The organism is Vibrio sp. A1-b2 (assembly GCF_021726015.1).
In the GTDB taxonomy this organism is placed as follows: Bacteria; Pseudomonadota; Gammaproteobacteria; order Enterobacterales; family Vibrionaceae; genus Vibrio; species Vibrio diazotrophicus.
On record NZ_JAKKCI010000001.1, the window covers coordinates 576712 to 807397 of the forward strand.

The following is a 230686-nucleotide window of genomic DNA, read 5'->3' on the forward strand; positions in this document are numbered from 1 at the left end:
GAGCACTAACTTCAGAAATACGCCCCGCACCTTTGGTGACAACCATAAAGTTGATGATCATCAGGATAAGGAACACCACCAGACCAACGGCGTAGTTGCCACCAATTACCACACTACCAAACGCCTCGATAACGTTACCTGCGGCGTTGCCTCCTTCATGACCTTTCAGCAAAACCACACGTGTTGAAGCTACGTTCAAGGCTAAGCGAAGCAAAGTTGCAATAAGCAGTACTGTCGGGAATGCGGCGAAATCCAGAGGTCTACGGGTATAAACCGTCACTAACAACACTACCATCGACAACGCGATATTGAAGGTAAAAAATAAGTCCAACAAAAAGGCAGGAATCGGTAAAACGACCATGCCAAGAGTCGCAAGCACCATAATAGGAGCGCCAATCGCTGGCATGCTGCGCTGTGGAATGGAAGGTAACTTATCCGCAAATGGCAGAGTAAACTTCATAGGCCTATAAACTATTCGTTAATACTAAAATTGAAGAATTCGGTTTGAAGTATTTAGTTTGCTGATTTCACAAAGCAAAGCTCGCAAAAAGCCTCTAAATGACAACACCTTAGCCAGAGGATGCAATATTCAGTCCATGCTAATGCGCCAAATTAATGGCTGCTTATTAGAAGACAGCGAATATCAATGCCCCAAATTTCTAGAGACAAAAAAGGCCACCTTGCGGCAGCCTCAGCATGTTTTGTTCGATTAGGGATGGATATTCCACACCAGCTCACCTTTGCGAGCGGCGACATCATAATCAATACAGACTAATCCGGAAGTCGGAAACATAGGTGCAACCATTCCCGGTACAAACTCAGAAACCAAATACCCAACTAAAGGTAAATGCGACACCAACAGTACAGATGTCAGGTTTTCAGCTTCAATACAAGCGGCTACGAACTCGAAAACATCTTCTGACTGGCCATATGGCGTGATCTCGTCACACACTTCAACCATGTCTGCCGAAAAGTGTTGCGATATCTCTTGCCAAGTTTGTTGAGCGCGCAAGTAAGGGCTCACAAAGACTTTGTCTATATGTGTAATGTTCTTCTGAATCACGCCGGCCCTGGCTACAGCGACAGACTCATTCCGACCTCTATCCGTCAAGGCTCGCTCTGCATCACTGGCAGCATAATGCTGGGCTTCTCCGTGACGCATAATAAAAATTTTCATCTTTTTTACCTTAGGTTTAATGCAGTCTGTTGCTGCTTGGCGGCGATTATAATCACCTTTTACCCTACTTCGCGACCACTTTTGCCGCAATTTGTGAGTCCTTTATATTACGCAACTCTCATGCCATCTATCTCCGTTGAGTCTAGGCTTACTCATCGCATTTATCTCTTAACGAACTCAAATTAGGGTTAATTTCAAAACTATCAGTCTGTTAAAAACCCAGTGAAAAGACTAAAATGACAATGTGTTATTAAAAGTTCCAAGTTTATAAGCGCTCTCGTTTATAAATATCCAGCTCATAAAAACCCGATCTCGTATTTGCGGTAAGTAGTATCAGCGCCATACTTAAGATCTCGTGCTACTCCGGAGATTCTCTGTGCACATAAGTCCTAATGATTCAAACCGCTATCGACACTTCACTCTGCCAAATGCGCTGAGGGTGCTGTTGATCCAAGATGAAAGTGCGCAAAAATCTGCTGCTGCACTCGCGGTCAACGTAGGACATTTTGATGACCCTGTTGATCGCCAAGGTATGGCTCACTATCTTGAGCACATGTTGTTTTTGGGAACAAAGGCGTACCCGAAAGTTGGCGATTTTCAAAGTTTTATCAGCCAGCACGGTGGCAGTAATAACGCTTGGACAGGAACAGAGCACACCTGTTATTTCTTCGACGTAACAACCAGCGCATTCGAAAAAGCGCTTGACCGATTTAGTCAATTTTTTGCCGCGCCTCTATTCAATGAAGAAGCATTAGACAAAGAGCGCCACGCTGTCGATTCAGAGTACAAATTAAAGCTCAATGACGACTCTCGCCGCTTATATCAGGTACAAAAAGAGACGGTTAACCCACGCCATCCGTTTGCAAAATTCTCCGTCGGCAATATCGAGACATTAGGTGACAGAGAAGGAAAATCGATCCGCGAAGAAATTATTGCGTTTCATGCCGAGCAGTATTCGTCGGACATCATGACGCTGGCGCTTATGGGTCCACAAACTCTCGATGAGATGGAACAATGGGTCAAAGAGAAATTTTCAACCATTGAAAACAAACACCGACGCGGAAAATCAATCCGCGAACCGTTTGTCACACCTGAACAAACGGGCATTACTATTCGCGTTGAGCCGTTAAAAGAAATTCGTAAGTTGGTAATGAACTTCCCCATGCCTAACGTGGATGCTCATTATCCTTACAAGCCCTTGTCTTACTTTGCGCATTTAATCGGTTATGAAGGTGAAGGCAGCTTACTGTTAGCATTGAAAGACAAAGGCTGGATTACGTCACTCTCAGCCGGCGGTGGCGCTAGTGGTAGCAATTATCGCGAATTCTCTATCAGTTGTACTCTGACGGCAAAAGGCTTGAAAAAGACAGACGAAATCATTCAGGCACTGTTTCAATATATCCGGATGATTGAAGAGCAAGGCTTGGAGGAGTGGCGTTACCTTGAGAAACGTGCGGTATTGGAATCGGCGTTCCGCTTCCAAGAAACAAATCGTCCTATGGATATTGTCAGCCATTTAGTCGTCAATATGCAGCATTACGCCGCTGAAGATACCATTTATGGCGACTACCTGATGAGAGGTTACGATGAGGCGTTGCTAAGAAGTTTTCTGCCTTATTTGTCGCCAGAAAACCTTCGGGTAACTGTCATTGCCCAAGGACAGCATTACGATAAAGAAGCCAACTGGTACTTTACGCCCTATTCTGTCGAGCCTTTTAGCGAGGAACAACAGAACATCTACCGTACGAATGACAAGACGTGGCCGTTGATTCTGCCGCCTCAAAACCCGTTTATCTGTTACGATCTTGATCCTAAACCGGTTGTCGATGCGCAGCCACAACCACAGATATTGCAAGACTTACCTGGCTTCCGTTTATGGCACATGCAGGATGCGGAATTTCGTGTACCAAAAGGCGTGATTTACATCGCCATTGATAGCCCGCACTCCGTCGCGAATGTGCAAAACATAGTGAAAACACGTCTTTGTGTTGAAATGTTTTTAGATTCTTTGGCGAAAGAGACCTACCAAGCAGAAATTGCCGGTATGGGTTACAACATGTATGCCCATCAAGGTGGTGTAACGCTATCCATCTCTGGTTTCAGTCAGAAGCAACCTCAGTTGATGGAAATGATCTTGTCTAAATTCGCCGAGCGTAGTTTCAGCCCTAAACGCTTCGACACCATCAAGCAACAAATGCTACGCAACTGGCGTAATGCGGCTCACGACAAACCCATTTCTCAGTTGTTTAGTAATATGACGGGGCTATTGCAGCCTAATAATCCGCCGTATCCAGCTTTGCTTGAAGCGCTAGAAACAATAGAGGTTGACGACTTGGCTGAGTTCGTCGATTTGATTCTTGCCAACTTGCATGTCGAGATGTTTGTTTATGGTGACTGGCAAACACAAGACGCACACGATATGGCAGAAGTGCTCAAAGATGCATTAAGAGTACAAAACCAAACTTACGAAGAGTCTCTCCGCCCTCTTGTTATGTTGGGTAACAGCGGAACTTTCCAGCGTGAACTGAACTGTAACCAAGATGATTCAGCGGTTGTGGTTTACTATCAGTGTGAAGATACAGAACCACGCAGCATCGCGCTCTATTCGCTGGCGAATCACTTGATGTCAGCCACCTTCTTTCATGAAATTCGTACCAAACAGCAGTTGGGATACATGGTTGGGACGGGCAACATGCCAATGAACCGTCATCCGGGTTTGGTACTTTACGTGCAATCACCAAATGCGGCGCCGAGCGATCTCATTTTTTCAATTGATGAGTTTCTGAATGCTTTTTATCTAGTTCTGCTTGAACTGAATGATTACGAATGGCATAGCAGTAAACGCGGCTTGTGGAATCAAATTGCTACGCCAGATCCAACACTCAGAACACGCGCACAACGCTTATGGGTTGCGATCGGCAATAAAGATTGGGACTTCAAACAACGGGATATCGTACTTGAAGAGCTCAAACACCTGAGCAAATCCGATATGATTCGTTTCGTGGTTAATACACTTAAACCAAGAACGGCCAACCGACTCATTATGCATACGCTTGGCAATGCTCATCAGGACTGTGAACCGCTTCATTTAGGACTGGAAATTGGATCAACAGAAGAATTCCAGCTCAGACCAAAAGCGTACGATATCGGCTAGATTCCAATGAAATAAGGAGTTGTGTAATACAACTCCTAACTTTGACTTAGTGTGATTTAGGGCAGTTACTGTTCCGATTCAACAATATTTTTTAGCGAATGAGGGTGTAACTTAATACACACGCCTTGCCACTTGAACGCCACAGTCGGATTATTCAATCGCTCACCTTCACCCTTGGGACTGGATAGCTTCACTTTGACACCTTTGTCTGCAAGTTTGCCCCAGTTCAAAGCAAGATCAGGGAACACCTGTTTCAAATACTCCAGATAGTCATCGGCAGTTTGCGCGTCTGATGGCACGACAAATTCTACATGCTCCCAACTTTGCTCAGGGTAAATCTTACCTTCTGCGGGATAAGGCAGCTCTAAACACTCAATATGCCAACTTTTAATCACCAAAGGTTGGTTAAATGCGATAACAATAATTGGACGACCATTGATTTGGGTTTGAGAAATCACTTCCCCTTCTTGAGTCCAAGCTTGGTGCGCCAATTTTGCCAATTCCAACTCATTGATCCGCATGGCAATATGATCAAGTTGATAGGCTGATAAATCTATCTGCAATACAGTCGTTAGTTGCTGAATTTTTTCGATAAAATTTTCCAAGTTTTGTTTCATCTGATTAGGATGAAGACCTGCATCTAGCAATGGCTGAAGCATTTTGCGCGTCCAAAATAATGATTTTTCACCGATACTATCAAAAGCACGCGGAAAAGTAGTAAATTTCGCAGTTTCTTCCCTATAAGCGCGCCAATAAAATTGTTATTATGTGCGCCAATTTATGAACTAGATCAAGATATGCATTCACTATTGTCTGGTGATTTACAACCGTGTAGTGATTTTTATGCATACGCAACCAATTCCCAGAATTGAAGGACACCCAAGTGAATATTCAAGCACTGATTAATGACAAAGTATCTCAGGCTCTTGAAGCCGCTGGCGCACCAGCAGGAAGCCCTGCTGCTGTTCGCCAATCTGCAAAAGCACAGTTTGGCGATTACCAAGCCAACGGCGTGATGGGCGTTGCTAAACAGTTAGGTACAAATCCGCGAGAATTCGCACAAAAAGTCTTGGATGTTCTCGATCTCGACGGTATCGCAAGCAAAACTGAAATTGCTGGACCGGGCTTTATCAATATCTTCCTAAGCGAAGAGTTCCTTGCTGCTCAAGCTGAAGCTTCGCTGGCTGACGAACGTCTAGGTGTGGCAGTTGAAGCACAGCAAACTATCGTTGCTGACTACTCAGCACCTAACGTTGCAAAAGAGATGCACGTAGGTCACCTACGTTCTACCATCATCGGCGATGCGGTTGTTCGTACACTTGAATTCTTGGGTCACAAAGTCATTCGCGCTAACCACATTGGTGACTGGGGTACTCAGTTCGGTATGCTAATCGCAAACCTTGAGCGTATCCAACAAGAGTCTGGTGAAGTATCTATGGAGCTTTCTGACCTAGAAGGTTTCTACCGTGAATCGAAAAAGCTATACGATGAAGATGAAGAGTTCGCAGCAAAAGCACGTGGCTACGTTGTAAAACTTCAAGGTGGCGACCAGTTCTGTCTAGACATGTGGAAGAAACTGGTTGATGTGACTATGGTTCAAAACCAGCGTAACTACGACCGCCTAAACGTATCACTTACTCGTGACGATGTGATGGGTGAAAGCATGTACAACGACATGCTTCCAGCTATCGTTGCAGATCTTAAAGAAAAAGGCTTGGCACAAGAAGATGACGGCGCACAAGTTGTATTCCTAGACGAATACAAAAACAAAGATGGTGAGCCAATGGGCGTTATCATCCAAAAACGCGACGGTGGTTTCCTTTACACCACGACCGATATCGCGTGTGCGAAATACCGCTACGAAACACTAGGTGCTGACCGTGTGTTGTACTTCATCGACTCGCGTCAACATCAACATCTGATGCAAGCTTGGACTATTGTTCGCAAAGCAGGTTACATCCCTGAAGAAGTGTCTTTAGAACACCACGCTTTCGGCATGATGCTGGGTAAAGATGGTCGCCCATTCAAGACTCGCGCAGGCGGTACTGTTCGTCTTGCTGATCTTCTAGATGAAGCAGAAGAGCGTGCAGCGGCTCTAATCGAATCTAAGAACCCTGAGCTATCAAGCGAAGAGAAAGCTGACATTGCAACGACAGTAGCTATGGCGGCAGTGAAGTATGCTGACCTGTCTAAACACCGTACAACTGACTATGTGTTTGACTGGGACAACATGCTAGCGTTTGAAGGCAATACTGCACCGTACATGCAATATGCTTACACTCGCGTTGCTTCTATCTTTGCTAAAGCCGGTTTGTCGATGGATGAACTGAGCGGTGACATCAAAGTTACTGAAGAGAAAGAAAAAGCATTGATTGCGAAACTGCTTCAATTTGAAGAAGCAGTACAAGCAGTCGCTCGTGAAGGTCAACCACACATCATGTGTAGCTACCTGTTCGAACTTGCTGGTCAATTTTCTAGCTTCTACGAGGCATGCCCAATCCTAGTTGCTGAAGATGAGCAAGTAAAACAAAGCCGCTTGAAACTGGCTGCGTTAACTGCGAAGACCATCAAACAAGGTTTGTCATTGCTTGGTATTAATACGCTAGAACGCATGTAATACCACAGATAAATACAAGTAAACTGGAAAAAGGTTGGCAACATGCCAACCTTTTTTGCTTTGCTTTGCTTTGCTTTGCTCTGATAGCGTAGGCTACTCAACTTACCAAAGCCGTCAAAATCTATTTTGTTGTTGCTGATTCTCTGCGCAATCTTCTGTTCTTCTCATTGCTGGCATTGGTATAATCGAGGCAGTTTTTATCATGGATGTCCTATATGAGTTTTCACCTTCACCCACAACTTGCTAAAGATACCGATGTGATTGGCCATTTCCCGCTCTGTGTTGCTCTACTCCATAAGGACGACGCTGTGCCATGGGTTATCTTGGTACCGAAGAAAGCGAATTTAAAAGAGCTGCACCATTTACCAATGAACGAGCAGCAACAATTTCTCGTCGAATCTCAAGCGGTAAACCAAGCTTTGGAAGCGTTATTCCAACCAGCAAAGCTTAACCTTGGCGCTTTAGGTAACATGGTTCCTCAACTGCATATCCACCATATTGCGCGCTTCGAAGATGATATCGCTTGGCCTGGGCCAATCTGGGGAAATACCAAGGGTACGGTTCGTAGTGAGGAACTGCAGGAAGAAATGTTGGTGAAGCTACGCAGCTTGCTGTCGATGAGCAAAATTTTTGTCACTGCTTAAGATCGCTTTTGCCGACTAATTTGGATACTCAAAAAGAAAGCCGCTTAATGCGGCTTTTTCTTTATTTCAATGACATCATTTTCACTACATAGTGACCGTGACTGACAGGCTATCTTGCTTGTTGATGATATAACGTACTCGCGTTACATACTGAGCGGCGTTGGTATCAATCAGGCGAGAAATAACACCTTTCTTAATCCAAATAGCGAGCATGGCATCAACACCGTCTTCACTGACTGAAAATCGTTTCGCCAGTTCTTTACGTGTGATACTTCCCTGCTCTTCAATAGCTTGTTTCAGTTCGGTCAGAATCATGCTACTTGAACCTCAAGAACATGCTGTTTGCGCCCTGCTTTTTTAAGCATTTGGAACACGGTGTAGTAGACAGCCACAATAGCCACTATCCAACTGGTACTTGAGAACGGATGATTCGTGAAGTTTACCGCTTGATAGAATATCGCCGAACAACCATACGCTAACCCCATTGTCCATGCGGCAATAAAGTAAGAATACTTTTTGCCAAATTCACGAACGTATGCGCCCATAGCGGCAACACAAGGTGTGTAGAGCAAAATCATGATCAGGTAAGCAAATGCTGCACTGCCACTTTCGAAATGTGAGTTTAAGTTACCGAAAATTGAAGAATCCACTTCTTGCTCTTGTGCAACGGCTTCGTTATCAGAAAGGTCACCGATCTCAATACCCAGTGGGTCAGAGAAACTCAATCCCATTAAGTTTTCAGGAATAGACATCACCGCTTCTTCTAAACTCGCCAATAAATCGAATTCGGCACCTTCTTCATCACTAACGGTGGTGTAAAGGTTATTCAGCGTACCAACAACCGCTTCTTTGGCGAATATACCCGTAATGATACCAACAGTTGCTGGCCAGTTATCTTTGTTCACACCAATCGGTGCGAAAACCGGAGTCACAACCTGTGCAGCTTTCGATAACACTGAGGCTTCGCTGTCTTGGTTACCGAAAGAACCATCGGTACCTACAGAGTTCAAAAAGCTTAAAATCGCCACCACTAGAACAATGGTCTTACCCGCACCCAGTACAAAACGGTTTAGTTTTTGCCACGTTTTAATCAATACATTTTGCAGTGTTGGAAGCTCATAATCTGGCATTTCCATCAATAAGCTATCACTTGAACCTGGATACAATGTTTTCTTGAGTACCCATCCAGTAAACACAGCTGCAACTATACCGAGTAGATAAAGCGCAAATACAATGTTTTGACCACTTTGAGGGAAGAATGCTGCAGCAAACAAAGCATATACAGGTAAGCGTGCCCCACATGACATAAAGGGAGCCATAGAAGCCGCTAACTTACGTTCACGTTCTTGGTCTAAAGTACGGGTTGCCATGATAGAAGGCACGTTACAACCGAAACCAAGCACCAAAGGAACGAATGCTTTGCCCGGAAGACCGATTTTTTGCATCACTTTATCAAGAACAAATGCTGCTCGTGACATATAGCCTGAGCTTTCCAGCACAGCTAAGAACAGATACAAACAGGCGATAACTGGAATAAAGGTCGCTACAGTTTGGATACCGCCTCCAATACCATCCACCAGCACCGTAACCAACCAAACAGGCAGATGATCATCAAGCAAATAGTGGCCGCCATCAACCAGTAATGCGCCAACACCAATATCAAAGAAGTCGATAAACGCACTACCAATGTTGATGGAGAACATAAACATCAGATACATCACGACGAAGAAGAAAGGTACACCAACCCATTTGTTTAAAATGATCTTATCGGCTTTCTCAGTAAAACTGTGGCTCAGCTTACCTTCGCTACAACGAATTTTTTTACACTGTTCATGAAGGAAAGTGTATTTGGTATCTGCCACATGTAAGTCGATATCTAGTCTGCATTCTTGCTGTTGTTTATAGACTTCTGCGCGGTCAGCTTCAGGCAAGGCATTAATGACCATTAAATCATTCTCAAGAGCGCGAATGGCAAGAGCACGAGCAGACACATCTTGTTCTTTAAACAATGGTATTAAGTGCTGAATTGACGCTTCAAAGTTTTCTCCATAGTTCAGTTCAATATCTTTAAGAGCGATACCTTGGATAAGCTGCTTATGGAGTTTCTCTTTGAAACGACGAACTTGATCTCTGTTGTTGGCTGAAAGGGTAAAGACAGGGCAACCCAACATTTGGGCAAGCAATTTGGTATCAATGCGTTGACGCTCACGCTTGAGTACATCCATCTTATTGAGGACAACAACCATTGGCCTGCCGAGTTCACGCAACTGCAATGTCATATATAGACTGCGTTCTAAGCTCGTTACATCCACAACGTTAATAATAAGATCCGCCGGATGAGTTAATACCGCTCTTGAAGCAATCGATTCGTCAATACTGTTGCTATCGTTACCACTGTCTAAAGCATAGATTCCCGGTAAGTCCGTCAGTCTGAACTCATCACTGGAATGGGAGTAACGACCCGTTTTTTTCTCAACAGTAACACCAGCCCAGTTCCCCACTTGCTGTTTTGCACCGGTCAGGCCGTTAAACAATGTTGTTTTGCCGCTGTTCGGGTTACCAACTGTAAGCACTTGATATTGCATTATGCTTTCTCCACTTCAATAGACGACGCAATACTCTCTCGCATTGCCAACGATATGCCTCTTACTTCAACCTGTAGCGGATCACCCATAGGTGCTCTACGAATTAGCGTTACTTCAGTGTTTGGTAATAACCCCATCACCATAAGCTTTTTCCTAACCTCATTAGACAAACCGTTCATTGCTAGAACAGTGCCTCGGTCGCCATCATTTAAGTCAGATAGTTTCATAATGCATTTCGCCAATCGTAGTGTTAATGAGAAACATTTTTATTTGATATGTGGATAATACGCCCCTATAACCCAACAAATATTGCGTGAAATCAAACATTGCTAAAATGGCAACTCATGCTTAATGACTTCTTCATCTCGTCAAAAACGTTAATTTCAAAAGCTACTTTTAAATATTAAAACGTGCTGATTTTTCTTACCCCTCAATGAGAAACAAAATAAAATCATTAATAACAACAACTTAAAATCAATAAATTTTGTTGTCGTTTTTCTTATAGAAAATTGTCGTTAATTTTATAAGGGTATAAGTACGGTTTGATTATAGTCACTCCCGTCTTCACACATTCTCGAAGACATTTATTCCAGAAGTGATGCTATGTCACTCCGGCAGCAAGCGAAGGTGTCTTTGGCACCCGTGGTATAGTCCCCCGGCTATACCACGGTTTTTTTTATCTGCAGATACCCAATCCAGTCCCAGCACGTCTTACTGCCCAAAACCACTGATAAGCAAAACAAATAAATAGCCTTCTCCAACCTACTTCGACTAGATATAGCTTCGATTACAGATAATGACTCGCAGCTTTGTTGCTTTAACTTCTGTTAATTTCTCTTGGGATCTCTATTGAAGAGCTTTTAATGGACTCAAAAAGTCATGTCCAAGGTAAGCTGTAGTCATAGGTCGAAAAAAGAAGGTACTAATAAGGAATAAGGAAGATGAACACCTTTAATCTTGGTGTTCATCGATAAACTGAGTTGGAGACAAACCGAAATGATGTTTAAAACGCTGACTGAAATAAGAGGGGTCATTGAAGCCACACTCATACGCTGCCTGAGATACCTTCTCTCCACTTAGCAAGCGTTGACAAGCTTTCTCCAATCGTACTTCGTTCAGATATTCTTTAAATGTTTTACCCGTAGCTGTTTTAAATCGTCTTTGGAAACTTCGTTCAGACATAAATAATACTTTCACTACATTAGCAGTGCTAAATTCCGCATCAGAAAAATTATCGACAACAAGCTGTTCAACCTTACTGAGCCATAAACACTCAGTATCATCTAGGATATTGTCACCTGAACACTTTGAGTATGAATCCAAGTCTGTTTCCAGTTTTTCAATATCTGCCGCTGGCCAAGATAGCTGCACAACATTCTGTTCCTTAGACACATAGACATTCATTTCACCGCCCGATTGCTCAGCAAGATCGCTTAGCTGATTGAGAGCAAAACCCGACGTGGTTGTCATGGTCTGTTCGACATTTTTAGCGCTTCCTCCTTGGTCACTCAAGGTTACCAAAACACGCCCATTCACTTCATAGCAACGAACAACGAGCGATTGATTCTTGAATAAACGTTTCATTGCCTCTGCAAATAAAGCATTAAAAATCACATCCAGATTGAACTGCTGTAATTTTACGTAACTTCTTCTACTTTGAATTTCCGTGTCCAGAATCATTCCAGCAATAGAAAATTCATCACTCCAGCTGCTCACTACCGATTCCAGAACCAGAGATAGGTTATGCGTTAAAGTCGTCGACTCATTATCGGAACGCACGTTTTTAACCTGTTCCAACTCGATTCTGGCTTCTTCCACCAGAGTTTCTAGTTCTTCTTGATTCGCTTCACGAGCTCCGAGTTTTAGCTTTTCTAATCTTGGCTCTATAGCCAATAAAATGTTTTCCAACAGTGCGTGGCGAACCTGAATCTGCTTGCGAAGTTGCAAGTTATTGCTGAGTACGATTTTACTTTGGTGCCTAAGCTGACTGGTTTTCAAATCCACTTGCTCTTTGAGCAATCGGTTTGCTTTCATCATCATGCGTGAGCGCCACCAAACAACGAATATCAACAAAGAAATGAGGCTCAGTACATAAACGATGAAAGCCGTCATAGAGAGATACCATGGCTCTATAACGTGAAACGATAAATAGCTTTCTAATTTGTTACGTTGCTCTGTTGTAGAGCTTCGTAAATGGAGTTGATAATGGCCCGGCCGTAAATAATCAAGCGTGAGTTGGGACCCATCAATAGGTAACCACGGACTGCTTTCCGTTAACTTATACTCAAGACTCAAGTTCACTGTTTGGGGTAAAGCGCCAAAAGTGAGGCTTAATGATCGGCCATAATCCACACTAATCTCCGAGGGACTTCCTACCGACAACAGCTTATCGTCAACCTTGATTTGACTAATAATGACCGGAGAATGAGGCAGACTTGAGACGGACAATTCTTCAGCCGAAACTTTCACCATACCTAGTGCAGACCCAATAACTAACTGTGGGTAAACCGAACTATTGCTCGAAGTACAAACACTAGGAAGAAACTCATTGTTGATTAACCCGTAAGGTTCACCAAAATGTTTTTTTACTGCGCCTTGATGGCTATAAAGGGTTAACCCTCTAGAAGAGGATAGCCATATTCCTTGGGACGTTTCCATCAAACATTTAGGGCTAATGCTGTCTTCAGCCAAAATAATAGAGAACAATTTACCATTATCACTTTGCTGTTTGTACACGCCATAATCACTCGCATACCAGACATTTCCGTCTCGATCTTCAATCACTGAATGGTTTTGACCATACTCGCTGCTCGCACTATCGAAAGTGATTCTCTGATCTCTGATGGAATAAGTGCCGTGCTCAGTACCAATAAGGATGCCATTGTGCCGTGTCGCTTTTAACTGCGTGATAGTGGCAGGAAGATAAGCATCCACTAACCAATCGTCGCCATATTCCACGAACACTTTGGTGACTGTGTTGTAAGACCACAGTTTATTACCAGACACACCCCATAATTCTTCATGGCTATCCACTTCAATTCGATCCACTTTGGAATGGGTTAGCAAAAGTGGAAGCGAGGTTTTCACTACTTTTGAATGCACGACATCGAATTTGACTAAACCGTCATCGGTGGCTAGCCATAGAACGTTCCCCATTAAGACTGAATCATTGACTTGCCCTTCATAAAGCAGCTCTCGTCGTGGTGATTGATTAAAATTAATGCGAGCTACACCCGTTGACGTCGAGAGCAAAAACTCGTCGCTGCCTTGCAGATAAGCGATGTTTTTAATATCGGCGTTCAAGCCGCTATTCGTCAGTTTCTTGGACAAAACACGATTAAATTTCTGACCAAACATTGAGTAGTAAAACACACCTTTCTCAGAGGCAATCCATATCCCCCCTTGTGCGTCGTTCACTAGAGAAAAAATCTTATGACCTTTAAGCGAGTAAGCACTGTGTACGTTACTCTTTAGCTTTGTCGTACTCTGATTCAACAATGAGTGGACGAACAAACCGTTCTCTGTGCCTATCCAATATTCATTTTCTGTTTCAGCAATAGAGAGTACGTGCGATTTAGCTATTTTTTGAGGATCTTTAGATTTGTTTTTCAAATCAACCAGCAGTACACCATCTAATGTTCCAACAAGCATCTCTCTACGCTTTTCGGAGAAGAATAAAGTTTCAACGTAGTCATCGCCCGAACGAGGTACATGAATAAAACTGTGATTTTCTGATAGGAAAACACCGGAGTTTGTTGCTAGCACCCACTTTGAAATGCCGAATGTCGCATCATTAACCACAACCCTTTTTGACTTATCAAAGTGAGTCAGTGTTTTTAGAGTGTAAGACTCGAGTAAAAGCGATTGCGTATTGTAAGTGTAGAAATAGTCTTTGCTTACCATCCAAATAGACTTTCCAGAGACGCCTATCTTATCAATGACCGTTCCTGCAGGAAGGTCAACGACACGGGTTCGTACATCATTGGTCGATATTTTGTTCAGACTGCCATCTATCACAGTCCAGAAAGCATTGTTCAAGTAAACAAGTTGCTGGTAATCATTGGACAGAATGGAACCTTGCCTCGGCAAAATGGCTTGCCCGTCAAAAAAACGTATTTTGCCATGGACATCGTGCAGCCAAATACCCCCCGCATCACCAACGAATAAGCTTTTGGCCGCGTAGACTTTGCCCTGTGTTTGAGTTGGTAGAGGATAAAACACAGAAGGAGACTTTTCGATGGCGTTTGCTGAAAACACGCCAAAGTAAAAGACAGCAAAGACAAGACACAGGATGCGATACAAAATAAGCCCTTTCTACGACCAAAGAGGTTTGCGAATGTTAATTCGCGACAAAAAATAACTCGCATTGTATAGAAAAACAGCGATAGTTGAAGGGGGAAATGAGATAAAATTTGCTTTCTCAGCGTGTATCACAAATGAAAGACGATAAAAAATCGCCTTTCATAGTGTGAATATCTGTAAATGTCACTAAGTAATAAATGAATTACCCAAAGTTATTTCGCGAGACAGTCGTAATAACTGTCGCTCATAGAATGGAGAAACTCGAAGTAACTACCTTTAGCTACAGGGATATCGACACCTAAAGGATCGAGAACTCCCGTTTGAGCATCACTGCCTCTCACCACACTTTCAATTACTGCAGGTTGAAACTGAGGCTCAGAGAAAACACATTTAGCTTCATTAGCAGCCAGTGCTTTACGTATGTTAATCAGAGTTTTAGCACCCGGCTTTCTGTCTGGGCTGACGGTAAAATGGCCAATATTGTTCAAACCATAATGCTGCTCAAAGTAATCATAAGCATCGTGGAAAACGTAATACGGCTTATGCTTTACTTGGTCTAGCTTGGCGGCAATTTCTTTATCTGTTTGATGTAACGAGTTAATAAAGTCGCTCAAATTTTTGTTGTATATGTCTTTATGCGCTACATCTGAAGCAACAAGAGCTTGTGTAATCGCCTTTGCCACCTGTTCTACCTGTTCTACGCCCAACCAAAAGTGCGGGTCATGAGTTCCATGGTTATGACCATCATGTTCATGATCATGCCCCACTTCACCATAAGAACGTAGCTTCAAATCAGGTATTTCACTTAGCGTTAAGACGTTGTCTTGCTGACTGAGAACTTTCTCCAAAAAAGGTTCCAGATCTTTACCGAACCAAATAACCAAAGAACTGTGGCGAATGGTTTTGACATCCGAAGGGCGAAGGGCGTAATCGTGTGGTGACGCATTGGCTGAGAGCAAAACTTCTGGCTCGGTCACTCCTAGTGTCAACTCATGCGTAATCATCTGAATAGGTTTAATACTTGTCAGAATGGTATTTGCCCAACTAGAAAAGGGTAAGACAATAAGACTCAATAAAAGAGTGATTCTAGAAAACATGGATGTCGTATATCCTGTGGCGTTAATATTGGATAAATGTTACATTATAACATCAGTCAATTGCAAATGAGTTCCATTAATGTCAGCGCTTATTGAGTTGCAAGATATCTGCGTAGATTTCAACCAACTCCGAGTATTAGATCGCGTCAACCTTGCTCTTTCAAAAGGAAAGATAACAACCCTTATCGGACCAAATGGAGCAGGAAAATCGACTTTAGTTAGAGTACTGCTCGGTCTTCACACACCGACTTCAGGTAATGTCGTCAAAGCTAAAAATGTAAAGATTGGCTACGTTCCTCAGAAGCTAAAGCTTAACGATACGTTACCACTCACCGTAGAGCGTTTTCTTAAACTCGCTGGTAAGTATAGTCGTCAGGAACTCACCGAAGCGATGCGATTGGTTGGTGCTGAACATTTGGCAAAAAATGACATGCACAAGTTGTCTGGTGGCGAAAACCAACGAGTACTGCTTGCACGTGCTTTGCTACAAAGACCTGACATCCTTGTATTGGATGAGCCTGCTCAAGGTGTGGATGTGCAAGGCCAAATTGACTTATACGATTTAATCAATACCATTCGTCAGCGTTTCGGCTGTGGTGTATTTATGGTTTCCCATGATCTTCATCTGGTAATGGCAAAAACCGATGAGGTGATTTGTTTGCATCACCATGTGTGTTGTTCCGGTACACCGGAGCACATCACCAAACACCCAAGTTATATTGCTTTATTCGGTGACCGTAGCCGAGAAACATTGGCGTTTTATCATCATAACCATGAGCACCATCATCATGATCTTTCTGGTCAGCCAGTAAAAGGCGATGCTGGTACATGTTCTCACCACTCCCATGGTCATCATCAACATGATTGAATTTCTACTTCCATCGATTCTTGCTGGTATTGGCATTGCGATTATTGCAGGACCATTAGGCTCATTTGTCGTTTGGCGCAAAATGGCCTACTTTGGCGACACGTTAGCTCACGCCTCTCTTATGGGGCTTGCGTTGGGCTTTCTTTTGGACATCAATCTTTATTTTGCGCTGCTTATTTGTTGTTTAGGATTGGCCTTCATTTTAGTAACGCTGCAAAAGCAGCAATTGGTTGCTACCGATACATTGCTCGGCATCCTGGCTCACAGCTCTCTATCGCTCGGTTTGATTGCTGTTAGTTTTCTGGACAATGTTCGTATTGATTTGATGAGTTATCTGTTCGGCGATCTGCTTGCAGTAAACCCTTCTGACCTAATCTTTATCTGGAGCGGTGTGATCATTGTAGGCGCGATTCTTTATCTGTTTTGGCGTCCATTGCTTTCAAGCAGTGTGAATGAAGAACTTGCTTCGGTAGAAGGCATCAACATTGACCTGATGCGTTTGGTACTCATGCTATTAGTAGGTTTAGTTATCGCTGTGGGCATGAAGTTTGTGGGTGCCCTGATCATGACCTCACTACTTATTATTCCGGCAGCGACCGCAAGACGACTGGCTCAAACACCAGAGCAGATGGCACTGTTTGCCTCTCTAATCGGCATCATCAGCGTTCTGTGCGGACTAACTTTATCTTGGCACTTTGACACACCAGCGGGTCCATCTGTCGTTATCAGCGCAAGCACATTGTTTATGCTTAGCCATATCGTTAAAAGAAGTTAATGGTTTCTTTAATACCTTAGCGCTTCCAATAAAAAACCCAAGCCTGAGCTTGGGTTTTCTTTATCTTGAATGAGATTACCAACCGGTAACTTCACGCAGAGCTTTACCGATGTCCGCTAGGCTCTTAACCGTTTTCACGCCAGCAGATTCAAGTGCAGCAAATTTCTCTTCCGCTGTACCTTTACCACCAGAAATGATTGCGCCCGCGTGGCCCATACGTTTACCCGGAGGAGCAGTTACACCTGCAATGTAAGAAACAACAGGCTTAGTCACGTTTTCTTTGATGAACGCTGCTGCGTCTTCTTCCGCTGTACCACCGATTTCACCAATCATTACGATTGCTTCAGTCTCTGGGTCTTCTTGGAACAGTTTTAGAATATCGATAAAGTTTGAACCCGGAATTGGATCACCACCGATACCGACACACGTTGACTGGCCAAAACCTTCGTCAGTAGTCTGTTTAACCGCTTCATAAGTCAGAGTACCTGAACGAGATACGATACCTACTTTACCTTTCTTATGAATGTGACCAGGCATGATACCGATCTTACATTCGTCCGGCGTAATAACACCCGGACAGTTTGGACCGATCATACGTACGCCAGTTTCTTCCAGCTTCACTTTCACATCGATCATATCGATAGTTGGGATGCCTTCAGTGATCGTTACGATTAGCTGAATACCTGCATCAATAGCTTCTAGAATTGCATCTTTACAGAATGCTGCTGGTACGTAGATAACCGTCGCTGTAGCGCCTGTTGCTTCTACTGCTTCACGTACAGTGTTGAACACAGGTAGACCTAGGTGAGTTTGACCACCTTTACCTGGAGAAACACCACCAACCATTTGCGTTCCGTAAGCGATCGCTTGCTCAGAGTGGAAAGTACCTTGGCCGCCAGTAAAACCTTGGCAGATCACTTTAGTATCTTTGTTAATAAGTACAGACATTATTTGCCCTCCGCAGCAGCAACAACTTTTTGAGCTGCGTCAGTTAGAGACTCAGCTGCAATGATATCAAGACCAGAACTTGCAAGAACTTCACGACCAAGCTCCGCGTTCGTACCTTCTAGACGAACAACAACTGGAACGCTTACGCCAACTTCTTTCACTGCTCCGATAATACCTTCTGCGATCATGTCACAGCGTACGATACCACCAAAGATGTTTACTAGAACGGCTTTCACATTGTCATCAGATAGGATGATCTTGAATGCTTCAGCTACACGCTCTTTCGTTGCACCACCACCTACATCTAGGAAGTTTGCAGGTTTGCCACCGTGTAGGTTAACAATGTCCATTGTACCCATTGCTAGACCAGCACCGTTAACCATACAGCCAACGTTACCGTCTAGAGCTACGTAGTTCAGTTCCCACTGAGCTGCGTGTGCTTCACGCTCGTCTTCCTGTGAAGGATCGTGCATTTCACGCAGTTTAGGTTGACGGTACATAGCGTTTGAGTCGATATTGATTTTACCGTCGAGGCACAATAGGTTGCCTTCGCCAGTAATCACAAGAGGGTTGATCTCTAGTAGAGCTAGATCGTACTGAGAGAACATTTGGCCAAGACCCATAAAGATCTTAACGAATTGTTTAATTTGGTCACCAGCAAGGCCTAGTTTGAACGCAAGTTCACGACCTTGGTAAGCTTGTGGGCCTACGAGTGGATCAATCGCTGCTTTGTGAATTAACTCTGGAGTCTCTTCAGCAACTTTTTCAATTTCTACACCACCTTCTGTTGACGCCATGAACACAATTTTACGTGTAGCACGGTCAACAACTGCACCTAGGTACAATTCATTTGCGATGTTTGACGCTTCTTCAACCAGAATCTTAGCAACAGGCTGACCGTTTGCATCTGTTTGATAAGTTACTAGGTTTTTACCTAGCCACTTTTGAGCGAACTCTTTAACGCCTTCTTTAGTGTCGTGAAGTTCTACACCACCCGCTTTACCGCGGCCACCTGCGTGAACCTGACACTTAACGACTTTTTTCGCTGTACTGATACGGCCAGCAGCTTCGAAAGCTTCTTGTGGCGTATCACATGCATAACCTTCGGGTACAGGCAATCCAAATTCTGCAAACAGCTGTTTGGCTTGGTATTCATGCAAATTCATTTTGATATTCCGTTTGTTCTTCCTTTGAAGGAATTATTATTTCCATAACGCTACAGTCTTGGCTGCGTTTGCGTTCGTAGGGCTTTACAAATAAGTCGTTGAAACTTAGATGAAGGCCAGATGTTGGGCAGTCTAGCCTTGGGCGCTATGGGCGTCTAGTCACCCTAGGGTAACTAGACGTTTTAGCGATATTAAATGTCTAATAGCAGACGTGCAGGGTCTTCTAGTAGTTCCTTAACGGTTACTAGGAAGCCTACTGACTCACGGCCATCGATTAAACGGTGGTCGTAAGATAGAGCTAGGTACATCATAGGTAAGATTTCAATCTTACCGTCCACTACCATTGCGCGATCTTGAATCTTATGCATACCCAAGATTGCCGCTTGTGGTGGGTTGATGATTGGCGTAGACATTAGCGAGCCAAATACACCACCGTTAGTGATAGTGAAGTTACCACCCACTAATTCATCTACCGTCAACTTACCGTCACGACCTTTAAGTGCGAGTTCTTTGATGCCTTTTTCCACTTGAGCAAAACCAAGGGTATCCGCATCTTTAAGCACTGGCGTCACCAAACCACGAGGTGTTGATACCGCAATGCTGATATCAAAGAAGTTGTGGTAAACGACATCGTCGCCATCCAATGAAGCATTCACTTCTGGGTAACGTTTTAGAGCTTCTGTTACGGCTTTCACGTAGAAAGACATAAAACCAAGACGAATACCGTGGCGCTTCTCAAACTGGTCTTGATACTGCGCACGAAGATCCATAATAGGCTTCATGTTCACTTCGTTGAACGTCGTCAACATTGCAGTGCTGTTCTTCGCTTCAAGCAGACGCTCTGCAATACGCTTACGAAGGCGAGTCATCGGCACGCGTTTTTCACTACGAGCTGCAACAGGTGCTGGCGCTGCTGCTTCAGCAACAGGAGCTGGTGCTGCTTTGTTCGATGCTAGGTGTGCTTCGATGTCTTCACGAGTAATGCGACCGCCTACACCAGAACCTTTCACGTCACTCGCTTCTAGGTTGTGTTCTGCAAGCAGACGACGAACTGCTGGGCTTAGCGCATCGTTCGTTTCTTCAGTCAACGTCGCTTTGTGACGTTTATCTGGAGAAGCTTCGCTTGAATCCGCAGAGTCTTTAGTTGGCTCGCCTGCAACAACTCCAGGAGTTAGGCGTGCAAGTAGTTGTTTAGAAAGAACGGTTGCACCTTCTTCTTCAAGAATCGCTTCTAGTACACCTTCTTCCGGAGCTGGTACTTCTAAAACAACTTTATCAGTTTCGATTTCAACAATGACTTCGTCACGAGCAACCATGTCGCCCGGTTTCTTGTGCCAAGTCGCGACAGTTGCGTCCGCTACTGATTCAGGTAAGTCTGGAACCAGAATTTCAATTGTCATATCTGTGTCTTCCTTTTACTTCTAGTTCTTAAGCTATGTTCAGAGCGTCATCAACTAACGCTTTCTGCTGCTTCAAGTGTACCGACATATAGCCTACTGCTGGTGATGCAGAAGCAGGACGGCCTGCATATTTCAAATCGGCGCCTGCTGGGATCGCCGCACGGAAATTGTGTTGACTACAGTACCAAGCGCCTTGGTTTTGAGGCTCTTCCTGACACCATACATAATCAACAGCGTTAGTGTATTGTTCGATAGCCGCTTGTACTTCTTCCATCGGGAATGGGTAAAGCTGTTCAATACGAACGATAGCAACATCATCTTGTTCATTGCTACGACGTTGCTCTAACAAGTCGTAGTAAACTTTACCTGAACAGAATACAACGCGTTTAACGTTAGCAGGGTTCAAATCGTCAATTTCACCGATAGCTGGCAAGAATGTACCTTGCGCTAGCTCTTCCATGCTTGACACACATAGAGGATGACGAAGCAGAGATTTTGGTGACATAACAATGAGCGGACGACGCATCTTACGTACAACCTGACGACGCAGCATGTGATAAACCTGTGCTGGTGTAGAAGGTACGATAACTTGCATGTTTTGCTCTGCACATAGCTGCAGGTAACGTTCTAGACGTGCAGACGAGTGCTCTGGGCCTTGACCTTCGTAGCCGTGAGGCAGCAGCATAGTCAAACCACATAGACGAGCCCACTTCTGTTCGCCAGAAGAGATGAATTGGTCGATAACAACCTGCGCACCGTTGGCAAAGTCACCAAACTGAGCTTCCCAAATGGTTAAACCACTAGGTTCAGCTGTCGCATAACCATATTCAAATGCCAATACTGCTTCTTCAGATAACACCGAGTCCAAAACTTCAAATGGACCTTGGTTGTCATGAATATTCGCTAAAGGAATGTACGTGCTCGCGTCTGTTTGGTTGTGTAGAACCGAATGACGGTGGAAGAACGTGCCACGTCCAGAGTCCTGACCAGAGATACGAATTCGCTTACCATTATCAACCAAAGTTGCGTAAGCCAAAGTTTCCGCCATACCCCAATCAAGTTTTTTCTCACCAGTAATCATAGCCTTACGGTCGTTGTAGATTTTTTCTACACGACTTTGAAGCTTATGACTCTCTGGATGCGAACAAGTGCGTGTTGCAAGCTCTTTCAGGCGATCAAGATCAATTTGGCTATCCCAATCAATATTCCAATCGTGACCTAAGTACGGAGACCAGTCTACAGAGTGCATTGCCATTGGGCGCCATTCTTTAACGACGACTTCACCACGATCCAATGCATCACGATATTCATTCACCAATTGAGTGGCTGTCTCAATATCGCATTCTTTACGATCGATCAGCACATCAGCGTATAGCTTACGTGGTGTTGGGTGTTTTTTGATTTTCTGGTACATCAGAGGCTGAGTTGCATTTGGCTCATCAGCTTCGTTGTGTCCATGACGACGATAACAAACAAGGTCAATCACGACGTCACGTTTGAACTCATTACGGTAATCCAGTGCAATGCGTGTTACGAACGCAACCGCTTCTGGATCGTCTGAGTTAACGTGGAAGATTGGCGCCTGAACCATTTTCGCGATGTCAGTACAGTACATGGTTGAACGAGTGTCGCGAGGGTTTGAAGTCGTGAAACCAACTTGGTTGTTAACCACGATACGAACCGTACCACCAACACAGTAACCGCGAGCCAATGACATGTTAAATGTTTCAGCTACAACACCTTGCCCCGCAACAGCAGAGTCACCGTGAATAGTAATAGGAAGTACTTTGCTACCATCTTCATCGCCTAGACGATCTTGACGTGCGCGCACAGAGCCCATAACTACTGGGTTTACAATCTCAAGGTGAGAAGGGTTAAACGCCAGTGCTAAGTGAACATCGCCACCTGGAGTTGCGAAATCCGCTGAGAAACCTTGGTGGTATTTAACGTCACCTGTACCCCATGTTTCGTCGTGCTTGCCAGCAAACTCATCAAACAAATCTTGAGGTTTTTTACCCAAAACGTTAACAAGCATATTCAAGCGACCACGGTGCGCCATACCAACAACAACTTCACGCATACCGTTTTTACCGGCATGACGGATCAGCTCTTTAGTCATTGGGATTAATGCATCACCACCTTCCAGTGAGAATCGTTTCGCGCCTGGGAATTTTGCGCCTAAATAGCGCTCAAGGCCTTCCGCTGCAGTTAATTCATCAAGGAAAGTGTTTTTCTCTTCGAGAGTGAAAGATGGCTGACCTACTACTGATTCTAAACGTTGTTGGATCCAACGCTTTTGCTCAGTGTCTGTCATGTGCATGTATTCAGCACCGATAGAACCACAATAAGTCTGTTCTAGAGATTTGTAGATGTCCTTTAACTTCATGGTTTCTGTGCCAACGGCAAAAGAACCAACGTTAAAAGTTTCTTCCATATCATCTTCGGTAAGATTGTGGAAAGCAGGATCCAATTCCGCCACTGGTGGGCGTTTCCACAAATTTAGGGGGTCAAGTTTAGCAGCTTCATGTCCGCGGAAGCGGTAAGCATTGATAAGCTGTAATACTTTTACTTGTTTTGCATCGACTTCGGGGTCACTAACTTGGACATTGTAATGCTTTGTCTCTTGAGCGAGTCGTCGGAAGTAATCACGGACACGTGAATGCGGCTGTTCAACCACATTTTCAGGCTGCGTAGGCAAACCATCAAAAACACGTTTCCACTCCTCACTTACCAGATCGGGATCACTTAGATACAGTTCGTAGATATCTTCTACATAAGTTGCATTGGCGCCAGCCAAGTGTGAAGACTCGAGCCATGCCTTCATCACGCCGTTGTGCATTATTTTCCCTTAACTAGTAGGTTTCACGTTTGCTTCGGTCTATGCCGAGCTACAAAGGCAGGCCCTAGAGCCTGCAATCTTGTGACTATTTAAACAGAACGATTAATCAGCATTGATTTAATATGACCGATTGCTTTCGTCGGATTTAACCCTTTAGGACAGACACTTACACAATTCATGATGCCATGGCAACGAAAAACGCTAAATGCATCATCAAGATTAGATAAGCGTTCATCTGTCGCAGTGTCACGACTATCAATTAACCATCGATAAGCAGCTAAAAGACCTGCAGGACCAATAAACTTATCAGGATTCCACCAGAACGAAGGACATGAAGTTGTACAACATGCACACATGATACATTCGTACAGACCATCTAAATGCGCGCGCTCTTCAGGAGACTGTAAGTTTTCACGTGAAGGAGGTAAATCACCTTCAGAGATCAGGAACGGTTTCACTTTTGCGTAGTTGTCATAGAACTGGGTCATATCAACGATCAAGTCACGAACAACTGGCAAACCAGGTAGTGGACGAATCACAATTTTACTGCCTTTAAGTGCAGATAAAGGCGTGATACATGCCAGACCGTTTTTACCATTCATGTTTAAACCATCGGAACCACAAACACCTTCACGACATGAACGACGGAATGCGATTGTAGGATCTTGTTCTTTCAGCAAAATCAGTGCATCAAGAACCATCATATCCGAGCCTTCTTCAACCTCAAGCACATACTCTTTCATATACGGCTTGTTGTCTACATCCGGGTTGTAACGATACAAAGAGAAGTTCAATTTCATTGGTTAATCCTCCCTTAGTATGTACGGATTTTTGGAGGGAACGCTTCACGATGTACAGGCGTCATGTTTACATCACGCTTGCTCATCTGTTCCGTCTCAGGGTTGTAGATAGAGTGACATAGCCAGTTAGCATCATCACGGTCTGGGAAATCGAAGCGAGCATGTGCGCCACGGCTTTCTGTACGGTAGTTCGCCGCAACAGCCGTTGAGAATGCTGTTTCCATCAAGTTATCCAGCTCTAGACACTCAATACGCTGAGTGTTGAACTCAGAAGACTTATCTGAAAGATGAGCTTCTTGCAGACGCTCACGAATCACTTTCAGCTCTTCTAAACCTTGTGCCATTGCATCACCTTCACGGAATACCGAGAAACTGTTTTGCATACAACGTTGTAGGTCTTTACGGATTTGGAATGGGTCTTCGCCGCCTTTGCTGTTTTCCCAACGCATGGTACGCGCTAGAGAGGCTTCGATATCCGATTCAGTTGCTGGACGAGCTTCTGCTTGCGCAGCAAGAGTTTCACCTAGGTGAAGACCGGTTGCACGACCGAATACCACTAGGTCAAGCAGTGAGTTACCACCTAGACGGTTTGCACCGTGAACAGATACAGATGCAATCTCACCACAAGCAAACAAGCCTTGAACTTCCATATCTTTACCAGAAGCATCTTGCTTAATCGCTTGACCAGAAACTTGAGTTGGTACACCACCCATCATGTAGTGACAGGTTGGAATAACTGGAATTGGTTCTTTTACTGGGTCAACGTGAGCAAAGGTACGAGAAAGCTCACAGATACCAGGTAGACGAGACTCAAGAACGTCTCTACCTAAGTGATCCAGTTTCAGCTTGATGTGTGGACCCCAAGGACCATCACAACCACGACCTTCACGAATTTCAATCATCATTGAACGAGCAACAACGTCACGACCAGCAAGGTCTTTTGCGTTTGGAGCATAACGTTCCATGAAACGTTCGCCGTCTTTATTTAGAAGGTAACCACCTTCACCACGACAACCTTCAGTTACCAATACACCCGCACCCGCAATACCTGTTGGGTGGAATTGCCACATTTCCATGTCTTGCATTGGTACACCAGCACGCAGTGCCATACCGACACCGTCACCTGTGTTGATATGAGCATTAGTCGTAGAAGCGTAGATACGACCCGCACCACCTGTTGCCAGAATCGTTGCTTTAGATTTGAAGTAACAAATCTCACCAGTTTCCATACATAGAGCAGTACAACCTAAGATGGCACCATCTTGGTTCTTCACTAAATCCAGTGCGTACCACTCAGAGAAAATGGTTGTCTTATGTTTGATGTTTTGTTGGTAAAGAGTGTGCAGTAGCGCGTGACCAGTACGGTCAGCCGCAGCCGCCGTACGAGCAGCCTGCTCGCCACCAAACTCTTTAGATTGACCACCAAACGGACGTTGATAGATTGAACCATCTTCAAAACGAGAGAATGGAAGACCCATGCGCTCAAGTTCGATAACAGATTCAGGACCGTTCTTACACATATATTCGATAGCATTTTGGTCACCGATGTAATCAGAACCTTTTACCGTATCGTACATGTGCCACTGCCAGTTATCTTTGTGAGAGTTACCAAGAGCAACGGTAATACCACCTTGAGCAGATACTGTGTGTGAACGAGTTGGGAATACTTTAGATAGCAAAGCACAAGATAAGCCTTGCTCAGAAATTTGCAGCGCAGCACGCATGCCAGCACCACCAGCGCCGATTACTACGGCATCAAACTCACGAACAGGAATAGTCACTTACGCACCCCACAAAACAAACAGGCCAGAGAAGAAGTACCCAAACAGAATTGCAATGACGACTAATTGAAGACCGCCACGAAGTTTAGAACACTTTACGTAGTCAGTTAGTACTTGCCATAAGCCAATCCAGCCGTGGATAAGTACTGAAACTAACGCCAACATTGTGAAGACTTTAGTAAACGTTCCTCCGAAGAAGGACGTCCATGAGGCATATGAGATATCTGTGAAAGCGCAGAAACTCACGAGATAGATCGTATAAAGAGTCATGATGATCGCGGTAGAGCGAATTAGTAAGAAATCATGAACTCCATTGCGACCGAATGAAGAAACGTTTTTTACCATACCAAGATCCCCGCCAATACAGATAGAACGGCTGTTGCACCGAAAGCAACTTTCGCACTCATTGCTCCAGATTCAAGCTCCTCGAAATGACCAAGATCCATCAATAAATGACGAATACCACCAGCAATGTGGTAGGCCAAAGCGGTTAAAATTCCCCAAAGAATAAACTTGGCGAAAAAACCACCTACAAGATAACTCGCGTCCATGAAGCCTTGTGGCGAAGATAATGATAAGGATAGTAACCAAAGTAGTATGCCGACTGCGACAAACGTAATAACCCCTGACACACGGTGAAGGATTGATGCGATTGCGCTAATCGGAAAGCTAATGGTCTGTAAATCTAAATTAACAGGTCTTGACTTTCTTTCTTTCACGGGCTTGCTCACTCAGCTCCATTGAGCATTTATAGTTATGAATGTTTTTTGGTGGCAAAGCCATAAAACTTAACATTTACTTAACAAATAATCGCTATATCTAGCACTTAAATTGTAAATAAATTGTTAACAATCAGAATAAAAACCTCTCATTCTAATTGTTTCTAGCCTTGAATTTATAAGGTTTCCACCAAAATTAACTGCGCCAATATACGGCTGGCAACATTCTAATACAATTGATGTAACAATTTTTGCTACATAGAACAGATTTTTAACTTTATATGTATAAAAAATCAAAGAAAGTGCACACATCAGATGAAGAAAATTGACTTTGATGTGGATCAGACGTAAAAAAAGGCACACAAAACATCCTGGACGGATTAAATAATAAACAAAGGAGATTGTTATGGCAGATAAGAAAGCGACCCTTCATATTGAAGGTAAAGCGCCAATTGAACTGCCGATTATGGACGGGAGTATCGGCCCACAAGTAATCGATGTTCGCAAACTTGGAGCGAATGGCTACTTCACATTTGACCCGGGTTTTCTTGCCACTGCATCCTGTGAATCTCAAATCACTTACATCGACGGCGACAAAGGTGTTCTGCTACACCGCGGTTACCCTATCGATCAGTTAGCCAATAATGCCGACTATTTAGAAGTGTGTTACATCCTTCTTTACGGTGAAGCCCCTACTCGTGAAAAATACGAAGAGTTCAAGAAAATTGTAACTCGCCACACTATGGTGCATGAGCAAATCGCAAGCTTCTTCCACGGCTTCCGTCGTGATGCTCACCCAATGGCCGTTATGTGTGGTGTAGTTGGTGCACTTGCAGCCTTCTACCATGACTCTTTAGACATCAATAATGACCAACACCGCGAAATCGCGGCGTACCGTCTATTGTCTAAAATGCCAACGTTGGCAGCGATGTGTTACAAGTACTCTGTAGGTCAACCATTTATTTACCCACGTAATGATCTTGGCTATGCAGAAAACTTCCTACACATGATGTTCGCAACACCATGTGAAGAGTATGACGTTAACCCAGTGGTTGCTCGCGCGATGGATAAAATCTTTACCCTTCACGCAGACCATGAGCAAAACGCATCAACTTCAACAGTGCGTCTAGCTGGTTCTTCTGGTGCTAACCCGTTTGCATGTATTGCAGCAGGTATCGCATCTCTTTGGGGTCCTGCTCACGGTGGTGCTAACGAAGCATGTCTACGTATGCTTGAAGAGATCGGTTCTGTAGACAAGATTCCTGAATACGTTGAGCGTGCTAAGGATAAAGATGACCCGTTCCGCCTAATGGGCTTCGGTCACCGTGTTTACAAAAACTATGACCCTCGCGCTACGGTTATGCGTGAAGCATGTCACGACGTGCTTAAAGAGCTTAACATCAAGGATCCTCTATTGGATGTGGCGATGGAGCTTGAGCGTATTGCCCTATCAGATGAATACTTCATCGAGAAGAAACTTTACCCGAACGTAGATTTCTACTCAGGTATCATTTTGAAAGCGATTGGTATTCCAGTATCAATGTTCACAGTAATCTTTGCGATGTCTCGTACTATCGGTTGGATTGCACACTGGAACGAAATGCACAGCGACCCTCAAAATCGTATCGGTCGTCCGCGTCAGCTTTATACTGGTCTTACAATGCGTGACTTCGAGCCTCTACACGAGCGCGAATAACTCCGTATTAATACGTACTAATAAAAAGAGCGAGATAATATCTCGCTCTTTTTATTTCTGTTATCAACTAAACTGGATTATCAATATCAATAAAAGTCACATCAAATCCATGTTGTTCAGCTAACCATTCACCTAACGCTTTGATGCCGTATCGCTCAGTTGCATGATGACCTGCGGCAAAGTAGTGAATGTTGAGTTCTCTCGCCGAATAAGTGGTACGTTCTGAAATCTCGCCAGATATGAAAGCATCCATACCTTGTGAAGCCGCTAACTCAATAAAATCCTGACCACCACCAGTACACCAACCCACTTGCAGTATTTTCTTATCTGCCAATTCAGGTTCGATATGTAATGGCTCGCGATTTAACACAGTAGCTATACGTTGCGCTAATTCTGCTCCCGTCATTTCTTTCTCAAGCCGACCAAACATCGCCACAGATTGTGGATGGCCTTCCAGTCCACCTTCAACTTCAATCTCTAATAGCTGAGCAAGCTGAGCGTTGTTGCCCAGTTCAGGGTGAATATCTAAGGGTAAATGATAAGCGAATAAGTTGATGTCGTTCTTTATCAATTGGCGTATGCGTTCGCCTTTCATACCACGAATCGCCTCGTTTTCACCTTTCCAAAAATATCCATGGTGAACCAAAATCGCATCCGCATTCATCTTTATTGCCTCTTCAATGAGAGCTTTGGATGCCGTCACACCTGTGACAATTTTTTTGATTTCTTTTCGACCTTCAACTTGAAGACCATTGGGGCAATAATCTTTAATTAGTTGCGGAGAGAGAGTCGCGTTCAATAACGCTTCAAACTGTAAATTATTCATCTCAAATTCCATTGCTTAATGGGTATGACGAGGTTATAACAATTTCAGAATAAATTGTCGAAATATGCTCGGGTAACTATATGGACTTAAAACCGTTAATTGATTGGGTAACAACCACCCCGTCAATATTTAAAGCATCACCACCTATTGCAAGCAGGGCACCGTTTTCCAAGCCTGTACAAAGAAAATGGACAGCATATCAAGGCAACCAGCGACTTGGATTTTTATATCAACACCTGTGCTCTGAGCTTTTCAAATCCACCCCTACTTACAGCGCTATTGCGGAAGAAATTCAGCTTGTTCATGAAGGTAAAACATTAGGTTCTGTTGATTTCATTCTAAAAAACCGCAAAACCGAACAATTTGAGCACTGGGAAGTCGCAGTAAAATTCTATTTGCTTCATCAAGGTCTTTGGTATGGCCCGAATGCCGAAGACAGACTCGACCTTAAACTATCTCATATGCTCAACCATCAGTTACCCCTTTCCAGCAGCGAACAGTTTTCGTTGAAACATCCTTTATGGTCGAACGCTTCACAGCACCTTCTTATGCAAGGCAGATTGTACATCAACCCATTTACCCCTGAACCAGTACCCAATGAATGCTTAGGCTTCTCTATCAACGTCGATCAAATACAAGGCCGTTGGTGTTATCAATCACAAGCTCATTTAATTAAAGAATCACTCTATCTGTTGGATAAAGCTCAGTGGCTAACAGGAAGAAACGAAGCCTCTCAACGCTACTCAGATCCACAGGAAGGATTTGTTCACTGCCAATCTGAATCGGGCGTATTCTGGTTTATATTGCCAGAAACGTGGCCAGCGCAAGACCAAACCATATAGTTATCACTATCTCAAATGTAAAAAGAGAGGCGACCTAGTCGCCCCTCTTCATTTAAAATTCACGTAACAAACAAAAACTATAAACCAGCGGCTTTAAACACCTGATTTACGATTTCTTGCGCTTCTTTCTCGATCTGAGCTAAATGTTCAGCGCCTTTGAAGCTTTCGCAGTAAATTTTATAGATATCTTCAGTACCTGACGGACGAGCGGCGAACCAACCGAAGTCAGTTGTCACTTTCAAACCACCTATCGCAGCACCATTACCCGGCGCATGTGTAAGACGAGCCGTAATTGGGTCACCAGCCAATGTTTGAGCAGCAACCATTTCAGCTGAAAGTTTACTTAACACGTCTTTCTGTGGACCATTAGCTACCGCTTGAATACGGTTGTAGCGAGATTCACCGTGCTTAGCTGCTAATTCATCATAATATTGCTGAGGATTTTTACCCGTCACGGCGGTAATTTCAGCCGCTAATAAGCATAAGATGATGCCGTCTTTATCCGTTGACCAAGGCGTGCCATCTTTACGTAAGAAAGAAGCACCTGCACTTTCTTCTCCACCAAAGCCAAATTTACCGCTGTATAAGCCATCAACAAACCATTTGAAGCCAACTGGCACTTCGCACAGTTCACGACCAAGATCCGCAACAACCTTATCGATAATCGCGCTGGATACCAGTGTTTTACCTACAGCAACCTCTTTGCCCCAACCGTCACGATGGCGGTATAGGTAATCGATACATACTGCTAAGAAATGGTTTGGATTCATTAAACCTTTTGGTGTAACGATACCGTGGCGGTCGTAATCTGGGTCATTACCAAATGCCAGATCATACTCATCTTTAAGCGCAAGCAGACCTGCCATTGCATAAGGTGATGAACAGTCCATACGAACCACACCGTCTTTATCTAAAGACATAAACTGGAACGTTGGGTCAATTGCTTCGCTCACCAGCGTTAAATCTAGGTTGTATGCTTTACCAATTTGACGCCAGTAATCGATACCGCTTCCGCCTAATGGATCAACACCAATTTTCAGGTTCGCTTTTTGAATCGCTTCCATATCGATAACGTTAACCAAGTCATCAATATAAGGCTTCACCAAATCCACTTGTTTGAACAGCGGAGATTGTTTTGCTTCGCTAATCGCAACACGTTTTACGTCTTGCATATTGTTAGCAATGATCTCGTTAGCACGATCTTCAATAGCTTTGGTTAACTGACCTTCCGCAGGACCACCGTGAGTTGGGTTATATTTGATACCGCCATCCTGAGGTGGGTTGTGAGACGGTGTGATCACAATACCGTCTGCTTTCGCGTCATGCTTTAAGTTGTAAGTCAGGATCGCATGAGAAATACCCGGTGTTGGTGTGTAGCCGTTGTTCTCTTGCACAATCACTTCGACACCATTTGCAATCAGCACTTCAACCACAGAGCTGAATGCAGGTTCAGAAAGAGCATGAGTATCTTTACCAACAAATAGAGGGCCTTTTGTACCTTGTGCTGCACGCACTTCAACCACAGCCTGAGCAATCGCCAAAATATGATTTTCGTTGAAGGTAGATTTATCCGCTGTGCCGCGGTGACCTGAAGTACCGAATTCTACTTTATGTGCAGAGTTACTTGGATCAGGTTGGAGTAGGAAGTAGTTTGCGACTAACGCAGGAATGTTATGTAAATCTTCTTGTTGCGCTTTCTGCCCAGCACGCGGGTGCATAGCCATAATGACATCCTTTCTAAAATTCAGACAAAATAAAACCTCATAATACGAACTTTGTATTGTGCATTATGAGGTTTGAATCAGACTTTTTTGTTTTTCAGTTCGAGATTTAGATCGCGCTTTCTCTTTAGTGAACGTTCTCTTTGTAGTTAACGTTCGTATTAGATAGCGTTGGTTACTTTCTCGATAATGTCTGCTGGGAAATTCATCAGCGTCATCACTTGCTCAACCATCTGTTGTTTGCGGCTGGTGTTGTTATTAGTGATAACCCAGAATGGCGTGTTAGGAATCGCTTTTGGCTTTGTTGTTTGACCATTAGCCAATAAGGTCTGTTCGTTATCAGCAAAATACACACGTTTACGGCCTTTAACTGACATAGCGTCAGAGAAACTTGCCGAATCAATACGGTAAAGTGTAGACAGCACCAACATAAAACGGTCGACTGCTTTCTTTAATCCCGCAAACTCATCAGAAATCAGTAAAGTGCGCATTTCTTTTACGCTGTCCACTTTCGTTTCTTGAGCAGCATCTTTACTCACAACGATACCTTTCGGTTCAGCAGCTACAGCAAGAGCTTCTGGCTTGGCAGAAGATGTGTTCTTGTTATCTACATCCAACAGACGGCGCAAAATATCAGACGCGCTCTCACCGATATGAAGGGTTTGACCCGCGATGTAGCGGTATAGATCCTCATCAACCTCTATTGTTTTCATTCGCTTTTCACAATCTCAATGTTTAAACTCTGAGGGATTATAGCGAGATCTTTGCCGAGACTCTACGTTAAACCAATCACTAATAAGATAAAATGTCAGCACTTCTAAATTATAAACTCGAAGGTGAGGGTCACACCGTTGTTTTGATCCACGGCTTATTTGGCAACTTAGACAATTTAGGTTTACTCGCCCGCGATTTAAAAACCGATCACCAAGTACTGAGTATTGACCTGCGCAACCATGGTCAATCCTTTCATAGTGACGAACATGACTATGCAGTGATGGCTAATGATGTAAAGCAGCTTCTTGAGTCACTTAACATCGAAAAAGCGATTGTGATTGGTCACTCGATGGGTGGCAAAGTTGCGATGAAGCTGGCTGATATTGATGCTTCGAGACTAGAGAAACTCGTGGTACTTGATATGTCTCCGGTCAAATATACCAAGCGTAAACATGATGCAGTCATCGCAGGGTTAGATTCCGTACTGGAAAACAAACCCTCTTCACGCGGTGAAGTCATGGAGCTATTAGCCCAGCACCTCGAAGAAGACGGAATTCGCCAGTTCTTGGGCAAATCGCTTACCAAGCAAGATGACCATATGACTTGGCGATTCAATGTACCAAGCATCAAACAGAACTACTGGAATATCATCGGCTGGGAACCCATTGCCCCTTGTGATGTACCAACCCTGTTTATTAAAGGTGGTAACTCAGACTATCTAACTGCTGAGCATCAACCTCAAATACAAGCGCAGTTTAAGCAGGCAAAAGCACACGTCATCGCTAACACAGGCCACTGGTTACATGCAGAAAAGCCAGCAGAAGTATTACGCGCCATTCGTAAGTTTATTGACTAAAGAGCAATTTATAGCCAATAAGCCAACTAAGTGTGAATTCGGTAATGTTGCATCCATTAACTTTGCTTAATAACAGTGGTATAGTGCGCGCAAGCAAATTGGCATAAAGGATACCCATGCTGTACGACTACATGAATATGCTCGAATCTATCGGGCTAGACTTGCTTTTTGCATCTATCTTTTTCTTAATCGGTATGGCGATTAAAGATGTATTGAAACAAGGTAATGTGCCAGTTTTTGGCCGTCGTATTGTTTGGTTAGTTCTATTTTTAGGTTGTGCAGGCTTTATCGCAAAAGGTCTTATCCAACTCAGTTGGGAAGGCACAGGTTTGGGTTAATTCCCCCAACACGTCGATTTCCCCGCAACCCATAACAATTTAAAGGTAAAGGCTCTATGGCAAGTGTAGGTATCTTCTTTGGTAGCGATACAGGTAACACCGAAGCGATTGCAAAGATGATTCAAAAACAACTCGGTAAAAATCTGGTTCATGTTCAAGATATTGCGAAAAGCAGCAAAGAGGACATCGATAACTTCGATCTTTTACTTCTAGGTATCCCTACTTGGTATTATGGTGAAGCTCAATGTGACTGGGATGACTTTTTCCCAGAACTAGAAGCCATTGACTTCTCTACTAAGCTGGTTGCAATTTTCGGCTGTGGTGACCAAGAAGATTATGCAGAATACTTCTGTGATGCGATGGGTACAGTACGTGACATCGTTGAAGCAAAAGGTGCAACTATCGTAGGTAACTGGTCAACAGAAGGCTACGAGTTTGAAGCGTCTAAAGCACTTGTTGATGAAAACCACTTTGTAGGTTTATGTATTGATGAAGACCGCCAACCTGAATTGACAGAAGAGCGCGTCACTAAGTGGGTACAACAAGTTTATGAAGAAATGTGTCTTGCTGAACTAGAAGACTAATCGTTTCTCTTGAAAATAAGCCCTTGCATTGCAGGGGCTTATTTTTATCTATTAAAAACAACAAGTACGCGAATCAACTTGTCCCGAGTTTAACTGTCAGAGTTGATACTCTCAGAGTTAATTCACCGACTCAGTACACGCTTCATCATCGCCTTCGCGATATTTAGGTTTCTTACGCACGTACAATTTACGATGCACTTCAGAGACGACTTCACCACGTGCATTCTTGACGTGAATAATGAATTCAGGAAAACACTTATCCCCTGTCGCGGTCATATTTAAAATCGAATTTAATTGCTCGTCAGTAATCCTAAATTCCGCAAACAGATCTGAATGTCCGGGTTTTATGAAGTTGATACTCGCCTCTTTATCCCAAACGTAATACTGCTCACCAAGAATACCCATTAACATCAGAGAGTAGACCGGATCTGTTAAAGAAAAAATACTGCCCCCATATTGGCTTCGATTGGCATTTTTGTTCCACCAGCGTAATTTCAAACGCATTTTTGCTTCGCGAAAATCCGTACTAATAGACTCAATTTTTATGCCCGCCCCCCAGAACGGAGGCCAACTATTCAATGCATACTTCACAATATTAGGTTTATATAGCTTCGAGAGTATTTTATTCATGCTATCCGTGCCTTAGACTCTAGATTGCTTTGCGCCTGCGCCCGCAAATGGACTCGCATATGGCGCCAATAAAAAGCAGAATTAATGTTAAATAATTGTAACTGGTCTAATCACTTTTATCAGTGACATAGCACGACTTTAAGAGAAAACACTAGTAACCCTCTGAACTTCGTGGTTTATTGTTCAGTGCGAGTAACCTATAATGTTGAGCAACATTGAATTCTGTTATTTACTGCAGATCATCAACGGGAAGATATATGTCAGACAATAACCAAGCGCTAAAAGATGCTGGTCTTAAAGTAACCCTACCAAGGCTAAAGATTTTAGAAGTTTTACAACAGCCTGAGTGCCAACATATTAGTGCTGAAGAGCTCTACAAAAAGCTAATTGATCTTGGCGAAGAGATCGGTCTTGCTACGGTTTACCGAGTTCTAAACCAATTTGATGATGCAGGTATCGTTACTCGCCATCATTTTGAAGGCGGCAAGTCAGTATTTGAATTATCAACTCAACACCATCACGACCATCTTGTATGTCTAGATTGTGGTGAAGTAATTGAATTTTCTGATGAAGTGATTGAGCAGCGTCAAAGAGAGATTGCACAGCAATACAATGTTCAGTTGACCAACCACAGCTTATACTTGTACGGAAAGTGTGGTGACGGTACTTGTAAAGAAAACCCAGACGCACACAAACTGAAAAAATAATTACGTTTGTCTGTATCTCTAATTTAAGAAGCCGAGTGATTATTGCACTCGGCTTTTTTATTCCCTTTCAGGCAACAACTTGATCCAGATTTAGAGCGCCAATCATCTAACTCAACATTTATTTAACTTTGATCCAACTCACACGTCTAAATAACCAGCACTTTCATATCATCCACATTAAGTGTGATCCAACAATTATTTCCCACACCCATGACTGGTCATTTTGTGATCTCTTATTGCTTTTATAATACTCACCGCCATTAACTAATAATATTAGCTATATTATTAACTCAAACAAAAAAACAACACCCTACAAGTATAAATTCAAAGGACGAACCAATGGCAGCATCGATTGAGATTAAAAATCTAACCAAAGCATATAATGGTTCAATGGTTTTAAATGACATCAGTTTCCATATAAAAGAACGGGAATTTATTGTCTTTCTTGGTCCATCCGGCTGTGGTAAATCGACCCTTTTAAGAATGATTGCGGGACTAGAAAACCTTAGTGACGGCGAAATTTGGATGGACGGAAAACGTCTGGATACGTTGGCTCCAGGTCATCGTAACATTTCAATGGTTTTCCAAAACTATGCTCTCTATCCACACATGAGTGTGGAAGAAAACATGACTTTCGGTCTCAAAAACATCGGTACTGAAAAGTCTGTTATTAAGCAACGCTTATCTGAAGCTGCGCGCATTTTGGAAATTGAACATCTGCTAAATCGCAAACCTGCTGAGCTTTCTGGTGGTCAGCGTCAACGTGTTGCCATCGGCCGTGCTATCGTTCGTGAACCAAGTGCATTCTTGTTTGATGAGCCGCTATCTAACCTTGACGCTGCGCTTCGTAGTCGTACCCGCATCGAACTGGCTCAACTTCATCAACGCGTAAACACCACTATGATTTACGTGACTCACGACCAAGTGGAAGCGATGACCCTCGCTGATCGTATCGTCATTCTGAATAACAAAGGCATTGAACAAATCGGTACCCCTATCGAAATTTACCAGCGCCCAGCAAGCAAATTCGTCGCTGGCTTTGTAGGTTCTCCAGCAATGAACTTCTTTGATGTCGATAAAGTAGAAGAGCTAAATGGAAAAGCCGTTATCCATATTGATCAGTTCGCTGCTATTCACTCAACCATCAATACTCACCGCTTACCTTTAGGTCAGCGATTTGAAATGGGCATTCGCGCCGAAGATATCGTCATTACTGAAAATGACGAGCCAGCGCATGCGACAGGTAAGATAACGTTCATAGAGCGATTGGGCGACCGCACTCTGGTTTACGTTTCATTAGAAAGTGGAAAAATGCTGATTGCAGAAGCAAGCAGTAAGCGTCATCTCCAAACAAAGCAGCATGTTGGCTTAAATATCGATTTCGATTCCGTTCATCTGTTTGATGAAAGCGAAAAAGCCTACCACGGAGGTGAGCTATGAGAGCAATGCAATCTTCCACCAAGGAGCGTTGGGGTAACTTCCTCTTTATCACGCCTTATTTGCTCGTGTTTATTTTTATGATTGCACTACCGCTTTTTTGGGGAATTTACCTAAGTTTTCAGAAAGTTGACCTGTTTGGCCCGGGGAAATTTGTCGGTTGGAGCAATTATGTCCGACTATTTGACAACAAGATATTCATCCAGACCATCTGGAACACTTGTTACTTTGTTTTACTTACCGTACCAGCCCTCGTTGTCCTTGGCTTAGGTTTGGCGATGGCGCTGAACCAGCAAACCAGAACCGCGAATATTCTGCGTGGGGTATTTTTTGCGTCAACTATTCTATCCGTGACAGTGGTAACACTGATTTGGCGCATCATTTTTATTCCAAATGACGGCTTTATGTCGATGGTATTCAATTGGCTCAATTTGGAAGCTATCCCATTCTTATCGAGCCCAGACTGGGCATTGAAATCTATTGCTATCGCGACCATCTGGTGGTGTTTGGGCTTGCCAATGATTCTGTTTACCGCCGCACTTCAGCAAATACCTAAAGACTTGTATGAGGCAGCGCAACTGGATAACGCCAGCAAATGGACCACATTCCGAAAAATCACTCTGCCATCGATTACCCGCACCATTATCTTGGTAACGATTATCGAAATCGTCATGCAGTTCCAGTTATTTGGTCAAGCGTTGCTTATGACTAACGGCGGACCAAACAACACATCAAGATCCATCGTTATGTTCATTTACGATGCTGGTTTCCGTCGCTGGGATATTGGTATGGCTGCTGCGGCTTCGCAAGTCCTATTCCTGATCATCCTCGTGGCTGCAATCGCTCAATTTATGATTAGCCGTAAAAAAGGATAACTTTGATGAGTGCAACAAAAATGAATCTATCTTCAGATATTGCCGACTCATCTGCGGCAAAAAAACAGATAACCTATCAACCGAACTCTCAAAAAACCAACCGTGCCATTCTAGTGCTCACGCTCGTATTGTCACTGATTATGGTCGCGCCGTTTCTTTGGATGCTTGGTCTAAGTTTGAAAGACAACCAAGAGTTGATGTTAGGCACGGATGCGGTTTTCCATTTCCCATACACATTACAAAACTACCTAGACATATTTCGCAGTTCGTCAGTGTTTCACTGGCTAATGAACAGCTTGATTGTATCCGGCTGCATGACACTGGGTGTGCTGACGTTGTCTTCTTTAGCGGGTTATGCTTTCGCTCGACTCGAATTTCCAATGAAGAAAACACTGTTTGTGATTGTGCTTATGGGCCTAGCCGTGCCTGAGCAAGCGGTTATTATCGCTCGTCATCAGTTGTTTAGTGAATTCCAGCTTCACAACACCTATTTAGGCTTAATTTTACCCGGCTTATCTGCGCCTTTTGGGGTGTTCTTGATGACGCAATTTTTCAAAGCGATACCAAAAGAAATCGATGAAGCTGCAATCATGGATAACGCCTCAAAGTTTAAGATTTTCTGGAAGGTGTTATTACCACTCACTATTCCAGCGCAAGCAACATTAGCCATTCTGACGTTCTTAACCTCATGGAACGATTACTTCTGGCCGTTGATCTCCGCCACAGACAAATCGATGTACACCATCACGATAGGTATTGCATCGTCGCAAACCAACTTTGCACAAACGGAAGGTTTAGGCTTCTTAAGTTCACAAGCGATATTCTCGGCGATACCCATCATCCTTGTTTACATTTTTTTCCAAAAACACATCGTGACTGCCGTAGCTGGCGGTGCAGTGAAACAGTAGAACTTTCCTGAACAAATAAAACCATCAACATCAGGAAATGACAGATTTGAATAAGCTTTACCGTTACATAAACCGCCTACTCAAGTAAGCCGTATGAATAGGTAAACTTTAAACAATAAAATAATAAGGCTTTTAGATATGAAACCCTACATCTCTACATTGTCACTAGCCATTGGCTGTATGCTGTCTGCCGGCAATGCTATCGCAAAAACGGAATTAAACATTCAACGTGTTTTTGGTGCCTGCGAAGCAGAATACGCAAAATCGGTGGATGTCAGTGCGGCAAATGGCGAATGTGGAATCATGACCACTTTGCTTAACAAGTTCGATGCTGAAAACCCAGATATCGACGTACGAGTAACAACCGTTGAATGGCCGGGATATGATCAGCTAACCGCACAAATGGCTTCTCGTACTCCACCTGATGTTGTGACTATGCATAACTCTGTAATTTCTGACTATCAGTCGCGTAACTTAATTGTACCTATTGACGACTTTTTGAAAATGGAGAATGTCGATAAATCAATATTTACGCCAACAGCGACGGATGGCGTAACCCGTGAAGACCAATTTTATGGTCTACCAATCGACACATGGACCATGCTGTACCACGTAAACATGAAGTTGATGAAACAAGCCAATCTGGTTGATAGTGAAGGAAAACCCATTATTCCTAACTCTCCTGAAGAGCTATTAGCTCAAGCAAGACAGTTTAAACAAGCTACAGGCAAACCTTATTTCATTCAGATCTTGTCTAATGAAACAGCCTCTTATACGCGTCTTCTATACACTTACCTATTCCAACAAAACAGTGATTTCTTTGCTAACCCAGAAAAAATATCGCTACAAACACCTGAAGCAAAAAACATCGTAAATCTATTTAAAACGATCTACGAAGAAGACTTAACAACCAAAAATATGGATTACCCTGCAACCGTTTCTGCATTTAGTAATGGTCAAGGCGGTATATTGTTGAATGGTAACTGGTTGTTAAGTGCATACGACGAACAAGCAGCGCAGACAGACAGTCCTTTTTACAACGCTTATGAAGCCGTGCCTTACCCATTTTTATACAAAGGAGCAAAAGCTCACTACGTAGATGGGCATTCATGGGTTGTACCAAGCAAACGTCGCGATGACGAAAAAGACGCTGCGATAGCCAAACTGTTTAAATTCTTCGCTGAAAATGACGGTCAGTGGGCACGAACAGGACATCTACCAAGCGTATCGAGTGTGCTAAAAGATGAGAAATTCTTGTCACTCCCTCACCGCTCAAACATTCTGTCCGTCACGCAGACAGGTCGTGGACTCCCAGCCGGCGTGCAACGTCAATGGGCGCTGCAAGACATTATTGGTGAAGAATTAGCGGCAGCAATTATGGGTTCAAAAGACGTGGATGAAGCACTTGCAGATGCCGAAAGTCGCATCAATGACGTTTTAAGTAATTTGTAATTGCCAACGTCATAACCATGCATCTTTGAAGTTGAGGGACTTTTTCATCAATGGAAATACCTCAACTCCAAAGAACACAAGTATTACTAGAAGAAGTAGAGCTATGCGAAAGAAAAAAAAGGTCACCATGTTAGATATCGCCACCGCAGTGGGCGTATCACAACCGACGGTTTCCGTTATTTTGAACGGTTCAGACAACGTAAAAGTCTCTGAAGAAACCCGAGAAAAAGTGCTCAGTAAAGCAAGAGAGCTGAACTATAAGTTCAAATCCAATGTATTACACACTCAATCTCACCGTCGCATAGCGCTATTAATCAACAGCATGAACATGCACGATCCGTTTATTAACGCGATCACTGCCGCTAAAGTTCGCGCTTGGGAACTGGATACCATTCTTACGGTGTTCGACTATGAAGACAATGATGAGCTCAAAAACAGCATGTTGTCCTTAATCAACAATAGCGGTTATGACGCTCTGATTGTTGCTTCAAACACACCAGCTCAAATTGAATCAACCATCAATAGTCAGTTACCAATGCTGTTTCTAAACTGCACGAATCCCCTTTATGTTCAAGACGTGCCGAGTGTTTTGACTTCGGATTTTCTGGGTGGCTATCGCGCTGCCGAGTACCTCGTCAACAAAGGATACAAAGATATCGCCATGATTACGGGTGAAAGCTGGTCAGATTCCTCTATCCAACGTTTACGAGGTTTCCGTCAAGCGCTGACCAACGTTGATATTTTGGTAAATGACAACTGGATAAAAGCCGGTAACTGGTCAGTTAAACAAAGTTACCTAGAAACGGAAAACTTACTTTCACAAGCTAACCGACCTCGCGCCATATTTTGTGCCAGTGATTTAATGGCGATTGGTGTGTATCAGGCACTTGCACATCACAACCTTCGCATTCCTGAGGATGTCGCGGTTATTGGATACGATAACCAGCTCTTGGCGAGTGAACTCACCCCTTCTCTCACCTCTGTTGATTTGCCTTATGACGAAATGGGACGAGTTGCGGTAGAGACACTGCTTTCATCAACACCACCAGAAGTCATGATGATGAAAATTGAGGGTGATTTAATTCCCCGAGAGTCGGCATAAGCATTAATAAGATTACTGGGGCTGCCCCCACGTTGTATTGCCATGATTTCATGGCTAGGAGCCATAATGATTATTAAAAACCCACTGGTTGAGCAAAGAGCCGACCCGTTCGTCTATCTGCACAGCGACGGTTATTACTACTTCACTGCGTCGGTACCAGAATATAACCGGCTGGAGCTTCGCCGAGCTGAACACATTCATCAATTGGCTACAACGACGGAAATCGTTGATGTGTGGCATAAACCAGATACTGGCGCTTACTCTGATCTGATATGGGCACCTGAAATCCACTACATTGACGGTACATGGGCGATTTACTTTGCTGCCGCACCCAATCGTGAAATCGTTAATAATGCGTTTCAACATCGTATGTATGCCATCACCACACAAAGTGACAATCCTTTAGCGGGTGAATGGAGCGAACCAATCCAGGTTGATAGCGGCCTTTCCACTTTCTGTTTAGATGCGACTTGCTACAAACACAATGACCAGTGGTACTACATTTGGGCTCAAAAAGACGCAGTGATTCCGGGCAACTCTTGTCTGTATATCGCTACGATGGATTCACCGACCACACTTTCAAGTGCTCCAGTACTGCTGACTAAACCAGAATTTGATTGGGAAATTCGCGGTTTCTTAGTTAACGAAGGCCCAGCGATTTTACACCGCCATGGAAAAATTCATCTCACTTATTCCGCAAGTGCAACCGATGAACGTTACTGCATGGGTGTGCTTTCGATTGATGAAAATGCGGATTTGATGAACGCCTCAAACTGGACGAAATCTCCAAACCCAATATTTGAAACGGCAGAGGAAAAAAACATCTTTGGACCGGGTCATAACAGTTTCACCACCAGTAAAGACGGCAGCAAAGATTACATGATTTACCATGCTCGTAATTACAAAGGTATTGAAGGTGATCCGCTGTGGGATCCAAACCGCCACGCATGCGTGCAGCCAATTGAGTGGTCTGAAGATGGTTTGCCTATTTGGGGCACACCACAGAAAGAAATGGAATGGGTTGAATAACCCTACTAACCAATAAATAAAAGGGAGTCGTTGTAAAACGACTCCCTTTTTACATCAGTTAGCTGATAAGTTTGTGTTCAATACAGACTTGTCAAAAAGCCAATTTAGAAGTAATCGCGAACCAATACTTCTGCAATTTGCACTGCGTTGGTTGCTGCGCCTTTACGTACGTTATCAGCAACAACCCATAGGTTGATACCACTGTGGTGACTGATGTCGTTACGGATACGACCGACCAACACGTCATCAATACCACCAGCGTCACGAACTTGAGTCGGGAAATCATTCCCTTCAAATACACGAACACCTTCAGTTTGTTTCAAAAGCTCAATCACTTGGCTTGCATCAATCGGTGAACTGGTTTCAATATGAACCGCTTCTGCATGGCCGTAGAACACTGGCACACGAACACAAGTCGGGTTAACCATGATTGATGGATCGTTGAAGATTTTTTGGGTTTCCCACACCATCTTCATCTCTTCTTTGGTGTAACCGTTATCCATAAACATATCGATTTGCGGAATACAGTTAAACGCGATTTGTTGGCTGAATGCATTGCTATCAGCAGGTACACCATTCAGAAGTTTTGCCGTTTGACCTGCAAGCTCATCAATACCCGCTTTACCTGCGCCCGAAACCGACTGATAGGTAGAAACGTTGATACGCTCGATACCGACAGCATCATAAATCGGTTTTAATGCCACCAGCATCTGAATGGTTGAACAGTTCGGGTTAGCAATGATGTTGCGGTTGCGGAACTCAGCAATCGCTTCAGGGTTAACCTCAGGCACAACCAGCGGCACATCGTAGTCGTAACGGAATTGTGAGGTATTATCGATAACCACCACACCCGCTTCAGCAGCAATGGGTGCCCATTTTGCAGATAGGTCACCACCTGCCGAGAACAGCGCAATATGTGCTTGGGACCAATCGAAGTTTTCTACGTTCTGAACCTCAATCGTTTTACCGTTAAAACGGTAAGTTTTTCCTTCGCTACGCTCACTCGCCAACAAGAACAGTTCACCAACTGGAAACTTACGCTCCTTGAGAACTTCTAACATTGTTTCACCGACTGCGCCTGTTGCGCCGAAGATTGCTACATTAAATTGCTGGCTCATTGGTTACCTCAATTCTAAAACCTAATTTCTCTAGCGGTGCTAAGTTGGACAGCTCATCACCAACAAGCGTGATCGCGCTGTATTCGCGTCTGTCCCAATAATTCTTACGCATTAAGTCAAACGCACCCGGTTGACCGATTTCACGACGAAACTGCGCATCGTCTTTTCTTACATCGTAGACGAGTTGAATCAAATTAAATAATGTTGCTTCATCCCAAGCGCGCTCCAGTATGACTTTAGGAATAGGTGCGATTGGCAATAAAGTTGAAGGGTTAGCAAAAGCGCTTGATTCAATGTACTCACAATAACTATTAAAAATCATTGTTGTTCCGCGCGCTTTACCTTCTAAGCCATAGCCCGCTACGTGTGGCGTAGCAAACGCTAGCAGTGGTAACAGTTCCATATCCACTTGTGGTTCAAACTCAAACACGTCTAGAGCTGCAATAAAGCCGTCTTGCTTTTGCAAACGAGCTTTCAGCGCTGCGTTATCGACGATTGGACCACGAGCAGCGTTAATCAGAATTTGATCGCCTCTCAGGCTCTCAAGTACTTGTTCGTTAATCAGATGATGGGTCGGCCATTCACCGTCAGTGGTGATTGGTGTATGCAGCGTGATGACATCTGCTTTACTTAATAACTCATCAAGCGGCGTAAACTCGCGAGAGTCTCCTTCTGCCTGCTTCGGTGGATCGTTCAGCAGAACGTTAATACCCATCCCAGTTAAACATTCAGAGAGGTAAGTACCCACTTGCCCTGCACCAATAATACCAACTGTCTTTTCAAAAATTGAAAAGCCATGTTGCTGCGACAAGACCATCAAGACACTCACTACGTATTCAGCAACGCCAACCTTGTTACAACCCGGCGCAGCGGTAAAGAAAATACCACGTTGCTCAAGTAACGCTTGATCGACATGGTCCATACCAGCTGTTGCCGTACCGACAAATCGTAGTTTATTAGCTTTACTCAATAACGCTTCATCAACTTTAGTTACTGAGCGAATCATCAGCGCATCTACATCGACTAAATCGTCGGCAGTTAGAGTACGACCGGGTTTAAGGATCACTTCGCCCAATTGGCTGAATAGCTCTTCAGCGTAAGGCATATTTTCATCGATTAAGATTTTCATTGCAGAATTTAACCCTGATTTTAACCATAGGGGGCCTGTTTCCCTTCTATAGCAGGCATTGTGCAAAAAAGAGCGGAAGGTGTCGAGGATAATAGGCTTAAGCCCCAAAAATAAAAATACCCAGTGGCAATAATAGCCACTGGGCAATATCCAGAACAAAAGGATCTCGTCCCGCTCTCCATGGGACAAAGTCAGCGTCTGTTTGATCAGTCAAACTGATCGGTTCTGGAAACCAAAATACCAATCTAAGTAAGTCGTTACTCCAATTGGTATTACCTTACGGTATCCTTGGTCTCTTAAGCTTCGTACTTCTTGATTACTAGAGTGGCGTTAGTGCCACCGAATCCAAAGCTGTTTGACATAACTGTTGTTAGCTCTTGCTCACGCATTTCACTTACAATATCCAGACCAGCAGCTGCTTCGTCTAGGTTATCGATGTTAATGCTCGGCGCGATGAAGCCGTGGTGTAGCATTAGAGTTGAGTAAATCGCTTCGTGTACACCCGCTGCACCTAGAGCATGACCTGTCATTGCTTTCGTTGCAGAAATTGCTGGGCTGTTGCCGCCGAACACTTCTTGGATAGCACCAAGTTCTTTCACGTCACCAACAGGTGTTGATGTACCGTGAGTGTTCACGTAATCCACTTTGTCGATACCTTGCATTGCCATCTTCATACAACGCACAGCACCTTCGCCTGATGGCGCAACCATGTCATAGCCGTCAGAAGTCGCACCGTAACCTACGATCTCGCCGTAGATTTTCGCGCCACGAGCAAGAGCATGCTCAAGTTCTTCGATAACAACCATACCGCCGCCACCAGAGATAACGAAACCGTCGCGGTCTGCGTCATAAGTGCGAGACGCTTTGTCTGGTGAATCATTGTATTTAGTAGATAGTGCGCCCATTGCATCGAACATCATAGTCAATGACCAATCTAGCTCTTCACCACCACCTGCAAATACGATGTCTTGTTTACCCAGTTGGATAAGTTCCATTGCGTGACCAATACAGTGTGCCGAAGTTGCACATGCAGAACTGATTGAGTAGTTCACACCACGGATTTTGAATGGCGTTGCCAAACATGCAGAAACCGTTGAAGACATTGTGCGCGGTACCATGTATGGACCAATACGCTTCACGCCTTTCTCACGTAGAGTATCAACCGCGATCACTTGGTTCAGTGATGAAGCACCACCAGAACCTGCAACGATACCTGTACGATCATTAGAAACTTGTTCAGGAGCAAGACCCGCATCAGCGATTGCTTGTTCCATTGATAGGTAAGCAAATGCCGCCGCATCACCCATAAAGCGCATCTGTTTGCGATCAATATGGTCAGCAGGGTTCATCTTCAAGTTACCCCAAACTTGTGAGCGAAGACCTTGCTCTTTAAATTGCTCAGAGCCTGTGATGCCTGATTTGCCAGCTTTAAGAGACGATAAAACTTCTTCGACGTTGTTACCGATACTTGAAACAATACCCATACCGGTGATTACGACTCGTTTCATGTGACATTCCTATTATTCAATAATTCGTTAAATGATAACGAAGATGGACTTCAAAAGTGGTCAGCTTTCCCATTAATCCGTACAATCTCGACAATATTTCGCCGAATTTGAAAGAATTTTCCTACTATGACATCCATTACTAACGCACAGCTTGGCTGGAATGATGCCGGAACGCCGGTTTCAGACCAGTTCGATGATGTTTATTTTTCAAACGTCAATGGACTGGAAGAAACTCGCTATGTGTTTCTAACACAAAATAATCTTCCTCAAAGATGGCAAGATTATGACCAAAAGCGTTTTGTCATTGCCGAAACAGGATTCGGTACTGGATTAAACTTCCTCGCAGTTTGGCATTGGTTTGAGAAGTTTAGACAGCAAAACCCCGAAGCGATACTACAATCGTTACATTTCATCAGTTTTGAGAAGTTCCCGCTAAGTAAGGTTGACTTAATTAAAGCGCATGAATCTTGGCCTGAACTGGCTGAGTACGCGCAGCAACTCCATGAATTCTATCCGATTGCCGTTCCGGAATGTCACCGTATTGTCTTAGCCGATGGTGCTATTACTCTCGATTTGTGGTTTGGTGACATTAAAGACTGTATGCCAAAAGTGCCAACTCTCAAGCAAGGCATTGTTGATGCTTGGTTTTTAGACGGCTTCGCACCAAGCAAAAACCCTGAAATGTGGAACCAAAATCTGTTCAATGGCATGGCAAAACTGGCTAAACAAGATTGTACCTGCGCAACTTTCACGGCGGCGGGTTTCGTGCGTAGAGGTTTAATCGAAGCAGGCTTTGATATGAAGAAAGTCAAAGGCTTCGGTACTAAGCGAGAAATGATTGCCGGTAAGCTTAAAGATAAAGCGGCGTACAGCAACATTAAACCTTGGTTCCATGTTGAAGCGACTGACAATCTGCATGACGTTGCGATTATTGGTGGTGGTATTGCCAGTGCTGCTCTTGCAAAAACACTCACAGCAAGAGGTATATCGGTCTCTATGTATTGCAAAGATGAAGCCCCTGCGGAAGGCGCGTCGGGCAATCGTCAGGGTGCAGTATATCCTCTGCTTAATAGCGAACACTCTGGCGTATCACGTGTGTTTGCTCCAGCCTTTTTATTTGCTCGCCAATTTATCGACCAAGCGGCAAAGACCGTTTCGTTTGACCATGACTGGTGTGGCGTGACTCAGCTAATGTGGGATGACAAATCGACCAAGAAACTGGACACCATGTTGAAAGCGGATTTCTCGCCGGAATTGGTATCCAAACATAATGTTGATCAGACCAACCAAATGGTGAGATTGCCGGTAGATGTGGAAAGTCTCTCCTACCCTATGGGCGGCTGGCTGTCTCCTGCTCAGTTAACTCAAGGCTTAATTGCTGAGCTAGAGCAACAAGGTAAGCTAAAGGTTTACTACCAGCACCATGTTGATTCGCTCGACTGGCAAGAGGAAGAAAAACAGTGGCAACTGACCTGTGGAGAGAAAAAGCTCCACCATCAAGCGGTTGTTATTGCCACTGGGCATCTGTTTGATAGCCTGACGCAAACACAATTTGTCCCTCTCGGTAAAGTAAAAGGGCAAGTAAGTCATATCCCAACCAACCACGAATTGCAGCAATTAAACACTGTGCTCTGCTATGACGGTTATATGACGCCTTGTAACCCGAACAATCAACATCACTGTATCGGTGCCAGTTACGACCGTTCACACTTAGATCAAGAGTTTGATCCACAGGCTCAAGTTGAAAACGCTCAGCGCCTCAAAAACTGCTTACCTCAGCAAGCATGGCCAAACAGTGTCGATGTGAGCGAGAACCAATCTCGCCAAGGCATTCGCTGCGTGAGTCGCGATCACCTTCCGTTTGTGGGTAACGTTGGGAACTTTGAAGCAATTACAGAACAATACTCCGAACTAAACGGGATGAGCGAGAGCGACGCTTCTGATATTGCCCAATATCCTCAGTTGTATTCATTACTTGGGTTGGGCTCGCGCGGTTTGAGTTCCGCGCCACTCATGGCTGAACTGCTCGCCTCACAAATGAGTGGTGACCCGTTGCCTCTGCCTAACGATGTGCTTGAAACCCTTCATCCAAGCAGAATGTGGGTAAGAAAGCTGCGCAAAGGGAAAGCGTTAACAGAGAAGTAAATCGGTTCTGCAAACACGAAAAAGCCTCGCAATAGCGAGGCTTCTTTATCAATGCGATTTAAAGATTAAGCAGCCAGTTTTGCTACCGCTTCTTTTAGTTGAGCCGCGATGCTTTCATCAGTTACTACACCGCTTTCCATATCGAAATTGTCGTAGAAGTTTGGTACTGAAACTGTTGCTTTTACGTTGCCACCGAAGTAGCCAGCAGAGCCTGAAGCAGCAGCTAATACTGATGATGCGCCGCCAGGACCAGGTGATGTTGCTAAGTATACCGCTGGTTTATTTTTAAATATTTCACGGTCGATACGAGTCGCCCAGTCAAACAGGTTTTTGTACGCTGCAGGGTAGTGACCGTTGTGCTCAGCAAAAGAGATAACAAATGCATCTGCCTGTGCTAAATCACGTAGGAAGCCTAACGCGCCTTCAGCCTGACCAATCTCTTTTTCAAGATCTTCGCTGAACATAGGTACGTTGTAGTTGTTGATGTCCAGCACTTGAACTTCAGCACCATCAATCAAATTTGCTGTATAAGTTGCCAATGCTTTGTTAATAGAGGTTGAACTGGTGCTTGCACCGAATGCGATAACTTTCATGACGATAATCCTGTGTGCTGTTTTGATGTGATTAGATTAATCTTTGAACACCTTACCCACAAGCCGAATTATTGTATGAGGTCATTCAAAAATTTTGAATGATGCGTTATTCGCGCCTCACCTATCGATGTTTCTCAATGAACAATCAACGCATAAAAAAATAGCAGCGTAATTGCTGCCATCTTTTGTATTTTGTTCTTCGCACTGTGACTAAGCTTGGTTCGATAACTCGTTCCATAAGTCAGACACAATAATACGGTCTGCTGGCGTCAACTCAGAGCGAGCCTCTTCCAAACTTTTTTCAATACGTACTTTTAGCTCAGCGATGTCTTCAATGCCTTCTTCTTCACACGATGCTGCGGATAGTGAAATGTGCCCACGTAAATAACCACCAGCAAACAGTTCATCATCCGATGCAGTGGCAATACGTGTATCAATCAGCTCTAAAAGTTTTTCTTCAAATTCAATAATCATGTTCTATGAATACCTAGTTTTATCAAGACTGTGCAGTTGCGTATGGGTTACTTAATCACAAACTGATCAGCCGTTAGTTCTGGTGTCTGATAAAACGACTGCAATGCCTGAGAAAGCATTTTCACTCGTTCAGGTAATCCATGTTGCAAAATACTCAAGACTTCTTGATGGACTTTCGCCATGAATGCCAGACGGTCTGGTTCAAAATCGCCGCTAAGGTTGTCACAACTTACCGTAAAAGGAAACCCTGCACTGAGCGCCAGTATCCACTCATAAGCTTGGGGACGAATTTCGACTTTCTCGAACTCTGCCTGCACTTGCTCAGAACGACCATCGGGATGATACCAGTAACCAAAATCTTCCAATAAACGACGTTCAGGGCCAGCCACACACCAGTGCGCAATTTCATGCAAAGCAGAAGCATAGAAGCCGCGAGCAAAGATAATCCGGTGATAATCCACCTTATCATCAGCAGGTAAGTAGACAGGCTCGTCACCGCCTAACTCCAGCTTAGTGTTAAACGAACTGAAGAAGGTTTGGTTAAAGATGTCGATCAAATCAGTGTATTGGTGAGACATAACAGCAAGTTCTTGGGTATGCGACGTATGAAGTTAACAACGAGCTGCATTTTCGCGGCTTTTTGCTCTGAGGTAAAGTGCAGGAATGAATGTATTAGTTTTATTTATCTGTAAAACTGATGTCAAAACGCCAAAAAGCGGTCGTATTCCGTTTAATCTGATACTACACTGCGCACCTTTCTCAGCCCCTGATTCATCACGACTCTCAACCAACAATCATTTATAGGTGTAATACTATGCTGCTCAGCGTTTTGTACATTATCGGGATTACAGCGGAAGCCATGACTGGTGCCCTCAGCGCTGGTCGCAAGAAAATGGATTGGTTTGGTGTCATGTTAGTAGCCAGCGCTACAGCCATTGGTGGCGGAACCGTACGCGATATTTTGCTGGGTCATTACCCTCTAAGCTGGGTAGAAAATCCAGAATTTCTTGTGATTACCTGCATTGCTGGCGTTTTGACAACTGGTATTTACAAATGGGTGATCAAGCTTAAAGGTCTGTTTATTCGCTTAGATGCTCTGGGTTTGATTGTATTCAGTATTATCGGCACCAAAGTGGCAATGGGCATGGGGCTGCATGAAGTAATCTGTGTGGTGTCCGCGCTGGTAACCGGTGTATTTGGAGGTTTACTGCGTGACCTGATTTGTCGCCAACAGCCTTTGGTATTGCATGACGAACTGTATGCTTCCGTTGCACTTGTCGCCTCAGTACTCTATTTAGCATTATTAAAATTTGGGGTGAATGACGTGACCAGTACCATCATTACCTTAGTAGTCGGTTACCTGCTACGCATGGCTGCGGTCCGTTTTAAATGGCGTTTACCGTCTTTTCACCTTGAAGCTGAAAACTCGATTCACTGAACTGGAATAAGAAAACCAAACCAGTTTAGCTGCGGCTCATAATGCAAAAGAAAACGCCCTCAAGTGAGGGCGTTTTTCATTCATAAATCCGAGATTAGATGTGTGGTGTCTCTGTAGTTACACCGAGGTTCTGACCACGATGACGTAACAGATGATCCATCAACACAATCGCCAGCATAGCTTCAGCGATTGGCACCGCGCGAATACCAACACATGGGTCATGACGACCTTTCGTAATCAGTTGCGTTGGCTCACCAGCGCGAGTGATTGTGTCACCCGGAACCGTAATGCTCGATGTTGGTTTAAGTGCAATGTTCGCGACAATGTCCTGCCCCGTAGAAATGCCACCTAAGATACCGCCAGCGTGGTTGCTCTTGAAACCTTCTGGAGAAAGTGGGTCACGGTGCTCACTGCCACGTTGATTGACCACATCAAAACCATCACCGATTTCTACACCTTTCACCGCGTTAATGCTCATCAACGCATGTGCGATGTCTGCATCTAAGCGATCAAATACCGGCTCACCTAAACCGACAGGCAGATTGGTTGCAACCACCTGTATTTTGGCACCGATAGAATCACCTTCTTTTTTCAGGTCACGGATCAGTTGGTCGAATGCTTCCACTTTATCGACATCTGGACAGAAGAAAGCGTTGTTTTCGATTTCATTCCAATCCACTTTATCAATCGAGATATCACCCATTTGTGATAAGTAAGCACGGATCTCAACACCAAATTCTTGCTTCAGATATTTCTTCGCAATACCACCAGCAGCAACGCGCATTGCCGTTTCACGAGCAGACGAACGGCCACCACCACGGTAATCACGAATGCCGTACTTTTGATGGTAGGTGTAGTCAGCGTGCCCTGGGCGGAATTTATCTTTGATTTCTGAATAATCTTTTGAACGCTGATCGGTATTTTCAATCAGTAATCCAATCGACGTTCCTGTGGTTTTTCCTTCAAAAACCCCAGAAAGAATTTTCACTTCATCCGGTTCACGGCGCTGAGTGGTATAACGAGATGTGCCCGGGCGGCGACGGTCTAGGTCGAGTTGTAAATCCGCCTCGCTAATCTCAAGTCCCGGAGGGCATCCGTCTACGATACATCCAAGTGCGATACCGTGACTTTCTCCGAATGTGGTTACTCGGAAATGTTGTCCGATACTGTTTCCTGCCATTACTTCCTCAAATTAGTGCGTTGAAAGTAGGAACGAACCACTTCCAACATACTGATAGCTATTCTTCGTGGATTCATAGTGGCTTTATTACGTTTTGATGTAAAGCCCTTAACCGCATCAAATTGGACAAAAATAGCCAGCCCAAAAATGAAAACGCCGACACTAAGATCGGCGCTTTGCGAGAGTTCGAAATTAATCGATATAAAGTGCGAAATCTGAGGCACATTCGAGCAGTTGCTGACGTGTAAGCATAAACACACCGTGACCGCCATTTTCAAACTCTAACCAAGTAAATGGAATGTGTGGGTACTGATCCATCATATGAATCATCGAGTTGCCCACTTCACAAATCAAGATACCGTTTTCTGATAGGTAACGTGGTGCATTGGCAAGAATACGACGAACCAGTTTCAAGCCATCGGTACCAGCAGCCAGGCCTAGAGCAGGTTCATGTTTGAACTCCGCTGGCAAGCTATCCATATCTTCCTGATCCACATACGGTGGGTTAGAAACGATAATGTCGTATTGTGATTCTGGTAAATCACGGAACAGATCCGAACGAATCGGGAACACTTGCTGTTCAAGACCATGATCTTGAATGTTTTGCTCTGCAACCGCTAAGGCATCTGTCGAAATATCAATCGCGTCCACTTCCGCTTCAGGGAATGCGTACGCACAGGCAATCGCAATACAGCCACTACCGGTACACAGATCCATAATGCGAGTTGGTTCTTCAACCAGCCAAGGTGAGAATTGCGCCTGAATCAGTTCACCAATTGGCGAACGAGGTACAAGTACACGTTCATCGACAAAGAACTCTAACCCACAGAACCACGCTTTATTGGTTAAATAAGCGGTTGGAGTGCGGTCTTTAATACGTGTAATAACACGTTCAACAATACGTAAACGCTCGCTAGATGTTAAGCGAGAGTTCAAAGCATGAGGAGGCACGTCGATCGGCAGATATAGGGTTGGCAGCACAAGTTGCACCGCTTCATCCCACGCATTATCCGTTCCATGACCATAAAATAAATTGGCTGCATTAAAACGGCTAACCGTCCAACGAATCATGTCCTGAAGGGTGTGAAGTTCCGAAACGGCTTCTTCTACAAAAATCTTATCCAAAATTGCCTCCGAAAAGCGCTACAATACTGCGAATATTGATTAGTAACTGATTAACCAATTCTAATGAGCAAAAAAGACACCGATTACAACGACAATGATTATTTAGACGCTGACGATGATTTTGCAATGTTTCGCGATGCAGTAAAGGGCGTAAAAAAGTTAACGCAGGATACCATAGTCCAACAGCCAAACAGAAATGCTAAACAAAAAGAAATCATCAAAGGTTCACGTGAAGCAAGCGACAGTAATTTTTACTTCTCTGACGAGTTTGTACCGCTACTCAGCGAAGAAGGTCCAACTCGCTACGCTCGCGATGACGTTTCTAAATATGAAGTGAAAAAACTGCGTCGTGGTGTCTACGTACCGGATGTGTTCTTAGATATGCACGGCATGACCCAACAAGAAGCCAAACGTGAACTTGGGGCTATGATCGCTTACTGCGTAAAAGAGAGTGTGCATACCGCCTGTGTGCAGCACGGTATCGGTAAACATATCCTGAAGCAAAAAGTGCCGCTGTGGTTGGCACAGCACCCTGACGTAATGGCATTCCATCAAGCGCCATTAGAGTTTGGTGGCGCTGGTGCACTGCTGGTATTGATTTCTATCCCTGAAAAGTAATCACCCAAAAAAGTAAGCACATTGAGTCTCAATGGGTAAAATGCAACAAAGATACTAGGGCAAGAATGCCCTAGTTTAAGCGTATTGGATATGTTGAGCGCTTTGTGTTGCTTTACCCATTGAGGTTTCCATCCCGCTAATAACGCATATCCGGCGGAATTGGCATCTTCTCTTCTTGCAGTATCGGACGCTGACCGCCTCTACGGCGATATTGTTTAAGCTGGAAAATGTAAGCCAGAACCTGAGCCACCGCCACGAACAAGCCGTCTGGAATTTCCTGTTCTAATTCAGTGGTATGGTATAAGGCACGCGCCAATGGCGGAGCAGGAACAATCATGATGTTGTGCTCTCGCGCCACTTCACGAATTTTCAGAGCCATATGATCAACACCTTTAGCGACCACCACCGGTGCCCTATCGGTATTTTGCTTGTATCGCAATGCAACGGAGAAGTGATCTGGGTTAGTAATGATAACGTCGGCTTGTGGGACTTCTGCCATCATACGGCGCTGAGCAGCTTCACGTTGCAGCATCCGGATACGGCCCTTAACTTCCGGTTTACCTTCTGTATCTTTGTACTCATCTTTCACTTCTTGCTTGGTCATTTTCAACTGGTTGGCGTGTTGCCAAATCTGGAAAGGTATATCAATCGCGACAACCACCAGCAATGAACAGCTAATCAGCAGGACGAAGTTAAGTAAGATATCCAACGCATGAAAGATATTCTGCGGGAACACATCCAGGCTCAGCTGAAACAGATCGTGCTTCGAGCGGTCAATTAAGGTAAACGCCACTCCGGCGACTAAAGAAACCTTTAATATCGACTTGATCAGCTCAACCCAACTTTGCAAACCAAACATTCGCTTGAAGCCACTGAACGGATTCAGTTTCGAAAACTTTGGCATTGCCGCTTCCACAGAGAAATTCACACCGCCTACGCCAGCAGCGCCAATAAAAGCAGCAATAAACAGAGTAATCAGCACCAACAAAAGCGGGAGAAGAAGATTAACGAGAGCCGATGACGCAATATCAAACAATTTGCCTAGATCGAAAATCTCCTCTCGGCTCAAACTGAACAAACGTCTCATTGAGGCAAAAAGTCCGCCTGCTAACGCATCTCCGAACCACATCAGAGACACTGCGCCAACCACTAATACCGATACAGAAGCCAGCTCCTTCGAACGCGCAACCTGACCTTTTTCTTTGGCCTGTTGCAGCCTTCTGGGCGTGGCGTCTTCGGTCCTTTCTTGACCGTCTGATTCTGCCAACTCAGCCTCCTAAAGCTAACAATCTAATCGGATAAGGCTGCAAACCTGTTGCTCGCCTTGCAACCAATAGAGTTCGTAATGAGTATAAAGACCACTGATGATAAACCAACAAAGCAGTAAGCCGACCATCAAGGCAAACGCAAAACCCAAAGAGAAAATGTTCAACTGCGGTGCAGCACGGGTCATAACACCAAATGACAAATTCACCGTCAGCAACGCGATGATGCCTGACAGCGACATACTTAACGCAACTTTAAATATAGTCCCGAACCAGAGTGCCATCTGCTGGAAATCTAAATTGTTCAGCCCCGGCTCTCCAATGGGTAAGCTTTTAAAGCTAAACGCCAGCAATTGAATCATCTTTAAATGCCCATCACTGGCAAGAAAGAACATAGTGGCTAAGAACATGAACAACTGACCAAGCAACGGTGTATTCTGACCGTTGGCAGGGTCCACCATGGAAGCAAAACCTAAGCTCGATTGCATACCAAGAATCTGGCCGAGCATAACGAAAGTTTGAATAATAAACTGCGTTACCATCCCCATGGAGACACCAATGACCAACTGCTCCAAAGTAATCATAAACCCTTGAAGAGAAAGCAGTTGAATGTTGTCCGGTACCGCTGGAATAGCGGGCATAAGCGCTAAGGTTAAGGCTAAGCCGAAATAGAGACGGATTCGTGCAGAAACAAATCGAGCACCCGTTACCGTCATTACCATCAGCATCGCGGAGATGCGCGTATATGGCCAAAAATAATTGGCGATAAAATCAAGGACGACGGTGGCTGGATACTCCATGTTTGCTCCTAGTAGAGAACTTGAGGCAAACGCTCAATCATGGAATAAAAGAAATCCATCTGCATTTGCACCATCCAGTGGGCAAACGCCATCAAAGCCAGCAGTGTGACGATCAAACGCGGCAAAAAGCTCAGCGTCTGTTCGTTGATTGACGTAGCGGCCTGAAAAATTGCGACAACCAGACCCACCAGCAGACTCGGAATGATGATGGCACACACCATAATGAGTACCATCCATAACGCGTCACGAAAGAGTTCAACAAATATTTCAGGTGTCATGCTTTTCTCCCGCTACAACGCAAAACTGCCGGCGAGTGTGGAGAGAATCAAGTTCCATCCATCAACCAACACAAACAACATAAGTTTAAATGGCAGCGATACGATCATCGGTGACAACATCATCATACCCATTGCCATCAGTACCGATGCCACAACAAGGTCGATAATCAGAAATGGTAAAAACAGCATAAAGCCAATCTGGAAAGCGGTTTTCAGCTCAGAGGTGATAAACGCTGGAATCAATACTGCCATAGAGACATCTTCTGGGTTTTGCGCATCAGAGCCCGATATGTTGACGAAGGTTTCCAAATCTTTCACACGTGTCTGCTTGAGCATAAAATCCTTCATCGGGATTTGGGCGGTATCAAACGCCTCTCTTGCGGTCATCTGTTCATTCAAATAAGGCTGTACTGCCTCTTCGTTAATCTTATTAATTACCGGAGACATGATGAAGAAGGTCAAAAATATCGCGATACCAATGATGACTTGGTTTGATGGCGTTTGCTGCAAACCCATCGCCTGACGAAGAATCGACATCACCACCACAATTCGGGTAAAGGAAGTCATCAAAATGACCATGGCAGGCAAAAAACCCAGCATGGTCATTAAGGCTAAAATTTGTAAGTTTATCGAGTAATCTTCGCTGCCATCCGGATTGGTGGTCATGGTAAAAGCGGGAATTCCCGCACCGCCACTGCTGCTACCCATAGCAATAGTACGCGAAGCACCTTGGTCTTTTTGCATCGCTGTCACAGTTACATTCTGTGCGCCAGCAGCATTAGAAGGGATAGGTGTTTCCAGCTCTTGTTGCGCATAAGCTAACGGCGTAAATACCAAAGCGCTCACCCAGACAATAAGCGCTAAGCGAGCCCATAGATTGCGCAACACATCAAACAGGTGTGTTTTTATCATTCTTTTTTAGTAGCTGAGTCAAAGTGTTAGAAAATGGTACCGACTCTAGCTCCTCCTGAGTCAATGGAGTTTCCAATTTAGAGATCAACTGAACTGACTGAGATGTAACGCCAATCAGAAATTGCTCCTCTCCCGCTTGTACTATCATCAAACGCTCTTTGGTGCCAATCGGTAACTGGCGAACAACGCTCAAGCCCTTTTGCTGACCAAATGCAGGAACTCGCATCCGTTTAAGTAACCAAGCCATACCAATGATGATGGCTATAACGAACAATAGCGACCCCAATGTAGTCGCTATATCGAACTGGTCGCTTTGGGCTGCCAGCGCAGGGCTAGCAACCAAAGATAACACTATGAATTTGCGCATAATGTTATCTCAATTTCTTAATACGTTCTGTTTGACTAATAACGTCAGTTAAACGAATACCGAACTTATCGTTGACCACAACCACTTCGCCGTGAGCAATCAGGGTGCCATTAACCATCACATCCAGAGACTCACCAGCAATTCGATCTAGTTCCACAACAGAACCTTGGTTAAGTTGCAGCAAGTTACGGATACTGATTTTAGAGCGCCCGACTTCCATTGAGATGGTCACGGGAATATCCATGATGGTATCAAGCTTACGACGCTCGTCATCCGTGATTGGTGATGTGGTGTCTTTTAACTCATCCAAAGGTGCCGCTAAAATTTCATCAACATCTATATCTGGCGCGTTTGGATCTTCGCCAAGGGCTGCTGCCCACTCATCTGCAAGCTTTTGATCATCTGACTTTGACATCTAGGCTACCTATTTCCTTAATCAATCAACTCTTCGTCGTCTTCATCTTCCTCGTCATCTAACTCGGCAATAATGTCTTTGCCAAGAAATGCGAGGTCAGTTTTGACAACATCAGGACGTCTAATTTTTTCTGAAATCTGAACTGCCATTTTTTCACCCGAGCGTCCCATTTTGACGCGGTAGGTTGGCAATTCCTCAACAAACATAACAGCGTGTTCTGGCATCTTAATTGGGATGATATCCCCGGCCTGAAGCTCCATAAGATCACGTAACGCAATATCTTGTTCTAATAAGTTCACTCGGAAGTTAACAGGCACATCCATGATCTCTTCACGAAGCGCCGAGCTCCAACGAACGTCGGTTTCCATCTTGTCTGACTGAACACCCGCATCAAGAAGTTCTCGGATAGGTTCAACCATCGAATAAGGCATAACTACGTGGAAATCGCCACCACCGCCATCCACTTCAATATGGAATGAACTGACGACAATCACTTCTGTCGGGCTGACAATGTTCGCCATACTTGGGTTTACTTCAGAATCCAAGTATTCAAATTCAACCCCCATCACCGGAGACCAAGCTTCTTTGTAATCGCCAAATACGATTTTAAGCAGTAGCTGAGTAACACGACGCTCAGTCGGCGTGAACTCACGCCCTTCGATACGCGCATGATAGCGTCCATCACCACCAAAGAAGTTTTCTACTAAGATGAAAACAAGACGAGCTTCCATGGTCACAAGCGCCGTACCTTTAAGCGGACGGAAACGAACCATGTTCAAACTGGTAGGAACGTAAAGGGTGTTTTGATATTCGCCGAACTTCATCATTTGCACGCCGTTGATCGAAACTTCGGCGGTTTTTCGCAACATGTTGAATAAACTGATCCGCATATGACGGGCAAAACGCTCATTGATAAGTTCGAGCGTTGGCATTCGACCACGAACAATACGATCTTGTGACGAGAAGTCGAACGAGATGGCACTTTCATCCGCAGTGTCGAGATTTTCTTCTACTTCGTCAACGCTATCTACCCCGTGGAGTAGCGCATCAATTTCGTCTTGGCTTAATAGATCGGTCACACTTCACCTACTGCATTACAAAATCAGTAAACAACACACGTTCAATGACTGGTTTACCAACCACTTTCGTCATTACGGCTTTAATGTCGTCGGTCGCTTTATCACGTAACTCAATACGGCCTGTTACTTCTCGCAATTGCTCAACCGTTGCAGAGGCAAATGTTGCAAGCAATGTACTTTCAATCAGAGGTGAGTGATAACGAGCAAGATTGTCGTTTTCGCTGCCTCTAACCATGAGTTGTACTTTAATCTGTACCACGCGATTACGGGTATCACTGGTTACGTTAAACACAAACGGCTGAGCAATATTTACATAAGATACTGGTTCAACCTGAGCGGAAGCTTGGCTAGCGCTCATATCGCTATCTTGGCTTGAATCGTCAGAGCCCATAAGGAAAAAGGCTGCGACACCGCCGACTAACAACACAACGACAGCAATAATGATGATCAGTAGTTTCTTTTTACCTTTCGGAGCTTCTGCTGGGAGTTCTTCAACAGCCATAACGTTCTCTATGTTGTTATTTTTTAATTAAGATTTACTTAGTTTAAGCGTAATAACTGATTCCATCACGCTTTGCAGCCACATTCAAATCAAGTTTGACGTTTGTATCAAGGTTTTCTTCACTTTGTCGGTTATCACCGCTCGCAGATTGACCACCTGAACCATCGCCACTTGCTGCATAGCGCTGTTGCTGACCAGAACTTTGTTGCTGAACAGAAGTATCACCCAACTGAACACCTTGGTTATTCAACATTTCACGCAATCTTGGCATCGATTGTTCAAGAGCATCACGAGCCTGCTGGTTAGCCACGGTAAAATGCACTGTGGCGCCATCACCATTCATGTTCATACGAATATGCATACGCCCCAGCTCTGGCGGATCAAGGCGAATATCAATGTTTTTCAGGTTTTTAGATAGCATCACTTGCACACGCTCTGCCATCTGCTCTGCTGCCATATCACCTCTGGATAACTGCAAAGGTACGTTTTGCTGAGCCGCTTGCAGAGGCTCACTGCGTAAACTTTGAGGGCTACTTAATCCCTGCTGACCCGCTACCGCAGAAAGTTGCTGTGCCAAATGTGAATCGGCACCGTCGCTGTGTTTATTTCCTTCCATCAAGGCATTTAACGCTTTGGCACCTAAGCCAGCTTTAAGAGCAGCTTGATTAACCGTCGGGTCAATTTGATTTGCCATCGCGCCAGCCAACATTGGATTAGCCTGTGCGTTAGCTTGCGGTAACTGTACTTGAGCTTCAGCATGGATAGGCACCTGAGATTGCGCCATCATTGCTTTATCAGCTTGGCTTAACATGGCTTGCGGATTCTGTGCGCCTTGAGACAAAGCTTGTGATACTGCTGCATGCGCTACGGATTTCGCCGCAACCTTACCTTCAGCGAGATTGTTTATCTCCGCCGCTACACTTGCAGCTTCAGTATTATTGTTCCCCCAAGGAATCGCCGCAGGTGCGACCGATGCTACCGCTTCTTTTGAAACCAAAGTATCTTGCGACGCTGAAGGATCCTGAGCGTCTACAACTGGTTGTGAAACATTAGCGTTTTGTGAAACGTTAGAGCCTTGAGCGACCATAATATCTTGATTTGCAACATTTGCCCCAGTGAGCTTAGATTGTTTAGCCAAGATAGCGGCTTGTTCACTGTCACTGAGTGCTTTGATCTCTTTTGCGTTTGTTTCTGGCGCGATCAGCACTTCGCCCTCACTGTCAGCATGCTTCAGCGACGGCTCTTGTTGTAACGGCTTAGCTTGAGGGTGAGTCGAATTCAACTGAGCGACCAGCTCTGGATCGAGTTCTGAATCAGCACCACTTTGCATTTTTTCAGATTGTACAGATTTCTCAGAAAGCTCGGCTTCTTTTTCATGTGGCAAAGCCTTGCCATCATTTTTTACCAGCGTCTGATTTGCCTCTTGCAAGCGGCCTAGTATCTTGTCGCCTTCATCCATCGCTTTCGCTGTTTTTGCTTTTAACTCTGCTTGTTCAGGCTCTTCAGAAGCAATGAAACGCTTGAGGTTTTCAGGAACCTCCACGCTCTCATCCGCGACCAACTTTGGCTCAACGGAAACCTCAGAACCGTTTTCAGCTTTAACCGCAACGTCATCATCACCTTGGCTTAAAAGCTCATCAGTGCTGGTTGCTTTCACTTCAGCGCCCTCTACGGATTTCACTTCTTTTGCCTCTGAAGCGCTATCACTGGAAGCGGGTGCATCACTTTTACCAAGCAGCAGTGAAGCCAGTCTTTCCAAAAAGCCTTTTGATTCTCCGCTTTCACCGCTGACTAAATCCTGCGCAGGGGCAGACTTAGTCACATTGGTAACTTTAGAAGTCTCTACTGAAGGAGTTAAATTGACATTCATACACAGCTCACTCGCATTAATCACTGCAAACCTTTGCCGCTCTAGACGGGAATAGCCCGCTGGCAAAGGGTTGCTAATCTGTTCGCGTTAAAATTGTATTAATAACTGCAAAAAACGAGCCAACCGTCAGATATTCTCTACGATTAAAAATGAGCTCTACAGAGTGTTGGTACGACGACGATTGAAGTTGATAGTCGAAAACTCATCCATCATTTTCTGATCTCGTTTCTCTTGTAAGCGCTGATGTTCAGTCTGCTTTTTCTCAATCAACCATTCGTAAGAACGGCGTTGCTTACGGACATCCAACCAATAAGACTCGCAGCTCTCTACTTGCGTTTTGAAGTGCTGCTCAGCTTGACGCTGCTTTGATAAGGTTTCATCTAATTGCGTTAAGAAACGATTTAAGTGTCCATACTGACTGGCGGTTAATCCGGCTTGACCGCGAGAGACAAGCTGCTGACAGTAATCCAAGCGATATTGCTCAATCTGTTTAAGCTGTTGATAATAGTCTTCAAGTTCACGACGAGCTTTGCCCAACGCCATCACCGCTTTATCTTCTTTACTTTTCGCCTGTTCAAGCAGGAATTCCAGAGCATTATCCATTCAACAGTTATCCCACACTGAGCACATTTTTAAGCATGCTGATACACATATCGTAAGGCACTGACTCTTTCATGGTTTGCTGTAAGAAACCATCCAGTTTTGGTTTCAGAGTGAAGGCGCTATCTATCGCCGTGTCTGTACCCGGCTTATAGGCTCCAATCGAAACAAGATCTTGGTTTTTACGACAAGTAGACAATATCTGACGTACCGCTTTAGACATCAATATGTGCTCATCAGTGGTGATTTGCGGCATAACACGACTGACCGATTTCTCCACATCAATTGCCGGATAATGACCAGCATCAGCCATTTCACGAGACAGAACGATGTGACCATCGAGAATAGCGCGAGAAGCGTCGGCAATAGGATCTTGCAAATCATCCCCTTCGGTTAAAACCGTAAAGAATGCAGTGATAGAACCCTGATGAGGACCGCCGTTACCCGCTCGTTCAACCAATGCAGGCAACTTAGCAAACACAGAAGGCGGATAGCCTTTGGTTGCGGGTGGTTCACCCACTGACAAGGCAATTTCACGTTGAGCTTGAGCAAAACGAGTTAATGAATCCATAAGCAACAATACATCCAGACCTTGGTCACGAAAGTATTCCGCTATAGTCAGCGCAGTTTGACACCCTTTTAAACGCATCAACGGTGATGAATCCGCAGGCGCAGCGACAACCACAGAACGTTGTCTGCCATCGACACCTAAAATTTCTTCGATAAATTCTTTAACTTCGCGGCCACGTTCACCGATGAGCCCTACCACAACGACTTGCGCGGTTGTGCCTCGCGTCATCATGCCCAAGGTCACCGATTTACCAACACCAGAACCCGCAAATAGACCGATACGTTGGCCTTTTCCGACCGTCAAAAGACCATTAATCGCTTTGATGCCGACATCCAGTGGTTCACTGATAGGTTTACGTGCTAAAGGGTTGATTGGGTCGGCATTAAATGAAGCTTTTTGGTCGGTGTAGATCGGGCCGAGCCCATCGAGAGGATTTCCCACACCGTCAATGACGCGACCAAGCAATTCCATTCCAACGGGTAAACCCGCTTCTACCGTCAGAGGGGTAACTTTCGCCCCCGGCAGGACACCGGTAATTTGTTCGCTAGGCATTAAAAACAGTCGGTCGCCAGAGAAACCCACAACCTCTGCTTCCATAGAGCCAGACATAGTTTCAACGCTGCACAGACTGCCAATAGGCGCACGGCATCCAGTGGCTTCTAGAGTTAAACCAACCACTCTCACCAACTTGCCAGAGGCAATCGGGCGACTTGTCAGTCCTTGGACTTTGTATTGTGAGAGTCTATCAGCCAGTTGAAGCATTATTCGTTGCCCTGTTGATGTCGGTTCGTGCCACAGAAGCTCTGCAATACACTGCGAACTCTGTCTTCCATTCGGTAATTAACACTTGATTCGCCCGCTTCAATTTGAACATCGCCACGACTTAAAGCCGGTTCGCTAACGAGCGTCCAGTTACGGGTATCCAATTCATTTTCGCCATAAGCCTGCTTGATGATTTCGCAGTCTTCAGGATGTAATTTCAGCGTGATGGCATGGCCGGCAATCGGCAGCGCTTCAACAGACGCTTTCACAGTGTCGAGAATGATTTGCGAATTGGTCTGCACTTCTACGTGCACCACTTCTTTCACCAGTGACAGCACCATGTCGACCAGTTGTTTCTCAACCTGTGCATTCATCAGTTCAAGGGGTTGTGCAAACTGGTTCGCAAGACTCATAAAGATTTGAACATGCTCTTGAACAATTTGTTGCCCGGCTTCCAATCCTTCCGCGCTGCCCGCTTGAAAGCCCTCTTCCTGCCCCACTTTATGGCCAGCTTCTTGGCCCAGTTGGAAACCTTCCTGATAACCTTCCGCCTTCCCTTGCTCAATACCTTCCTGATAGGCGGCTTGTTTAATTAATTCAATTTCTTCTTCAGTAAGAATTGCAGGCTCTTCTGCTTCAGGTTCATCGAAACTCGGAATCCAGCTCGGATCATAATTAAGCGCCGTTTCCTTTGCTTTCTTGTGAGCCTCAGACGTGTAGTCCGGCAGACCCCACTTTTTCGCCTGTTCAACAGTTTCATCAGAATCGAGACGGATAAAACCGCGCTTTCTTTCACCTGACATCATATTTCCTATCTAAAGATAAAAAAGGCCGGCTGATTAAGCTGGCCTTATGGGCTGTTATCTTGTCTGAACAACAGTCCTAAATTAAGAAGACCTGTTTTTACAAAACCGATATTTTCGTCAATGGTATTTCAGCGACCATTCGTTTTATAAGAACTCGTCTGCACCACCACCCAGTATCAGCTCACCGTTGTCAGCCATACGTCGGGCAATAGCAAGAATCTCTTTCTGCGCTGTTTCCACATCGGAAACTTTGATTGGTGGCATTGCCTCCAAGTCATCTTTCATCAGTTCAGCAGCACGTTTAGACATGTTCTTGAAGATCTTATCTCGTAACGTGTCATCTGCACCTTTAAGTGCTTTCTGCAGAACATCTTGAGGAACGTCACGCAGCAATTTCTGAATACCTTGGTCGTCGACTTCGACCAAGTTCTCGAACACAAACATAAGGTCTTGAATTTGGGTAGCCAAATCTTCGTCTTGGTCGCGCATCTGATCCATAAGCGCTCCCTCGATATTGTTGTCGAGGTAGTTCATGATATCTGCCGCAGCTTTCAAGCCACCAATCTTCGCTGCTTGTGCACCAGCCTGACCTGCGAACTGTTTCTCCATGATTTCATTCAACTCAGCCAGTGCTGAAGGTTGGACTTCTTCAAGGTTAGCAATACGCATCATTAAGTCTAGACGGTCACGCTCAGCAAACTGCGCCAGAATTTCTGCAGACTGATCTGGGTCTAGGTAAGACAATACGATAGTCTGAATTTGTGGGTGCTCGTTGACGATGATGCTCGCCACCTGACGAGGATCCATCCATTTCAATGAGTCCAGACCTTTCGAGCCAGTGCCCAGTAGAATTTGGTCAACCAAGTTGTTCGCTTTATCTTCACCCAATGCAGCAACCAGCGCTTTGCGCATAAAGTCTTCGCTGCCCATACCGATATTGGTGTATTTCTGAATATCTTCCAAAAACGCGCGGTGTACAGCAGTGACTTTACCTTGGCTCAGGTCTTTTGCCCTTGCCATTGCACTACCTACACGCTGAACCTGTTTCGGTTCAAGGTGACGGATGATTGCCGCTGCGTCTGCCTCATTGAGGCTCAGCAGCAAAATTGCTGCACGCTCTTCACCTGGAATATCAGCAATTTCTTTTTCTAATTCAGTCAACTCGCGGTTGTCTTGCTTTACTATTTCATTAGGCATCGTTAGCCACCCAGTTCTTAACTACTTGAGCTGCAAGCTCAGGTTCGTTGGCGACCAGAGCACGTACTGCTTTAAGTACATCCTCATCTTTATGTAAATTCGGTAAGTCTATGCCAGAGCCAAACTCAAACAATTCACCACCTTCAATATCACTGCCAATCAAGCTGGTTTCACCATCAATACCGATAGGTAGACCATCTGGGCCGTATAGTTGATCATCGTCATCCGCAGATGGATTGAGGAGTTTCTTCATCGCAGGACGAACAAGTACCAACACGATAACCATAATCACTGCCGCACTTGCCAACCAACGGATCCAGTCGTTGAAGTTCGGATGTTCCCAGATTGGTACATCAGCAATCGATTCAACTTCAGGTTCGGCAAAGTTCATACTTAATACATTCAGCAAATCACCGCGATTTTCACTGAAACCGACCGCGCCAACCAATACCTGACGAATGGCTTGTAGTTCGCTATCACTGACTGGGGTATAAGTGACTTCACCCGTTTCAGAATTGACGCTGCTTCGGTTTTTAACCGCAACAGCGACAGTTTGGCGATTAACTACACCAGTTTGACGACGCTCATGGCTGATTGTCGTATCCAGTTCAAAGTTACGGGTCGCTTCTTTATGAACAGAACCCTGCCCCATAAGCGAACCATCTTTCATCTGTGCCACATCTTGTGGAATGGATGCATCAGCAGGAGGCTGGTTACTTAATGCGCCCGGTACACCGGCAATCACATTACCGTTGTTGTAATCTTCTAAGGTGTATTCACTACGTGTCGCAGGTGTATTTGGGTCAAAACGTTTGCGAGTCTGCTCTACCGCACTGAAATCCAGTTCAACGTCTACCTGAGCGGTATAGTTACCCAAACCTAAAATCGGGATTAACACTGAATCAATTTTTTCACGTAAGTCTTGCTCTTTCTTACGCTCTGCTTCCTGCTCTTTACGACGAGCAGCCGTTACCGGATCCTGTGAACCAGAGCTAAGTAGGCGACCATGTTGATCGGTTACGGTGACACGTGTCGGTTTCATTCCCGGAACAGCGCTCGCGACCATATCAACAATAGAATCAACTTCGCCTTGTTTAAGGTCGGTACCCGTACGCAGTGTCAAAAACACCGACGCAGACGCTTCTTGGTTTTGACGAACGAAAACACTCTGTTTTGGCAAGGCAAGAAGCACGCGCGCTTTGTTCACTTGGCGCATCTCTTCAATGCCTTTGGCAAGCTGACGCTCACGGCTGAGTTTCAAGCGCTCTTGTTCTAAGCGTTGTGAAACACCGAAGCCCATGTCTTGCAGCAGAATTTCATCACCTTCGTGGCGTTCCTGATTCATACCAGCACGAACCATATTTAATTTCAGACTGTTGTAGTCAGAAGTAGGAACCAGAATGGTGTTTCCGTCTAACTTATAGTCTTGTTTTTGCTGGTCGAGGTAATCAAGAACGGGAATCAGTTCTTGTGTGTCATAAGCACCTAAAGGACGCATCTCTGGCTCTTTAACCCAGAAGAACAGCATCACAATTAAGGCCACACAGATAGAGATAGAGAGAACTAGGACAACTTGGCGTAGTAAGTCCAAGTCACCCATAGAGAAGTCCATTTTTGAGGAGCTTTTTTCTTCAGCGTCAACGTTTTGCGTACCCATGTCCATGTCGGAGCTCGACATCAATGCATGGTCACCGCCGCTATCGCTTAAAGTAAGATCGGTTGTTTGCTTATTCTCGGCCACAATTCACACCTTTATTAAACTGGCATGTTCATCAGTTCTTTGTACGCTTCAACAAGCTTGTTGCGTACCTGAATAGTGGCTTCAAATGCCACGCTCGATTTGTTGCGGGCGATCATAACATCAGATAGAGAGACACCTTCATCGCCACGATCAAAGCGCATTTGAAGGTCGCTTGAGGTTTTCTGTAAACCATTTACGTTATTGATAGCGTTTGAAAGCATATCACCAAAATCAGCGCCAATTTTTTGTCCTGTTGGAGCTGGGCGTGAATTGGTAGCTTCTACCATCATCGCCTGCATTTCGCTTTGTAAACCGTTTATATTCATTACTACCTCAAAAGCCAGAACTTTGACTAAACTTCATCTCTGTTCAGTAATGCAGCAATTTATGTGCCACTCTGAAATGCGGCGAATTTAGCCCGGAATGTCCATACCTGCATCACGCATTTTTGCTAGCTTGTAGCGTAATGTGCGCGGACTAATACCAAGTTTTTCCGCCATCTCTTTACGACGACCATTGCATTCAATCAAGGTCTCCATAATGATCGCGAATTCTTGATCACGTAGCTCACCGCCTAAGCCTGCACTGCTGTTCGAAATCTTAGCGACGTCCACCTGAGCAACAGGTTTGATGTCTGGTGTTGCCACCGTTTCGCCACCTTCAACTAACTTCTGAAGGCTCGAAGCATCCTGCCAGTCTAAGCCTTCAAGTAAGATATGTTCTTGATCAATGTGTCCATTTTCACTCAGGATCAGAGCACGCTGTACCACGTTATCTAACTCTCGCACGTTACCCGGCCAAGAATAGGCATGTAGCTTAGTCACTGCGGAAGTCGAAAGATTCGGTACAGGCATCCCCAACTTCTTACAGTTACGCTCCACTAAGTGGTTCGCCAGCGGTTCAATATCCGCTTTACGATCTTTCAGAGCTGGCCAAGAGATTGGGAAAACGTTCAAACGGTAATACAAGTCTTCACGGAAGTTGCCTTCTTGCACGTATTGCTTCAAGTCACGGTTACTTGTGGCAAGCACACGAACATCGAGTTTGATGCTCTTACGGCTACCTAAGCGTTCCACTTCACGCTCTTGAAGAACACGCAATAACTTGGCCTGAAGGTTTAAATCCATCTCACTGATTTCATCAAGCAAGATAGTACCGCCCTGAGCTTGTTCAAATTTACCCGGACACGCTTGTACGGCACCAGTAAACGCACCTTTCTCGTAACCGAATAAGGTTGCTTCTAACATATTGTCAGGAATTGCCGCGCAGTTGATGGCAATGAAAGGGCCATCTTTGCGTAATGAAGCATTGTGAATGTAACGGGACATCACTTCTTTACCGGAACCGCTAGGGCCTAAAATCATCACGTTAGCGTCGGTTTTCGCGACTTTGTCAGCCAGAGCGAGCAGTTTTAAACTTTTCTCGTCAGCAACAACCGCATCACCATTATCGTCTGATTTTACAGGCGCATATCGGCTTACCATGTTCAACAACACTTCTGGCGCAAATGGCTTAGCCATGTAGTCGATAGCACCATCTTTCATTGCCGAAACCGCATCTTCAATGTTGGCGTAAGCGGTCATCAACAATACTGGCAAATTAGGCCAGTGCTGTTTGATGTTGCGTAGCAGAGCAAGACCACCCATACCGCCCATTTGTACGTCCGAAACCACAATATCCACAGAATTGTTTTTGAGTTTCACCAAAGCGTCTTCAGCACTGTCAGCTTCCAGCCATTCATAACCGGCCAGTGCTAAGGTGTCTACCAAGGCTTCGCGTAGGCCTTCATCATCTTCAACGATTAAGACTTTGCTTTGTGCCATCATCATTCTCCAGTTTCTGTGTGTGTGGAATCAGTGTGATTTTGCAAGGGAATACAAACGGTAAAACACGCCCCGTCTCCCTCTTCAGAAATCAGCTCTAATCGTCCGTCGTGTGCACGACAAACCATCTGTACAACCGCAAGACCTAAACCCGTTCCCTGCGAGCGAGTGGTAAAGAAAGGTTCCATAATCTTACTTTGCAACTCAGGTGGTACGCCGGGGCCGTTGTCTTGAACGGATATTTTTAGCTCTCCATTCACTGGTCGGAAGAACACATCTATTTGTGCTTCTTTGCCAGCGATCTGAATCGCATTCATCACTAAATTACTCAATGCCGAAGCAATAGCATTCGCATTGCCCAGCAACATTGTCTCTTGCTCTTCCACTTCGAGACAAAAATCAATTTGGTTGTTTTTCAAAGCCGTCTCGACCATTGGAGAAAATTCCCCAACCAGATCAGCAATTGAAAATGGTTTTACTACTTTATTGTCGCCGCCTTTAGCAAACAGCAACATATCATTGACTTGCTTTTCCAAATCATACAAACGATCCATCAATTTACTTTGAAAGCGCTCACGGGTTGTCGTAGGTAAATTGGGTGCGCCCAGATTAGAAGCATAGAGCATGGCACTCGATAGCGGCGTTCTCACCTGATGAGCTAGCGACGCCACCATTCGTCCTAAAGATGATAATCGTTGTAAATCACTGACCCGAGCCTGCAATAAGCGGGTTTCTGTCAAATCAGTGATCAAAATGAGCTGACCAGTATTGGAAGCTGAAATTGCCAAGCGAACTTTACGGCCATTGCGCAGTGAGATTTCGTGACCGTCATCTTCACGAGGAGCAAACGCAATCTGAATAATCGCGTACCAGCGCTCACCCAAAAGAGGAACGTCCAGAATTCGCTGCGCTTCAGGGTTAGCCTCTCGCACAACCCCTTGAGTATCCAACAAAATCACGCCTGCTGGCATAACATCAAGAACCTGCTTATAGCGTTCTACTTGGTCTTCTAAAGAATCTAAATGTGAATGCTGCTCTTGCACTTGGTCTACCATCGTCGAGAATCTGCCTTCCAATACAACAATAGCCTGTCACGCAAAATGCATGCCAGGCTATTGTATTTATATTTCAACAACTTATCTTAATGACAATAAATTGACTCGCTCGAAATATGGCTTTTTAGCGCTGCATATTGTACTTACGCATCTTCTCAACCAAGGTAGTTCGACGCATTCCAAGCATATCTGCAGCACGAGCAACAACACCGCCTTGAGCTTCTAAAGCTTGGGTGATCAGGCTCACTTCTAAATCAGCCAGAAGTTCCTTCAGGTTTACACCTTCTGGTGGTAGTGCTTGTGGCACATCAACATCATTGAAATTGTCAGAGGCATCTAAGCTGAAGTTTTCTGAGAAAATGCTGTCCAGAGCATCACGCTCTTGCTCTTCTACTGAACTGAATCGGCTAGGCTCAGGTTGAAACTCAGGGATATCACTGTAACGATACTTAGTAGGTAGATGGTTAACATCGACCAGACTGTTTGGATACAAGATAACCATACGCTCAACTAAATTTGCGAGCTCACGAACGTTACCCGGCCAATCATGCTCCATCAGAGAGTTAATCGCTCTTGGTGTGTAACAGATAGGCTGAGCACCTTCTGCTTCCATACGTGTCATCAGTTCACGCAGTAGTAGAGGAATATCTTCTTTACGCTCTTTTAGCGAAGGCATTTCGATTGGGAAGACATTGAGGCGATAGTACAGATCTTCACGGAAGCGCTGGTCTTCTATCATGCTATCTAAATTACGGTGTGTTGCAGCGATAATTCGCACATTGGCTTTAATCGTGGTGTTGCCGCCAACCCTTTCAAAGCAACGCTCCTGCAATACACGCAGCAATTTCACCTGCATGGTCATCGGCATATCGCCGATTTCGTCTAAGAATAGTGTGCCGCCTTCAGCCAGTTCAAAACGCCCTTTCCGAGCGGTAATTGCTCCAGTAAATGCGCCTTTTTCATGACCAAACAGTTCACTCTCCAATAAATCCGCAGGAATTGCACCACAGTTAATTGGCACAAACGGACCGCCACGACGCGGTGAGTGGTAGTGAATATTTCTTGCGACGACCTCTTTACCTGTACCAGATTCACCTAAAATCAATACGTTAGCTTCTGTTCCAGAAACTTGTTCAATCAAATGGCGAACCTCTTGGATACCGTTGCTCTGGCCGACCAAACTGCGAAATAGAGTGTTCTTGCGGTCAGACGCGACAACGTTAATGCCCTGACGACCTAAAAATGCTTTGCAGTGGCGAAGTGCTTCGCTCAGTTGCTGATAGTTAAGAGGAAACTCCAACTCACCAACAAATTGAGGAAACTCTTCCAAAGAGTACGGCTGCTTATCAGCCATTAAAAGAGGTATGTGATTTGCACTTGCAAGTGATGAGGCTAATGATTCTGATAGTTTATGATCTTTCAACGATCCAAGAATGCACCCTGTCCACGTTGCCGACCAATTGACTTGATCAGCCAGCGAAGACTCAACTACCTCACACTGCTCTCCTACAAATTCTAATATGATACTGAGATTAAGACGAATAGACGGATCGTCTTCAATCACAAGCAATTTTGCTAAACCTTGCATAGGTGAGAATATTTGCCTTCAATCTGGAAAGTTGGATGTATTTACACAATAAGAATCGTATTCGGCTGAATTAGTCTTTTAAGTAGTGCTAAATATACGATAGTCAATCTGTGAAAATCAGCAACAAAAAAAGCCATTAGGCTATCTAATGGCTTCTATTCTATGTGATAAAAAAAATAAGGCAACCAAGCAATTAGCAGGTGTGAGCTCTGTTAAAACTTTCAGAGATAACTTACAAACCTACTTCATTTGAAGTCAGATTGTGGTATTCAGCAGGAATTTGATCCCATGCTGATTTAATTTCACGAATAATATCGATCACATCATCCACTATCTGCGGATCGTTCTGATGGTTAGCCGCTGCAATTTGCGTGATCATAAATTCGTATAGCTGATCTAGGTTTTGTGCGATTTCACCGCCATCATCCATAGATAAACAGCTACGTAAGCTGATTATGATGTCCAAAGCTTTACCAAAGCGCTCGCCTTTAACTGGGATGTTGCCCTGTAGCATCGCTGCTTTGCCTTGGATCAAACGTTCAATCGCGCCAGCCATTAACATCTGTACAATCTTATGCGGTGAGGCCGCACTTAGCTGGCTATCCACTGATACTTTTTTGTACGCCTGCAAAGATCCACGCATAGTCTTCCTCTTTATAAAAACTTTTTGTATTGCTGAACCGATTTATTACCGTGACGGAATTTTTGTAAATCTTTACCGATTAACAGAGTTTTTGACTGCATCAGTTCAACAAGTAGTTGTGTATCTCGAACAGCATCTCGCCAACATTGGGATTTGCCTAGCGCCGGATTTTCTGACACTTCAGTCAGTAATCCCTGCAATAACTGTTCCCTTATATCGACAAGTTGAATAATTTCTTCAACATTTATATCGTCATGTGCCAATAAATCTTTAATTTGATTATCGACATCACCCAACTCTTTCAGCTGTTCATCCATCATATTAGCCTAGCGCGTTCATCATACCGGCTAACTGAGACTGCATTTTGCCAGTGGCATCCTGCATGGCCGAGAATTTGTCGAAAGTCCGTTTTTCCAAGCTATCCATTCTACGGTCAAGCGCTGCCTGATCGTCATTTAAACGGTAATTACGCTCTGTGAGTGTCTTTTCACGATTGCGAATAACGCCTGTCACACCGGTCATACCTTGAATGGCATCTTCGACTTTTTTTGCAAAGCCCTGATTCCCGCCAAAAAAGTCGCCCAGCTTGGTGAAATTGTTATTTAATTGACGATCGAGCATATCATAGTTGATCTCCATCGTCCCTTGACGCGTAGTCGTGATACCAAATTCAGTTAAGCTTTGTAGCGTCTCAGGTGCTTGTTCAATTTTACTAGAGAAAATCGATTTTAGACGGGAATCGGCACTGCGAACCACACTATCACCAGCTAGAGGTCCAGCTTGCCCAGTACGAGGATCGACACCTGAAAGCTCTTTTGTTACCTGATAGAACTGGTTATAAGCATTCACAAACTGCTCTATGTCTTGGCGTACGCTATTACGATCGTATTCAATATCAATTTCAGTGGGTTGTTGATTGCGCTCTGTTTTGCCTTTTAGGGTTAAATCCACACCCTCAATTGCGTTTTCAATCACGTTATTTTTACTAGAAAGTTTGGCAACACCATCCAGTACGACCAAAGAATCTTGCGCGGATTGTACTTCCGTCATACCGGTATAGGCATCAAAAGAATCTTGTGCCGCTTTAAGTTGCTCATTGACCGACTCAACTTTTTCAAGCAATTCACGCTCTTCTGGAGTCAGTTTTGCACGCGCCATCGCTTTGGCTTCATCGGGAGAGATATTGCCATTTTGTACAGCGGCACGGATATCCGCTTTCTCTTGCGCTAATTGGCGTTCAAGTTTTTCCTGCGCTTCTTTTGGCGTAACGTAAGAATCCACCAATGTTCCTGAAGCGGTATTTGTCCAACCTGGAACGTCTTTTGATTTGTCTATCGCTTTATCATCAAGCTCTGGTTCTGGCTCATAATAAGAATCCAGCAAAGTACCCGATGCAGTTTCTGTCCAACCAGGAATGCGTTCTTCTGGTTTTAGGTACTTGTTGACATCAGCCCCGACTTTGGCGGCTGCTTTAACGGCTGAATCAGACAGTTCGGCGCTATCGCTATCAACACCGTTGCTATCTTTGGCCACTTTCTGAACTTGAGCGGCAACCGATTCATCAATTTCTCTGGCGGCATTTCCGATTTTTTCTGCCACTTTAGCGGCAATCTTTTGCTGCTCTGGTGTCAAAGGGGCAATCAGTTGCTGCGCTGAAGCACGCGCTTTTTCAAGATCTTTAACGCGGTCTTCTAATGTTTTGTATTCAAGAGACTTAAGAGGATCACCCTCTTGTGCTTGTGCCGAGATAGTTACTCGGTTTTCTTCACCGGAAATATTCGAGGCGACGATTAAACGAGGTCCGTCAACGTCATTGATCACCGAAGCTCGTACACCAGGGTTACTCTTTTCACCATTGATGCTACGAACAATATCGATAAGTTTAGATTGGGGTTCTACTTCTATGTTGAAGCTTTTCTTGCCAAGTGAAATTTGCAGCTTACCCGGACCAAACTTTGCGTCTTGAGGAAGTACATCAGACGCAATTTTATGGCTCTGAGCAAGCTGCAACACATCTACTGAGTATTTACCAGCGATGGCATCAGTGGTTGCTGTCGCGACGACGGAGTTATCATCAGAAGTGTCCACAGAACGAACTGCGAACGCCTTTTCCTGACGAAAATTCGCCATCAGATTTTTCATCGTATCCAGCGACTCTCTGAGCCGGCCATAGGCACTAATACTGGTATCAATACCAACGCGCTCATTGTCAATTCGTTGCTGTTTGGGAACACGCTCCGAATTAACAATTTTGCTGACCATTGAATTTATATCAAAGCCAGTGTTCATCCCCATTGGGCCTAAACTCATTCAACCACCTCAAAAATATATTTACACCTTAGCCGACAATAAGCCCGATTTATGGTCCTGTTGTCGGGAAAGACGTCGTAATACTTCAAGCATTTCTTCTTCAGGAATTTGGCGGATAATGTCACCCGTTGAGGCTTCATACACCGTTACTACGTCCCGACCGGATTCCTCATCAATTCTGAAAGATAACCCTTTGTTGATAGATTTAACGAAATCGCTAACTTGTTCTACCATTCTAGCTCGTCGTTCTTCATTCAGCGTCTCACGTTCACGAGAACGTTCAATTGCTGCGTCGACCGACTCTTGCTTAGTCTTCTCCAGTTGTTGTGAGATGTGCTCATAAATCTTATTTGAGCGCTCTACCGGTCGTTCCTCCCTTTTCGCAGTAGAAATGTTACTTACGTTTTCATTTTCTGAAGCAAATTTGATGCCACTTTGTGAGCCGAAAGGCTGGACGTTCGATGTGTGTAATGGTACTTCCATAACAATCTCCCTTCCACCTTAGAGGTAACTTTTCTCCAACTGTGCTACCTATAAAGCTCAGTTAGCTTTATCAGTTAACCCAATAAGCTAAGAGCCGCAGATGGTGACTGCTTCGCTTGAGCCAACACAGACGTACTCGCTTGTTGCAGAATTTGCGACTTCGTCATTGCAGTGGTTTCGCGAGCGTAATCCGTATCTTTAATACGGCTACGAGATGCATTCACGTTCTCATTGATGTTCTCTAGGTTGCTGATTGCATGACCAAAACGGTTTTGGAATGCACCTAGTGAAGCACGTTGGCTATCTACAGCTTTAAGAGCACCGTCGATCACCGCAATCGCTTCTTGAGAACCACCCACTGTTGATACGTCAATATCTTTTACAGTCAGATCTTCGCCTTGGCCAAAGCCAATCTCAGCACCAAGATCACCACCGATAGTGACATCACCTTGCACTTTTTGAGTTGCTGCGAAAAGTTGTAGCTTACCGCCTTCGCCAACTGACGCTTTAATGTCGTCGTTTTGGCCGTTGATGTAAGTAGCAACTTCTTCTAAGTCATCACCTGCTTTTGCAGAAATGGTGACTTCACGAGCTTCACCCTGTTTGTCGGTGTAGTTCAGTGTTAGATCTTTCGCTTCGCCGACTTTCCAATCCGATCCTTTACCTTCTTGGGCACGGTAAGCTTTACCACCCATATCAGTGGTATCCGAGCGCATGTTGCTCATAGACAAAGCGACAGCTTCACCTGAGTCAGCACCGATTTGGAAAGATTTGCTGCCGAAAGAACCATTCAGTAGTTTGTTGCCACCAAACGATGTGGTTTCCGCAATACGGTTCAATTCGTCATTAAGTGCAGACACTTCTTCTTGAATCGCTAAACGTTCAGAACGTGAGTTCGAACCGTTAGAAGATTGCAATGAAAGGTCACGCATACGTTGAAGGATGTTGGTAGTTTCATTCATTGCACCTTCAGCTGTTTGTGCAATAGAGATACCATCGTTCGCATTTCTTACCGCCATGTCTAAGCCACGGCTTTGAGAAGTTAAACGGTTTGAAATTTGTAGACCTGCTGCATCATCTTTCGCGCTGTTGATTCGGTAACCCGAAGACAAACGCTCCATAGATTTTTGCGTGCCGTCCGCTGCATTGTTCAAATACCGCTGAGCAGTCATCCCCGCGACATTCGTGTTCACACTTATTGCCATATTGATCTCCTTAGGCAGATTGTTGACGTGCCTTCGAGTCTCTCACCTCTCTCCGGCACACCTCATTTCTCTCGTATTCTGTAACGGCGAAGAATTAACAACCTTTAGAGAAAAAATATTACTTTTTCGCAAAATAATTGAACATTTGGAGAATTAATAAGCAAATCAAGATATTAATCGCAAAAAAAAATCCAGCCGAAGCTGGATTTTTTCATCTGGAAGCGGATTAACCTAGTAGGCTAAGCGCTGCGTTTGGAGCTTGTTTAGCTTGCGCCAACACTGTGCTTGATGCTTGAGAAAGAATTTGCGACTTAGTTAGTGCAGTTGTTTCTTTCGCGAAGTCAGTGTCTTTGATACGGCTCTTAGAAGCATTCACGTTTTCGTTAATGTTGTCTAAGTTGCTGATTGCATGGTTGAAACGGTTTTGGAAAGCACCAAGTTCTGCGCGGTGGCTATCTACAAATTTCAACGCTGAGTCGATGATAGCAACAGATTCTTGAGCGCCGCCTACTGATGTTACGTCAATAGAGTTCACAGTTACCGCTTTACCTTCAGCAGAACCTAAACCTAGTTCACCAGCAAGAGAACCACCAAATGCTACTTCGCCGTCTAGTTTGTCAGTACCTGCGAATACTTGTAGCTTGCCATCTTCGCTTACAGACGCTTTAACTGTGTCTGTTTGACCGTTGATGTAAGTTGCTAGCTCTTCGATGTCATCACCAGTTTTTGCTGAGATGCTGATAGTTTGCTCTTGACCAGCTTTGTCAGTGAAAGACATGGTTAGGTCGTTTGCACCTGATTGCACGCCCCAGTTTTTGTCTTTACTTTCAGTAGCTTGGTAGCTAACGCCACCCATCTTAGAGTTGTCGCTACGCATGTTGTTTAGGCTTAACATTACTGCTTCACCTGAGTCAGCACCAATTTGGAATGACTTAGTTGAGAATGTGCCGTTTAGTAGCTTGTTACCACCGAAAGAAGTGGTTTCTGCAATACGGTTTAGTTCGTCGTTAAGTGCAGATACTTCTTCTTGAAGTGCTACGCGCTCAGACTTAGAGTTTGAACCGTTAGTAGATTGTAGTGACAAGTCACGCATACGTTGCAGAATGTTAGTCGTTTCATTCATCGCACCTTCAGCAGTTTGAGCAATCGAAATACCATCATTCGCGTTGCGTACTGCTACGTCTAAGCCACGGCTTTGAACGTTCAAACGGTTAGAGATTTGAAGACCAGCTGCATCATCTTTTGCGCTGTTGATTTTTGAACCAGACGATAGACGCTCCATTGACGTTTGTTGTGCGCTAGTTGCGCCGTTTAGGTAACGTTGAGCTGTCATTGCTGATACGTTGGTATTTACATTTACTGCCATGGTGATTTCTCCAATTGATTTTCCGGTAGTTCAGGTTTCCGACGTCTCGGAAAACCAAGTAGTTCTCTCAAAGTTACTTTCTATAACGGCTCCTGTTCTGGAACCTTTAGAAAATTTTTTCGATTTTTTTAAAAAAACTTCGTTTGGCGTATTAAACGTGACGAAAGCATTAAAAGTTTTAAAAAGTCGATTTTTTTATTAAAGGTTTACAACGCAGCGTCGATAAACCTTGATTTTCTTTTTACCAAGCGCGTTTTTCTTTTTTAACCAAGTAAAGATAAAGCCATGTTTGGCTGTTTCTTAGCTTGAGCCAAAATCGAGGTACTCACTTGTTGAAGAATTTGCTGCTTAATCATTTGCGTCGTTTCTTTCGCATAGTCAGCGTCTTTAATACGACTATTAGAAGCAGCCAAGTTTTCGTGCACGTTATCCAGATTGTTGATCGCGTGCGAAAAACGGTTTTGTAATGCACCTAACTCTGCACGGTGACTGTCTACATATTGCAGCGCAGTATCTAATACCGACACAGCACGTTGAGCACCACCAGCGGAACGGATATCTAGGTCATTCACAGATTCATAGCCTTTGAGATCCATTTGAAGCTCTTCGGCTAAGCTGCCACTGAATGATAAAGTTCCGGAAGTCTCTTTACCCGCCATAAAGATCTGTAGTTGACCATCTTCATTGACGGATGCTGATAGTTCATCAGTTTGCCCGTTTATGTAAGTAGCCAGCTCTTCTACATCATCACCTTCTTTAGCATGAATATTGATTGAAGACTCTTTACCACTCGCATCCACATACTGAATCATCAGCTGGTTACTGCCTTTTGATACCTGCCATTGTTCATCTAGCGAGCGACGACCGACATAGCTGAATCCACCCATATCGATACTGTCTGAACGCATGTTCTTCAGTGACAGCTGAACCGCCTCTCCAGAGCTTGCGCCTATTTGGAAAGAAGATTGTCCAAAAGTGCCATTGAGCAATTTTCGCCCACCAAAAGAGGTAGTTTCAGCGATTCGGTTCAATTCATCATTCAAAGCCGCCATTTCTTCCTGCAAAGCAATTCTTTCTGCTTTGCTGTTGGAACCATTAGCTGACTGAAGTGATAAATCTCGCATGCGTTGCAGCAAGTTGGTACTTTCCTGCATCGCCCCTTCCGCAGTTTGCATGATGGACACACCGTCATTGGCATTACGCACAGCGACATCTAGTCCGCGCATCTGAGTTTCTAAGCGATTCGATATTTGCAGACCTGCCGCATCATCTTTAGCACTGTTAATCTTCTTACCTGAAGACAAACGTTCTAAAGATTGATTAAGCATTTCTGTAGCTGAGTTCAAATGGCGTTGAGCCACAAGAGCAGAGACATTTGTGTTTACCGTTATCGCCATACAGACGCAATCACCTACTTCTGGTTAATTCTGTTAGCTATATCGGTGGCGTGCAGATTTTCTTTAGTAAGAGTTTTATTTAAAACGAAAAGCCGGACATTTAGCCCGGCTTTCATCTATGTGATTATTCTCTGTTTATCGAGCTATGCCTTTACAGCAAGGCTCGCTAGCATCTCTTGAGAAGGCGCGAAAAAGTAAGCGCCAGTTACAGCGTGAGTAAAGCGAAGCAGTTGGTCTGTTTTACCATCTGTCAAACCATACATACTTTCTAACATCACTTTCATGTTATGCAGTGTGTAGCAGTAAGAGATAAACAGCAGGCCATGTTCACCACTTGCGGTACCATACGGTAAGCTGTGACGAACTATCTTCAAACCTTTACCTTCTTCTTTAATATCAACACGACCTACGTGTGAAGCGGCTGGAACGTCATCTAGCTCGATGGAATCTGGCTTAGTACGGCCGACTACTTTTTCTTGAGCAGAGATGTTTAAACGGTTCCAAGCAGGAAGATCATGCACAAAGCGTTGTAGCAATACGTAGCTACCACCCGCAAACTCACCATCCTGAATCAGTGCAACCTCTTGACGTTTCTCATCTTTAGGGTTTTCTGTTCCATCGATGAATCCTGTCATATCACGAGCATCTAGGTAGCGGAAACCGTAAGTCTCATCCACGACGGTCACATCTTCAGCCGTTTCGGCTAAGAATGTACGTAAAACGTAAAATAGCAAATCGTGACGAGTTGAATGGCAGTGAATCAGTACATCAACATCTGTACTAGGTGCTACAACATTACCTTCACCCAGCGGTTGAAAATCGATCAGCTCTTCAGGCATCGCCACATCAAGCTTTTGCCAAAAAGCTTTAGTAAACGAAACGGATACCGTTAAAGCCGCCCCCGGTTGATTCGCATTAATATCCGCAATATGTGCTGGCAACGCTTGAAGCTGCTGTAAAACATGAGCGTGGTTTTGACGAATTTTCAAAAGGCTATAGAGTGCAAATGGACCTGCTTCAGGCAGAATTGCAGTCTGTGACATTGACATAAAAAATCCTCACTATTCATTTATGCTCATTGGCTATGGACTGAGTGTAATTAAAAACTATTTCTTTATGTTGACCGTGATCATGAGTTCACGACGATCATGTGCGATACAAAACAGGGACTTGAAAGCAATCTCTGACACTACGACTGTTATAAACATACAGAGCAAACCACAATAAAAGCAACATACTCAAGGCAGATATCCAGCTAAAAGAGCCGTGCTGAAGATAAACGTGGTATCCGGTTTGAACGAATTGTGCCAGTGTCGTTAACAACGTCACCTCTCTGCCCCATTTAGCGGATAATATCGCCCAGCGCCTGTCAGGATGCCTTAACCCGACCAACCACATCATAACAATACTCGGTACGCCCATCGCTAAACCCAAATACAACATTGAGTGATCAGGATAAATCAAACCTAGAATTTTCGGCCCACTGTCGCGACTGGCTCCAGCCATCACAAATACAATCCAAGCTTTCGACAAGAAAAACCAGCCTAGCCATAACCATTTAGGAGCCTTAAGAAAGCCGTTAGCATCGTATTGTTCTATTGAATAACGCACAGTGTTCCATCTGAATTTACTACTTTTGTTACACAACCACTTTAACCGAATGGTTTCAAATAGCTATACGTAATCTCTGATTGAAGCGGTAGATACGAGATTCAGAATGTAAGAAAAAGGCTCATGTATCTTTCTAGACAATTATCAAAGACGTCATAGTGACAGGCAAACAGAACACCATGACAGATAGAGAAATTAAACGGCAGAGTTGATCTAGAGCCCTTCATCAAATATGTCAGTTCGTGATAGGGTTTAGCCCTATTCACTACCAAGACTAAATTCTGCATTTATGAACAAGAAGATCGTTCCTTCGGAACAAACTCAGCAAGAGGCATTAGCGGTCGCTAGAGCAATTCAAAAACCGGGACAAACAAAAGAACAGACCAAATTAATTGCTCAAGGAATAGAGAAAGGCATAGCGCTGTACAAAAAACAGCAAAAAGAGAAAAGCCGCCAAGCAGATAGAGCGCGTAAGAAAGCGTTAAAAACAAAGCAAACCGGTGCAGAAACTCAAGAAAACGAAGAGTTTAATGAATTCGACGCAACAACAAGCTCATCAAGCTTTTTACCTTGGATTTTACTGGGCTTAAGCTGGGCAGGCTTTATTGCGTATTGGTTTGTACAAAACCAACAATAAAGAAAAAAGCCAGCAAAGCTGGCTTTAAAATCCTAAGCTAGCCGCAATGTCATTTTTGCGGTCAAAAACCCATTGGCTATCAAATGGTCCCCAGTCTGATAATTGGTAGTAACCATCGTTATGACGTCTACCATCCTGAACAAACATGAGTTCTATACCAATTCCCGGAAGCGCTTTAATCACGTCCTGAATAGTACGACGTGGCCATCCCGTTTTCTCAATAAGTTTAGGCACATTTGGCCGCTCAAGGCTTTCCACTAACAAGGCTAAATACAGACGCCTAGCAAAAACAGGACTCAATTCCATTGATACCTCCTAATCAATACAGGACTCATTATTTCTTTTTTGCCTCGAAACGTGTTGCGTTTGATCAATAACTTTTCAATACCATGCAAATCAGAGCGTATTTTCTTGTCACGAACCCTTTTGTCACGAGGCTGGCTTCCTGTTAGGATTTGGCAAACAACGATAATTCAGCCTATATACACAAGCTTGGCTTTGTAACCCTCGCGGTTGCAGGTTCAGTGAGTGGGGAGATAAAGGAAAAGTACTAATGACTATTATGTATGGCATCCCAAACTGCGACACAATCAAAAAAGCGCGTAAGTGGCTTGAAGCAGAAGGTGTCGAATACCAGTTTCATGATTATAAAAAACAAGGGATCGACGCTGAACTCGTGAAAGAGTTTTGCCTATCGCTTGGTTGGGAAAATGTGTTAAATAAACGCGGCACAACCTATCGTCAACTTAGCCAAGAGCAGAAAGACACGTTGAATGAAACCAACGCTATCGCTTTGTTGATTGAGCAGCCTTCAATGATTAAGCGTCCGATTGTTCGCCATAATGACAAACTAGAACTCGGCTTCAGCACTGCGAACTATGCGGCTCTTTTTAGTCAATAATTTTACTTAATAAACCGTTTCTTTTTTTAACAAGGATTTCAAGGATGACAGTTAGCCCTGTTTTGGCTCTCGCAAAAGATTTAATCAGCCGCCAATCGGTAACCCCAATCGACGCAGGTTGCCAAGATTTAATGATTCAACGCTTAAAAGCGCTCGGTTTTGAAATCGAATCTATGGTGTTTGAAGATACAACCAACTTCTGGGCTCGCAAAGGCACTGAAGCACCGCTATTTACCTTCGCAGGTCATACTGACGTAGTTCCAGCCGGTAAGCTGGAGCAATGGCATACTCCACCGTTTGAACCAACCATTATCGATGATCATCTGCATGGGCGTGGCGCTGCAGATATGAAAGGTTCACTGGCTTGTATGATTGTTGCTGTAGAACGCTTTCTTGCTGAAAACCCGAACCACAAAGGTTCAATCGGATTTCTAATTACTTCTGACGAAGAAGGCCCGTTCATCAATGGTACAACCCGTGTTGTTGATACCTTAATGGAACGTAACGAAATGATTGATATGTGTATTGTTGGCGAACCTTCAAGCACATTAAAAGTGGGTGATGTTGTTAAAAATGGCCGTCGTGGATCGATTACTGGTGACATCACCATTAAAGGCACACAAGGTCATGTGGCCTACCCGCACCTAGCAAATAACCCCGTACATCAGTCTCTTCCGGCGCTGGCTGAACTGGCGACCATGAAATGGGATGATGGCAACGAATACTTCCCGCCTACCAGCTTCCAAATTCCAAACGTGCATGCTGGGACTGGTGCATCGAATGTCATTCCGGGTGAGTTCAATGTTCAATTCAACCTGCGTTTCAGTACCGAGTTAACTGCTGACGAGATTAAACGTCGCGTTCATTCAACTTTGGATGCTCACGGTTTGGATTATGACCTTCACTGGACACTGAATGGCCTGCCATTCTTAACAGATACAGGTGAACTGCTTGATGCTGTGGTTAAAGCTGTGAAAGAAGTGAATCATCAAGAACCACAGCTACTTACAACGGGTGGCACATCTGATGGTCGTTTCATTGCTCAAATGGGTGCACAAGTAGTGGAACTGGGGCCTGTGAATGCCACCATCCACAAAGTAAACGAATGCGTCAGCATCCATGATCTTGAGCTGTTGACCGATATGTACCAAAAAACGCTGGAAAATCTTTTAGCGTGATGGAGAGCCTATTCGCGTGATAATGACCGCTGAGCAATTAACAGGTAAAACTGAATCCCATTTAACGGAAGTGCTGGTTGGACAGAAGTATTTTCTCGTCCATCCTGCTGTTAAAGATGATTTGCTGTCACTCAAAGAGGCAGCAGATAAAGAAGGTTTTAACTTCAATATTGCCAGCGGCTTTCGTTCCTTTGAACGCCAACTGGCGATCTGGAATCGAAAAATGTCAGGTGAAGCAGAGCTCCTTGATGAGAACAGCCAAATCATCGAGTCGCAAAATCTGAGTGATGAGCAAAAAATCGCAGCGATTTTGCGTTGGTCTGCGCTACCGGGTGCAAGTCGTCATCATTGGGGAACCGATTTTGATGTCTTTGACAGAAATACCATCCCAAGCGAATGCGGTTTGAAACTGGAGCCCTGGGAATATTTACAAGACCACCAGCACCCTTTCTACCTTTGGTTACAAGCGCATTTAGCTGACTTTGGATTTTTCTTCCCTTATCAGGAAAATGGCTCTGGTGTCGCTTTTGAACCATGGCACATCAGCCACAAAAAAACAGCTCAGGCTTGTTTGCAACAACTCACTTTAGATCAATTGTCTACGCAACTGGATTCTGCGCCCATTTTAGGTAAAGAGTGCGTGCGCCAAGGGCTTGCAAAGATCTACAATCAATACATCACTAACATCAGCACTCGCTAACGGCAATCAGCATGATAGAGTTTCTTTTTAACCCGTGGGTCATCTCAATCGTCATCGTCAGTGTGGTGATCGGTAATATTGCTGCATTGAAATACACAGCGAATATGAAATACGGTCAGCAGAAGAAGAAAAGCGATTTAGATAAACTCAATGAGCTTGATAAGCAACAACACCAAGACGACAACCAGCACAAAAAATAAAGGACGCAAAAGCGTCCTTTATTTTATCTAACGAGTACTCAGCGTTATTTCTTATCAATTACCGCTGCGAGTACTGGAACCATATCTTTCAACAAGGCTTCTTCAACAGGTTTACCTGATGAATCGGTCACGTTAATCGAAGTACGGTTACCCAAATCACCAAACAGAAAGGTGTAAGTTCCCGGTTTTAGCGCTGTAGGTTTGACGCCAATCTCTTGCCAGAACTCATCATCCGGTAACGCATATTTCGCTTTTACAGTACCTTGAGACTGACTACGTTCTTCAATCGTAAAGCCCATATGAGGCAGAATGTTTGGTAAACGAGGCCAAAGCACGTCATAAGAAGAACGAGCAATAATCACAGGTAGACCACTACGGTCTGCGCCCATTGAAATTGGAATCTGTTTGACTAGCTCTTGTGCTTTTCTCGCTGCTTCTTCACGAGCGTCAAGATCATAACGAGTCGTCACTAAATTCGTCATCAAAGCGTTGTAACGCTCTTTATTGGTTGTTGAAACTGGCATCTGCTTGCCATCTTCACGCCAATCAATCAGCGATACTTTAAAGCCGTAGCGATTATTATCTTCGACACGAGTCACTTCGTAACGAGCGCCTAACTCGACGTCTTCATCTTCTGCGACCCAAGAAACCCAATCTGTTTCAATTCTGTCATTGGTTTGAGAGAGGATATTGATTTTGCGCTCAGCGATCACTTTTAAGACCGTATCCCAAACTTTATCCACTTCATCCTTACGAACCATCCACAGTGAAACTTCACCTTTTTGGCGTTCTGCACGAGCACCTGGGATCAGTTCCAGAACTTGTTGTGGCGGACGAATATCAACGGTTTGGCCTACACCGCCATGATAGTTCCCCTGCGGGATATCAAAATTTGGGTAAAACTCTGGAGTCGCTCCCTCTGGTAGCTGCCACTCGCTGAAGCTTTTCGTCTCTAGGTAGGTAAAATCATCTTTGGCTTGGCGGCGATGTGTCGAATTTGAACAAGCACTTAAAACCAAAACAGCTAGTGAACTTATAACTAGCTGACGCGTAAACTTCATTGAAACTCCTAAAATGCACCGAGGTGTAAAAACACCTCGGCATTGTATGGAAAGCGCCTTAAAAAATACAGGCTTCAGTCATTGCTTGGGCAACAACTGGTTGAGCTTGTTCAGAAAGAGGTGTTAAAGGTAGACGTAGATCACCAAAAGAAATCAAACCCAGTTTGTGAGCAGCCCATTTAACGGGAATCGGGCTTGATTCGACAAATAGATTTTTATGCAAAGGCATCAAGCGTTGGTTAATAGCTTCTGCTTCTTCAAACTTACCTTCCAACGCAAGGTGCGTCATGTTCGCCATATCTGCAGCGGCAATGTTGTTCGTTACCGAAATAACGCCTTTGCCACCCAGTTTAATAAACTCTAAACCTGTCGCATCATCACCGCTAAGCAGAATGAAATCATCCCCACAAAGCTCACGATGCAGTGCTACACGGCTTAGGTCACCTGTAGCATCTTTAATTGCAACAATGTTGTCTAACTTTGATAGTCGAGCCACTGTCTCAGGTTTCAAATCAACTGCCGTACGACCAGGTACGTTGTACAGAATAATTGGCACTTCTGTCTGTTCAGAAATGGCTTTGTAATGCTGGTACAAACCTTCTTGTGTTGGCTTGTTGTAGTATGGAGTCACACTCAGAACGCCAGCGATACCTGTATTGTTTAGTAGTCGACTGAAGGTAATGGATTCGTGAGTCGCATTTGCACCTGTACCCGCAATCACTGGAATACGGCCATTGGAATACTCAACGATCTTCTCTACAACTTTGACATGCTCTTCGATGGTCAGTGTGGATGATTCACCTGTCGTACCTACGGCAACGATAGCATCGGTACCAGCGTCAACATGGTAGTCAACAAGCTTCTTCAGACTTACAAAGTCGACTTCGCCATCTTGGGTAAAAGGTGTAATTAACGCTACGATACTTCCTGAAAACATGTCTATCTCCATAAATAAATGCTTTCTGCATGGTACTGCATGGGAGTTGAAAAACACAAGAGGCTAAGAATGCCTAAATGCTCCTTAAGAGTGAATATTTATCACATGTTGGAGCTTTCCCCCACCTAATCTCTTATCGACCATTGTATACAAGCAATCCTTCAACTTGTTAGAGGTCGGTCATATTTAAATAGCCGCTATCTTGAGCGCTTGTTTCTATACTTAATTTATGGAGTGGTTATCCCCAAAATGAGTCGGCAATTTTCACGCAAAGCTTGTGATTTAACCTGATAAGTATAGATAACGATGTAATCAAAACGCCTTAGTTGCAACAATAGTATTGTCACTTTAATTAACAAAGGAAAGTAACCACATCATTGGGGTTAATTAATGAAAAGTTGTGCTAACATGCCAGAAAATAACAAAGCGAAATATCAATATGACTCAACATCTTGTGATCACAGCAGTAGGAACGGATCGACCTGGTATTTGTAACCAAGTTGCGAAATTAGTTACGCAATCCGGCTGCAATATTGTCGATAGTCGAATTGCTTTATTTGGAAAAGAATTCACATTGATCATGCTGTTATCAGGTAATACCAACAGCATTACCCGAGTGGAGACAACACTGCCACTGCTCGGACAAGAACAAGATTTGATCACTATTATGAAGCGAACGTCACCGCATGATCACCAATCCAACGATTATATCGTTGAAGTCTATGTGGAATCTGATGACCGCCTTGGTTTAACCGAGCAGTTCACTCAATTCTTTGCTGACCGCAACATCGGTATGGCGTCACTAAGTGCACAAACCATCAGTAAAGATAAGCTGCAGCGTAACAAAGACCAATTCCATATCGCCATTACCGCTCACGTAGATTCGGAATATAACCTTATGCAGCTTCAAGAAGAATTTGAAGCGCTATGCACCGCTCTTGATGTACAAGGTTCGCTTAATTTTATAAAAAGCAGTCAATAAGGAAGAACAATGAACACTTTAAAAGCAGGCGCGCCAGCTCCGGCGTTTTCACTATTAGACCAAGATGGTAATCAAGTTACCCTATCTGACTTTGCTGGCAAAAAAATTCTGTTTTATTTTTACCCAAAAGCCATGACGCCAGGTTGTACCGTTCAGGCACAAGGCTTACGTGATGTGAATGCTGAGCTTGAAGCCATGAATGTGGTGGTACTAGGCGTTAGTATCGACCCTGTCGCTCGCCTTGGTAAATTCATTGCCCGCGACAACCTTAACTTCACATTATTGTCAGATGAAGATCATCAGGTTGCCGAACAGTTCGGCGTTTGGGGGACCAAGAAATTTATGGGCAAAGTTTATGATGGCTTGCACCGCATAAGCTTCCTGATTGACGAAAACGGTATCATTGAACACGTCTTTGACAAGTTCAAAACCAAAGATCACCACGAAGTCGTACTGAACTATCTAAAAGAAAAACAGGCTTAACTCGCACTGTTTAGAAAACACATGATGATAAAAGAAAGGCCAGCAATGCTGGCCTTTTTGTTAAACATATCAAGATAGGTTAGACGATAAACTTACCAAGAATCGCATCTTGCTCACGCACGTTTTCTGTTTGAACTTGCATTGCGATATTGGCTTCTTCAGCCGACTCAGACACCTGTGTCGACAAGTCTTTAATCTTCACTGTGTTGTTATTGATTTCTTCAGCCACTAAGCTCTGCTCTTCTGCTGCTGAAGCGATTTGCATGTTCATGTCGCTGATATGTTGAATTGCGCCATGAATTTTCTGCAATGCAGCATCCGCTAACTGAGCTTTGCTCACCGCTTCCTCTGCCGTTGCTTTACTTTCATGCATAGCAACAGATACTGAATTCGCGCCAGCTTGAAGCTGCTCGATCATACTACGAATTTCAGTGGTCGATTGTTGTGTACGTTGCGCCAGCGTTCGAACCTCATCCGCTACCACAGCAAAGCCTCTACCAGAGTCCCCCGCACGAGCAGCTTCTATCGCAGCGTTCAGTGCAAGTAAGTTAGTTTGATCAGCAATGTCGTTGATAACTTTAAGAATCGTTTCAATGTTCGCCGTTGCAGATTCGAGACCTTGAACTTCCTCTACCGCCTGCTCAATTCGGGCTGAAAGCATATCAATCGATGAGGTCGTGTCACCCACCACTTTCGAACCTTCTTGAGTAGCATCATCCGCATCTTTTGCCGCTGAAGCCGCACCTTGAGCATTATTGGCTACTTCCATCGCGGTTGCTGCCATTTCATTCATGGCCGTCGCTAACTGCTCAAGCTCATGAAGCTGAGAACGCATAGCTTCAGAAGAAGAGTGTACGCTGCCCATGGTCTGTTCAGCACCACGCTTAATCTCTTCACCAATCGCTTTGGATTGCTTGATTTGGTTTTGCAGTGTTTCCGTGAACGTATTGAAGTCCATCGCCAACTCAGCAAATTCTTTATCTGTATCAGTGCTTAGACGCTTGGTTAAATCCCCCTGACCAGAAGCCACGTCTTTAATCGCATTATTAAGCGTGTTAAGAGGACGCATCAAGAATTTAATCAGAACGGTCAAAATAATGATACTTAGAATCACACCGATAATGGTGTAGATAATCGCGCTATTTCTTAGGTTGTCGACAGTCGCGAAGGCTTTTTCATTATCGATGAGTGCACCGACAAACCAGTTTTGACTCGGCAAATAGGTCAAACTAAGAAGAAAACTTTTCCCCTCTATATCGATATTTTGAGAACCTTCTTTGATATCAATTTTAGGTAAATAAGTGGAAATGTTTTGACCGTTATTTTCGACATTTGGGTGAGCAACGGTCATGCCATCGGAAGTAATAATGAACAGCTTACCTGCGTCAAATAGGTTAATTTTATTCACCATTTCAGCGAGCCCGTTTAGCTTCAGGTCATAGAACATGGCGCCAGTGAACTTACCTTGGTTGTAAACCGGTGTTGCAATAGAAATGATCATTTGCTTTGTAGAGACATCTACATAAGGCTCAGTGACGGTTAATTTGCCGTCTCTTTTTGCAGCGATATACCAAGGGCGTTTACGCGGGTCATAACTGCTATCTGGTTCCCAACCGTCATCGTTTTCAACGACTTTACCGTCAATGTCGTAACCAAGACCAACGGCAAGAAAACTGCTCTTGAGCTTTTTGGTCTCCAGCACATTTTTCACATAATCACGATTTTCGGGATCTAACTGAAGAATATCTGTGGTTGATTGAGCAAGAGATTTCTTACTCTCCATTTCCGAAGTTACTGTATCGGCAACTCCTTCGGCCATTCCTTTAATGCTACCACCAATTAAATTCGATACTTCCTTTCGAACAGTGCTTACCTGCTGAATAGATAGCAAAGATGCTGTTACCAGCAACAATACCGATGATGCGGCCACAATCTTTTGACTAAATCTCATACGTCCCTCATTGCACACTTGTGGTTATGTTATGTTCATCACTTTATCGACAAAAAAAATGAGAACTTAAGCAATTTCTTTATTAGTTATATGTATTGCAACCGACGCATGTTTAATACTAATCTCAAATAGTAAAAAAGCCCAAAAATATTCAACTTTTGGGCTTAATAAAATCTCAGAGCAACGAATTAGTTATTCAGTTTTGGCTGGAGGCTGTTCTTCGCTGCTAGGAAGCGCATTCCACACCGCTTTTACCAATGTCGCCAGCGGTATTGCAAAAAAGACGCCCCAGAATCCCCACAAACCACCAAACACCAGAACCGATACTATGATGGCGACAGGATGTAGATTTACCGCTTCCGAAAACAAAACCGGTACTAACACGTTACCATCAAGAGCTTGAATGATGGCGTAAGCAATAAGCAGGTAATAAAACTGCGAGGTCAATTCCCACTGGAACAAACCCACAATCGCAATTGGCACCGTCACTGCGGCAGCACCTATGTATGGAATCAATACAGAGAAACCAACAGCCACAGAAAGTAACACGGAGTAACGCAGATCTAAAATGGCGAAGGTTACGTAACTCACCGTACCTACGATAATGATTTCCAGCACCTTACCACGAATATAGTTTGAAATTTGTTGGTTCATTTCTACCCAAACTTTATTCGCTAGATTACGATTACGCGGCATTATGCCACTCGCCAATTTGAGCATTTCTCGCTTATCTTTAAGCAGAAAAAACACCAACAGCGGCACTAGAATCAGGTAAACGCCTAAAGTGGCAAGACTGACTAAAGACGCCAGAGAACCTTTCACCAAAGATTCCCCCATACCAATCGCTTTGTCCTTGGCGTTATTTATAATTGATTCAACAATTTGTAAATTAGCCAGCTCAGGATAACGTTCAGGCAGTGTCGCTATCAACTTTTGCACACCATTATACATTTTCGGTATATCAGCGACTAAGTTCGCAACCTGATCCCAGATAGTAGGAACCAAGCCGAACAAGGCCAAAAACATCACACCAACGAAAAGCAAAATGACGAGAATGACCGCTAAGGTACGCGGCACTTTCCAACGGCAAAGTTGAGCAACTGGCCATTCAAGCAAATAAGCTAAAACAATAGCAACCAGTAATGGCGCTATCAGATGTCCGAAAAAGTAGATGGTGATGAAACCGAAGAAAAGAATCGCAACCAGACTTACGGCGTGCGGGTCAGAGAAACGCCGTTGATACCAACGACTAACCATTTCGAACATGTAACGATGTCTCCTTTACAACTGTGAGTGAGTTATATCCATCACATTTAACGCTTTGGCAAAGATAATCCTGCTTAAGCAGATAGCTTTCTATATCTTTGAATGAGCTCGAATCACTAATGAGGATGGTTACCGAATCACCAGCTTCAAGCTGGGCAGTGTGACGTTTAGCAAGTAATAATGCCATGGGACATCGCTGTTGACGTAAATCGAGAATATTCGGTTCCATTCTTCGGCTCAATCCTTAATATATGACAGACATTGTATCGGCTTTTCCACTATGCGCCACTCTTAATATCCTAAGTTGTAGAGTCACAAAGTATTGGTTATTTATCTCTCGGATTCACGCATAATACGTTGCAGTTAACGGTACAGTCATAGCAACTTAAGACTGAACGGTGGAAACCATTTCAAGCGGACAATGTCCTAATGGAAAATGATATTGGAGTATCAACAAAGAACATGATGTTAAAACGTACTCGTTCATTCGTTTGCCTATGTATATCAACGGCGTTATGTGCGCCTTCGCTGTCTTACGCTAACACTATAGAGCTTCCTGACATTGGTACCGTAGCGGGTTCCACTCTGACCATAGACCAAGAGCTGATCTATGGTGATGCCTATATGCGTATGCTGAGAAGCAGCAAGCCTATCGTTAATGACCCTGTGATTAACGAATACATTGACACACTTGGTCACAAATTAGTTGCGAACGCGGACGACGTAAAAACACCGTTTACCTTCTTTATGATCCGAGATCGTAATATCAACGCATTCGCCTTTTTCGGCGGTTACGTCGCGCTTCATTCTGGCTTATTTCTTCATGCTCAGTCAGAAAGTGAGCTGGCTTCCGTTATTGCTCACGAAATTGCACACGTAACCCAGCGTCACCTTGCTCGCAGTATGGAAGACCAAGCGCGTCGCACTCCAGCAACAATGGCTGCATTAGCTGGCTCATTGCTACTTGCTATTGCCGCGCCGGAAGCCGGTATTGCGGCCATTACCGCCACCACCGCGGGCAATATGCAGAGCCAAATTAACTACACACGAAGCAACGAAAAAGAAGCGGACCGTTTTGGTATCTCTACCTTAGCGAAAGCTGGCTTTGATGTAAGAGCAATGCCACGTTTCTTCGGTCGTTTAGCGGATGAGTACCGCTACGCGAGCACACCTCCACCGATGCTATTAACTCACCCGTTACCGGAAGATCGTATTACAGACAGCCGAGAGCGCGCTCAAAGTTTTCCAACCGTTAATCTAAAGCCTGACCTCGATTATCATTTGACCCGTGCCCGTATTGTGGCCCGCTCTGCAGGCATTGATGGTGAAGCCGCTTTAGATTGGTTTAATAGAACGCAAAAGAAAACCACCGTACCCGCTCTTGATGCTTCTTTTGAGTACGGTAAAGCCTTGGTGTATCTCGATACAAAGCAGCACGACAAAGCCGAAGCGATTCTCAGCAAGCTGTTAAAAGCAGATGCTAACAATCGTTTCTATCTCGATGCAATGACCGACCTTTACATCGCAACCGACCGTCTTAATGACGCACAGAATTTGTTAGAAACCGCGTTAAAACAAACACCAAATAATGCTGTCTTGATGGTGAACTACGCTAACGTGTTACTGAAACAGCAGAAATTTAGCGAATCGATTCGCGTGCTGCAGCGTTATACCCACGATAATCCAAACGATACCAACGGTTGGCATTTGCTATCAGAAGCCAACAGTCGTAATGGCAATCAGGCAGAAGATTTGGCCGCTCAAGCTGAAGTCCTAGCGTTACGTGCCAACTGGAACAAAGCCATTCAGCTATATACACAAGCCAGCCAACTCGCCAAGCTAGGAAGTTTAGAACAAGCGCGATATGACGCTCGTATTGATCAGCTAATGATACAAAGAGAACGATTCTTATCGCTTCAATAATAAAAAGAGAAAGTAAGGAAAAACTATGTCTGTCGTGATTTATCACAACCCGAAATGCTCAAAAAGTCGTGAAACACTGGCTTTGTTGGAACAAAACAGTGTTCAGCCAGAAGTCGTCAAGTACCTTGAAGCACCACTCAGTGTTGAACTTTTGAAAACACTTTACGCGCAGTTAGGCGTGGCATCTGTGCGTGACATGATGCGTACCAAAGAAGATGTCTACAAAGAACTTTCTCTAGGTGATGCCAGCGTTTCTGACGACCAACTGTTCGCTGCTATGGTCGAGAATCCAAAGCTGATTGAACGTCCTATCGTAGTTGCCAATGGTAAGGCTCGCTTAGGCCGTCCACCAGAACAGGTTCTAGAAATCTTATGATGACCAATGTGGTTGTACTCTATTACAGCCGACACGGTAGTACTCAGTCATTGGCAAGGCAGATCGCTAGGGGTATTAACAGTATCCCGGATTGTGAAGCGATTCTGAGAACAGTTCCGGAGATTAACAGCAATGAAACCAATGCTGAAGATCCGTATATCACGTTAGATGAGCTGAAGAACTGCGACGGTTTGGCTTTGGGTAGCCCTGCATGGTTTGGCAACATGGCCGCACCTTTGAAACACTTTTGGGACCAAACCACACCTTTGTGGCTAAACGGCGATTTGATAGATAAACCTGCTTGTGTGTTTACCTCATCATCCACCTTACATGGCGGTCAAGAGAGTACACAACAAACCATGATGTTACCTCTGCTTCATCATGGCATGGTTATTATGGGCATCCCCTACTCTGAGCCGAAATTGCATACTTCCGTATCAGGTGGCACCCCCTACGGTGCTAGCCACGTATCGCAAATGAACAGCAAACTCTCTGAAGATGAAAGCGAACTTGCGCGTCAACTCGGAAAACGTCTTGCTAAGTTAGCGCGACAACTAAAAGATGCATCGAACTAAAGACCGTCTCTGTTCAACAGACGAGTCTCATTAAAGGAACGACCATGAGTGTTGAAATGACCTCAAAAACCAAACAATTTCGCTGGTTAGCACTGACAAGTAACCTCGCTTTGATTGTTTGGATAGCTTTATGGCAACTGGATTTATCACCACACCCACACCTTAATCCATTGGCGTTAACGGTAGCGTGGCTGATTCCACTGCTGTTGCCTCTACCAGGTATCTTAGCGGGTAAGCCTTATACCCATGCTTGGGCCAACTTTATTCTGATGCTGTATTTCTTACATGCTTTCACCATTTTGTATGTCGACGATGGCGAACGCTGGCTAGCAGCAGTCGAACTGTTCCTCACTTTCTCAGCATTTATGGGCAACGTTTTGTACGCAAGACATCGCGGCAAAGAGTTAGGACTGAAATTGACCAAACTTTCTGTCGTTGAAAAACAAGAGAAACAACGATTCAACCAAGAGTAGCAAAGACTTTAAAGAGCAAAAAGAAAGCCCCTGTTGTGATGAGCAACAGGGGCTTCTTATATTTATTTGCGTCTATCTTGCCTTTCGATACTTAGTCGGACAGCTTAATCTAACCAAGTAAAACGCAAAGTTTTCTCCATTGGAACAGGCTCTGTCACAACCGACATATCACCTTGTTGAGTAAGCTCTCTGCTATCAACAGGGTTCACAACCGCAGGCTCAGTCGTATCAATAGCTGGGTCTTGTGCCTCTTGAACTGAGTTTGCTTGTTCAACTGACGGTTCCACAGGTAAAGGTTGCGGACTTTCAAGCTCTGCAGCCTTTTGAACTTGGGCAATACGCAGTACTTCTTGCTCGAAATCCTCTTCAGTCGCCAGCAAGTGAACATTGAACACCACTTCTTGACCTTGGATTTTAAGAATATCGAGTGAAGCCACTGAGCTTAACGCTTTTAAGCGTTTTTCTAATGAGAAAAAGTCTTCAGCATTTTTAATTGAATCAAATGATGCTAATACGGTTTGTGAAGACTCAGAACCAATCAGTACGGAGTTTTTCTTTGCGTAGTAGTCACTAATTTGATCAATCATCTCTGCCGCTGCGGCACTGCCAGATGCTCTTCCTGTCATTGGCGCTTTCTGTGACTGAAGCATGTTGTAAGCATTTTGATCATACAGTGTCCAACGCAAATCGTTGCCTTGCGCTTTAACTACTAAGACTGCATCTGTTGGGTAACGGTCGCTTGCCAAGCTGATAGGTTTAATGAAACCACCCCACAGATCAGAAATTTCTAACCCTGTAATGTCATCAAAATCACCAACCGGGACAGTGATAGGTAACCCTCTCGCCAAGGATTCCTCTTTTAACTGTTTTAGAATCTTAGAGTCAGAATGTTCCCAACTGATCACACGTTCGTATGGGGTCTCTTCCACCAGCCAAACGAGAAGGTTAGCGCGATTTTCAGGCCAGAATGGCAACTGAGCTTGAGTAATCAGAGAACGAATTTGCGGCGCGCTGAACTGCATGGTTATCGTAGAGACATCGTTTGTCTGACCATAACTAAACTGGTTTAGATATTGGTTATATTTACTTAACGCCTTTTGAACTACTTCATTGTTTACGGCATCTTTATCGCCCGTGGCGCGAACAATAACGTTTTGCATACCCAGCGATCGAGCTTTGGCATCTGCACCTTCTTGTGTCTGATCAATAACGACTTCTGTTTTGTACAGATTAACCGTGGTGAGTGCAGAAGCTGGGAGAGACGTTAATCCCATCAGCAAAAAAGCTAAATAGCGCATATTGTTCCTACGTTCTAAGTTTCTGAAAGTTGATGATAAGCAACTATCGTTTATGGGGCAAGGTGAGTGCTCGCCACTGGTGATAAAAGTTTCCAAACTTTTACTTTGGCTCGCCGAATGTAAATGACAAAAGTAACAAAAATTGATCTAGTTTAAATGGCAAACGTTTGCAAAAGTGATAGAATCCCGCGAATTTTGTTTAGCTACAGGGAAAATACCATGAAAAATGCCATTTTGGGCACTCAGATGCTGTTTGTTGCATTTGGGGCGTTAGTGCTGGTTCCGCTGCTGACGGGACTCGATCCTAACGTTGCTTTATTCGGTGCTGGTGCCGGCACATTACTCTTCCAAATTATTACCCGTCGTTCTGTTCCTATCTTCCTCGCTTCTTCTTTTGCCTTTATTGCTCCTATCATGTTTGGTGTTCAAACATGGGGTATTCCTGCAACTATGGGTGGCTTAGTCGCAGCAGGTGCTGTTTACATTATTCTTGGCAGCTTCATTAAACTTCGCGGTGTAGAGTTCATCCACAAAATTCTGCCACCAGTCGTAGTAGGCCCAGTCATTATGGTTATCGGCCTTGGTCTAGCTCCAGCAGCGGTAAACATGGCACTAGGTAAGAGTGGTGATGGTGCTTTCCAACTGGTTGACGGTGATGCTTCTCTTTGGATTTCTTGTGTATCTCTACTTGTTACTATTGTCGCTAGTGTATTTGCTAAAGGTTACTTTAAGTTAATCCCAATCGTGTGCGGCATTATTGCAGGTTACTCTCTGTCTCTATTCTTTGGCGTTGTAGACTTCACTCCTGTTCGTGAAGCAGCTTGGTTCGCAATGCCTAATTTCACTTTCCCAGAGTTCAACATTAACGCCATTCTATTCATGATCCCTGTTGCGATTGCTCCTGCGGTAGAGCACGTGGGTGACATGCTGGCAATTTCGAACGTAACGGGCAAAGACTATATTAAGAAGCCGGGACTACACCGCACTATCGCAGGTGACGGAGCGGCAACAATGCTTGCAGCATTCCTAGGTGCTCCACCAAACACAACTTACTCTGAAGTTACTGGCGCAGTAATGCTAACTAAAGCATTCAACCCAGTGATCATGACTTGGGCAGCAGTAACGGCGATCGTACTTGCTCTTGTCGGTAAACTCGGCGCTCTACTACAAACTATCCCTGTACCTGTAATGGGCGGCATCATGATTCTTCTGTTCGGTTCTATTGCGACAGTAGGTCTAAACACGCTGATCAAAAACCACGTTGACCTGCACAAATCACGTAACCTAGTGATTGTGGCAGTAACACTGGTATTTGGTATTGGCGGTATGGCTTTCGGCGTGGGTGATTTCAGCCTACAAGGTGTAAGCTTATGCGGTATCGTTGCTATCCTACTAAACCTTCTTCTACCAAGAGATTTGGGCGAAAACCACGTTGTGGATAACGCACAGATGGAAGAGAAAACACAAAATTCTTAATAGAGACGTTACTATCTCTGTAAAAATGGCCTCTTGATGAGGCCATTTTATTGCTTAATACAGTTCAAGCTTCAAGGCACAAATCGACAAACTGCGCCCGCGTTAATGTCGCTAAATCTTGTGGCGCTAGCTCAATCTCCAATCCTCTCTTCCCTGCACTCACACACATGCTTGCCAGCTCAGTGGCACTGTGATGAATGAAAGTCGGTAACGCTTTTTTTTGACCTAGAGGACTGATTCCGCCGACCACATATCCGGTTGTCTTCTGCGCGATGTCTGGGTTAGCCATATCGGCTTTTTTGGCTTTCGCTGCTTTCGCTGCCAACTTGAGATTCAGTTTCTGGTCAACGGGAATGATAGCCACAGCAAGGTTTTTCTCTTCGCCATTAAGACAAAAAAGCAACGTTTTGAACACGGTTTTCGGATCTTGACCTAACGCTTCTGCCGCTTCTAAACCATAGCTGGCATTGTTAGGATCGTGTTCATATTGGTGAATGGTGTGAGGGACTTTTTTTTTCTTCGCTAACTGAATCGCTGGGGTCATTCTATTTCCTTACCACAATCTAACCTTTATTCCTCAGGCGGTTAGCTTATCTCTTCTCGCATCAATTTACATTAATAAAAAAAGCGGTGTTTTCACACCGCTTATTCAATTACGTATCAAACAACTCATTGATTACTTGTAAACAATCTCACCTGACGGAGCATATTTGTTTACGTCAATCGGGCTGTTCGCTTCTAGGTAGTCTTTAAGAACTTCCGCATCCACGAAACCAGTGTTTACGAAACCTTTACGGTCTGTAATCTTAGGATAGCCGTCACCACCAGCCGCGTTGAAGCTTGGTACAGTGAAGCGGTAGGTATCGTCTAGGCGAAGCTGTTTGCCACCGATAAACACGTTTGATACTTGACCATCTTGCACTTGCATTGAGATACCAGCGAATTGCGCATAAGCACCAGAATCGACAGGCTTAGTCGCAACTACATTTAGGTAATCAAGCACTTCCTGACCACTCATATCGACGTAAGTAAGGATGTTGGCGAAAGGTTGAACTTTGAGTACATCTTTGTACGTGATATCGCCTGCCGCGATAGAGTCGCGAACACCGCCAGAGTTCATAACAGAGAAATCCGCTTTCGCACGTTGCATATGCGCTGTAGCAATCAAGCGGCCTAGGTTAGTTTGTTGGAAACGAACCACGTTACGGTCACCTTCCAACTTACCATTAGACTCAGCAACTTTTGCACCTAACTGAGCTTGGCCTTTCTCTTGATAAGGACGTAAGAACTCCAGCATTTCTTTGTTTTCTGCAATTTCAGTCGTTGCGATGACACGTTGGCTTTCACCGTTAACTTTCACTTTCTTCTTCAGGTTTACTGGAATCAAGTCATAGCTAACCATGTTCAGTTCACCGTTACGGAATTCGTAATCAGCGCGACCAACGTATTTACCCCATTCAAATGCTTGAACGATGTAAGTGCCGTTTTGCATGTCTGGTTTACACTCATCACCCGGAGCGAAGTTTTTGTTCACTACATTCGGGCCTTCCATACACACAGGCTCTTGAGAGTGACCACCAACGATCATATCCAAGTCGCCCTCATTCAGATAGCGAGCCAGTGCAACGTCACCCGGTGCATTAATGCCGTATTCACCGTTTTGGTAGTGGCCCATATGAGTCACTGCGATGATCAGATCTGGATGCTCAGTCTTTTTCAGCTCAGCAATCACTTTCTTCGCTTCTTCTTTAGGGTCACGGAAATCAATACCACCGATGTACTCTGGGTTACCGATCTTCGCTGTATCTTCCGTTGTTAAACCGATAACAGCGATCTTGATACCTTGCTTATCAAACATTTGGTAAGGCTGGAACAAACGCTTGCCAGTTGACTTGTCGTAAATGTTTGCAGAAAGCATTGGGAAATCCGCCCACTCACGCTGCTTGAACAGCACTTCTAGTGGGTTATCAAACTCGTGGTTACCTAATGCCATGGCATCATAACCAATCTTGGTCATCCCTTTGAAATCAGGCTCAGCGTCTTGCAGGTCTGACTCAGGAACACCTGTGTTGATGTCACCACCTGAAAGTAGCAACAGGCTGCCGCCTTCTGCTTCAACTTGAGCGCGAATATCGTCGATCAAAGTCTTACGAGCGGCCATGCCGTACTCGCCGTATTTGTTCTGCCAAAAACGACCGTGATGGTCATTGGTGTGAAGCACTGTCAGTTTGTACGTTTTATCTGCTTCCCACTCGTGAGCAGGTTGAGTCGCACAGCCTGCCAATGACGCTAAAATAGCGGTACTTAAAACCGTTTTAAGAATAAAGCCTTGTTTCATTGTCATACCTTTGAGCTGATGAATTCCACTACTAATAATTTTTAAGCCTAGATCAATCTGTTTTCTGTTGAGTTCACTTGCGATTGACCTTTAAAAATAGATCTAACCTTAAAATAACCTCGTACAAGTGACAGAGTTATTTCATATTTATGTCTAATAGATCACAACAGAAACGTCAAAAAATTTAGTCACTTAATTGGCTAAATAGTAAAACTAGTTGATTGAAGCCGTTTTTTTTACTTTTTCTTAATTTAGTAAGATGAATTTGTGAATGAAATCGTTTGCTCAACGATTTAGTCACTGTCTGGCAGACATAAAAAAGCCACCCGAAGGTGGCTTTTTTACACGAAAATTCATTCAATTAGCGAATGTCGATGTGCTGAAAACTTTTCACTAAATCGTCCAGAGCTTTCATCTGTGCTAAGAACGGCTCAAGCTTATCAAGTGGCAATGCTGAAGGACCATCACAGCGTGCTTTTTCTGGATTTGGATGTGCTTCAATAAACAGACCAGCAATACCTGTTGCTAAGCCCGCTTTGGCTAGCTCAACAGTTTGCTCACGACGACCGCCAGAAGCTGCGCCAGATGGATCACGCATTTGTAGCGAGTGAGTCACGTCGAAGATAATTGGGCTGCCGTTTGACACTTTTTTCATCACGCCGAAGCCAAGCATATCAACCACTAGGTTATCGTAACCATGGCAAGAGCCACGCTCACATAGAATAATTTTCTCGTTGCCGCACTCAGCGAATTTCTCGACGATGTTACCCACTTGACCCGGGCTCATAAATTGAGGTTTCTTCACGTTGATTACTGCACCTGTTTTTGCCATTGCTTCAACAAGGTCAGTTTGACGAGCTAGGAAAGCTGGAAGCTGAATAACATCAACCACGTCAGCAACAGGCTGAGCTTGTGCTTCTGTGTGTACGTCAGTGATAATTTTCACACCAAAAGTATCTTTCAGTTCTTGGAAAATTTTCATGCCTTCTTCAAGACCAGGGCCACGGTAAGAATGTACTGAGCTGCGGTTTGCTTTATCAAACGAAGCCTTAAATACATATGGGATACCTAGCTTGTCTGTCACTTTTACGTAGTGCTCACAGATTTGCATAGCCATATCGCGAGATTCCAGCACATTCATGCCTGCAAACAAGGTGAACGGTTTGTCGTTTGCGACAGGGATATCGCCAACGTGAACGATTTTTTGTTCCATGTTTTGTCTCTTCATTGATTAATGCAAGGTCACAGTACTATGACTGAGTGCATGCATTTGAGTTTTTAATAATTCTGCTGCTGGATCATCAGGGCAATTATCAATAAAAAACTGATAATCAGACATTGCCACCTGATGACAATCTAATTGCTGATAAATATAGCCTCTATCACGGATTTCGTATGGATCATCCGGAACAAAAGTCAGGGCTAAATCGGTACATCTCAGTGCAAGAGTGTATCTCTCTTCACGCAATAAGGCACTTTTTAGCAAGGCAAGCCAGCGGCCAATGATCGTCGGATGATCGGTTACTTTGAGGTCCTCTGCTTTCAATTTAGCGAGTGGGCCTTTCATACCAATCAACCACGCTTGCAACGTATGGTTTGATACGTACTCACCCGTAAATGGGTTCAAGTAACGATTCGTTTCGTCTGGCCAATTCACCTGCAATAAAAATTGCGTCGGAAAAGTGATGCCTTGCATCGGAAAACCAAGCTTACGGCCGAAGTACAGAAGCAACGCGCCTAAGCTCACGGGTACGCCTTTGCGTCTCTCTAATACTTTGTCAATAAAAGCATTGTCAGAGTCATAATACGCTTCACGATCGCCGATGAATCCCCACTCTTTGTAAAATAAGTGCAAGAATGCATCGAAACGTTCTTTCTGTTCCGCTTTACCCGCTAATCTGGCTTCAGCTTCGTTTAGTAGACGGCTTAACTCTTGCTCAGCCCATTCTACTTGAGTTTCTGGATCAATGGCTTTATTGAGGATTAATGCTCCCTCAACCAGCTCCATCTCATCAAAATCTTCATCAAATAAGTCAAGCATTTAACTACTCTTTGTTCGCTAACTGGGATTATTCTGACTAGGTTGATAATTAGCCGAAAAATACTGGCACTTTAGTTACTGCAACTTTACCTGCCATGCCTAACCAACCTAATGCACCGAAAAATGCAAAGGTACGCAGTAAGTTATTACGCGCCAATTTAAGGGTGAAGAAACCTAGGACGATATAAGCGAGAACACAGGTCAGTTTTTCGGTCATCCAAGGTGCAGCTTCAGTAAATGGGAAGAAACCAGTAATAAAGATTAAACCGACACCAGATAACAATAAGAAGGTATCAACAACGTGTGGTGTTATTTTCAGAAATTTATTCTGCAGATGCTTTGAGTTCATCATCAGTAATACATAGCGAACGGACAACAACAGTGCACTGATGGCAATCGTCAGCATATGGAAATGTTTTAAACCTTCGTACATCTTTATCCTCTCTGCGCCTAATATGACTTTTTATTCGATATCGTTTTTATTCGATACTGTTTTTATTTGATTTTGGCTTCTATACGATATTGGCCTAAGGTAACACGATCATTACCGGCATAATCCTTTTGTGTTTCAACATTGCTATAGCCGAAACCTTGCAAAATCTCTCTAACTGCCGCGCCTTGGTCATAACCATGTTCAAACAGCAACCAACCTTCATTTAACAGATAATCACGAGCATTCTCGCTGATGGTTTTTATATCAGCTAACCCGTTGTCTTGAGCGACCAATGCACTTTTCGGTTCAAAGCGCACATCGCCAAGCGTTAAATGAGGATCGTTTTCTTCAATATATGGCGGGTTTGAAACCACTAAAGCAAACTTTGTACCCGATGGTACAGGAGTAAACCAGCTTCCGTTCCAAAACGACGCATTTGCAATGCCTAAACGTTCGGCATTGTCGCTTGCTAGCTGCCAAGCTTCTTCACGTAAATCAATGCCAAACACTTTGCGCAGAGGCAGTTCGGAAGCCAGAGCCAAAGCAATTGCGCCTGTTCCCGTTCCTAAATCTAAGATATCACCATCGATAAGCTGAGCTTTATCTAACGCCAGTTCCACCAGCCTTTCGGTATCGGGTCTTGGAATCAAAGTCGATGGTGACACTTTAAGTGGTAAAGACCAAAACTCGCGTTCACCAATGATATAGGCAACTGGCTCACCCGCTTTTCTGCGTTCAATCAGAGCGTCAAATTGGTTCTGCTGCTGGATGTCGAGAGATTTATCTGGCCATGTAAGAAGGTAGGAACGTGGCTTGTCTAATACATGACAAAGTAGCACGTTAGCGTCGAGAGACGGCGAATCACTGCCGCTCTCGATCAATTGCTCTGCTGCCGCTTTTAACGCGGCCTCAATGGTTAGCAACATTGATTAGTTTTGCTCTGAAAGTGCAGCTAACTGATCAGCTTGATGCTCTTGTAGTACTGGGTCGATCAGCGCTTGTAGATCGCCTTCCATCACTTCACTTAAACGGTAAACCGTTAAGTTAATACGGTGATCAGATACGCGGCCTTGTGGGTAGTTGTAAGTACGGATACGGTCACTACGGTCACCAGAACCTAACAAGTTACGACGTGTATCTGACACTTCAGCCGCACGCTTAGCAAGTTCAGCCTGAGCAATACGAGCGGCAAGTACCGCCATTGCTTTTGCTTTGTTCTTATGCTGTGAACGCTCGTCCTGACACTCTACCACTGTACCCGTTGGTAAGTGAGTAATACGGATTGCTGAATCCGTGGTGTTAACGTGCTGACCACCCGCGCCCGATGAACGGAATGTGTCGATTTTCAGATCGCTGGCTTTAATTTCCGGGATTTCTGCTTCTGGTACTTCAGCCATTACTGCTACCGTACATGCAGAAGTATGAACACGACCTTGAGATTCCGTTGCTGGAACACGTTGTACACGGTGACCGCCTGATTCAAACTTCAGTACGCCGTATGCGCCATCGCCGTTCACTTTCGCGATCATCTCTTTATAACCGCCGTGTTCCGCTTCGTTTGAAGACATCACTTCAATGCGCCAGCCTCTTTTCTCGGCATAACGGCTGTACATACGGAACAGGTCACCTGCGAAGATACCCGCTTCATCACCACCTGCACCTGCACGAATTTCTAGGAAACAGTTACGGTCGTCGTTTGGATCTTTTGGTAGCAGAAGAATTTGCAGCTCGTCAGTAAGACGTTCGATTGCCGCTTTTGCTTCTTTCATCTCTTCTTGAGCCATTTCACGCATTTCAGCGTCATCTTCTTTGGTCATCTCTTCCGCTGCAGCCAAGTCTTCTTGAGCCTGCTGGTAAGCTTGGAAACACTTAGTGATCTCTTCAAGCTGAGAGTACTCTTTTGAAAGAGCACGGAATTTATCTTGATCACCAATAACTGTTGGGTCACCCAGCAGGTGTTGAACCTCTTCATAACGTTCAACAAGAGATTCAAGCTTCACTAAAATCGACGAGTTCATAATTTCTTCTTTAAATTCAGAGTTACAGATTACTGTGAGTCTTCAAGACCCAAGCTTTGTCTGATAATGGCAAGTTTTGCCGGTTCTCCTAACTCCGCAGCGCTTTGCATCGCTCGGGTAGGGTTATGAATAAGTTTGTTGGTGAGCTTGTTGCTCAGCTCCACCAACAGTTTTTCTGGGTCTCCGCCCGCAGCCAGAGCTTGTAAGCTTTTTGACAACAATTCTTCACGTATATCATTGGCTGCTTTACGGTAGTCACGAATGCTGTCTACCGCTTGCAGTGAACGCATCCAGCTCATGAAAGCGGCGCTTTCTTCACTGACAATTGCTTCCGCCTCAATCGCTTCTACTTTGCGCTGCTCAATATTGCTATCCACGATAGATTGCAAATCATCCACCGAATACAGATAGGCATCATTAAGATCACCCACTTGCGATTCGATATCCCGTGGCACGGCAATATCCACAAACAGCATAGGCTGATGGCGGCGTTTTTTCAGTGCGCTTTCTACCATACCCTTGCCTATTATAGGTAAAGGACTGGCCGTTGAGCTGATAACGATATCGGCAAAATGCAGGTGATCCGGTATTTCGTTCAATGCAATCACGTCTGCATTAAATTCTTCAGCTAAACTCATTGCACGTTCGCGGGTTCGGTTTGCCACAATAATACGTTTGCAGTTGTGGCTTGCCAGGTGTTTTGCTACCAGTTCAATAGTTTCCCCAGCGCCAACAAGCAGTACAGTGGCATCCGCCAAAGATTCGAAAATGTGTTTTGCCAGAGTACAAGCGGCGTAAGCCACCGACACAGCGCTGCCACCAATTTCAGTTTCAGTACGAACACGTTTAGCGACAGAGAATGCTTTCTGGAACCATTTATCGAGCGATGAATCAACGGCGTTGTTTTTACGAGAGTCCGCGTACGCTTGTTTTACCTGTCCAAGAATCTGCGGTTCACCCAATACCAGTGAATCCAGACCGCAAGAGACTCGCATTAGATGACGAATCGCCGCTTGGTCTTCATGAACATACAGGCTGGGTTTCAAATCTTCAGGGCTGACGTTGTGAAACTGGGTCAACCATTCGATAAGTTTGTTCTTACTTGATGATTTAACATCACAATAAATTTCAGTACGGTTACACGTCGAAAGAATGACACTTCCGTTCACGTGTGAGTCGGCAGACAACTGGCCAAACGCCTCAGACAATTTATCTGGGCCGAAAGCCACTTTTTCTCGTAACTCAACCGAAGCCGTATTGTGATTGATACCAATAGCAAGCAAGGACATCTATCGAGGATTCTCTGGTAAGAAATGAATTAGGGGCAGAATTTTACTTTATGCCCCTTGTGATTGAAAGAGCAACGAGGATTTGTTTTCCCGACTTCGTGATATCAATGATATAGTAGCGCCAGTTTCACTCACTTTGCCGGACAAATAACGAGCAATTATGATGATTAAACCGCGTATTCTCCTCTCCTTGAGCTTTTTGCTGATTCTGTTTGGCTGTAGTTCAACACCAGAACCTATCGTTGATGTAGAGTGGCAAGCCCACCAACAAAAACTGCAACAGATTCAAACATATCAAGTTATCGGCAAGATCGGCTATATCTCACCAGAGCAGCGTGAAACCTTAAACTTTCAATGGCAAAAGTCATCTAATAAGAGTCAACTTCGTCTGACCAATTTTCTTGGTCAAACTGTACTAAGCCTTTCTATGGATGCCAAAGGTGCCATAGTAGAAACCTATGATGACCAAAAATTCAATGCCGCCAATGGCCAAATATTAATTTACCAACTCACTGGACTGGATATCCCTATCGACGATCTTCAGGGCTGGGTTTTGGGACTACCAACAAAAGCCGATCATTTTAAGCTTAATGAAAGCAATACATTAGCTTCTCTGGACAAAGCTTCAGGTCGACAAAACTGGCATGTCGATTACACTCGATATAAAGAATTCAATTGGCAAAATGGCATTATTCCTTTGCCGGATAGAATGCAGCTAACTCAGCAACAAACGTCTATAAAACTTGTTATCTCTAAATGGATACTTAACCCATGAATTTTGGCAAAACGGTTTGGCCATCTCCTGCAAAGTTAAATCTATTTCTCTACATCACTGGACGTCGTGATAACGGCTACCACGAGCTACAAACACTGTTTCAGTTTCTCAATTATGGTGATGATATCACCATCTCCACCAACGAGAGCGGTAAGATCACTCTGACTCCTGAACTGGAAGGAGTAAAAACTGAAGACAACCTGATTTGGAAAGCGGCAACCGCATTGCAACAAAAAACGGGCTGTACTTTAGGTGCTGATATTGAGTTGAATAAGATTCTGCCAATGGGCGGAGGTATCGGTGGTGGTTCTTCAAATGCCGCGACAGTGTTAGTCGCCTTAAATTTTCTGTGGCAAGCCAACCTCAATGATGACGAGCTCGCAGAGATAGGCTTAGCTTTGGGCGCCGATGTGCCCGTATTTATCCGTGGTTTTGCCGCTTTTGCAGAAGGTGTAGGCGAAGAGCTGACGCCTGTTGAAGCACAAGAAAAATGGTATTTAGTGGTTCGACCGAATGTCAGCATCGCAACTAAAGATATTTTTTGTCACCCAGACTTGACCAGAAATACGCCAAAACGAGAGCTGTTCACGCTTCTTGACACTCAATACGAAAACGATTGCGAAAAAATTGTCCGAATGCTGTATCCAGAGGTTGATAAGCAACTTTCTTGGCTGCTACAATACGCGCCGTCAAGATTGACCGGTACAGGATCGTGCGTTTTTGCTGAATTTTCAAACGAAAACGATGCAAAAAATGTTCTGTCCGAACTCCCTGACACCGTCTCAGCGTTTATCGCCCAAGGGCGAAATGTTTCTCCGCTTAAAGAGACACTGGCTAGATACCAAATAGCCAACCCCAATCTATTTAAAAACTGGACGCAACCCCGAGGTTTCCACCGTGCCTGATATGAAGCTATTTGCTGGTAATGCCACACCCGAACTAGCACAACGTATTGCTGATCGTCTATACATTTCTCTTGGAGATGCTACTGTTTCACGTTTCTCTGATGGAGAAGTTGCAGTACAAATCAATGAAAATGTTCGTGGTAGCGACGTATTTATCATCCAATCTACTTGTAAGCCAACCAACGACAACCTTATGGAACTCGTTGTAATGATTGATGCTATGCGTCGTGCTTCAGCAGGCCGTATTACTGCTGTTATTCCTTATTTTGGTTATGCTCGTCAAGATCGCCGTGTGCGTTCTGCTCGTGTGCCAATCACTGCAAAAGTTGTTGCAGACTTCCTTTCTAACGTTGGTGTTGACCGTGTTCTTACTATCGACCTGCACGCAGAACAAATTCAAGGTTTCTTCGATGTACCAGTAGACAACATCTTCGGTACTCCAGTACTTCTTGAAGATATGAAAGCTCGTGGTCTAGAAGATCCAGTAGTTGTATCTCCTGACCTAGGCGGCGTTGTTCGTGCACGTGCAACGGCTAAAGCTCTGGGTGATATCGATATCGCAATCGTCGACAAACGTCGTCCACGCGCTAACGTTTCTGAAGTAATGAACCTAATTGGTGATGTTGAAGGTCGTGACTGTGTGATCGTAGACGATATGATCGATACAGGTGGCACACTATGTAAAGCAGCAGAAGCTCTGAAGAACCGTGGTGCTAAGCGTGTATTCGCTTACGCAACTCACGCAGTATTCTCTGGTAACGCAGCGAAAAACATTAAGAACTCTGTTCTTGACCAAGTTATCATCACTGACTCTATTACTCTGTCTAAAGAAATGGCAGCAACAGGTAAAGTGACTCAGTTGACTCTGTCTACCATGCTAGCAGAAGCGATTCGTCGTATTAGCAACGAAGAATCTATCTCAGCAATGTTCAACTAAGCGTTGAAATTGACTGTTAAAAAAGCGCCTTCTAAATAAGGCGCTTTTTTTATTCCTCTCTCGCGGCGATAAACCAATCTCACTCCCCTAGCAACGCCTTTACCAGCTATGAGTTAAAAGCTATTCACTTGCCGTACTTCAAACAGAAACTGCAAATTAACGTTGTCAGAATGCGCTAACTAAATAGTCAACAGGAGCGAAAGAGACAACTTGTTCATCCTCTCAAAAACGCTTAAAGAACCGAATCCCTTTGAGCCTCGCGCCAAAGGGAATTTTTGTGCTATCATACCGCGCTTTTTCGTTTCCTAAGGGATCCTAGCTTTGAGTCAACCTATTAAATTACTTGTCGGTCTGGCGAATCCTGGCCCGGAATATTCTAGAACTCGACACAATGCCGGTGCATGGGTCGTAGAAGAACTGGCTCGTATTCACAATATTACGTTGAAAAATGAGCCTAAATACTTCGGTCTGACTGGCCGTATTGTGGTCAATGGCGAAGATTTACGTTTGCTGATCCCAACCACTTTTATGAATTTATCCGGTAAAGCCGTTGCAGCTCTTGCAAAGTTCTACCAAATTCAACCTGAAGAGATCATGGTGGCACACGATGAACTTGATCTCCCTCCGGGTGTTGCTAAGTTCAAAAAAGGCGGTGGCCATGGTGGTCACAATGGCTTAAAAGACACCATCAGCAAACTGGGCAACAACAAAGAATTTTACCGTCTGCGGATTGGCATTGGTCATCCGGGACATAAAGATAAAGTCGCAGGCTATGTGTTAGGCAAAGCCCCTGCTAAAGAGCAGGAGCAATTAGATGCAACCGTCGATGAATCGGTTCGTTGCCTCGATATCTTGTTAAAAGATGGTCTAACGAAAGCGCAAAATCGCTTACACACGTTCAAAGCTGAATAAGGTTACAGACATGGGTTTTAAATGTGGCATTGTTGGTCTACCAAACGTTGGTAAATCAACACTTTTCAATGCTCTTACAAAAGCAGGTATCGAAGCGGCTAACTTCCCGTTTTGTACCATCGAACCAAACACTGGTGTTGTACCGGTTCCAGATCTTCGTCTAGATGCACTAGCGAAAATCGTAAATCCTGAGCGTATTCTTCCAACAACAATGGAATTTGTGGATATCGCAGGTCTGGTTGCGGGTGCTTCTCGTGGTGAAGGTCTAGGTAACAAGTTCCTAGCTAACATCCGTGAAACTGATGCGATCGGTCACGTTGTTCGTTGTTTCGAGAACGAAAACATCGTACACGTTGCAGGCAAAGTTTCGCCGATTGAAGACATCGAAGTGATCAACTTAGAGTTGGCAATGGCTGACCTTGATTCTTGTGAACGTGCTATTCAACGTAACGCGAAGAAAGCAAAAGGCGGCGACAAAGACGCTAAGTTAGAACTAGTAGCACTTGAAAAATTACTGCCTGTTTTAACTGAAGGTGGCTCAGCTCGTACAGTTGACTTAACTAAAGAAGAACTGGCTGCAATTGGCTACCTAAACTTCTTAACCTTAAAGCCAACCATGTATATTGCTAACGTTGCAGAAGATGGTTTTGAAGATAACCCGTACTTGGATCTCGTACGTGAATTTGCAGCAAAAGAGAATAACGTTGTTGTTCCTGTATGTGCCGCTATTGAATCAGAGCTTTCTGAATTAGAAGATGACGAACGCGAAGAGTTCCTAGCAGACATGGGGATCGAAGAACCAGGTCTAAACCGTGTGATTCGTGCGGGTTACGAACTACTAGAACTGCACACTTACTTCACTGCAGGTGTTAAAGAAGTTCGCGCTTGGACGATTCCAATTGGTGCAACAGCTCCGAAAGCAGCTGGCAAAATTCACACTGACTTTGAAAAAGGTTTCATTCGCGCTGAAGTTGTCGGTTATGACGATTTTATCCAATTTAACGGTGAAAGCGGTGCGAAAGAAGCAGGTAAATGGCGACTAGAAGGCAAAGATTACATCGTTAAAGATGGCGATGTTGTTCACTTCCGTTTCAACGTTTAATCTGCATCAGACAGAATCGAATAAAAGCCAACCGCTCGGTTGGCTTTTTTGTTTTTCTCGACATTTTCAAATAAAAAACATGAAATTTTGCCGCTATGCAAAAGTAATAAATCTGTTGTTTTGTTAGCACTTTTTGATCACAAACACGCCTCTTTGTTTAAAAAAAAGTCGAACGATGCGTTTCAGGCGATTTATTCAAAAAAACTGTTGACGCTCAGAAAGCAGATCCGCATAATGCGCACCGTTCTCAGCAATAAGGCAACTTAGTTCTGAGAGTAAAAAATAATAATGGCTACGTAGCTCAGCTGGTTAGAGCACATCACTCATAATGATGGGGTCACAGGTTCGAATCCCGTCGTAGCCACCATTTCCTAAGTACTTTTTGAAACAGCAATGTTGAAAGTCTTTAGGAAATAATGCGGAAATGGCGAAATTGGTAGACGCACCAGATTTAGGTTCTGGCGCCGCAAGGTGTGAGAGTTCAAGTCTCTCTTTCCGCACCATTATTTAAGATGAGCAATCATCTCTGCAGGTCTATCGCCAAGCGGTAAGGCAGCGGCTTTTGATGCCGCCATTCCCTGGTTCGAATCCAGGTAGACCTGCCACTATTTAATAGTTTCAGTATTTGAAAATTTATTGGAACTCGTAGCGAGTTTATATTATATTGTCTCGCTCAAAAATGATGGCTACGTAGCTCAGCTGGTTAGAGCACATCACTCATAATGATGGGGTCACAGGTTCGAATCCCGTCGTAGCCACCACTTATTCTAAGTTGTTTGCTTATCTCTTAGTTAGATTGCGAATAACTTTAGATACCGAGATGCGGAAGTGGCGAAATTGGTAGACGCACCAGATTTAGGTTCTGGCGCCGTAAGGTGTGAGAGTTCAAGTCTCTCCTTCCGCACCATATTATCTCGATATCTTAAAAGTTTTGCGGAAATGGCGAAATTGGTAGACGCACCAGATTTAGGTTCTGGCGCCGCAAGGTGTGAGAGTTCAAGTCTCTCTTTCCGCACCATTATTTAGATGAGCAATCATCTCTGCAGGTCTATCGCCAAGCGGTAAGGCAGCGGCTTTTGATGCCGCCATTCCCTGGTTCGAATCCAGGTAGACCTGCCATTACAATTAAGATAGTGGTTAGTAAGGCTTTGATGCACCATCTATTCTCCCTGTTTCGACTTCGAGGTAGACCTACCATTATTACAACGATTAATTGAAGACCAATATTCATTTAATCTACAAATTAAGATGCGGAAGTGGCGAAATTGGTAGACGCACCAGATTTAGGTTCTGGCGCCGCAAGGTGTGAGAGTTCAAGTCTCTCCTTCCGCACCATTATTTATTGTTGGCTACGTAGCTCAGCTGGTTAGAGCACATCACTCATAATGATGGGGTCACAGGTTCGAATCCCGTCGTAGCCACCATTTCCTAAGTACTTTTTGAAACAGCAATGTTGAAAGTCTTTAGGAAATAATGCGGAAATGGCGAAATTGGTAGACGCACCAGATTTAGGTTCTGGCGCCGCAAGGTGTGAGAGTTCAAGTCTCTCTTTCCGCACCATTATTTAAGATGAGCAATCATCTCTGCAGGTCTATCGCCAAGCGGTAAGGCAGCGGCTTTTGATGCCGCCATTCCCTGGTTCGAATCCAGGTAGACCTGCCATTACAATTAAGATAGTGGTTAGTAAGGCTTTGATGCCCCATCTATTCTCCCTGTTTCGACTTCGAGGTAGAACTGCCATTATTTAAGTGCTTTGTTTAAATTACAGATCACTACAACGATTAATTGAAGACCAATATTCAGTTAATCTACAGATTAAGTTGCGGAAGTGGCGAAATTGGTAGACGCACCAGATTTAGGTTCTGGCGCCGCAAGGTGTGAGAGTTCAAGTCTCTCCTTCCGCACCATTATTCAGATGAGCAATCATCTCTGCAGGTCTATCGCCAAGCGGTAAGGCAGCGGCTTTTGATGCCGCCATCCCCTGGTTCGAATCCAGGTAGACCTGCCATTACAATTAAGATAGTGGTTAGAAAGCATTTTTTGATGCCCCGTCTATTCTCCCTGATTCGGGTTCAAAGTAGACCTGCCATTATTAGTAAATAGCTGGTTTTAGACGAGTTATTACAACAATTAGTTGAACGCCTAATTTAATTAATTTACAGATTAAGATGCGGAAATGGCGAAATTGGTAGACGCACCAGATTTAGGTTCTGGCGCCGTAAGGTGTGAGAGTTCAAGTCTCTCTTTCCGCACCATTATTTAGATGAGCAATCATCTCTGTAGGTCTATCGCCAAGCGGTAAGGCAGCGGCTTTTGATGCCGCCATTCCCTGGTTCGAATCCAGGTAGACCTGCCATTATTTAAAGTGTTTTGTTTAGATGACCGAACACTACAACGATTAGTTGAAGACCAATATTCAGTTAATCTACAGATTAAGTTGCGGAAGTGGCGAAATTGGTAGACGCACCAGATTTAGGTTCTGGCGCCGCAAGGTGTGAGAGTTCAAGTCTCTCCTTCCGCACCATCATAATAGAACCCAGCTTAGGCTGGGTTTTGTTTTATCTGTCACCTGTGTAACAACATCCCTCTGCTTATCTCTTCATTTCAAATCACCACGCCTTTAGAAAAGCTTGAATCAATTACCTTGAAAACGGTTGATCTTCCTTTAGATCTTCTTATCTCTGCGAATATTCCTTCATGAAGGCGGTGACTATAATAATGAAGCTTCGATAGGTATAAAAAAATCCAGCCGAAGCTGGATTCTTTATTAACACTAATGTACTCGAAATTAGCCAAGTAGAGCCAAAGCAGAGTTTGGTGCTTGTTTTGCCTGTGCCAATACCGTGCTTGAAGCTTGAGAAAGTATTTGCGACTTAGTTAATGACGTTGTTTCTTTCGCAAAGTCAGTGTCTTTGATTCGGCTCTTAGAAGCATTCACGTTTTCGTTAATGTTTTCCAAATTGCTGATTGCATGGTTAAAGCGATTCTGGAATGCCCCCAACTCAGCTCGATGGCTATCAACGAACTTCAGTGCCGCATCAACAATCGCTACTGATTGCTGTGCACCACCAACGCTTGTCACATCGATATCTTTAACAGTGACGTCTTTACCTTCAGCAAAGCCCAATTCACCAGCAAGGCTGCCACCAAACGTCGCTTGGCCTTCCACTTTGTCTGCCGCAGTAAACAGCTGCAGTTTGCCGTCTTCATCGACAGAAGCTTTCACCATGTCTGTTTGACCATTAATGTAAGTGGCTAACTCTTCAATATCATCGCCTGTTTTGGCATTGATAGAGATGGTTTTCTCACCTTCATATTTGTCATTAAGAGTAATCGTCAGATCATTGCTTCCAGACTTAACAGCCCAGTCTTTACCTTGGCCATTTTCTGCTTTGTAGCTAACGCCACCCATTTTCTGGTTGTCACTGCGCATATTGTTCAGTGAAAGCATCACTGCTTCACCGCTATCTGCGCCAATCTGGAATGACTTAGTATCAAAGGTACCATTGAGGAGCTTACCACCGGCAAATGATGTGGTTTCCGCGATACGGTTAAGTTCATCATTCATTGACGAAATTTCTTCCTGAATCGCTACACGCTCAGACTTAGAGTTCGAGCCGTTCGCTGCTTGCAATGATAAATCACGAACACGTTGTAGAATGTTCGTTGTTTCATTCATCGCACCTTCAGCCGTTTGAGCAATAGAAATACCATCGTTCGCATTACGCACAGCAACATCAAAGCCTCTGCTTTGCACATTCAGACGGTTTGAGATCTGTAGACCTGCTGCGTCATCTTTTGCACTGTTGATCTTTGAACCTGATGACAAACGTTCCATAGACGTTTGCTGAGCAGATGTCGCACTGTTCAAATATCGCTGTGCTGTCATTGCTGACACATTAGTATTTACGTTCACTGACATAGTTGTCTCTCCTAGATTTTTCTGCGAAGCGGAACTTCGAATGCGGCTTCCGACGTCTCGAAAAACCAAAATGTTCTCTCAAAGTTATCTCTGTTAGCGGCCTACAAGAGAATACCTTTAGAAAAATTAAGGATTTACCGGAAATATGCGACGCAAACAGCAAAGAACTGCCAACTCTGTAGGATGCAGACTAGATAAACGTAAGGGTTAACTTAAAAAGATCGGATATTGGGGAAAGGGAAATGACAAATTACAGGCAAAAGAAAAGCCCCTTTTCCTTTGAGAGAACTGGGGCTGTTTGTGGTAGCCAAGCCATGTGGAGATCAAGAGAAATGAACACATTTAGGCATACCGGGGCGTATGAATATTATCCGGTGGCAGACAGGGTGTAGATTGAGAGAGCCTGCCACTTTCTAATAAACATACTTTGCCAAAGGGTCTTCAATACATGTCTACGTCTAGACTTATTAATGAAGAGTCCTAAAACTACTGCAATAGTGTAATTGCAGAGTTTGGCAACTGTTTCGCTTGAGCGAGAATTGAGGTACCCGCTTGTTGCAGAATTTGAGATTTAGTAAGTTGCGTTGTTTCCTTCGCAAAATCTGTATCTTTGATGCGGCTCTTAGACGCTTCAACGTTTTCTTGGATGTTTGCCAAGTTACTAATACTGTGGCTTAAACGGTTTTGTTTCGCACCCAAGTCAGCACGTTGTGAATCAACGTATTTCAAAGCCGCATCGATAATACCAACAGCGTTTTGAGAACCGCCCACTGTTGTTACATCAATATCTTGCACTGTTGTGTATCTGCCACTTTCAGTGCTCAAACCAAGTTCACCAGCCAGACTACCGCCAATGTTGAAGTCCTGTGCCATATCCGGTTCAGCAATGAAAATTTGTAGCTTGCCATCTTCGTCTACTGACGCTTTGAACACGTCTGTTTGACCATTAATGTATGTTGCAAGCTCTTCGATATCGTCACCGACTTTAGCTTGAACACTTACCGTCTTCGGCTCACCATCTTTACCAGTAAACTCGAAAGTCAGTTCATTTGCGTTGACAGGTACGCCCCAGTCTTTTGTTTTGCCCTGCTCTGAAACGTACGCCATACCACCCATACGAGGTTCATCAGCACGGATACTGGTTAGGCCCATGATGATTGCTTCACCAGAGCTAGAACCGATCTGGAATGATGCTTCACCAAATGAACCGTTAAGCAGTTTACGTCCACCGAATGATGTGGTTTCTGCGATACGGTTTAATTCGTCTTGCAGCGCTGACACCTCTTCGTTAAGCGCTGTACGCTCAGATAAAGAGTTGGTACCGTTTGCTGATTGCAAAGATAGGTCACGCATACGTTGTAGGATGCTGGTTGACTCATTCATTGCACCTTCTGCAGTCTGTGCAATCGAAATACCATCGTTGGCATTGCGCATTGCGACATCTAGACCACGAGACTGAGCAGTCAAACGGTTAGAAATTTGTAGGCCCGCTGCATCGTCTTTCGCACTGTTGATGCGGTTACCAGACGACAAGCGCTCCATAGATGTGTTTAGCTCACCAGTCGCTTTGTTTAGATAACGCTGCGCAGTCATTGCCGACACGTTGGTATTTACATTAATGGTCATAGTTTGCTCTCCTATCGAGTCCGCAAGTATTTTGCGAAGCGGTCAGCTTTACTCTTTGGAAGCACTGACCGTAAATAACTTGCTAAATCTGCAACATGTGCCGATTTAAAAAATTGTTTAATTAACACTAGTATTGATAATTCAATATGTGTGCCAACTTTGAAATTCAGTGTAATTATTTTTAAAGACACTAAATTTCAATAAGTTACTGACATCATCTATCCAATATCATTGGAAAACCTAGAGAGTCATAGCCAGCGGCAATAATTAATTGCCGCATACTTGCCGCTTTACTATTGATTAACTCGTAATCAATAAACGAAGTGGCAATCGTTCCTTTATTAATCACATTTCACTTTGCTCATATGGCATTGCACATATGGCATTCAAGTTAGATGTAATTAAATAGGGTTAAATCTTTGGTTTTACCGAACGCTTGCTGAGAAGCTTGCAGAGCTCGGGAATTTTCGTTGAATTCAATCACGGCTTCTGCGTAGTCCAAGTCTTCAAACTGACTTTTTGACTTCGCTAAGCTGATTTTGAAATCTTCGTGTTGCTCTTCTTGAATATCTAAAGTGCTCAAACTGGCACCGATATTTGTGTGCGATTTATTCAAGTGAATAAAGGCTTTATGCAGTTCCTCTGTCACTTGATGTAACTTCGCAGTCGAAGAAGCATCCGCGACTGAGCGGGATGAATACTCAATCGCATCTTTAAAGCTGTCGAAAATACTGAAGGTTTTACGCGGCTCGATGGTGATAGAGTCACCTTTGGTGATCTGCCCTTTAATCGCGATCGTTAAACCTTCAAACTGGATACCAGTCTTGCCGTCAAATTCGTCGGCCTGCACAATGCTGCCGTTACGTTCAAGTTGATAACCAAACTTGCCGTTATCCATATCAACGAATGTCACTGTGTAGTTCGAGTTATCATCAACGTTGCTGTTGGTTGCACGCTCAAGCAATAACTCAGAACCTTCTTGCAAAGCGTAATTCGGTTCGTAATCACCAAACGGGTTCTCAATCTCCATAAAGATTTTGCTACCCGGAGTGTTAAACGGAATTTCCAAGCTATTAGAAATCTTCATTTTTCGCTGATAGTCATCACCGGAATAAGTGACGTTACCGGCGTTGTCGCGGAAGAACGGCTGATTCTTTGGTTTGGTACCGGCAAAAATATAGTTGCCCATCTCATCCTGAACATTCGCAAGGTTAATGAAGTTATTCGAAATTTCCTGGATCTGACGAGCTATAGCGCCGCGGTCTTCTGGTGAAAGAGAACCGTTGATCATTTCCATGACATTCCGCTTGGCTTTATCAGCAAACTCTTCCGCATTACTAACAATAACTTCCTGATGCTCAAGACGGTTTCGAACCAAAGTAATGGCATCCAAATATTGGCGTAACTGCTCTTCTTGCTGAGTCACGTTCTGAATGTAATGTGTCGCAAGCGGGTTATCCGCAGCCGACAATAGCTTCTTACCAGACGCTAGCTGCGCTTGGTTATGGTGAACTTTCGATTCCTGACGACGCATGTCGTTTTGCACAGATTGATAGTTATGGAAGCTAGAAATTCGAGTTAACATTTAATCTCCCTCCTATCTCAACTGCAGAATAGTGTTAAACGTATCGTTTGACGCTTGGATGATACGAGACGAAGCCATATAGGCTTGTTGAAACTTCATCATGTTTGCCGCTTCTTCATCCAGGTTTACCCCAGATACAGAAGCAATACGTTCTTGTGCTGACTGCTTTTCTAATCGAGAAACGTCCGTCAGACGTGAAGCAGTCGACAGCTTCAAACCAAAATCTGTATTGAGGTTGTGGTACAGATCGATGATGGTCGAGTTGTTATCGTTCATCTCTTTATTGGTTTGAACATTGATCATTTTACGTAAGTTGCCGTTGTCACCTTCTGAAGCGACAAGGTTTGCCGTAAATTTGTCATCCGGCAATGCACCGCCGGAGAGTTCAAAAATAGTTCCCTGAACTTCAACAGGACCTGAAGGCGGATACTCTTGCGGTTCCAAAAGGATGTTGCCTTTTGTATCGGTAACGGCAAACTGATCACCCAGAGGAGAGATCACCACTTCAAACTCACGAACAGCACCTGCTTCAAGAATTTTGAATTTCGCTTTGCCTTGGGCAAGCGTGGTCGATGCTTCATAACTTTGAGCGGCAATTTTTGCCGGATCGTTGGTGATAAGCTTAATCTCTTTGGCACCATTACGAGTTGGGCGCAATATTACGCGCTCGCCCGTTTGTGGGTCATTGTTGATTTGGATTCGCATGCCATCGATAAAAATATTGCCGCGAGATTCCTCTGCAATCACCTGTTCACCGCTAGGACGCGTGATCACATAGTCACTGCCATTATAAGAGAGCGAGTACTCTCCACCAGTGAGCTGGCTGATATCATCAATGTAAACGGCGACGTCTGCTTTTGAATCTGCAGGAGTAACAACACGCTCACGTGCGGCAACATCTGAGTTCACATCAGTAAAAATGTTATGACCGACATCGCCACGCAAATCCAAACCTTGCCATTGCAACTTATTCACTTCATAAGAGAAGGATGTCGCTAAGCGGCCGATTTCATCCATAACGTAAGGGATGTGATCGTCACGCATATCCATCAACGCGCCAATTTTGCCGCCGATGTCTTTTGCCGTAATCGGTTTAATCCCATTACCTTCAACCATTGCAAGGCGACGTTGTTTAACATCTGGATAGCCGTCCATCATTTTCAACTGGCTTGCTTCAGTGCCTGAAACCAAGGTATGACCATTGCCGATATGGATGTTAAATCCTTCCGCATTTTTACGAGGCGTAACGGTAACGTTGGTGTACTCAGAAAGCTCAGCCACCAGCTTTTCATGCTGATCCATTAAATCATTGTGAGGACCTGGCACCTTCATCATCAAACGCTGTAAATCACGGATTTCAACTGCGATCTGGTTAATACGTTCGACACCAACATCAAGACCTTTGTTGGTCACATCGTACTGTCGGCGCACTGTTTCATGGAAATCGTTAAGGTTTTGAGAAATCAAATTAGCTTTCTCAAGTACCACTTTACGAGCACCCACGTCATTCGGTGAATCCGCGAGTGATTTCACCGCATCAAACCACTCGTTAAGATTCTCAGGAATTTTTTTAGACGCAACGGAAGAGAGCAATTTGGATAACATATCGAGGTTCTGCTCAGTATCGCTCTTAAATGCGTATTCAGAAGTGGCAATGTTCAGCTCTTTAACGGCAAACTGATCCCATGAGCGGCGAACATTGTCCACATGTACGCCCATACCATAGGTTTGTCCGCCGTATTGGCGAGGCATGTTGGTCCCTTGGATCACAGACTGACGGCTGTAACCCTCTGTATTAACATTAGAAATGTTATGACCTGTTGTATTGAGTTGTCTCTGAGCGGTTAATACGCTTTGCGTACCCACATTCAGAAGATCAGACGCCATACTGCCCCCAAAAACTATAAAAACATCAGTGTTCACTGACTATCTACAGGGTATAAAGCAACATGTATGCCAATTTTATTTATTGGAGATAAGCCGAGGAAATATAAAGAAGAAATAGGAAATGAGGTAAAGAAGAAAGACAAAAAAAGCCGGAGTCATTTCTCCGGCCTTCACAATTTAAAGTTCGCCCATCTGGTCGATTTGAGATTTCACTCGTAGCACTTTGTCTGCGTATTCTGGGTCAGTTGCGTATCCCGCTTTATGAATACCTCGAATGAACTCTTCGTTGCTACCTTGATGATTCAGTGCCGTAGTGTAACGAGGGTTCTTTTCTAAGAAACGAACATAATCATTAAAGCTGTCTTGGAAAGAGTTATACGAACGGAATGCCGCTTTTTCCATAACCGGCGTATTGTGGTGGTACTCCAAAGTTTGAGTTGCCACTTTATTTCCTTGCCAACTGCGATCCGCTTTAATGTTGAATAGGTTGTTGCTACTACCACGGGCATTTTTAACCACTTTCTGCCCCCAACCTGTTTCTAATGCAGCTTGGGCAATCAGTAGAGAGGCGTCAATGCCCAACGCTTTTGCCGCTTTATCAGCATAAGGCTTAAGCGATGAAACAAACGAACGTGGTGATTCAAAGTTTGCCGCCTGTTGAGCCGCAGCCGTGCTAGCAGCGGTGCTATTAACCATCGATAGCTCACTGTCATCACTCATTTCAGCTCGATTTGCCGCTGCTTCACGAGAGCGTTCAACACGGCGCATCGCTTCTTGGAAGCCATCTTCACCGCCTGCTTGCGGTTTTTCTGCCGCAGAAAGCTGAGCAACAATCATATCCGCCAACCCAAGAGAACCTGATGAGCTCAGTTCACTGGTCATCTGCTCATCGAGCATCTGGCGATAGAAATCTTCATTTTGGCTGTTAAACAGTTCCGACTTGAAGCCAGAATTCGCGTCACGCATCGACTTCAACATCATGTTGGTAAAGATCGATTCAAACTGACGAGCTGCTGCAGTTAACGCTTCTTTCTCTGAGTTTTCATCACCACCCACAGCCTGCTTACGCAGTTTATCTAGGCTGGCAATATCGTGAATAAAACCAATATCGTTAGAGTTATTAATCATCTTAATCTCCTTAGATAATGATCAACTGGCCTTCAATAGCACCTGCTTGCTTAAGAGCTTGCAGGATTGCCATTAAGTCTGAAGGCGCTGCGCCGACTTCGTTTACTGCACGTACAAGTTCATCGAGAGTCACACCCGGCTCAAGTTTAAACATCTTGCCCTGCTTCTCTTCTACTTCGATAGTCGAATTAGGAACAACCACGGTTTGACCACCAGAGAAAGCATTCGGCTGGCTAACATTGAGGTTCTCTTTAATCGCAACCGTCATACCACCGTGGGTCACTGCAGCAGGTTTTAAGCGAACGTGCTGACCAACAACGATAGTACCAGTACGAGAGTTAACAATGATTTTTGCCGAACCATCTGCTGGGTTAAATTCTAAGTTTTCAATCGCAGAAAGAAATGCCACTCGCTGGCTTACATCACGAGGCGCACGAACGCGTACAGATGCAGCGTCAATTGCAGATGCCATTTGTGGACCAAGGAAGTTGTTCACTGCATCAGCCATGCGCTGAGCGGTAGTAAAATCCGACTCCAATAAGTTGAAGGTAATAAAATCGCCGCGTCCAAATGGTGTTGGGACTTCACGCTCGACAATCGCACCACCAGAAATCATACCCACAGCTGGGTTATTACCCACTACTTTTGAACCGTCTGCGCCAGAGGCACTAAAACCACTAACAACTAGGTTACCTTGCGCCACAGCATAGACCTGACCATCCAAACCTTTTAAGAAAGTTTGCATCAATGTGCCGCCACGCAGGCTTTTCGCTGAGCCGATTGAAGAAACAGTAATATCGACCGTTTGACCTTGCTTAGAGAATGCTGGCAAATCAGCCGTCACAATTACAGCGGCAACGTTTTTGGTTTTTGGCTTAGTGCCAGGTGGCAATTGAATGCCGAAGCTTTGCAGCATGGCGTTGAAGCTTTGATCCGTGAAAGGCGTTGATTCACCCGTACCCGGCAAACCAGTCACCAAACCGTAACCCACCAATTGGTTACTACGCACACCTGCTACTTGAGCAACATCTTTGATGCGAGCAGCGTTGGCGCTTGCTGTCACTAGCATCATCAATAACAAAGTGAGTTTTTTCATTGTGGATTACCGTTAACGTTAGGTCTGCCGACCTGAGTTCAAAAAACAAATGAGGCCAATTAGGCCTCATCGATATCAACTTAATTCTGTCAATTCTTCGACTGTAGAGCTTAATCTACAGAGACACATTAAAAAATCGTGCCAAGAATCCAGGTTCTTGCATATCTTGGTTCGTTCCGGTACCAGAATATTGAATTCGAGCATTAGAAATACGGGTTGAAGCGATGGTGTTATCGAAATCAATATCGTCTGGACGAATAGTGCCGCTTAAACGAATGTACTCATCACCAGTATTAAAGGTTAACCATTTTTCACCACGAATCACGAGGTTACCGTTTGCCAGTACTTCAATCACTTCGACTGTAATCGAACCCGAAAGACTATTGCTCTGGTTAGCTTCTGCACTTCCGCTGAATTTATTGTCATTCTTTAACGCATAAGAGAAGTTGTAATCACCCACGGTTAAGTTTTGTCCACCGACGGCAAGAGGATCCATCGATGCATCATTCGATTTTGACAAATCAGCATCAGCACTTTTTGCCGCTTTGGTTTTTTCATCCAAGGTCACTGTAATGATGTCACCAATAATGCGAGGTTTTGAATCATCATAAAGGCTACTTGAGTTAGCTAAATTAAATAGTGACCCGGTCTCTGCCGCATAATGCTCAGGCTTAGCTTTCGGGTGAATCGGTGCCCATGCAGGATCGCCAGCAACAGGATCATTACGTTTACGTAGTGTATCAACCAGCCCTGAATCACTTTCAGCAGACTTGTCACCTTCAACTGCATCTACGACCGTAGTTCCAGCAGTCACATCCGAAGTTTCGATCTCTTCTGGCAGTAATCCGCAACCAGAAACCGTCAAAACAAAAATTAGGCTAAGTAAACGTTTCATCATCACTATCTCTCAATCACTCTATATAAACCAAAGTTACCGCTATTGGGTTATAGCTGCTGGTTCGCATAGCTCATCATCTTGTCTACTGCCGAGATAACTTTCGAGTTCATCTCATAGACACGTTGAGCTTCAATCATATTCACCAGCTCTTCAGTTACGTTAACGTTTGAGCTTTCCAGTGTTGACTGACGAATGCTACCTAGGCCATCTAGACCCGGCACACCTTCTTGTGGGTCACCACTTGCCCCTGTCGGCAAGTAAAGGTTCTGACCAATCGGCTCTAAACCACCTGGGTTAATAAAATCTACCGTGGTGATCTGCCCTAAAACTTGGTTGTCTTGCTGACCACGAATTCGAGCCGACACTTCACCGTCATTACCGATAGTGATTGAGATAGCATCTTCAGGAACCACAATTTCAGGGTCCAAAGCGTAGCCCGCACCTGACGTCACAATCACACCTTCATCGTTGAGAGTGAACTGACCATTTCGTGAATAACCGATATTGCCATCCGGCATCAGGATTTGGAAAAAGCCATCCCCTTCGATCATCATATCGAGGCTGTTGGTTGTCGTTTGTGCGTTACCGTTAGTGTGTACTTTTTGAGTAGCCACTACTTTAGAACCCGCACCTAACATCAAACCACTTGGCAATTCAGTATTCTGAGATGACTGACCACCAGGCTGGTTAATATTTTGATAGAACAAATCTTCAAAGACCGCACGACTCTTCTTGTAACCAATGGTTGATGCGTTCGCTAAGTTGTTCGAGATCGTCGCAATATTGGTTTGCTGCGCGTCGAGGCCTGTTTTACTTACCCATAATGCCGGCTGCATACTAATTTCCTTTCAATTGGTTAGCTCATACGAAGCAGAGAATCGGACGATTTGTCCATGTCTTCTGCCGTGCTCATCATTTTGACTTGCATTTCAAACTGACGCTGTAACTCGATTAGGCTGGTCATTTCACCCACCGCATTGACGTTACTGCCTTCTAGGGCTCTGGTCAGAATTTTTACATTGGCATCTGCATCGTATGCCGTGTTTGGATCTTTCGCGCGGAAAAGACCATTAACATCTTTATATAAATCTTGGTTGTTTGGACGAACAAGCTTAATACGGTCGACGATTTCCATTGCATCTGCTGGAGCGCCTTGCGGGCGAACAGAAATAGTACCGTCGTTACCAATTTCAACTTTTGCCACTGGTACCGGTAAAGTAATTGGCGCACCAGTTTCACCAAGCACCAAGTGACCATTGCCGTTAAGCAAAAGACCGGTTTGGTCGATCTGCAAATTACCGTTACGAGTTAAACCTTCAGCACCGGTTTTGTCTTGAACAGCAATCCAGCCATCGCCTTGAATGGTGACATCCAAATCACGTCCCGTTGTGATAACACTGCCTTGCTGGAAATTGTTTCCTGGGCGTTCAGTCATACTGAACACTCGGCTAGGCAGACCATCACCATATGCTTGCATTGAACGAGCTTGTGCTAAGTCAGCACGAAAACCAGTTGTGCTTACGTTGGCCAAGTTATTCGCTCTTAGCTGCATAGCTTGCATATTTTGCTTTGCGCCACTCATGGCGAGAAACAATGCACGGTCCATAATTTGCTCCAAAATTCATCTGTTACGACTTATAAAGCAATAGGTGTGCCAAGTTTTATTTTTAATATAAAACAGAAAGTTATAGTAAGTAGAAGGGGTATTACGGGGAGGTTTGCCGCGGCAATGTGGCAAGCTGGCAATCCTATCAAGCCAGCGTTGCCGCTGGCTTGATAGACCAGATGACCATATATACGAAGATCGTATTATCGAATCTGCAGGATGTTTTGTTGTAGCTGGTTGTGAACTTCAAGCGCACGTGAGTTAGCTTGGAAGTTACGTTGAGCAGAGATCAAATCCACTAACTCTTGGGTCATATCAATGTTGGATTGCTCTAAAGTACCGTTGTTGATGGAACCGAAAGAGCCTTTGTTTGATTCGCCCCAGATCTTGTCACCAGAGAACTGAGTTGAATCCCATTGAGTACCACCTTTTTTATCCAGACCTTGTTCGTTAGAGACACGTACTAACGCAACTCGTCCTAGGGTGATGTTTTCACCGTTTGAGTAAGTGCCTAACACACTACCGTTTTCGTCAAAGTCGATCTTAGTTAAGAAACCCGTTGTTGCGCCATCTTCATCGAACTTAGTCAATTCAAATGGTGCAGCAAACTGAGTTGCTGAATCTAGACCAAAGGAGAGTGTCTGGTTAACATCTGCGCCATTTAGGTTAATAGGATTTGCACCTGCGCCTAGAGGATCAGAAACAATTGGCTGTCCGTTGTTCAAACTTGCTAACGTGCCGTCATTGTTAAACTTCATGGAGTGACCAACATGACCAGTCGGTGTAGTCGCATCACCACCAGTGATGTTCAATGGCTTCTCACCGTCTTTGTCTGTCACTGTGTAATAAGTTTGCCACGTATTTGGCTGAGTTTGGTCTTTCAGATAATACGTAGTTAGCTTATACGACTGCCCCATTGAGTCATAAATTGTCGATGACGTTGAGCGGTTATAAGTTTCAGGATCATTGTAGTCAAACAACGCTGGATCTTTCAGATCACCGTTTGCTGGAAGGTTTACACCTACTTCAATGTTTGCCGTTTGTTTAGGTTTACCAAACTCTGCTGGAATGTTCAGTGGCTGTGGTTCATAAGAAAGCACATCACCAGTATCAGGGTTTACCTGATAGCCCAGTAGGAACTCATCATTCGACGTCACCATGAAATTGTCTTTGTTCAGGTGGAAAGCACCGTTACGAGTCAATTCATTTTGCTGTGGAATAAGGCGATCTTTAGATACCGCGAAAAAGCCAGTGCCCGAGATACGCAAGTCCATTGGGTTGTTAGTATAAATACTTGAACCTTCGTGGAATTGCTGGGCAACTTTATTCACTTGTACACCACCACCCGGAGTGGTTTTAGCGTTGGTAAATAAAGAGCTTGAGTAAACATCACCGAACTCCGCACGTGACTCTTTAAAGCCGAATGTGTTTGCGTTCGCAATGTTGTTACTGGTTGTGTTCAGGTCTAACTGAGCTGCGGATAAACCGCTAAGAGATACATATGACATTCCAAATTCTCCTATCTAGCTAGCATTCTATGCTTTGCCAACTTCAAGTACTTCAGCAAGTTTCACTGGTGATGTGAAACCAGCTAGATTGAGTAGTACGTTACCATCACCCTTACCAAGCAGAACACTATTGACGTTAGCGTAAGTAGATACGCCAAATTCAGTACTTGTTCCATCTAGTAGACCAGCGGCTTTCACTTTGTATTTGCCGGCCGGCAATGGATTACCGTTTTGATCTTTTCCATCCCATTCGACACGGTTGTCACCGGCCGGTTTAGCTCCTACATCCATAGTACGAACTAGCTGTCCCATTTCGTCTTCGATACGAACAAATAAATTCTCTACCGAACTTGGAAGCTTAACCATTGCCGCCATGCCTGCATCATCTTTCTTAACGCCTGCAGCACCAGGTACCAATACATCACGACCTACCAGTGATGATGCTTGCAAGGCTTGGTTAGATGTCATTGCCGAGTTCAAACTCTCAAATTGAGTGTTCATCTTGCCAATACCATCAACCGTCGCAAATGATGCCATTTGCGCAATCATCTGGTCATTGCTAACCGGCTTAAAAGGATCTTGCTGAGAAAGTTGCTTCGTGAGCAGGGAAAGAAAATCTTCTTGTTTAAGATCTTGTTTACCTGTGCTCTCAGTCGGCTTCTTCTGTTCTTGAAGAGCTTTCAGCTGGTCAACATAGGACAAGCCGCTTTGACCAACGTTATCTATTCCGGCCATACGCTAACTCCTTATCCTTATTGACCCATCTGCAGCGTACGCAGCAGCATTTGTTTACTAGCATCTGCAACCTGTACGTTCGTTTGGTATGAACGTGATGCAGAAATCATATTAGCCATTTCTTCCATTACGTTAACGTTAGGCTTATAGATATAGCCTTCGTCATTCGCAAGTGGGTGGTCAGGGTTAAACTCCGCTGATAGCGGTTTATCACTTTCCACAATACCTAACACTTTCACAGGCACGTTTGGGTCGCGGTTAAAACGTGCTTTACTCAACTCGGCACCGAACACTGCGTGACGCGCTTTATAAGTATCTTCAGCAGAGCTGCTGATACTGTCCGCGTTAGCAAGGTTACTTGAGGTTGTATTTAGACGAACAGACTCAGCACTCATCGCGGAACCTGTCACATTGAACACATTAAATAAGCTCATCTAAATTACTCCCCTTTAATTGCTTTCGTTAAGTTCTTGAATTTACTTCCTAAGAAGTCAAGTGATGCTTGGTGGCGAATCTGGTTTTGCATAAACAAGTTACGCTCTAAATCCACATCCACCGTGTTGCCATCACCAGTGTCAGGTTGAGTTGGAACGCGGTAAAGCATTTCCCCTGTCACAGTCGTAGAGGCAGGAATGTGCCGACCGTCCGTACGGCTAAGACCAATGCTTGCCCCCGAACTTGCCGCCTGCAAAGCCTTATTGAAGTCCATTCCTTTCGCCTTAAACCCAGGTGTATTCGCTTGAGCAATGTTAGTAGAGATAACCTCTGCATTGCGTTCACGAACACCCACCGTATGCTGGTGTATACCGAGTGCGTTGTTGAAAGAAATAGCCATACTTTGCCTCTTTAATAAGAACTGACCGTTAGTCATAGATTAAAAGCAATTAGCGTACCAACTTTTAAATTTACCAATTCACAATTAATCTTTTCTCGTATTGCAACCTTTTAGCTTGCAAAAAACAGGTTGCAAAAAGCACGCCGTTTTGGCAGTAGCAAACCTATAAATTTAGAGATTTGGAATGTCTCTCTTTAGGTATAGAACAGAGAACCAGAAAGGAAAGAAAAAGCCCAGCACGTTGCTGGGCTTTAGAAAATAATGGGTTTGAAGCTTATGGCTTACTTGAGCTTATAAATGATGCCAGGGTTACAACGCACCATTTCAAACTTGTCCGTCAGCCCAGTTAAAGACTCAGATGCACCAAGCAGCAGGTAACCACCGGGATTTAGGTTGTTTGCCATCTGATTCAATACTTTGGCTTTCATATCTGGCGAGAAGTAAATCAATACATTTCGACAGAAAATGATGTCGAACTTACCGAGCAACGCATAGCTTTCCATTAAGTTTTGCGGGCGGAAGTTCACCAAACGTTTGAGGCTATCTTTTACCTTCATACGTCCGTCCCCTGCATCTTCAAAGAATGCACGACGGCGCTCAGGAGACAAACCACGTCCCAAAGCGAGGTTGTCATAGACACCTGCACGACACATATCCAGCATGCTTGCTGAGATATCCGTTGCCGTGATCGACACGCTTGGAAGTAAACCAGGACGACGCTGTTGAGTTTCAAGGATAGTCATTGCCATTGAATAAGGCTCTTGACCAGAAGAACTCGCCGCCGACCAGATTTTAATTGGGCGTTTTTTTGCCGCCATTTCTGGCAGTAAACGCTCAGCAAGCACAGTAAACGGATACGTATCACGAAACCACAAGGTTTCATTGGTTGTCATCGCATCAACTGCTGCCACACGCAAATCACGATTTCTCCCTGTTACGACATCTCGTAACAGGTCAGATAAACTAGCTAACTTATATTTAGTCACAAGTGGACTGAGACGACTTCTCACCAAGTACTGTTTGCTGTCTCCCAACACGATCCCGCATTGAGATTCCAGAAATCGGCAAAAGTCGCGATATTCTTGATCGCTTATAGTAATAGCAGTCATTAATTTCTCTTTATTTTACTAGCGCAGCCTTCACCGCATTACCAAGCTCATCAGGGTTAAACTTAGCGATAAATGCATTTGCACCTACTCGTTCAACCATAGCTTGGTTAAATACCCCACTCAGTGATGAGTGCAGTATAACGTAGAGATCTTTTAATTCATTATTCCGGCGTATTTCTGCCGTTAAGGTGTAGCCGTCCATCTCTGGCATTTCAATATCCGAAATCACCAAAGAGATTTGTTCGTAAATACTACCTTCTTTTGCCATTTCTAACAGCTTTTCGTATGCATCTTTACCGTCTTTGGTCAAAATACATTCAAAACCGATTGACTCTATCGCTCGTTGAACTTGCTTACGAGCTACTGTCGAGTCGTCTGCAATTAAAATACGACGAACAATCGCCTTTTCTTGTTCAGCTTCCGCTATATCATGACCGATACTAGCATCCATCTCTTCATTAACTGGTGCGATTTCTGCAAGGATCTTTTCTACATCGAGAATTTCAACCAGTTCGTTATCAATATTGGTTACGGCTGTCAGATAGTTGGCTTTACCAGCACCTTCTGGCGGAGGCAGAATTGCTTCCCAGTGCATATTGATTATACGTTCAACCGAACTTACTAAAAAAGCTTGAGTTGTACGGTTAAATTCCGCAATGACAACAAAACTTTTTTGAACATCTTGAGTCGGACGACCACCGATGGCCAAGCTTAAGTCAATAACAGAAAGCGTTTGACCACGAATATGGGCAACACCTTTAACTAAGTGATGCAAGTTAGGCATAGCAGTCAATTTAGGACATTGTAGAACTTCTTTGACTTTAAAAACGTTAATGCCATAACGTTGGTGTCCGTTAAGACGGAAAGTCAGTAATTCTAGTCGGTTTTGGCCGACAAGTTGCGTACGCTGATTCACAGAATCAAGAATACCCGTCATAAGCACATCTCCATCTCAAACTTATGTTCATAAAAAAGTGGTAGTCTACTACACGCTATGAAGAAACGAGAGACACGAACAATGCATCCGAAGATCTGTTTACATCTACATTCCCTATCTAAGTGTAGAGCTTTCTATAATATTTTTTTTAACTCTATCGGTTTTTTGTTAGCTTTCTTTAGTCTTTCTTTGTTTGCTGCAACACCAGAGCAAGTAAAAATGATTCAAAATGCCGCTGAAAATCATGTTTTGAGCAGTGTTGAAGTCGCCGAAGGAGGCGAGCTCGTAGTGAATGCCGCAAACATAGATGACCGCATATTCGCCACCGATTGCCCAAACACTCTCACAACCTCTTCGTCATCCAGTAATGCGTCTGCCAGCAACATCACCGTGCTAGTTGAATGCGAAACAGATAACTGGAAAATCTATGTTCCCGTTCGCCTAACAATGCGAGTTCCTATGGTTACCGCTGCTAATCATATTAGCAGAGGACAAGTTTTAACAGACAACGATATAACTATCAGTATGGTAGATCTGCTGCGCTTTAGACGGCAAGGTTTTTCCTCGATAGAGAGAGTGGTCGGAGCAAAAACCAAGAAAAACGTGAAGTTAGGTGATGTTATCGAACAAAATGATATCTGTGTGGTATGCCGAAATGACAGTGTACTTATCCAAGCAAACGCCAGTGGTATGAATATTACTACTAAAGGAACAGCATTATCTGACGGAAGCTTCGGTGAACAGATAAAAGTGAAAAATGATAAATCTAACCGTATAATAGATGCGCAAGTCAGTGGTATTGGCGAAGTAACCGTTCAGTTTTAGTTACTTAGCAATAAAAGCGTTAAATTCGTCACGAAGCCATAAAATTGCTAAAGTTATTCTTCTACATGTCGATATTGACAGTACAGATTCATATTTTAAAAAAGGCTCATTTATGGCAGGCATTGATAACATACGCTCAGGGCATTCGTTAAACACGACGAATCGCGCCCCTGCTCGTTCTAATTCAGATGCATCTTCATCAACATCAAGTGCGACCAACCGTGGTGCTGTTAAGCAAGATTCTGTATCGCTTAGCCATCAGGGAAAGGCCATTGGTGAACTGCATAACGACATGACGACGACCCCTAGCTTCGACAGCGCTAAAGTTGCTGCGATTAAAGAGGCGATCGCAAACGGATCTTATGTTGTTGATTCAGAAAAACTGGCCGACAATATGATCAGATTTGAAAAAGAATTGGGTGGCTTTAACTAACCCGATTCGGTTTATAGGCAATTTAAGTTATGGCAGCACTAAAAGACTTGATCGAATTCCAACTTAAAAACGCACAAGAATTATCAGTGCTGTTGGAAAAAGAGAAAATCGCAATTACTTCGCGAATATCTGCGGATATAGAAGCGCTTGCCAAACAGAAAACCACTTTGGTTAACCAACTGCAAACGACAGATCAACGAATTGCTGCTCATCCTCATGTCTCGAGCCTGGCTGAGGATAGCTACCTCAATGAGTTAACCAATCAAATTCGTTCTGTTATTCACGATTGCCAGCAAGCCAACTTGATAAATGGCGAAGCCCTGAATCGCGCACAGCTTAGCTTTAATAAACTCAATAATATGATGCAGCAAAGCTTGGGCAAAGTTGGAATGACTTATAGCGCAACAGGCCGCACTCAATCCGTTTCGACTTTGGGTACCAATCTCAAAGCGTAATCGGCACATCGCAGTATTAATGGTCACAGTATTGATGACAGGCGACGGCAATAAAACCAGAAAATAGAAAAGCGGCAATATTTGCCGCTTTTTTTGTATGCCGATTTTAAGTATCTGGAGAGTGATAATTAAAACTACAAGAGATAGAACAGAGACAGTTAGAACAGAGTTTGCTGACGTTTTTCAGGCACCTGTTGAACTTCGCCGTAATCTCGAAGCATGTTCATCTTATTAATGTCTAGACGTAATTCCGTTACATAGCTGTCGCCAACTTTATAGCTACGAACCACTTCTGCACCACGAATAACACCATCAACTTCACCGCTGGTACGTTCAGTACCAAGACGCTGATCGCTTAGCTCCGCTCGGCCGCTAACACGCATGCCATAGACTTGTTCAGCCAGCTCGCGGTAAGCATCAATTTTTGAAGCTCGCATCGCTCGAACTCGCTTCTCTTCAACATCACGCCCTTTCTGCTCACTGATACTCGCGTATCCCACCGCAGTTAACCAATCATCGGCTCTTGTTGTTTGAAGAGGCTGACACCCCATCATTACAAACGCTGTCACTAGGACCAATAACCATTGTTTCATCATAAACTCCTATGGGCGCAGAATGACAGTGTAAGGTTGCTTCATCGTTGGATCAGAACGAATGAGAACACCATCTTGAGTACGCATACTGTTCAAAGTATCTAAATCTCTACCAATGCGATCAGCGGGTAGGAAACCTTGCGCAGTCGCCACAACAATACGAGATTGCAAACCAACAACACGAGCATTAACAAGAACGCCACCATCTTGACGAAGCATAGTGCCCGTTAACACGTATTGGATTTCTTGCTCTTGAGCTAAGTCTTTCCAGTCGCGGCTAAACGCAAAATCGCCTTGCTGCGTTACTTGAATCGTACCTGTGGTTTTATAGTCAACAACCTTAAAACCACGGCGTTGGAACTGGTAAATAAACCCTTCGGATACCGAATTACCCAACCAGTTTGTTGTATCCATATTTTGCAGATCAACAAATGAGGTCACAGCAATAGCATTACGTGCAGTAATACTCGTGTTCGATATCATTAAATCTTCAGTCATACTCTCTACAAAGAAATCCAAAGTATGTCTTGGACTCTCCATCAACATAAATTGTGAACCAGAGTACGGCTCTTTTCCGTTATAAATCGGGGCATAGGCACATGCAGTCAAAAAAACTGCTGGCACTAAAGGAAGCCATTTTTTCATTCTCTTCATCTCCAGATATACTAAGGCATCGGTTCCATTTCACTCTCACTGATGAAACTGGAACACTCTTTGCTTTTCTAAATTCGTCTACTATTCAGAAACGCGATACCTACATCAGCTACGAATTAAGAAGCAAAATTTATACCTAACTGGTAATTCATAATGAAAAAAATTATTTATTGTTTAATTTCAATACTTTCAGCAACACTCAGCGTACCCAGAGCTTATGCAGAATGGTATGAAGTGACAGGTACTGCCGCTGTTGTTTCAACAGAAAGTGCCGCCCGACTCCACGCATTAGAAAACGCCATTTATAAGGCGGTAAAATTTGCCGGGGCAGATATTGGCAGTATCAGCAACTTAATGCCGCTATTAGAATCAGAACGTACCGAATACCAGTTTTCAAACCATGAAGTAAGGTACATCCTGATTGAACAGACAACTTCTAGAAACGATGTGATGAGTGTTCGAGCTCGTATTGACATCTACCCATCGGCAGCAGGTTGCCAGCAAAACCAATATAAAAAGACCTTCTTAGTCGGCAATATTGATTTAGCATCACCTCAACAAGCGGTAATGGGGCAGATTTATAGTCTGGGAGATGATTTTGCCGAAGTAGTAAACCGCCAAATCGGTCAGGAGTCAGGAAGCTTCGTCTCTGTCGGTACCACCAACTATGATATCAATGCCCGTAATCCTGAACGAATCAAAATGATTGCTCAAGATACCGGCGCACAATACATCATTGGCGGTGTAATTACTGACCTTACGGCGACTATCGAGCAGAAATTACTACAAGATGATGTCATTAACCGTCAGTTCGCTTTAGAGATGAAAGTGTTCGATGGCAAAACTGGCAGTGAAGTCTTTAAACATAACTATCGTGAAGTCGCCCGTTGGCCTTTTGCGAAAACCAGCCAAATCGATACGCGAAGCGCACGCTTCTGGGCTTCTACTTATGGCGATATGTTACTTAGAGTAAGCCGAAATATTATGTTGGACTTAGAGTCTGAAATTTCGTGCAAGATTACGCTTCCTGAAGTTGTTGCCAAATTTGGCAACACACTAACCATGGATTTAGGCAGAATTCACGGCGTTCAAGAAGGCGATAAACTGCAACTTTGGCACACAGGCGCATTCATTGATCAAAAAGGTTTGCCACGCAATAAAGTTACCCAAAGTGATATCACTTTAACGGTATCACGTGTTTATGAAAACGACGCTGAACTGATGATTGATCAGCCAGAACTACTATCGAGCGTGCAAATTGGCGACGTTATGCACAAACAGAATTAAAAGTGTTTATCGGTGGTTAACTTATTCAAATAATTGAGTAATATAAGAGCCCTGCTCCCGTGGCACAGCTGGATAGCGCGGCCCCCTCCTAAGGGGCAGGTCTCAGGTTCGAATCCTGTCGGGAGCGCCAAATAAAACAACGCCTTAGCTAACATTCAAGCTAAGGCGTTTTTGTATATATCCACATATTGAACCAATTAAAACTGTAGCAACCTTATTCGTTAATTGCATTTATACCTTCTATTAATTTCTTACCTCTAAAGAGTGAAATCATACAACTCCACTCGATACGGCAGGCATAGCTAAACTACTTATAGATTGCCGATATAGAAACGACTTGAACGCGGCAAGATTTCCCTAGAACGGGCGCACAGACCTAATTCGATCCCTCTCATACAGTCCAAACTCATTTCAGAAAAGTCTCTATAAAAACGGGAGTGTAACTATCAATTTCTGTAAGGAATTGTGCTTAAATATGAATTGAAATTATCAAATAAAGAAGAAAAATCATAAGGTTGCCTAGAAATGAAAGTCGAGTGCCCTCGATGTCATACCGATAATAAAATTGAGTATGCTGAGAACATATTGTGTAAAGAGTGCGAAAAAAGCTTCAAAGGTTATAAGTTCAGTAAACGGAAATTGGTCTCTTCAAGTGCTGCTTTATTGGTAGGTGTTGTAGGTGGGTACCAAGTAAATGATGTCTTTGATGAAATTCGATATCCACTTCAAGTTGAGTATGCGCTTGTTGATACATGCTTGAATGCTTCAACTAGTGCAGTTTCTAAGAGTTGGTTTAACAGCAAACGAGATATATGCCTGTGTGCTGTAGAGAAGACAACTAAAGATGTTTCCTATTCTGACTACAAAACAGACGAATCTCTGTTTATTAGAAGATTAAAAAGAAACGCTGAACGCTGTTCATAGGTTAAAAGAGGCAGATACGCTGCCTCAAAAATTTATTTAACGCTTTGGAGTGTTACCACGCCCAGGCCCTGAAGGGTTACCGGTTTTGCTTGGATAATTAGGATTTGGTTTGCTCATGATAAACTCCTTATTTACCTTGTTTTTTATTATTGTCAGCCGCTCTCTGAGCACGAGCAGCGAATGAATCTTTAGAGACTTTCCCACCATTTTTTTTAGCTTCATCTGATTGAATTCGAGCCGCGGCTTTAGTCGTCATAAGTGTTTTATTTGACATAGTGTAGTTCCTTTTCATTAATATTTACTGTCTCCGCTGAGACAATTGCATACTAACTAATAGGTTTGGGACAAATGGGGACAGAGCAAAAACAAAAACAAATTCGTCAGTTGCTAAATGCGCTAGGTTGGAGCAATAAACAATTAGCTGATGTCCTATACGAAGAAATGTATTGCGATGAGCAAGTTGATATTAATGAGACTCCAAGTAAGTTTCGAGAAAAGCTCAAGAAACAACTGCAACGCCCAACAACACCAGAATCAAGACTGGACGAATACATTAAAATTATTTCTGAGCACCCAGACTTCAAGGAATTGGGATTAGATTTGATTGTGACAAAGTATGTCGACCATAAATGCCTAAACAAACACATATCTGAAAGACTGAAAGACATTTCTAGTTGGCTAGATACCAAAGCAGACAACTAAGGACCCAACCCCAGTAAACCTCGAACCTATAGAATGCTGAACTCTTCATAGATGGAACATATACAGTAAAAACCCACCTGCATATCTACTAAAGCGGTGTTTAAGGAAATAAACCGAGTGCGCTAATTAATGATTAAAGTCCTAGTTGCTATGTGTGGCAACTGAATAATAACTATGAAAGATATTTTCCAATAAACTCTTCAATTGGCATCGGTTCATCAAAATAGAAACCTTGATAGTGCATTACATTATTGGCATACAAATATTCAAATTGTTCTTTATTCTCAACACCTTCTGCCAAAATCTCTGTATTTGTTGCGTTAGCTAAGTTAATAATGGCATCTAACACATGAGTGTTTGGACCCTCAGATATAGTGTTTACAAATGTGCGATCAATTTTAATGATATCAATACTTGAATTAATTAAATATTTCATTGAGCAATGACCAGTACCAAAATCATCAAGAGCAATTTTTATATTCTTATCTTTAAGTTTATTGATATATGAGGAGAAAAGTTTGCTTTCAAATTCTTGTCTTTCAGTTATTTCCAATACAATTAAAATAGGTTTTGATGACAATTCTTTCTGTAACAACACTATGTCTTCATACAAAAGATTTGAATCAAACTGTATTGCACATACGTTAAACCCTAAATGGAACCCGCCCTTTCTTGTGAATTCCACATTACGTAAATACGTCGAACACTTTTGCATTAAAATCTGGGTTATTTCTCTAATTTTTCCGTTTGCTTCTACTTCTTCAATAAAACTGGCAGGAGGAATAACACCTTTAGTTGGATGAATCCAACGAACGAGAACTTCCGCCCCAGTTAAAGTACCATTGATGTCAAAAACAGGTTGCAAATATGGATGAAAGTGGCGGAGTTTTATGGCTTTATTTATATCCCAATAACTAATTGTAAACTTATCAAAAATTGGTGACTTAACACGTACTATCAATAAATATAAAAGCGTCCAAAATATTATCACAAAACTGTGATTTATTATCACATATTTAAAAAACAAATACGGACTAATATTATACTTAACTTCATAAAGCGATTTTCCTTCCAAGGCGTTATTTTTACCAACTATTTTATCTTTATATAAAACAACATTTTCAAAGTTTACATACACATCATATTCGGAGTAATCATCGATGACTTCAGTTAATGATTCAGGGTATAACCCTATGATAGTGCTGTAAGTAGGGGTATAAGATATCTTTATTAAGAAAGCCTCCATGTTTTTTTGATTTATACTGTCACTATAAGGAGTCTTAGATATATAAAAAAACCGTATTTTCCCAGTTTCTTCTTTGGTAAAGTTTAATTCCATTCCATTGAGTAAATTAATTGAAGAACAAACTACTTTTTTATTGTCGGTTATACTTATACTTCTTATGTTTCGATTATTTAAAAGTAAAGTTGCATTTTCTTCCAAGAAGTTCCAACAATTTTTAACTGGTAAACTTCCACTTATCTCATCTTCGTAATACTTTATATTTTCAAAGATTATATTGTTTACTTCTGCTGAAACTTCTTCTACAACGTCAAGTGAATCGTAGTTGTATTTGGCGAATAGTGTTAACAGAATTAATGACAAACCAAGAACGTAAATATGATGTTTTATTGTTTTTTCTGAGTTCATTTCAGCTCTCTGCTTTCCTCTATAGAGCAAGAATCATTCTGCAATCTGAGGCTAGTTTGCATCATTTTCATCTTAATTAGCCAACCCTAATTAACATTATTAAATTGCCAGCGAAATAGTTGCTTACACAATATGACAAATAGCGAACACATCGCATTAATGCAAGAAATAATTCTCATTTTTGATAAAACTATGAACTGAATAAGATAATTCCCTCTCAATATTCAAGAAACAATTAGTTTATGGAAGTTCTTTTGACTGGTAGGGAAGTGAGAAATGTCCAAATTCGGCACTAGAAGAGATCGAATTCTAGTACCCTCTAGTACTCATTGAGGCGTTATCAGTAATGATTTGAACTAGGAAGTCATTGCTTAAAGTTTCTTTGTTTATATGATGATGAAGTACCAGCGTTAACCGAGACATCAAAGGAATCATAAAAATGAAAAAGGAAGAGGCAGAACATCTTCGCATTTCACTCCGTGGGCTAGACATCACTATCAGACCAATTACCCCTGAAGACAATTATGCTATTGCTGAAGTCATTCGTAACAGCTTCATAGATAATAAAATTGACCATCTAGAAGGCGTAAGCCTACACGATCCAGCTTTAGCCAGCCTGAGTACCGCTTACACCTCTGATAAATCCGGTTATTGGGTAGCAATACTTAATGATCAAGTTGTTGGTGGAGTTGGCGTTGCACAGTTATTAGGGGCTAATGAAGAGTATGGAGAAATGCAAAAACTATACTTGGATAAATCCGTGCTAGGTATTGGTCTTGGAAGGTGTTTAATTGATTTATCGATAAAGAAAGCGAGAGAGTTTGGATACAAGTACCTATATTTGGAAACACTGGAAGAACTGAACTCTGCTGTCTCTTTATATGAGCAATTTGGTTTCGAACATATAGAGGGAAGTATCGGTAATACTGGGCACGGCAGTTGCGAAATTTGCATGCTAAAAACCCTTTAACGCTTTAGATATATTCGTTCAAGCAAACAAAAAGACTAATCATGATGAGTTAGTCTTTTTTGTTTTAGAGTGCTTAGTCGTCGGAAAACTAACGGAAGTTGCAACTTAACGCATTAATGTTATTTGCACTTATATGTGCTTCACATGCATTCTCGCTTGCCTGCCCAACTAAATCGACGTTTTGATTAGATACCGCTTGTACATGGTGAACGTTTTGGCTGATTTCAGCAGTAACCGCACTTTGCTCTTCCATGGCTGACGCAATCTGAATAGATTTGTCCTCAAGTAACGACATCATATCAATCACACTAGACATAATAGACTGGACACTTTGGGCCTCAGTATTACACCGTTGCGATTTATCTTGGTTGGTTATCATGGATTTTTGCCACGTTTGCATTGAGTTCTGAAGATTGGTTACTGAACTCTGAATATTCTGTGTGGCAAGTTGAGTTCTTCCGGCCAAGGTTCGCACTTCATCAGCAACAACGGCAAAACCTCGACCTTGCTCTCCCGCCCTCGCCGCTTCTATTGCCGCATTCAATGCCAATAAGTTGGTTTGATCTGCAATCCCTTGAATTTCGGCCATAACACCAGAAATTTTATTGGTATCTTCTACCAATTGAAGCAAGCTCTGAGCTGCCGCGCCAATATCTTCCGACAACTCATTCAGGTTCTCACCGTTCCTTGTTAACGTATCTGCCGCATTACCGCACTTAGCTTTGACTTCCCGCACGTAATCACGAGTATCTAAAGTTGCGCTGTTTACTTCTTGTATTGACGCGTTCATTTGCGTGGCCGCAGTAGATAGCTGCTCTAAAAGCTCACTCTCTGCTTTCAAACTTTGTAGGGATGATTCACTGGTTGATTTTAGCTGCTCTGAAATGTTCACTAATGCCTTACCAGAATCCAAACTTCTTCCCAAGATTGTCCTAATTTTGGCTAATTGAATATCCACATTGTAAGCAACCTTTCCGCTTAGCCCCGTTCCACAAAACACCACACGTGAAGGGCTATTGACTATATCTGCTTGTTTATGAATCAAGGTTGGCAATTTGATGATTTCATCAAAGAATAGACCGCCGAAAATGACTAACGCTGCCAAAACTAATGCAAACATTGTCATTCCGGCTATCCAATATGCGCTGCCCAACAAAGCTATTGCGACTATCGCCGCGACGGCTCTCTGAAATAAAATGTGTTCAGTGACAGGGAATGGTTTCTTTCCATTATTAATTCTCTTATACAACCTCTCAGCAGAGGCTATATCTTTGCGCGACGGACAATGTCGAACAGACTGATAACCAATAATTTTATCTTTGTCGTAAATAGGAGTAACGAATGCGTCTACCCAATAGTAGTCTCCATTCTTACAGCGGTTTTTTACCATTCCTCGCCAACTGTTGCCTTTTTTTAGCTGCCCCCACATATCTGCGAAAGCCGCTTTAGGCATATCAGGGTGACGAACGATGTTATGAGGTTTGCCAATCAGTTCTTCAGCGGTAAAACCCGCCACTCGGCAGAACTCATCGTTAGCATAAGTGATGATACTGTTTGTATCCGTTGTTGAGACCAAGAACTCCGATTGGGAGAAGGTCACTTCTTTTCCTTTATGAGTAGACATAGCCAATTGCGTCCTTACTTGCTCATTCTTATTATAAAAAACTGACAACTTCTTATTACGTGTATTCTTTCGAGCCTCTGATTGCTCACTCCTTAGTAATAAGTTACACAATAATTACACTATAGTTACGATAAGACGTTCGATGTGGTAAACGTTGGAAAATGTGACAAACATTAACCTTGCGTCATAGCTGTTACATAAGCGACATGTTGTTCATCAACTATAAACGTAGTAGATATTCTGAAAACCATTCAACGTTGTTGCAGATAAAAGACGAAAGTTTTATCTCGCAGAATCCTGACTCAATTTTGATATAAAAAATTAACATTCAACTAGACTCTTTATTCTCCTTATCCGGGATTTAATCTAAAATTACTATTAACAAAAATGTTGATAACCCAAGGCACTTGCTGCTTTTGGGTGGTTGGTAAACTTTTCTAACACTCGGCACGTCTAAGTTCTGTTGTTGGGATAAGAAATCCACCACCTTGAACCCATCAAGTTGTAAGGGAAACCGCTAGCCTATGAAGAAAAGTAACCTAGAAACCAATACTGGCCACCGATTTATCTCTAAAGCTAAAACGGCTTATAAAATTCATATTCACACTCCCGATGACAGTGTTCTCCACAGATCGGTCGGTTACATACGTCTAGGAGAAACCAAGGGGCTGAAAAAGGCGATTAAACTACGAAATGAATTAGGCAGAGAAATGTGGGGCAAGCATTGGCGACGTATATTGAAAGATCCTTATCTGATGACTCGTTTACCTCATAGTTTAGAGCCCAAAATCATCTATAAGCCACGTCCGACAAGCGATAACCCAGATAGCCGAGATGCTTGCTATATTGCCGCTTGGCGCGATTATGACAACAAAGGCAAATGCACCTTCAAGAGTGTGGTTTGCTCTATCAATAAACACGGCAAACTCGCCGCTTATACCAAAACGAAAAAAGCGCTATTGGAAGCCCATAAAGACTGTTTGGATATTCTTATTTATATGGGACGTTTGAGCAGTATTGATTTGAAATAATCTCATTGAAACCGAGTAACTCATTGCTGTCTCAACAAATTCCCGAACGCCAGAAAACAAAAAAGCTGTGGTTGTTACACCACAGCTTTTTCATCACTCAATAAATAGCTTATTGTGCGTTAGCTTCACGCTCTTCGATAAATGCCAGAGCCATCTTGATACGTGCGATAACACGCTCTTGGCCAATTAGCTGCATTACCGCATCTACAGAAGGTGATTGACCGCCGCCAGTGACTGCTACACGTAGAGGCATACCAATTTTGCCCATACCAATTTCAAGTTCTGCACATACTTGTTCAATCACTTGGTGCAGTGCTTCTGTTGTCCACTCAGTCAAAGCTTCAAGTTTGCTTAGTGCAAGCGCTAGAGGCTCTTTTGCCACGCCACGCAGGTGCTTCTTAGCCGCGCCTTCTTCAAACTCAGAGAAATCTTCATAGAAGTAGCGAGACTGCTGAGCGAGTTCAACAAGTGTATGGCAACGCTCACCAACAAGACTCACGATATCTGCTAATGCAGGACCGTTGTCTTTGTTGATACCTTGGTTGTCAAAGTGCCATTCTAGGTGCTTCGCCACATACTCAGGATCAGAAGATTTGATATAGTGGTTGTTCAACCAAAGTAGTTTGTCAGTATTGAAAGCCGATGCTGATTTAGAAATCGCATTCAGACTAAACAAATTAATCATTTCTTCTTGAGTAAAGATCTCTTGGTCGCCATGACCCCAACCTAAACGAACTAGGTAGTTGATCAATGCTTCAGGCAAGTAGCCTTCGTCACGGTATTGCATTACAGATACCGCGCCATGACGTTTAGACAGCTTAGCGCCATCGTCGCCTAGGATCATTGCACAGTGAGCAAACGTTGGAACTTTCGCGCCAATCGCTTCGTAAATGTTAATTTGACGAGGCGTGTTGTTGATATGGTCTTCACCACGAATAACGTGAGTAATGCCCATATCAATATCGTCAACCACAACACAGAAGTTGTAAGTTGGAGAACCATCAGTACGGCGGATAATCAGATCATCAAGTTGGTCGTTACGAATTTCGATACGGCCACGGATCTGGTCATCAAATACTACGCTGCCTTCTTTCGGATTACGGAAACGAATAACGCAAGGATCACCCTCTTTCGCTGCTTCATTCACCGCTTTGATTTTAGGGTGGTTCGCATCGTAACGAGCCATCTCTTTGTTCGCTTCTTGCTCAGCACGGATCTCGTCGAGAAGCTCTTTAGACGCATAACATTTGTAAGCTTTATCTTGAGCTAGAAGTTGATCGACCACTTCGTTATAACGATCAAAACGTTTTGTTTGGTAGTAAGGACCTTCATCCCATTCCAAACCTAACCAACTCATACCTTCAAGAATCGCATCTACTGCTGCTTGAGTAGAACGTTCAAGGTCAGTGTCTTCGATACGTAGAACAAATTCACCACCTTGGCTTTTTGCGTATAACCAAGAGTAAAGTGCTGTACGTGCACCACCAACGTGAAGATAGCCCGTAGGACTTGGGGCAAAACGAGTTTTAACCGTCATTTGACTTCCTTAGATATAAAAACAACAGTGGCACATTAAGCCACTGCGACTGAAAGGATAAAATTTGGCGCCATTTTACCATTGATGACTAATTCCACAATGGAAGATTAATTCATATTCAACCTCGTTTGAGATAGACGAGTAACAAACGACGTTTATTATTTCGCCACACAGCTTGACCTTACCTTTAGGTCAAGGTTTATGCTTTTCTTACTGTCGATTGGAGGAAAAGAAAATGGGCCATTACGCATTACCTTTATCAGGCTTGAATTGCATGGGCTGCGCACGAAAAGTTGAACGTCAGCTCAACACTGATTTTACGGTTGAAATTCAAACCCTATCACCCACTTTTATCGAGTTGGATGTCAATTCTCCGCTCGAAAAGGTCATCGACAGTATAGAATCGCTGGGCTATCACGCAGGCAACACCCTGCAATTTAGTCTGCAAGGGTTAAACTGCGGCAATTGTGTAAATAAGCTCACTAAGCATTTGCAGACCTTTGACGATATTGCTCGTCTGAATGTTTCTAAAGAGTCTTTATCACTGATTACTTCAAGCTCACACGAAGAAATTATTAACCGAGTGGTGGAAGTTGGTTACGAGGCAACTCTTATCAACACCCCTCAAGTTGAAGAGGAACAAATTGAAGTAACCGCAGATGAGCCTGCTCAGCAAGAAAAAATTGCTGAGCCCAAAGTCGCAACTGAAGAACCAACATCGGTTGAACCAGAACCTGCTGAGCTAACACCAACCCAAGCTGATGATTTAGTAAATACTCACTTACTGATTAAAGGTATGACGTGTGCAAGCTGTGTTTCATCCGTCGAGAAATCCTTGCTTTCCGTTCCTGGAGTAGAAAAAGCGCAGGTCAATCTGGCTGAACAAAGTGCTTTAGTCATTTCAAATCAAGATGTCACATCGGCATTGGTGGCAGCGGTCAGCCAAGCGGGATATCAGGCTGAATGGGTCGATGACCCAGCCGAGCAACAAAAGAAACAACAACTCAATTTAGACAATATCCAGAAAGAACATAAACGTAATGCGTTTCTTGGTTTAGTCATGGGTGTGCCTTTAATGGCTTGGGGTGTATTCGGTGGCAACATGATGATCCAAACCACCGGCGACCAAATGGCTTGGGGTGTGGTGGGATTACTGTGTCTTGCACTTTTATCTACCGCAGGGAAAGGATTTTTCACCAGCGCATGGCAAGCATTAACTCACCGCCGTGCCACTATGGATACACTCGTTGCCTTGGGCACGGGTGCGGCTTGGTTCTATTCAACATTAGTCGTCATTGCGCCAAACTGGTTCCCAGATAATGCTCGTCACGTTTATTTTGAAGCGACAGCAATGATCATCGGTTTGATTTCTCTCGGTCATTACATCGAAGCAAAAGCCAAAGCCAAAACTACGCAATCACTGCAAGCTCTAATCAATTTGCAACCACAACAAGCCACTCTGGTTGTGACCAATAACGGTAAGACGACAGAGCAAACTATTGCTATCGCTGATATCAAACAAGGGATGACTTTGCGCGTAAAACCGGGTGAACAATCTCCGGTAGATGGTGTGGTATTAGAAGGCAGCTCGTATGTTGATGAATCCATGCTGACCGGAGAACCGATTCCTGTACATAAATCGGCTTCAAGTCATGTATCCGCAGGCACCATCAATCAGGATGGTAGCTTATTAATTGAAGCTACTGGCATTGGTTCGCAAACCATGCTCTCGCGCATTATCAAGATGGTTCGTCAGGCTCAAAGTAGTAAACCAGCCATCGCAAAAATGGCTGACCAAATTTCGGCAGTATTTGTTCCGACCGTGGTGTTAATCGCTATTTTTTCTGCGCTAATTTGGTACTGGTTTGGCCCTGAACCGAAAGTCAGCTACATGTTGGTTATTGCAACTACAGTACTGATTATTGCTTGTCCTTGTGCGCTTGGTCTGGCTACACCTTTGTCTGTAACGGTTGGCGTAGGTAAAGCGGCTGAAATGGGAATATTGATTCGAGATGCCAACGTTTTGCAATCTGCCAGCAAAATAAATACGGTTGTGTTTGATAAAACAGGCACTCTTACTCAAGGAAAACCGAGCGTTCAACAGCTTGTGGCTTTTAATTCAGACCAACAACAGGTGTTGAGTCTCGCTTATGCCTTGGAATTACAATCAGAACATCCTTTAGCTAAAGCGGTGTGTCTGTATGCCAAAGAAAATGAAATCACGGCAGCAACGATTAACAACTTCGTTAACTCTCGTGGCCAAGGCATTCAAGCAGATTATCAAGGCCAAACAGTACATATTGGTTCTGTCGGTTACTTCCAGTCTTTAGACATCGATCTAGCAGAAGCACAACAGACGCTTGATGAGTTCTCATCAAACGCTTGGACACCGGTTGCGATTGCTCTCGACAAACAACTGATTGGTCTATTTGCGATAGCTGATCCTGTAAAAGAAAGTGCATCACAAGCAATTCAGGCGCTTAACGAGATGGGAATCCATACCGTGATGCTAACAGGTGATAACCAAAGCGTAGCGAATTCTATCGCCAGCAAACTGGGCATAAGCCAAGTCATTGCACAGGTGTTGCCAGACCAAAAAGCTCAGCATATTGAAGCGCTACAAAAACAAAACCGTATTGTTGCTATGGTAGGTGATGGCATTAATGACGCGCCTGCTCTTGCTCAAGCTAATATTGGTATCGCAATGGGCAGCGGCAGTGATGTAGCGATAGAAAGCGCGCAAATGACACTGTTAAACTCATCACCGTTATCAGTAGTCAGCGCCATCGAACTATCACAAGCCACCATTAAAAATATGAAGCAAAACTTGTTCGGTGCGTTTGTTTATAACACCTTTGGTATCCCTATTGCAGCGGGTGTGCTCTATCCAGCATTTGGATTTTTACTCAGCCCAGTAGTGGCTGGGGCGGCTATGGCGCTGTCTTCCATTACCGTAGTGAGTAATGCTAACCGATTACGACTCGTCAAAACACGCTTTCACTAGTCGATTAATATTAAACATAGTGAATCGCAATTGAAGGTAGTCATTAACGATTAAATGGAGCGTTCTGAGTATAACTAAGCTAATCTCTTCTAAAGTAAGGTTTTTATCCTAGTTTAGAATTGGAATAGGAAACAGCATGTTTGGCATTACTCAAACGCTCCGTTGGTTGCTACCTTTTGTTATCTTTTCTGCTCATGCAGAACCTTTGTACTGGAACGCAACAAACGGCAAAGTCAGCCTCACCATTATCGGCTCTGTGCATGTAGGGGAACCATCCATGTTCCCATTACCTGATGATATCTACCAAGCACTCAATAACAGTGACGGGTTGATTGTCGAATCGGACACAACCCAGCAACAGCAAATCGTCTATCCCCCAGCGTCCAAGCAAGCAGCGCAAGTTCTTTCTCAAGAGCAGTTATTCAATCTTGATCAAATCGCCTCTGAGTTTGGACTGAATGTTGAGCAATTCCATACACTTCCGCCATGGAGTGCCGCTTTATCACTTCAGTTCTTACAATTGCAAAAACTCGGCTATGAAACAAAAGATGGTGTCGACCTTCATCTGATGCAGAAAGCGATAGAAACTAAGGTTCCATTGGTACCTTTAGAAACGATGCAATTTCAGATTGATCTGTTAACCCGTCAGCCAGAAGACGGCAAAGAGTTGTTGGTCAGTATTATCGACGAGTGGGAAAGCAATGAAGTCATGACTCACTGCATGATAGAGAGCTGGAAAGCGGGCGATAGACTGAACCTTGAAAAGATGATGCATCTAACTGAGATGTCACCAGAAATGGAGCAAGCCTTTGTAATTGACCGCAACCAAGATTGGGCCAATAAAATAAGTTCAGGCAAGTTCTTACCTAATCCAAAAGGTCAATATGTCATGATTGTTGGCGCGCTTCACTTAATCGGTCAACAGAGTTTTATTGAACTACTGGAAAAGAAAGGTTTCAAAATCACACAGCGGAACCGAAGCCAAAAAGCAAACTGCGAGTTCTTTTAACGCAGTCCAGTTCTTAATGATTATTGGTATCTCAAAACGAAAAAAGCCCAGCATTTCTACTGGGCTTTCTAAATATGACCGGTGAAGAGCCGAATTCTGAACATCAGGCGAACCCCACTCTGTTCGAATCCTTAAAATTCTCTAAGACGAAAAAAGCCCAGCATTTCTGCTGAGCTTTCTAAATATGATCGGTGAAGAGCCGAGTTCTGAACATCAGGCGACCCCCACTCTGTTCGAATCCTTAAAATTCTCTAAAACGAAAAAGGCTCCAGTCTTTCGACTAGAGCCTTCTTCTAAATATGGTCGGTGAAGAGGGATTCGAACCCCCGACCCTCTGGTCCCAAACCAGATGCGCTACCAAGCTGCGCTATTCACCGAGAACGGGGCGTATATTACGGATTCTGTTTCGTTACGCAAGTCATTTAATTAACTTTTTCTCAAATTCAGTTCGTTCGCTCAAAAACCACTCAACAAACCATAAAATGTGACCAGATACACAGCTAAAGAAACATTCACACAACCTATCAATCACAATTGATCCAGATCAGTGTCGGTTTTTTATCCAGAATTTAACTTATGCAGTGTCTCAAGCACTTCTGGAGGAAATACTATGGACTTATGGCTAGATCTCCTGTTTGGTAATGCAGTTGGGTTATCTTCAATGCTGGTTATATTCGGCGCTATAGGGCTGATGCTATTTTATGGCAGCTATTTCATCTACAAAGTGCTGAATGACAAATCTCCTCACTAGATCGCTTAGCATCTATTTTTAAATAGAATCACGCTTTGCACCGGAGTTGATCGCTTGTCTGCTCCGGTTTTTTATTGCCCACTGTTTGCTTCTAATCAACCTAGCTACTTTGTTCGCTAGACTCTTGATCGGCTATCCCTTGGCTAATTCAGTGACTTCCTTGCAAGCTTGTCCCAGCGATACATCACAAACGCGCTTTGACTACACAAACAGAACAGGTTGCTTGAGCAGTCTTGATTGTTATACTTCCGAGATTCCATGATTAATTCGAGATAGCACTATGTCTAACGATGACTTCGAGTCTCAAGATGATTTCGAACTATTTCATCAAATGATGGGTGATGTAAAACCGATCAAGCAAGATACCGCTGAACTTAGTAAGTCTTATCAGGTTACAGAGGCGCAACTCGCTAAACGTGAAGCCGCCATTACCCATTCAGAAAATGATCCTGATTATCTTTCTATCGACCATGCTCCAATGCTAAAACCAGACGACCACGTTGAGTTTAAACGTGATGGCGTTCAGGACGGGGTCTACAAAAAAATGCGCTTGGGCAAGTACCCGATTCAGGCTCGCCTTGATTTACACCGCAAGACACTCAAACAAGCACGTGACGAAGTGGTAGCCTTCGTTAATCAATGCATGCGAATGGACGTCAGAACCGTGATTATCGTTCATGGCAAAGGAGAACGTTCTAATCCTCCCGCATTGATGAAAAGTTTTGTCGCGCACTGGTTAACTCAAATGAAAGAAGTGCAATGTATTCATAGCGCACAGCGCTTCCACGGCGGCACGGGCGCTCTTTATGTCTTGTTTAAGAAAAGCGTTGAGAAGAAAAACGAAAACAGAGAGCGCCACCAGAAACGGCTTGGCTAAGCATAGATACCTGTTAGAATGCGCCCTCATTCGTTTTTTGAACACATAGATTCGTTTTCAAAAGAAAAAGCCGTTGAGAAACGTTACAGGAGACAACATGTCACAATCTGAAGGCAAACGCCTAAACAAATACATAAGCGAAACTGGTTACTGCTCTCGTCGCGAAGCCGACAAATTAATTGACCAAGGTCGAGTGACCATCAATGGTAAGGTTCCAGAGATGGGTACCAAAGTCACCGATGACGATGAAGTGCTGGTTGACGGCAAGTCACTTCGCACCAAAGAAAAGCCTATCTATATCGCGCTCAACAAACCTACTGGTATCACTTGTACGACTGAACGAGATGTTCCGGGGAATATTGTCGATTTTATCGGCCATAAGAGCCGTATTTTCCCTATCGGGCGCTTAGATAAACCTTCAGATGGTTTGATTTTCCTGACTAACGATGGCGACATCGTCAACAAGATCCTGCGCGCTGGCAATAATCACGAAAAAGAGTACGTGGTTCGTGTCGATAAGCCAATCACACCGGATTTCATTAAGCAGATGTCTACTGGTGTCAGAATTCTCGATACGGTGACCTTGCCATGTAAAGTGGAAATGGAGACCAAGTTTTCATTTCGTATTGTTCTGACTCAAGGTCTCAACCGTCAAATTCGTCGTATGTGTGAAGCCCTAGGGTATGAAGTATTTAAACTGCGCCGTGTGCGTATTATGAATATTTCTTTGGATGGTATTCCAAACGGAAAATGGCGCTATCTGACTGACGCTGAAGTAGCAGAGATTCTGGCGATGTGTGAGGATTCTACGGGTACTGAAGAAGCTTCAAAAGTTGACGCCAAAGGACACAATATCCGCAAAGCGACAGATGCGAAACTGTTCGATAGCCGAGAAGAAAACCGAGAATCAAAAGCTCGCAGAAACCAGAGATCGAGCGCTTCTAAAGACAAAACTTATCAAGGTCACAATGCTGATACCTTCCGCCATGCGCCAAACTCAAAGAAAGGAAAAGCGAGAAGTGACAGCCAAGGCAGAGCTCAGCAAGGTAAACCTCAACATAGCAAACCGAATCAGCAAAGTGCGAGAGGCAACAATAAGCCATCAAACACACCTAGAGTCGGTGGAACCTTAGGTTTGAAGAAGTAAGAATTTCAGTAAAAACAGAAAAGACAAAAACAGAAAAGGGAGCCTAGGCTCCCTTTTCTTTTCAGTAACCTAATTTTCAATAACTTAAGTTACTTAGTACCAAAAATCTTATCGCCTGCGTCACCAAGACCCGGAACGATGTAACCTTTGTCATTCAGTTTTTCATCAATCGCCGCAGTGTAAAGCTCAACATCTGGGTGAGCTTTTTCTAGCGCTTCAATACCTTCTGGTGCAGCAACTAGAACCAATACCTTGATTTGGTTACAGCCTTTCTCTTTTAACAGATCGATAGTTGCGATCATTGAACCGCCAGTAGCCAGCATTGGGTCAACAACTAGCGCAATACGCTCTTCAATATTTGAAGCAAGTTTGTTGAAGTATGGTACTGGTTCTAGAGTTTCTTCATCACGGTAAATACCCACAACACTGATACGAGCGCTTGGGATATGCTCCAGAACACCATCCATCATGCCTAAGCCAGCACGTAGGATTGGAACTACAGTCACTTTTTTACCCTTAATTTGGTCTACCGCTACAGGACCGTTCCAACCATTAATGGTCACTTTCTCAGTTTCAAAGTCTGCAGTTGCTTCGTAAGTTAATAGACTACCGACTTCCGTCGCTAACTCACGAAAACGCTTAGTGCTGATATCACCTTCTCTCATCAAGCCTAGTTTATGTTTAACAAGAGGGTGTTTAACTTCAACAACTTTCATTTCCATCTCCGGCACAATTTAAATAAACCTCGGGATTATACACCTATTTTTTCAACTTTACCGACCAAAAATCGCGATAAAAAACTGACGCAAACGTTTTCCTTTTTGTTTTAAGCCCTGTAGAATAGCGCCGTTTTCATATCCAATTAGACCGAGGAACTTCCCCGTGAGCGGTAACAAGACTTCACTTAGCTACAAAGATGCTGGCGTAGATATCGATGCAGGCAATGCACTTGTTGAACGAATTAAAGGTGCTGTAAAGCGTACTCGTCGCCCTGAAGTAATGGGTGGCATTGGTGGCTTTGGTGCATTGTGCGAGCTTCCAACCAAATACAAACAACCTGTACTTGTTTCTGGTACAGATGGTGTTGGTACCAAACTTCGTCTTGCTTTGGATATGAAAAAGCACGACACCATTGGTATCGACTTAGTGGCTATGTGTGTAAACGACCTGATTGTACAAGGTGCTGAGCCACTGTTTTTCCTAGATTACTACGCAACAGGTAAGCTAGACGTAGACACAGCAGCTGACGTTGTTTCTGGCATTGCTGATGGCTGTGTTCAAGCTGGCTGTGCTCTAATCGGTGGTGAAACAGCTGAAATGCCAGGAATGTATGAAGGCGAAGATTACGACGTAGCGGGTTTCTGTGTCGGCGTAGTAGAAAAAGAAAACATCATCGACGGTACTAAAGTTGCTGCGGGTAATGCACTGATTGCTGTGGGTTCTAGTGGTCCACACTCAAACGGTTACTCTCTAGTTCGTAAAATCCTAGAAGTTTCTGCTGCAGACAAAAATGAACTTCTTGAAGGTAAAACGATTGGTGAACACCTTCTTGAGCCTACTAAGATTTACATCAAGTCAGGTCTTAAACTGATCGCAGAACACGACATTCACGCTATTTCTCACATCACTGGCGGCGGCTTCTGGGAAAATATCCCTCGTGTACTTCCTGAAGGTACCAAAGCAGTTATTGATGGTAAGAGCTGGGAATGGCCTGCAATCTTCAAATGGCTACAAGAGAAAGGCAACGTAGATACTCACGAGATGTACCGTACATTTAACTGTGGTGTTGGTCTAATCATTGCCCTTCCACAAGATCAAGCTGAAGCCGCTGTAAACCTTCTAAAAGCAGAAGGCGAAAACGCATGGGTTATCGGTGAAATTGCAGCAGCTCAAGCTGGTGAAGAGCAAGTAGAGATCAATTAATCCATGAAGAGTATTGTTGTTTTAATTTCAGGAAATGGTACCAATTTACAAGCGATCATCGATGCTTGTGAGTCAAGCATTAGTGAAGGCAGAGTAACGGCTGTTTTTTCGAATAAAGCAACTGCTTATGGCTTAGAGCGAGCTAAAAAAGCAGGTGCAGCGGCAGTATTTGTCGATCCAAAAGAGTATGAGACTCGTGATGCTTACGACCATGCCCTGATGGAGCAAATTGATGAATATAAGCCTGACCTTATAATTTTAGCGGGCTATATGCGAATCCTAAGTAGTGAATTTGTACGTCACTACTTAGGTCGAATGATCAATATTCACCCTTCTCTATTACCTAAGTACCCAGGTCTGAATACTTACCAGCGTGCTATCCACGCGGGTGATGAAGAACATGGCACCAGTGTTCATTTTGTGACAGAACAACTCGATGGCGGCCCTGTCATTCTGCAAGCGAAAGTACCTATTTTCGATGAAGATACTGTTGAAACGCTAACAGACCGAGTTCAAACTCAGGAATACCGAATCTACCCTCTGGTAACACAATGGTTCGTTGAAGGCAGGCTTGAGATGATTGAAGGTAAAGCGTTTTTAGACGGTGAACCTTTAGGTATGCACGGTTATGCTAGCGAATAAACGCTAGTTAACGCTTAGATTTAAAGCGAGTAAAAAGGGTTGATACTGCATCAACCCTTTTTTCATGTTCGTTTTTTATGTTCAGCTTTTCACTCAAGCGGCTCTGTAGGCGCTTGGTTTCCCGGCTTAGGCGCAGCAAATGCTACATCGGATAAATCGGCACTGTTACTTTCGAACAGTTCACCATAGTGGAAAATATTGAATTCACCGGGCTTCATTCTTTGCCACTGCTCATTTCCAGTTAAAGGTTGAGTCGCAATCACAGAAACCACATCATTCGGTGTCGTTTCTTCCTGAAAGTTGATTTCAATATCTTCATCAAGCAAAGCTGCTCGACCAAATGGCGCTCGACGAGTGATCCAGTACAGATGATTGGTGCAGTACGTCATCAGATATTCACCATCAGACAACAGCATATTAAAGACACCTTTCTCGCGCAGATCATCGCAACGCAAAGAGATGTAGCGAAAAACCTCATGCATATCTTTCGGTGGCTCAGGATAGCGATTCTCTAACTTATCGAGTAACCAGCAAAATGCGGCTTCACTGTCGGTTTCTCCGACAGGACGATGACGACCGGTTGGCAAATCTTGGTAATCGGTGAGTTGTCCATTGTGAGCAAAGGTCCAATAGCGCCCCCACAATTCACGGGTAAATGGGTGCGTATTCTCTAAATTGACACCGCCTCTATTAGCTTGGCGAATATGGCTTATCACCGCGCAGCTTTTGATTGGGTATTCCTGGACTAACTGTGCAATCTTCGATTGGTAACTAGGATTGGGATCTTTAAATGTTCGAAAGCCTTTACCTTCATAAAACGTGATACCCCAACCATCTCTGTGTGGTCCGGTATTGCCACCACGTTGAATCAAACCAGTAAAGCTAAAACAAATATCAGTCGGGACATTGGCGCTCATTCCGAGCAATTCACACATCTTAACTCTCTCTCCTACTACAACCCTAAAACTCCTGACTACCGATCATGTTTCGAGCTGGCCTTTATTATTTGTTATAAAAAACCAGCTCGATAAACATCACTTATTCCATTTCTTTTTCAATAAGCTGAATAATGATGTGGATAATTTTGATGTGTACTTCTTGGATACGATCAGCATAGCCAAAATGCGGTACGCGAACTTCAACATCCGCAATACCTGCCATTTTGCCGCCGTCTTTACCAGTAAGAGCGATAGTCTTCATGCCTTTCGCTTTTGCAGCTTCGATTGCTTTTAAAATATTGCCAGAGTTACCAGAAGTCGATAAACCGAATAGCACATCACCAGCAGAGCCAACCGCTTCAACATAACGAGAGAAAACAAAATCATAACCAAAGTCGTTACTCACGCACGACAGATGACTTGGATCAGAAATAGCGATACCAGGGTAACCAGGGCGGTTTTCACGGTAACGACCTGTTAACTCTTCAGCAAAATGCATTGCGTCACAGTGTGAGCCACCATTACCACAAGACAGCACTTTACCGCCTTGTTTGAATGAATCAGCAATAAGCTTAGCAGCAGCTTCAATTTGAGCGATGTTATGATCGTCACTCAAAAACTTGTTCAACACTTCAGCCGCTTCTGTTAGTTCACTTCTAATTAGATCCTGATACATAGTTATTCTCTTCTTAAATCTGCTTGCAGATGAACTCTCTTCTTTGAGAGCTAGGACACTATTGAGTTTACCCAAACCTGTGATTCTGTCGATAGATAAGCCTCAATAATTGCACTATGAGAACAATTTTCATCTCCCTGGAATCGAATCAGAGCGCACACTTTAGACTATTCACTCTACTTAGATCACTTTTTGAACATTTAATGGTTTTACATTTTATTAATAATTCATTTACACTTTACTGGTTAGACCACTTTTAACAACTTCAGAAAGCTCATAAAAATGAATGCTGAAAACTCGAAATAACAAACAGCATGACTATAAGGACATTAACATGGACATCTTGCTCTCAACATTAGGGTTCTTTGCAGTACTTGGCGCTTGCTTGTATCACAGAACTTCATTATTTGTATCACTCGCGGCACTCACCATCACTATGCTGATGCTCTCCCTATTCGGCCCTGTGGGCATTGTAGGCTGGAGCTTATACTTGGCCGCAATCGCGCTTTTTACTGTTCCTTCTATTCGCCAAGCTGCCATTAGCGCAAAGGCGTTAACCGTATTTAAAAAAGTACTTCCTGCTATGTCGCAAACAGAAAAAGAAGCGCTGGATGCAGGTACGGTATGGTGGGAAGCAGAGCTGTTCAAAGGCAAACCAAACTGGCAGCAATTGCACGACATTCCTGCGCCGCAGTTAAGTGAAGAAGAACGCGCTTTTCTTGAAGGCCCGGTGAATAAAGTCTGTGCCATGGTCAATGACTATCAAGTGACTCACGAACTGGCCGACCTTCCTCCAGAGGTATGGCAGTATCTGAAAGACAACAAATTCTTCGCCATGATCATTAAGAAAAAATACGGTGGCTTAGAGTTTTCGGCTTATGCGCAATCTTTAGTTCTTCAAAAGCTAACTGGGGTATCTGGTGTTCTTTCTTCAACCGTTGGCGTACCTAACTCATTAGGTCCGGGTGAACTGCTGCAACACTACGGTACTAAAGAACAGCAAGACTACTACCTACCTCGCCTTGCACAAGGTAAAGAGATCCCATGTTTCGCACTAACCAGCCCAGAAGCAGGTTCAGATGCTGGTTCAATTCCGGATTTCGGCGTTGTCTGCAAAGGCCAGTGGGAAGGCAAAGAAGTTCTTGGTATGAGACTGACTTGGAACAAGCGCTATATTACTCTTGCACCAGTCGCCACCGTTCTGGGATTAGCTTTCAAATTACAAGACCCAGAACACCTACTTGGTGAGAAAGAAAATATTGGTATCACTTGTGCTCTTATCCCAACCAATCTAAAAGGTGTGGAAATTGGTAACCGCCACTTCCCGCTTAACGTTCCATTCCAGAATGGTCCTACTCGCGGTAATGACATCTTTGTTCCGCTAGATTTCATTATCGGTGGCCCAGAGATGGCAGGCCAAGGATGGAGAATGTTGGTTGAGTGTCTCTCGGTTGGACGTGGTATCACTCTACCGTCAAACTCAACTGGCGGTACAAAAAGCGCGGCTTTGGCAACTGGCGCTTACGCGCGTATTCGTCGTCAGTTCAAACAACCTATCGGTCAAATGGAAGGTATTGAAGAGCCATTAGCACGCTTGGCAGGTAATGCGTATGTGATGGACGCTGCAAGTAATTTGACCGTTGCAGGTATCGACCTTGGTGAGAAGCCATCGGTAATTTCTGCAATTGTGAAATACCACTGTACTCATCGTGGTCAACGTTCAATTATTGATGCTATGGACATTGTCGGCGGTAAAGGTATCTGTTTAGGCCCTTCAAACTTCTTGGCGAGAGGTTATCAAGGTTCACCAATTGCAATTACTGTGGAAGGCGCAAACATTCTGACTCGTTCAATGATCATCTTTGGTCAGGGCGCGATTCGCTGCCATCCTTATGTATTGAAAGAGATGGAAGCTGCTCACTCTGAAAGTTCGAATGCTGTTGAGCTGTTTGATAGCGCATTGGCAGGCCACGTTAGTTTTACCACCAGCAACTTAGTTCGCAGTATCTGGTTAGGTCTAACCGATGGTATCGGCTCTTACTCGCCAACTAAAGATGCAACACAACGCTACTACCAGCAGCTAAACCGTTACAGTGCGAACTTAGCGCTTTTAGCTGACATATCTATGGCTGTTTTGGGCGGTTCTTTGAAGCGCAAAGAGCGTTTATCTGCTCGTCTGGGTGATATTTTGAGTCAGCTATACATGAGCTCAGCAACACTGAAACGTTTTGAGAACGATGATCGTCCAGTTGAGGATTTGCCATTGGTTCACTGGGGATTACAAGACAGCTTGAAACAAACGGAAGTAGCGATAGATGAGTTTCTTGCTAACTTCCCGAACCCAGTGATCGGCAAAGTGTTACGTGTCTTAATTCTGCCTTTTGGTCGAGTTCGTAAAGGGCCAAACGACAAACTGGACAGCAAACTGGCGCAAATACTTCAAACACCAAGCGCAACACGTACACGCCTTGGCCGCAACCAGTATTTAGCACCTACAGCACATAACCCAGCAGGTCGCATTGAACTGGCACTAAGCGTTATCCTGCAAGCGGAACCTATTTTCGATAAAGTATGTAAAGCGCTTGATAAACGTTACCCATTCACTCAACTCGATAAGATTGCAGCAGAAGGGTTAGCTAACAAGATCATCAATGAGCAAGAAGCAGAGCTTTTAATCGAGGCTGAAAGCCACCGCTTGTACACCATTAATGTTGATGACTTTGCACCTGCGGAACTTGCGGCAAAAAAGACAAAAACCAAACTGGAACAAGTCGCTTAGATAAAAATTAAGCAACAAATTAAATCAGTTAAAACGTAAAAAAGGGAGGTTTAACCTCCCTTTCCTATTATCCGCTCTGTGTTATTTCTTTGGCATGTTGAGCTGCATTTCAGGAAGCATTTCCTTACGAGCTTTAAACTTACGCATAAAGAACCAACCTATCAGCGCCAGAATAATCACAATCACGTTACCGATGCCGATATAAATAATGTATTGAGTACGTCGTTCTTCACGAATCTTTTGTAGCATCTCTTCTTGAGCGATTTTACGGCGCTGCTCTGCTTCCGCCTCCTGCATCAAGCGAGCTTGTTCAAGATCGAGCTCTTGAACCACACTGTAAGTACTCTCTTTAATCGGAAAATAAAGCGGGCGCTTAGAAGCCAGATCGGTCGCATAAACACCACCTTCCCACGCGTAGTTACCTAAATCTCCATCATAGGGAACCGTAAGCGTCATCTTTAATGATTCAGGCTCGGCAACCCCTTCAACCAGAAACTCTTTATTATCGGGCGATTGATGGCGAATGTGCGCAGCAAGTGAGCCGGGCTCGATCATCCCCTGTTCACCACTGATCACAACCTGATGAGGTTCGTTCGCGATACGCGACTGAATAAAGCTCGAAGTAAGTGGCGATGGGTATACCAACACTTCCTGTTCAAGCGCTCGTAAAAACACACCATTGCCAGAAGTAATTCGCACCCGATATTTGCCGGGTTCCGGCGTAATATTGAGCTTAACCGTAAAGACGCCGTCACCGGGCTTTTCATCTAAATCTCGCCCATCATCAGCAAACTCACCAATCACTGTTGGTACAGGTCGCGCCTCTTTTACTAAGTTCTCTTCATCTTCAATATATTTACGAAAAGTGACTTTGAGATTCACTCTTTCAAGGAAGTCTTTGAGCAGTAAAGGTTTGCCATCTGAGGTTAAGCGAGCCGTGAACTTCATTTCCTCGCCTTGATAAATTCGGGTTGGAAAGGTATCTGAGGTCAGCTGTAGGTGTGAAATCAGCTTTACGTTGTTTTTAGGTGAAACTTTACCTATTGCTTGCCAAGGCCCCGGCATTGGGTTGTCGATAGAAATAATGTCCATCGTCGGTTCTTGATACCAACGCACACTATCTGGATTTTTTGTCGCGTAATACTTTCTACCATCAGGGCGCACCAACACTACTGGCTGAGAACCTTGCTCACGGTAAATGACAAACGTTATTTGAGTAATGGTTGGATCAACACGAAATCGGTTATCTAACAAAGAAAGTGAGGATTCACGGCTAGCGAAAGTATTCAAACTCAAGAGGAGCCCCAAAAGAGCAATTCCAATCCTCAACATATCATCTCCTAAAATAGACCACTCTTACTGACGCCAAAGACTATTGACGCCAAAGGCAAGAACCACTCTTCGCGACTAAATCTAAACGTTCTTGATGCGCTTCTATTTCATCGGCGGTAGCCATCAATACCTTTAGCGCTTTTCGTCCACTTTCTACTCGCTTAATCAATCCAGCACCATTCTCGCCATCGGTTTGTGAGCCAGCGTTAAACTGAAGTGACGTTTGCCCACCGGTCATCAACAAATAAACGTCAGCAAGAATCTCAGCATCGAGCAAAGCGCCGTGAAGCGTTCGGTGCGAGTTATCTATGCCATAACGTTCACAGAGAATGTCCAAGTTGTTGCGCTTGCCGGGGAAGATTTTCTTCGCCATGGCAAGGGTATCGGTGATTTTGCAGATCTGTGCGGTTTTAAGTGAACAGCCAGCTAACTTAGAAAATTCATAGTCCATAAAACCGACGTCGAAGGGCGCGTTGTGTGCGACCAATTCAGCGTCTTTAATAAACTCTAGAAATTCTTCATGAACGTCACGATATTCTGGTTTATCAACCAAGAATTCATCGGTAATACCGTGAACTTCAACCGCTTCATCTTGAATAGGTCTATCCGGTTTTAGATAAACGTGAAAGTGGCGTCCGGTGAGTTTTCGATTGACGATCTCCACCGCACCGATTTCAATGATTCGGTGACCTTCGTAATGTGGACCGCCTTCTAGGTTCATACCCGTGGTTTCGGTATCGAGAACCACAATGCGGTCGTATTCAGAATTGCTGCTAGTATTCATAAGGATATATATGTCAGACTATGCCAAATGTGTGCGTAACCCAATAGTATCAAATCATGAAGAAACAGGTGGAAATTTTCACTGATGGATCGTGTTTAGGCAACCCAGGCCCTGGCGGTTATGGTGTTGTTCTTCGCTACAAAAACAACGAAAAAACCCTAGCAAAAGGCTATAAGCTCACCACGAACAACCGCATGGAAATGCTTGCAGCCGTTGTTGCGTTGCAAACGCTCAAAGAATCTTGCCATGTAATCCTAACCACGGACAGTCAGTACGTGCGCCAAGGTATCACTCAGTGGATCCACAACTGGAAAAAGCGCAATTGGAAAACCTCTGCCAATAAACCCGTCAAAAATGCGGATCTCTGGCAAGCGCTTGACCATGAAACGGCTCGTCACCAAGTTGACTGGCATTGGGTAAAAGGTCATGCAGGACACAGAGAAAACGAAATGTGTGACGAACTAGCACGAGCGGCAGCTGAAAACCCAACAGAAGAAGATGTAGGTTATCAGCCCGAATAACCGCTAATTTTCATCGTGTTTGATGCGGTAGTTTACTCCAACAGGAGAAAGCCGCCGTTTCAAGCGCCAGTGTGGCTTAATCGGTTTAAGTGGATAGGTACGCTTACGGGCAACAATAAAATACAAGCTACAAAACGTTGATCCAAAATCCCCTCTGCCATTTTCCAACCAAGTCCAGAATGTGCGGTACCTTTGCATCGGAAACAGTGCATATTGGTCACACTCAATCACCTGATAGTTCAGCAGCCCTAGCCAGTCCTTGACTCGATTTGGCGTGAACATTCGACCGCTCCAAGGCAAATTATTTTTGCGCCACGGCATTAAGCTCGCAAGACCCGTGAAACTGATCGGATTAAAACCCGTGATAATAATGTAGCCATCATCAATCAGTACTCTGTCCACTTCTCGCAACATACGATGCGGGTCACTACTATAATCCAGTTGATGTGCAAGGATTGCTGTATCGATGCTTTTTTCGAAGAAGGGCAAATCGAAGTCATCGGCGATAACTGTATGCAATGGATTTTGTTTATCCAAATGGACTTGATGTTGAATATTGCAGTTACAACTGGCAAGCTCGCAACTCAAGCCACCCAGTTTTAGCATATGATAACCAAAGAGTTTCGGGCACCACTCATCGAGCCGTGTTTGGATAGACTCACTAACCCATTGACCATTTTTCAATTGAGACCAAGAATGAGGCTTCTCAATTTTTTTTTCGCTGCGTGCTGGTTTCATCGCTAACCCGCTTCACCAAGGTGACTGGAGACAACTCATGTTACAGATCAAAAGCATACCTGCATTTAACGATAATTACATCTGGCTGATTCAAAATAGCGACAACCGTTGCGCTGTTGTTGATCCAGGCGATGCCACGCCTGTTCTTGTTTATTTGGAACAACACCATCTCACGTTAGAAACAATATTAATTACCCACCATCATAAGGATCATACTGGCGGAATTCGCGAGCTTGCTAAGCAGTATCCGAATATCGAAATCATTGGCCCAAGTGATGACCCTGTACCTTATTTAACCCAAAAAGTTACCGCTGGTGACCAAATTGAGTTGTTTGATGAACGTTTCTGGGTGCTGGGATTACCGGGGCATACTTTAGGCCATATTGGCTATGCCGGTGATGGCAAGCTGTTTTGTGGTGATGTGCTTTTCTCAGGTGGCTGTGGACGAGTATTCGAAGGCACCATGGAACAAATGTTTACTTCGTTAGAAAAAATTCTAGCCTTACCAGAAGAAACCGAAGTGTATTGCGCTCATGAATACACCGCGAGCAACATTGCTTTTGCGATTGCTGTTGAGCCAAATAACGAACAGTTACAAATTTATCGTGATGAAGTGATTCGTCTTCGAGCTCAAAACAAATCGACCATTCCGACCACGCTAAGAAAAGAGAAATGGATAAACCCCTTCTTGCGTACAAGAGAGGCGAGCGTAATCAAGTCGGTAGCAAATCGCACAAAACAAAATGATCCTATATCAATATTTACCGCATTACGCGAATGGAAAAACGATTTTTAGGAATTTGCCACTTGTCAGGGTAATTAATAGACAAGTATTATCACCAGCCATTTATTGAAAAGATTGTTTTGCATGCGAGTAAAAACCAGCTGTCTGTTGGCTCTCTTATTGGCCGGGTGCCAACTTAACCAGACAGCAGAACAAACCACACAAAACGACGTTGAAGTAAACACGCCTCAACAGCAAGTCACTAAGAAAAAACCAACGGTAGCTTCGAAACCAGTACCCGTTGAACGCGTTGTTGAACCTGTCGTGATTACGCCACAAGAACAAGAAGATGTCTGGCAGCGCATTGCCATGCAACTTACTATGGGTATTCCCAAGCAAAAATCGGTCGACTACTACCGCACTTGGTACCTGAAACATCCAAGCCATTTACAAAAAGTGGCTGAGCGTGCACAACCATTCCTATACCTAATTACCGAGAAAATTGAGCAAAGAGGCTTACCGCTTGAGCTAGCCCTTTTGCCAATTGTAGAAAGTGCGTTTGATGCTTTTGCTTATTCACACGGTAGCGCAGCAGGTTTATGGCAGTTTGTGCCTGCAACAGGAAAAATGTACGGCCTTGAGCAGAACTTCTGGTACGACGGTCGGCGCGATGTTGATGCTTCAACCGATGCAGCTCTGACATACTTAACCAATTTAAGTAAGCGTTTCGACGGTGACTGGCAACACGCTATCGCGGCTTATAATAGTGGCGGCGGTCGAGTTTCCAGTGCTATTCGCAAAAACAAAAGCTTAGGGAAACCTATCGATTTCTTCTCACTCGATTTACCTGAAGAAACCAGCGGTTATGTGCCAAAGCTACTCGCACTTGCTGACATCATCGCTAATCAGGAAAAATACGGTATCCAACTTCCTGCCATTGCCAATAAACCTGTGTTGAAGTTGGTCGATCCTAAGGAACAACTGGATCTTGCTATCGCAGCAAAATACGCAGGCTTGGATGTTAAAGAACTTCAAAGCTACAACCCTGCATACAATCAATGGGCTACCGCACCGAACGGTCCATTCCAACTACTTCTACCAGTCGATAAAGCAGACACCTTCCTAGCGAATGCAGCAAAGCACCGTGGAGAAGGAATGAAATTAGTTCGATACAAAGTGAAAAGTGGCGACAGCCTAAGTGTGATTGCCGCACATCACAACACAACAACTAAAGTAATTCAGACTGCCAATAATCTTTCAGGCAACTCTATACGTGTTGGACAATATTTGATGATTCCAACATCGGTGAAAGATGAGAAAGCGTATGTTCTGAGTGCTAATAACCGTCTGCAGAAAACCCAATCTATTGCTAGAGGCAAATACAAGCTGACTCATACTGTTGCCAGAGGTGACAACCTATGGACAATCGCTCGTAAACACAATGTGTCGACCACTTCTCTGGCTAAATGGAACGGAATGGGGCCAAGAGATACCTTGAGTATCGGGCAAAAACTGGTGATTTGGAAAAACAATACTGATGGCGCGATCATCCGCACGGTTTTCTATAAAGTGCGTAACGGCGATACACTCAGTGCTATTGCCAGCAAGTTCAAAGTGAAAACAGCAGACATAGTGAAATGGAATGACTTGTCTAATAACAAATACCTGAAACCAGGTCAGAATCTTAAACTCTATGTCGATGTCACTAAGGTTAGTGTATGAACCCGTCCAGTAATCCTTTAATTATGCTGGTGGATATATTCCGTTCACCTCAAGATTGCTTTGCTGCACTGTATGAAAGAAGTGCATGGGGATGGCAGCCATTTATTGTCCTGCTGATCACTCCGTTCCTATTCTGGGGAGCTTATTTCGCAAACGTCGATTTTGAATGGCTTAAAGCTGGCTTATCCCCTCAGATGGAAGCGACGAATCCTGATCTTATTCACTTGCTGGAAGCTGATACTTTACTGGCGAGTGAAATCATTAGTGACGTTATGAGCCGAACTCTGACCATTATTCTTCTGGCGCTTTGGTTTAACCTTGCAACCCGCCAAGGCTCAACAAAATTAGGTTTCTGGAAATGGTTTGCAGCAAGCTCAGTTGTCATTTTTCCAGCCGTCATCGGCGATCTAGCCAGCTATGCAAGCATGCTGTTAAAGCATGGACAAGTAATGAGCTACGCAGCCGATCTCAACAGTGTGAATGGCTTAATTAAGCTGCCGTTAACCAATCCTTGGTCCCCCTTTACCAGTTCATTCCCTCTGCTATTGCCTTGGTATATTTTCCTCGGTTATGCAGCGGTCATTACTTGGACGCAAATAGAGCGCGCTCAGGCAATCGTTATTGCTACCCTGCCTTGGGTTGCTTACTACGGCATTTGGGCTATCACTATTGCAATAAGCTAAAGCTAAGCAGTAAAGGGTTATGATCAGAAGCGTCCGATTCGGGCGCTTTTGCATTTTCTAGCTTTAAGCCCCGATAAAACACATGGTCCAACGGTAGGCCGCTGATAAAACGCACTCGGTTATCAGGAGAAAAACTGACCTCATTCAGCCCTAAAGAAGTCAGTACCTGCTTCATCACTCTCATTCTCTCTTCACTCCAGCTATTGAAGTCTCCAGCAACAATGATGGGGCCTGTATGCTGACTCAATTCATTGGCTAATGCCTGTAACTGAAGTTGGTATTCATTTGTGCCATAGGTGAAGTTAACCGCATGCAAATTCACGACAGCGAGTACTTGCCCGTTACTGAGAGGATATCGAGCATAGATTCCCGACTTAGGAAGTCGTAACCAAGGTTCCATCTCTGTATAACCACAGGCTAAGTTAGGTGTAGTCCGGGCAAGATTAATGACTCCCGCAGACTCCCCCATCACTTTAAAGGCATTGACCTGATTACCTTCCCATCCTTGATCTGATAACCATTGTTTTAATCCTGAATTAAGACTAGCTTCTTGCAGCAGCAGTAACTGCGCATCTGAACTTAAACGGCTAAGTTCTTCGCTCCAGCCCTCTCTGTTCTGCTTATAGATATTCCACACTAGAAGGCCCAGTTGACCTTGCTGGTCTAGAGGCAAAGCTTTGTCGTCCTGAAAACAAACTAACGGTTGCCCGACACTGTTTTCGCCGACAGTGATCAGTTGAGGGTGCTCTGGAATGTTAAAAACCAGCTTATAACCAGAGAAGACTATCGCTAGACAACTCAATAAGCCAAATAACAGCAAATAGCGCTTTTTCATAACAAGTACAAGCTAGGCGTAAAAATCTTGGTGGAGGAAAGAAGATATCTGAATTTCATCTGCGATGAGATGTAAAAAAAGGAGCATTCGCTCCTTTTTTCTAAACTGCGTCTTCGTCTTCTTCGCCAGTACGAATACGGATAACACGTTCGACATCAGTAATGAAAATTTTACCATCACCAATTTTGCCTGTTTGAGCGGTTTCGATAATAGTATCGACACATTGGTCAACGACATCTTCGTTAACAACAATTTCCAACTTCACTTTTGGCAAAAAGTCGACCATGTATTCAGCGCCACGATACAGTTCCGTGTGACCTTTTTGACGACCAAAGCCTTTGACTTCGGATACCGTCATACCCGTAATACCCACTTCAGCTAACGCTTCACGAACATCATCGAGTTTAAATGGCTTAATAATGGCTTCAATTTTTTTCATGTTCATCCCTTAAACTTGTATCAATGCTCGGCATTATCCGCTAGCCCTTGAAAACAATCAAATAATTAAGTCGCTTTATACTTATTTCAAACTTGCGTAGTAAGCGGCTAAGTTAGCAATATCGGCATCGTTCAACATAGAAGCTTGTGCTTGCATTACTGGTGCAAGTCCACCAGTACGCTGACCCGCTTTATAAGCTTTAATAGAAGACACTATGTATTGTTCACTTTGTCCTTTGAGGTTCGGATATCCCGGAATAACCGCAATACCATCCGCACCATGACACGCTGCACACACCGCTGATTTTGCTTTACCAGCAGCCACATCTCCAGCGACTGCATTACCCGCTAGAAGTCCAAGACCTAAAACAACACTCAATGCTAATTTATTCATTGCTCTTCCTTATGTTATTGAATTTTCTTTTTATATCACTGCTACTACTAGGGTTAATTCTGGCACGAAAATTAACGCTTGTCCCAAACCAGCGTGCAATCTTGCCCACTGAAATCACGATCAACAAACAAATTTGCCACCGCAACCACTTTATCTTGATACATGAGTATCGGCGTCCGGCGTCTTAGCCAACTCGGCACACCGTATTCCTGAAAGAGCTTTTTCAACTTTCTTGAGCCGATCCTTCCTACCGGACATGCACTTAATCCTTCAGGATTAAAGCTCACCCACAAATCTTCCACCCTTTCTGGCAGTCGAATTTCACCCTTATACTGAGTAAGATTCAAAACACCTAAGCCATCGGGCAATGGCAGATTTTGTTCAAGCAAAATTGGGCTTTTCCAGTCTGATATATCTCGACTCTCTTCAACACAATATAGACGATTATCAAAACGGCGGATCTCTCGCTCGCCAAGTTTCAGTTTTGGATTAGCATCAGCAGTGGCCAAAGCGACTTCCTGCCAAATCATCTCTGTATGTTTACGGCTTGGCATCACCATTTGATGATTAGCTAACCATTGGCGGATGATTTGCCGACGTACACCATCACTTTTCGCGCTCAATGTATCTAGTTTCAAACTTCCATCATAATGAAGTGCTTGTACAAGTTCATCTCGTAAGAGTTCATCAAGCAAAGCTTGTTGCTCAGCACACAACTCCGCACTACGTTGAACTGCTTGGTGAATCGATGGCCAACGCTGACTGAGAATAGGTGTGACTTGGTGACGAATGAAATTGCGCTCGTAGCGAACATCATCATTACTTTCATCGGTTACCCAAGTTAGATGATTCTTCGCCGCAAAAGCCTCTATATCAGCGCGTTTGACACTCAATAGCGGTCGTAACATCAAACCGTTTGAAAATGGCGCAGAAGGAGCCATAGAAGCCAAACCTTTTGGCCCACTCCCTCGTTTAAGGGCGAGTAAAAATGTCTCTATCTGATCATCTGCGTGCTGACCTAAAAGCAGTACATCATTCGCTTGCACATGTTTAGCTAACACCGCATAGCGAGCATCGCGAGCAAGCTTTTCAATACTCTCTCCGCATTGAGTATCCAGATGCACTCGTTCTACAGTCAAAGGGATAGCAGAGTCATCACACCATGCCTGACAGCACTCAGCCCAATGATCTGCATTGCTGCTCAAACCATGATGAACATGTACCGCCGCAATTGATGCACCGCATTCATCGCGAAAACGTGCGAGCAGCGACAACAGAGCACGAGAATCAACACCGCCACTCAAAGCGAGAACGAAACGGCGGGAAGAGTATGCATTCAACTGTTGGCAAAAGTGAGAGTACAAATCGAGCATAGTAGGTTTATCAACCAGTAAGGCTATCAACAAGAAACTGGGGTTAAGTGTAACGTTAAGCCAGATAAACAAAAAGGGTTGGAATGAATCCAACCCTTTAGCAAAACAATCAGCTTTAGTTGCTACTTGTTCAGAGCAACGATTAGCAGTAACCGTAGCTCAGTAGACGTTGGTAGCGGCGTTCAAGTAGAGAATCTGTATCCAGAATTTCTAGATCCGCTAACTGACGTAGTAGCGTTGCTTTCATGTTCGCAGCCGTCTCTTCGTGGTTACGATGCGCACCACCTAGAGGCTCTTCAATGATTTCATCAATCAGTTCTAGCTCTTTCAAACGAGGAGCAACCAGACCCATAGCTTCGGCTGCTTGTGGTGCTTTATCTGAATCACGCCATAAGATTGATGCACAACCTTCTGGAGAAATTACTGAATACGTAGAGTATTGAAGCATGTTTACGTAATCACCCACACCGATAGCCAATGCGCCACCAGAACCGCCTTCACCGACAACGTTACAGATAACAGGTACTTTCAAACCTGACATCACTTTGAGGTTTTTAGCGATAGCTTCAGACTGACCACGCTCTTCTGCACCAACACCTGGGTATGCGCCAGCAGTGTCAATAAAAGTAATGATTGGCATGTTAAAACGCTCAGCCATTTCCATCAGACGCAGTGCCTTACGGTAACCTTCAGGCTTTGGCATACCGAAGTTACGTTTTACTTTCTCACGAGTTTCGCGACCTTTTTGATGACCAATAATCATCACTGGACGGTCTTCTAAACGAGCGATACCACCAACGATAGCTTTGTCATCTGCAAAAGCGCGGTCACCCGCTAGTTCATCAAACTCAGTGAAGACATGTTCAATATAATCAAGCGTGTAAGGACGCTTTGGATGACGCGCCAATTGCGCTACTTGCCATGCACCTAAGTCGCCAAAAATTTTCTTTTTCAGCTCTAAGCTTTTCTTTTCTAGTTGTGCAATTTCTTTGTCGAGGTCAACTGAGTCGTTACCACCGTGACGAGACATGTCACGCAGTGCCTGAATTTTAGCTTCAAGTTCGGCAATTGGTTTTTCAAAATCTAGAAAATTTAGGCTCATCTACCTATCCTTTTTTACTCAGCTTGCCCTTGGCGTCGCTGAATTTTAGTTAAATTCAAGTTCTACCTGATCATTGCCAAGTAGCTGTTGCAATTCGTCTAACAATGTATCGCTAGGTGTGACACGCCATTCTGTACCAAGTACTAGACGCGCTCGCGCATCAGGGCGCTGGTAGTATACATTGACAGGAACCGTTCCTGCTCGGTGAGGCGTAAGTATTTCACTAAAACGCTCAAAAAACTGCTCATCAATTTGAGATTGCTCTATCGATATTGATAAGCCACGGGCATATTTTTCACGTGCGCTGCCCATGTCCATGACTTCGCGCGCCGACATTTTAAGGCCACCGTTGAAGTCATCAAAGCTGACCTGTCCGGAAATCACCAAAATTTTATCTTTTTCTAACAATTCTGCATACCGTTCAAGCGCATCAGAGAATAACATCACCTCCATGCGACCGGAACGGTCATCCAAAGTCATCAGACCAATTCGGGTTCCGCGCTTAGTCGTCATCACACGCGCTGCAATGACTAAACCAGCCACTGTAATCGATTGATCACGGCGCGTTGGCGTCGCTTCATTTAAACGACAGCTAGTATATCGATTAAGTTCCTTCAAATAGGCGTTAATTGGGTGGCCTGTCAAATAAAGCCCCAAAGTTTCACGCTCACCTTCTAGCCAAACTTTTTCTGGCCACTCAGGGACTTGGGTGTATTTCTGTTCGACTTCTTCCGGCGCATCCGTCAATACACCAAACATATCTGCCTGACCAAACGCTTCAGCCTGATGGTGTTGGCTTGCTGATTTCACAGCATCGTTCAGTGACGCCATCATAGCGGCGCGGTGTGGGCCTAAACGGTCCAAAGCACCCGCCAAAATCAGCTTTTCAATTACGCGTTTATTGACCTTTTTCAAATCAATACGAGCACAGAAATCAAACAGGTCTTTGAAGTAACCGCCTTTTTCTCGTGCTTCTTGTATCGCTTCGATTGGACCCTCTCCCACCCCTTTAATCGCGCCGATACCATACACGATGGCTCCTGTTTCATCGACATTAAAGCGATATAAGCCAGAGTTAATATCTGGCGGAAGTACTTTCAGCCCCATACGTATACATTCATCCACCAAGCCAACGACTTTTTCTGTGTTATCCATATCAGCGGTCATTACCGCTGCCATGAACTCCGCAGGGAAGTGCGTTTTCAGCCATAGTGTTTGATACGATACTAAAGCATAGGCTGCCGAGTGCGATTTGTTAAAGCCATATCCAGCGAATTTCTCTACAAGATCGAAGATTTTCATCGATAATTCGCCATCAACGCCGTTTTTGATCGCTCCCGCTTCAAAGACTGCACGCTGCTTTGCCATCTCTTCTGGCTTTTTCTTACCCATTGCACGACGCAACATATCTGCGCCACCAAGAGTATAACCGGCAAGGATCTGGGCTATCTGCATTACCTGTTCTTGATACAAGATAATGCCGTAGGTTGGTTCAAGCGTCTCTTTGAGAGATTCATGCTGCCAAGTTTCATCCGGATAGGAGATCGCCTCACGGCCGTGTTTACGGTCGATAAAGTTATCTACCATGCCTGATTGCAAAGGCCCCGGACGGAACAGTGCCACCAATGCGATGATATCTTCGAAACAGTCAGGCTGAAGACGTTTGATCAAATCCTTCATACCGCGAGATTCAAGCTGGAATACCGCAGTGGTTTCTGAATTCTGCAGCACTCGGAAGGACGCAGGATCATCTAATGGGATAGACTCAATGCGTACAGGCTCTTTACCTTCTCTATCCATTCGAGGGTTAATCAAGCCCAATGCCCAGTCAATGATAGTTAAGGTTCGTAGACCCAAGAAGTCGAACTTAACCAGACCAGCGGTTTCAACGTCATTCTTATCAAATTGAGTAACAGGGAAATGGCCTTCTGAATCTGCGTAGATAGGTGCAAAATCAGTAATTGTGGTTGGCGAAATTACTACGCCACCAGCATGCTTACCGGCATTTCGAGTACAACCTTCTAGAATTCGGCATTTATCAATCAGCTCTTTGACATCTTCGTCTGAGTTATATAACTCAGGAAGTGCGGGCTCTGCCTTGAAGGCTTTCTCCAGCGTCATGCCGGGATCTGGCGGGATGAGTTTTGAAATACGGTCGACAAATCCAAACGGGTGACCAAGGACACGCCCCACATCACGGATAACCGCTTTTGCCGCCATAGTACCGAAGGTGATGATCTGTGATACAGCATCACGACCATACATTTCTGCCACGTGATCAATAACTTGGTCACGCTTATCCATACAGAAGTCGACGTCGAAATCGGGCATGGATACACGTTCTGGGTTCAAGAAACGTTCGAACAGCAAATCGTACTCAAGCGGATCCAAGTCTGTAATTTTCAGGGCGTAAGCCACCAAAGAACCGGCACCAGAACCACGCCCCGGCCCTACCGGAATATCGTTATCTTTGGACCATTGGATGAACTCCATTACGATCAGGAAGTAACCTGGAAAACCCATGTTGTTGATTACTTCAAGCTCAACTTTCAGGCGTTCATCGTATTCAGGACGGCGCTGAGCTCGAACTTCTGGATCAGGAAACAAGAACTCCAGACGATCTTCCAAGCCTTCTTCTGATTTTTTAACCAAATATTCAGTTTCCAGCATCCCTTCTGTTGGGAATGCAGGAAGAAAGTATTCACCCAATCGAACAGTAACATTACAACGCTTGGCTATTTCGACCGTGTTTTGCAGTGCTTCTGGGATATCAGCAAACAGCTCACACATTTCGTCTTCAGAACGTAAATATTGCTGTGGGCTATAAAGTTTCGGTCTGCGCGGGTCTTCTAATGTATAGCCATCGTGGATAGCCACGCGAATTTCGTGTGCATCAAAGAACTCTTCTGTCAGGAACACCACTTCGTTCGTAGCAACAACAGGTAAGCCTTCTTTTTCCGCCACTTCCAATGCAAAGTGAAGATAACTTTCTTCATCCGCACGGCTTGTTCTTATCAACTCAATATAGAAATTGTCAGCGAAGTAGGTTTGATAGAACTCTACGCACTTATCAACCAGTGGTTGGTTACCTTTAAGTAGCGCTTTACCTATCTCACCCTGTTTAGCTCCGGATAAAATAATCAAACCTTCCGCATGTTTGATTAACCACTCTTTATCAATCACAGGTTGGTGTTGAACATGACCACGCAGATAAGCTTCTGATATAAGAAGAGTCAGGTTTTTATAGCCAACATTATTTTTCGCCAAGATAGTAATTCGGGTCAGCTCATCACCAAACTCTTCTGAACGCATGGTGAAGTCCGCACCTATGATAGGTTTCACGCCGCAGTTGTGTGCAGTTCCGTAGAACTTAACTAAGCCGCACAAGTTGGTAAAGTCGGTTAATGCCATCGCTGGCATGCCCATTTCAGCCACTTTTTTAACCAAAGGAGGCACTTTTGACAGGCCGTCAACCATGGAGAAATCACTGTGAATACGTAAGTGGATAAACTTAGGGTCTGACATTCAATTCTGTCCTAGATACTCAATATTCGCTTTTATTGGGGGTATTCTACGTCAATACCAAACGTATTGCAGGGCTTATTCCAAGCCTAACGCACGTTTAACGGGGCCAAAACTTCTGCGATGTTGCTCAATCACGCCGTGTTGTTCAATCGCCTCAAAATGCGCTTTGGTTGGATAACCTTTGTGTTTAGCAAAACCGAACTGCGGAAATTCTTTGTCTAACTGTTCCATTTCCTGATCGCGAACGACTTTTGCAATGATTGAAGCGGCACTGATCTGCGCCACTCGTAAGTCACCTTTGACAACGGCAATCGCGTCCATAGGTAGCTGAGGTACTTTATTACCATCAATCAATACTAAATCAGGCTTAATCCCCAAACCTTCAACCGCACGTTGCATAGCAAACATAGTGGCTTGAAATATATTCAGTTGGTCAATTTCTTTGGGGCTACAACGCCCTACTGACCAAGCGAGGGCTTTTTCTTTAATTTCAGGTAAAAGCGCAAGACGTTTTTTCTCGCTCAGTTTTTTAGAATCATTCAAGCCTTCAATAGGGTTGTTAGGATCTAAAATCACAGCGGCAGTCACCACATCTCCAACGAGAGGCCCTCTCCCCACTTCATCCACACCGGCAATAAACTGATAGCCTTGTGGTATTTCAAACGGAGGTAACTCTTGGGGAGGCTTCTTCGCTGAAGTCTTTTTTGTCGACATAATTACGCTTTCTCTATTAATTTCAGTACAGCGTGAGCAGCTTGTTCATCTGCACCTTTTCGAATCCATTGATGCATTTCGGCAAATTTTTCCAGCATCGCTTGATTGTCACCATCCAAAAGTTGGCTTACATGATGCACCAAGTTTTCTACGGTACACTCGTCTTGCAGCAATTCTTTTACCAGCTCTTGCTCGGCTAATATGTTCGGCAGTGACACATAAGGTGTTTTCACTAATCGCTTCGCCAAGAAATACGTTAATGCATTAACGCGGTAACCGACAACCATAGGACGTTTTAAAAGCATACATTCCAGCGCCACTGTGCCAGAAGCCAATAGCACTGCATCTGAAGCGGTAATGACATTACGCGCGGTATCATCCACCAGCACAAAATCGAGTTCAGGAGCCGTCTCTTTCCAAGCGGCTTCGAACTGCTCACGACGCTTCTGATTGACTAAGGCAACAACGAAACCAAGAGCAGGGTATTTATCACGCAGTTTTTGACAGGTTTCGATAAATGGTTGTGCGAGCATTTGCATCTCACCACCACGACTCCCCGGCAATACAGCTAACCAACGGCGTGTTGGATCAAGTCCAAGAAGTTGCTGTGCTGGTAATTTATCATTTTGCAACGGAATCGAGTCTGCCAACGTGTGCCCAATAAATTCACAAGGGACATTAAACTTATCGTAAAAGGCTTTTTCAAACGGTAGAAATGCTAAAACAAGATTGGTCGCCGCTTCAATTTTAAAAATACGTTTTTGGCGCCAAGCCCATACTGACGGACTGACATAATGCACAGTCTTGATACCTGCATTTTTGAGGTCCAACTCAAGGCGCAAATTAAAGTCTGGCGCATCGATGCCCACAAACACATCTGGCGGATTAGAGGTAAAGTATTTAACCAATTCAGCTTTGACTTTCAGTAGACGAGATAAGCGACCAAGCACCTCAACTAAGCCCATTACAGACAACTCTTCCATATCAAAGAGCGACTCACACCCTTGAGCTATCATTTTCGGACCGCCAATACCGACAAACTCTGCGTCTGGGTATTGCTGCTTAATTGCTTTGATAAAGCCTTCACCTAACGTATCACCAGACATCTCTCCGGCAACAATACCTACGCGCAGCGGCTTTCTCGCTTCAGACATACTTTTAGCCTTAAATTATGGAAGAATGTGAGCATAGCAAATGAATATCGCTAGCCTTAAAACACAAAAAGACCGCAGCATTTAAGCTGCGATCTTTTCCAATCGTCAGTTCAATCGCAAATTAACGAATGATGCCACGTTCCGTCGTTTCCAAAATGGAAATGAAACGTTCTACAGCAGGCCACTCTTGCGCAATCTCTTTCAGCACTGGCAGCACTTCTGCTTGCGTTTTACCTGAGCGGTAGATCTCTTTGTACGCTTTTTGAATTGCGCGAATCTCCGCTTTTTCAAAACCGTTACGTTTTAAACCTACTAGGTTCAAACCGAAAGGCGTTGCATGGTTACCCTGTGCAAGTACGTATGCAGGTACGTCTTGAACAACCGCAGAACAGCCACCAACGTAAGCATAAGCACCGACACTACAGAATGGGTGAATGGCAGATAGCGCCATTACACCAGCGTAGTCTTCGACTGTTACATGGCCGCCCAAAATAGCGTTGTTACCAATATGCGTATGGTTACCAACAACCACATCGTGTGCGATATGCGCGTTAACACAAAGCAGGTTGTCATTACCTACTACAGTGGTCGCTTTGTCTTGCACTGTACCACGATGAATTTGCACCGCTTCGCGGATCACATTGCGATCACCGATAACGACCGTAGTATCTTCACCGCCGTACTTCTTGTCTTGGTTTTCTTCGCCAATAACAGCATGAGGGAAAATACGGTTTTCTTTGCCGATGACCGTATTACCTTTGATAACAACGTGCGACATCACTTCTGTGTTGTCGCCAATTTTCACGCCTGAAGTGATGTAAGTAAAAGGTCCAACAGTTACGTTTGCACCAATCACCGCACCTTCTTCTACAACTGCGCTTGGATGAATTTTTGCTGATTCGTGAATCATTTTAAAACTCTCTACGTGCACATTTTAGTTCAGCAGAACATACAACTTCACCGTCTACTTTCGCGACACCATTAAACAGTGCGATACCACGACGTTCTTTCAAGAATTCTACTTCGATAATCAGCTGGTCACCCGGAACAACTGGCTTGCGGAATTTTGCATTATCGATACTTGCGAAGTAGTAAAGTTCATTTTCTTTCGATGAGCCAAAAGACTTAAACGCTAGCAAACCCGTAGCTTGAGCCATAGCTTCAAGAATAAGTACGCCAGGGAAAATCGGTAGCTGCGGAAAATGACCTGTAAACTGAGGTTCATTTACTGAAACGTTTTTAAGGCCAACCAGATATTTGCCTTCTTCGTAATCTGTTACGCGATCAATCAACAAAAACGGATAGCGATGAGGAAGTAGCTCCTGAATTTCGGTGATATTCATCGTTTTCTTTTCAGTCGTCAAAGTCATATTCCTATTCATTAAATTTTAAAAAAATCTTTTCGGCATTATATACTCAAGTGACTTCAAGATGCTTGTTCTGCGAGAATTTATTCGCTCTTAGGCAAGGCACTGATTTGAATACATAGCCATTCTACGTAGAAAAGCAGTAACGCAGCATAAGAGCGAATAAAACTCGCCCTTCGGGAGCTCATCAACGAGCCCATTGCTGCGCTAAATAACGTTGAAAGGGAACACCATTCCTACCGTTATTTATCTTGAACTGGGCTCGTTGATGAAGCTCTGAATCCTGTATCTTGAGGTCACTTGAGTATAGAAGAAAAAGACTCGCACTTTGCGAGCCTTATCGACAAAGGTCTGTAAAATATGCCATTAAGCGTCGTTTTTTTGCGCTAATTGCTTTTCAACTTCTTTAAGACGCTTGTTCATCTCATCAATACGATGAACACGAGTTGCAGTCTTACGCCACTCTTTGTTTGGCTGTAAAGGAATACCTGACGAGTACATGCCTTTTTCTTCGATGCTGCGCATTACCATACCCATACCCGTGATAGTGACACCATCAGCAATAGTAATGTGGCCGTTAATAACGCTTGCACCACCAATAATGCAGTACTTACCAATGTGAGTGCTTCCGGCAACAACTGTACCACCAGCCATGGCTGTACCATATCCGATGTGCACGTTGTGAGCGATTTGAATTTGGTTATCGATGATCACGTTATCTTCGATCACGGTATCGTCTAGCGCACCACGGTCGATCGTGGTACATGCACCAATTTCAACACGGTTACCAATTCTTACAGAACCGATTTGAGGGATCTTAACCCATTCGCCACGCTCATTCGCATAACCAAAGCCATCGGAACCAATCACTGTGCTTGATTGAATCAAGCAGTCTGAACCGATTTCAACGCTATGGTAAACACTGACATTCGCCCAAAGTTTGGTGTTGTTGCCCAATTTGGCATTTTTGCCAATAAAGCAGCCAGCACCAATCACCACGTTGTCACCCAACTCAACACCTGACTCGACCACAGCATTGGCACCGATAGAAACGTTAGTACCCATAACTACATCTGCAGCGACAACGGCACTTACAGCCACACCATTTTCAGCCGGTACAGGCGTCAAATCTAACGCTTGAGCTACCTTAGCGAAGGCAACGTAAGGGTCAGCAACAACCAACACATTCGACGGACACAGCGCTCGCTCTGACTCTTTCACCATCAACACTGTTGCTTTTGATTCCGCTAAGTGTTTGCTGTATTTAGGATTCGACAAGAAGGTCACATCGCCTTCTCGTGCGCTGTCCATTGGTGCAACACGATGAACAACAGCATTGCTATCACCGTGTAACTCACCGCCAGTAATTGCTGCTAATTCAGCTAAAGTCAGTGTTTTCATGTTTAAATGCTTTTGTCTATAAGAGCTAGTTATTTGATTGATTTAATTACTTTTTCTGAAATATTGAACTCAGGCTTTCCGTATTGCATAGCGCTGATATCAATGATCATATCGTAACCTTCTTTCTCTGCTACTTTCTTCACAGCTTCCTGAATCACGTGGAATAGCTTTTGCTTTTCTTCCGCTTCACGTTGAGCAGACGCTTTGTCCAGTGCTTGAGCTTTGATTTTATAAGTGCTGTCCAACTGACCAATTTCGATACGCAGTTTTTCAACTTCATCTTGGCTCATCAGAGAAGAGTCACGTTTTAGTTTTTCAATTTTGGTTTTAGCTTGCGCTTGAATGCTTTGAAGCTCTGCTGCTTTGTCTTCAAACTCAGCTTTCATTTTTTGCAGCACAACTTCACGTTGTGGCAGTGCTTGGAATACTTGCGCAGTATTGATGTAACCGACTTTTTGCGCTGCTTCAGCTGCATTTGCGAACATTGATGAGCTAAGAACAAGAAGACTAACACCAGCAGCTTTCATCATATTTTTCAAAATACTTTCCTCTATTAGAACGTTTTACCGATGGTAAATGTGAAGAACTCTTCATCATCCCCTTCGTAAATTTTTATCGGCTTAGCCAACGAGAAGACCAGAGGGCCCATCGGTGACATCCATTGTAATGCAACACCGTAAGATGAACGATAATTGGTTGGATCTGAGTAGTCATAGTAGTACTCGTTACCATAATCTGCGCCGCCATCACGGTAGTCAAATTCTGTGTCCCAGACACTTGCCATATCGAAGAAAATACTGGTACGGATTTGATTTCGAGCTTCATCCGATGCAAATGGCGTTGGAACGATTAACTCGATACTACCTAATGCGATCGCGTTACCACCAACAGATTCATCAGAGGCAATATCCGAACCATTATTGGAGCCCGAATAATCACGATAAACGGCTTTCGGGCCAGCGGAGTTTGACCCAAAACCTCTTAAACTGGTGAAACCACCCGCATAGAAGTTTTCATAGAATGGATACAAGTTGTCGTTACCATCCGTCTGACCATAACCATTACCATAACCCAATCGACCGCGAAGCAACAACGCAAACTCATGTTTCTTGGTTAATGGGAAATATTGGCGGACATCATACTGCAGTTTAAAGAACTGTGCGTCAGAGCCAGGTACGGTCATTTTATAAAAAGCACGTTGATAGTTACCCGCGGTCGGGAAATAACCTTTATTCAGGTTGTTGCGCGTCCAAGATAGGTTGATATCAAAGTCATTTGTTACCAAGCTGCCATCGCTATCGACATTGCTTGCCTGTGCAATCAGGAAGCGCTCAACCTGCAAGTAAGGAGACAAGTTACCGAGCTTATTATGGGTATAGCCGATACCAAACTCAAAGCGGTTTAACTCATCAAACGGGAAACCCCAAGTCAGGTTGGTACCGTAACTTTCGTTGGTATAGTCAACAATACCCGCTTCCTTTGCTTCAAATTGGTTGTAAAAAACCTTACCACCTAAACTCACACCATCAAGGTTCCAATATGGATCTCGGTACTCTAATGTGATGTTCTTTTGGTAATCATTGGTCATTGCATTGATGCCAACGCGGTTACCCGTACCAAGGAAATTATCTTGTTGCAGACCGACTTGGAAACTCACACCAGATTCAGTACCGTAACCAATACCAAAGTTTACGCTGCCAGAGTTGGCTTCTTTAACGTTATAAACGAGGTCAACTTGGTCTTCGCTGCCTGGTACTCGAACTGTTTGTACATCTACAGTTTCGAAGAAACCTAAACGGCTCAAACGCGCTTTACCCGTATCTATCGCTTTCGAACTTAACCAACTGCCTTCCATTTGACGCATTTCACGACGAAGTACTTCGTCACGAGTCGCATTGTTACCAACAAAGCGAATGTCGCGTACATAAATACGCTTGCCAGCTTCTACGTTGACAACTAAGGATACTTCTTTGGTTTCGTCATTAAACTCTGGAATCGTACGAACTTGAGGATATGCATACCCCGCCTCACCAAGAACGCGTTTTACGCCCTCTTCAAGCTGAGTAACGGCAGAGCCGTTATAGGTTTCGCCATCTTCAAACGGAATCAGGGCATTGAACTCATCTTCTTTGCCGATAAGTTCACCACGGAATTTTACGCCCTTGACTGTATAAGGTTCACCTTCAGTCAGGTTCAACGTGATATAGACACCTTTCTTATCTGGAGAGATAGAAACGTTGGTCGATTCAACCTGAAACTTTAAGTAACCACGATCAAGATAGTAAGAACGAAGAGCCTCAATATCACCTGCTAAAACCTGTTTCTGATACTTATCATCAGAAAGGAAGTTCCACCATGCAACATCAACATTGAGGTTAAAACGAGACAAAAGCTCTTCGTCAGAAAAGACTTCGTTACCGATAAAGTTGATCTGCTGAATTTTTGCAGAAACGCCTTCGGTAAAAACAAACTTCAAATCAGCGCGATTACGCGGCAACGGTGTAACAACAGCCTGAACTGTCGCGTTGTACTTACCAACACTGTAATAAAAGTCTTCAAGGCCTTTTTCAATGTTGCTTAACGTTGTGCGATCTAATGCTTCGCCCACTCGAATACCTGAAGCATCTAGGTTTTGCTGAAGCTGCTCTTCTTTGATTGCCTTATTACCAGAGAAAGAGACCGTGGCTATCGTCGGGCGCTCTTTCACCTCAACGACCAGCACATCACCGTCCCTTAGAACTTTAACATCCTCAAAGTTACCAGATGCGTATAACGCTTTGATAATCCCTGCAACATCTTGAGAGTCGACAGAATCACCGATACGAACTGGCATTTTCAACAAAGCTGCACCAAGTGCCACACGTTGCAATCCGTTGATCTGAATGTCCTGTACAACAAAATTTTCGGCACTGTTCGCCGACACGCTGGTTGCGAGCAGTGTCGCGAAAAGGATCTTTTTCATTGCCATATGTATTTGAATTATTCCTTACTACAGCTTTTGCCTAATGCTAATCAATCACAGGCGAGTAAAATCGTTAAATAATGCCACGGCCATTAAGGAGAAAATGATTGCCCCACCAATTCGATAGCCCATTTCTTGTACTTTTTCTGGTACTGGGCGACGGGTAATTCCCTCAATAGCAAAAAATAATAGGTGTCCGCCATCTAACATCGGTAGTGGCACCAAATTTATAATTCCTAAATTCACACTAATCAGTGCTAAGAAGCCCAAGAAGTAAACCAAACCGTAATCGGCTGTCGTTCCCGCGCCTTTGGCAATCGAAATTGGACCGCTTAGGTTATTCAGACCAACATCACCCACAATAAGTTTCTTCAACATATTGACGGTTAAACCAATAACTTGCCCTGTTTTTTCGACCGCTTTACCAACCGATTCAAATACACCATATTGGAGATCAAAGCGATAATTTTCAGGCCATTCTGCGACTTCAGGTGCGATACCAGCAAAGCCAATCACTTTCCCCTGAGCAACATTCTTTGCCTGAGGAGTTAAAACCAGAGATAACTCTTCACCTTGTCGTTCAACTTTCAATTGAAGTGGCTTGTCAGGGTTGTTTTGGATAGCCGTCACGACCTGTTGCCAGTCATTGATAGCATTACCATCAATGTGCGTCAGAACATCACCAACCTCAAGACCAGCAAGCTGACCTGCCCCCCCTTCGGATACACTCTGTAAAGACATATAAATTTCAGGTGTATAAGGTTTAAAGCCTAAGGCCTCCATAGCAGACTCTGATTCTGGATCAAAGTTCCATTCTGACAGGTCTAAAGTTTTAATTTCGTCGAATCCAACACCTTCTTGAGATGTTACAGACATTACCAGTTGCTTATCACCGATATGGTCGATCAAGCCCATGTTGACCGATTCCCAATTCAGTGTTTCGACACCCGCAACGGATTTAATTTGCATACCAGACTCAAGACCAGCTTGAGCTGAAATGGAATGAGGAACAACTTCGCCAATAACAGGCTTAACTGATGGGACCCCGACGAGGAAAACCAGCCAGTAGGCAAAAATCGCAAAGAAAAAGTTAAATGCTGGACCGGCAGCAACGATAGCTGAACGTTTCCAAAGTGGCTTTTTATCAAATGCATAGCACTGCTGATCAGCAGGCACATCGTCCACACGCCCATCAAGCATTTTAACGAAGCCACCCAGTGGTATCATTGAGATGCTGTATTCCGTACCATCTTTGCCAATTTTGCTCCAGATGGATTTACCGAAACCAATAGAAAATTTTTCGACTTTGACGCCACACTTTCTGGCAACCCAGAAGTGTCCAAATTCATGCACCGCGACTAATATGCCAAGGGCAACGATAAAGGAGACAAAGTTCCACAAAATGCCACTCATAATATACGCTCTTTAAGTGCTTGGTTAGCTAGCTTGCGAGCCATTGTATCTAGCTCTAGTAGGCTTTCCAAGTCGTAGGAATGTAACTGGTTATTAGAGCCACATGCTTGTTCCAACACACGTTCATTAATCACTGCAATATCGGTAAAGCGAATTTGTCCTTTCAGGAACGCCTCCACTGCTATCTCATTTGCCGCATTTAATGATGTTGTTGCATGTTGTCCTTCATAACAAGCATCAATAGCCAATTTCAAACAAGGGTATCGTTGATAATCCACGTCCATGAATGTCAGCTCACTTAAACGAGTGAAGTCTAGAGGTTTTACACTCGCACTAACTCGATGTGGATAAGCCATAGTGTACGCGATTGGCGTTGCCATATCTGGTTCACCCATCTGTGCTATCACGGAACCATCTTTAAACTGCACCATGGAATGAATTACCGACTGAGGGTGAATCAACACTTTAAGCTGCTCTCTTGAAGCGTTAAACAACCATTTAGCTTCAATATACTCCAAACCTTTATTCATCATGGTTGCCGAATCAACGGAAATCTTAGGCCCCATAGACCAATTAGGATGAGCTATCGCCTGTTCAGGAGTAACACTTGCTAGCGTGCTGATATCACTGTAGCGAAATGGACCACCCGAACCTGTCAGCAAAATGTGAGACACCCCATTTGAAGTGAGATCACAGCGACCTAGCTGAGACTGCACCTCTCTAGGTAGACACTGAAAGATAGCATTATGTTCACTATCGACAGGTAAAAGTTCAGCACCATATTGTTCAACAGCATCAATAAACAACTGGCCGGACATAACAAGCGCTTCTTTGTTGGCAAGTAACACTCGTTTACCTGCTTTAACTGCTGCCATAGTAGGCACTAAGCCCGCAGCACCAACGATAGCGGCCATGACTGTATCAACGTCATCCATAGAGGCAACATGACACATAGCATCAATGCCATATGACACTTCAGTGCGAAGATTAAGCCCAGACAACTGTAAGGAAAGTTCTTGAGCAGCTTTAGCCGTCGCCATCACAGCATATTGTGGCTTCCAAATCAGGCATAGCTCACGCATTTTTTCTACGTTAACACCTGCCGCCAAAGCAACAATTTGGAATTGTTCTGGATTTTCTTTAACTACTTTAAGTGTGCTAGCACCAATAGAGCCTGTTGCACCAAGAATCGTTAACTTACGCATAGCAAAACCGTTGTTAATAATAGGAATAGGCAAGACGCGCTTGCCTATCTGTTAAAGCATGAAGTAAAGAAAAGCGAAAACAGGGAAAGCGGCTGTCAGGCTGTCTATACGATCAAGTATACCGCCATGCCCTGGAATAATATTGCTACTGTCTTTGATACCGGAAACTCGTTTGAACATACTTTCAACTAGGTCACCAAGCACAGAAATAACCACCGTTACTAAGATGGTGAATAGCATGACAGGCACAGAAGAGAATTGAATGCTAAACAAATCGGCAAATATCCAACCCACCAACATTGCCGCAATAACACCACCTACTAAGCCTTCCATCGTTTTGTTTGGGCTAACAGCGGGCGCCATTTTGTGCTTACCGAAGCTTTTACCAGCGAAATACGCTCCGCTATCTGCAGACCATACGATAAAGCAAACAAACAGGACTAGACGTGCACCGTGATACGAATCAACAGCAATATTTTCTGCTCGAAGGAAAATTACACTCCAGAAAAACGGAATCAGTGTAAGAAGGCCAAACAGGTGGCGAAGAATATTGGAGTTTTCCCACCATGGGCGAGATTTAGGATAACTAATAGCTAGAAAGCTAGAGAATACCCACCATAAACTACCCACGATAAGTAACAAAAAATGAGAATTACTGAGAGAATGGAACCAAGCATCGTCTGGGACTAACCAAAAGTAACTTCCTACCCCAGCGATAACTGCGGGGACTAAGGCAAGGTAACGAGATGAAGCATTTACAAACTGTGTCCATTCCCATGAACCAATAAAAGTCACCGTTGCCAATGCAACCATGAACCAAGGAAGGGAGAGATAAAAAATGGCTAAAATCACCAAAGGTGCAAGTATGAGCGCTGTAATTATTCTTTGCTTCAAACTTTAAAATCCTATTTTATTTTTCCATCAATGCCTTGATTTGTTCACCAGTGCAGCCAAAACGACGCTCACGATTAACAAACCAAGTCACTGCTTCAACCAAACTTTCCTCACCAAATTCTGGCCAGTAAGTTGGCGTGAAATACAGCTCAGCATAAGCCAGCTGCCACAGCATAAAGTTACTGATGCGACATTCACCGCCAGTACGAATCATTAAATCAACTTCAGGAATATCTGACATGGTCAAATGTGCACGGATGGTTTCCTCAGTAATATCAGAAGCAACCAACTCACCTTGCGCAACCTTTTCCGCAATGCTTCGGGTTGCTTGAGTAATATCCCATTGACCACCATAATTTGCCGCGATATTGATCAACATGCCTGTATTATCTTTCGTTAACTCTTCTGCCTGAGCAATTTTATTTTGCAAGCGCTCACTAAAACGACTCTTATCACCGATAACACGCAGACGTAATTGATTTTTATGCAGTTTCTTAACTTCAGTCGTCAGAACCGTCATAAACAACTCCATTAGCACACCCACTTCTTCTTCAGGGCGACGCCAATTCTCACTGCTAAATGCGAATAAGGTGACAGCTTTGATTCCCAAACGCGCGGCAGTCGAAATAGTTTTACGAACTGATGCCACGCCATTTTTGTGTCCGAAAACACGAGGTTTACCCTGCTCTTTTGCCCAACGGCCATTACCATCCATAATGATTGCAATATGTTGTGGTAAAGCTTCTGGAGAGAGTTGCGAATTTTGCATAAGGAAGTTTTGACGATAAAAAGATGGTGAAGAGTAGCATAGTTAAACGCTGTGCTGCGAGCACAGCGTTTATATCATTGAAAGTTATGAGAGATTAAACTTCCATGAGTTCTTTTTCTTTTACTGCAAGAACTTCATCGATTTTCTTCACAGCGAGATCTGTCAGTTTTTGGATTTCGTCTTGTGCTTTACGATCTTCATCTTCAGAAATTTCTTTATCTTTTAGAAGACCTTTAAGATCGCTGTTTGCATCACGACGGATGTTACGTACAGCAACACGAGCACCTTCAGCTTCGCCACGTACAATCTTAACTAGGTCACGACGACGCTCTTCCGTTAGCGGAGGAAGTGGAACGCGGATAACAGTGCCTGCAGACATCGGGTTCAGACCAAGATCTGACATCATGATCGCTTTTTCAACTTTTGGCGTTAACTCTTTGTCGAAAACAGTAATAGCAAGCGTACGAGCGTCTTCTGCTACAACGTTTGCAACTTGACTTAGAGGCGTTGGTGCACCGTAGTACTCCACAGAGATACCAGAAAGTAGGCTTGGGTGCGCACGACCAGTACGTACTTTAGAAAGGGTGTTTTTTAATGCTTCAACACTTTTGTCCATACGCTCTTGAGCGTCTCTTTTAATCTCATTAATCACAATTTCACCTTAATTCTTGTTTCATCTAGAGAGTGATTATACTTAGGCGCTGATTAGCGTACCTTCCGCTTCACCCATAACCACACGGCGTAGAGCGCCAGGTTTGTTCATATTGAATACGCGGATCGGCATGCCGTGATCACGAGCCAATGTAAATGCCGCTAAATCCATTACTTTCAATTCTTTCTCAAGAACGTCGTTGTAAGAAAGTTTATCATACAACTGAGCATCTGGGTTAGCTACAGGGTCAGCCGAGAACACTCCATCAACTTTCGTTGCTTTTAGAACGATATCCGCTTCAATTTCAATACCACGCAAACATGCAGCTGAATCCGTTGTGAAGAATGGGTTACCAGTACCTGCCGAGAAAATCACAACACGACCACCACGTAGCTGGCTGATAGCATCTGCCCAGTTGTAATCGTCACACACACCATTCAATGGAATTGCAGACATTACACGAGCATTCACATACGCACGGTGAAGTGCATCACGCATTGCCAAACCATTCATCACTGTCGCTAGCATCCCCATGTGGTCACCCACAACACGGTTCATGCCCGCTTTCGCCAGACCAGCGCCACGGAATAAGTTACCGCCACCGATAACAACGCCCACTTGGACACCAAGCTCCACCAGTTCTTTCACTTCTTGAGCCATACGATCTAGAACGGCTGGATCAATACCAAAACCTTCTTCACCTTGAAGCGCTTCACCGCTAAGTTTTAACAGAATACGTTGATATACTGGTTTAGGGTTCGTTGTCATGGACTTTACCTTCCAAAGAGAGTTGTTGATTAACAGTCATGAATAGGCTTACTCAAGTAAGCACATTCATCACGGTTAAGCTGCTGGCTGAACTATATAACTTCGTGAGTTATACAAATGAGCGAGCTAAACATTCACCAGCTTATTCGTGAAAAGACCGCAGCCTTGGCTACGGTCTTTTTATAAGCAATTCGCTAAGGATTAACCTTTTTGAGCCAATGCTACTTCTTCAGCAAAGCTTAGGCCTTCAGCTTTCTCGATACCTTCACCAACTTCTAGGCGAACGAAAGTAGAAACAGCAGCGCCACGCTCTTTAAGGATTTCACCAACAGATTTCTTAGGTTCCATTACGAATGGTTGACCAGTTAGAGAAACTTCGCCAGTGAATTTCTTCATGCGGCCTTCAACCATTTTCTCTGCGATTTCTTTTGGCTTGCCTTCGTTCATAGCGATTTCAACTTGAACTTCACGCTCTTTAGCAACTACGTCTGCTGGTACGTCTTCAGGGTTAACGTACTCTGGACGAGAAGCAGCTACGTGCATAGCAACGTGTTTTAGAGTTTCAGCGTCGCCTTCACCAGCAACAACAACACCGATCTTCTCACCGTGACGGTAAGTAGCTAGTGCAGCACCCTCAACGTATTGTACGCGACGGATGTTTACGTTTTCGCCGATTTTAGCTACTAGAGCAACGCGAGTTTCTTCGAATTTAGCTTGTAGTTCTTCAACAGAAGCTTTAGACGCTAGTGCATCTTCAGCAACTTGGTTTACGAACGCAGTAAAGTTAGCATCTTTTGCAACGAAGTCTGTTTGACAGTTAACTTCAAGAAGAACAGCTACACCGTTTGCTTCTTTGATTGCGATAGTACCTTCAGCAGCTACGTTACCTGCTTTTTTAGCAGCTTTAGCAGCGCCAGACTTACGCATGTTTTCAATCGCTAGCTCGATGTCACCGTTTGTTTCAACAAGCGCTTTTTTACATTCCATCATACCTGCGCCAGTACGTTCGCGCAGTTCTTTTACTAGAGCAGCAGTAACAGCCATTCTCTATTCCTCAGTTAAATTCTGGATAAGGTAAAAATTGAGGGCCTACATTATCGGCCCCCAATACTAACTATAACCTAGCATATGTTTCAGTTTTTGACTCATACGCTAAGTGAGACTCGGAGCCGCTATTATTCAGCTTCTACGAAACCGTCTTTTTCAGCAACTACAGCTACGTCTTTGTTACGGCCTTCATTTACTGATTCAGCCGCTGCGTTTAGGTATAGTTGAACTGCACGGATTGCGTCGTCGTTACCAGGGATAACGTAGTCAACGCCGTCTGGGTTAGAGTTAGTATCAACAACCGCGAATACTGGAATACCTAGGTTGTTTGCTTCTTTAACTGCGATGTGCTCGTGATCAGCGTCGATTACGAATAGAGCGTCTGGTAGACCGCCCATGTCTTTGATACCACCAAGAGATTTCTCTAGCTTCTCCATTTCACGAGTACGCATTAGAGCTTCTTTCTTAGTTAGCTTGTCGAAAGTACCGTCTGTAGACTGTGCTTCAAGATCTTTTAGACGCTTGATTGATTGACGAACAGTTTTCCAGTTAGTTAGCATACCACCTAACCAACGGTTGTTTACGTAGTATTGGTTGCTTGCAAGAGCAGCTTCTTTAACAGCTTCAGATGCAGCGCGCTTAGTACCTACGAAAAGAACTTTACCTTTTTTCTCGCCAACTTTAACTAGCTCAGCTAGAGCTTCGTTGAACATTGGTACAGTTTTTTCAAGGTTGATGATGTGAACGCGGTTACGAGCACCGAAAATGAATGGCTTCATTTTTGGGTTCCAGTAACGAGTTTGGTGACCGAAGTGAACACCAGCTTTCAGCATGTCGCGCATTGATACAGTTGCCATTATAAAATCCTCTATGGGGTTAGGCCTCCACATCCCCCATGCATCCGACTCCTAAGCTAATACTTGGAGCACCCCGGAACACGTGTCGGAATGTGTGTGATTTAAGATAAAAGTTAATGGAACAAAATCTGATTCGCCTATATAGAAGAAAACAGACCTTGATTCCGGCGCGCTTTATACCATATTTTTCACCTTTATGGCTAGAAAAAAATGCCTCTCGCTTGTCAGCGACTAACGCTCACTCTGGTGAAAATCCATCAATAAATGCTCAACGCTTAGAAGTCATTATAGGCGATCATAACAATTCTTATTTGAGTGTTTTCTTGCGCTTCCACTTTCCACTGATACAATAACGCGATTAGCACACACCAAGTGCAAACACGAATATATAGAGTAAAGCCGATGTCTGTAAAAATTAAGAATGCTGAAGAAATAGAAAAAATGCGCGTTGCTGGTCGCTTAGCCGCAGAAGTTCTAGAAATGATTGAACCTTATGTAAAAGCAGGTGTGACCACTGAAGAGCTGGATCAAATCTGCCATAAACACATCACCGAAGTTCAAGGCGCAATCCCAGCACCTCTCAATTACCACGGCTACCCTAAGTCAATCTGTACATCGATCAACCACATTGTGTGTCATGGTATTCCTGCAACTCAAGATACCACTTTCGGTCAATTGGTTCGCCCTGCGGTACTAAAAGACGGTGACATCATCAATATCGATATCACTGTTATCAAAGATGGTTACCACGGCGACACGTCGAAAATGTTTTTAGTGGGTGATGTATCTCCTGCGGACAAGCGCCTATGTATGGTTGCACAAGAAAGCTTGTACTTATCACTGAAGAAAGTGAAGCCGGGTATTCAACTTGGTGAAATCGGTACAACTATCGAGAAGTACATCAAAACGAACAATAAGAACAACCCTAGCACTAAGTTTTCTATTGTTCGTGACTATTGTGGTCACGGCATTGGTGCTGAGTTCCACGAAGAGCCGCAAGTGGTTCACTACAAGAACAGTGATCGCACCATCCTTCGTGAAGGCATGACATTTACCATCGAACCAATGATTAACGCTGGTAAGTTCGGTTGTCGTTTAGATGATGAAGATGATTGGACTGTTTACACTGCAGACGGCAAGAAATCAGCTCAATGGGAGCACACGATTTTAGTCACTGCTGACGGTTGTGAAATTCTGACCTTACGTGAAGAAGAATCACTCCCTCGCTTCCTCGTTAATGCTTAAGCGAAATTAAAATTGAATACAGATAAAAATATCCCTGCTCTCAGGGATATTTTTTTATCTGTTCGTATCTGTTAGATTCATTTCAACACGTACTTATTTGTTATCTCAATAAGAGATACCAGCATGGATGCTTTGACTATGCCTTTTCAGTCTCCTTTAACTTTTTCTGATGAACAACTGACCATCGGTGAGTTAAAACAACAGCTTGAACATTTTGCCCAGTATCAAAAGCAAGAATTTTTGAATCACCACCCAGTGGCTGATCTTGTTTTAGGACGTTCAGAGTATATGGATTTACTCCTGCATCGTTTATGGCAATATTTCGGATTTATTGACAACCCTGAGCTTAGCTTAGTCGCGGTAGGCGGCTACGGACGAGGAGAACTTCACCCACTTTCTGACATCGATATTTTGATCATCTCGAACAAAAAAATCGCTGAGGAGACAGAACGTAAAGTCAGCGAATTTATTACTCTGCTTTGGGATTTACGCTTAGAAGTGGGACACGCGGTTCGCACTGTTGATGAATGCTCAGAGATAGGCCGATCTGACTTGACGGTTGCAACCAACTTACAAGAAGCACGACTATTAGCAGGCAGTGAAGATACCTTCCACCGCTTGAAGATGCTGATTCATTCAGAATCTTTCTGGCCAAGCGAAACCTTCTACAAAGCGAAGATTCAAGAACAGCGTGAACGTCATGCACGTTATCACGATACCACCTACAACCTTGAACCAGACATCAAGTCGACGCCAGGTGGCCTACGTGACATTCATACTCTAAGCTGGGTTGCCCGCCGCCACTTTGGCGCGACCTCCCTTTATGAGATGAGCCGCTACGGATTTTTAACCGATGCGGAATATAGAGAGCTGGTTGAGTGCCAAGACTTTTTGTGGCGAGTGCGCTTTGCCCTTCACATGGAACTCAAACGCTACGACAACCGCCTGACATTTGGCTTGCAGGCACAAGTTGCAGAACATTTGGGCTTTACTGGTGAAGGCAACCGAGCGGTTGAGATGATGATGAAAGAGTTCTACCGCACGGTTCGCCGAGTTGCAGAACTCAACAAAATGCTGCTAAAACTGTTTGATCAAGCCATTTTGAACAATGGTGAAGAGTGTGAACCCGTCGTCCTCGATGAAGATTTCCAACGTCGCGGTAGCTTGATCGAAGCCAGAAAGCCTGCTCTGTTTCAAGCAAGGCCAGAAACAATTTTGGACATGTTTCTCCATATCGCAAATGACTCAACCATTGATGGTGTAGCTCCGGCAACCATGCGCCAGTTACGCACTGCTCGCCGCCGTTTGAACAAATTCTTGCATACCATTCCTGAAGCTCGCGAAAAGTTTATGGAACTTGTGCGTCATCCGAATGCGTTGCACAGAGCATTCAGCTTAATGCACAAACTGGGCGTTCTAGCCGCTTATCTGCCGCAATGGAGCCAAATAGTTGGTCAGATGCAATTCGACCTTTTCCATGCTTATACCGTTGATGAGCATAGTATTCGACTTCTCAAACACATCAATACCTTTGGCGATCCAGCGAATCATGACAGACACCCAATCTGTTGCGAAATCTATCCTAAATTGCAGAAAAAAGAGCTATTAATTCTTGCGGCTATTTTCCATGATATCGGTAAAGGACGAGGTGGAGACCATTCAGAGATCGGCGCGGGAGAAGCCTATGATTTCTGTATCGAACATGGGTTGTCAAAGCCAGAGGCCAAACTTGTCTCTTGGTTAGTGCTCAATCACCTTTTAATGTCTGTGACTGCACAACGCCGAGATATTTACGATCCTGAAGTCATCATCGAATTTGCGAAAAAAGTACGTGACGAAGAATACTTGGAGTATTTGGTTTGTCTGACGGTTGCTGACATTTGTGCAACCAACCCTGAACTGTGGAACAGTTGGAAAAGAACCCTGCTTGCAGAGCTTTTCTATTCAACTCAACGCGCCCTGCGCCGTGGACTGGAAAACCCTGTAGATGTGCGCGACCGTATTCGCCACAACCAACAGCTTGCTTCCGCTTTGTTACGTAAAGAAGGCTTTAGCAGCAGAGAAATTGAGTTACTCTGGCAAAGATTCAAAGCGGACTATTTCCTGCGACATACTCACAAACAAATTGCATGGCATTGTACTCATTTACTTCGCCACAAAGATCCAACGCAACCATTAGTGATATTGAGTAAACGTGCGCCTCGCGGCGGTACAGAGATATTTGTCTACACCAAAGACCAACCTTCCCTCTTTGCCAAAGTGGTTGGTGAGTTGGACAGACGCAACCTTAACGTCCATGACGCACAGATCATGACAAGCAAAGATGGCTATGTGCTCGATACCTTCATGGTACTAGATCAGAATGGATCCGTGATTGAAGAAGCTCGTCATCAGGCGCTAAGTAAGCACATTGTTAACGTGCTAAAAAGCGAAAGTGCTCTCGAACTGAAAACACGTCGACTTCCTCGTCAGCTGAAGCATTTTACAGTAAAAACCACTATCGACTTTTTGCCGACCCGAAGTAAAAAGCGCACGCTTATGGAATTCGTCGCTCTTGACACTCCAGGGCTGCTAGCGACTGTTGGTGCTACCTTCTCTGAGCTAAATTTGGATCTGCACGCTGCGAAAATCACCACTATGGGCGAACGAGCGGAAGACTTATTTATCTTAACCAGCCCACAAGGAAACAAGCTGAGCGAAGAAGAAGAAGTCCTATTACGTGAACGACTAATTGAAAATGTTTCAGAACTCGCACCGGATTGAAACTGTGATAAATAGCGATCTTGTCCACAACTTGATCTATTTAAGCAAAATCAGCTATCTAACACACTTCGGGGCTGCTACATTTACCTCAGGGTCTGTCTAAATTTCAAACTACTCAGACCCTATAAAATTGATGTAAAACACAAACCTAGAGGTCGCTTATGTTTCCACACCTCAATGGCTTAGGAATTCATGATCCTAGCCAGATAGAACGCTACTCTTTACGCCAAGAGGCGCAAAAAGATGTGTTAAAAATCTACTTTAAGAAGCAAAAAGGCGAATTATTCGCCAAAAGTGTAAAATTCAAATACCCAAGGCAGAAAAAAAGCGTTTTGGTTGACAGTGGAAGTCATCAATATAAAGAGGTCACAGAAATCAACCGCAACTTAACGTTGATTATTGATGAGCTCAATAAAATAACCCGACATGAGACACCAGAAGAAATCGATGTTAAACAGAAGATATTGAAAGATCTTCGCCACTTGGAAAAAGTGGTCGCAAGCAAGATAGCGGAAATCGAAGCAGACCTCGAAAAACTGTAAACTCAACGGTTATAAACAGAAAAGGTTCCCATTGGGAACCTTAATTTTTTCTATGATTACTGCAAAAGCTGGAATCTAATAGTCATGCACTGTTCGTAGATTTTTGCCTTCGCAAGAATGCCGAGAGACTAGGCCATCCACCCCGCCCAATAGCCAATCAGTCCAAGACTAACAGCGGACATCACACCCGCCACTAAATCATCAATCATGATGCCTAGCCCGCCATGAACACGTTTGTCTAGCCAGCCTATTGGCCAAGGTTTTACCATGTCGAAAAAACGGAACAAGACAAAGCCAGTTACAAGCCATTTCCAATCGAAAACTGGCAGATTAAACATAGGCACCACCAGCATAGTGATCCAAAAACCTGCGAATTCATCCCAGACAATCGAGCCATGATCATGCACTTTCATGTCATCGGAAGTAATTTGGCAAATTTTAATCCCTACGATGCTGGCAACCACCACCACAGCCACGTACAACCATAAAGGCAACTGCACAAGTAACAAGTAGAACGGTACTGAAGCCAGTGTTCCCACCGTACCAGGAACAATTGGAGACAAACCGCTTCCAAAACCGGTAGCCAGCAAATGCCAAGGATTACTTAATGATATGAGTGATTTAGGATTCGTCATACTTCTACCTTATACATCAGCCTTGAAATGATCGTATCCTTCCAGTGACCAATTCAGCTTTTTACCTTTGTTGTGCAGTTCAAATGTGCCATGAGGTCGAATTTGACCGATACAAGTCACCTTGGTGCCCGTATGCGCAAGCACACTTTCAAGCGAACCTTTATTCTGTTCTGGCACAGTAAAACATAACTCGTACTCTTCGCCACTGGTTAAAGCACATTTTTGAGCGTCAGAGATATCACCAAGGAATTGCATGAGTTCTTTGGAGATAGGCAACAGGCTGGTATCAATAGAAGCACCGACTTGTGAGCGATTCAAAATATGCTTTAAGTCTGAAATAAGACCATCGGAAATATCAATCGCGGACGAAGCGACGTTCAATAGAGCTTGTCCCGCCAAGACTCTCGGGTGAGAGATATAATGGCGCTTTTCCAACTCCAAAGCGAAAGGTTCATGCCTTTTTTCAGCATCAAGCACAACACTTAACCCAGCCTGACTGTCACCCAGTTCACCTGTGACATAAATCCAGTCACCAACTTTAGCGCCCGAACGAGTTAAAGCTCGGTTATCCGGTACAAATCCTTGCACTGTCAAACTAATGCTGAGAGGGCCTTTAGTTGTATCTCCACCTATAAGCTGGATATTGTAGTAATTCGCGAGTTCGAAAAACGCGTCACAAAATGGCTTCAGCCAAGCTTCATCAATAGAAGGTAAAGTTAACGCCATTGAGACCCAAGCAGGCGTAGCCCCCATTGCGGCTAAATCACTGATGTTTGAGGCTAATGCCTTATGAGCCACCCAAGCAGGATTAGCATCCGCTAAGAAGTGAGTGCCCGCTACTAAGGTATCCGTACTGATAGCAATACGTACACCTTCCGGCGCTTTCACAATAGCACAGTCGTCCCCAAGCGCGAGATGGACATCTTTACGCTGAGTTTGACGAGCAGAAAAATATTTATCGATTAGGTTAAATTCACCAAACATTCGGTCATTCCAATCCTGTCGAATAGACATTTGATATTCACGATATAAAAAAGGTCAGCAATTGCTGACCTTTATATGCTAAATCGAATTACGATTTTTTACGTACGTGCGGCGCTGCTTTATCAAGCACACCGTTAACAAACTTATGGCTATCTTCTGCTGCGAATACTTTCGCTAGCTCAATCGCTTCGTTGATAACGACTTTGTAAGGTACATCATCACGACGAGTCATCTCGTACATTGCAAGACGGAGCAATGCTAGCTCCATCATATCTAGGTCTTGCATTGGGCGAGACACAAAAGGTCTTAGCTTGCTATCTAGTTCCATGTGGTTAAGCACGACACCCGCTAAAAGGTCGCGGAAATAAACAACGTCAGTTTCTGGCGCAGCTAGTGCTGGTTCAGATGCGTGATGCTCTTCTTCATCATACTTACCATTTGATAAAAATTGCTCTTCAATTGTTGCAACATTATCTTTAGTAATTTGCCACGAATAAATAGCTTGTAGCGCAAATTGACGTGCATTACGACGTGCGGCTGGTTTCACACTGGCCCCCATTAGGAATCAATTTCAGAAAGAACGTTAATCATCTCAAGTGCGCTTAGTGCAGCTTCTGCACCTTTATTACCAGCCTTGGTTCCTGCGCGTTCAATAGCTTGATCGATTGTATCAACAGTTAGTACACCAAATGCCACTGGAATGCTGAATTCCATAGACACTTGTGCCAAACCTTTATTCATTTCACTACAAACATAGTCAAAGTGTGGTGTACCACCACGGATCACTGAGCCTAGAGAAACGATAGCGTCAAATTTACCTGTTTTTGCAACACGTTGCGCAGTAAGTGGCAGTTCAACTGCACCTGGGCAGCGAACCACAGTGATGTTATCGTCGCTCACCTGACCGTGACGCTTCAAAGTGTCGATGGCACCAGACAATAGACTTTCGTTAATAAAACTGTTGAAACGAGAAATCACAATCGCTACTTTTGCATTGGGTGCTGGGAAACCACCTTCTATCACTTTCATAAGCTTTCCTTTAACTCTGGTTCATCAAGTGAGAATCGCCGGATTCTAGCATAAGTTTGTGAGCTATATCTAATGGAAATTGGCTCGCATAGTTATGAATAACCGACATTCAATCACTTGAATTAAAAATAAAGATGAAATTTAACCCGCAATAGAAATCTATTACGGGTTAATTTTAGCGCCTAGCTTTTTGGATTATTCGCAAACGTACTCAACAACGTTCAGACCAAAGCCACCTAGTGCGTGATACTTTTTGTTTGGTGAAGAGAGCAAACGCATATCACGAACCCCCAAGTCAGCTAGAATTTGCGAGCCCACTCCTACACGGCGTGACGTACCCTGCTTCTTAGCCATTGCTGGCGCATCACCACTGTCTTGCTGCTCAAACATTTTGATGCGGTGAACCAAAAGATCACTCGACTCTTCGTTGCCCAGAATGACCAGTACACCACCTTCTTCAGCTATACGTTTCATCGCACTTTGTAGAGTCCAACTGCGATCAGAGCTTCTGTTGCTGTGAAGAATGTCTGTAAACATGTCTTGTAGATGAACACGAACTAATGGCGCTTTTTCCGTTAAATCGCCTTTTTGCATCGCAAAGTGAACTTGGTTATCGATGATGTCGCGGTAAGTAACCAATTCAAAATCACCGTATTCTGTTGGCAGTTTGCACTTAGCTACGCGTTCAATCGTCGTTTCTGTGTTATTGCGATGTTCAATCAGTGCAGCGATTGTGCCGAGTTTAATACCGTGCTTCTCTGCAAAAATTTCTAGGTCAGGGCGACGAGCCATGCTGCCGTCATCGTTAAGAATTTCCACAATTACAGACGCAGGTTCTAATCCAGCAAGACGAGCCAAATCGCAACCCGCTTCAGTGTGACCAGCACGAACTAAAACACCACCATCTTGAGCTGTCAGCGGGAAAATATGCCCCGGCTGTACAAGATCAGACGCTTTAGCATCTTTTGCCACTGCCGCTTGAACGGTGCGAGCGCGGTCTGCTGCAGAAATACCCGTAGTTACACCTTCTGCCGCTTCAATCGATACTGTGAAGGCAGTACTGTACTGAGCGTTGTTGTCTTGCACCATTGGTGGCAAGCCTAACTTTTCACAGCGCTCTTTGGTCATAGTCAGACAGATCAAACCACGGCCATGTGTCGCCATAAAGTTAATAATTTCTGGCGTAATGTGTTCCGCAGCAACGATTAAGTCGCCTTCGTTCTCACGGTCTTCGTCATCCATCAGGATAACCATTTTACCAAGGCGGATATCTTCAATAATTTCTTGTGGCGTGCTGATTGGCATTATTCTTATCCTATTGTTAGCCGCTTAGGCGACTTCCGTTAAGTCAATCGGGTTAAAGTAGAACAGAGTTAAGCAAAACCGTTCTGTTGCAGAAATTCCATCGTCAATCGAGATTCAGGTTGTTTTGCCTGCTCTCTTCCTTGCAGTAAACGCTCTAGATAACGCGCTAACACGTCCACTTCCAAATTCACTTTTCGTCCGACTTGGAACGAATCGATCGTGGTTTCCTGAGTGGTGTGAGGAACGATGGTCAGTTTAAATGCGTTCTTACGTAAATCATTGACGGTCAAACTAATACCATCAACGGTAATTGAGCCTTTCTCTGCAACGTATTTATTCAGTTCTTCAGGTAATTCAACCCAGAATTCGATTGCTCGGCCTACGATGTTGCGCTCGACGATTTCACCAACCCCATCAACGTGACCCGAGACAATATGTCCACCAAAGCGAGTAGTTGGCAGCATGGCTTTTTCCAAGTTCACCTTGTCGCCCGCTTTGTAATCGGCAAAGCCCGACTTTTTCAGTGTTTCCAGCGATAAGTCAGCGCTGTAGCTCGTGTCATTAAAGTCCACGACAGTTAAACACACACCGTTAGTCGCAATACTGTCACCCAACTTAACATCAGACATATCCAGTTTGCCGACATTGACAGTGATGGTAACGTCTTCGCCTTTTGGTGTGATTGCGGTAAGTTGGCCGACCGCTTCGACAATTCCAGTAAACATATGATTAATCTTTTCTTTTTGATTCTATTGGCATAGGTACGGCGACAAGTCGAACGTCCGAGCCCACCAGCCGGCAATCTTTAATATCAAGCTCCAGCACTTGCTGCATATCCGTTAAGCCAAACGCGCCGAATAAACCGCGACCGTCACTACCCATAATTTTAGGTGCCAGATACAAAACAAGCTCGTCAACCAATTGCTCTTCAAGCAAAGATTTGGCAAGCGTCGCTCCAGCCTCTACCCAAATATGGTTGATATTGTGCGTCTTGGCTAATGTCGCGAATGTTTGGCGCAAATCTAGCTGACCTGATTGGTTCACTTCAACGGTGACTTCAGCATTTTCATTACTAACTCGCAATACAGGAGAGTGAGACGCATACAGTGCTAACTGTGGGTGTAATTTACTCTGTCTGTCCAAAATGACGCGAGCGGGTTGACGCAATTCGGCTTCAGGGTAGTGCTCTTTAACGCTTTCTGGCAGCTCATTCCAACGCACGGTTAATGATGCATTATCATCAATAACCGTTTGGCTCGTAGACAGTATTGCGCCTGCTTGTGCTCGATAATTCTGAACGTTTTGGCGAGCCTGTTTTGATGTGATCCACTGACTCTTGCCGTTAGCAAGCGCGGTTTGACCATCGATACTGGCTGCCATTTTCAGTTGGACAAACGGCATGCCTGTTTGCATACGCTTAATGAATGCAGGGTTCAACGCTTTCGCATCCGCTTCAAGCAAACCGACTTCTACCTCAATGCCAGCATCATGTAGCATTTGAATACCACGACCTGAGACTTGAGGATTAGGATCTTGCATCGCACATATGACTTTAGAAACGCCAGCGTTAATCAGACCTTCAGCACATGGAGGTGTGCGTCCGTAATGAGAGCATGGTTCTAAAGTGACATAAGCGGTCGCACCGCGAGAGGATTCGCCTGCCATACGCAAGGCATGAACTTCGGCATGAGGTTCACCTGCGCGGTAATGGAAACCTTCACCAACGATAGATTCGCCTTGAGTGATCACACAACCGACATTAGGGTTGGGAGCAGTGGTAAAGCGACCTTTTTGAGCGAGCTTAATCGCTCGCGTCATCATTTGGTGATCAAAAGGGGTAAACTTCGGCATCATCTATTCTTATTCAGGGAATTTCGAGCGCTGGAAATCAGTCTTCTAACTTGGCAATTTCTTCGCCAAATTCACGTACATCTTCGAAACTACGATAAACCGAAGCAAAACGAATGTAGGCAACTTTATCTAATTCTTTCAATGCATCCATAACAAGGTTACCGATTAGCTGGCTAGGCACTTCTCGCTCGCCAGTGGCTCTTAGTTTGGATTTAATCGTGCTTATCGCAAGCTCAATCGAATCGGCGCTCACAGGGCGTTTTTCTAATGCACGTTGCAGGCCGCCAATCATTTTATCTTCATCAAAAGGTTCGCGATTACCATTCGACTTAATGACTCTTGGCATCACTAACTCTGCGGTTTCAAAAGTAGTGAAACGTTCGCTACATGCAAGACATTGGCGACGACGACGAACTTGGTGTCCATCAGCCACAAGACGGGAATCGATGACTTTCGTATCGTTTTCAGAACAAAAAGGACAATGCATACCACCTCCATAGTAAGGTTCCGCTGACTTTTCGAACAGAACGGAACCTTGGCTAGTTTACAGGAATCACTAATATTAAGAAAACAAAAAGGGGCGTTATACGCCCCATTTCAATGGATTAATTGCTTAAAATACAGAACATAACTGCAGTTCGAAAAGAGTAATTAAGCACGAGAAAGATAATTTGCCTTACCCACCCACTTGTAACTGGTTAGCTCTTCCAAGCCCATTGGTCCGCGTGCATGCAGTTTTTGCGTTGATACCGCAACTTCTGCACCCAAGCCAAACTGAGCACCATCAGTGAAACGAGTCGAAGCGTTAACATACACCGCCGCAGAGCCCGCTGAGTTAATGAATTTTTCAGCGTTGAACAGATCATTGGTCATGATGGCATCGGAGTGGCTCGCATTGTGCTCACGCATGTGATCAATCGCTTCATCCACATTCTTAACCACTTTGACGCCTAAGGTGTAGCTTAACCACTCAGTATCAAAGTCGCCGTCTTGAGCATCGCGAATTTTTTCTGCCGATTGCATTAGGGCTTTCGCTTTCGGCTCGGCAACGAAGGTTACTTTGCCATTCAATTTCACCATCAATTTTTCAAGCAGTGATTGAGCAATATCCTGATGAACCAAAAGTGTATCTAACGCGTTACACGCTGATGGACGCTGCACTTTAGCGTTTTCAATCACATCCACGGTTTTGTCCAAATCTGCACTTTGGTCAACGTAAATATGACTGATACCAAACCCACCAATAATCACTGGAATAGTACTGTTTTCTTTACACATTTTGTGTAAACCAGCACCACCACGAGGAATGATCATATCCACGTAAGCATCCAGTTTAAGTAGCTGAGAAACCAGTTCGCGATCCGGTTTTTCAATGTACTGAACTGATGCCGAAGGTAGCTGTGCTTTTTCTAATGCGGATTGAATAACCTTGACCAACTCCATGTTGGAGAAAAAAGTTTCTTTTCCGCCACGTAAAATAGAAGCGTTACCCGTTTTCAAGCACAAAGCAGCGATGTCGATGGTTACATTTGGTCGCGCTTCGTAAATAACGCCAACCACACCAAGCGGTACACGGCGACGAGACAGTGACATACCGTTTTCCAGTACCTTACTGTCTATTTCGCTACCAACTGGATCATTAAGACTGATGACATTACGCACATCGTTTGCAATGCCCGCTAAACGTTCTTTATTCAGTAACAGACGATCGAGCAGTGCGTCCGATAAACCAGCTTCACGGCCGAGTTCAATATCTTTTGCGTTGGCAGCCAGAATGATGTCTGCACTAGCTTCAAGTTCATCAGCAATAATTGATAACGCTTGGTTTTTTTGAGCCGTTGTCGCTGTCGCGAGTTGAAAAGCCGCGTCTTTCGCCGCTTTTCCCATAATAGTTAAGTCCATGCCTATCCTCGGTTTATTCTTGGATCACGACCATGTCATCTCGGTGAACGACTTCTGAGCCGTAATCATAACCAAGGATGTCGATAATCATTTTACTGTGTTTGCCTGCAATTTTTGCTAGGTCTGAATTTGAATATGCGGCTATACCGCGGGCGACAAGCTTTCCAGCTTTATCGGTCACTCGAACCACTTCGCCACGTGAAAACTGACCGTGAACACTCACAACACCTTTTGCAAGCAGGCTGCTGCCTTTTTCATTGACCGCTTTAACCGCACCATCGTCAATCACGATGTCGCCCGAAGCAGATGGGCCCGCCAGTATCCAGCGTTTGCGATTTTCCAATGATTCTTCTAAAGGTAAGAAACGAGTCCCTTGCGGTGCATCACTTAAAGAGTCAAAGATGACGTTTTCAGCACGACCTGCGGCAATAATCACTTCAATGCCTGCTCGACGGGCAATATCGGCCGCTTGCAGTTTGGTTGCCATACCACCAGTGCCTAACGTAGTACCACTGCCACCCGCGATTTTACGCAAAGTGTCATCAATGGTTTTGACCTCTTTAATCAGTTCCGCATGTGGATCTTTGCGAGGGTCGGCGGTAAACAGACCTTTCTGGTCAGTCAGTAGCAGAAGTTTATCCGCACCACACAAAATACCCACAAGAGCGGACAAGTTGTCATTGTCCCCTACTTTGATTTCGCTGGTTGCTACCGCATCGTTTTCATTAACGACAGGGATAATGTCGTGTTCAACTAAAGCATTAATGGTGTCACGCGCATTTAAGAAACGTTCACGATCTTCAAGATCGGCACGCGTTAACAGCATTTGACCAATCTTGATGCCGTAGATAGCGAACAGTGACTCCCAAACTTGAATCAGTTGGCTTTGTCCAACCGCAGCAAGCAACTGTTTGCTCGACATCGCGTTGGGCAGTGCGGGGTAACCTAAATGTTCTCGGCCTGCTGCAATTGCACCCGAAGATACAATCACCACAGAGTGGCCTTGTTTTTTCAGTTCTGCACACTGACGAGCAAGCTCGACCATATGAGCTCTATCAAGAGCAAGTGTGCCACCGGTAAGAACACTGGTTCCTAGTTTTACAACGACAGTTTGCGCTGTAGTTCCGCTTTGCTGATTCGTTTTCATGCCTTCTTCTTCAAATTGAAAACAGTTAAGAGAAGATGTTTTAGCAATCAACCGCGCTGAGCACAAGAAGAAAAAGGTGCTAAATAGCACCTTTTACGTTCAGTAACATTCAAATAGCTAAAATCACACAAATTCTGCTGATTCTTCATGCATAGAAAGCGTTAAGCCGAAACGCTCATCTAATGTCTGTTCTAGCTTCTTATGAAACTCTTCTTGGTTTTGGATAACGTCAGATAACGAAGCTTTAGGAATCGCTTTGGCTTCCCATTCACCCGCTAAGTTGTAACGTCCCGATTGATATTTTGCCTCATATCCGGTGTCTGTCTGATCAAGTACCATCCACCATCCCCAGAATTCACGTTTTTCTGGCGCCTTTTTGTCATCCACACAGGCTGCTAAACAGTCAAACAAATAGCTACCTTCTTTACATTTTCCTTCACGTAAATAAGGGCCAATTGCTTTAAATGCGGATAATAATCGGTAGTGCGTCGGATTTTTCGTCCCTTCCGGCATAGGATTCTCCATTTCCATCGATAAGAATAAATATCACTACTATTTATATGCCTTAAAAAGCATATATTTAGTGCAAATATTACTCTTAACTAATTTAGGAGAAATGTCACCTACAGAGTTCCTCTTGAAGCCACTTTATCGCCAAATCGAGGGATTGCTCATATCCTTGCGAAATTGTTTTGCTTTTTATCTGTTTAGCTTTGCCACCTTGACTAAAAATCGCCGCAAGTTGGTTGTCTGAATGTGGTGATACCGGATCACCTTCTAAACCGAGAGCCAGAATCGGCACTTTTGTGCGTCGGCTACTCAGGAAGCCTTGCGTTTTTAGCGACCAAGCCTTCAATTGACCAGATAAGCTATCGATATCTACCGCTTCTTTACCCAATCTTGATGCCAATATGTCGAGATACATTTTAGGCATTTGTTTGAGTTTGGTCGGAGATGTCCACACATCGTGGAGAGGAGCACCAATAGCGACACATGCTTTGACTTTTTCTTGCTCTAGAAATGACAAACGAACCATAGCATTGCCACCAAAGCGGAAACCGATTAACCCAATACAAAAATGGTCGACCCAAGGTATATCGGTCAACTGATTAATCACAGCTTGGTGAAGGCAAGATGTATCCTCAGTGAGTGGCCACTGAGAACTTTGACCAATAGAAGGCATGTCGATTGTTAGCATCGCGATATCGTGTTTTGCCAAATAATCACGAAATAAGCGCCACATGTCAGTTTGTAAGCTATCCAATCCAGCACTCACGATCACTACCGGATGGGGTTTATCGGTATTAGTCAGATGTAAGTAACCTGAGAACTTTCTATTTTGATAGGTGAAATCGAGTTGCTTAACGATGTAATTGGTTAACTTGGCCGCTTCAGAGTAGGCCTTGTTTGCTAGTACTTGTGCTTGAAGAGCTAGGTTGTCGTTTTTCAGATGTGGATAACCGGCAATACTAAAGCAGAGAGACGCTTTAAAGAGCTCTTCCGCTGCTGCATCACCTTCTAATACAGAAGCGGTTTTCTGATGCTTCATACCAAGACGCGTCCACTCAAATGTCCAGTTACCGTTGTGATATCCCATCACAGTGTCAAGCCAATCGTCATCGGTACGGGAGTGTGTAGAGGATGCAATACGAGATAGCACTTCCTCTTGTTCGATAGGATTCACACCTTGCCACACCCATTGAAGGCGGCGAACATTACGATACCAAGAGAACCCTTCGCTCTGCTTCTTCTTCTGCAGAAACTCTATATTACTAGGCATGTATTGAGTCAGTGCCGATGTTTCTTTTGCTTGTTTATGCTTTACAAACAACGTCTCTGACAAGTTAATATTTGTACCATCTTCAGACATAACCCAGTCTCGCTTAACGAACCATTGATTAGGTTCATATAGTAATAAAAAAAATGACCCATGAAAGGGTCATCTTTGAGTAAATGCTATTTTTTAAGCAAAAGCCATGTTTAAACAACAGCAATGTTGGTTTATTTACGCTTACGATTTACTGGCTCAACGAAAGACAGTTGCATATCCCAAGGTTGTTCAATCCAAGTATCTTGTTCGATATCTACGATATATTCATCAACCAAGTCTTTGCCAGCCGGTTTAGCACATACAGTTACGAACTTAGCTTTTGGATACATTTCACGAATCTTACGTGCTGTATCGCCGCTATCAACCAAATCATCAATGATCAGGAAGCCTTCTCCGTCATGCTCTGGTGCTTTTAGTACACTCATATCACGCTGATGATCGTGGTCATAGCTAGAGATACATACTGTATCTACATAGCGAATACCCAGTTCACGAGCGAGAATAGCTGCTGGTACTAAACCACCGCGGCTAACACCTAGGATACCTTTCCATTGTTCTGCAGGCATTTGACGCTCAGCGAGTTCACGACAATAGTTCTGCATATTGTCCCAAGTGATAACGAATTTTTTGCTCATTGTAATAAACCTAAATTAAAACATGTGAAGCGCAGTGCAGTTCACTGCGCCTATTAAATACTTAAGCGAAAATCAATTTAGCTAGGAAAATAGCTGTCATAAACCAAACGCTGACTGAAATATCACGGCCTTTACCGCTCAAAACCTTGATCGCTGTGTAAGAGATGAAACCAAGTACAATGCCTTCAGCAATTGAGTACGTCAGAGGCATTAATAAACAGGTCACAACAACAGGTGCAGCTTCTGTTAAGTCACGCCAATCAACACTTATAAGTCCAGACATCATCAAGATAGCAACGTAGAACAATGCGCCTGCGGTTGCATAAGCTGGAATCATCCCTGCTAATGGCGAGAAGAATAATGCAAGAAGGAACAAAATGCCAACCACAACTGCAGTTAAACCTGTACGTCCACCCTCTGCTACACCCGCTGTACTCTCTACATAAGAAGTCGTGTTTGAAGTACCCAATAGAGCACCAATAGACGTTGCTGTTGAGTCTGCTAGCAATGCTTTGTTTAAGCGAGGGATCTTGCCATCTTTACCGATAAGATTTGCTTTAGTCGCAACGCCCACCAATGTACCTGCTGTATCAAACAGGTCAACGAATAGGAAGGCAAAAATCACTGAAATCATGCCGATTTCAAATACACCAGAGAAATCTAATTGTAGGAAAGTAGGTGCAATACTTGGTGGAGCAGACATAACGCCATGCCATTGAACATCACCAAAAATCAAACCTAAACCTGTAGTAAGTAGAATTGCAATCATTACCGCGCCTTTTACGCCACGGTTAACCAGACCAATTGTCAGGAAGAAGCTTACTGCTGCTAATACTGGAGAAAGACTAGTGAAATCGCCAACAGAGACAAGGGTCGCTGGGTTGTCTACTACGATTTTTGCGTTTTGCAGTGCAATAAAAGCAAGAAACAAACCGATACCCGCAGAGATACCCGTTCTCAGTGCCATTGGGATTGAGTTGATGATCCACTCACGAATCTTAAATAGGCTCAATAGAATGAAAAGCACACCAGAGCAGAATACTGCTGCTAGAGCAACTTGCCATGTGTAACCCATACCGAGAACAACGGAATAGGTAAAGAAAGCGTTCAAACCCATACCAGGAGCTTGCGCGATTGGGTAGTTAGCAACTAAGCCCATAATGAAACAGCCAATAGCCGCAGCTAAACAGGTCGCCACAAATACAGCGCCCTTATCCATACCTGTCGAAGATAAAATGGCAGGGTTCACAAAAATAATGTAAGCCATTGTCAGGAACGTAGTTACCCCTGCAATGATCTCAGTACGCACGTTTGTGCGGTTTTCACTGAGTTTAAATAGCCTTTCCAGCATGATCGAGTCCTAATAAAGGTAAAAAGTAAACGGTTGCGTAAACGATTGGGCGCAAATTATAAAGACATCAGATCACAAATTCCAGACCGAATTTATTTTGATTTCAAAACAACTGATGAAAGATTATGCAAGGAAAATCATAGGTAGGCGGGCTATTTTACTCATGAACCCCGTTTTCGTTAATATAATGTAGCGTTTTTGCAAATGCTCTACCTATGAATATTCATCTTAGGTAGAGCATGAAAACTTGATTAATGTGGCGTTATCAAGCCATCACTTTATTGGGTAACCAGGTGACAATGTCTGGAAATACCATACAGATGATAAGCACCAACAACTGAACCAATATAAACGGTGTAACTGACTTATACAGGTCCATCATTGTCACGCCTTTTGGTGCTATCCCTTTCAAATAGAACAGCGCAAAGCCATAAGGTGGTGTCTGCACAGCAATAACAATATTTAAAATCATCAATACGCCAAACCAAATAGGATCATAGCCAAGAGCAACCGCTACTGGTGTGAATATAGGTGCACACATCAGTACGATGATAAACTCATCGATAATGAACCCCAAAAGCAGCATGATAACTTGAAACATCATGATGATAACGATGGGTGGTAAATCAAGATCACGAGTAAACCCTGACACCATTCCCTGTATTCCCATCAGCAAATGGAAATTACTGAATACAGAAGCGCCTAATATTATCCACATAGCAACGCTGACTAACATCGCCGTTTGCATACCAGACTTCATTAGAATTTCAGGTTTAAAACGCTTAAACAGAATAGAGAGCAGAATAGCACCAGCCACGCCTAACGCACCGGACTCGGTAGGTGTCGCAATGCCAGCAATAATACTTCCCAGTACCACAACAATCAGAGCAAACGAAGAGGCTCCATCACGAATGGTTTTAAATAATTGGTAGCCTTTTGGAATTTCAATGTCATTGTCAGAATCAAATGGGGCGCGTTCCGGCTTAATTTTACAGCTGATAACGACATAAGAGATCAATAAAACAATCGTAATTAATGCAGGCACCATAGCGCCAAGAAACATCTTACCCACTGAGTTTTGAGTCGCGGAGGCAAACATGATCATTGGAATACTTGGGGGAATCAATATCCCCAAAGAGCCACCAGCCATAATGACTCCGAGAGCCAGTTTCTTATCATAACCACGGTCAAGCATAGGTTTTAAAGCAATACTGCTCGAAGTCATAATACCCGCACCAATAATACCGACCATAGCGCCAATCATTGAACATACACCGATAACACTAATGGCAAGAGAACCTCTCACACGGCCGATCATCAGTTGACTGGCATTAAACATTGCGTCGCCAATTCCCGAACGGGTAAGAATTTGTCCCATATAGATATAGAGAGGGATAGCAAGAAGTATGAAGTTAAAAAAGGTACTCTCAACAGTAGTCGGGATAATATTAAACAGAGCCTCCCCCCAAACTAAGTAGCCGACACCCATAGCGATCCCGCCTAGAGCTAGACCGACCTGAGCTCCGAGAGCAAATGAAGCTAAAATACAGCCCAAAAGGACTAGGGTTAACATCTCAATTCCCATTTGTGCTCTCCTTGTCAAAAACGGAATTCAATTGGTCGCTATCAACCTTAAAAGGCTGCTCTTCCAACGCTATATGTTGGTGAACTTCACCATTCAGTTCGCGGCCTTTGATCAAAAAGAACAAGTTAGAAATTAACTCTGTTGAATACTGGAGAATAAAAATCACAGCTGAAACGCTAATCATCAACCAGAAATGATGCATTGCTGGCGCCCATTCACTCTGTGTTTTATAGCCGAATTGCAAACTCTCAAAAAACATCTCAAGACATACTTTTGCCATGACAGTCAGAAAACCTATCGCAATCATTCCGGTAAACAGGTCAAAAATACGACGCGTTTTTTCAGAGACTTTAGCGTAAAGAATATCCACGTTGATATGCGCTTCTTTCTGTTGGGCGTACGCTCCACCTAACGCAGAAATATAGCCAAATAAGAACAATGACGTGTCATAGCTCCAGATTGTCGGTTTACCTAAGATGTAGCGGGCAAAAACTTCGTAAAAAACAATCGCCGCCAACACAGGAAGTAAATAAGAGACCGAGCGTCCAATTAAGCCGACAATGTACTTTATGAACTGACAATACTTCAGTAAAAGGACTTCCATCATACAAATTATCCCTAAAAAAACAGGTGAACCTCTCTCGAAGTCCACCTGATTGAATCCATTACTCTTGCTCTAAAATCTCAACAAGTTGTTTTGAGTATTTATCTTCACTTGCATACTCTTTTGCTAATGTCAGACCTGCATTTTTCCAAGCAGCAACGTCTTCATCTGACGGTTTTGGACTCCATTTCAAACCTTTTGCTTCCATTTCAGCAACCGCTTTAGATTCCCACAGCTTAGATTTCGACATTTGCTCTTGAGCATGTACAGCCGTTGCCGCTTTTACAATCGCTTGTAAATCAGCAGGAAGTTTCTTCCACTCTTTTTGATTGACGACAATAGGCAGAACCTGAGCACCAGCAAGCGGTGTTGGGTACATATATTTCGCTACTTCTACGTGGTTACCATCGCGGTGATCAATCATGTTTGAACCGATAGAACCATCGATAACACCCGTAGCTAGTGAAGTGTAGATTTCACTCCATGCAAGAGACACAGGCGATGCGCCAAGATTACGCAAGAATTTGCCATAAGCACCCGGCGCACGAATTTTTAACCCCTTAAAATCTTCAAGTGAATTGATAGGTTCTTTAGTAATGATATAGACAGGAGGCTGAATGTAAGGGTCCAACCATGTTAAACCTTGTGAAGCGTATGCTTCTTCCATCACTTTACCGAAGCCTTTATCGTGAAACAGTGTTGTTAGCTCTGCCACATCAGAAGTACCACCTGGTAAGCCAACTTCTACAACACCAGCAGGAAACTCTCCAGCATGCATGGGTTGAAATGGTGCACCCATCGTAATAAGCCCCGACTTCACAGCGCTTAGAATGCCGCTGGTCCCTACTCCCTCTCCAGAATAAAGCACCTGTACCGCTATTCGACCATTTGACATGGTTTCAATGTTTTTAGCCAAGTCTTCATAGACCTCACCAAATGCAGTACCACGGCCATAAAGGTTAGCAAAACGCCAATTATATTCAGCAGCCATGCTAGCTGTTGAGGTAACCAAAGCACTGACACCAATAGCTGCAGCCAATACTGCTTTGGTAAATTTGTTTCCTTTCATTCCTAGCATAAGAAATTCCTCTTTCTCACATTGTTACACTTTTGTTAGCGATTTATTTCTTAGCTAAATATGAAGAACGGATTTCGAATGTGACAGTGCCAGAGGTGAAGTTGTTATGGTACCAGCAAGTAAGTCTTAGCTGGTACCACAGTTTTGACACAACTGGTACTTAGATTACGCAGAGTTTTGAGACTAACATGCATACAACAGACTACAAAAGAGACACAAACATGGACCAAATCATTAACAAATCACTCCTTAATGCGACCTGTCCTCAGAGTGACGATGCGATTGCTGTCATTAACCCAGCGACTGATGAAGTTCTTGCTTATATCCCGTCAGTAGATACACAAACCATTCACTCGTTGATACAAGCTTCGAAACAAGCTCAAATCTTCTGGCAGCAAAAAACGGCGGCTGAGCGTTCAGTGATTCTGAAGCGTTGGTACGATTTAATGGTACAGAATGCTGATGATTTGGCTCGTATCATGACTCTTGAACAAGGCAAGCCTCTGGCAGAGGCGAAAGGGGAAGTGATGTATGGCGCTTCATTTATCCAATGGTTTGCTGAAGAAGGTAAACGCGTTTACGGCGAGACGATTCCTTCACCAACTGGTGATAAACGCCTGATGACGATAAAGCAACCTATTGGTATCGCGGCAGCCATTACACCGTGGAATTTCCCAATTGCAATGATTACCCGCAAAGCCGCCCCAGCTTTAGCTGCTGGTTGTAGCTTCATTGTAAAACCAGCAAATCAAACGCCACTTTCTGCCTACGCAACAGCAGAACTCGCTTATCAGGCTGGTTTACCAAAAGACTTGCTGGTCATCGTGAACAACCACTCTTCTGTGGCAGTGGGTGAAATTCTTTGTACTCACGAAGATATCAAAAAACTGTCATTTACAGGCTCAACCGAAGTAGGTCGAAATCTGATAAATCAATGTGCGGATACCATTAAGCGTACGTCAATGGAACTGGGTGGTAATGCGCCATTCATCGTATTTGACGATGCAAATGTTGAGCAGGCGGTAAAAGGGGCAATCGCTTCTAAATTCCGCAACGCAGGACAGACCTGTGTGTGTGCTAATCGCTTCTATGTACAAGATGGCATTTACGATCAGTTCGTCGAGAAATTCACTGCTGCGGTTGCTGAGTTAAAAATGGGCAACGGCCTTGAACCGGGCGTTAACATTGGACCGCTAGTGGATATCAAAGCGAAGAAGAGTGTTCTTGGCTATATCGATAATGCAGTTAAACAAGGTGCAAAAATCGTTCTAGGCGGTAAAGCAGAACAAGGGCTGTTTGTTCAGCCAACAATTCTGACTGAAGTGACTCAAGACATGGATATTACCCAAACCGAACTTTTTGGTCCCGTAGCTCCAATCATTCGCTTCTATGACGATCAGGAATTGGTAGAAAAAGCTAATGACACTATCTACGGACTCGCAAGTTACTTTTACACCGAAAACATTAAACGAGCCTTCAATATCGCGGAAAAACTTGAATATGGCATGGTTGGAATCAATGAAGGGTTAATTTCAAATGAAGTAGCTCCTTTTGGCGGCGTAAAACAATCCGGCTTTGGCCGTGAAGGTGCAAAACAAGGCATCGATGAATATCTAAACATTAAGTATCTCTGTTTCGGCGGCTTTTAATCTTCGTTAGCAACTGACCGATAACCACTGAATAAGGACTATCAAACATGACCAATATGGAATGGCAAAGCCGTAAGGAAAAAGTTGTCGCAAAGGGAATGGCAAACCTTGCACCGATTTATGCGGCGAAAGCTGAAAACGCTCTAATTACCGATATCGAAGGTAAAGAGTATATTGACTTCGCGGCTGGTATTGCAGTTAACAACACTGGCCACTCAAACCCGCGAATCGTGGCAGCAGTAAAAGAGCAACTAGAGTTGTTCAGTCATACCTGTTCAATGGTTACCCCATACACCAGCTTTGTTGAACTGGCAGAGAAAGTTGTAGAAATCGCACCGGGCGACTTTGATAAAAAAGCGGCATTTCTTACAACAGGAGCTGAAGCTGTTGAAAATGCAATAAAATTCGCTCGTGCGCATACTGGTCGCAGTGGTGTAATTGCATTTAAAGGCGGGTTTCATGGTCGTACCAACTTATGTATGGGGCTGACAGGTAAAGTTGCTCCATATAAAGCGGGCTTTGGTCCTTTTCCCAATGAAATTTACCACCTGCCTTATCCCAACCAATACCACGGTGTTAGCGAGGCACAAAGCTTGTCTGCGTTAGCGGATTTATTTGCCTGTGATATTGAGCCGTCTCGTGTTGCTGCGATCATTTTTGAACCAATTCAGGGCGAAGGTGGCTTCTATCAAGCACCAAACACATGGGTAAGTGAATTGCGTAACATCTGTGACAAGCACGGAATAGTGCTTATCTGTGATGAAATTCAAACCGGCTTTGCGCGTACAGGTAAACTTTTTGCGTGTGAATATTTCGATGCAAAACCAGATTTAATCACTATGGCAAAAGGCATTGCTGGCGGCTTTCCTCTATCTGGGGTTGTTGGTAAAGCTGAAATTATGGACTCAGCAAATCCTGGTGGTATCGGCGGAACTTACGCAGGCTCACCGTTGGCGTGTCGCGCCGCACTTGAAGTTATCAACATTATTAAAGAAGATAACTTATGCGAACGAGCTCAGCATGTGGGTCAGCAATTCAAAGAGATACTGACTGTACTGCAAAAAGAAATTCCTCATATCGGAGATATTCGTCAGGTTGGCGCAATGATCGCGATTGAGCTTAATGATCCAACCACAGGACAACCGCTTGCAGATCTGACTAAACAACTGGTATTAAAGAGTAACCAGCAAGGCCTCATTCTTCTTTCTTGTGGTGTAAAAGGTAACGTTATTCGCTTCCTTCCACCGTTAACAATTGAGCCAGAATTAGTCTCAAGAGGGCTGGAAATAGTTAAAACGCAACTACAGTCGCTTATATAAAATGTGTATAGAGAAAGTGAGCCTCATTTCACTTTCTCTCCTTTTTGGACTTTAGATGCGGCGGTTACATAAGCGGGGAAGCTATGCTGTATCAATTTATTCATATCGACTCGCAAGATTCGAGAACACTGCAAGATCAAATCAAAAGCGACATCGCTAAAGCCATATTCGCAGGTTTTGTTCCAAAGCAAACCAGCATCACTTCCTCACGCCAATTAGCCGAAAAACTCAAAGTTTCGCGCAATACAATTTTACGTGTTTACGAACAGTTAGCCGAAGAAGGGGTACTTATACCCATTGAAAGAAAAGGCTACTACGTTAATCCTCAGCTTGAACTGAATAATGCATCGCCCGATCAGCAAAGCGCACAATCAGTCTCAACTCTCAATTGGGACGATTACCTAAACAGTGAACAATCGCTTTCAGATGCCTCAGTAAAAGATCTTTCCAACTACCCTTATTTGTTCGTCAATGGCATGGTCGATGAAGATCTCTTTCCTGTTAGTGAGTGGCGTAAGTGCAGTATTCAATCTTTAAATAAAAGTAATCATCGTAGTTGGACATCAAACCATAATGACTATGAAGAGTTAATTGAACAGATACGTACTCGTGTTCTGACTAAACGTGGAATATTCGTTAACAAAGAAAATATCGCCATTACACTGGGTTGCCAAAATAGCCTTTACTACCTCACTCGGTTACTGGTTTCTAAACAAACGTCAGTAGGAATGGAAAACCCTGGTTACCCAGAAGCACTTGTTCAGTTTCAAGCTCGTCGAGCAAATGTAGTCCCCATTGATGTCGATGCAAAAGGGTTAGTCATCGATTCTCGTCTCAACAATTGCAATTTGGTTTATACAACCCCCAGTAATCAGTTCCCAACTACCGTTCGCATGTCACCAGAAAGGCGCAAGGCACTCATTGACTCAGCGAATGAACATGACTTTTTAATTATCGAAGATGATTTTGAACACGATGTTAACTTCATTGAAGATAGCTGCCCTCCGCTGAGGTGTGAGTATCCAACAGAGCGAATCATCTACATATCCAGCTTCACCTCTACGATTGCACCAGGGTTACGTATTGGATTTATCGTTGCGGCATCGCCGTTAATCGATCAAATCAAAGCACTGCAAGTACGTACGCACAGTCTACCACCCAAAAGTAACTGTCAGACCTTAGCTCTGTTTCTCAGTCTAGGCTACTACGACATGCTGACTCAGAAGCTACTTAAGCGCTATAGAGAAAAATGGTTAACGATGGAAAAAGCAATGAACTATTACTTTCCGCAATCTGGAGTTACTCCATCGCTAGCCGGAACCGCTTTTTGGGTTGATTATAAGGAAAGTTTTGATGCCACTCGTTTTGAGCGACTTGCAGAAGAGAATGGTATTTTGATTAATAACGGGCAGAAGTATTACTGCTGCAACCACAAGAACAATAGCTTTAGACTGAGTTTCCAATCGATTCGCACAGAGAATATACGTGAAGGTATTGCTCAACTGGCGCGCATAGCTAAAGAAGTATTACCCAATATTAGCTTGGCCGAATGCTCCGAACCGCCATTAACAGGGCAACAGATTAGAGCTATGGTGACCAACAAAACGCTACTATCTAAAGATTGCTTCAATATCCCCTACCGGATCACTCTTCAAGCAGATGGTAAAATGATCGGAATTTCCGATCGCCCGAATGATATTGATGAGGGCTACTGGTGGGTAGAAAATGACAAATTTGTTTACCAATGGCGTAACTGGCAATTTTCAGATATTCGACACATTACTATCGTTTATGAAAACAATGAGCTGAAACGCTTTGATGAAGAAGGCTACTTCATTGGAGAAGTCAGTATTATTGAAGAGTAATACGAAACAGCAGGCAAAAAAAAACGCCATCTGAGATACAGATGGCGGTGAATCATATTAACCACTCTTGGTTCACCAAGCTGTGGCTAAAAGCAAATTCCAATATATAGGGGTGAACATTACTGTTCAAATCACATGCATTTGGTCTCACTCACCAAAGCGTGTGGGGTGTAACATCGCTGATCGACATAACATCTTTCATCAATATTACGTGGGTAAACTAGCTTCGAAGTCATTACTTTCGAATTGGTTATTAATATACCACAAAGAAAATATATTACAAATATATAGTGAGTCAAATCACACATTTTCAATAAAACCTACAATCACCTCGGAATTATTGGTAATAAAATTACACAATCCATGTTTTATTTTTGAAGTGGATTGCAAAATAAATGCAACTTATTGAGTAGTTCAATGATAACTTACGAGTTCCTACTCATTTATGAATCTACTCTCACTGAAAAATCCCCTTCCGTGCTACTACTCGATTCAACGACTCAATGGTATGCTGTCACACAAATATTGCCCCGTAGACAGGTTATTTCTCTACATTATTAACCTTTATTCGCGATTTAATCGGGGTATAGATAAATAAAGGAGTCATCTATGTCTGAGTTCCATTCTGAAATTAGCACCCTATCACCAACTCCAGTTTGGCAGTTTTTTGATAAAATCTGCTCAATTCCACATCCTTCAAAGCATGAAGAAGCGCTAGCTCAAGCCATTATTGGTTGGGTAACAGAGCTTGGCTTGGAAGTTCGCCGTGATGCAACGGGCAACGTGTTTATCAAAAAGCCAGCGACACCGGGAATGGAGAATAAAAAAGGTGTGGTGCTTCAGGCTCATATCGATATGGTTCCTCAGAAGAATGAAGATACCGACCATGACTTCACCAAAGATCCAATCCAACCTTATATTGATGGTGAATGGGTAACCGCAAAAGGCACCACATTAGGTGCTGATAACGGTATGGGCATGGCGGCATGTTTAGCTGTATTAGCTTCAACAGACATCAAACACGGTCCACTAGAAGTTTTGCTGACGATTGATGAAGAAGCGGGAATGACTGGCGCATTCGGTCTTGAAGCAGGTTGGTTAGAAGGTGAAATTCTTCTAAACACCGATTCAGAACAAGAAGGCGAAGTTTACATGGGCTGTGCTGGCGGCGTTGATGCTTCAATGAAGTTCGACATCAAGCGTGAAGCAATCCCAACCAATTTTGTCATTCGTCAACTTGTACTTAAAGGTCTGAAAGGCGGTCACTCAGGATGTGATATCCATACGGGTCGTGGCAACGCAAACAAGTTACTTGCTCGTTTCTTAGCGGGGCACGCAAATGAGTTGGATCTGCGCTTAGTCGAATTCCGTGGTGGTAGCTTACGTAACGCCATTCCACGTGAAGCATTTGTGACTGTGGCTCTTCCTGCGGAAAATGAAGCGAAGTTAGCGGAGCTATACAGCTTCTATACCAATCTAATAAAAGAAGAACTTGGTAAAGTTGAAACTAACATTGTCACATTCAACGAAGCTCAGCCAACCGCTGTTGATATGTTTACAGTTGAAACGCAGAAACCATTTATTGCTGCACTAAACGCTTGCCCTAACGGCGTTATCCGTATGAGTGATGACATTGAAGGTGTGGTAGAAACGTCATTAAACGTAGGCGTGATTAAAACGGAAGAGAACCAAGTCACCGTACTTTGCCTAATCCGCTCGTTGATCGATTCAGGTCGCAGTCAGGTTGAAGGAATGCTAGCGTCAGTCGCTGAACTTGCAGGTGCATCAATTCAATTTTCAGGCGCGTACCCCGGCTGGAAACCAGACGCAGATTCAGAAATCATGCATATCTTCCGCGACATGTATGAAGGCATCTATGGTAACAAACCAAACATAATGGTCATTCACGCAGGTCTTGAGTGTGGTCTGTTTAAGAAACCTTACCCAAATATGGACATGGTTTCTTTTGGTCCAACGATTAAATTCCCACACTCTCCAGATGAAAAAGTGAAAATCGATACTGTCGGATTATTCTGGGAACAAATGGTTGCGCTACTGGAAAATATCCCAGCTAAATCTTAAGCTTTTTTAACAAAAATGCCTGACAACGAGCCGAAGCTGACAGCTTCGGCTTTTTTGCTTATGAACAAATATTTTTGTCGATACGACCATTTTTTTTCATTAGCGAGAGAATAATCACTACTGTTAGAGTGCGCGTCCTTGAAGTTCCCAGAGAAGTTCACCACACTCTATTCAAGGTATTACCTCTTTTGTGGGCTGTACTTCATTTCAGCCTTAAGTAAATTCCAAACAAAACACTAAGATACTGCGATGAAAGAAAAAATGACTGTCGGATGGCGAGAGAGACTTAGCCTTCCAGGGTTAGGTATTGAAAAAATTAAAGCGAAAATCGATACCGGAGCCCGCACATCTTGCTTACACGCATTTAAGTTAGAGAGCTTTACTAAAGAAGATAAACTTTGGGTTCGCTTCTGGATTCACCCAAATCAACATGATGTGGATACTGTGGTAGTTTGTGAGGCTGAAGTAATAGAAGAGAGAACAGTACGAGACTCAGGTGGTCATGAAGAATCTCGTTACGTTATTAAGTCCGACATCAGTTTAGGCGGACAAACGTGGCCTGCGGAAATTACATTAACCAATAGAGAAAATATGGCATTCCGCATGCTTTTAGGTCGCACCGCGATGCACCATAGGATTGTTGTTGATCCAACAGCATCGTTTTTAATTCCTTTTGAGGCACCCAAGTTATGAAAATTGGTATTCTGTCACGCAACTCTTCGCTATATTCAACCAAGCGATTAATCGAAGCTTGTAAGCAACGAGGGCACGAAGTAAAAGTGATTGATGCTTTACGTTGTTACATGAATATCAATTCAGACAAACCTGAAATCCATTTTAAAGGTGAAGAACTGGCAGGATTTGATGCGGTTATTCCTCGAATTGGCGCGTCAGTTACCTTTTATGGTACAGCGGTATTACGTCAGTTCGAAATGATGGGTGTCTACCCAGCCAACGAATCTGTCGCGATCAGTCGCTCAAGAGATAAGTTACGCTCAATGCAACTGCTATCTCGTAAAGGCATTGGTATGCCAATTACAGGTTTCGCAAGCAAGCCAGATGATGTTAAAGACCTACTAGACATGGTTGGCGGCGCACCTGTGGTGATTAAACTACTAGAAGGGACTCAAGGGATCGGTGTTGTTCTTGCCGAAACTCGTAAAGCAGCAGAAAGTGTTATCGAAGCCTTTATGGGCCTGAAAGCGAACATCATGGTTCAAGAATATATTAAAGAAGCTGGCGGCGCGGATATTCGCTGTTTCGTCATTGGTGATAAAGTTATCGCAGCAATGAAGCGACAAGGGGCTGAAGGCGAGTTCCGTTCTAACCTTCACCGTGGTGGTTCAGCATCACTGATTAAGATCACACCACAAGAACGTAAAACAGCTATTGAAGCCGCTAAAATCATGGGACTCAATGTCGCTGGTGTTGATTTACTTCGTTCTGCAAGAGGACCTTTGGTCATGGAAGTAAACTCTTCGCCAGGCTTAGAAGGCATTGAAGCTGCAACCGGAAAAGATATCGCCGGTATGATTGTCGAATTTCTAGAAAAAAATGCGGCAAGTAAAAGGACAAGAACACGTGGTAAAGGCTAGAAAATATAAGAATACAGCATACGAATTTCTGGGGGAGAAAATTCCCCCAGCAACCAAACAAGTCATCGAACTGGAAGGTGCGAAACTCTATACTCATTCGCCCCTTTCCATTCCTATAGAAATCATTCATGGCGCTTCACCGGGCCCGGTGCTTATGGTTAACGCCGCCATCCATGGTGACGAACTCAATGGTGTTGAGATCGTAAGACAACTTATCAATTCCATCGATCCTACTAAGCTCAAAGGTACTCTTATTACCGTACCTATCGTGAACGTCTTCGGCTTTATTCATAAGTCACGTTACTTACCAGACAGGCGCGACTTAAACCGCTGCTTCCCCGGCAGTGACAGCGGATCGCTGGCTTCAAGAATGGCACACATCTTCTTTTCTCAAGTCGCGTTGAAATGTGATTACATCATAGACCTGCACACTGGTGCGATTCACAGAACAAACCTCCCTCAGATTCGAGCAGACTTAAGCAATCCAGAAACACTGCGTATTGCACAAGCTTTCGCGACACCAGTAATTTTGGATTCCCCGCTCAGAATGGGCTCTCTACGTAGTGAAGCAGAAAAATCCGGTATCACAGTACTGACTTATGAAGCTGGTGAAGCGCTTCGTTTTGAGCCTATTGCGATCAGTGCTGGTGTCGTTGGTGTAAAACGCGTGATGCAAACTATTGGTATGCTGCGCGCCAGCCGCAAAAAACTGCCAAGCTCAGTGATCGCAAAATCGACCAGTTGGTTACGAGCCGAAGCAGACGGTATCTTACGTACCGTAGTGTCACTCGGCGATCGTGTAGAAAAAGGCCAAGTATTGGCTTACATCAACTCACCTTTGGGCAACGTCGAAGTTGAAGTCAAAGCCAACAAAGGCGGTATTGTAATCGGTCAGCAGACACTACCTTTAGTGAATGAAGGTGATGCTGTATTCCACCTCGCTTACTTCACTCAAAATGACGACATGGTTGAACAACTGGTTGGTGATTTCATTGAAGAGTTTATCGAAGTGGATTTAGAGCCACTCACCACGGGGCAAATAATGCCACCATCACCCTCGGAATAACGAGAAAATATAGACTCTCATTTTCATGCATAAAAAAACCTTGGTATCTCTACCAAGGTTTTTTGTTTCGGCTTGGACTAACCAAACGACGCCCAGATAACTGTTGCCACTAAAATTGGGCAGACAAACTTCACATACCAAGGCCAGATTTTTCCAAACGTGCTTTGACGGAATTCCGGGAAGCCTTGCTCCAATTCTTTGAGCTTAGCATTACGATTCCATACCCAGCCACCAAACAAACAGAACATCAATGCAGCGGTCGGTTGCAAGTATTGCGTAGCCGTAGTGGCCACTAAGCCAAACAGTTGGCCAAAGTTGTAAACAATCACCACACTAAACAGAGCAATCAGTCCGCCTAATACCCAACTGGTTGGTGTACGTTTAGTGTTAAAGCGTTCTGAAACCAGAGCGACAGGACATTCCAACATAGAGATCGAAGAAGTTAGCGCAGCAATCGTCAATAACAAGAAGAACACGATTGCAAATAGCTGCCCTAATAAGCCTAGGCTATCAAACATTAATGGTAGAACTGTAAAGACTAAAGTATCTGAACTCAGTAGCGAACCATCTTCTGCGTATATCTGAACACCTTTGTTCATTGCAACAAACATGGCAGGAAGAACGACAAGACCAGCAATAAAAGCAACACCGGTATCCACTAACGTCACGTTCATCGCCATTTTCGGCAGATTCTCTTTCTTACTTAAGTAAGAGCCGTAAATTAGCATTGAGCAGCCACCAATGGTCAAAGAGAAGAATCCCTGCCCCATCGCAGCCAAGATCATTTTGCGATCAAAAATCTTGTCAAAATCCGGAACCAGATAATGTTGCAGGCCTTGAATAGCGCCTGGTTGCATCATGATGTAAATGAACAGAACACCAAATAAAACGAACAATGCAGGCATTAAGCGAGTTGACCACTTTTCGATACCTTGTTTCACACCACCTTGAACAATCAAGATAGTAAGAACATAGAAAACCAAAGTGCCGAATAAGTTACGTTCAACACTAAAACCTTTAAACCAAGCAGTCGCACTTTCCATACCCAGCACATCGGTGATAGCGCCGAGCATAAAGCAAATTATCCACCCACCAACAATGCTATAAAACGCTAATACTGCGCTTGGAACGCTAAGACCTAGCCAACCCACTAAGGCACCAGCTTTTTTAGCCATAGGATTAGGCGTAAGTGAACGCATACTATCAACAGGGTTTGCTTGACCTGAACGTCCAATCGCCATTTCGACCACCAGCATAGGAAACGCAACCACTAAAATGAGAACCAAATAGACTAACAGGAATGCGCCACCGCCATTACTGGCTGCCTGAGTGGGGAAACCCCAAATATTTCCAAGGCCAACTGCAGCACCTGCTGCGGCCAAAACAAACCCAAGGCGTGAGCCAAAAGTTTCGCGGGTATTACTCGATGCCATTACTACTCACAAATATCACTAAACTAGTTGACTAGTACATTAAATGAAATTGACTAGTGACACAATAAACACCAGTACAGTTTGCTGCTTTAATAGACAAATATTTAGTATTTATTACGTAATAATTAATTTACACCGACTAAACGAACGGAATGTTTGTTAAATTGTTGTACAACGTACTGATCTCTACCTTTTCTCTTTGCTGAATACAGTGCCTGATCAGCCTGATGAAACATTTCTTGAAAATAAGCCATGCTGGGTTTATCTATTTGTACTCCACCAATGCTAATAGATAAGTATTCTCGCCCCGCTATAGGGATAAATGGATGAGGTATCTTCAAATTGGAAACTGCGTCTTTTAGCTTCTGTGCATGTTCACTTAGGTTAATAGGCCCATCACTGGCCAATACCACGCAAAACTCTTCACCACCAAAGCGAGCAACGATCTTGTCTCCGTTGTACTCAACAGCATCCAGCGCCTTAGCAACAGCCTTCAAGGCATTGTCACCATCCATATGGCTCAGGTTATCGTTGTACAATTTGAAGTAATCGACATCCACCAAATAGAGCGAAATATGACTAAAGTGATAGTCATTTATAAAAGCCGTCAGACGGCTGTTTAAATGGCGGCGGTTAGAAAGCTCTGTAAGAGGGTCGTGCTCAGACTGCCAGCGTAGCTCTCGCCGGCTTGCCTCTAAATCATTCATGATTTTATTGATAGTTCGAGCAAACCCTTTCATCTCTTTTGAAATGAAATAAGACTCATCGGGGATGAAACCACCTTGTGCTTGAAACTTCTCTAACACCAGATTGGCGTTAGTGATTGGCTTCACTAAAGACTTAGCCAGCAAAAGATTAATGAAATAGAACATGATAGAGAATGCCAGCAAGGCAAACACTTCCTGCCAAACAATAAAGCTTGGAATTTTCACATGGTGAAACACCTTAATAACTACACTGGAGCCAGCGTCGTAATCTAACTTAGTGATGTAGGATATATTTTCAGAAGGCTCAAACGTTTGAGTATTACTCTCGTTAACTAGGATTTCGATCTGAATACCAGTGGCTTTATTTATCTGCTGAGAGAAGTGATCAGAGAGTTTTTTGAAAAAGATAATGTAACCTTTATCACAACCGGACGCGTCACTATTACAAACGCGGGAGGCGGCGGCAAAGTATGGTTCATTATCAATCACAATGAAGTGCACAATCGCTTTTACAAAATTGGTATCAAGCAGCTCCGCCTGATGAAGAATTGTTGGGAAATACTGAGTATAACGCTCATCATCAACGAGATGGTTCGTCTCGATATCAAGTGTTTTTCCCCATACGAAGGTTTTATCTGCTGCAAAGACAAAAAAACCATTAATAAGTTGTGATGTATATGAGTGCGCACCAATGCCGCTTTCGACAAATTCTTCATTTGGAGAACGGATAAACTCAACCATATCGTCCCAAGCCGCATAATCCACTATCGAATCACCAAGTTTAATCTTAGTAATATCAATAACGGTTTCGACTCGTTCAATCTCTTCTCTCTGTAGTTCCTCAGCTTGTGTGACTTGACGATCATAAGTCCACAAATACTTAAACGCTAAGTAGCAGGCAACGAAGCAAACAACCACAGATACCGCGGTTAAGACACTTATCCAACGAACACTCACATTGTTAAAAATCATCTCACCTTCAAATAGAACAAAGTAAAAAAAAGAGCGCTTGATGCGCTCTCTTAGTTTAGATCGTAAAGACTTGGTAATTCTTTAGTTCAGGTATCTTTTTGTGCAATTCTTGCTCCTGCTCAACAATATCATCAAGAGATTCACACAGTTCTTTGCCTTCTTTTTCTACCGTAGCCTCATGCTCTCTCAAGCGGGCTTCGAACTTAGCAGTCAGTTCACTCATGGTGTTGCCCAGTTCGGTCAGGTTTATCCCACCATCCTGTTTCATCTTTTCAGATACGGCATCAAACGCACTCGAGAAAAACTCCTGACTAAACATCGCTTTTGCTTTTTCAAAATCTTGTTGCCATTGCTGAGTCATAGATTCAAAGGTATTAGCAGGTAAAACGAAATCTCCACCTTGGTAATAACGGCTTTCTACGTCAGCAAAAAAATCTTTCATAGACTGTTTAACACCTTCAAATGCATTAGGTGCATCAAGGCTTGCTGCTACATCGTCTAGTAGGTCACTGGCGACATCCATTCCTTTCTGAGCCAGCTCTTTCGCACGGGGAACAGCTGAACTGACACTTTCTCGATAAGATTGGATCGCTTGTTGTTGAGAACCGTCCAACTCAATTTGTTCGCCATGAAGATAGAGACGATTACTCTCGTCCATCACAGCAGTATCACCACGGGTTGTATGTATTTCAACACTGGAACCACTTAGATGAACTTCATTTTGCACGTCGATTTTACACTGAGCAGCCCAAACAGAAGAGCTACACAATAAAGAAGCGATTAAAATTGTCTTTTTCATACCTGTCTCTCAGGCCAGTTGACCTTTAAAAATTAAATTTTGCTTAACAATATCGGAGGTTGATTAGTGATACGTTAGTGCCGTGTCAGTTATTGTGCTCAAAGCGCTTAGAGTTGAGGATATAGAGTAAATGGAACGCTTAAATACTCGGGTATCTTAAGCTAAATCAGACTATAGAAAAAAGCTTAAAAGAAACTGAGCTGCTTAGATTGTTCTTCTGGTTTTAACATCACTGACAGTCCTAGCAAGCGGATCTCTCGCCCCTTTTGACGTTTGAGAACATCACTGAGCAACTGTCTGAAATCATCCAGCTCTAATTGTGGGTGGATATGTTCTATGGTCGTAAGCTGAAAGTCTGCAAATTTCACCTTAATACCCTGCTTAATGATCGCTTTATCCGGACTCGCTTTTGCTAAGCGGATATCCAGCTCAGGAAACAGTTTACCCTCGATGATTTGCCAACACTCTTCATAAGTCGAAATATTCTGGCTGAAAGTACGTTCTACACCGACAGACTTGCGCTCTCGTTCTACAATAACTTCGCGATTATCAATCCCGTGGCTCTTTTTCCATAACGACGCACCTAAACGGCCAAACTTTCTCAGTAACTCGCGGTAGTCACTATGCTTGATGTCTTCGCAAAGATAAAACCCAGCTTGATGTAGCTTTTCTAAACTCACCTTCCCGACTCCGGGAATTTTCTCTAGCGGCAGCTTATCAACGGTAGATTGTACCTCTTCCGGCGTAACCACAAACTGACCGTTAGGCTTATTGATATCAGAAGCGACTTTTGCCAAGAATTTTATCGGTGCGACGCCCGCTGATGCCGTCAACTCAAGCTCATTCCAAATGTCTCTGCGAATTGCCTGAGCGATCAACGTGGCACTTCCATGGCAGAGTTCGACATCGGTAACATCCAGAAAAGCTTCATCTAAGGATAGCGGTTCAATGATTGAGGTATAGCGCTGGAAAATAGCGTGAATTTTACGTGATACATCTTTATATACCGACATTCTACCGGGCACCACTAAGAGCTGAGGACACAACTTCAAAGCTTGAGCCGTTGGCATAGCAGAACGGACGCCAAATTTGCGCGCCTCATAATTACAGGTACTCAGCACCCCTCTTTGTTTCTCATGCCCACCGACAGCTAACGGCCTGCCGCGATATTGCGGGTTATCACGCATCTCTACTGCGGCATAAAAACAATCCATATCAATATGAATGATTTTTCTCGTCGATTCTTGTTCCACATGCCACCAGATAACTGTATATAAACACAGTCATTGTAGAACCAATTTAAGCAAAACGAAAACAACTTTCTTACCCTGACAAAATACCGACACAGTCTGTCAATTAATCATCTTATTCCTACATATGCCAATTCTGTTCTCATGTATAAAAGGCACCCTGTTAAAAAACCATCAATCGGCATCGATTTCAATCAAGGCAAAGCTATCGTGAATCGTTCAAGCAACTCTGTACTCGTTATAGATGGCAGTCGCATTTTTCGTAACTACCTTAGCACTCATCTTTCAGAGCTAGGGTTCGAGGTCACTGTGTGTGAGGATCTCGTACAAAGCAAGCAAGTGCTTGAGCAGCGAACTGACTTCGCCTTTGTCGTGTCGTGTTACCACCTTATTGATGCTGAAGATGGAGTGATCATCGATCTCTTATTGAGCAGAAATCTAAAAGTCGTCGTACTTACCGCTAAATTCGAGCAAGAAACTCGACAAGAATTTCTGAAGAAGGGTGTCCTCGATTACATTCTTAAAGACAGCCTAAGCTCGGTGCAATACGTCATCCCGTTTGCTAAACGAATTAAGAACAACCAGTTTCATCATGCACTGGTTGTTGATGACAGCACCATGATTCGCCGTACCATTTGTCAGCTACTAGAATCGCAATACATTCGCACGACTCAAGCAGGCAATGGTGAGGAAGCACTGCAAAAACTGACTGAAAATCCTGACATCAGCCTTATCATCAGTGACAACTATATGCCTGAAATGACTGGGCTTGAGATGATTCGCGAAATTCGCCGTCACTCTGCTCACGATGGTATTTCGATTCTTGGGTTATCTGGTTCAGACGATAAAACCATCACTGCTCAGTATTTAAAAGCGGGTGCTAATGACTTCTTGCATAAGCCTTTTAATCAGGAAGAACTGTTTTGTCGCGTAAACCAACTGCTTAACATGCAGGAAGCGACAAAGGAACTGTTTAAACTTGCCAACCAGGACGCGCTAACAGGTCTGTGGAATCGCCGTTACTTATTCGACACCGTTGGTAAAAATGAAGCCGAACGCTGCATTGCGATGCTTGATATCGACTTCTTTAAAAAGGTCAATGATAACTACGGTCACGATGGTGGCGACGCCGCTTTGACTCACATCTCAGGTATTCTCAAGGCCTTTTTCGGTGATCAAACAGTTGCCCGATTTGGTGGCGAAGAGTTCTGCATTCACTATGACGGTGAGTTCGAGAAATTCTGTAAGCAGCTTGAACGAATGCGTCGATGTATTGAAGCTGATCAGGTTGAACATCAAGGCCAAGTAATCAAATACACCATCAGCATTGGTGCCACATCCATGAAAGGTACCCTTGACCAACAGATAAAAGTCGCGGATATGCGACTGTACAATGCCAAAGAAGGTGGACGAAACCAACTGGTTAACGCCTAGAATCTAACGCCTTAAATCTAGTTCCTTAAAGCCATACTCAAACAAAAACGGTTCTATCTAATAACGATAGAACCCTTTTTAATCAAAACTGCTGACACGTGTTTACGCGATGCGGTCTTTTTCCCAAGCAGCCAATTTCTCAGCTCTTGCCGCTTCACGAGCTTCTCGCTTTTTGCGTGCGTCACATGGCTCAGGACAATTACACACTTTCTCAATGCCAACTGCACCTAATCCGCCACAACTGCCTTTGACGACTTTTTTCTGGAAAATATAGCCGACAGCCATTGCTGCGATAACAGCCAGAAAGACGCCGAAAGTAATCAGAAACGTACTCATAATGACAAACTCACTTCTGCTATTTGCGGTTTAAGAATGGTTTGAATGCGCTTGAAGAGATCTCTTCAAAACCGTCATCCGTTTTCACAATCATAAACACAGGAATGTTTTTTTGCTCTGCGATCTCAATGCCTTTGGCTTCGCCTAGCACCATTAACCCCGTTGCAAGACCATCCGCTGTCATACAAGATTTATCTAATACAGTGACCGAGACAACACGGTTGTTAATTGGGCGCCCTGTTTGAGGATTAATAATATGCGAGTAACGCACACCATCACGCTCAAAGTAGTTACGGTAATCACCAGAGGTAGCAATTGCATAGTCACCCGGTTCAATGACTTCTTGAATCGTGCGTTCATCCACTGTCGGTTTTTCTACCGCGATACGCCAGCCGACACCTTCACGATTGACACCTTTCAAACGGATTTCACCACCCACTTCCACCATGTAGTTAGCAACGCCCTGAGATTCAATATAGTCAGCAACCACATCTACACCCCAACCTTTGGCAATCGTCGAAAGGTCTACGTACAAATGAGGAAGGTCTTTACTCAGCTTGTTGCCTTCAACACTCAAATGCTCAATACCGATGTTCGCTTTACGCTCTGCCAACTCTTCGTCGGTAGGAACCACTTCTGGACGCGCTTCTGGGCCAAATCCCCACAAGTTAACCAATGGGCCTACAGTGACATCAAGAGCTCCTAACGTCACTCCGTTAAGACGAATCGCTTCACGCACCACTGTTGCCGTCTGAGGTGAAACTTCAAATGGAGTGGTCTCTTGAAACTGGTTAAAACGGCTCAGCTCTGACGTTTTACGGTACGTTGACATCTGGTCGTTTACTTCTTCAAGTAAGCGATCGATCTCTTTGTGCAAGTCTTCAGAAGACGGAATACCATCTTGTTGAAGATACTTAATGTTGTATGTGGTGCCCATCGTTGGGCCGCTTAAATGAACTTGCTCGACTGGTTTTTCACAACCAGCTAAAAGCAATAAAGAAGCTAATGCAACAAGCCAAGTTTTCACTTGTTTACTCCTATAGAGATAAGTAGATATAGAGAATCCATGTGTTATTCAGCACATAAACCTTACGAGATTCTCTATACAAACTTCAAAAAATTATGGCTGACTCAAATGAGTCAGCCATTAAATCAGACGCTTAGCGGAGATTAACCACCGAAGTCATCCAACAAGATGTTTTCATCTTCTACACCAAGATCTTTCAGCATGCCGATAACAGCTGCGTTCATCATCGGTGGACCACACATGTAGTATTCACAATCTTCAGGAGCTTCGTGATCCTTCAGATAGTTTTCATACAATACGTTGTGGATGAAGCCTGTGTAACCATCCCAGTTATCTTCTGGTTGCGGGTCAGATAGCGCACAGTGCCATACGAAGTTGTCATTCTCAGCCGCTAGGCCGTCAAAGTCTTCCACGTAGAACATTTCACGCTTAGAACGAGCACCGTACCAGTAAGACATCTTACGCTTGGATTTCAGACGTTTTAGCTGATCGAAGATGTGTGAACGCATTGGAGCCATACCAGCACCACCACCCACAAATACCATTTCAGCATCTGTATCTTTCGCGAAGAACTCACCAAATGGACCAGAAATCGTACATTTATCACCAGCTTTTAGAGACCAAATGTACGAAGACATTTGACCCGGCGGTACGTTTGGATTATTTGGCGGCGGAGTCGCGATACGTACGTTTAGCATAATAATGCCGAACTCTTCAGGGTAGTTCGCCATAGAGTATGCACGAATGATATCTTCATCTACCTTAGACTCGTAGCGGAACAGGTTAAACTTGTCCCAGTCGCCACGGTACTCTTCAGGTACATCGTAATCCGCGTATTTTACGTGGTGAGCAGGAGCTTCAATCTGGATGTAACCACCAGCACGGAAAGGTACTGATTCGCCATCTGGAATTTGTAGCTTAAGCTCTTTAATGAATGTCGCTTTGTTATCGTTAGAGATAACAGTACATTCCCACTTCTTAACACCGAAGATCTCTTCTGGAAGTTCGATCTCCATGTCAGCTTTCACTGCAACCTGACACGCTAGACGTTCACCTTCACGAGCTTCACCTTTAGTAATGTGGTCAAGCTCGGTCGGTAGAATATCACCACCGCCAGATTTAATTTTTACGCGACACTGACCACAAGAGCCACCGCCACCACATGCCGATGACACGAATACGCCAGAATTCGCCAATGCGCCAAGAAGCTTGCCGCCTGGAGAAGTAACGATCGATTTGTCTGCATCGCCATTGATTGAGATTGTAATGTCACCTGTTGGTACTAGCTTAGATTTAGCGAATAGAATCACTAGAACTAGCGCTAGAACAATCAGAGTAAACATCACTACACCAAGAATAATGTCCATTGACTATTCCTTAATTGTTGCGGTTTACCCGTCTTACAGTTGAACACCAGAGAATGACATAAAGCCAAGCGCCATTAGACCAGCAGTGATAAAGGTAATACCTAGACCACGTAGACCCGGAGGCACGTCTGAATACTTCATTTTCTCACGGATACCTGCAAGAGCGACGATAGCTAGCATCCAGCCCAAACCTGAACCGAAACCATAAACTACAGACTCTGCGAAATTGTAATCACGCTGAACCATGAAAGATACACCACCAAAGATTGCACAGTTAACTGTGATCAATGGAAGGAAGATACCTAACGCGTTGTACAGAGGCGGGAAGAAACGGTCTAAGATCATTTCTAGAATCTGTACTAATGCAGCGATTACACCGATAAAGGTAATGAAGTTAAGGAAACTTAAATCCACACCTTCAGCAAGCGCATCTGGTTTAAGAACTAGGTTGTAAACTAGGTTGTTCACAGGAACAGAGATGGTTAATACCACTGTTACCGCAATACCTAGACCAAATGATGTCTTAACTTTCTTCGATACCGCCAAGAAGGTACACATACCTAAGAAGAAAGACAGTGCCATGTTCTCGATGAAAATCGATTTCACCATCAAACTAATATAATGTTCCATGACAACCTTACTCCTTCGCTTCTACTTGTTCAGGCTTGAAGGTACGAATCGCCCAAATCATAAATCCGATCAGGAAGAAAGCCGAAGGTGCTAATAGCATTAAACCATTTGGCTGGTACCAACCACCATCTCTAACTAACGGTAGAACTTCCATACCAAACAACTTGCCAGAGCCAAACAACTCGCGGAAGAAGCCAACAGTGATAAGAACGAAACCATAACCCAAACCGTTACCAATACCATCAATTAAAGAAGGAATCGGAGCAGACTTCATAGCGAACGCTTCAGCACGGCCCATTACGATACAGTTAGTAATGATAAGACCAACGAAAACTGAAAGCTGTTTAGAGATATCGTATAGATACGCCTTCAAGATTTGGTCTACCACAATTACTAACGATGCAATGATCGCCATCTGTACGATGATACGTACACTACTAGGAATGTGGTTGCGAATAAGAGAAACGAAAAAGTTAGACAAAGCCGTTACAAACATTACCGCTAGAGTCATAACAAAAGCCGTTTCAAGCTTGGTCGTTACTGCAAGAGCAGAACAAACACCAAGAACTTGTAGCGCGATTGGGTTGTTATCCAATACAGGCGCTAACACACTCTTTTTAATATCTTTTGCGCTAGACATTAGTTCAGACCTCCGTCACGAACTTTTGCTAGGAATGGACCAAAGCCCATATCACCTAACCAGAAGTCGAATGTGTGTTGAACACCGTTACTGGTTAATGTTGCACCTGATAAGGCATCAACACCATGCTCAGAACCTTGTGGTGCGCCACCTTTTACAACTTTAATTGCAGGTTTGTGGTTCTCGTCGAACAGTTTCTTACCTACGAATTGAGCACGCCAGTTAGGGTTTTCAACTTCACCACCCAATCCAGGAGTTTCGCCTTGTTCGTAGTATGTAATACCAGCAACTGTGTTACCGTCGGTTTCCACAGCTACAAATGCATACATCATAGACCATAGGCCGTTACCATGAACGGGTAAAATTACTTTAGATACTTTGTCACCATCTTTCACAAGGTAAACAACACTTGTGTTTGAGCGGCGAAGGATTTTTGCAACATCTTCCTCAGGAGACAGTTTTACTGATTCACTAGGAGTTTTTGCAGCTTTACGCTGATCAAAAGTTGTTGCATCACCTTTAACAAAGTCGCCACTGTCAAGGTCAATAAGACGAGGTTCAATGTACTTAGAGTACAACTCTGGAATCTTACCTTGTTCAGTGATACCTGCTACTTGAACGATTTTGCTTTGCTTATCAAGCAGAGCATTCGCTTTTTGCTTGTCTCGCAGGCCAACAGCCGCTGTCGATACAATGATTGAGCACACTAGGCTCAATGCGATAACAACAAACAGCGTTTTCTTAATGCTATCGTTATTACTTGCCATAGCGCGATAATCTCCGCTTGATGTTTTTCTCTACCACAATATGGTCGAACAGAGGAGCAAATAGGTTAGCGAATAGAATCGCTAGCATCATGCCTTCTGGGTATGCAGGGTTAACCACACGGATTAGTACACACATAGCACCAATCAAAATACCGTATGCCCACTTACCTTTATCTGTAAACGACGCAGATACTGGGTCCGTTGCCATGAAGAACATACCGAATGCGAAACCACCTAGAACTAGGTGCCAATGCCAAGGCATGTTGAACATCATGTTGGTGTCAGAACCAATCACGTTGAACAACGTAGAAAGAGCAATCATACCGATCATCACACCAGCGATAATGCGCCATGAAGCAATACCCATGTAAACAATGAATGCCGCACCGATTGCTAGAGCAAGCGTAGACACTTCACCAATTGAACCTGGAATATTACCAATGAATGCATCCATCCAAGTGATTGCTTGACCTGTTGCAGCATTCATCAGAGCACCGCTACCACCTTGAGTCCATTGACTAAGAGCAGTTGCGCCTGAGAAACCGTCCGCAGCGGTCCAAACTAAATCACCAGAGATTTGCGCTGGGTATGCAAAGAATAAGAATGCACGACCTGCTAGAGCTGGGTTTAGGAAGTTACGACCAGTACCACCAAAGATTTCTTTCGCCACAACAACACCGAAGGTGATACCTAGCGCTGCTTGCCATAGAGGAAGCGTTGGTGGAACGATCAATGCGAAAAGAATCGAAGTTACAAAGAAACCTTCGTTTACTTCGTGCTTACGCACCATACAGAACAATACTTCCCAGAAACCACCAACAATAAATACTGTTGCATAAATTGGAAGGAAGTAAGTTGCACCTAACAGAATTTTACTGCCCCAACCTGCATCAGACGACATAGTGCCGCCTAGCATTTCAGTCAGCCAGTAATGCCAGTTGCCATCAACGATGGTTGCAAGTTGATCACTTGCGTACAAGTGATGAAGTGCAGAGATAGCCTGGCCACCTGCGTTATACATACCCCAGAACATTGCTGGGAACACAGCTAACCAAACCATGATCATGATACGTTTTAAATCAACGCTATCACGGACATGAGCGCCTCGCTTTGTCACAAGACCTGGCGTGTAAAACAGAGTCGCAGCAGCTTCATACAAAGCAAACCATTTCTCGTGTTTACCACCTGGTTCAAAGTGATGCTCGATGTCTTCAAGAAACTTTTTAAGGCCCATGAAAATTACCCTTCTTTCTCAATCTTATCGAGGCATTCACGAAGTAACGGACCGTACTCGTATTTACCAGGACATACAAAGGTACACAATGCTAGATCTTCTTCATCAAGTTCCAATGCGCCAAGGCGTACTGCACTATCAGTGTCACCAGCACACAGATCACGAAGCAACAGAGTTGGCTCCATATCTAGCGGCATAACTTTTTCATAGTTACCAATTGGCACCATTGCGCGATCACTACCGTTAGTCGTCGTTGTCATGTTGAACAACTGACCTTTGAATAAGTGACCTAAGAATGAGCGAGTAACAGAGAACTTGTTCTTACCAGGCATTGCCCAACCAAACAGTTCTTTCTCACGACCTTCGCGAAGAACAGAAACCTGTAAGTGGTAACGACCTAAGTAAGCGTGTGGACCTGAAGCTTTAGTACCTGTTAGTACTGAACCAGAGATCACGCGAACTTCGCCAGGCATCATTTCGCTATCCGTCAATTGCTCTAGGCTTGCACCTATTACAGTACGGATTAATCGAGGATTATTTACGACAGGGCCAGCAAGAGAAATAACACGCTCGCTGTATAACTCACCAGTAAGGAACAATTTACCGACAGCGATAACGTCCTGGTAGTTAATGTACCATGCCACATTTTCTGCATTTACAGGATGCAGGAAATGCATGTGTGTACCAGCTAAACCTGCTGGGTGAGGGCCGTCAAAGACATGTTCTTCAACATTAGACTGAGTTGAGCGTGGTAAGCTGGTACCTTTTTTACAAACGTACACCTTACCTTCAGTCAAAGCTGAAAGTACATCAAGACCAGCAACGAAGGCTTCCGAATTGTCGTTGATGATAACCGTCGGCTCTGCTGCTAATGGATTAGTATCCATGGCAGAAACAAAAATAGCCTTAGTCGTCGAATCAACTGCAGGAACCTTGCTGAACGGACGAGTACGCAGCGATGTCCAAAGACCAGAATCGACCAGTTGAGTTTTCACCGCTTCGCGGTCAAGACTTCCTAATTGATTCGCTTCAAACTTGTCGAACGTCACTTGGTCATCACCTGCAACTTCAATCACTACAGACTGAAGTACACGTTTTGCACCACGATTAATTTCAACAACTTTACCGCTGACCGGTGAAGTAAATTTCACTCCCGGATTCTTCTTATCTTCAAAAAGAACTTGAGCTTTCTTTACTTCATCACCTACGCGAACATGCATAGTAGGACGCATGCCGACGTACTCTTCGCCAAGCAAGGCGACTTTGTTGATGGCTTTGCCATCATTAATCACCTGGGAAGGAGTTCCTGCGATAGGAAGGTCCAAACCCTTTTTTATTGTAATCATACGCACTTGCACTACTTTATCGGGAAAAAGATTCATTCATTGCGCAAATTGGAGGCGGTGGTCATCCGTACTTCTACTGGAAGTGTGTAATGACAAAACTAAACCGTCTCTAGACACGACATTATTATATCTGTCCGCCTTGGTTATTTAATCACCAAAAGCGCAACATACTTTTAAAAATCACATTACAGATTTGAGATGAGATTTATCAAGGGCGGTAGTTTAGCACCTTTTACGAATACGATGCCATTCAAGATCTCTAGATTCGTGATTTTATTTGGGCACAAATTCGTTTAAAAGGCGCATTAATAATCATTATTTTGATATGTCGCACAATTATTTTCACCACCTGAATATAAGGGTTATTTTTTGCGATTTTTTTTGAAAAAAATTGTTTTCAGCCCCTTTACAGAATGGCAGCTGTATTAAAATTGTTAAACAATCATCCAAAATAAGAGCAATTAATGAGCCCTTAGCTCATCACTATCCCCCCAAGCACATCGGACTATCTGGTGCTTTTTTCTTCAACTCATCCCACTCTTGTGGTGTGTAAGTATGTATCGCTAGAGCATGAATATGGTTGCTTAACTCTTCCGACAACGTCTGATTGACTTGACGGTGGCGCATAATCAAACGTTGCCCTTCAAAGCTCGAAGTAACAATCACTACTTTAAAGTGACTCTCTGAGCCGGGTGCCACATTATGCATATAGCTTTCATTCACAACCTGCAAATAATTGGGTTGAAATGTATCTTGCAGCTTAGTCTCAATGACTTGTTGAATCATAATGCTCCCTTCTTTCACACACTGATATAACAAAACCAACAAACAGTTTACTTTGGCGAGCTTTGCTTTGACAAACACAAACCATAGGTTCGACCAACAAATTGTCAGCGAAAGGTTTATGTTTCTTGATCATCGAGCATCTGAGACAATAATAGTGTCTTTAAAACTATCAATTAAACCGAATATGAAAACTGAGCTTTCGCTATTTGAACGCACGCTAACACTGCATCGCTTCCCGATTCGTAACAATGAGCTTCTGCAAGCTTGGGATGCGGGTGATGAGTACTTGATCTCACACATTGAAGAACTAGCGCTAGCCTCACCAAAACGCATTTTGATTTTAAACGATTCGTTCGGCGCTCTCAGTTGCTGGTTTTCTGCGCAGCACCAAGTGTTCATGATGAGTGATTCTTTCATTGCTCACAAAGCAACACTGGAAAACTTAAAACGTAACTCTTGCAATGACGTGACACTTCTCAACACCATGGATGAGATACCTAACGACATCGATCTGGTGTTGATGCAAATCCCTCGAAATAACCGTCATCTGGTGTGGATTCTGAGTAAACTTCGTCAATCTGTAGACGAAAAATGCCCCATTATTTCTGTCAACAAAGCAAAAGAGATTCATTCTTCAACACTGCAGTTGTTTGAGAAGTATTTGGGTGACACTAAGACATCTCTGGCATGGAAAAAACACCGCTTAGTGTTTTCTTTTGCCAATTGCACACCAGTACCCAATGTGGACGAAGAAGTTCGATGGGAAGTCGAAAACGAGCAAATGAGCTTAGTGAATCTTCCCAACGTGTATTCTGGAGAGAGCCTCGACCAAGGCGCGCGCTTGCTGCTTGAACATTTGCCAAGTGAAGATCTCACAGACTTTATCGACCTAGGTTGTGGAAATGGCGTGCTATCGATAAAACTGGCGCGGTTAAATCCCAATGCCTCGATTACTTGTGTTGACGAGAGCTTTATGGCGGTGGAAGCAGCCAGACGCAACTTGAACAACAATTTACAAACACAACCTGAGATAACTTGTATCGCGAACAATTGTTTAGATGAGTTTGAAACGGAGAGCGCTTCGTTTATCGTATGCAATCCCCCTTTCCATCAACAACAAGCGATCACAGACCATATCGCATGGCAGATGTTCTGTGATTCAAAGCAAGTTCTTAAAAAAGGGGGCAAATTATTGGTTATCGGCAATCGCCACCTCGGATACGATATAAAACTTGCTCGCCTTTTCGGTCACACACAAGTAAAGACTGTCGCTAGCAACAATAAATTTGTTATCTTACAAGCTACTAAGTATTAGGGTCTGGTGACCTTAAGCATGTTCCTGACATGCCAAAACAAACGAAAGGAATTGACCATGAAAAAACTGGTTCTCGCAGCTTCTATTGCTTTATTGGCCGCTTGCTCTGCACCTCAACAACAGCAGATAAGCCTAAACCCTACGGCTGTTTTAAGTAACAGTGATATTGTGA

Annotated in this window: 219 protein-coding genes and 18 tRNA genes (2 of these 237 running past the window's edge); 88 read left to right on the plus strand and 149 right to left on the minus strand. The window is 43.8% G+C overall.

Annotated elements, in window-relative coordinates:
- A protein-coding gene (flhA, locus tag L3V23_RS02545; protein ID WP_042483857.1) for a flagellar biosynthesis protein FlhA crosses the window boundary here: on the minus strand, positions 1–460 show its start. 1637 nt of this gene lie to the left of the window's left edge; only the first 460 of its 2097 coding nucleotides appear in the window; the start codon lies at positions 458–460; the stop codon falls past the left edge of the window.
- A 249-nt stretch (positions 461–709) separates the two neighbouring features.
- A complete protein-coding gene (gene sixA, locus L3V23_RS02550) occupies positions 710–1177 on the minus strand; it encodes a phosphohistidine phosphatase SixA (protein ID WP_102963121.1) in 468 nt (155 codons plus the stop codon).
- Positions 1178–1553: 376 nt separating this feature from the next.
- On the opposite strand from sixA, the gene L3V23_RS02555 reads away from it, so the two are divergent.
- Positions 1554–4331: an insulinase family protein gene (locus L3V23_RS02555; protein WP_102966680.1), complete on the plus strand. Its 2778-nt coding sequence runs from the start codon at positions 1554–1556 to the stop codon at positions 4329–4331.
- A gap of 65 nt (positions 4332–4396) precedes the next feature.
- Here the strand turns inward: L3V23_RS02555 and L3V23_RS02560 are convergent, their stop codons facing one another.
- On the minus strand, positions 4397–4990 hold the full coding sequence (locus L3V23_RS02560; protein WP_102966679.1) for a VOC family protein: 594 nt from the start codon (positions 4988–4990) through the stop codon (positions 4397–4399).
- Positions 4991–5214: 224 nt separating this feature from the next.
- On the opposite strand from L3V23_RS02560, the gene argS reads away from it, so the two are divergent.
- Positions 5215–6948 carry an arginine--tRNA ligase gene (gene argS, locus L3V23_RS02565; protein ID WP_102966678.1) on the plus strand — a complete coding sequence of 578 codons (1734 nt, stop codon included), beginning with the start codon at positions 5215–5217 and terminating at the stop codon, positions 6946–6948.
- A 215-nt stretch (positions 6949–7163) separates the two neighbouring features.
- Positions 7164–7592, plus strand: coding sequence for an HIT domain-containing protein (locus L3V23_RS02570; RefSeq protein WP_102966677.1), 429 nt, complete (start codon positions 7164–7166; stop codon positions 7590–7592).
- A gap of 84 nt (positions 7593–7676) precedes the next feature.
- Here L3V23_RS02570 and L3V23_RS02575 read toward each other — a convergent pair whose 3' ends face one another.
- The 5 genes from L3V23_RS02575 to znuA form a co-directional block, all read right to left on the minus strand.
- Positions 7677–7907, minus strand: coding sequence for a FeoC-like transcriptional regulator (locus tag L3V23_RS02575; protein ID WP_102952739.1), 231 nt, complete (start codon positions 7905–7907; stop codon positions 7677–7679).
- The gene (gene feoB, locus L3V23_RS02580; protein WP_102966676.1) at positions 7904–10177 is read right to left on the minus strand and encodes a Fe(2+) transporter permease subunit FeoB; all 2274 of its coding nucleotides are present in this window, start codon (positions 10175–10177) and stop codon (positions 7904–7906) included. The genes L3V23_RS02575 and feoB overlap by 4 nt, the downstream gene beginning before the upstream one ends.
- On the minus strand, positions 10177–10404 hold the full coding sequence (locus L3V23_RS02585) for a FeoA family protein (protein WP_042483883.1): 228 nt from the start codon (positions 10402–10404) through the stop codon (positions 10177–10179). Before L3V23_RS02585 ends, feoB begins: the two co-directional genes overlap by 1 nt.
- 724 nt (positions 10405–11128) lie before the next feature.
- On the minus strand, positions 11129–14479 hold the full coding sequence (locus tag L3V23_RS02590) for an AraC family transcriptional regulator (protein ID WP_102966675.1): 3351 nt from the start codon (positions 14477–14479) through the stop codon (positions 11129–11131).
- A gap of 212 nt (positions 14480–14691) precedes the next feature.
- Complete coding sequence (gene znuA / locus L3V23_RS02595) at positions 14692–15576, minus strand: zinc ABC transporter substrate-binding protein ZnuA (RefSeq protein ID WP_102963115.1); 885 nt, start codon at positions 15574–15576, stop codon at positions 14692–14694.
- Positions 15577–15655: 79 nt separating this feature from the next.
- Between znuA and znuC the strand changes: the two genes are divergently transcribed.
- Positions 15656–16444 (plus strand): zinc ABC transporter ATP-binding protein ZnuC, encoded by a 789-nt coding sequence (znuC, locus tag L3V23_RS02600; RefSeq protein ID WP_042483893.1) that lies wholly within the window; start codon positions 15656–15658, stop codon positions 16442–16444.
- Positions 16437–17219, plus strand: a complete 783-nt coding sequence (gene znuB, locus L3V23_RS02605; protein ID WP_042484160.1) for a zinc ABC transporter permease subunit ZnuB — start codon at positions 16437–16439, stop codon at positions 17217–17219. The genes znuC and znuB overlap by 8 nt, the downstream gene beginning before the upstream one ends.
- A 75-nt stretch (positions 17220–17294) precedes the next feature.
- On the opposite strand, the gene sucD is transcribed toward znuB, so the two are convergent.
- The 8 genes from sucD to sdhC form a co-directional block, all read right to left on the minus strand.
- A complete protein-coding gene (gene sucD / locus L3V23_RS02610; RefSeq protein ID WP_102940821.1) occupies positions 17295–18167 on the minus strand; it encodes a succinate--CoA ligase subunit alpha in 873 nt (290 codons plus the stop codon).
- A complete protein-coding gene (gene sucC / locus L3V23_RS02615) occupies positions 18167–19333 on the minus strand; it encodes an ADP-forming succinate--CoA ligase subunit beta (protein ID WP_042483897.1) in 1167 nt (388 codons plus the stop codon). The genes sucD and sucC overlap by 1 nt, the downstream gene beginning before the upstream one ends.
- Before the next feature lie 191 nt (positions 19334–19524).
- Complete coding sequence (gene odhB / locus L3V23_RS02620) at positions 19525–20733, minus strand: 2-oxoglutarate dehydrogenase complex dihydrolipoyllysine-residue succinyltransferase (RefSeq protein WP_042483902.1); 1209 nt, start codon at positions 20731–20733, stop codon at positions 19525–19527.
- 28 nt (positions 20734–20761) lie between these two features.
- Entirely contained in the window at positions 20762–23572 is a 2811-nt protein-coding gene (gene sucA, locus L3V23_RS02625) for a 2-oxoglutarate dehydrogenase E1 component (RefSeq protein WP_042483904.1), read from the minus strand.
- A gap of 89 nt (positions 23573–23661) precedes the next feature.
- Positions 23662–24372 carry a succinate dehydrogenase iron-sulfur subunit gene (locus L3V23_RS02630; protein WP_042483907.1) on the minus strand — a complete coding sequence of 237 codons (711 nt, stop codon included), beginning with the start codon at positions 24370–24372 and terminating at the stop codon, positions 23662–23664.
- 14 nt (positions 24373–24386) lie between these two features.
- Positions 24387–26153, minus strand: a complete 1767-nt coding sequence (sdhA, locus tag L3V23_RS02635; protein ID WP_042483910.1) for a succinate dehydrogenase flavoprotein subunit — start codon at positions 26151–26153, stop codon at positions 24387–24389.
- Complete coding sequence (gene sdhD, locus L3V23_RS02640; protein ID WP_042483912.1) at positions 26154–26498, minus strand: succinate dehydrogenase, hydrophobic membrane anchor protein; 345 nt, start codon at positions 26496–26498, stop codon at positions 26154–26156.
- Positions 26492–26884 (minus strand): succinate dehydrogenase cytochrome b556 subunit, encoded by a 393-nt coding sequence (gene sdhC, locus L3V23_RS02645; RefSeq protein WP_102966674.1) that lies wholly within the window; start codon positions 26882–26884, stop codon positions 26492–26494. The genes sdhD and sdhC overlap by 7 nt, the downstream gene beginning before the upstream one ends.
- A gap of 394 nt (positions 26885–27278) precedes the next feature.
- On the opposite strand from sdhC, the gene L3V23_RS02650 reads away from it, so the two are divergent.
- Complete coding sequence (locus L3V23_RS02650) at positions 27279–28568, plus strand: citrate synthase (protein WP_042483918.1); 1290 nt, start codon at positions 27279–27281, stop codon at positions 28566–28568.
- Between the two features lie 67 nt (positions 28569–28635).
- Here the strand turns inward: L3V23_RS02650 and L3V23_RS02655 are convergent, their stop codons facing one another.
- Positions 28636–29394, minus strand: a complete 759-nt coding sequence (locus L3V23_RS02655; protein ID WP_180980333.1) for a Nif3-like dinuclear metal center hexameric protein — start codon at positions 29392–29394, stop codon at positions 28636–28638.
- Positions 29395–29474: 80 nt separating this feature from the next.
- On the opposite strand from L3V23_RS02655, the gene L3V23_RS02660 reads away from it, so the two are divergent.
- Positions 29475–30236 (plus strand): DUF1853 family protein, encoded by a 762-nt coding sequence (locus tag L3V23_RS02660; protein WP_102966672.1) that lies wholly within the window; start codon positions 29475–29477, stop codon positions 30234–30236.
- A 77-nt stretch (positions 30237–30313) separates the two neighbouring features.
- Here L3V23_RS02660 and pgm read toward each other — a convergent pair whose 3' ends face one another.
- On the minus strand, positions 30314–31960 hold the full coding sequence (gene pgm, locus L3V23_RS02665) for a phosphoglucomutase (alpha-D-glucose-1,6-bisphosphate-dependent) (protein WP_042483924.1): 1647 nt from the start codon (positions 31958–31960) through the stop codon (positions 30314–30316).
- A gap of 158 nt (positions 31961–32118) precedes the next feature.
- Positions 32119–32670 carry a replication initiation negative regulator SeqA gene (gene seqA / locus L3V23_RS02670; protein ID WP_237291902.1) on the minus strand — a complete coding sequence of 184 codons (552 nt, stop codon included), beginning with the start codon at positions 32668–32670 and terminating at the stop codon, positions 32119–32121.
- Between the two features lie 92 nt (positions 32671–32762).
- Here seqA and L3V23_RS02675 point away from each other — a divergent pair, with 92 nt between their 5' ends.
- From L3V23_RS02675 to fldA, 3 genes are all read left to right on the plus strand, one after another.
- Entirely contained in the window at positions 32763–33527 is a 765-nt protein-coding gene (locus tag L3V23_RS02675; RefSeq protein ID WP_102966670.1) for an alpha/beta fold hydrolase, read from the plus strand.
- 116 nt (positions 33528–33643) lie between these two features.
- A complete protein-coding gene (locus L3V23_RS02680) occupies positions 33644–33865 on the plus strand; it encodes a DUF2788 domain-containing protein (protein ID WP_039424790.1) in 222 nt (73 codons plus the stop codon).
- A gap of 56 nt (positions 33866–33921) precedes the next feature.
- A complete protein-coding gene (gene fldA, locus L3V23_RS02685; RefSeq protein WP_042483937.1) occupies positions 33922–34449 on the plus strand; it encodes a flavodoxin FldA in 528 nt (175 codons plus the stop codon).
- A 117-nt stretch (positions 34450–34566) separates the two neighbouring features.
- Here the strand turns inward: fldA and L3V23_RS02690 are convergent, their stop codons facing one another.
- On the minus strand, positions 34567–35079 hold the full coding sequence (locus L3V23_RS02690) for a DUF4442 domain-containing protein (protein ID WP_042483940.1): 513 nt from the start codon (positions 35077–35079) through the stop codon (positions 34567–34569).
- Between the two features lie 257 nt (positions 35080–35336).
- Between L3V23_RS02690 and fcrX the strand changes: the two genes are divergently transcribed.
- The 7 genes from fcrX to L3V23_RS02725 all read left to right on the plus strand — a co-directional run bounded on the left by fcrX (position 35337) and on the right by L3V23_RS02725 (position 42589).
- Positions 35337–35786 (plus strand): ferric iron uptake transcriptional regulator FcrX, encoded by a 450-nt coding sequence (gene fcrX / locus L3V23_RS02695; RefSeq protein ID WP_042483943.1) that lies wholly within the window; start codon positions 35337–35339, stop codon positions 35784–35786.
- A gap of 339 nt (positions 35787–36125) precedes the next feature.
- Positions 36126–37226 (plus strand): sn-glycerol-3-phosphate ABC transporter ATP-binding protein UgpC, encoded by a 1101-nt coding sequence (gene ugpC, locus L3V23_RS02700; RefSeq protein ID WP_102966668.1) that lies wholly within the window; start codon positions 36126–36128, stop codon positions 37224–37226.
- Positions 37223–38098 carry a sugar ABC transporter permease gene (locus L3V23_RS02705; protein WP_219725641.1) on the plus strand — a complete coding sequence of 292 codons (876 nt, stop codon included), beginning with the start codon at positions 37223–37225 and terminating at the stop codon, positions 38096–38098. The genes ugpC and L3V23_RS02705 overlap by 4 nt, the downstream gene beginning before the upstream one ends.
- A 5-nt stretch (positions 38099–38103) precedes the next feature.
- Entirely contained in the window at positions 38104–39006 is a 903-nt protein-coding gene (locus L3V23_RS02710) for a carbohydrate ABC transporter permease (protein WP_217995507.1), read from the plus strand.
- 138 nt (positions 39007–39144) lie between these two features.
- Positions 39145–40458: an extracellular solute-binding protein gene (locus L3V23_RS02715; protein ID WP_102966667.1), complete on the plus strand. Its 1314-nt coding sequence runs from the start codon at positions 39145–39147 to the stop codon at positions 40456–40458.
- Positions 40459–40561: 103 nt separating this feature from the next.
- A complete protein-coding gene (locus tag L3V23_RS02720) occupies positions 40562–41560 on the plus strand; it encodes a LacI family DNA-binding transcriptional regulator (protein ID WP_219725479.1) in 999 nt (332 codons plus the stop codon).
- Positions 41561–41626: 66 nt separating this feature from the next.
- The gene (locus tag L3V23_RS02725) at positions 41627–42589 is read left to right on the plus strand and encodes a family 43 glycosylhydrolase (RefSeq protein ID WP_102966666.1); all 963 of its coding nucleotides are present in this window, start codon (positions 41627–41629) and stop codon (positions 42587–42589) included.
- Between the two features lie 104 nt (positions 42590–42693).
- On the opposite strand, the gene L3V23_RS02730 is transcribed toward L3V23_RS02725, so the two are convergent.
- The 3 genes from L3V23_RS02730 to fabB all read right to left on the minus strand — a co-directional run bounded on the left by L3V23_RS02730 (position 42694) and on the right by fabB (position 46344).
- Positions 42694–43707 carry an aspartate-semialdehyde dehydrogenase gene (locus tag L3V23_RS02730; RefSeq protein ID WP_102963109.1) on the minus strand — a complete coding sequence of 338 codons (1014 nt, stop codon included), beginning with the start codon at positions 43705–43707 and terminating at the stop codon, positions 42694–42696.
- The gene (locus L3V23_RS02735) at positions 43691–44836 is read right to left on the minus strand and encodes a 4-phosphoerythronate dehydrogenase (RefSeq protein WP_102966665.1); all 1146 of its coding nucleotides are present in this window, start codon (positions 44834–44836) and stop codon (positions 43691–43693) included. The genes L3V23_RS02730 and L3V23_RS02735 overlap by 17 nt, the downstream gene beginning before the upstream one ends.
- 296 nt (positions 44837–45132) lie before the next feature.
- Entirely contained in the window at positions 45133–46344 is a 1212-nt protein-coding gene (gene fabB, locus L3V23_RS02740; RefSeq protein ID WP_042483964.1) for a beta-ketoacyl-ACP synthase I, read from the minus strand.
- A 126-nt stretch (positions 46345–46470) separates the two neighbouring features.
- Between fabB and mnmC the strand changes: the two genes are divergently transcribed.
- A complete protein-coding gene (gene mnmC / locus L3V23_RS02745; protein ID WP_102966664.1) occupies positions 46471–48489 on the plus strand; it encodes a bifunctional tRNA (5-methylaminomethyl-2-thiouridine)(34)-methyltransferase MnmD/FAD-dependent 5-carboxymethylaminomethyl-2-thiouridine(34) oxidoreductase MnmC in 2019 nt (672 codons plus the stop codon).
- Between the two features lie 65 nt (positions 48490–48554).
- Here mnmC and L3V23_RS02750 read toward each other — a convergent pair whose 3' ends face one another.
- From L3V23_RS02750 to L3V23_RS02760, 3 genes are all read right to left on the minus strand, one after another.
- Positions 48555–49082, minus strand: coding sequence for an NADPH-dependent FMN reductase (locus tag L3V23_RS02750; protein WP_042483968.1), 528 nt, complete (start codon positions 49080–49082; stop codon positions 48555–48557).
- 210 nt (positions 49083–49292) lie between these two features.
- A complete protein-coding gene (locus L3V23_RS02755) occupies positions 49293–49556 on the minus strand; it encodes a YfcL family protein (protein ID WP_042483970.1) in 264 nt (87 codons plus the stop codon).
- Between the two features lie 47 nt (positions 49557–49603).
- Positions 49604–50134 (minus strand): elongation factor P hydroxylase, encoded by a 531-nt coding sequence (locus tag L3V23_RS02760; protein WP_042483972.1) that lies wholly within the window; start codon positions 50132–50134, stop codon positions 49604–49606.
- 236 nt (positions 50135–50370) lie between these two features.
- On the opposite strand from L3V23_RS02760, the gene L3V23_RS02765 reads away from it, so the two are divergent.
- Positions 50371–50994: a trimeric intracellular cation channel family protein gene (locus tag L3V23_RS02765; protein WP_102966663.1), complete on the plus strand. Its 624-nt coding sequence runs from the start codon at positions 50371–50373 to the stop codon at positions 50992–50994.
- 94 nt (positions 50995–51088) lie between these two features.
- Here the strand turns inward: L3V23_RS02765 and aroC are convergent, their stop codons facing one another.
- The gene (gene aroC, locus L3V23_RS02770) at positions 51089–52174 is read right to left on the minus strand and encodes a chorismate synthase (protein WP_102966662.1); all 1086 of its coding nucleotides are present in this window, start codon (positions 52172–52174) and stop codon (positions 51089–51091) included.
- A gap of 192 nt (positions 52175–52366) precedes the next feature.
- Positions 52367–53299, minus strand: a complete 933-nt coding sequence (prmB, locus tag L3V23_RS02775; RefSeq protein WP_042483980.1) for a 50S ribosomal protein L3 N(5)-glutamine methyltransferase — start codon at positions 53297–53299, stop codon at positions 52367–52369.
- A 63-nt stretch (positions 53300–53362) separates the two neighbouring features.
- Between prmB and smrB the strand changes: the two genes are divergently transcribed.
- The gene (smrB, locus tag L3V23_RS02780; RefSeq protein WP_042483983.1) at positions 53363–53917 is read left to right on the plus strand and encodes an endonuclease SmrB; all 555 of its coding nucleotides are present in this window, start codon (positions 53363–53365) and stop codon (positions 53915–53917) included.
- A gap of 136 nt (positions 53918–54053) precedes the next feature.
- Here smrB and flhB read toward each other — a convergent pair whose 3' ends face one another.
- The 27 genes from flhB to L3V23_RS02915 all read right to left on the minus strand — a co-directional run bounded on the left by flhB (position 54054) and on the right by L3V23_RS02915 (position 80563).
- Positions 54054–55184 (minus strand): flagellar biosynthesis protein FlhB, encoded by a 1131-nt coding sequence (flhB, locus tag L3V23_RS02785; protein WP_102966661.1) that lies wholly within the window; start codon positions 55182–55184, stop codon positions 54054–54056.
- Positions 55185–55199: 15 nt separating this feature from the next.
- A complete protein-coding gene (gene fliR, locus L3V23_RS02790) occupies positions 55200–55982 on the minus strand; it encodes a flagellar biosynthetic protein FliR (RefSeq protein ID WP_042483988.1) in 783 nt (260 codons plus the stop codon).
- Between the two features lie 8 nt (positions 55983–55990).
- A complete protein-coding gene (gene fliQ, locus L3V23_RS02795; RefSeq protein WP_042483989.1) occupies positions 55991–56260 on the minus strand; it encodes a flagellar biosynthesis protein FliQ in 270 nt (89 codons plus the stop codon).
- A 12-nt stretch (positions 56261–56272) separates the two neighbouring features.
- Positions 56273–57172 (minus strand): flagellar type III secretion system pore protein FliP, encoded by a 900-nt coding sequence (gene fliP, locus L3V23_RS02800; protein WP_102966660.1) that lies wholly within the window; start codon positions 57170–57172, stop codon positions 56273–56275.
- On the minus strand, positions 57150–57539 hold the full coding sequence (fliO, locus tag L3V23_RS02805; protein WP_102952718.1) for a flagellar biosynthetic protein FliO: 390 nt from the start codon (positions 57537–57539) through the stop codon (positions 57150–57152). The genes fliP and fliO overlap by 23 nt, the downstream gene beginning before the upstream one ends.
- Before the next feature lie 4 nt (positions 57540–57543).
- A complete protein-coding gene (gene fliN / locus L3V23_RS02810; protein WP_042483998.1) occupies positions 57544–57954 on the minus strand; it encodes a flagellar motor switch protein FliN in 411 nt (136 codons plus the stop codon).
- Positions 57955–57971: 17 nt separating this feature from the next.
- Positions 57972–59033, minus strand: coding sequence for a flagellar motor switch protein FliM (gene fliM, locus L3V23_RS02815; protein ID WP_042484000.1), 1062 nt, complete (start codon positions 59031–59033; stop codon positions 57972–57974).
- Positions 59034–59040: 7 nt separating this feature from the next.
- Complete coding sequence (fliL, locus tag L3V23_RS02820) at positions 59041–59535, minus strand: flagellar basal body-associated protein FliL (protein ID WP_042484003.1); 495 nt, start codon at positions 59533–59535, stop codon at positions 59041–59043.
- A 43-nt stretch (positions 59536–59578) separates the two neighbouring features.
- On the minus strand, positions 59579–61405 hold the full coding sequence (locus L3V23_RS02825) for a flagellar hook-length control protein FliK (RefSeq protein WP_237291903.1): 1827 nt from the start codon (positions 61403–61405) through the stop codon (positions 59579–59581).
- A 156-nt stretch (positions 61406–61561) separates the two neighbouring features.
- Positions 61562–62008: a flagellar export protein FliJ gene (fliJ, locus tag L3V23_RS02830; protein WP_102963100.1), complete on the minus strand. Its 447-nt coding sequence runs from the start codon at positions 62006–62008 to the stop codon at positions 61562–61564.
- Positions 62009–62015: 7 nt separating this feature from the next.
- Positions 62016–63338, minus strand: coding sequence for a flagellar protein export ATPase FliI (gene fliI, locus L3V23_RS02835; RefSeq protein WP_042484008.1), 1323 nt, complete (start codon positions 63336–63338; stop codon positions 62016–62018).
- Positions 63338–64141, minus strand: a complete 804-nt coding sequence (fliH, locus tag L3V23_RS02840; protein WP_042484010.1) for a flagellar assembly protein FliH — start codon at positions 64139–64141, stop codon at positions 63338–63340. Before fliH ends, fliI begins: the two co-directional genes overlap by 1 nt.
- A gap of 147 nt (positions 64142–64288) precedes the next feature.
- Positions 64289–65341 (minus strand): flagellar motor switch protein FliG, encoded by a 1053-nt coding sequence (gene fliG / locus L3V23_RS02845; protein ID WP_042484012.1) that lies wholly within the window; start codon positions 65339–65341, stop codon positions 64289–64291.
- Positions 65334–67082: a flagellar basal-body MS-ring/collar protein FliF gene (gene fliF / locus L3V23_RS02850; protein WP_102952714.1), complete on the minus strand. Its 1749-nt coding sequence runs from the start codon at positions 67080–67082 to the stop codon at positions 65334–65336. Before fliF ends, fliG begins: the two co-directional genes overlap by 8 nt.
- 14 nt (positions 67083–67096) lie before the next feature.
- Positions 67097–67408 carry a flagellar hook-basal body complex protein FliE gene (fliE, locus tag L3V23_RS02855; protein ID WP_042484016.1) on the minus strand — a complete coding sequence of 104 codons (312 nt, stop codon included), beginning with the start codon at positions 67406–67408 and terminating at the stop codon, positions 67097–67099.
- An 87-nt stretch (positions 67409–67495) separates the two neighbouring features.
- Positions 67496–68905, minus strand: coding sequence for a sigma-54 dependent transcriptional regulator (locus tag L3V23_RS02860; protein WP_042484018.1), 1410 nt, complete (start codon positions 68903–68905; stop codon positions 67496–67498).
- Positions 68906–68907: 2 nt separating this feature from the next.
- Positions 68908–69960, minus strand: a complete 1053-nt coding sequence (locus L3V23_RS02865; protein ID WP_042484020.1) for an ATP-binding protein — start codon at positions 69958–69960, stop codon at positions 68908–68910.
- A gap of 124 nt (positions 69961–70084) precedes the next feature.
- The gene (locus L3V23_RS02870) at positions 70085–71548 is read right to left on the minus strand and encodes a sigma-54 dependent transcriptional regulator (protein WP_102966658.1); all 1464 of its coding nucleotides are present in this window, start codon (positions 71546–71548) and stop codon (positions 70085–70087) included.
- A 232-nt stretch (positions 71549–71780) separates the two neighbouring features.
- On the minus strand, positions 71781–72191 hold the full coding sequence (fliS, locus tag L3V23_RS02875) for a flagellar export chaperone FliS (RefSeq protein WP_042484026.1): 411 nt from the start codon (positions 72189–72191) through the stop codon (positions 71781–71783).
- An 11-nt stretch (positions 72192–72202) separates the two neighbouring features.
- Positions 72203–72508, minus strand: a complete 306-nt coding sequence (locus tag L3V23_RS02880; protein WP_042484029.1) for a flagellar protein FliT — start codon at positions 72506–72508, stop codon at positions 72203–72205.
- A 4-nt stretch (positions 72509–72512) separates the two neighbouring features.
- Positions 72513–74501, minus strand: coding sequence for a flagellar filament capping protein FliD (gene fliD / locus L3V23_RS02885; protein WP_102966657.1), 1989 nt, complete (start codon positions 74499–74501; stop codon positions 72513–72515).
- 21 nt (positions 74502–74522) lie between these two features.
- Complete coding sequence (flaG, locus tag L3V23_RS02890) at positions 74523–74984, minus strand: flagellar protein FlaG (protein WP_102966656.1); 462 nt, start codon at positions 74982–74984, stop codon at positions 74523–74525.
- Between the two features lie 74 nt (positions 74985–75058).
- Positions 75059–76189 (minus strand): flagellin, encoded by a 1131-nt coding sequence (locus tag L3V23_RS02895; protein ID WP_042484037.1) that lies wholly within the window; start codon positions 76187–76189, stop codon positions 75059–75061.
- A gap of 226 nt (positions 76190–76415) precedes the next feature.
- The gene (locus tag L3V23_RS02900; RefSeq protein ID WP_102966655.1) at positions 76416–77555 is read right to left on the minus strand and encodes a flagellin; all 1140 of its coding nucleotides are present in this window, start codon (positions 77553–77555) and stop codon (positions 76416–76418) included.
- Positions 77556–77818: 263 nt separating this feature from the next.
- Positions 77819–78952, minus strand: a complete 1134-nt coding sequence (locus L3V23_RS02905; RefSeq protein WP_102966653.1) for a flagellin — start codon at positions 78950–78952, stop codon at positions 77819–77821.
- A gap of 143 nt (positions 78953–79095) precedes the next feature.
- The gene (locus L3V23_RS02910; RefSeq protein ID WP_102966652.1) at positions 79096–80001 is read right to left on the minus strand and encodes a Dyp-type peroxidase; all 906 of its coding nucleotides are present in this window, start codon (positions 79999–80001) and stop codon (positions 79096–79098) included.
- A 97-nt stretch (positions 80002–80098) separates the two neighbouring features.
- Positions 80099–80563, minus strand: coding sequence for a DUF2919 domain-containing protein (locus tag L3V23_RS02915; protein ID WP_102966651.1), 465 nt, complete (start codon positions 80561–80563; stop codon positions 80099–80101).
- 289 nt (positions 80564–80852) lie between these two features.
- On the opposite strand from L3V23_RS02915, the gene L3V23_RS02920 reads away from it, so the two are divergent.
- Positions 80853–81200 carry a DUF2956 domain-containing protein gene (locus L3V23_RS02920; protein WP_102966650.1) on the plus strand — a complete coding sequence of 116 codons (348 nt, stop codon included), beginning with the start codon at positions 80853–80855 and terminating at the stop codon, positions 81198–81200.
- A 24-nt stretch (positions 81201–81224) separates the two neighbouring features.
- Here the strand turns inward: L3V23_RS02920 and L3V23_RS02925 are convergent, their stop codons facing one another.
- Complete coding sequence (locus L3V23_RS02925) at positions 81225–81506, minus strand: helix-turn-helix domain-containing protein (protein WP_042484051.1); 282 nt, start codon at positions 81504–81506, stop codon at positions 81225–81227.
- Between the two features lie 247 nt (positions 81507–81753).
- Here L3V23_RS02925 and L3V23_RS02930 point away from each other — a divergent pair, with 247 nt between their 5' ends.
- The 4 genes from L3V23_RS02930 to L3V23_RS02945 are packed head-to-tail and all read left to right on the plus strand — an operon-like array spanning position 81754 to position 84179.
- Positions 81754–82101 (plus strand): ArsC family reductase, encoded by a 348-nt coding sequence (locus tag L3V23_RS02930; protein WP_102952706.1) that lies wholly within the window; start codon positions 81754–81756, stop codon positions 82099–82101.
- Between the two features lie 44 nt (positions 82102–82145).
- On the plus strand, positions 82146–83279 hold the full coding sequence (gene dapE / locus L3V23_RS02935; protein WP_237291904.1) for a succinyl-diaminopimelate desuccinylase: 1134 nt from the start codon (positions 82146–82148) through the stop codon (positions 83277–83279).
- A gap of 22 nt (positions 83280–83301) precedes the next feature.
- Positions 83302–83979, plus strand: a complete 678-nt coding sequence (locus tag L3V23_RS02940) for a M15 family metallopeptidase (RefSeq protein ID WP_102966649.1) — start codon at positions 83302–83304, stop codon at positions 83977–83979.
- 11 nt (positions 83980–83990) lie between these two features.
- Positions 83991–84179 carry a DUF2897 family protein gene (locus L3V23_RS02945; protein WP_102966648.1) on the plus strand — a complete coding sequence of 63 codons (189 nt, stop codon included), beginning with the start codon at positions 83991–83993 and terminating at the stop codon, positions 84177–84179.
- A 44-nt stretch (positions 84180–84223) separates the two neighbouring features.
- Here L3V23_RS02945 and bamC read toward each other — a convergent pair whose 3' ends face one another.
- Both bamC and dapA read right to left on the minus strand, forming a co-directional pair.
- Entirely contained in the window at positions 84224–85240 is a 1017-nt protein-coding gene (gene bamC / locus L3V23_RS02950; protein ID WP_042484067.1) for an outer membrane protein assembly factor BamC, read from the minus strand.
- Positions 85241–85298: 58 nt separating this feature from the next.
- On the minus strand, positions 85299–86177 hold the full coding sequence (dapA, locus tag L3V23_RS02955) for a 4-hydroxy-tetrahydrodipicolinate synthase (RefSeq protein ID WP_042484069.1): 879 nt from the start codon (positions 86175–86177) through the stop codon (positions 85299–85301).
- Positions 86178–86616: 439 nt separating this feature from the next.
- Between dapA and L3V23_RS02960 the strand changes: the two genes are divergently transcribed.
- Both L3V23_RS02960 and bcp read left to right on the plus strand, forming a co-directional pair.
- On the plus strand, positions 86617–87159 hold the full coding sequence (locus tag L3V23_RS02960) for a glycine cleavage system protein R (RefSeq protein WP_042484072.1): 543 nt from the start codon (positions 86617–86619) through the stop codon (positions 87157–87159).
- A gap of 9 nt (positions 87160–87168) precedes the next feature.
- A complete protein-coding gene (gene bcp / locus L3V23_RS02965) occupies positions 87169–87642 on the plus strand; it encodes a thioredoxin-dependent thiol peroxidase (RefSeq protein ID WP_102963087.1) in 474 nt (157 codons plus the stop codon).
- A gap of 79 nt (positions 87643–87721) precedes the next feature.
- Here bcp and L3V23_RS02970 read toward each other — a convergent pair whose 3' ends face one another.
- The 3 genes from L3V23_RS02970 to L3V23_RS02980 all read right to left on the minus strand — a co-directional run bounded on the left by L3V23_RS02970 (position 87722) and on the right by L3V23_RS02980 (position 91088).
- The gene (locus L3V23_RS02970; protein WP_102966647.1) at positions 87722–89593 is read right to left on the minus strand and encodes a methyl-accepting chemotaxis protein; all 1872 of its coding nucleotides are present in this window, start codon (positions 89591–89593) and stop codon (positions 87722–87724) included.
- Positions 89594–89785: 192 nt separating this feature from the next.
- Positions 89786–90859 carry an AI-2E family transporter gene (locus L3V23_RS02975; protein ID WP_042484079.1) on the minus strand — a complete coding sequence of 358 codons (1074 nt, stop codon included), beginning with the start codon at positions 90857–90859 and terminating at the stop codon, positions 89786–89788.
- Entirely contained in the window at positions 90843–91088 is a 246-nt protein-coding gene (locus tag L3V23_RS02980; protein ID WP_102966646.1) for a sulfurtransferase TusA family protein, read from the minus strand. Before L3V23_RS02980 ends, L3V23_RS02975 begins: the two co-directional genes overlap by 17 nt.
- A gap of 200 nt (positions 91089–91288) precedes the next feature.
- Here L3V23_RS02980 and L3V23_RS02985 point away from each other — a divergent pair, with 200 nt between their 5' ends.
- From L3V23_RS02985 to L3V23_RS03000, 4 genes are read left to right on the plus strand one after another with little or no spacing between them, the layout of a single operon-like run.
- Positions 91289–92782, plus strand: coding sequence for a M48 family metallopeptidase (locus L3V23_RS02985; RefSeq protein WP_237291905.1), 1494 nt, complete (start codon positions 91289–91291; stop codon positions 92780–92782).
- 25 nt (positions 92783–92807) lie between these two features.
- Positions 92808–93158 carry an arsenate reductase (glutaredoxin) gene (arsC, locus tag L3V23_RS02990; RefSeq protein WP_102952698.1) on the plus strand — a complete coding sequence of 117 codons (351 nt, stop codon included), beginning with the start codon at positions 92808–92810 and terminating at the stop codon, positions 93156–93158.
- The gene (gene wrbA, locus L3V23_RS02995) at positions 93158–93733 is read left to right on the plus strand and encodes an NAD(P)H:quinone oxidoreductase (RefSeq protein WP_102966738.1); all 576 of its coding nucleotides are present in this window, start codon (positions 93158–93160) and stop codon (positions 93731–93733) included. Before arsC ends, wrbA begins: the two co-directional genes overlap by 1 nt.
- A gap of 44 nt (positions 93734–93777) precedes the next feature.
- Entirely contained in the window at positions 93778–94206 is a 429-nt protein-coding gene (locus tag L3V23_RS03000) for a DUF2069 domain-containing protein (protein ID WP_102966645.1), read from the plus strand.
- A 104-nt stretch (positions 94207–94310) separates the two neighbouring features.
- Here the strand turns inward: L3V23_RS03000 and L3V23_RS03005 are convergent, their stop codons facing one another.
- Positions 94311–95504 carry a DUF2066 domain-containing protein gene (locus L3V23_RS03005; protein ID WP_102966644.1) on the minus strand — a complete coding sequence of 398 codons (1194 nt, stop codon included), beginning with the start codon at positions 95502–95504 and terminating at the stop codon, positions 94311–94313.
- Positions 95505–95723: 219 nt separating this feature from the next.
- Between L3V23_RS03005 and L3V23_RS03010 the strand changes: the two genes are divergently transcribed.
- Positions 95724–96980: a uracil-xanthine permease family protein gene (locus L3V23_RS03010; protein ID WP_042484095.1), complete on the plus strand. Its 1257-nt coding sequence runs from the start codon at positions 95724–95726 to the stop codon at positions 96978–96980.
- 64 nt (positions 96981–97044) lie between these two features.
- Here the strand turns inward: L3V23_RS03010 and ybaK are convergent, their stop codons facing one another.
- The 8 genes from ybaK to hemA all read right to left on the minus strand — a co-directional run bounded on the left by ybaK (position 97045) and on the right by hemA (position 105099).
- The gene (gene ybaK / locus L3V23_RS03015; RefSeq protein WP_042484098.1) at positions 97045–97524 is read right to left on the minus strand and encodes a Cys-tRNA(Pro) deacylase; all 480 of its coding nucleotides are present in this window, start codon (positions 97522–97524) and stop codon (positions 97045–97047) included.
- A 132-nt stretch (positions 97525–97656) separates the two neighbouring features.
- Entirely contained in the window at positions 97657–99318 is a 1662-nt protein-coding gene (gene ushA, locus L3V23_RS03020; protein ID WP_042484102.1) for a bifunctional UDP-sugar hydrolase/5'-nucleotidase UshA, read from the minus strand.
- 361 nt (positions 99319–99679) lie between these two features.
- Positions 99680–100531 (minus strand): 3-deoxy-8-phosphooctulonate synthase, encoded by an 852-nt coding sequence (gene kdsA, locus L3V23_RS03025; protein WP_042484105.1) that lies wholly within the window; start codon positions 100529–100531, stop codon positions 99680–99682.
- A gap of 18 nt (positions 100532–100549) precedes the next feature.
- A complete protein-coding gene (locus tag L3V23_RS03030; RefSeq protein ID WP_102966643.1) occupies positions 100550–101359 on the minus strand; it encodes a SirB1 family protein in 810 nt (269 codons plus the stop codon).
- Positions 101360–101408: 49 nt separating this feature from the next.
- Positions 101409–101792 (minus strand): SirB2 family protein, encoded by a 384-nt coding sequence (locus L3V23_RS03035; RefSeq protein ID WP_102966642.1) that lies wholly within the window; start codon positions 101790–101792, stop codon positions 101409–101411.
- Between the two features lie 62 nt (positions 101793–101854).
- Entirely contained in the window at positions 101855–102718 is an 864-nt protein-coding gene (gene prmC, locus L3V23_RS03040) for a peptide chain release factor N(5)-glutamine methyltransferase (RefSeq protein ID WP_102952691.1), read from the minus strand.
- A gap of 3 nt (positions 102719–102721) precedes the next feature.
- Positions 102722–103810 (minus strand): peptide chain release factor 1, encoded by a 1089-nt coding sequence (prfA, locus tag L3V23_RS03045; RefSeq protein ID WP_102952690.1) that lies wholly within the window; start codon positions 103808–103810, stop codon positions 102722–102724.
- 29 nt (positions 103811–103839) lie between these two features.
- Positions 103840–105099 carry a glutamyl-tRNA reductase gene (hemA, locus tag L3V23_RS03050; RefSeq protein WP_102966641.1) on the minus strand — a complete coding sequence of 420 codons (1260 nt, stop codon included), beginning with the start codon at positions 105097–105099 and terminating at the stop codon, positions 103840–103842.
- Between the two features lie 160 nt (positions 105100–105259).
- Here hemA and lolB point away from each other — a divergent pair, with 160 nt between their 5' ends.
- The 21 genes from lolB to L3V23_RS03155 all read left to right on the plus strand — a co-directional run bounded on the left by lolB (position 105260) and on the right by L3V23_RS03155 (position 112254).
- Positions 105260–105874, plus strand: a complete 615-nt coding sequence (gene lolB, locus L3V23_RS03055; RefSeq protein ID WP_102952689.1) for a lipoprotein insertase outer membrane protein LolB — start codon at positions 105260–105262, stop codon at positions 105872–105874.
- Positions 105871–106779, plus strand: coding sequence for a 4-(cytidine 5'-diphospho)-2-C-methyl-D-erythritol kinase (gene ispE, locus L3V23_RS03060; protein ID WP_102966640.1), 909 nt, complete (start codon positions 105871–105873; stop codon positions 106777–106779). The genes lolB and ispE overlap by 4 nt, the downstream gene beginning before the upstream one ends.
- Complete coding sequence (locus L3V23_RS03065) at positions 106772–107716, plus strand: ribose-phosphate pyrophosphokinase (RefSeq protein WP_042484128.1); 945 nt, start codon at positions 106772–106774, stop codon at positions 107714–107716. Before ispE ends, L3V23_RS03065 begins: the two co-directional genes overlap by 8 nt.
- Before the next feature lie 321 nt (positions 107717–108037).
- On the plus strand, positions 108038–108628 hold the full coding sequence (pth, locus tag L3V23_RS03070; RefSeq protein ID WP_042484131.1) for an aminoacyl-tRNA hydrolase: 591 nt from the start codon (positions 108038–108040) through the stop codon (positions 108626–108628).
- Positions 108629–108638: 10 nt separating this feature from the next.
- Entirely contained in the window at positions 108639–109730 is a 1092-nt protein-coding gene (gene ychF, locus L3V23_RS03075) for a redox-regulated ATPase YchF (protein ID WP_042484134.1), read from the plus strand.
- Positions 109731–110020: 290 nt separating this feature from the next.
- Positions 110021–110097 (plus strand) — tRNA-Met (locus L3V23_RS03080).
- Between the two features lie 51 nt (positions 110098–110148).
- Positions 110149–110233, plus strand: a tRNA-Leu gene (locus L3V23_RS03085).
- Positions 110234–110260: 27 nt separating this feature from the next.
- Positions 110261–110335, plus strand: a tRNA-Gln gene (locus L3V23_RS03090).
- Between the two features lie 79 nt (positions 110336–110414).
- Positions 110415–110491 (plus strand) — tRNA-Met (locus tag L3V23_RS03095).
- Positions 110492–110552: 61 nt separating this feature from the next.
- Positions 110553–110637: transfer RNA gene (locus tag L3V23_RS03100), tRNA-Leu, on the plus strand.
- 26 nt (positions 110638–110663) lie between these two features.
- Positions 110664–110748: transfer RNA gene (locus L3V23_RS03105), tRNA-Leu, on the plus strand.
- Between the two features lie 26 nt (positions 110749–110774).
- Positions 110775–110849, plus strand: a tRNA-Gln gene (locus tag L3V23_RS03110).
- 131 nt (positions 110850–110980) lie between these two features.
- Positions 110981–111065: transfer RNA gene (locus L3V23_RS03115), tRNA-Leu, on the plus strand.
- A gap of 12 nt (positions 111066–111077) precedes the next feature.
- Positions 111078–111154, plus strand: a tRNA-Met gene (locus tag L3V23_RS03120).
- Positions 111155–111205: 51 nt separating this feature from the next.
- A tRNA-Leu gene (locus L3V23_RS03125) sits at positions 111206–111290 on the plus strand.
- Positions 111291–111317: 27 nt separating this feature from the next.
- A tRNA-Gln gene (locus tag L3V23_RS03130) sits at positions 111318–111392 on the plus strand.
- 160 nt (positions 111393–111552) lie between these two features.
- Positions 111553–111637: transfer RNA gene (locus tag L3V23_RS03135), tRNA-Leu, on the plus strand.
- A 26-nt stretch (positions 111638–111663) separates the two neighbouring features.
- A tRNA-Gln gene (locus tag L3V23_RS03140) sits at positions 111664–111738 on the plus strand.
- Between the two features lie 162 nt (positions 111739–111900).
- A tRNA-Leu gene (locus L3V23_RS03145) sits at positions 111901–111985 on the plus strand.
- A gap of 26 nt (positions 111986–112011) precedes the next feature.
- Positions 112012–112086, plus strand: a tRNA-Gln gene (locus tag L3V23_RS03150).
- Between the two features lie 83 nt (positions 112087–112169).
- A tRNA-Leu gene (locus L3V23_RS03155) sits at positions 112170–112254 on the plus strand.
- A 264-nt stretch (positions 112255–112518) separates the two neighbouring features.
- On the opposite strand, the gene L3V23_RS03160 is transcribed toward L3V23_RS03155, so the two are convergent.
- The 15 genes from L3V23_RS03160 to L3V23_RS03230 all read right to left on the minus strand — a co-directional run bounded on the left by L3V23_RS03160 (position 112519) and on the right by L3V23_RS03230 (position 128602).
- Positions 112519–113652, minus strand: a complete 1134-nt coding sequence (locus L3V23_RS03160; protein WP_102954305.1) for a flagellin — start codon at positions 113650–113652, stop codon at positions 112519–112521.
- Between the two features lie 486 nt (positions 113653–114138).
- A complete protein-coding gene (locus tag L3V23_RS03165) occupies positions 114139–115278 on the minus strand; it encodes a flagellin (RefSeq protein WP_042479976.1) in 1140 nt (379 codons plus the stop codon).
- Between the two features lie 391 nt (positions 115279–115669).
- The gene (gene flgL, locus L3V23_RS03170; RefSeq protein ID WP_042479977.1) at positions 115670–116863 is read right to left on the minus strand and encodes a flagellar hook-associated protein FlgL; all 1194 of its coding nucleotides are present in this window, start codon (positions 116861–116863) and stop codon (positions 115670–115672) included.
- A 12-nt stretch (positions 116864–116875) separates the two neighbouring features.
- Entirely contained in the window at positions 116876–118750 is a 1875-nt protein-coding gene (gene flgK, locus L3V23_RS03175) for a flagellar hook-associated protein FlgK (RefSeq protein WP_042479980.1), read from the minus strand.
- A 177-nt stretch (positions 118751–118927) separates the two neighbouring features.
- On the minus strand, positions 118928–119878 hold the full coding sequence (flgJ, locus tag L3V23_RS03180; protein ID WP_102966163.1) for a flagellar assembly peptidoglycan hydrolase FlgJ: 951 nt from the start codon (positions 119876–119878) through the stop codon (positions 118928–118930).
- A 10-nt stretch (positions 119879–119888) separates the two neighbouring features.
- Positions 119889–120974, minus strand: coding sequence for a flagellar basal body P-ring protein FlgI (locus L3V23_RS03185; RefSeq protein WP_102954309.1), 1086 nt, complete (start codon positions 120972–120974; stop codon positions 119889–119891).
- A 115-nt stretch (positions 120975–121089) separates the two neighbouring features.
- Positions 121090–121869: a flagellar basal body L-ring protein FlgH gene (gene flgH / locus L3V23_RS03190; RefSeq protein WP_102954377.1), complete on the minus strand. Its 780-nt coding sequence runs from the start codon at positions 121867–121869 to the stop codon at positions 121090–121092.
- Between the two features lie 50 nt (positions 121870–121919).
- On the minus strand, positions 121920–122708 hold the full coding sequence (gene flgG / locus L3V23_RS03195; RefSeq protein WP_042479988.1) for a flagellar basal-body rod protein FlgG: 789 nt from the start codon (positions 122706–122708) through the stop codon (positions 121920–121922).
- A gap of 20 nt (positions 122709–122728) precedes the next feature.
- On the minus strand, positions 122729–123478 hold the full coding sequence (gene flgF, locus L3V23_RS03200; RefSeq protein WP_042479991.1) for a flagellar basal-body rod protein FlgF: 750 nt from the start codon (positions 123476–123478) through the stop codon (positions 122729–122731).
- Positions 123479–123681: 203 nt separating this feature from the next.
- Positions 123682–124986, minus strand: coding sequence for a flagellar hook protein FlgE (gene flgE / locus L3V23_RS03205; RefSeq protein ID WP_042479994.1), 1305 nt, complete (start codon positions 124984–124986; stop codon positions 123682–123684).
- 27 nt (positions 124987–125013) lie between these two features.
- Positions 125014–125721, minus strand: coding sequence for a flagellar hook assembly protein FlgD (flgD, locus tag L3V23_RS03210; RefSeq protein ID WP_042479997.1), 708 nt, complete (start codon positions 125719–125721; stop codon positions 125014–125016).
- 17 nt (positions 125722–125738) lie between these two features.
- A complete protein-coding gene (gene flgC / locus L3V23_RS03215; RefSeq protein WP_042479998.1) occupies positions 125739–126155 on the minus strand; it encodes a flagellar basal body rod protein FlgC in 417 nt (138 codons plus the stop codon).
- A gap of 5 nt (positions 126156–126160) precedes the next feature.
- Complete coding sequence (flgB, locus tag L3V23_RS03220) at positions 126161–126556, minus strand: flagellar basal body rod protein FlgB (RefSeq protein ID WP_042480001.1); 396 nt, start codon at positions 126554–126556, stop codon at positions 126161–126163.
- Positions 126557–126837: 281 nt separating this feature from the next.
- Entirely contained in the window at positions 126838–127665 is an 828-nt protein-coding gene (locus L3V23_RS03225) for a protein-glutamate O-methyltransferase (RefSeq protein ID WP_042480002.1), read from the minus strand.
- A gap of 10 nt (positions 127666–127675) precedes the next feature.
- Positions 127676–128602 carry a chemotaxis protein CheV gene (locus tag L3V23_RS03230; protein ID WP_102954310.1) on the minus strand — a complete coding sequence of 309 codons (927 nt, stop codon included), beginning with the start codon at positions 128600–128602 and terminating at the stop codon, positions 127676–127678.
- 57 nt (positions 128603–128659) lie between these two features.
- Here L3V23_RS03230 and flgA point away from each other — a divergent pair, with 57 nt between their 5' ends.
- The 3 genes from flgA (at position 128660) to flgN (ending at position 130315) form a co-directional block, all read left to right on the plus strand.
- Positions 128660–129427: a flagellar basal body P-ring formation chaperone FlgA gene (gene flgA / locus L3V23_RS03235; protein WP_081878633.1), complete on the plus strand. Its 768-nt coding sequence runs from the start codon at positions 128660–128662 to the stop codon at positions 129425–129427.
- 112 nt (positions 129428–129539) lie between these two features.
- On the plus strand, positions 129540–129860 hold the full coding sequence (flgM, locus tag L3V23_RS03240) for a flagellar biosynthesis anti-sigma factor FlgM (RefSeq protein ID WP_042480007.1): 321 nt from the start codon (positions 129540–129542) through the stop codon (positions 129858–129860).
- A 29-nt stretch (positions 129861–129889) separates the two neighbouring features.
- Entirely contained in the window at positions 129890–130315 is a 426-nt protein-coding gene (flgN, locus tag L3V23_RS03245) for a flagellar export chaperone FlgN (RefSeq protein WP_042480009.1), read from the plus strand.
- Between the two features lie 158 nt (positions 130316–130473).
- On the opposite strand, the gene flgP is transcribed toward flgN, so the two are convergent.
- Both flgP and L3V23_RS03255 read right to left on the minus strand, forming a co-directional pair.
- Complete coding sequence (flgP, locus tag L3V23_RS03250; protein ID WP_042480011.1) at positions 130474–130908, minus strand: flagellar assembly lipoprotein FlgP; 435 nt, start codon at positions 130906–130908, stop codon at positions 130474–130476.
- Positions 130909–130917: 9 nt separating this feature from the next.
- On the minus strand, positions 130918–131553 hold the full coding sequence (locus L3V23_RS03255) for a FlgO family outer membrane protein (protein WP_042480013.1): 636 nt from the start codon (positions 131551–131553) through the stop codon (positions 130918–130920).
- A gap of 162 nt (positions 131554–131715) precedes the next feature.
- Here L3V23_RS03255 and L3V23_RS03260 point away from each other — a divergent pair, with 162 nt between their 5' ends.
- The 3 genes from L3V23_RS03260 to L3V23_RS03270 all read left to right on the plus strand — a co-directional run bounded on the left by L3V23_RS03260 (position 131716) and on the right by L3V23_RS03270 (position 133773).
- Positions 131716–132849, plus strand: coding sequence for a flagellar assembly protein FlgT (locus tag L3V23_RS03260; RefSeq protein WP_102954312.1), 1134 nt, complete (start codon positions 131716–131718; stop codon positions 132847–132849).
- A gap of 53 nt (positions 132850–132902) precedes the next feature.
- A tRNA-Arg gene (locus L3V23_RS03265) sits at positions 132903–132979 on the plus strand.
- 395 nt (positions 132980–133374) lie between these two features.
- A complete protein-coding gene (locus L3V23_RS03270) occupies positions 133375–133773 on the plus strand; it encodes a hypothetical protein (protein ID WP_042480032.1) in 399 nt (132 codons plus the stop codon).
- 127 nt (positions 133774–133900) lie between these two features.
- Here L3V23_RS03270 and L3V23_RS03275 read toward each other — a convergent pair whose 3' ends face one another.
- Positions 133901–134047: a hypothetical protein gene (locus L3V23_RS03275; RefSeq protein WP_102954314.1), complete on the minus strand. Its 147-nt coding sequence runs from the start codon at positions 134045–134047 to the stop codon at positions 133901–133903.
- Positions 134048–134121: 74 nt separating this feature from the next.
- Here L3V23_RS03275 and L3V23_RS03280 point away from each other — a divergent pair, with 74 nt between their 5' ends.
- Positions 134122–134475, plus strand: coding sequence for an elongation factor Ts (locus L3V23_RS03280; RefSeq protein ID WP_102966162.1), 354 nt, complete (start codon positions 134122–134124; stop codon positions 134473–134475).
- Positions 134476–134647: 172 nt separating this feature from the next.
- Here L3V23_RS03280 and L3V23_RS03285 read toward each other — a convergent pair whose 3' ends face one another.
- Positions 134648–136126, minus strand: a complete 1479-nt coding sequence (locus tag L3V23_RS03285; RefSeq protein ID WP_237291906.1) for an EAL domain-containing protein — start codon at positions 136124–136126, stop codon at positions 134648–134650.
- Positions 136127–136565: 439 nt separating this feature from the next.
- On the opposite strand from L3V23_RS03285, the gene L3V23_RS03290 reads away from it, so the two are divergent.
- Entirely contained in the window at positions 136566–137096 is a 531-nt protein-coding gene (locus tag L3V23_RS03290; RefSeq protein ID WP_102966160.1) for a GNAT family N-acetyltransferase, read from the plus strand.
- A gap of 88 nt (positions 137097–137184) precedes the next feature.
- On the opposite strand, the gene L3V23_RS03295 is transcribed toward L3V23_RS03290, so the two are convergent.
- Complete coding sequence (locus L3V23_RS03295) at positions 137185–138720, minus strand: PAS domain-containing methyl-accepting chemotaxis protein (protein ID WP_042480039.1); 1536 nt, start codon at positions 138718–138720, stop codon at positions 137185–137187.
- A gap of 524 nt (positions 138721–139244) precedes the next feature.
- On the opposite strand from L3V23_RS03295, the gene L3V23_RS03300 reads away from it, so the two are divergent.
- Positions 139245–139751, plus strand: a complete 507-nt coding sequence (locus tag L3V23_RS03300; protein WP_042480042.1) for a Fe3+-citrate ABC transporter substrate-binding protein — start codon at positions 139245–139247, stop codon at positions 139749–139751.
- 109 nt (positions 139752–139860) lie between these two features.
- On the opposite strand, the gene gltX is transcribed toward L3V23_RS03300, so the two are convergent.
- On the minus strand, positions 139861–141288 hold the full coding sequence (gene gltX / locus L3V23_RS03305) for a glutamate--tRNA ligase (protein WP_237291907.1): 1428 nt from the start codon (positions 141286–141288) through the stop codon (positions 139861–139863).
- Between the two features lie 235 nt (positions 141289–141523).
- On the opposite strand from gltX, the gene L3V23_RS03310 reads away from it, so the two are divergent.
- Both L3V23_RS03310 and L3V23_RS03315 read left to right on the plus strand, forming a co-directional pair.
- The gene (locus tag L3V23_RS03310) at positions 141524–144292 is read left to right on the plus strand and encodes a heavy metal translocating P-type ATPase (RefSeq protein WP_237291908.1); all 2769 of its coding nucleotides are present in this window, start codon (positions 141524–141526) and stop codon (positions 144290–144292) included.
- Between the two features lie 136 nt (positions 144293–144428).
- Positions 144429–145301, plus strand: coding sequence for a TraB/GumN family protein (locus L3V23_RS03315; RefSeq protein WP_102963827.1), 873 nt, complete (start codon positions 144429–144431; stop codon positions 145299–145301).
- 300 nt (positions 145302–145601) lie between these two features.
- On the opposite strand, the gene L3V23_RS03320 is transcribed toward L3V23_RS03315, so the two are convergent.
- Positions 145602–145678 (minus strand) — tRNA-Pro (locus L3V23_RS03320).
- A gap of 233 nt (positions 145679–145911) precedes the next feature.
- Here L3V23_RS03320 and L3V23_RS03325 point away from each other — a divergent pair.
- From L3V23_RS03325 to rluF, 3 genes are all read left to right on the plus strand, one after another.
- On the plus strand, positions 145912–146052 hold the full coding sequence (locus tag L3V23_RS03325; RefSeq protein WP_042480052.1) for a DUF3149 domain-containing protein: 141 nt from the start codon (positions 145912–145914) through the stop codon (positions 146050–146052).
- 280 nt (positions 146053–146332) lie between these two features.
- Complete coding sequence (gene smrA, locus L3V23_RS03330; RefSeq protein WP_102966156.1) at positions 146333–146929, plus strand: DNA endonuclease SmrA; 597 nt, start codon at positions 146333–146335, stop codon at positions 146927–146929.
- Positions 146930–147026: 97 nt separating this feature from the next.
- Complete coding sequence (rluF, locus tag L3V23_RS03335; RefSeq protein WP_102966155.1) at positions 147027–148076, plus strand: 23S rRNA pseudouridine(2604) synthase RluF; 1050 nt, start codon at positions 147027–147029, stop codon at positions 148074–148076.
- Positions 148077–148165: 89 nt separating this feature from the next.
- Here the strand turns inward: rluF and upp are convergent, their stop codons facing one another.
- Positions 148166–148792: a uracil phosphoribosyltransferase gene (gene upp, locus L3V23_RS03340; protein WP_042480745.1), complete on the minus strand. Its 627-nt coding sequence runs from the start codon at positions 148790–148792 to the stop codon at positions 148166–148168.
- A 166-nt stretch (positions 148793–148958) separates the two neighbouring features.
- Between upp and purM the strand changes: the two genes are divergently transcribed.
- Both purM and purN read left to right on the plus strand, forming a co-directional pair.
- The gene (gene purM, locus L3V23_RS03345) at positions 148959–149999 is read left to right on the plus strand and encodes a phosphoribosylformylglycinamidine cyclo-ligase (RefSeq protein WP_042480059.1); all 1041 of its coding nucleotides are present in this window, start codon (positions 148959–148961) and stop codon (positions 149997–149999) included.
- Between the two features lie 3 nt (positions 150000–150002).
- Positions 150003–150641 carry a phosphoribosylglycinamide formyltransferase gene (purN, locus tag L3V23_RS03350; RefSeq protein WP_042480060.1) on the plus strand — a complete coding sequence of 213 codons (639 nt, stop codon included), beginning with the start codon at positions 150003–150005 and terminating at the stop codon, positions 150639–150641.
- A gap of 89 nt (positions 150642–150730) precedes the next feature.
- On the opposite strand, the gene L3V23_RS03355 is transcribed toward purN, so the two are convergent.
- Positions 150731–151576 (minus strand): class II glutamine amidotransferase, encoded by an 846-nt coding sequence (locus L3V23_RS03355; RefSeq protein WP_102966153.1) that lies wholly within the window; start codon positions 151574–151576, stop codon positions 150731–150733.
- 103 nt (positions 151577–151679) lie between these two features.
- Positions 151680–152255, minus strand: coding sequence for a D-sedoheptulose 7-phosphate isomerase (lpcA, locus tag L3V23_RS03360; RefSeq protein ID WP_042480066.1), 576 nt, complete (start codon positions 152253–152255; stop codon positions 151680–151682).
- Between the two features lie 334 nt (positions 152256–152589).
- Between lpcA and fadE the strand changes: the two genes are divergently transcribed.
- Positions 152590–155034: an acyl-CoA dehydrogenase FadE gene (gene fadE / locus L3V23_RS03365; protein WP_237291909.1), complete on the plus strand. Its 2445-nt coding sequence runs from the start codon at positions 152590–152592 to the stop codon at positions 155032–155034.
- An 81-nt stretch (positions 155035–155115) separates the two neighbouring features.
- On the opposite strand, the gene L3V23_RS03370 is transcribed toward fadE, so the two are convergent.
- Positions 155116–156366 (minus strand): TIGR03503 family protein, encoded by a 1251-nt coding sequence (locus tag L3V23_RS03370; protein ID WP_237291910.1) that lies wholly within the window; start codon positions 156364–156366, stop codon positions 155116–155118.
- A 40-nt stretch (positions 156367–156406) separates the two neighbouring features.
- Entirely contained in the window at positions 156407–157150 is a 744-nt protein-coding gene (gene dnaQ, locus L3V23_RS03375) for a DNA polymerase III subunit epsilon (RefSeq protein WP_102966151.1), read from the minus strand.
- 56 nt (positions 157151–157206) lie between these two features.
- Between dnaQ and rnhA the strand changes: the two genes are divergently transcribed.
- Positions 157207–157671: a ribonuclease HI gene (gene rnhA / locus L3V23_RS03380; protein ID WP_042480075.1), complete on the plus strand. Its 465-nt coding sequence runs from the start codon at positions 157207–157209 to the stop codon at positions 157669–157671.
- 3 nt (positions 157672–157674) lie between these two features.
- Here the strand turns inward: rnhA and L3V23_RS03385 are convergent, their stop codons facing one another.
- Positions 157675–158409 carry a methyltransferase domain-containing protein gene (locus L3V23_RS03385; protein ID WP_042480077.1) on the minus strand — a complete coding sequence of 245 codons (735 nt, stop codon included), beginning with the start codon at positions 158407–158409 and terminating at the stop codon, positions 157675–157677.
- Between the two features lie 37 nt (positions 158410–158446).
- Between L3V23_RS03385 and gloB the strand changes: the two genes are divergently transcribed.
- From gloB to L3V23_RS03400, 3 genes are all read left to right on the plus strand, one after another.
- Positions 158447–159205, plus strand: a complete 759-nt coding sequence (gloB, locus tag L3V23_RS03390; RefSeq protein WP_102966150.1) for a hydroxyacylglutathione hydrolase — start codon at positions 158447–158449, stop codon at positions 159203–159205.
- Between the two features lie 72 nt (positions 159206–159277).
- Positions 159278–160855: a LysM peptidoglycan-binding domain-containing protein gene (locus L3V23_RS03395; protein ID WP_102966149.1), complete on the plus strand. Its 1578-nt coding sequence runs from the start codon at positions 159278–159280 to the stop codon at positions 160853–160855.
- Complete coding sequence (locus tag L3V23_RS03400; protein WP_102966148.1) at positions 160852–161538, plus strand: YIP1 family protein; 687 nt, start codon at positions 160852–160854, stop codon at positions 161536–161538. Before L3V23_RS03395 ends, L3V23_RS03400 begins: the two co-directional genes overlap by 4 nt.
- Here the strand turns inward: L3V23_RS03400 and L3V23_RS03405 are convergent.
- The 21 genes from L3V23_RS03405 to rpsB form a co-directional block, all read right to left on the minus strand.
- The gene (locus tag L3V23_RS03405) at positions 161522–162373 is read right to left on the minus strand and encodes an endonuclease/exonuclease/phosphatase family protein (RefSeq protein WP_102966147.1); all 852 of its coding nucleotides are present in this window, start codon (positions 162371–162373) and stop codon (positions 161522–161524) included. The genes L3V23_RS03400 and L3V23_RS03405 overlap by 17 nt on opposite strands.
- Before the next feature lie 100 nt (positions 162374–162473).
- Positions 162474–162812 (minus strand): nitrogen regulatory protein P-II, encoded by a 339-nt coding sequence (gene glnB, locus L3V23_RS03410; RefSeq protein WP_042480092.1) that lies wholly within the window; start codon positions 162810–162812, stop codon positions 162474–162476.
- Between the two features lie 81 nt (positions 162813–162893).
- Complete coding sequence (locus L3V23_RS03415; protein WP_042480094.1) at positions 162894–163205, minus strand: cytochrome c; 312 nt, start codon at positions 163203–163205, stop codon at positions 162894–162896.
- Between the two features lie 71 nt (positions 163206–163276).
- On the minus strand, positions 163277–164578 hold the full coding sequence (gene tilS, locus L3V23_RS03420; RefSeq protein WP_102966168.1) for a tRNA lysidine(34) synthetase TilS: 1302 nt from the start codon (positions 164576–164578) through the stop codon (positions 163277–163279).
- 142 nt (positions 164579–164720) lie between these two features.
- On the minus strand, positions 164721–165680 hold the full coding sequence (accA, locus tag L3V23_RS03425) for an acetyl-CoA carboxylase carboxyl transferase subunit alpha (RefSeq protein WP_042480096.1): 960 nt from the start codon (positions 165678–165680) through the stop codon (positions 164721–164723).
- Positions 165681–165725: 45 nt separating this feature from the next.
- A complete protein-coding gene (dnaE, locus tag L3V23_RS03430) occupies positions 165726–169205 on the minus strand; it encodes a DNA polymerase III subunit alpha (protein WP_237291911.1) in 3480 nt (1159 codons plus the stop codon).
- Between the two features lie 75 nt (positions 169206–169280).
- Complete coding sequence (rnhB, locus tag L3V23_RS03435) at positions 169281–169919, minus strand: ribonuclease HII (protein ID WP_237291912.1); 639 nt, start codon at positions 169917–169919, stop codon at positions 169281–169283.
- Positions 169920–169921: 2 nt separating this feature from the next.
- Positions 169922–171073, minus strand: a complete 1152-nt coding sequence (lpxB, locus tag L3V23_RS03440; RefSeq protein WP_237291913.1) for a lipid-A-disaccharide synthase — start codon at positions 171071–171073, stop codon at positions 169922–169924.
- 121 nt (positions 171074–171194) lie between these two features.
- On the minus strand, positions 171195–171983 hold the full coding sequence (lpxA, locus tag L3V23_RS03445; RefSeq protein WP_102966144.1) for an acyl-ACP--UDP-N-acetylglucosamine O-acyltransferase: 789 nt from the start codon (positions 171981–171983) through the stop codon (positions 171195–171197).
- A 1-nt stretch (position 171984) separates the two neighbouring features.
- Positions 171985–172416, minus strand: a complete 432-nt coding sequence (gene fabZ, locus L3V23_RS03450; RefSeq protein ID WP_174435408.1) for a 3-hydroxyacyl-ACP dehydratase FabZ — start codon at positions 172414–172416, stop codon at positions 171985–171987.
- A 390-nt stretch (positions 172417–172806) separates the two neighbouring features.
- Positions 172807–173841, minus strand: a complete 1035-nt coding sequence (lpxD, locus tag L3V23_RS03455; RefSeq protein WP_102966143.1) for a UDP-3-O-(3-hydroxymyristoyl)glucosamine N-acyltransferase — start codon at positions 173839–173841, stop codon at positions 172807–172809.
- Positions 173842–173870: 29 nt separating this feature from the next.
- Complete coding sequence (locus L3V23_RS03460) at positions 173871–174380, minus strand: OmpH family outer membrane protein (protein ID WP_042480118.1); 510 nt, start codon at positions 174378–174380, stop codon at positions 173871–173873.
- 14 nt (positions 174381–174394) lie between these two features.
- Entirely contained in the window at positions 174395–176809 is a 2415-nt protein-coding gene (gene bamA / locus L3V23_RS03465; protein WP_102966142.1) for an outer membrane protein assembly factor BamA, read from the minus strand.
- Between the two features lie 48 nt (positions 176810–176857).
- Entirely contained in the window at positions 176858–178216 is a 1359-nt protein-coding gene (gene rseP / locus L3V23_RS03470; RefSeq protein ID WP_102966141.1) for a sigma E protease regulator RseP, read from the minus strand.
- Positions 178213–179421 carry a 1-deoxy-D-xylulose-5-phosphate reductoisomerase gene (gene ispC, locus L3V23_RS03475; protein WP_102966167.1) on the minus strand — a complete coding sequence of 403 codons (1209 nt, stop codon included), beginning with the start codon at positions 179419–179421 and terminating at the stop codon, positions 178213–178215. Before ispC ends, rseP begins: the two co-directional genes overlap by 4 nt.
- 51 nt (positions 179422–179472) lie before the next feature.
- Positions 179473–180315, minus strand: coding sequence for a phosphatidate cytidylyltransferase (locus L3V23_RS03480; RefSeq protein WP_102966140.1), 843 nt, complete (start codon positions 180313–180315; stop codon positions 179473–179475).
- Between the two features lie 16 nt (positions 180316–180331).
- Positions 180332–181084 carry a polyprenyl diphosphate synthase gene (uppS, locus tag L3V23_RS03485; RefSeq protein ID WP_102966139.1) on the minus strand — a complete coding sequence of 251 codons (753 nt, stop codon included), beginning with the start codon at positions 181082–181084 and terminating at the stop codon, positions 180332–180334.
- 94 nt (positions 181085–181178) lie between these two features.
- The gene (gene frr, locus L3V23_RS03490; RefSeq protein ID WP_102966138.1) at positions 181179–181736 is read right to left on the minus strand and encodes a ribosome recycling factor; all 558 of its coding nucleotides are present in this window, start codon (positions 181734–181736) and stop codon (positions 181179–181181) included.
- Between the two features lie 42 nt (positions 181737–181778).
- Positions 181779–182504: a UMP kinase gene (pyrH, locus tag L3V23_RS03495; RefSeq protein WP_042480135.1), complete on the minus strand. Its 726-nt coding sequence runs from the start codon at positions 182502–182504 to the stop codon at positions 181779–181781.
- A gap of 201 nt (positions 182505–182705) precedes the next feature.
- On the minus strand, positions 182706–183548 hold the full coding sequence (gene tsf, locus L3V23_RS03500) for a translation elongation factor Ts (protein WP_042480138.1): 843 nt from the start codon (positions 183546–183548) through the stop codon (positions 182706–182708).
- Positions 183549–183679: 131 nt separating this feature from the next.
- A complete protein-coding gene (rpsB, locus tag L3V23_RS03505; protein ID WP_042480140.1) occupies positions 183680–184408 on the minus strand; it encodes a 30S ribosomal protein S2 in 729 nt (242 codons plus the stop codon).
- A gap of 116 nt (positions 184409–184524) precedes the next feature.
- Here rpsB and L3V23_RS03510 point away from each other — a divergent pair, with 116 nt between their 5' ends.
- From L3V23_RS03510 to L3V23_RS03525, 4 genes are all read left to right on the plus strand, one after another.
- Positions 184525–184761, plus strand: coding sequence for a hypothetical protein (locus L3V23_RS03510; protein WP_156101997.1), 237 nt, complete (start codon positions 184525–184527; stop codon positions 184759–184761).
- A gap of 31 nt (positions 184762–184792) precedes the next feature.
- Positions 184793–185653 carry a type I methionyl aminopeptidase gene (gene map, locus L3V23_RS03515; RefSeq protein WP_255209348.1) on the plus strand — a complete coding sequence of 287 codons (861 nt, stop codon included), beginning with the start codon at positions 184793–184795 and terminating at the stop codon, positions 185651–185653.
- Between the two features lie 123 nt (positions 185654–185776).
- Positions 185777–188416, plus strand: coding sequence for a bifunctional uridylyltransferase/uridylyl-removing protein GlnD (glnD, locus tag L3V23_RS03520; RefSeq protein WP_102966137.1), 2640 nt, complete (start codon positions 185777–185779; stop codon positions 188414–188416).
- Positions 188417–188577: 161 nt separating this feature from the next.
- Complete coding sequence (locus L3V23_RS03525) at positions 188578–188958, plus strand: DUF3461 family protein (RefSeq protein ID WP_042480145.1); 381 nt, start codon at positions 188578–188580, stop codon at positions 188956–188958.
- Between the two features lie 128 nt (positions 188959–189086).
- Here the strand turns inward: L3V23_RS03525 and pgpA are convergent, their stop codons facing one another.
- The 17 genes from pgpA to L3V23_RS03610 all read right to left on the minus strand — a co-directional run bounded on the left by pgpA (position 189087) and on the right by L3V23_RS03610 (position 204895).
- Positions 189087–189593: a phosphatidylglycerophosphatase A gene (gene pgpA / locus L3V23_RS03530; protein WP_102954341.1), complete on the minus strand. Its 507-nt coding sequence runs from the start codon at positions 189591–189593 to the stop codon at positions 189087–189089.
- A gap of 9 nt (positions 189594–189602) precedes the next feature.
- Positions 189603–190577, minus strand: coding sequence for a thiamine-phosphate kinase (gene thiL / locus L3V23_RS03535; RefSeq protein ID WP_102966136.1), 975 nt, complete (start codon positions 190575–190577; stop codon positions 189603–189605).
- 88 nt (positions 190578–190665) lie between these two features.
- Positions 190666–191136: a transcription antitermination factor NusB gene (nusB, locus tag L3V23_RS03540; RefSeq protein WP_042480152.1), complete on the minus strand. Its 471-nt coding sequence runs from the start codon at positions 191134–191136 to the stop codon at positions 190666–190668.
- On the minus strand, positions 191136–191606 hold the full coding sequence (ribE, locus tag L3V23_RS03545; RefSeq protein WP_042480155.1) for a 6,7-dimethyl-8-ribityllumazine synthase: 471 nt from the start codon (positions 191604–191606) through the stop codon (positions 191136–191138). The genes nusB and ribE overlap by 1 nt, the downstream gene beginning before the upstream one ends.
- Positions 191607–191801: 195 nt before the next feature.
- On the minus strand, positions 191802–192911 hold the full coding sequence (gene ribBA / locus L3V23_RS03550) for a bifunctional 3,4-dihydroxy-2-butanone-4-phosphate synthase/GTP cyclohydrolase II (RefSeq protein WP_102966135.1): 1110 nt from the start codon (positions 192909–192911) through the stop codon (positions 191802–191804).
- A 68-nt stretch (positions 192912–192979) separates the two neighbouring features.
- On the minus strand, positions 192980–193636 hold the full coding sequence (locus L3V23_RS03555) for a riboflavin synthase (protein WP_042480161.1): 657 nt from the start codon (positions 193634–193636) through the stop codon (positions 192980–192982).
- Positions 193637–193640: 4 nt separating this feature from the next.
- A complete protein-coding gene (gene ribD, locus L3V23_RS03560; protein WP_102966134.1) occupies positions 193641–194762 on the minus strand; it encodes a bifunctional diaminohydroxyphosphoribosylaminopyrimidine deaminase/5-amino-6-(5-phosphoribosylamino)uracil reductase RibD in 1122 nt (373 codons plus the stop codon).
- 37 nt (positions 194763–194799) lie between these two features.
- A complete protein-coding gene (gene nrdR, locus L3V23_RS03565) occupies positions 194800–195249 on the minus strand; it encodes a transcriptional regulator NrdR (RefSeq protein WP_042480166.1) in 450 nt (149 codons plus the stop codon).
- 164 nt (positions 195250–195413) lie between these two features.
- The gene (locus tag L3V23_RS03570; protein WP_237291914.1) at positions 195414–196664 is read right to left on the minus strand and encodes a glutamate-5-semialdehyde dehydrogenase; all 1251 of its coding nucleotides are present in this window, start codon (positions 196662–196664) and stop codon (positions 195414–195416) included.
- A 13-nt stretch (positions 196665–196677) separates the two neighbouring features.
- A complete protein-coding gene (gene proB, locus L3V23_RS03575; protein ID WP_042480756.1) occupies positions 196678–197811 on the minus strand; it encodes a glutamate 5-kinase in 1134 nt (377 codons plus the stop codon).
- Between the two features lie 123 nt (positions 197812–197934).
- The gene (gene crl / locus L3V23_RS03580) at positions 197935–198324 is read right to left on the minus strand and encodes a sigma factor-binding protein Crl (protein WP_042480169.1); all 390 of its coding nucleotides are present in this window, start codon (positions 198322–198324) and stop codon (positions 197935–197937) included.
- A gap of 106 nt (positions 198325–198430) precedes the next feature.
- Positions 198431–199681, minus strand: a complete 1251-nt coding sequence (frsA, locus tag L3V23_RS03585) for an esterase FrsA (RefSeq protein WP_042480172.1) — start codon at positions 199679–199681, stop codon at positions 198431–198433.
- A 131-nt stretch (positions 199682–199812) separates the two neighbouring features.
- Positions 199813–200277, minus strand: a complete 465-nt coding sequence (gene gpt, locus L3V23_RS03590; RefSeq protein ID WP_042480174.1) for a xanthine phosphoribosyltransferase — start codon at positions 200275–200277, stop codon at positions 199813–199815.
- Positions 200278–200338: 61 nt separating this feature from the next.
- Positions 200339–201628, minus strand: coding sequence for an NCS2 family permease (locus L3V23_RS03595; RefSeq protein WP_042480177.1), 1290 nt, complete (start codon positions 201626–201628; stop codon positions 200339–200341).
- A 265-nt stretch (positions 201629–201893) separates the two neighbouring features.
- Entirely contained in the window at positions 201894–203213 is a 1320-nt protein-coding gene (locus L3V23_RS03600) for a TRAP transporter large permease subunit (protein ID WP_042480179.1), read from the minus strand.
- A complete protein-coding gene (locus L3V23_RS03605; RefSeq protein ID WP_042480181.1) occupies positions 203203–203820 on the minus strand; it encodes a TRAP transporter small permease in 618 nt (205 codons plus the stop codon). Before L3V23_RS03605 ends, L3V23_RS03600 begins: the two co-directional genes overlap by 11 nt.
- A 58-nt stretch (positions 203821–203878) precedes the next feature.
- Complete coding sequence (locus L3V23_RS03610; RefSeq protein ID WP_102963853.1) at positions 203879–204895, minus strand: TRAP transporter substrate-binding protein; 1017 nt, start codon at positions 204893–204895, stop codon at positions 203879–203881.
- A gap of 221 nt (positions 204896–205116) precedes the next feature.
- On the opposite strand from L3V23_RS03610, the gene L3V23_RS03615 reads away from it, so the two are divergent.
- From L3V23_RS03615 to L3V23_RS03645, 7 genes are all read left to right on the plus strand, one after another.
- Positions 205117–206544, plus strand: a complete 1428-nt coding sequence (locus L3V23_RS03615) for an NAD-dependent succinate-semialdehyde dehydrogenase (RefSeq protein WP_102966130.1) — start codon at positions 205117–205119, stop codon at positions 206542–206544.
- A gap of 47 nt (positions 206545–206591) precedes the next feature.
- Positions 206592–207863, plus strand: a complete 1272-nt coding sequence (gene gabT, locus L3V23_RS03620; protein ID WP_102966129.1) for a 4-aminobutyrate--2-oxoglutarate transaminase — start codon at positions 206592–206594, stop codon at positions 207861–207863.
- Positions 207864–207946: 83 nt separating this feature from the next.
- On the plus strand, positions 207947–209728 hold the full coding sequence (locus L3V23_RS03625; RefSeq protein ID WP_102966128.1) for a PLP-dependent aminotransferase family protein: 1782 nt from the start codon (positions 207947–207949) through the stop codon (positions 209726–209728).
- A 609-nt stretch (positions 209729–210337) separates the two neighbouring features.
- A complete protein-coding gene (locus L3V23_RS03630) occupies positions 210338–211810 on the plus strand; it encodes an aminoacyl-histidine dipeptidase (protein ID WP_102966127.1) in 1473 nt (490 codons plus the stop codon).
- A 249-nt stretch (positions 211811–212059) separates the two neighbouring features.
- Positions 212060–212503, plus strand: coding sequence for an ATP-dependent zinc protease (locus L3V23_RS03635; RefSeq protein ID WP_042480196.1), 444 nt, complete (start codon positions 212060–212062; stop codon positions 212501–212503).
- Positions 212500–213405 (plus strand): 30S ribosomal protein S6--L-glutamate ligase, encoded by a 906-nt coding sequence (gene rimK / locus L3V23_RS03640; protein WP_042480199.1) that lies wholly within the window; start codon positions 212500–212502, stop codon positions 213403–213405. Before L3V23_RS03635 ends, rimK begins: the two co-directional genes overlap by 4 nt.
- Complete coding sequence (locus tag L3V23_RS03645) at positions 213365–214471, plus strand: succinylglutamate desuccinylase/aspartoacylase family protein (protein ID WP_102954352.1); 1107 nt, start codon at positions 213365–213367, stop codon at positions 214469–214471. The genes rimK and L3V23_RS03645 overlap by 41 nt, the downstream gene beginning before the upstream one ends.
- Positions 214472–214548: 77 nt before the next feature.
- Here the strand turns inward: L3V23_RS03645 and L3V23_RS03650 are convergent, their stop codons facing one another.
- The 4 genes from L3V23_RS03650 to dinB all read right to left on the minus strand — a co-directional run bounded on the left by L3V23_RS03650 (position 214549) and on the right by dinB (position 219635).
- Entirely contained in the window at positions 214549–215904 is a 1356-nt protein-coding gene (locus L3V23_RS03650) for a sodium-dependent transporter (protein WP_102963859.1), read from the minus strand.
- Between the two features lie 125 nt (positions 215905–216029).
- Positions 216030–217583, minus strand: coding sequence for a diguanylate cyclase (locus L3V23_RS03655; RefSeq protein ID WP_102954354.1), 1554 nt, complete (start codon positions 217581–217583; stop codon positions 216030–216032).
- Positions 217584–217638: 55 nt separating this feature from the next.
- Positions 217639–218382 carry a YggN family protein gene (locus L3V23_RS03660; protein ID WP_042480205.1) on the minus strand — a complete coding sequence of 248 codons (744 nt, stop codon included), beginning with the start codon at positions 218380–218382 and terminating at the stop codon, positions 217639–217641.
- A gap of 185 nt (positions 218383–218567) precedes the next feature.
- A complete protein-coding gene (gene dinB, locus L3V23_RS03665) occupies positions 218568–219635 on the minus strand; it encodes a DNA polymerase IV (protein WP_255209346.1) in 1068 nt (355 codons plus the stop codon).
- 207 nt (positions 219636–219842) lie between these two features.
- On the opposite strand from dinB, the gene L3V23_RS03670 reads away from it, so the two are divergent.
- Entirely contained in the window at positions 219843–221066 is a 1224-nt protein-coding gene (locus L3V23_RS03670; protein ID WP_237291915.1) for a response regulator, read from the plus strand.
- Positions 221067–221168: 102 nt separating this feature from the next.
- Here L3V23_RS03670 and nqrM read toward each other — a convergent pair whose 3' ends face one another.
- From nqrM to L3V23_RS03715, 9 genes are all read right to left on the minus strand, one after another.
- On the minus strand, positions 221169–221402 hold the full coding sequence (gene nqrM / locus L3V23_RS03675; RefSeq protein WP_042480206.1) for a (Na+)-NQR maturation NqrM: 234 nt from the start codon (positions 221400–221402) through the stop codon (positions 221169–221171).
- 19 nt (positions 221403–221421) lie between these two features.
- The gene (locus tag L3V23_RS03680; protein WP_237291916.1) at positions 221422–222429 is read right to left on the minus strand and encodes an FAD:protein FMN transferase; all 1008 of its coding nucleotides are present in this window, start codon (positions 222427–222429) and stop codon (positions 221422–221424) included.
- A gap of 143 nt (positions 222430–222572) precedes the next feature.
- Positions 222573–223796 (minus strand): NADH:ubiquinone reductase (Na(+)-transporting) subunit F, encoded by a 1224-nt coding sequence (gene nqrF / locus L3V23_RS03685; protein WP_042480211.1) that lies wholly within the window; start codon positions 223794–223796, stop codon positions 222573–222575.
- 33 nt (positions 223797–223829) lie between these two features.
- Positions 223830–224426 carry an NADH:ubiquinone reductase (Na(+)-transporting) subunit E gene (nqrE, locus tag L3V23_RS03690; protein WP_042480213.1) on the minus strand — a complete coding sequence of 199 codons (597 nt, stop codon included), beginning with the start codon at positions 224424–224426 and terminating at the stop codon, positions 223830–223832.
- A gap of 7 nt (positions 224427–224433) precedes the next feature.
- Positions 224434–225066, minus strand: coding sequence for an NADH:ubiquinone reductase (Na(+)-transporting) subunit D (locus tag L3V23_RS03695; protein WP_042480215.1), 633 nt, complete (start codon positions 225064–225066; stop codon positions 224434–224436).
- The gene (locus tag L3V23_RS03700) at positions 225066–225833 is read right to left on the minus strand and encodes a Na(+)-translocating NADH-quinone reductase subunit C (protein WP_042480217.1); all 768 of its coding nucleotides are present in this window, start codon (positions 225831–225833) and stop codon (positions 225066–225068) included. The genes L3V23_RS03695 and L3V23_RS03700 overlap by 1 nt, the downstream gene beginning before the upstream one ends.
- Positions 225823–227067 carry an NADH:ubiquinone reductase (Na(+)-transporting) subunit B gene (locus tag L3V23_RS03705; protein ID WP_042480219.1) on the minus strand — a complete coding sequence of 415 codons (1245 nt, stop codon included), beginning with the start codon at positions 227065–227067 and terminating at the stop codon, positions 225823–225825. The genes L3V23_RS03700 and L3V23_RS03705 overlap by 11 nt, the downstream gene beginning before the upstream one ends.
- Positions 227068–227072: 5 nt before the next feature.
- Positions 227073–228413: a Na(+)-translocating NADH-quinone reductase subunit A gene (locus L3V23_RS03710; protein WP_042480768.1), complete on the minus strand. Its 1341-nt coding sequence runs from the start codon at positions 228411–228413 to the stop codon at positions 227073–227075.
- A gap of 483 nt (positions 228414–228896) precedes the next feature.
- Complete coding sequence (locus L3V23_RS03715) at positions 228897–229199, minus strand: BolA/IbaG family iron-sulfur metabolism protein (protein ID WP_237291917.1); 303 nt, start codon at positions 229197–229199, stop codon at positions 228897–228899.
- A gap of 184 nt (positions 229200–229383) precedes the next feature.
- On the opposite strand from L3V23_RS03715, the gene L3V23_RS03720 reads away from it, so the two are divergent.
- Entirely contained in the window at positions 229384–230514 is a 1131-nt protein-coding gene (locus L3V23_RS03720) for a methyltransferase (RefSeq protein ID WP_237291959.1), read from the plus strand.
- Positions 230515–230571: 57 nt separating this feature from the next.
- Positions 230572–230686: the beginning of a YajG family lipoprotein gene (locus tag L3V23_RS03725; protein WP_102940392.1), read on the plus strand. 461 nt of this gene lie beyond the right edge of the window; the window shows 115 of its 576 coding nt (coding positions 1–115); the start codon lies at positions 230572–230574; the stop codon falls past the right edge of the window.

Excerpts from the sequence above, each read along its gene's own strand:
- glnB (WP_042480092.1), bottom strand. The coding sequence starts at position 162,812 with ATGAAAAAAATTGAAGCCATTATTAAGCCATTTAAACTCGATGATGTT.
- L3V23_RS03625 (WP_102966128.1), top strand. The coding sequence starts at position 207,947 with ATGCTGTATCAATTTATTCATATCGACTCGCAAGATTCGAGAACACTG.
- nqrE (WP_042480213.1), bottom strand. The coding sequence starts at position 224,426 with ATGGAACATTATATTAGTTTGATGGTGAAATCGATTTTCATCGAGAAC.
- pyrH (WP_042480135.1), bottom strand. The coding sequence starts at position 182,504 with ATGACAACGAACCCTAAACCAGTATATCAACGTATTCTGTTAAAACTT.
- L3V23_RS03290 (WP_102966160.1), top strand. The coding sequence starts at position 136,566 with ATGAAAAAGGAAGAGGCAGAACATCTTCGCATTTCACTCCGTGGGCTA.
- L3V23_RS03595 (WP_042480177.1), bottom strand. The coding sequence starts at position 201,628 with ATGCTGGAAAGGCTATTTAAACTCAGTGAAAACCGCACAAACGTGCGT.
- nqrM (WP_042480206.1), bottom strand. The coding sequence starts at position 221,402 with ATGAGTACGTTTCTGATTACTTTCGGCGTCTTTCTGGCTGTTATCGCA.
- L3V23_RS03005 (WP_102966644.1), bottom strand. The coding sequence starts at position 95,504 with ATGCGCTATTTAGCTTTTTTGCTGATGGGATTAACGTCTCTCCCAGCT.
- sixA (WP_102963121.1), bottom strand. The coding sequence starts at position 1,177 with ATGAAAATTTTTATTATGCGTCACGGAGAAGCCCAGCATTATGCTGCC.
- znuC (WP_042483893.1), top strand. The coding sequence starts at position 15,656 with ATGTCAGCGCTTATTGAGTTGCAAGATATCTGCGTAGATTTCAACCAA.
- seqA (WP_237291902.1), bottom strand. The coding sequence starts at position 32,670 with ATGAAAACAATAGAGGTTGATGAGGATCTATACCGCTACATCGCGGGT.
- L3V23_RS03695 (WP_042480215.1), bottom strand. The coding sequence starts at position 225,066 with ATGTCTAGCGCAAAAGATATTAAAAAGAGTGTGTTAGCGCCTGTATTG.
- L3V23_RS02660 (WP_102966672.1), top strand. The coding sequence starts at position 29,475 with ATGGACTTAAAACCGTTAATTGATTGGGTAACAACCACCCCGTCAATA.
- accA (WP_042480096.1), bottom strand. The coding sequence starts at position 165,680 with ATGAGCCTAAATTTTCTAGATTTTGAAAAACCAATTGCCGAACTTGAA.
- znuA (WP_102963115.1), bottom strand. The coding sequence starts at position 15,576 with ATGTTTTCTAGAATCACTCTTTTATTGAGTCTTATTGTCTTACCCTTT.
- flgA (WP_081878633.1), top strand. The coding sequence starts at position 128,660 with ATGAAGAAACGAGAGACACGAACAATGCATCCGAAGATCTGTTTACAT.
- ushA (WP_042484102.1), bottom strand. The coding sequence starts at position 99,318 with ATGAAACAAGGCTTTATTCTTAAAACGGTTTTAAGTACCGCTATTTTA.
- L3V23_RS02860 (WP_042484018.1), bottom strand. The coding sequence starts at position 68,905 with ATGGCACAAAGCAAAGTCTTAATCGTTGAAGATGATGAAGGCCTACGC.
- L3V23_RS02940 (WP_102966649.1), top strand. The coding sequence starts at position 83,302 with ATGACCGCTGAGCAATTAACAGGTAAAACTGAATCCCATTTAACGGAA.
- L3V23_RS03405 (WP_102966147.1), bottom strand. The coding sequence starts at position 162,373 with ATGAAAAAGCGCTATTTGCTGTTATTTGGCTTATTGAGTTGTCTAGCG.
- glnD (WP_102966137.1), top strand. The coding sequence starts at position 185,777 with ATGGATGCTTTGACTATGCCTTTTCAGTCTCCTTTAACTTTTTCTGAT.
- L3V23_RS02825 (WP_237291903.1), bottom strand. The coding sequence starts at position 61,405 with ATGAATGTCAATTTAACTCCTTCAGTAGAGACTTCTAAAGTTACCAAT.
- L3V23_RS02715 (WP_102966667.1), top strand. The coding sequence starts at position 39,145 with ATGAAACCCTACATCTCTACATTGTCACTAGCCATTGGCTGTATGCTG.
- fliD (WP_102966657.1), bottom strand. The coding sequence starts at position 74,501 with ATGAGTTTAGGCCCAATGGGGATGAACACTGGCTTTGATATAAATTCA.
- L3V23_RS02725 (WP_102966666.1), top strand. The coding sequence starts at position 41,627 with ATGATTATTAAAAACCCACTGGTTGAGCAAAGAGCCGACCCGTTCGTC.
- L3V23_RS02925 (WP_042484051.1), bottom strand. The coding sequence starts at position 81,506 with ATGGAATTGAGTCCTGTTTTTGCTAGGCGTCTGTATTTAGCCTTGTTA.
- fabZ (WP_174435408.1), bottom strand. The coding sequence starts at position 172,416 with ATGAATATCACCGAAATTCAGGAGCTACTTCCTCATCGCTATCCGTTT.
- lolB (WP_102952689.1), top strand. The coding sequence starts at position 105,260 with ATGATGATTAAACCGCGTATTCTCCTCTCCTTGAGCTTTTTGCTGATT.
- upp (WP_042480745.1), bottom strand. The coding sequence starts at position 148,792 with ATGAAAGTTGTTGAAGTTAAACACCCTCTTGTTAAACATAAACTAGGC.
- znuB (WP_042484160.1), top strand. The coding sequence starts at position 16,437 with ATGATTGAATTTCTACTTCCATCGATTCTTGCTGGTATTGGCATTGCG.
- arsC (WP_102952698.1), top strand. The coding sequence starts at position 92,808 with ATGTCTGTCGTGATTTATCACAACCCGAAATGCTCAAAAAGTCGTGAA.
- gpt (WP_042480174.1), bottom strand. The coding sequence starts at position 200,277 with ATGAGCAAAAAATTCGTTATCACTTGGGACAATATGCAGAACTATTGT.
- L3V23_RS03230 (WP_102954310.1), bottom strand. The coding sequence starts at position 128,602 with ATGACGGGTATTCTTGATTCTGTGAATCAGCGTACGCAACTTGTCGGC.
- fliS (WP_042484026.1), bottom strand. The coding sequence starts at position 72,191 with ATGCGTGGATCTTTGCAGGCGTACAAAAAAGTATCAGTGGATAGCCAG.
- L3V23_RS03525 (WP_042480145.1), top strand. The coding sequence starts at position 188,578 with ATGTTTCCACACCTCAATGGCTTAGGAATTCATGATCCTAGCCAGATA.
- ribBA (WP_102966135.1), bottom strand. The coding sequence starts at position 192,911 with ATGCCAATCAGCACGCCACAAGAAATTATTGAAGATATCCGCCTTGGT.
- sucA (WP_042483904.1), bottom strand. The coding sequence starts at position 23,572 with ATGCACAACGGCGTGATGAAGGCATGGCTCGAGTCTTCACACTTGGCT.
- L3V23_RS02980 (WP_102966646.1), bottom strand. The coding sequence starts at position 91,088 with ATGGAACCGAATATTCTCGATTTACGTCAACAGCGATGTCCCATGGCA.
- L3V23_RS03660 (WP_042480205.1), bottom strand. The coding sequence starts at position 218,382 with ATGAAAAAGACAATTTTAATCGCTTCTTTATTGTGTAGCTCTTCTGTT.
- bcp (WP_102963087.1), top strand. The coding sequence starts at position 87,169 with ATGAACACTTTAAAAGCAGGCGCGCCAGCTCCGGCGTTTTCACTATTA.
- L3V23_RS03400 (WP_102966148.1), top strand. The coding sequence starts at position 160,852 with ATGAACCCGTCCAGTAATCCTTTAATTATGCTGGTGGATATATTCCGT.
- L3V23_RS03710 (WP_042480768.1), bottom strand. The coding sequence starts at position 228,413 with ATGATTACAATAAAAAAGGGTTTGGACCTTCCTATCGCAGGAACTCCT.
- L3V23_RS03385 (WP_042480077.1), bottom strand. The coding sequence starts at position 158,409 with ATGAAACCAGCACGCAGCGAAAAAAAAATTGAGAAGCCTCATTCTTGG.
- flgB (WP_042480001.1), bottom strand. The coding sequence starts at position 126,556 with ATGGCTATTTCTTTCAACAACGCACTCGGTATACACCAGCATACGGTG.
- prmC (WP_102952691.1), bottom strand. The coding sequence starts at position 102,718 with ATGTTGCTAACCATTGAGGCCGCGTTAAAAGCGGCAGCAGAGCAATTG.
- L3V23_RS03325 (WP_042480052.1), top strand. The coding sequence starts at position 145,912 with ATGGACTTATGGCTAGATCTCCTGTTTGGTAATGCAGTTGGGTTATCT.
- L3V23_RS03355 (WP_102966153.1), bottom strand. The coding sequence starts at position 151,576 with ATGTGTGAATTGCTCGGAATGAGCGCCAATGTCCCGACTGATATTTGT.
- L3V23_RS03030 (WP_102966643.1), bottom strand. The coding sequence starts at position 101,359 with ATGCTTGACTTATTTGATGAAGATTTTGATGAGATGGAGCTGGTTGAG.
- L3V23_RS03160 (WP_102954305.1), bottom strand. The coding sequence starts at position 113,652 with ATGTCAGTGAACGTAAATACTAATGTGTCAGCAATGACAGCACAGCGA.
- L3V23_RS03635 (WP_042480196.1), top strand. The coding sequence starts at position 212,060 with ATGAAAGAAAAAATGACTGTCGGATGGCGAGAGAGACTTAGCCTTCCA.
- fliQ (WP_042483989.1), bottom strand. The coding sequence starts at position 56,260 with ATGACACCTGAAATATTTGTTGAACTCTTTCGTGACGCGTTATGGATG.
- frsA (WP_042480172.1), bottom strand. The coding sequence starts at position 199,681 with ATGTCTGAAGATGGTACAAATATTAACTTGTCAGAGACGTTGTTTGTA.
- L3V23_RS02735 (WP_102966665.1), bottom strand. The coding sequence starts at position 44,836 with ATGAAAATCTTAATCGATGAAAATATGCCTTACGCTGAAGAGCTATTC.
- nrdR (WP_042480166.1), bottom strand. The coding sequence starts at position 195,249 with ATGCATTGTCCTTTTTGTTCTGAAAACGATACGAAAGTCATCGATTCC.
- L3V23_RS02675 (WP_102966670.1), top strand. The coding sequence starts at position 32,763 with ATGTCAGCACTTCTAAATTATAAACTCGAAGGTGAGGGTCACACCGTT.
- flgH (WP_102954377.1), bottom strand. The coding sequence starts at position 121,869 with ATGAAACGTTTACTTAGCCTAATTTTTGTTTTGACGGTTTCTGGTTGC.
- L3V23_RS02720 (WP_219725479.1), top strand. The coding sequence starts at position 40,562 with ATGCGAAAGAAAAAAAAGGTCACCATGTTAGATATCGCCACCGCAGTG.
- dapE (WP_237291904.1), top strand. The coding sequence starts at position 82,146 with ATGACAGTTAGCCCTGTTTTGGCTCTCGCAAAAGATTTAATCAGCCGC.
- fliP (WP_102966660.1), bottom strand. The coding sequence starts at position 57,172 with ATGATAAAAACACACCTGTTTGATGTGTTGCGCAATCTATGGGCTCGC.
- L3V23_RS02690 (WP_042483940.1), bottom strand. The coding sequence starts at position 35,079 with ATGAATAAAATACTCTCGAAGCTATATAAACCTAATATTGTGAAGTAT.
- sucD (WP_102940821.1), bottom strand. The coding sequence starts at position 18,167 with ATGTCTGTACTTATTAACAAAGATACTAAAGTGATCTGCCAAGGTTTT.
- hemA (WP_102966641.1), bottom strand. The coding sequence starts at position 105,099 with ATGTCCTTGCTTGCTATTGGTATCAATCACAATACGGCTTCGGTTGAG.
- L3V23_RS02985 (WP_237291905.1), top strand. The coding sequence starts at position 91,289 with ATGGAAAATGATATTGGAGTATCAACAAAGAACATGATGTTAAAACGT.
- L3V23_RS03270 (WP_042480032.1), top strand. The coding sequence starts at position 133,375 with ATGAAAGTCGAGTGCCCTCGATGTCATACCGATAATAAAATTGAGTAT.
- L3V23_RS03370 (WP_237291910.1), bottom strand. The coding sequence starts at position 156,366 with ATGTTGAGGATTGGAATTGCTCTTTTGGGGCTCCTCTTGAGTTTGAAT.
- uppS (WP_102966139.1), bottom strand. The coding sequence starts at position 181,084 with ATGCAAAATTCGCAACTCTCTCCAGAAGCTTTACCACAACATATTGCA.
- flgF (WP_042479991.1), bottom strand. The coding sequence starts at position 123,478 with ATGGACCGTGCATTGTTTCTCGCCATGAGTGGCGCAAAGCAAAATATG.
- fliI (WP_042484008.1), bottom strand. The coding sequence starts at position 63,338 with ATGCTTCAACTGGCTGATAGACTCTCACAATACAAAGTCCAAGGACTG.
- L3V23_RS03600 (WP_042480179.1), bottom strand. The coding sequence starts at position 203,213 with ATGGGAATTGAGATGTTAACCCTAGTCCTTTTGGGCTGTATTTTAGCT.
- ribE (WP_042480155.1), bottom strand. The coding sequence starts at position 191,606 with ATGAAAGTGATAGAAGGTGGTTTCCCAGCACCCAATGCAAAAGTAGCG.
- flgP (WP_042480011.1), bottom strand. The coding sequence starts at position 130,908 with ATGAAACAATGGTTATTGGTCCTAGTGACAGCGTTTGTAATGATGGGG.
- flgL (WP_042479977.1), bottom strand. The coding sequence starts at position 116,863 with ATGTTAACTCGAATTTCTAGCTTCCATAACTATCAATCTGTGCAAAAC.
- L3V23_RS02880 (WP_042484029.1), bottom strand. The coding sequence starts at position 72,508 with ATGGATGAACAGCTGAAAGAGTTGGGTGATGTCGATAATCAAATTAAA.
- L3V23_RS03225 (WP_042480002.1), bottom strand. The coding sequence starts at position 127,665 with ATGACTGCTATTACTATAAGCGATCAAGAATATCGCGACTTTTGCCGA.
- thiL (WP_102966136.1), bottom strand. The coding sequence starts at position 190,577 with ATGTTTGGTGAATTTAACCTAATCGATAAATATTTTTCTGCTCGTCAA.
- feoB (WP_102966676.1), bottom strand. The coding sequence starts at position 10,177 with ATGCAATATCAAGTGCTTACAGTTGGTAACCCGAACAGCGGCAAAACA.
- L3V23_RS03415 (WP_042480094.1), bottom strand. The coding sequence starts at position 163,205 with ATGAATAAATTAGCATTGAGTGTTGTTTTAGGTCTTGGACTTCTAGCG.
- flgK (WP_042479980.1), bottom strand. The coding sequence starts at position 118,750 with ATGGCGTCTGATCTTCTGAATGTGGGTACGCAAAGCGTATTAACCGCT.
- sucC (WP_042483897.1), bottom strand. The coding sequence starts at position 19,333 with ATGAATTTGCATGAATACCAAGCCAAACAGCTGTTTGCAGAATTTGGA.
- L3V23_RS03655 (WP_102954354.1), bottom strand. The coding sequence starts at position 217,583 with ATGATTTTTAACAATGTGAGTGTTCGTTGGATAAGTGTCTTAACCGCG.
- aroC (WP_102966662.1), bottom strand. The coding sequence starts at position 52,174 with ATGGCAGGAAACAGTATCGGACAACATTTCCGAGTAACCACATTCGGA.
- L3V23_RS02765 (WP_102966663.1), top strand. The coding sequence starts at position 50,371 with ATGCTGCTCAGCGTTTTGTACATTATCGGGATTACAGCGGAAGCCATG.
- flaG (WP_102966656.1), bottom strand. The coding sequence starts at position 74,984 with ATGGAAGTACCATTACACACATCGAACGTCCAGCCTTTCGGCTCACAA.
- L3V23_RS02905 (WP_102966653.1), bottom strand. The coding sequence starts at position 78,952 with ATGGCGATAACGGTAAACACAAATGTCTCTGCTCTTGTGGCTCAACGC.
- purN (WP_042480060.1), top strand. The coding sequence starts at position 150,003 with ATGAAGAGTATTGTTGTTTTAATTTCAGGAAATGGTACCAATTTACAA.
- bamA (WP_102966142.1), bottom strand. The coding sequence starts at position 176,809 with ATGGCAATGAAAAAGATCCTTTTCGCGACACTGCTCGCAACCAGCGTG.
- L3V23_RS02710 (WP_217995507.1), top strand. The coding sequence starts at position 38,104 with ATGAGTGCAACAAAAATGAATCTATCTTCAGATATTGCCGACTCATCT.
- L3V23_RS03700 (WP_042480217.1), bottom strand. The coding sequence starts at position 225,833 with ATGGCAAGTAATAACGATAGCATTAAGAAAACGCTGTTTGTTGTTATC.
- L3V23_RS03035 (WP_102966642.1), bottom strand. The coding sequence starts at position 101,792 with ATGTACGAAGGTTTAAAACATTTCCATATGCTGACGATTGCCATCAGT.
- L3V23_RS03285 (WP_237291906.1), bottom strand. The coding sequence starts at position 136,126 with ATGAACTCAGAAAAAACAATAAAACATCATATTTACGTTCTTGGTTTG.
- L3V23_RS03570 (WP_237291914.1), bottom strand. The coding sequence starts at position 196,664 with ATGGACTTAACTATTATGGGAAAAGCGGCGAAAGACGCGGCTTTTCAA.
- ispC (WP_102966167.1), bottom strand. The coding sequence starts at position 179,421 with ATGCGTAAGTTAACGATTCTTGGTGCAACAGGCTCTATTGGTGCTAGC.
- lpxD (WP_102966143.1), bottom strand. The coding sequence starts at position 173,841 with ATGAAAACACTGACTTTAGCTGAATTAGCAGCAATTACTGGCGGTGAG.
- L3V23_RS03610 (WP_102963853.1), bottom strand. The coding sequence starts at position 204,895 with ATGCTAGGAATGAAAGGAAACAAATTTACCAAAGCAGTATTGGCTGCA.
- L3V23_RS03185 (WP_102954309.1), bottom strand. The coding sequence starts at position 120,974 with ATGAAAAAACTCACTTTGTTATTGATGATGCTAGTGACAGCAAGCGCC.
- pgpA (WP_102954341.1), bottom strand. The coding sequence starts at position 189,593 with ATGACGAATCCTAAATCACTCATATCATTAAGTAATCCTTGGCATTTG.
- flgM (WP_042480007.1), top strand. The coding sequence starts at position 129,540 with ATGGCAGGCATTGATAACATACGCTCAGGGCATTCGTTAAACACGACG.
- L3V23_RS03260 (WP_102954312.1), top strand. The coding sequence starts at position 131,716 with ATGAAAAAAATTATTTATTGTTTAATTTCAATACTTTCAGCAACACTC.
- flgN (WP_042480009.1), top strand. The coding sequence starts at position 129,890 with ATGGCAGCACTAAAAGACTTGATCGAATTCCAACTTAAAAACGCACAA.
- lpxB (WP_237291913.1), bottom strand. The coding sequence starts at position 171,073 with ATGTCTGAAGCGAGAAAGCCGCTGCGCGTAGGTATTGTTGCCGGAGAG.
- L3V23_RS03715 (WP_237291917.1), bottom strand. The coding sequence starts at position 229,199 with ATGATTCAACAAGTCATTGAGACTAAGCTGCAAGATACATTTCAACCC.
- L3V23_RS03165 (WP_042479976.1), bottom strand. The coding sequence starts at position 115,278 with ATGACCATTAATGTAAATACCAACGTGTCGGCAATGACTGCGCAGCGT.
- odhB (WP_042483902.1), bottom strand. The coding sequence starts at position 20,733 with ATGACAATTGAAATTCTGGTTCCAGACTTACCTGAATCAGTAGCGGAC.
- ugpC (WP_102966668.1), top strand. The coding sequence starts at position 36,126 with ATGGCAGCATCGATTGAGATTAAAAATCTAACCAAAGCATATAATGGT.
- L3V23_RS02865 (WP_042484020.1), bottom strand. The coding sequence starts at position 69,960 with ATGGTAGACCAAGTGCAAGAGCAGCATTCACATTTAGATTCTTTAGAA.
- L3V23_RS02730 (WP_102963109.1), bottom strand. The coding sequence starts at position 43,707 with ATGAGCCAGCAATTTAATGTAGCAATCTTCGGCGCAACAGGCGCAGTC.
- L3V23_RS02760 (WP_042483972.1), bottom strand. The coding sequence starts at position 50,134 with ATGTCTCACCAATACACTGATTTGATCGACATCTTTAACCAAACCTTC.
- ychF (WP_042484134.1), top strand. The coding sequence starts at position 108,639 with ATGGGTTTTAAATGTGGCATTGTTGGTCTACCAAACGTTGGTAAATCA.
- rpsB (WP_042480140.1), bottom strand. The coding sequence starts at position 184,408 with ATGGCAACTGTATCAATGCGCGACATGCTGAAAGCTGGTGTTCACTTC.
- flgC (WP_042479998.1), bottom strand. The coding sequence starts at position 126,155 with ATGAGCTTATTTAATGTGTTCAATGTGACAGGTTCCGCGATGAGTGCT.
- L3V23_RS03255 (WP_042480013.1), bottom strand. The coding sequence starts at position 131,553 with ATGAAAAAATGGCTTCCTTTAGTGCCAGCAGTTTTTTTGACTGCATGT.
- flgD (WP_042479997.1), bottom strand. The coding sequence starts at position 125,721 with ATGGCCGGAATAGATAACGTTGGTCAAAGCGGCTTGTCCTATGTTGAC.
- L3V23_RS03280 (WP_102966162.1), top strand. The coding sequence starts at position 134,122 with ATGGGGACAGAGCAAAAACAAAAACAAATTCGTCAGTTGCTAAATGCG.
- rluF (WP_102966155.1), top strand. The coding sequence starts at position 147,027 with ATGTCACAATCTGAAGGCAAACGCCTAAACAAATACATAAGCGAAACT.
- prfA (WP_102952690.1), bottom strand. The coding sequence starts at position 103,810 with ATGAACTCGTCGATTTTAGTGAAGCTTGAATCTCTTGTTGAACGTTAT.
- L3V23_RS02680 (WP_039424790.1), top strand. The coding sequence starts at position 33,644 with ATGCTGTACGACTACATGAATATGCTCGAATCTATCGGGCTAGACTTG.
- L3V23_RS02560 (WP_102966679.1), bottom strand. The coding sequence starts at position 4,990 with ATGCTTCAGCCATTGCTAGATGCAGGTCTTCATCCTAATCAGATGAAA.
- fliO (WP_102952718.1), bottom strand. The coding sequence starts at position 57,539 with ATGCGCAAATTCATAGTGTTATCTTTGGTTGCTAGCCCTGCGCTGGCA.
- ribD (WP_102966134.1), bottom strand. The coding sequence starts at position 194,762 with ATGCCGAAGTTTACCCCTTTTGATCACCAAATGATGACGCGAGCGATT.
- L3V23_RS02975 (WP_042484079.1), bottom strand. The coding sequence starts at position 90,859 with ATGTTCGAAATGGTTAGTCGTTGGTATCAACGGCGTTTCTCTGACCCG.
- L3V23_RS02870 (WP_102966658.1), bottom strand. The coding sequence starts at position 71,548 with ATGCAAGGTTTAGCAAAATTGCTTGTGATTGAAGACGATCCGTCTATT.
- tilS (WP_102966168.1), bottom strand. The coding sequence starts at position 164,578 with ATGCTCGATTTGTACTCTCACTTTTGCCAACAGTTGAATGCATACTCT.
- L3V23_RS03295 (WP_042480039.1), bottom strand. The coding sequence starts at position 138,720 with ATGTCTACTCATAAAGGAAAAGAAGTGACCTTCTCCCAATCGGAGTTC.
- L3V23_RS03555 (WP_042480161.1), bottom strand. The coding sequence starts at position 193,636 with ATGTTTACTGGAATTGTCGAAGCGGTCGGCCAACTTACCGCAATCACA.
- L3V23_RS02755 (WP_042483970.1), bottom strand. The coding sequence starts at position 49,556 with ATGATTATTGAATTTGAAGAAAAACTTTTAGAGCTGATTGATACACGT.
- fliH (WP_042484010.1), bottom strand. The coding sequence starts at position 64,141 with ATGTCAGGTGAAAGAAAGCGCGGTTTTATCCGTCTCGATTCTGATGAA.
- L3V23_RS02945 (WP_102966648.1), top strand. The coding sequence starts at position 83,991 with ATGATAGAGTTTCTTTTTAACCCGTGGGTCATCTCAATCGTCATCGTC.
- fldA (WP_042483937.1), top strand. The coding sequence starts at position 33,922 with ATGGCAAGTGTAGGTATCTTCTTTGGTAGCGATACAGGTAACACCGAA.
- dnaQ (WP_102966151.1), bottom strand. The coding sequence starts at position 157,150 with ATGAATACTAGCAGCAATTCTGAATACGACCGCATTGTGGTTCTCGAT.
- L3V23_RS03275 (WP_102954314.1), bottom strand. The coding sequence starts at position 134,047 with ATGTCAAATAAAACACTTATGACGACTAAAGCCGCGGCTCGAATTCAA.
- ispE (WP_102966640.1), top strand. The coding sequence starts at position 105,871 with ATGAATTTTGGCAAAACGGTTTGGCCATCTCCTGCAAAGTTAAATCTA.
- L3V23_RS02960 (WP_042484072.1), top strand. The coding sequence starts at position 86,617 with ATGACTCAACATCTTGTGATCACAGCAGTAGGAACGGATCGACCTGGT.
- L3V23_RS02910 (WP_102966652.1), bottom strand. The coding sequence starts at position 80,001 with ATGTCAATGTCACAGACTGCAATTCTGCCTGAAGCAGGTCCATTTGCA.
- L3V23_RS03010 (WP_042484095.1), top strand. The coding sequence starts at position 95,724 with ATGAAAAATGCCATTTTGGGCACTCAGATGCTGTTTGTTGCATTTGGG.
- mnmC (WP_102966664.1), top strand. The coding sequence starts at position 46,471 with ATGACATCCATTACTAACGCACAGCTTGGCTGGAATGATGCCGGAACG.
- L3V23_RS02705 (WP_219725641.1), top strand. The coding sequence starts at position 37,223 with ATGAGAGCAATGCAATCTTCCACCAAGGAGCGTTGGGGTAACTTCCTC.
- crl (WP_042480169.1), bottom strand. The coding sequence starts at position 198,324 with ATGCCGGAAGGGACGAAAAATCCGACGCACTACCGATTATTATCCGCA.
- rimK (WP_042480199.1), top strand. The coding sequence starts at position 212,500 with ATGAAAATTGGTATTCTGTCACGCAACTCTTCGCTATATTCAACCAAG.
- L3V23_RS03395 (WP_102966149.1), top strand. The coding sequence starts at position 159,278 with ATGCGAGTAAAAACCAGCTGTCTGTTGGCTCTCTTATTGGCCGGGTGC.
- L3V23_RS02585 (WP_042483883.1), bottom strand. The coding sequence starts at position 10,404 with ATGAAACTATCTGACTTAAATGATGGCGACCGAGGCACTGTTCTAGCA.
- L3V23_RS03510 (WP_156101997.1), top strand. The coding sequence starts at position 184,525 with ATGGAACAAAATCTGATTCGCCTATATAGAAGAAAACAGACCTTGATT.
- L3V23_RS03605 (WP_042480181.1), bottom strand. The coding sequence starts at position 203,820 with ATGATGGAAGTCCTTTTACTGAAGTATTGTCAGTTCATAAAGTACATT.
- wrbA (WP_102966738.1), top strand. The coding sequence starts at position 93,158 with ATGACCAATGTGGTTGTACTCTATTACAGCCGACACGGTAGTACTCAG.
- L3V23_RS02650 (WP_042483918.1), top strand. The coding sequence starts at position 27,279 with ATGGCAGATAAGAAAGCGACCCTTCATATTGAAGGTAAAGCGCCAATT.
- gltX (WP_237291907.1), bottom strand. The coding sequence starts at position 141,288 with ATGACGGTTAAAACTCGTTTTGCCCCAAGTCCTACGGGCTATCTTCAC.
- L3V23_RS02970 (WP_102966647.1), bottom strand. The coding sequence starts at position 89,593 with ATGAGATTTAGTCAAAAGATTGTGGCCGCATCATCGGTATTGTTGCTG.
- L3V23_RS03315 (WP_102963827.1), top strand. The coding sequence starts at position 144,429 with ATGTTTGGCATTACTCAAACGCTCCGTTGGTTGCTACCTTTTGTTATC.
- sdhD (WP_042483912.1), bottom strand. The coding sequence starts at position 26,498 with ATGGTAAAAAACGTTTCTTCATTCGGTCGCAATGGAGTTCATGATTTC.
- fliL (WP_042484003.1), bottom strand. The coding sequence starts at position 59,535 with ATGGCTGTTGAAGAACTCCCAGCAGAAGCTCCGAAAGGTAAAAAGAAA.
- L3V23_RS03705 (WP_042480219.1), bottom strand. The coding sequence starts at position 227,067 with ATGGGCCTTAAAAAGTTTCTTGAAGACATCGAGCATCACTTTGAACCA.
- L3V23_RS02750 (WP_042483968.1), bottom strand. The coding sequence starts at position 49,082 with ATGAAAGTTATCGCATTCGGTGCAAGCACCAGTTCAACCTCTATTAAC.
- kdsA (WP_042484105.1), bottom strand. The coding sequence starts at position 100,531 with ATGGAACAAAAAATCGTTCACGTTGGCGATATCCCTGTCGCAAACGAC.
- nqrF (WP_042480211.1), bottom strand. The coding sequence starts at position 223,796 with ATGGACATTATTCTTGGTGTAGTGATGTTTACTCTGATTGTTCTAGCG.
- L3V23_RS03300 (WP_042480042.1), top strand. The coding sequence starts at position 139,245 with ATGAAGAAAAGTAACCTAGAAACCAATACTGGCCACCGATTTATCTCT.
- fliE (WP_042484016.1), bottom strand. The coding sequence starts at position 67,408 with ATGAATATAAACGGTTTACAAAGCGAAATGCAGGCGATGATGGTAGAA.
- fadE (WP_237291909.1), top strand. The coding sequence starts at position 152,590 with ATGGACATCTTGCTCTCAACATTAGGGTTCTTTGCAGTACTTGGCGCT.
- gabT (WP_102966129.1), top strand. The coding sequence starts at position 206,592 with ATGACCAATATGGAATGGCAAAGCCGTAAGGAAAAAGTTGTCGCAAAG.
- tsf (WP_042480138.1), bottom strand. The coding sequence starts at position 183,548 with ATGGCTGTTACTGCTGCTCTAGTAAAAGAACTGCGCGAACGTACTGGC.
- smrA (WP_102966156.1), top strand. The coding sequence starts at position 146,333 with ATGTCTAACGATGACTTCGAGTCTCAAGATGATTTCGAACTATTTCAT.
- L3V23_RS03630 (WP_102966127.1), top strand. The coding sequence starts at position 210,338 with ATGTCTGAGTTCCATTCTGAAATTAGCACCCTATCACCAACTCCAGTT.
- rseP (WP_102966141.1), bottom strand. The coding sequence starts at position 178,216 with ATGAGTGGCATTTTGTGGAACTTTGTCTCCTTTATCGTTGCCCTTGGC.
- fcrX (WP_042483943.1), top strand. The coding sequence starts at position 35,337 with ATGTCAGACAATAACCAAGCGCTAAAAGATGCTGGTCTTAAAGTAACC.
- L3V23_RS03310 (WP_237291908.1), top strand. The coding sequence starts at position 141,524 with ATGGGCCATTACGCATTACCTTTATCAGGCTTGAATTGCATGGGCTGC.
- bamC (WP_042484067.1), bottom strand. The coding sequence starts at position 85,240 with ATGAAGTTTACGCGTCAGCTAGTTATAAGTTCACTAGCTGTTTTGGTT.
- rnhA (WP_042480075.1), top strand. The coding sequence starts at position 157,207 with ATGAAGAAACAGGTGGAAATTTTCACTGATGGATCGTGTTTAGGCAAC.
- proB (WP_042480756.1), bottom strand. The coding sequence starts at position 197,811 with ATGAAAACGAATCAGCAAAGCGGAACTACAGCGCAAACTGTCGTTGTA.
- pgm (WP_042483924.1), bottom strand. The coding sequence starts at position 31,960 with ATGGCTATGCACCCGCGTGCTGGGCAGAAAGCGCAACAAGAAGATTTA.
- L3V23_RS02570 (WP_102966677.1), top strand. The coding sequence starts at position 7,164 with ATGAGTTTTCACCTTCACCCACAACTTGCTAAAGATACCGATGTGATT.
- nusB (WP_042480152.1), bottom strand. The coding sequence starts at position 191,136 with ATGGGGGCCAGTGTGAAACCAGCCGCACGTCGTAATGCACGTCAATTT.
- L3V23_RS03615 (WP_102966130.1), top strand. The coding sequence starts at position 205,117 with ATGGACCAAATCATTAACAAATCACTCCTTAATGCGACCTGTCCTCAG.
- lpcA (WP_042480066.1), bottom strand. The coding sequence starts at position 152,255 with ATGTATCAGGATCTAATTAGAAGTGAACTAACAGAAGCGGCTGAAGTG.
- L3V23_RS03000 (WP_102966645.1), top strand. The coding sequence starts at position 93,778 with ATGAGTGTTGAAATGACCTCAAAAACCAAACAATTTCGCTGGTTAGCA.
- fabB (WP_042483964.1), bottom strand. The coding sequence starts at position 46,344 with ATGAAACGAGTCGTAATCACCGGTATGGGTATTGTTTCAAGTATCGGT.
- gloB (WP_102966150.1), top strand. The coding sequence starts at position 158,447 with ATGTTACAGATCAAAAGCATACCTGCATTTAACGATAATTACATCTGG.
- ybaK (WP_042484098.1), bottom strand. The coding sequence starts at position 97,524 with ATGACCCCAGCGATTCAGTTAGCGAAGAAAAAAAAAGTCCCTCACACC.
- L3V23_RS02655 (WP_180980333.1), bottom strand. The coding sequence starts at position 29,394 with ATGAATAATTTACAGTTTGAAGCGTTATTGAACGCGACTCTCTCTCCG.
- smrB (WP_042483983.1), top strand. The coding sequence starts at position 53,363 with ATGAGCAAAAAAGACACCGATTACAACGACAATGATTATTTAGACGCT.
- L3V23_RS03720 (WP_237291959.1), top strand. The coding sequence starts at position 229,384 with ATGAAAACTGAGCTTTCGCTATTTGAACGCACGCTAACACTGCATCGC.
- flgJ (WP_102966163.1), bottom strand. The coding sequence starts at position 119,878 with ATGATTAATAACTCTAACGATATTGGTTTTATTCACGATATTGCCAGC.
- lpxA (WP_102966144.1), bottom strand. The coding sequence starts at position 171,983 with ATGATTCACGAATCAGCAAAAATTCATCCAAGCGCAGTTGTAGAAGAA.
- fliG (WP_042484012.1), bottom strand. The coding sequence starts at position 65,341 with ATGCCTAATGAAATAGTAAAGCAAGACAACCGCGAGTTGACTGAATTA.
- rnhB (WP_237291912.1), bottom strand. The coding sequence starts at position 169,919 with ATGTCGACAAAAAAGACTTCAGCGAAGAAGCCTCCCCAAGAGTTACCT.
- dapA (WP_042484069.1), bottom strand. The coding sequence starts at position 86,177 with ATGTTTTCAGGAAGTATCGTAGCGTTAATTACACCTTTTACCCAAGAT.
- fliJ (WP_102963100.1), bottom strand. The coding sequence starts at position 62,008 with ATGGATAATGCTCTGGAATTCCTGCTTGAACAGGCGAAAAGTAAAGAA.
- fliN (WP_042483998.1), bottom strand. The coding sequence starts at position 57,954 with ATGTCAAAGTCAGATGATCAAAAGCTTGCAGATGAGTGGGCAGCAGCC.
- L3V23_RS02630 (WP_042483907.1), bottom strand. The coding sequence starts at position 24,372 with ATGAAATTGAACTTCTCTTTGTATCGTTACAACCCGGATGTAGACAAC.
- L3V23_RS02930 (WP_102952706.1), top strand. The coding sequence starts at position 81,754 with ATGACTATTATGTATGGCATCCCAAACTGCGACACAATCAAAAAAGCG.
- L3V23_RS02900 (WP_102966655.1), bottom strand. The coding sequence starts at position 77,555 with ATGGCAGTAAATGTAAATACCAACGTATCAGCAATGACAGCTCAACGT.
- fliR (WP_042483988.1), bottom strand. The coding sequence starts at position 55,982 with ATGGAGTATCCAGCCACCGTCGTCCTTGATTTTATCGCCAATTATTTT.
- L3V23_RS02895 (WP_042484037.1), bottom strand. The coding sequence starts at position 76,189 with ATGGCAATAAGTGTGAACACGAATGTCGCGGGGATGACTGCTCAGCGG.
- L3V23_RS03645 (WP_102954352.1), top strand. The coding sequence starts at position 213,365 with ATGCGGCAAGTAAAAGGACAAGAACACGTGGTAAAGGCTAGAAAATAT.
- flgE (WP_042479994.1), bottom strand. The coding sequence starts at position 124,986 with ATGTCATATGTATCTCTTAGCGGTTTATCCGCAGCTCAGTTAGACCTG.
- L3V23_RS03650 (WP_102963859.1), bottom strand. The coding sequence starts at position 215,904 with ATGGCATCGAGTAATACCCGCGAAACTTTTGGCTCACGCCTTGGGTTT.
- L3V23_RS02920 (WP_102966650.1), top strand. The coding sequence starts at position 80,853 with ATGAACAAGAAGATCGTTCCTTCGGAACAAACTCAGCAAGAGGCATTA.
- L3V23_RS02575 (WP_102952739.1), bottom strand. The coding sequence starts at position 7,907 with ATGATTCTGACCGAACTGAAACAAGCTATTGAAGAGCAGGGAAGTATC.
- dnaE (WP_237291911.1), bottom strand. The coding sequence starts at position 169,205 with ATGTCAGACCCTAAGTTTATCCACTTACGTATTCACAGTGATTTCTCC.
- flgG (WP_042479988.1), bottom strand. The coding sequence starts at position 122,708 with ATGCAGCCGGCATTATGGGTAAGTAAAACAGGCCTCGACGCGCAGCAA.